184 protein-coding genes, 5 tRNA genes, 3 rRNA genes and 6 pseudogenes (2 of these 198 running past the window's edge) are annotated in these 230,686 nt (G+C 35.9%); 135 read left to right on the top strand and 63 right to left on the bottom strand.

Translation table 11 applies throughout. From position 1 onward, the window contains the following. The 4 genes from ACPUVN_RS10705 to ACPUVN_RS10690 form a co-directional block, all read left to right on the top strand. On the top strand, positions 1-2,393 hold the 3' portion of the coding sequence (locus tag ACPUVN_RS10705) for an efflux RND transporter permease subunit (protein ID WP_426369070.1). 748 nt of this gene lie to the left of the window's left edge; only the last 2,393 of its 3,141 coding nucleotides appear in the window; the start codon falls outside the window, past its left edge; it ends in the stop codon at positions 2,391-2,393. Between the two features lie 231 nt (positions 2,394-2,624). Continuing rightward, complete coding sequence (locus tag ACPUVN_RS10700; protein ID WP_426360328.1) at positions 2,625-2,957, top strand: PBPRA1643 family SWIM/SEC-C metal-binding motif protein; 333 nt, start codon at positions 2,625-2,627, stop codon at positions 2,955-2,957. An 83-nt stretch (positions 2,958-3,040) separates the two neighbouring features. Next, a complete protein-coding gene (locus tag ACPUVN_RS10695; RefSeq protein ID WP_426369069.1) occupies positions 3,041-4,996 on the top strand; it encodes a DNA topoisomerase III in 1,956 nt (651 codons plus the stop codon). Positions 4,997-5,153: 157 nt separating this feature from the next. Further along, on the top strand, positions 5,154-5,477 hold the full coding sequence (locus ACPUVN_RS10690; RefSeq protein WP_426369068.1) for a hypothetical protein: 324 nt from the start codon (positions 5,154-5,156) through the stop codon (positions 5,475-5,477). Positions 5,478-5,669: 192 nt separating this feature from the next. On the opposite strand, the pseudogene ACPUVN_RS10685 reads toward ACPUVN_RS10690, so the two are convergent. Beyond that, positions 5,670-6,057, bottom strand: a pseudogene (locus ACPUVN_RS10685) (YkgJ family cysteine cluster protein). Positions 6,058-7,038: 981 nt separating this feature from the next. On the opposite strand from ACPUVN_RS10685, the gene ACPUVN_RS10680 reads away from it, so the two are divergent. From ACPUVN_RS10680 to ACPUVN_RS10640, 9 genes are all read left to right on the top strand, one after another. After that, positions 7,039-8,585, top strand: a 16S ribosomal RNA gene (locus tag ACPUVN_RS10680). A 100-nt stretch (positions 8,586-8,685) separates the two neighbouring features. Then, positions 8,686-8,762 (top strand) — tRNA-Ile (locus ACPUVN_RS10675). Between the two features lie 410 nt (positions 8,763-9,172). Next, positions 9,173-12,068, top strand: a 23S ribosomal RNA gene (locus ACPUVN_RS10670). A 201-nt stretch (positions 12,069-12,269) separates the two neighbouring features. Next, positions 12,270-12,384 (top strand): 5S ribosomal RNA (rrf, locus tag ACPUVN_RS10665). The 16S, 23S and 5S rRNA genes sit together here with 1 tRNA gene alongside, the layout of an rRNA operon. 777 nt (positions 12,385-13,161) lie before the next feature. Beyond that, positions 13,162-14,760: an ABC-F family ATPase gene (locus ACPUVN_RS10660; RefSeq protein WP_426360332.1), complete on the top strand. Its 1,599-nt coding sequence runs from the start codon at positions 13,162-13,164 to the stop codon at positions 14,758-14,760. Positions 14,761-14,958: 198 nt separating this feature from the next. Continuing rightward, the gene (locus ACPUVN_RS10655) at positions 14,959-15,780 is read left to right on the top strand and encodes a zinc-dependent peptidase (RefSeq protein ID WP_426369067.1); all 822 of its coding nucleotides are present in this window, start codon (positions 14,959-14,961) and stop codon (positions 15,778-15,780) included. A gap of 117 nt (positions 15,781-15,897) precedes the next feature. Then, positions 15,898-16,785: a DMT family transporter gene (locus ACPUVN_RS10650; protein ID WP_426360334.1), complete on the top strand. Its 888-nt coding sequence runs from the start codon at positions 15,898-15,900 to the stop codon at positions 16,783-16,785. Further along, complete coding sequence (locus tag ACPUVN_RS10645; RefSeq protein WP_426369066.1) at positions 16,773-17,228, top strand: hypothetical protein; 456 nt, start codon at positions 16,773-16,775, stop codon at positions 17,226-17,228. Before ACPUVN_RS10650 ends, ACPUVN_RS10645 begins: the two co-directional genes overlap by 13 nt. Beyond that, complete coding sequence (locus ACPUVN_RS10640) at positions 17,189-17,827, top strand: phosphotransferase (RefSeq protein WP_426369065.1); 639 nt, start codon at positions 17,189-17,191, stop codon at positions 17,825-17,827. Before ACPUVN_RS10645 ends, ACPUVN_RS10640 begins: the two co-directional genes overlap by 40 nt. Positions 17,828-17,860: 33 nt before the next feature. Here the strand turns inward: ACPUVN_RS10640 and ACPUVN_RS10635 are convergent, their stop codons facing one another. Together ACPUVN_RS10635 and ACPUVN_RS10630 are read right to left on the bottom strand one after the other, a co-directional pair. After that, a complete protein-coding gene (locus ACPUVN_RS10635; protein WP_426360336.1) occupies positions 17,861-18,697 on the bottom strand; it encodes a nitrate- and nitrite sensing domain-containing protein in 837 nt (278 codons plus the stop codon). A gap of 8 nt (positions 18,698-18,705) precedes the next feature. Then, positions 18,706-19,848, bottom strand: a complete 1,143-nt coding sequence (locus tag ACPUVN_RS10630) for a methyl-accepting chemotaxis protein (RefSeq protein WP_426369064.1) — start codon at positions 19,846-19,848, stop codon at positions 18,706-18,708. A gap of 406 nt (positions 19,849-20,254) precedes the next feature. Between ACPUVN_RS10630 and ACPUVN_RS10625 the strand changes: the two genes are divergently transcribed. Next, the gene (locus ACPUVN_RS10625; RefSeq protein WP_426360338.1) at positions 20,255-21,526 is read left to right on the top strand and encodes a valine--pyruvate transaminase; all 1,272 of its coding nucleotides are present in this window, start codon (positions 20,255-20,257) and stop codon (positions 21,524-21,526) included. A 498-nt stretch (positions 21,527-22,024) separates the two neighbouring features. On the opposite strand, the gene alr is transcribed toward ACPUVN_RS10625, so the two are convergent. Further along, on the bottom strand, positions 22,025-23,104 hold the full coding sequence (gene alr, locus ACPUVN_RS10620) for an alanine racemase (protein WP_426360339.1): 1,080 nt from the start codon (positions 23,102-23,104) through the stop codon (positions 22,025-22,027). A 10-nt stretch (positions 23,105-23,114) separates the two neighbouring features. Beyond that, positions 23,115-24,374 (bottom strand): D-amino acid dehydrogenase, encoded by a 1,260-nt coding sequence (locus ACPUVN_RS10615; protein ID WP_426360340.1) that lies wholly within the window; start codon positions 24,372-24,374, stop codon positions 23,115-23,117. 323 nt (positions 24,375-24,697) lie between these two features. On the opposite strand from ACPUVN_RS10615, the gene ACPUVN_RS10610 reads away from it, so the two are divergent. The 9 genes and pseudogenes from ACPUVN_RS10610 (at position 24,698) to ACPUVN_RS10570 (ending at position 39,649) form a co-directional block, all read left to right on the top strand. Continuing rightward, complete coding sequence (locus ACPUVN_RS10610; protein ID WP_426360341.1) at positions 24,698-26,197, top strand: DNA-3-methyladenine glycosylase 2 family protein; 1,500 nt, start codon at positions 24,698-24,700, stop codon at positions 26,195-26,197. Next, the gene (locus ACPUVN_RS10605; RefSeq protein WP_426369063.1) at positions 26,194-26,805 is read left to right on the top strand and encodes a methylated-DNA--[protein]-cysteine S-methyltransferase; all 612 of its coding nucleotides are present in this window, start codon (positions 26,194-26,196) and stop codon (positions 26,803-26,805) included. Before ACPUVN_RS10610 ends, ACPUVN_RS10605 begins: the two co-directional genes overlap by 4 nt. A 126-nt stretch (positions 26,806-26,931) precedes the next feature. After that, positions 26,932-27,390 (top strand): DUF1456 family protein, encoded by a 459-nt coding sequence (locus tag ACPUVN_RS10600; RefSeq protein WP_426360343.1) that lies wholly within the window; start codon positions 26,932-26,934, stop codon positions 27,388-27,390. Between the two features lie 321 nt (positions 27,391-27,711). Further along, entirely contained in the window at positions 27,712-28,818 is a 1,107-nt protein-coding gene (locus ACPUVN_RS10595; RefSeq protein ID WP_426369062.1) for a sensor histidine kinase, read from the top strand. A 7-nt stretch (positions 28,819-28,825) separates the two neighbouring features. After that, positions 28,826-29,680, top strand: coding sequence for a LytR/AlgR family response regulator transcription factor (locus ACPUVN_RS10590; protein ID WP_426369061.1), 855 nt, complete (start codon positions 28,826-28,828; stop codon positions 29,678-29,680). A gap of 293 nt (positions 29,681-29,973) precedes the next feature. Further along, positions 29,974-32,623: pseudogene (locus ACPUVN_RS10585) on the top strand (family 16 glycosylhydrolase). A gap of 72 nt (positions 32,624-32,695) precedes the next feature. After that, entirely contained in the window at positions 32,696-35,686 is a 2,991-nt protein-coding gene (locus ACPUVN_RS10580; RefSeq protein WP_426369060.1) for a TonB-dependent receptor, read from the top strand. A gap of 116 nt (positions 35,687-35,802) precedes the next feature. Then, a complete protein-coding gene (locus ACPUVN_RS10575) occupies positions 35,803-37,092 on the top strand; it encodes a sugar MFS transporter (protein WP_426369059.1) in 1,290 nt (429 codons plus the stop codon). Next, positions 37,079-39,649 (top strand): glycoside hydrolase family 3 protein, encoded by a 2,571-nt coding sequence (locus ACPUVN_RS10570; RefSeq protein WP_426369058.1) that lies wholly within the window; start codon positions 37,079-37,081, stop codon positions 39,647-39,649. Before ACPUVN_RS10575 ends, ACPUVN_RS10570 begins: the two co-directional genes overlap by 14 nt. A 130-nt stretch (positions 39,650-39,779) precedes the next feature. Here the strand turns inward: ACPUVN_RS10570 and ACPUVN_RS10565 are convergent, their stop codons facing one another. Continuing rightward, positions 39,780-40,457, bottom strand: a complete 678-nt coding sequence (locus ACPUVN_RS10565) for a flavin reductase family protein (protein ID WP_426369057.1) — start codon at positions 40,455-40,457, stop codon at positions 39,780-39,782. A 273-nt stretch (positions 40,458-40,730) separates the two neighbouring features. Between ACPUVN_RS10565 and ACPUVN_RS10560 the strand changes: the two genes are divergently transcribed. After that, entirely contained in the window at positions 40,731-43,007 is a 2,277-nt protein-coding gene (locus ACPUVN_RS10560) for a bifunctional diguanylate cyclase/phosphodiesterase (RefSeq protein WP_426369056.1), read from the top strand. Positions 43,008-43,187: 180 nt separating this feature from the next. Further along, positions 43,188-44,372: a DEAD/DEAH box helicase gene (locus ACPUVN_RS10555; RefSeq protein ID WP_426369055.1), complete on the top strand. Its 1,185-nt coding sequence runs from the start codon at positions 43,188-43,190 to the stop codon at positions 44,370-44,372. Between the two features lie 169 nt (positions 44,373-44,541). On the opposite strand, the gene ACPUVN_RS10550 is transcribed toward ACPUVN_RS10555, so the two are convergent. The 3 genes from ACPUVN_RS10550 to ACPUVN_RS10540 all read right to left on the bottom strand — a co-directional run bounded on the left by ACPUVN_RS10550 (position 44,542) and on the right by ACPUVN_RS10540 (position 49,370). After that, on the bottom strand, positions 44,542-45,060 hold the full coding sequence (locus tag ACPUVN_RS10550; protein WP_426360353.1) for a hypothetical protein: 519 nt from the start codon (positions 45,058-45,060) through the stop codon (positions 44,542-44,544). Between the two features lie 915 nt (positions 45,061-45,975). Further along, positions 45,976-46,494, bottom strand: coding sequence for a hypothetical protein (locus ACPUVN_RS10545; protein ID WP_426360354.1), 519 nt, complete (start codon positions 46,492-46,494; stop codon positions 45,976-45,978). Positions 46,495-48,255: 1,761 nt separating this feature from the next. After that, a protein-coding gene (locus ACPUVN_RS10540; protein ID WP_426358342.1) for an IS3 family transposase occupies positions 48,256-49,370 on the bottom strand; the annotation gives its coding sequence in 2 pieces (ribosomal slippage) (positions 48,256-49,118 and positions 49,118-49,370; 1,116 coding nt in all). 973 nt (positions 49,371-50,343) lie between these two features. Here ACPUVN_RS10540 and ACPUVN_RS10535 point away from each other — a divergent pair. The 6 genes from ACPUVN_RS10535 (at position 50,344) to ACPUVN_RS10510 (ending at position 54,545) form a co-directional block, all read left to right on the top strand. Then, complete coding sequence (locus ACPUVN_RS10535; protein ID WP_426369054.1) at positions 50,344-50,889, top strand: SRPBCC family protein; 546 nt, start codon at positions 50,344-50,346, stop codon at positions 50,887-50,889. A gap of 116 nt (positions 50,890-51,005) precedes the next feature. Further along, positions 51,006-51,428, top strand: coding sequence for a hypothetical protein (locus ACPUVN_RS10530; protein WP_426369053.1), 423 nt, complete (start codon positions 51,006-51,008; stop codon positions 51,426-51,428). A 223-nt stretch (positions 51,429-51,651) separates the two neighbouring features. Then, on the top strand, positions 51,652-51,939 hold the full coding sequence (locus ACPUVN_RS10525; RefSeq protein ID WP_426369052.1) for a PepSY domain-containing protein: 288 nt from the start codon (positions 51,652-51,654) through the stop codon (positions 51,937-51,939). Positions 51,940-52,017: 78 nt separating this feature from the next. Beyond that, on the top strand, positions 52,018-52,461 hold the full coding sequence (tnpA, locus tag ACPUVN_RS10520) for an IS200/IS605 family transposase (protein WP_426369051.1): 444 nt from the start codon (positions 52,018-52,020) through the stop codon (positions 52,459-52,461). A 49-nt stretch (positions 52,462-52,510) separates the two neighbouring features. Beyond that, positions 52,511-53,506 carry a PepSY-associated TM helix domain-containing protein gene (locus tag ACPUVN_RS10515; protein WP_426369050.1) on the top strand — a complete coding sequence of 332 codons (996 nt, stop codon included), beginning with the start codon at positions 52,511-52,513 and terminating at the stop codon, positions 53,504-53,506. 208 nt (positions 53,507-53,714) lie between these two features. Continuing rightward, entirely contained in the window at positions 53,715-54,545 is an 831-nt protein-coding gene (locus ACPUVN_RS10510; RefSeq protein WP_426369049.1) for an SDR family oxidoreductase, read from the top strand. A 129-nt stretch (positions 54,546-54,674) separates the two neighbouring features. On the opposite strand, the gene yhbY is transcribed toward ACPUVN_RS10510, so the two are convergent. Further along, the gene (gene yhbY / locus ACPUVN_RS10505) at positions 54,675-54,971 is read right to left on the bottom strand and encodes a ribosome assembly RNA-binding protein YhbY (protein ID WP_426369048.1); all 297 of its coding nucleotides are present in this window, start codon (positions 54,969-54,971) and stop codon (positions 54,675-54,677) included. 192 nt (positions 54,972-55,163) lie between these two features. Between yhbY and rlmE the strand changes: the two genes are divergently transcribed. The 14 genes from rlmE to ACPUVN_RS10435 all read left to right on the top strand — a co-directional run bounded on the left by rlmE (position 55,164) and on the right by ACPUVN_RS10435 (position 72,137). Beyond that, entirely contained in the window at positions 55,164-55,790 is a 627-nt protein-coding gene (gene rlmE, locus ACPUVN_RS10500; RefSeq protein ID WP_426360366.1) for a 23S rRNA (uridine(2552)-2'-O)-methyltransferase RlmE, read from the top strand. Between the two features lie 113 nt (positions 55,791-55,903). Further along, positions 55,904-57,826, top strand: a complete 1,923-nt coding sequence (gene ftsH, locus ACPUVN_RS10495) for an ATP-dependent zinc metalloprotease FtsH (protein WP_426360367.1) — start codon at positions 55,904-55,906, stop codon at positions 57,824-57,826. 108 nt (positions 57,827-57,934) lie between these two features. Further along, complete coding sequence (folP, locus tag ACPUVN_RS10490) at positions 57,935-58,759, top strand: dihydropteroate synthase (protein ID WP_426360368.1); 825 nt, start codon at positions 57,935-57,937, stop codon at positions 58,757-58,759. 17 nt (positions 58,760-58,776) lie between these two features. After that, the gene (glmM, locus tag ACPUVN_RS10485; protein WP_426360369.1) at positions 58,777-60,114 is read left to right on the top strand and encodes a phosphoglucosamine mutase; all 1,338 of its coding nucleotides are present in this window, start codon (positions 58,777-58,779) and stop codon (positions 60,112-60,114) included. Positions 60,115-60,251: 137 nt separating this feature from the next. Then, on the top strand, positions 60,252-61,010 hold the full coding sequence (gene tpiA / locus ACPUVN_RS10480) for a triose-phosphate isomerase (protein WP_426360370.1): 759 nt from the start codon (positions 60,252-60,254) through the stop codon (positions 61,008-61,010). A 1-nt stretch (position 61,011) separates the two neighbouring features. Further along, entirely contained in the window at positions 61,012-61,407 is a 396-nt protein-coding gene (gene secG, locus ACPUVN_RS10475) for a preprotein translocase subunit SecG (protein WP_426360372.1), read from the top strand. 70 nt (positions 61,408-61,477) lie between these two features. Beyond that, positions 61,478-61,562 (top strand) — tRNA-Leu (locus tag ACPUVN_RS10470). Positions 61,563-61,731: 169 nt separating this feature from the next. Then, positions 61,732-62,250 carry a hypothetical protein gene (locus ACPUVN_RS10465; protein WP_426360373.1) on the top strand — a complete coding sequence of 173 codons (519 nt, stop codon included), beginning with the start codon at positions 61,732-61,734 and terminating at the stop codon, positions 62,248-62,250. Between the two features lie 416 nt (positions 62,251-62,666). Continuing rightward, complete coding sequence (locus ACPUVN_RS10460) at positions 62,667-64,394, top strand: carboxylesterase/lipase family protein (protein WP_426369047.1); 1,728 nt, start codon at positions 62,667-62,669, stop codon at positions 64,392-64,394. 581 nt (positions 64,395-64,975) lie between these two features. Beyond that, positions 64,976-65,290 (top strand): hypothetical protein, encoded by a 315-nt coding sequence (locus ACPUVN_RS10455; protein WP_426360376.1) that lies wholly within the window; start codon positions 64,976-64,978, stop codon positions 65,288-65,290. Positions 65,291-65,353: 63 nt separating this feature from the next. Next, complete coding sequence (locus ACPUVN_RS10450) at positions 65,354-66,574, top strand: TolC family protein (protein ID WP_426369046.1); 1,221 nt, start codon at positions 65,354-65,356, stop codon at positions 66,572-66,574. Between the two features lie 49 nt (positions 66,575-66,623). Continuing rightward, positions 66,624-67,856 carry an efflux RND transporter periplasmic adaptor subunit gene (locus ACPUVN_RS10445; RefSeq protein ID WP_426369045.1) on the top strand — a complete coding sequence of 411 codons (1,233 nt, stop codon included), beginning with the start codon at positions 66,624-66,626 and terminating at the stop codon, positions 67,854-67,856. 11 nt (positions 67,857-67,867) lie between these two features. Then, positions 67,868-71,086 carry an efflux RND transporter permease subunit gene (locus ACPUVN_RS10440; protein WP_426360379.1) on the top strand — a complete coding sequence of 1,073 codons (3,219 nt, stop codon included), beginning with the start codon at positions 67,868-67,870 and terminating at the stop codon, positions 71,084-71,086. A 124-nt stretch (positions 71,087-71,210) separates the two neighbouring features. Continuing rightward, entirely contained in the window at positions 71,211-72,137 is a 927-nt protein-coding gene (locus ACPUVN_RS10435; RefSeq protein WP_426360380.1) for a cation diffusion facilitator family transporter, read from the top strand. Positions 72,138-72,406: 269 nt separating this feature from the next. Here ACPUVN_RS10435 and ACPUVN_RS10430 read toward each other — a convergent pair whose 3' ends face one another. Beyond that, entirely contained in the window at positions 72,407-73,312 is a 906-nt protein-coding gene (locus tag ACPUVN_RS10430) for a LysR family transcriptional regulator (protein WP_426369044.1), read from the bottom strand. A 278-nt stretch (positions 73,313-73,590) separates the two neighbouring features. On the opposite strand from ACPUVN_RS10430, the gene ACPUVN_RS10425 reads away from it, so the two are divergent. The 5 genes from ACPUVN_RS10425 to ACPUVN_RS10405 all read left to right on the top strand — a co-directional run bounded on the left by ACPUVN_RS10425 (position 73,591) and on the right by ACPUVN_RS10405 (position 78,847). Further along, entirely contained in the window at positions 73,591-74,415 is an 825-nt protein-coding gene (locus ACPUVN_RS10425) for a (Fe-S)-binding protein (protein WP_426369043.1), read from the top strand. Beyond that, positions 74,405-75,829 carry a lactate utilization protein B gene (locus ACPUVN_RS10420; RefSeq protein ID WP_426360383.1) on the top strand — a complete coding sequence of 475 codons (1,425 nt, stop codon included), beginning with the start codon at positions 74,405-74,407 and terminating at the stop codon, positions 75,827-75,829. Before ACPUVN_RS10425 ends, ACPUVN_RS10420 begins: the two co-directional genes overlap by 11 nt. Positions 75,830-75,832: 3 nt before the next feature. Next, entirely contained in the window at positions 75,833-76,516 is a 684-nt protein-coding gene (locus ACPUVN_RS10415) for a LutC/YkgG family protein (RefSeq protein ID WP_426369042.1), read from the top strand. Between the two features lie 212 nt (positions 76,517-76,728). Next, positions 76,729-77,172: an IS200/IS605 family transposase gene (gene tnpA / locus ACPUVN_RS10410; RefSeq protein ID WP_426357338.1), complete on the top strand. Its 444-nt coding sequence runs from the start codon at positions 76,729-76,731 to the stop codon at positions 77,170-77,172. A gap of 604 nt (positions 77,173-77,776) precedes the next feature. Then, complete coding sequence (locus ACPUVN_RS10405; protein ID WP_426360387.1) at positions 77,777-78,847, top strand: branched-chain amino acid aminotransferase; 1,071 nt, start codon at positions 77,777-77,779, stop codon at positions 78,845-78,847. A 137-nt stretch (positions 78,848-78,984) separates the two neighbouring features. Here ACPUVN_RS10405 and ACPUVN_RS10400 read toward each other — a convergent pair whose 3' ends face one another. Beyond that, positions 78,985-79,440 (bottom strand): methylglyoxal synthase, encoded by a 456-nt coding sequence (locus ACPUVN_RS10400; protein WP_426360388.1) that lies wholly within the window; start codon positions 79,438-79,440, stop codon positions 78,985-78,987. 369 nt (positions 79,441-79,809) lie between these two features. Between ACPUVN_RS10400 and ACPUVN_RS10395 the strand changes: the two genes are divergently transcribed. Then, positions 79,810-80,715, top strand: a complete 906-nt coding sequence (locus ACPUVN_RS10395; RefSeq protein ID WP_426360389.1) for a DMT family transporter — start codon at positions 79,810-79,812, stop codon at positions 80,713-80,715. Positions 80,716-80,856: 141 nt separating this feature from the next. Next, positions 80,857-81,297 carry a GNAT family N-acetyltransferase gene (locus ACPUVN_RS10390; RefSeq protein WP_426360390.1) on the top strand — a complete coding sequence of 147 codons (441 nt, stop codon included), beginning with the start codon at positions 80,857-80,859 and terminating at the stop codon, positions 81,295-81,297. Positions 81,298-81,443: 146 nt separating this feature from the next. On the opposite strand, the gene ACPUVN_RS10385 is transcribed toward ACPUVN_RS10390, so the two are convergent. The 3 genes from ACPUVN_RS10385 to ACPUVN_RS10375 all read right to left on the bottom strand — a co-directional run bounded on the left by ACPUVN_RS10385 (position 81,444) and on the right by ACPUVN_RS10375 (position 84,190). Then, positions 81,444-81,899, bottom strand: coding sequence for a hypothetical protein (locus ACPUVN_RS10385; RefSeq protein ID WP_426369041.1), 456 nt, complete (start codon positions 81,897-81,899; stop codon positions 81,444-81,446). 153 nt (positions 81,900-82,052) lie between these two features. Further along, positions 82,053-83,405, bottom strand: coding sequence for a M20/M25/M40 family metallo-hydrolase (locus tag ACPUVN_RS10380; protein ID WP_426369040.1), 1,353 nt, complete (start codon positions 83,403-83,405; stop codon positions 82,053-82,055). Between the two features lie 251 nt (positions 83,406-83,656). Next, a complete protein-coding gene (locus tag ACPUVN_RS10375) occupies positions 83,657-84,190 on the bottom strand; it encodes a YaeQ family protein (RefSeq protein WP_426360393.1) in 534 nt (177 codons plus the stop codon). 198 nt (positions 84,191-84,388) lie between these two features. Between ACPUVN_RS10375 and ACPUVN_RS10370 the strand changes: the two genes are divergently transcribed. Then, entirely contained in the window at positions 84,389-85,510 is a 1,122-nt protein-coding gene (locus ACPUVN_RS10370; RefSeq protein WP_426369039.1) for a pyridoxal-phosphate-dependent aminotransferase family protein, read from the top strand. A 107-nt stretch (positions 85,511-85,617) separates the two neighbouring features. Here ACPUVN_RS10370 and ACPUVN_RS10365 read toward each other — a convergent pair whose 3' ends face one another. After that, positions 85,618-86,475: a PA4780 family RIO1-like protein kinase gene (locus tag ACPUVN_RS10365; RefSeq protein WP_426360395.1), complete on the bottom strand. Its 858-nt coding sequence runs from the start codon at positions 86,473-86,475 to the stop codon at positions 85,618-85,620. 209 nt (positions 86,476-86,684) lie between these two features. Here ACPUVN_RS10365 and ACPUVN_RS10360 point away from each other — a divergent pair, with 209 nt between their 5' ends. From ACPUVN_RS10360 to ACPUVN_RS10345, 4 genes are all read left to right on the top strand, one after another. Continuing rightward, on the top strand, positions 86,685-88,094 hold the full coding sequence (locus ACPUVN_RS10360; RefSeq protein ID WP_426360396.1) for an alanine/glycine:cation symporter family protein: 1,410 nt from the start codon (positions 86,685-86,687) through the stop codon (positions 88,092-88,094). Positions 88,095-88,170: 76 nt separating this feature from the next. After that, on the top strand, positions 88,171-89,472 hold the full coding sequence (locus ACPUVN_RS10355) for a DEAD/DEAH box helicase (RefSeq protein WP_426360397.1): 1,302 nt from the start codon (positions 88,171-88,173) through the stop codon (positions 89,470-89,472). A 71-nt stretch (positions 89,473-89,543) separates the two neighbouring features. Next, positions 89,544-90,185: a hypothetical protein gene (locus ACPUVN_RS10350; RefSeq protein WP_426369038.1), complete on the top strand. Its 642-nt coding sequence runs from the start codon at positions 89,544-89,546 to the stop codon at positions 90,183-90,185. A 123-nt stretch (positions 90,186-90,308) separates the two neighbouring features. Next, positions 90,309-90,764 (top strand): DUF4124 domain-containing protein, encoded by a 456-nt coding sequence (locus tag ACPUVN_RS10345; protein ID WP_426369037.1) that lies wholly within the window; start codon positions 90,309-90,311, stop codon positions 90,762-90,764. Between the two features lie 79 nt (positions 90,765-90,843). Here ACPUVN_RS10345 and ACPUVN_RS10340 read toward each other — a convergent pair whose 3' ends face one another. Further along, a complete protein-coding gene (locus ACPUVN_RS10340) occupies positions 90,844-91,734 on the bottom strand; it encodes a GGDEF domain-containing protein (protein ID WP_426360401.1) in 891 nt (296 codons plus the stop codon). Positions 91,735-92,127: 393 nt separating this feature from the next. On the opposite strand from ACPUVN_RS10340, the gene ACPUVN_RS10335 reads away from it, so the two are divergent. Further along, a complete protein-coding gene (locus tag ACPUVN_RS10335; RefSeq protein WP_426360402.1) occupies positions 92,128-94,095 on the top strand; it encodes a cation:proton antiporter in 1,968 nt (655 codons plus the stop codon). Positions 94,096-94,241: 146 nt separating this feature from the next. On the opposite strand, the gene ACPUVN_RS10330 is transcribed toward ACPUVN_RS10335, so the two are convergent. Further along, on the bottom strand, positions 94,242-95,393 hold the full coding sequence (locus ACPUVN_RS10330) for a patatin-like phospholipase family protein (protein ID WP_426360403.1): 1,152 nt from the start codon (positions 95,391-95,393) through the stop codon (positions 94,242-94,244). Positions 95,394-95,629: 236 nt separating this feature from the next. On the opposite strand from ACPUVN_RS10330, the gene ACPUVN_RS10325 reads away from it, so the two are divergent. Together ACPUVN_RS10325 and ACPUVN_RS10320 are read left to right on the top strand one after the other, a co-directional pair. Continuing rightward, the gene (locus ACPUVN_RS10325) at positions 95,630-96,517 is read left to right on the top strand and encodes an EamA family transporter (protein WP_426360404.1); all 888 of its coding nucleotides are present in this window, start codon (positions 95,630-95,632) and stop codon (positions 96,515-96,517) included. Positions 96,518-96,571: 54 nt separating this feature from the next. Then, complete coding sequence (locus ACPUVN_RS10320; RefSeq protein ID WP_426360405.1) at positions 96,572-97,054, top strand: FKBP-type peptidyl-prolyl cis-trans isomerase; 483 nt, start codon at positions 96,572-96,574, stop codon at positions 97,052-97,054. 490 nt (positions 97,055-97,544) lie between these two features. On the opposite strand, the gene ACPUVN_RS10315 is transcribed toward ACPUVN_RS10320, so the two are convergent. From ACPUVN_RS10315 to ACPUVN_RS10305, 3 genes are all read right to left on the bottom strand, one after another. Further along, positions 97,545-97,620 (bottom strand) — tRNA-Asn (locus tag ACPUVN_RS10315). A 60-nt stretch (positions 97,621-97,680) separates the two neighbouring features. Beyond that, a tRNA-Asn gene (locus ACPUVN_RS10310) sits at positions 97,681-97,756 on the bottom strand. A gap of 51 nt (positions 97,757-97,807) precedes the next feature. After that, a tRNA-Asn gene (locus tag ACPUVN_RS10305) sits at positions 97,808-97,883 on the bottom strand. A gap of 889 nt (positions 97,884-98,772) precedes the next feature. Between ACPUVN_RS10305 and ACPUVN_RS10300 the strand changes: the two genes are divergently transcribed. From ACPUVN_RS10300 to uvrB, 4 genes are all read left to right on the top strand, one after another. Next, the gene (locus ACPUVN_RS10300; protein WP_426369036.1) at positions 98,773-99,168 is read left to right on the top strand and encodes a hypothetical protein; all 396 of its coding nucleotides are present in this window, start codon (positions 98,773-98,775) and stop codon (positions 99,166-99,168) included. Between the two features lie 87 nt (positions 99,169-99,255). Next, entirely contained in the window at positions 99,256-101,373 is a 2,118-nt protein-coding gene (locus ACPUVN_RS10295; RefSeq protein WP_426360407.1) for a TonB-dependent receptor family protein, read from the top strand. Between the two features lie 197 nt (positions 101,374-101,570). Then, positions 101,571-102,953, top strand: coding sequence for an MATE family efflux transporter (locus ACPUVN_RS10290; protein ID WP_426360408.1), 1,383 nt, complete (start codon positions 101,571-101,573; stop codon positions 102,951-102,953). A 2-nt stretch (positions 102,954-102,955) separates the two neighbouring features. After that, complete coding sequence (gene uvrB, locus ACPUVN_RS10285) at positions 102,956-104,953, top strand: excinuclease ABC subunit UvrB (protein ID WP_426360409.1); 1,998 nt, start codon at positions 102,956-102,958, stop codon at positions 104,951-104,953. Between the two features lie 182 nt (positions 104,954-105,135). Here uvrB and ACPUVN_RS10280 read toward each other — a convergent pair whose 3' ends face one another. From ACPUVN_RS10280 to sbcB, 3 genes are all read right to left on the bottom strand, one after another. Continuing rightward, positions 105,136-105,363 carry a hypothetical protein gene (locus ACPUVN_RS10280; RefSeq protein ID WP_426369035.1) on the bottom strand — a complete coding sequence of 76 codons (228 nt, stop codon included), beginning with the start codon at positions 105,361-105,363 and terminating at the stop codon, positions 105,136-105,138. A gap of 227 nt (positions 105,364-105,590) precedes the next feature. After that, complete coding sequence (locus tag ACPUVN_RS10275) at positions 105,591-106,085, bottom strand: glutathione peroxidase (protein ID WP_426360411.1); 495 nt, start codon at positions 106,083-106,085, stop codon at positions 105,591-105,593. 23 nt (positions 106,086-106,108) lie between these two features. Next, positions 106,109-107,551 (bottom strand): exodeoxyribonuclease I, encoded by a 1,443-nt coding sequence (gene sbcB / locus ACPUVN_RS10270; RefSeq protein ID WP_426360412.1) that lies wholly within the window; start codon positions 107,549-107,551, stop codon positions 106,109-106,111. A 700-nt stretch (positions 107,552-108,251) separates the two neighbouring features. On the opposite strand from sbcB, the gene ACPUVN_RS10265 reads away from it, so the two are divergent. Then, the gene (locus tag ACPUVN_RS10265; protein ID WP_426369034.1) at positions 108,252-109,124 is read left to right on the top strand and encodes a DMT family transporter; all 873 of its coding nucleotides are present in this window, start codon (positions 108,252-108,254) and stop codon (positions 109,122-109,124) included. A 26-nt stretch (positions 109,125-109,150) separates the two neighbouring features. On the opposite strand, the gene ACPUVN_RS10260 is transcribed toward ACPUVN_RS10265, so the two are convergent. Further along, complete coding sequence (locus ACPUVN_RS10260) at positions 109,151-110,038, bottom strand: LysR family transcriptional regulator (protein WP_426360414.1); 888 nt, start codon at positions 110,036-110,038, stop codon at positions 109,151-109,153. A 374-nt stretch (positions 110,039-110,412) separates the two neighbouring features. Between ACPUVN_RS10260 and ACPUVN_RS10255 the strand changes: the two genes are divergently transcribed. Beyond that, the gene (locus ACPUVN_RS10255) at positions 110,413-112,215 is read left to right on the top strand and encodes a diguanylate cyclase (protein ID WP_426360415.1); all 1,803 of its coding nucleotides are present in this window, start codon (positions 110,413-110,415) and stop codon (positions 112,213-112,215) included. A gap of 452 nt (positions 112,216-112,667) precedes the next feature. On the opposite strand, the gene ACPUVN_RS10250 is transcribed toward ACPUVN_RS10255, so the two are convergent. From ACPUVN_RS10250 to manD, 4 genes are all read right to left on the bottom strand, one after another. Beyond that, positions 112,668-113,516 carry a hypothetical protein gene (locus tag ACPUVN_RS10250; RefSeq protein WP_426369033.1) on the bottom strand — a complete coding sequence of 283 codons (849 nt, stop codon included), beginning with the start codon at positions 113,514-113,516 and terminating at the stop codon, positions 112,668-112,670. 116 nt (positions 113,517-113,632) lie between these two features. Further along, entirely contained in the window at positions 113,633-115,378 is a 1,746-nt protein-coding gene (locus ACPUVN_RS10245) for a sodium:solute symporter family transporter (protein ID WP_426360417.1), read from the bottom strand. Between the two features lie 10 nt (positions 115,379-115,388). Further along, positions 115,389-116,528 carry a Gfo/Idh/MocA family protein gene (locus ACPUVN_RS10240; RefSeq protein ID WP_426369032.1) on the bottom strand — a complete coding sequence of 380 codons (1,140 nt, stop codon included), beginning with the start codon at positions 116,526-116,528 and terminating at the stop codon, positions 115,389-115,391. A gap of 71 nt (positions 116,529-116,599) precedes the next feature. After that, positions 116,600-117,817: a D-mannonate dehydratase ManD gene (gene manD, locus ACPUVN_RS10235; protein ID WP_426369031.1), complete on the bottom strand. Its 1,218-nt coding sequence runs from the start codon at positions 117,815-117,817 to the stop codon at positions 116,600-116,602. A gap of 137 nt (positions 117,818-117,954) precedes the next feature. Here manD and ACPUVN_RS10230 point away from each other — a divergent pair, with 137 nt between their 5' ends. Then, on the top strand, positions 117,955-118,962 hold the full coding sequence (locus ACPUVN_RS10230; RefSeq protein ID WP_426360420.1) for a LacI family DNA-binding transcriptional regulator: 1,008 nt from the start codon (positions 117,955-117,957) through the stop codon (positions 118,960-118,962). 270 nt (positions 118,963-119,232) lie between these two features. Beyond that, the gene (locus ACPUVN_RS10225; protein WP_426369030.1) at positions 119,233-122,079 is read left to right on the top strand and encodes a TonB-dependent receptor; all 2,847 of its coding nucleotides are present in this window, start codon (positions 119,233-119,235) and stop codon (positions 122,077-122,079) included. Positions 122,080-122,227: 148 nt separating this feature from the next. Here ACPUVN_RS10225 and ACPUVN_RS10220 read toward each other — a convergent pair whose 3' ends face one another. The 5 genes from ACPUVN_RS10220 to ettA all read right to left on the bottom strand — a co-directional run bounded on the left by ACPUVN_RS10220 (position 122,228) and on the right by ettA (position 128,954). Then, a complete protein-coding gene (locus tag ACPUVN_RS10220; protein ID WP_426369029.1) occupies positions 122,228-123,748 on the bottom strand; it encodes an exopolyphosphatase in 1,521 nt (506 codons plus the stop codon). A 15-nt stretch (positions 123,749-123,763) separates the two neighbouring features. Then, positions 123,764-125,881: a polyphosphate kinase 1 gene (gene ppk1 / locus ACPUVN_RS10215; RefSeq protein WP_426360423.1), complete on the bottom strand. Its 2,118-nt coding sequence runs from the start codon at positions 125,879-125,881 to the stop codon at positions 123,764-123,766. Between the two features lie 129 nt (positions 125,882-126,010). Next, positions 126,011-126,508, bottom strand: coding sequence for a glycine cleavage system protein R (locus ACPUVN_RS10210; RefSeq protein ID WP_426360424.1), 498 nt, complete (start codon positions 126,506-126,508; stop codon positions 126,011-126,013). A 70-nt stretch (positions 126,509-126,578) separates the two neighbouring features. Continuing rightward, positions 126,579-126,965 carry a PilZ domain-containing protein gene (locus tag ACPUVN_RS10205; RefSeq protein ID WP_426360425.1) on the bottom strand — a complete coding sequence of 129 codons (387 nt, stop codon included), beginning with the start codon at positions 126,963-126,965 and terminating at the stop codon, positions 126,579-126,581. Positions 126,966-127,280: 315 nt separating this feature from the next. Then, complete coding sequence (gene ettA / locus ACPUVN_RS10200) at positions 127,281-128,954, bottom strand: energy-dependent translational throttle protein EttA (RefSeq protein ID WP_426360426.1); 1,674 nt, start codon at positions 128,952-128,954, stop codon at positions 127,281-127,283. Between the two features lie 505 nt (positions 128,955-129,459). Here ettA and ACPUVN_RS10195 point away from each other — a divergent pair. Then, a complete protein-coding gene (locus ACPUVN_RS10195) occupies positions 129,460-130,785 on the top strand; it encodes an NAD(P)/FAD-dependent oxidoreductase (RefSeq protein ID WP_426360427.1) in 1,326 nt (441 codons plus the stop codon). A 44-nt stretch (positions 130,786-130,829) separates the two neighbouring features. Then, complete coding sequence (locus ACPUVN_RS10190) at positions 130,830-133,571, top strand: molybdopterin-dependent oxidoreductase (protein ID WP_426360428.1); 2,742 nt, start codon at positions 130,830-130,832, stop codon at positions 133,569-133,571. Between the two features lie 214 nt (positions 133,572-133,785). Here the strand turns inward: ACPUVN_RS10190 and ACPUVN_RS10185 are convergent, their stop codons facing one another. Next, a complete protein-coding gene (locus ACPUVN_RS10185; protein ID WP_426360429.1) occupies positions 133,786-134,208 on the bottom strand; it encodes a CBS domain-containing protein in 423 nt (140 codons plus the stop codon). A gap of 265 nt (positions 134,209-134,473) precedes the next feature. On the opposite strand from ACPUVN_RS10185, the gene ACPUVN_RS10180 reads away from it, so the two are divergent. From ACPUVN_RS10180 to ACPUVN_RS10150, 7 genes are all read left to right on the top strand, one after another. Continuing rightward, positions 134,474-134,836 (top strand): DUF2750 domain-containing protein, encoded by a 363-nt coding sequence (locus tag ACPUVN_RS10180; RefSeq protein WP_426360430.1) that lies wholly within the window; start codon positions 134,474-134,476, stop codon positions 134,834-134,836. Between the two features lie 526 nt (positions 134,837-135,362). Further along, a complete protein-coding gene (locus tag ACPUVN_RS10175) occupies positions 135,363-137,471 on the top strand; it encodes an ABC transporter permease subunit (RefSeq protein ID WP_426360552.1) in 2,109 nt (702 codons plus the stop codon). A 65-nt stretch (positions 137,472-137,536) separates the two neighbouring features. After that, a complete protein-coding gene (gene pstA, locus ACPUVN_RS10170) occupies positions 137,537-139,174 on the top strand; it encodes a phosphate ABC transporter permease PstA (protein WP_426360553.1) in 1,638 nt (545 codons plus the stop codon). Between the two features lie 90 nt (positions 139,175-139,264). Further along, positions 139,265-140,089: a phosphate ABC transporter ATP-binding protein PstB gene (gene pstB, locus ACPUVN_RS10165; RefSeq protein WP_426360431.1), complete on the top strand. Its 825-nt coding sequence runs from the start codon at positions 139,265-139,267 to the stop codon at positions 140,087-140,089. Between the two features lie 85 nt (positions 140,090-140,174). After that, complete coding sequence (phoU, locus tag ACPUVN_RS10160; RefSeq protein WP_426360432.1) at positions 140,175-140,876, top strand: phosphate signaling complex protein PhoU; 702 nt, start codon at positions 140,175-140,177, stop codon at positions 140,874-140,876. A gap of 173 nt (positions 140,877-141,049) precedes the next feature. Beyond that, positions 141,050-141,730: a TIGR00153 family protein gene (locus ACPUVN_RS10155; RefSeq protein WP_426360433.1), complete on the top strand. Its 681-nt coding sequence runs from the start codon at positions 141,050-141,052 to the stop codon at positions 141,728-141,730. Between the two features lie 9 nt (positions 141,731-141,739). Further along, the gene (locus tag ACPUVN_RS10150; protein ID WP_426360434.1) at positions 141,740-143,005 is read left to right on the top strand and encodes an inorganic phosphate transporter; all 1,266 of its coding nucleotides are present in this window, start codon (positions 141,740-141,742) and stop codon (positions 143,003-143,005) included. Positions 143,006-143,206: 201 nt separating this feature from the next. On the opposite strand, the gene ACPUVN_RS10145 is transcribed toward ACPUVN_RS10150, so the two are convergent. The 10 genes from ACPUVN_RS10145 to tkt form a co-directional block, all read right to left on the bottom strand. Further along, entirely contained in the window at positions 143,207-143,485 is a 279-nt protein-coding gene (locus ACPUVN_RS10145) for a peptidylprolyl isomerase (RefSeq protein WP_304369455.1), read from the bottom strand. A gap of 646 nt (positions 143,486-144,131) precedes the next feature. Further along, on the bottom strand, positions 144,132-144,575 hold the full coding sequence (locus ACPUVN_RS10140) for a hypothetical protein (RefSeq protein WP_426360435.1): 444 nt from the start codon (positions 144,573-144,575) through the stop codon (positions 144,132-144,134). Between the two features lie 352 nt (positions 144,576-144,927). Continuing rightward, positions 144,928-145,647: an LrgB family protein gene (locus ACPUVN_RS10135; protein WP_426360436.1), complete on the bottom strand. Its 720-nt coding sequence runs from the start codon at positions 145,645-145,647 to the stop codon at positions 144,928-144,930. Positions 145,648-145,650: 3 nt separating this feature from the next. Next, on the bottom strand, positions 145,651-146,034 hold the full coding sequence (locus ACPUVN_RS10130) for a CidA/LrgA family protein (RefSeq protein WP_426360437.1): 384 nt from the start codon (positions 146,032-146,034) through the stop codon (positions 145,651-145,653). A 17-nt stretch (positions 146,035-146,051) separates the two neighbouring features. Continuing rightward, positions 146,052-146,987, bottom strand: a complete 936-nt coding sequence (locus ACPUVN_RS10125) for a LysR family transcriptional regulator (protein WP_426360438.1) — start codon at positions 146,985-146,987, stop codon at positions 146,052-146,054. Between the two features lie 307 nt (positions 146,988-147,294). Beyond that, positions 147,295-148,065 (bottom strand): DUF481 domain-containing protein, encoded by a 771-nt coding sequence (locus ACPUVN_RS10120; protein WP_426360439.1) that lies wholly within the window; start codon positions 148,063-148,065, stop codon positions 147,295-147,297. 1 nt (position 148,066) lies between these two features. Next, positions 148,067-148,885 carry a mechanosensitive ion channel family protein gene (locus ACPUVN_RS10115; protein ID WP_426360440.1) on the bottom strand — a complete coding sequence of 273 codons (819 nt, stop codon included), beginning with the start codon at positions 148,883-148,885 and terminating at the stop codon, positions 148,067-148,069. 1,012 nt (positions 148,886-149,897) lie between these two features. Then, a complete protein-coding gene (locus tag ACPUVN_RS10110) occupies positions 149,898-151,070 on the bottom strand; it encodes a phosphoglycerate kinase (protein ID WP_426360441.1) in 1,173 nt (390 codons plus the stop codon). Positions 151,071-151,106: 36 nt separating this feature from the next. Beyond that, on the bottom strand, positions 151,107-152,132 hold the full coding sequence (gene epd, locus ACPUVN_RS10105) for an erythrose-4-phosphate dehydrogenase (protein ID WP_426360554.1): 1,026 nt from the start codon (positions 152,130-152,132) through the stop codon (positions 151,107-151,109). A gap of 59 nt (positions 152,133-152,191) precedes the next feature. Continuing rightward, on the bottom strand, positions 152,192-154,171 hold the full coding sequence (gene tkt, locus ACPUVN_RS10100) for a transketolase (RefSeq protein WP_426369028.1): 1,980 nt from the start codon (positions 154,169-154,171) through the stop codon (positions 152,192-152,194). A gap of 210 nt (positions 154,172-154,381) precedes the next feature. On the opposite strand from tkt, the gene ACPUVN_RS10095 reads away from it, so the two are divergent. After that, positions 154,382-157,075, top strand: a complete 2,694-nt coding sequence (locus ACPUVN_RS10095) for a CHASE domain-containing protein (RefSeq protein ID WP_426369027.1) — start codon at positions 154,382-154,384, stop codon at positions 157,073-157,075. 125 nt (positions 157,076-157,200) lie between these two features. Here ACPUVN_RS10095 and ACPUVN_RS10090 read toward each other — a convergent pair whose 3' ends face one another. From ACPUVN_RS10090 to ACPUVN_RS10050, 9 genes are all read right to left on the bottom strand, one after another. Beyond that, positions 157,201-158,487, bottom strand: coding sequence for a response regulator (locus ACPUVN_RS10090; protein ID WP_426369026.1), 1,287 nt, complete (start codon positions 158,485-158,487; stop codon positions 157,201-157,203). Then, positions 158,477-158,824, bottom strand: coding sequence for an Hpt domain-containing protein (locus ACPUVN_RS10085; protein ID WP_426360445.1), 348 nt, complete (start codon positions 158,822-158,824; stop codon positions 158,477-158,479). Before ACPUVN_RS10085 ends, ACPUVN_RS10090 begins: the two co-directional genes overlap by 11 nt. Further along, entirely contained in the window at positions 158,817-161,324 is a 2,508-nt protein-coding gene (locus ACPUVN_RS10080; RefSeq protein ID WP_426369025.1) for an ATP-binding protein, read from the bottom strand. Before ACPUVN_RS10080 ends, ACPUVN_RS10085 begins: the two co-directional genes overlap by 8 nt. A gap of 149 nt (positions 161,325-161,473) precedes the next feature. Continuing rightward, positions 161,474-161,638: a hypothetical protein gene (locus tag ACPUVN_RS10075; RefSeq protein ID WP_426369024.1), complete on the bottom strand. Its 165-nt coding sequence runs from the start codon at positions 161,636-161,638 to the stop codon at positions 161,474-161,476. 793 nt (positions 161,639-162,431) lie between these two features. Next, the gene (locus ACPUVN_RS10070) at positions 162,432-163,976 is read right to left on the bottom strand and encodes an AmpG family muropeptide MFS transporter (protein WP_426369023.1); all 1,545 of its coding nucleotides are present in this window, start codon (positions 163,974-163,976) and stop codon (positions 162,432-162,434) included. A 163-nt stretch (positions 163,977-164,139) separates the two neighbouring features. Further along, entirely contained in the window at positions 164,140-164,469 is a 330-nt protein-coding gene (locus tag ACPUVN_RS10065; RefSeq protein ID WP_426360448.1) for a hypothetical protein, read from the bottom strand. 750 nt (positions 164,470-165,219) lie between these two features. Then, positions 165,220-165,816 (bottom strand): peptidylprolyl isomerase, encoded by a 597-nt coding sequence (locus tag ACPUVN_RS10060; RefSeq protein WP_426360449.1) that lies wholly within the window; start codon positions 165,814-165,816, stop codon positions 165,220-165,222. Positions 165,817-165,852: 36 nt separating this feature from the next. Beyond that, positions 165,853-166,434, bottom strand: coding sequence for a YajG family lipoprotein (locus ACPUVN_RS10055; RefSeq protein ID WP_426360450.1), 582 nt, complete (start codon positions 166,432-166,434; stop codon positions 165,853-165,855). After that, complete coding sequence (locus ACPUVN_RS10050) at positions 166,431-167,597, bottom strand: methyltransferase (protein ID WP_426360451.1); 1,167 nt, start codon at positions 167,595-167,597, stop codon at positions 166,431-166,433. Before ACPUVN_RS10050 ends, ACPUVN_RS10055 begins: the two co-directional genes overlap by 4 nt. Positions 167,598-167,818: 221 nt before the next feature. On the opposite strand from ACPUVN_RS10050, the gene ACPUVN_RS10045 reads away from it, so the two are divergent. The 16 genes and pseudogenes from ACPUVN_RS10045 to alaS all read left to right on the top strand — a co-directional run bounded on the left by ACPUVN_RS10045 (position 167,819) and on the right by alaS (position 184,252). Beyond that, the gene (locus ACPUVN_RS10045) at positions 167,819-168,139 is read left to right on the top strand and encodes a BolA/IbaG family iron-sulfur metabolism protein (RefSeq protein ID WP_426360452.1); all 321 of its coding nucleotides are present in this window, start codon (positions 167,819-167,821) and stop codon (positions 168,137-168,139) included. Between the two features lie 657 nt (positions 168,140-168,796). Further along, positions 168,797-169,987 (top strand): enoyl-ACP reductase FabV, encoded by a 1,191-nt coding sequence (gene fabV / locus ACPUVN_RS10040; protein ID WP_426360453.1) that lies wholly within the window; start codon positions 168,797-168,799, stop codon positions 169,985-169,987. A 337-nt stretch (positions 169,988-170,324) separates the two neighbouring features. Then, on the top strand, positions 170,325-171,662 hold the full coding sequence (locus ACPUVN_RS10035) for a Na(+)-translocating NADH-quinone reductase subunit A (protein ID WP_426369022.1): 1,338 nt from the start codon (positions 170,325-170,327) through the stop codon (positions 171,660-171,662). 2 nt (positions 171,663-171,664) lie between these two features. Beyond that, positions 171,665-172,867, top strand: a complete 1,203-nt coding sequence (locus ACPUVN_RS10030; protein ID WP_426360455.1) for an NADH:ubiquinone reductase (Na(+)-transporting) subunit B — start codon at positions 171,665-171,667, stop codon at positions 172,865-172,867. Further along, complete coding sequence (locus ACPUVN_RS10025) at positions 172,860-173,678, top strand: Na(+)-translocating NADH-quinone reductase subunit C (RefSeq protein WP_426360456.1); 819 nt, start codon at positions 172,860-172,862, stop codon at positions 173,676-173,678. The genes ACPUVN_RS10030 and ACPUVN_RS10025 overlap by 8 nt, the downstream gene beginning before the upstream one ends. Then, on the top strand, positions 173,678-174,301 hold the full coding sequence (locus tag ACPUVN_RS10020) for an NADH:ubiquinone reductase (Na(+)-transporting) subunit D (RefSeq protein ID WP_426360457.1): 624 nt from the start codon (positions 173,678-173,680) through the stop codon (positions 174,299-174,301). The genes ACPUVN_RS10025 and ACPUVN_RS10020 overlap by 1 nt, the downstream gene beginning before the upstream one ends. 5 nt (positions 174,302-174,306) lie before the next feature. Further along, positions 174,307-174,930 carry an NADH:ubiquinone reductase (Na(+)-transporting) subunit E gene (gene nqrE, locus ACPUVN_RS10015; protein ID WP_426360458.1) on the top strand — a complete coding sequence of 208 codons (624 nt, stop codon included), beginning with the start codon at positions 174,307-174,309 and terminating at the stop codon, positions 174,928-174,930. A gap of 63 nt (positions 174,931-174,993) precedes the next feature. After that, positions 174,994-176,217 carry an NADH:ubiquinone reductase (Na(+)-transporting) subunit F gene (gene nqrF, locus ACPUVN_RS10010; RefSeq protein ID WP_426369021.1) on the top strand — a complete coding sequence of 408 codons (1,224 nt, stop codon included), beginning with the start codon at positions 174,994-174,996 and terminating at the stop codon, positions 176,215-176,217. A 243-nt stretch (positions 176,218-176,460) separates the two neighbouring features. Further along, positions 176,461-177,474 (top strand): FAD:protein FMN transferase, encoded by a 1,014-nt coding sequence (locus tag ACPUVN_RS10005; protein ID WP_426360460.1) that lies wholly within the window; start codon positions 176,461-176,463, stop codon positions 177,472-177,474. Positions 177,475-177,647: 173 nt separating this feature from the next. Then, positions 177,648-177,866, top strand: a complete 219-nt coding sequence (gene nqrM, locus ACPUVN_RS10000) for a (Na+)-NQR maturation NqrM (protein WP_426360461.1) — start codon at positions 177,648-177,650, stop codon at positions 177,864-177,866. Positions 177,867-177,891: 25 nt separating this feature from the next. Then, positions 177,892-178,155, top strand: a pseudogene (locus ACPUVN_RS09995) (aldo/keto reductase); the annotation flags it as partial. An 83-nt stretch (positions 178,156-178,238) separates the two neighbouring features. Beyond that, positions 178,239-178,681: pseudogene (gene tnpA / locus ACPUVN_RS09990) on the top strand (IS200/IS605 family transposase). Positions 178,682-178,713: 32 nt separating this feature from the next. Then, positions 178,714-179,463, top strand: a pseudogene (locus tag ACPUVN_RS09985) (aldo/keto reductase); the annotation flags it as partial. A gap of 200 nt (positions 179,464-179,663) precedes the next feature. Further along, positions 179,664-180,725 carry a DNA polymerase IV gene (dinB, locus tag ACPUVN_RS09980; protein ID WP_426360463.1) on the top strand — a complete coding sequence of 354 codons (1,062 nt, stop codon included), beginning with the start codon at positions 179,664-179,666 and terminating at the stop codon, positions 180,723-180,725. Between the two features lie 538 nt (positions 180,726-181,263). After that, positions 181,264-181,575 (top strand): regulatory protein RecX, encoded by a 312-nt coding sequence (locus ACPUVN_RS09975; RefSeq protein ID WP_426360464.1) that lies wholly within the window; start codon positions 181,264-181,266, stop codon positions 181,573-181,575. A gap of 52 nt (positions 181,576-181,627) precedes the next feature. Beyond that, positions 181,628-184,252, top strand: coding sequence for an alanine--tRNA ligase (gene alaS / locus ACPUVN_RS09970; RefSeq protein WP_426369020.1), 2,625 nt, complete (start codon positions 181,628-181,630; stop codon positions 184,250-184,252). A 112-nt stretch (positions 184,253-184,364) separates the two neighbouring features. Here the strand turns inward: alaS and ACPUVN_RS09965 are convergent, their stop codons facing one another. Continuing rightward, on the bottom strand, positions 184,365-184,757 hold the full coding sequence (locus tag ACPUVN_RS09965; protein ID WP_426360466.1) for a ribosome recycling factor family protein: 393 nt from the start codon (positions 184,755-184,757) through the stop codon (positions 184,365-184,367). Positions 184,758-185,088: 331 nt separating this feature from the next. Between ACPUVN_RS09965 and tnpA (ACPUVN_RS09960) the strand changes: the two genes are divergently transcribed. Then, entirely contained in the window at positions 185,089-185,472 is a 384-nt protein-coding gene (gene tnpA / locus ACPUVN_RS09960) for an IS200/IS605 family transposase (protein WP_426360555.1), read from the top strand. 278 nt (positions 185,473-185,750) lie between these two features. On the opposite strand, the gene ACPUVN_RS09955 is transcribed toward tnpA (ACPUVN_RS09960), so the two are convergent. Together ACPUVN_RS09955 and ACPUVN_RS09950 are read right to left on the bottom strand one after the other, a co-directional pair. Further along, positions 185,751-186,386, bottom strand: coding sequence for a hypothetical protein (locus ACPUVN_RS09955; protein WP_426369019.1), 636 nt, complete (start codon positions 186,384-186,386; stop codon positions 185,751-185,753). Continuing rightward, entirely contained in the window at positions 186,361-186,519 is a 159-nt protein-coding gene (locus tag ACPUVN_RS09950; protein ID WP_426369018.1) for a hypothetical protein, read from the bottom strand. The genes ACPUVN_RS09955 and ACPUVN_RS09950 overlap by 26 nt, the downstream gene beginning before the upstream one ends. Before the next feature lie 255 nt (positions 186,520-186,774). On the opposite strand from ACPUVN_RS09950, the gene cysB reads away from it, so the two are divergent. Next, positions 186,775-187,749: an HTH-type transcriptional regulator CysB gene (gene cysB / locus ACPUVN_RS09945; RefSeq protein ID WP_426360468.1), complete on the top strand. Its 975-nt coding sequence runs from the start codon at positions 186,775-186,777 to the stop codon at positions 187,747-187,749. 172 nt (positions 187,750-187,921) lie between these two features. Here cysB and ACPUVN_RS09940 read toward each other — a convergent pair whose 3' ends face one another. The 3 genes from ACPUVN_RS09940 to pabB form a co-directional block, all read right to left on the bottom strand. Further along, positions 187,922-189,301 carry an L-serine ammonia-lyase gene (locus tag ACPUVN_RS09940; RefSeq protein WP_426360469.1) on the bottom strand — a complete coding sequence of 460 codons (1,380 nt, stop codon included), beginning with the start codon at positions 189,299-189,301 and terminating at the stop codon, positions 187,922-187,924. Between the two features lie 337 nt (positions 189,302-189,638). After that, positions 189,639-190,208, bottom strand: a complete 570-nt coding sequence (locus ACPUVN_RS09935) for a CoA pyrophosphatase (RefSeq protein WP_426369017.1) — start codon at positions 190,206-190,208, stop codon at positions 189,639-189,641. Between the two features lie 101 nt (positions 190,209-190,309). Then, on the bottom strand, positions 190,310-191,791 hold the full coding sequence (gene pabB, locus ACPUVN_RS09930; RefSeq protein WP_426360471.1) for an aminodeoxychorismate synthase component I: 1,482 nt from the start codon (positions 191,789-191,791) through the stop codon (positions 190,310-190,312). A gap of 170 nt (positions 191,792-191,961) precedes the next feature. On the opposite strand from pabB, the gene ACPUVN_RS09925 reads away from it, so the two are divergent. The 3 genes from ACPUVN_RS09925 to ACPUVN_RS09915 all read left to right on the top strand — a co-directional run bounded on the left by ACPUVN_RS09925 (position 191,962) and on the right by ACPUVN_RS09915 (position 196,249). Next, entirely contained in the window at positions 191,962-193,485 is a 1,524-nt protein-coding gene (locus ACPUVN_RS09925; RefSeq protein ID WP_426360472.1) for a fumarate hydratase, read from the top strand. A gap of 250 nt (positions 193,486-193,735) precedes the next feature. Further along, the gene (locus ACPUVN_RS09920) at positions 193,736-195,148 is read left to right on the top strand and encodes a DNA recombination protein RmuC (RefSeq protein WP_426369016.1); all 1,413 of its coding nucleotides are present in this window, start codon (positions 193,736-193,738) and stop codon (positions 195,146-195,148) included. A gap of 249 nt (positions 195,149-195,397) precedes the next feature. Further along, positions 195,398-196,249: a hypothetical protein gene (locus ACPUVN_RS09915; RefSeq protein ID WP_426369015.1), complete on the top strand. Its 852-nt coding sequence runs from the start codon at positions 195,398-195,400 to the stop codon at positions 196,247-196,249. Positions 196,250-196,270: 21 nt separating this feature from the next. Here ACPUVN_RS09915 and ACPUVN_RS09910 read toward each other — a convergent pair whose 3' ends face one another. Next, a complete protein-coding gene (locus tag ACPUVN_RS09910) occupies positions 196,271-196,693 on the bottom strand; it encodes a DUF2141 domain-containing protein (protein ID WP_426369014.1) in 423 nt (140 codons plus the stop codon). Positions 196,694-196,834: 141 nt separating this feature from the next. Here ACPUVN_RS09910 and ACPUVN_RS09905 point away from each other — a divergent pair, with 141 nt between their 5' ends. The 35 genes from ACPUVN_RS09905 (at position 196,835) to tnpA (ACPUVN_RS09735) (ending at position 226,008) form a co-directional block, all read left to right on the top strand. Next, entirely contained in the window at positions 196,835-197,758 is a 924-nt protein-coding gene (locus ACPUVN_RS09905) for a dialkylrecorsinol condensing enzyme (RefSeq protein WP_426369013.1), read from the top strand. A gap of 7 nt (positions 197,759-197,765) precedes the next feature. Continuing rightward, complete coding sequence (locus ACPUVN_RS09900; RefSeq protein WP_426360477.1) at positions 197,766-198,911, top strand: beta-ketoacyl-ACP synthase III; 1,146 nt, start codon at positions 197,766-197,768, stop codon at positions 198,909-198,911. A gap of 1 nt (position 198,912) precedes the next feature. Further along, positions 198,913-199,314 (top strand): hypothetical protein, encoded by a 402-nt coding sequence (locus tag ACPUVN_RS09895; RefSeq protein WP_426360478.1) that lies wholly within the window; start codon positions 198,913-198,915, stop codon positions 199,312-199,314. Continuing rightward, entirely contained in the window at positions 199,314-200,318 is a 1,005-nt protein-coding gene (locus tag ACPUVN_RS09890) for a BtrH N-terminal domain-containing protein (protein WP_426360479.1), read from the top strand. The genes ACPUVN_RS09895 and ACPUVN_RS09890 overlap by 1 nt, the downstream gene beginning before the upstream one ends. 3 nt (positions 200,319-200,321) lie before the next feature. Further along, on the top strand, positions 200,322-201,047 hold the full coding sequence (fabG, locus tag ACPUVN_RS09885; RefSeq protein WP_426360480.1) for a 3-oxoacyl-ACP reductase FabG: 726 nt from the start codon (positions 200,322-200,324) through the stop codon (positions 201,045-201,047). A gap of 103 nt (positions 201,048-201,150) precedes the next feature. Beyond that, positions 201,151-201,591 carry an excinuclease ABC subunit A gene (locus ACPUVN_RS09880; protein WP_426360481.1) on the top strand — a complete coding sequence of 147 codons (441 nt, stop codon included), beginning with the start codon at positions 201,151-201,153 and terminating at the stop codon, positions 201,589-201,591. A 156-nt stretch (positions 201,592-201,747) separates the two neighbouring features. Beyond that, the gene (locus tag ACPUVN_RS09875) at positions 201,748-202,650 is read left to right on the top strand and encodes an ABC transporter ATP-binding protein (RefSeq protein WP_426360482.1); all 903 of its coding nucleotides are present in this window, start codon (positions 201,748-201,750) and stop codon (positions 202,648-202,650) included. Between the two features lies 1 nt (position 202,651). Beyond that, a complete protein-coding gene (locus ACPUVN_RS09870; protein ID WP_426360483.1) occupies positions 202,652-203,812 on the top strand; it encodes an ABC transporter permease in 1,161 nt (386 codons plus the stop codon). Continuing rightward, positions 203,803-204,069 (top strand): acyl carrier protein, encoded by a 267-nt coding sequence (locus tag ACPUVN_RS09865; protein ID WP_426360484.1) that lies wholly within the window; start codon positions 203,803-203,805, stop codon positions 204,067-204,069. The genes ACPUVN_RS09870 and ACPUVN_RS09865 overlap by 10 nt, the downstream gene beginning before the upstream one ends. Positions 204,070-204,147: 78 nt before the next feature. Further along, on the top strand, positions 204,148-205,356 hold the full coding sequence (locus ACPUVN_RS09860) for a beta-ketoacyl synthase N-terminal-like domain-containing protein (RefSeq protein WP_426369012.1): 1,209 nt from the start codon (positions 204,148-204,150) through the stop codon (positions 205,354-205,356). Continuing rightward, positions 205,353-206,069, top strand: a complete 717-nt coding sequence (locus ACPUVN_RS09855; RefSeq protein ID WP_426360486.1) for a hypothetical protein — start codon at positions 205,353-205,355, stop codon at positions 206,067-206,069. Before ACPUVN_RS09860 ends, ACPUVN_RS09855 begins: the two co-directional genes overlap by 4 nt. Before the next feature lie 8 nt (positions 206,070-206,077). Further along, positions 206,078-206,803, top strand: coding sequence for a 4'-phosphopantetheinyl transferase family protein (locus ACPUVN_RS09850; RefSeq protein WP_426360487.1), 726 nt, complete (start codon positions 206,078-206,080; stop codon positions 206,801-206,803). A gap of 139 nt (positions 206,804-206,942) precedes the next feature. Then, positions 206,943-207,677, top strand: a complete 735-nt coding sequence (locus ACPUVN_RS09845) for a beta-ketoacyl synthase chain length factor (RefSeq protein WP_426369011.1) — start codon at positions 206,943-206,945, stop codon at positions 207,675-207,677. Further along, positions 207,674-208,450 carry a lysophospholipid acyltransferase family protein gene (locus ACPUVN_RS09840; RefSeq protein WP_426369010.1) on the top strand — a complete coding sequence of 259 codons (777 nt, stop codon included), beginning with the start codon at positions 207,674-207,676 and terminating at the stop codon, positions 208,448-208,450. Before ACPUVN_RS09845 ends, ACPUVN_RS09840 begins: the two co-directional genes overlap by 4 nt. After that, entirely contained in the window at positions 208,443-208,697 is a 255-nt protein-coding gene (locus ACPUVN_RS09835; RefSeq protein WP_426360490.1) for a phosphopantetheine-binding protein, read from the top strand. The genes ACPUVN_RS09840 and ACPUVN_RS09835 overlap by 8 nt, the downstream gene beginning before the upstream one ends. Positions 208,698-208,717: 20 nt before the next feature. Then, positions 208,718-208,966 (top strand): acyl carrier protein, encoded by a 249-nt coding sequence (locus ACPUVN_RS09830; RefSeq protein WP_426360491.1) that lies wholly within the window; start codon positions 208,718-208,720, stop codon positions 208,964-208,966. Between the two features lie 5 nt (positions 208,967-208,971). After that, entirely contained in the window at positions 208,972-209,529 is a 558-nt protein-coding gene (locus ACPUVN_RS09825; protein ID WP_426369009.1) for a hypothetical protein, read from the top strand. Further along, positions 209,504-210,862 carry an AMP-binding protein gene (locus tag ACPUVN_RS09820; RefSeq protein WP_426369008.1) on the top strand — a complete coding sequence of 453 codons (1,359 nt, stop codon included), beginning with the start codon at positions 209,504-209,506 and terminating at the stop codon, positions 210,860-210,862. The genes ACPUVN_RS09825 and ACPUVN_RS09820 overlap by 26 nt, the downstream gene beginning before the upstream one ends. Next, entirely contained in the window at positions 210,855-211,205 is a 351-nt protein-coding gene (locus tag ACPUVN_RS09815; protein WP_426360494.1) for an acyl-CoA synthetase, read from the top strand. The genes ACPUVN_RS09820 and ACPUVN_RS09815 overlap by 8 nt, the downstream gene beginning before the upstream one ends. Next, positions 211,205-211,942 (top strand): glycosyltransferase family 2 protein, encoded by a 738-nt coding sequence (locus ACPUVN_RS09810; RefSeq protein WP_426369007.1) that lies wholly within the window; start codon positions 211,205-211,207, stop codon positions 211,940-211,942. The genes ACPUVN_RS09815 and ACPUVN_RS09810 overlap by 1 nt, the downstream gene beginning before the upstream one ends. Then, positions 211,942-212,940, top strand: coding sequence for a family 2 glycosyl transferase (locus ACPUVN_RS09805; protein WP_426369006.1), 999 nt, complete (start codon positions 211,942-211,944; stop codon positions 212,938-212,940). Before ACPUVN_RS09810 ends, ACPUVN_RS09805 begins: the two co-directional genes overlap by 1 nt. Positions 212,941-213,053: 113 nt before the next feature. Next, positions 213,054-214,610, top strand: coding sequence for an HAL/PAL/TAL family ammonia-lyase (locus ACPUVN_RS09800; RefSeq protein ID WP_426360497.1), 1,557 nt, complete (start codon positions 213,054-213,056; stop codon positions 214,608-214,610). Next, complete coding sequence (locus ACPUVN_RS09795) at positions 214,597-215,031, top strand: acyl-CoA thioesterase (protein WP_426360498.1); 435 nt, start codon at positions 214,597-214,599, stop codon at positions 215,029-215,031. Before ACPUVN_RS09800 ends, ACPUVN_RS09795 begins: the two co-directional genes overlap by 14 nt. Next, entirely contained in the window at positions 215,024-215,662 is a 639-nt protein-coding gene (locus ACPUVN_RS09790; RefSeq protein ID WP_426360499.1) for a hypothetical protein, read from the top strand. The genes ACPUVN_RS09795 and ACPUVN_RS09790 overlap by 8 nt, the downstream gene beginning before the upstream one ends. After that, complete coding sequence (locus ACPUVN_RS09785; RefSeq protein ID WP_426369005.1) at positions 215,643-218,033, top strand: MMPL family transporter; 2,391 nt, start codon at positions 215,643-215,645, stop codon at positions 218,031-218,033. The genes ACPUVN_RS09790 and ACPUVN_RS09785 overlap by 20 nt, the downstream gene beginning before the upstream one ends. After that, positions 218,026-219,279: an NAD(P)/FAD-dependent oxidoreductase gene (locus ACPUVN_RS09780; protein ID WP_426369004.1), complete on the top strand. Its 1,254-nt coding sequence runs from the start codon at positions 218,026-218,028 to the stop codon at positions 219,277-219,279. Before ACPUVN_RS09785 ends, ACPUVN_RS09780 begins: the two co-directional genes overlap by 8 nt. Beyond that, positions 219,279-219,854: a DUF3261 domain-containing protein gene (locus tag ACPUVN_RS09775; protein WP_426369003.1), complete on the top strand. Its 576-nt coding sequence runs from the start codon at positions 219,279-219,281 to the stop codon at positions 219,852-219,854. Before ACPUVN_RS09780 ends, ACPUVN_RS09775 begins: the two co-directional genes overlap by 1 nt. Then, on the top strand, positions 219,844-221,034 hold the full coding sequence (locus ACPUVN_RS09770; protein WP_426369002.1) for a beta-ketoacyl-[acyl-carrier-protein] synthase family protein: 1,191 nt from the start codon (positions 219,844-219,846) through the stop codon (positions 221,032-221,034). The genes ACPUVN_RS09775 and ACPUVN_RS09770 overlap by 11 nt, the downstream gene beginning before the upstream one ends. Before the next feature lies 1 nt (position 221,035). Further along, on the top strand, positions 221,036-221,491 hold the full coding sequence (locus tag ACPUVN_RS09765) for a 3-hydroxylacyl-ACP dehydratase (RefSeq protein ID WP_426360504.1): 456 nt from the start codon (positions 221,036-221,038) through the stop codon (positions 221,489-221,491). An 84-nt stretch (positions 221,492-221,575) separates the two neighbouring features. Continuing rightward, the gene (locus ACPUVN_RS09760) at positions 221,576-222,802 is read left to right on the top strand and encodes a beta-ketoacyl-ACP synthase (RefSeq protein ID WP_426369001.1); all 1,227 of its coding nucleotides are present in this window, start codon (positions 221,576-221,578) and stop codon (positions 222,800-222,802) included. Between the two features lie 133 nt (positions 222,803-222,935). After that, positions 222,936-223,649, top strand: a complete 714-nt coding sequence (locus ACPUVN_RS09755; RefSeq protein ID WP_426369000.1) for a class I SAM-dependent methyltransferase — start codon at positions 222,936-222,938, stop codon at positions 223,647-223,649. 103 nt (positions 223,650-223,752) lie between these two features. Next, positions 223,753-224,139, top strand: a complete 387-nt coding sequence (locus ACPUVN_RS09750; RefSeq protein WP_426368999.1) for a hypothetical protein — start codon at positions 223,753-223,755, stop codon at positions 224,137-224,139. Positions 224,140-224,357: 218 nt separating this feature from the next. Beyond that, positions 224,358-224,756, top strand: a complete 399-nt coding sequence (locus ACPUVN_RS09745) for a hypothetical protein (RefSeq protein WP_426360508.1) — start codon at positions 224,358-224,360, stop codon at positions 224,754-224,756. Positions 224,757-225,040: 284 nt separating this feature from the next. Then, on the top strand, positions 225,041-225,517 hold the full coding sequence (locus tag ACPUVN_RS09740; RefSeq protein ID WP_426370542.1) for a DUF2721 domain-containing protein: 477 nt from the start codon (positions 225,041-225,043) through the stop codon (positions 225,515-225,517). A gap of 47 nt (positions 225,518-225,564) precedes the next feature. Next, positions 225,565-226,008 (top strand): IS200/IS605 family transposase, encoded by a 444-nt coding sequence (tnpA, locus tag ACPUVN_RS09735; protein WP_426370541.1) that lies wholly within the window; start codon positions 225,565-225,567, stop codon positions 226,006-226,008. A gap of 81 nt (positions 226,009-226,089) precedes the next feature. Here tnpA (ACPUVN_RS09735) and ACPUVN_RS09730 read toward each other — a convergent pair whose 3' ends face one another. Together ACPUVN_RS09730 and ACPUVN_RS09725 are read right to left on the bottom strand one after the other, a co-directional pair. Then, positions 226,090-227,472 carry an alpha/beta fold hydrolase gene (locus tag ACPUVN_RS09730; protein ID WP_426370540.1) on the bottom strand — a complete coding sequence of 461 codons (1,383 nt, stop codon included), beginning with the start codon at positions 227,470-227,472 and terminating at the stop codon, positions 226,090-226,092. Positions 227,473-227,583: 111 nt separating this feature from the next. Then, positions 227,584-229,617, bottom strand: coding sequence for an FAD-dependent oxidoreductase (locus ACPUVN_RS09725; RefSeq protein WP_426360511.1), 2,034 nt, complete (start codon positions 229,615-229,617; stop codon positions 227,584-227,586). Positions 229,618-229,879: 262 nt separating this feature from the next. On the opposite strand from ACPUVN_RS09725, the pseudogene ACPUVN_RS09720 reads away from it, so the two are divergent. Further along, positions 229,880-230,686: pseudogene (locus tag ACPUVN_RS09720) on the top strand (IS30 family transposase); it runs 146 nt beyond the window's last position.

Raw genomic sequence — 230,686 nt, 5'->3', positions numbered from 1 at the left:
TTAACGAAAATGGTACACCTTTGCTGTTAAAAGATGTCGCGGATATTGGTACAGGTCCACAAATGCGTCGAGGTATTGCCGAACTTAATGGTGAAGGTGAAACTGTTGGTGGCATTGTGGTTATGCGCTTTGGTGAAAATGCTCAACAGGTAATTAATCGCGTAAAAGCAAAACTTGAAGAACTTAAAAAAGGACTGCCTGAAGGCGTTGAAATTGTTCCTGTTTACGATCGTTCAGCATTAATAGAACGCGCGGTAAATAACTTAGGTTTCAAACTGCTAGAAGAGTTTGGTGTTGTCGCTTTAGTTTGTATTATTTTTCTGTTTCATGTGCGTTCATCTTTGGTTGCTATTGTAAGTTTACCTGTGGGAATTTTAACAGCTTTTATCGTTATGCATTTTCAAGGACTTAACGCTAACATTATGTCGCTTGGTGGTATTGCGATTGCGATTGGTGCCATGATAGATGGAGCGATCGTCATGATAGAAAACATGCATAAGCATATGGAAAAGCTAACATCTCAAGGAAAAAAATTAACCAATGAAAACCGCTGGCAAGTGGTTATTGATTCAGCCAGTGAAGTTGGACCTGCATTATTTTTCAGTTTGATGATCATTACTGTTAGTTTTATCCCTGTATTTACCTTAGAAGCACAAGAAGGGCGAATGTTTGCGCCATTAGCTTTTACTAAAACTTATGCCATGGCTGCTTCTGCTGCATTAGCTATTACTTTAGTTCCTGTTCTTATGGGCTACTTTATTCGCGGCAAAGTATTACCAGAGCATAAAAATCCAGTAAATAGATTTTTAACCTATCTTTATATGCCTGCTTTAAAAACAGTGTTACGTTTTCCTAAAATCACGTTATTAGTAGCCTTAGTTGTACTGGCTATTGGAATATATCCATTAAATAAAATTGGCAGTGAATTTATTCCACCGCTCGATGAAGGCGATTTAATGTATATGCCAACAACGTACCCTGGAATATCTATCGGGCAAGCTCGACAATTATTGCAACAAACCGATAAGTTGATCAAAACAGTACCAGAAGTTAAAACGGTATTTGGTAAAATGGGACGGGCAGAAACCGCTACCGATCCTGCACCATTAACTATGATTGAAACCTTTATTCAGTTTAAACCGCAAGATCAATGGAGAGCTGGCGTTACACCTGAAAGTTTGAAAGCAGAATTAGACGCACTGGTTAAATTACCTGGTGTGACTAATGCGTGGGTTATGCCAATAAAAACTCGAATTGATATGTTAGCCACAGGCATCAAAACACCTGTTGGGATAAAAGTAGCAGGGGCTGATCTTTCTGTTATTCAAGATATAGGGAAGCAGCTAGAAGTTATCCTGCAAGATGTTCCTGGTACGGCATCTGTTTATTCAGAGCGTGTTGCTGGCGGACGTTATGTGAAAATTGATATTCAACGCGCGAAGGCTGCACGTTATGGGTTAAATATAGCTGAGATACAGCAAGTTATATCAACTGCTATTGGTGGTATTAATGTAACAAACACAGTTGAAGGGCTAGATCGTTATCCCGTAAATTTACGTTATCCTCAAGATTACCGTGATTCACCTGAGAAAATATCTCTGCTGCCGGTTGTTACACCTACAGGACAGCGTATTTCATTAGGCGATGTCGCTAATGTATTTATTGAAGATGGACCGCCAGGGATCAAATCTGAAAATGCACGTTTAAACGGTTGGTCGTTTGTTGATATCGAAGGTGTAGATATAGGTACTTATGTTGAAGCTGCACAGAAAGTTGTTGCAGATAAACTAAAACTTCCTGCAGGTTATTCAATTGCATGGGCAGGGCAGTATGAATATATGCAACGTGCTAAAGCTAAGTTAGCTTACGTTGTGCCATTAACCTTATTCATTATCATCATCTTACTATATCTAAACTTTAGAAATGTGATTGAAGTCGCGATGATCATGGGTACTTTACCTTTAGCCATGGTAGGCAGTATTTGGTTAATGTACCTTGAGGGCTTTAACTTTTCGGTAGCTGTTGGCGTTGGTTTTATTGCCTTAGCAGGTGTCGCTGTTGAAATTGGTGTCATTATGTTGGTTTATCTTAATCAAGCTTATAAAGAAATGCTTAATGATCATCAAGAACGTAACATAGACACGACAAAAGCGGATGTGCTGCAAGCTGTTTTACATGGTGCAGGTTTACGTGTTCGTCCTGTAATGATGACAGCAGTAGCAATTATTGTTGGTTTGTTGCCTATTTTATATGGCACGGGAACGGGATCAGAAGTAATGAGTAGAATAGCAGCACCTATGGTTGGCGGCATGTTAAGTGCGGTAATTCTAACGCTATTAATTTTACCTGCATTATTTTACTTATGGCGTTCATCATCATTAAAGAACAGTTAATCTGTTAAAAAACCGAAGAAAAGATAAAATCACTCAGCGCTATTGTTTATATTAATACTGATCTCAATGTTCATATTGATATTGGCGCTAAGTGATATTTTTCGTTAAAAATCTCAAAGAAGCACGATATTTACTTTAAATCGCTTATTCCTCATTATACCTGTCGACTATTTATCCCTTTGCGTTATACTGCCGCGCTTAAATTATGGTTTTAACTAGCGGGAGCAAATAATGCACGATCTGTATTACAAAGGGCGTATTCATACCAGACATAATCATGTAACAACAGGTTTTAACACTAAACGCACCGTTAAACTTGGCACAGAGAAAAATCCTCTTACCTTAGTTGTTGCTTCTGATGAACGTAAATTAGAAGTAGAAGCCTTAGTTGCTGAAAACGAATTATTCGCTGACATTACAGTAGATAGTAGCGTTGACGAGAATACCAACGAGCTTGACGTTATTCTTAATAAACCAGTAACCACTACTTTTGATAAAACACCTAACCGTAATGATCCTTGTTCATGCGGCAGCGAGAAAAAATACAAAAAATGTTGTGGCTAATTAGCCTTAGAATATTTATTACTTGATACTGTATAAAACAACAGTTACGATGTTTTGTTATTCATAAAAAATAAAATGTCGTCATGAAGTTATTTATCGCAGAAAAACCCAGTTTAGCTCGAGCTATTGTTGATGTGCTACCTAAGCCACATAAAAAAAATGATGGCTTTATAGAAGCTGGCAATGGCGATGTAGTTACTTGGTGTATTGGACATCTATTAGAACAATCTCCACCAGAAGATTATGATGTTAAATACAAAAAATGGGTGGCTGAACATTTACCCATCATACCGCAGAAATGGCAACTCAAGCCTAAATCACAAACTAGAAAACAACTTACCGTAATAAAGAAGCTTGTTAAAAAAGCGGATTATATTGTAAATGCAGGCGATGTTGACCGAGAAGGGCAGTTACTTGTAGATGAAGCGATAAGTTTTTGTGGTGCTTCTAAAAGCAAAATAGATAATGCTCAACGTTGTTTGATCAGCGATATGAACTTCGCCGCAGTAAAAAAATCTGTGAACGCGTTAAAACCAAACAAAAATTTCCTACCTTTAGCTGTATCAGCACTTGCAAGAGCCCGAGCAGATTGGCTTTACGGTTTAAACATGACACGTTTATGTACTTTGCGTGGACAAAAGTCAGGTTATCAAGGCGTATTATCTATTGGGCGAGTACAAACACCTATATTAGGGTTAGTGGTTAACCGAGATATAGAAATAGATAACTTCATCTCAAAACCTTTTTATGAAGTATTAGCCGATATAACAACGCCAAGTGGTGAAACATTTCAAGGTAAGTGGCAGCCAAGTAAAGCCTGTGAACCTTACATGGATGAAGAAAAACGTGTGCTATCTAAAAAGCTGGCGTTAACCGTAGTTAATCGTATTACTAATCAACCAGGTAAAATAACAAAAGTTAGCCAAGATAAAAAGCAGCAACAAGCACCGCTACTGTTTAGTTTGTCAGGTTTACAAATTGCAGCGGCAAAAGCTTTTGGTATGAGCGCCAAGCAAGTATTAGATACTTGTCAGCAACTTTATGAGAAACATAAACTCATTACTTACCCAAGATCAGATTGTCAGTATTTACCAACGGAACATTTAAACGATGTACCAGCGGTTACTGATGCTATAAGTCAAATTTCACCTAAATTAGAAGTTAGTTTAAAACAAGCTGATCTAAAGAAAAAAAGCCGTGTTTGGAACAATAAAAAAGTTAGCGCTCATCATGCCATTATCCCAACGGCTAAAAATAAACCAACAGGCATTTTATCTGCCACAGAAACTAAAATTTATGAGTTAGTTGCTCGTCAATATATCGCTCAGTTTTATCCAAATTTTGAATACGTAGACAAACAAATAGATACCGTTATTGATGGTGGTCTCTTTATCAGCAAACAAAAAGATATTGTTAAAAATGGCTGGAAAGACTTGTTTTCACCTTCAACTGCAAATAAACAAAGCCTTACTACTAACAATAATGCGGCTAATTCACAAGATAATGAATTTTCGGCTAAAAAACTACCAGAAGTAAAAGTAGGTGAAGCCGTACATTGTTTGCAAGGTAACTTGATAGAAAAGAATACGAGTCCACCTAAACCTTTTACTGATGCAACTATATTAGCTGCGTTAACGGGGATAGCGCGCTACGTTACCGATGCAAATATTAAAAAGGCGTTACGAGAGTCAGATGGTATAGGAACAGAGGCAACACGAGCAGGTATTATTGAATTACTATTTAAGCGTCAGTTTTTAACGCGTAAAGGTAAAGAAATAAGAGCAACAGAAATAGGGCGTAAGTTAATAACCGCTTTACCAGCACAAATATCACAACCAGATATGACAGCATTATGGGAATCGCAACTAGAGTCGATTAGTAATCAATCTATAAACTATCAAACGTTTATAGGTGGAGTAGAACAAAACTTACATCAACTGATTGATGAAGTTAAAAATGTAACTTTTACTGGGCTACCACAAACAACAGCACCAAGAAAATTTACCCGTAAACGAAGAACTAAAAAGGCATCTGCTTAGGTATTATCAGTTAAGTCTAATAAAAAATCTTTAGATAGACTTAACCGCTGAGCTATTTACTCATTCAATTTAACGTTACAATGTTTATATTAATGCTACTACTTTACCTAGTAGAGTCAGATCTTCGCACTAGCGACACAATAAGAGTCATACCTGAATGAAGCCATATAACAGCCTTGCCGAATTAATTAAAAATCTAGAAGATGAAATCGAATCACTTACCAAAGACGTAAGCATGTTAAAAGAACAGCCACAAAGTTTGAATGAACAAATCATTTTCAAATATATTGATACTGGCAGTACAGGTAAAACTAAAGATTATGTTAGATCATTAGGTGTTAAGTCTGAACGTGGTGCTTTTTACTCATCAGGCGATGTAACAAAGTTAATTAAAGACGGTGCCGACGACATAGCACCTGAATTACTTGATATAGCACGTAAAGTAGTACAAATGAAAAAGGCGGGCAGCTCAAAAAGATAGTTAGTAGAAAATTATAGATAGTTAGTTATATTTAGAGATCAAAACATAGCTTACATATAACTACCTTAATTGTATGACTCTGTTAATAGCGCTATTACTTATACAAATACTGATAGCGAAATATCATTCCAATAATTTCCTTTATAATTAATATGAAGGAAATTACTGAATCACAATCACTTCTTTTACTTATTACCTACTATCTATCATCAATACATCTAGTTTTATTTGAGCTTGTTTAGGCTTAGCTATATCTATAGCTTCAATCATTTCACATTCATCTCTAACCATTTCAGAAATTAAACTTGGGTATAGCCTACAATCTTCAGGTCTATTGAAATAAATACTACAAGTATACTTATTTGCTTCAAGAGAATTCGCTTTAGGGGCTATTTCTAAAAAAGGGCACTGTTTTAGACTATTGCCAGACTTAGGATCAAACCAAATCTCATCACCTTTTACATATTCGAAGATTTCAGGATGAAATATCTCCCAAAGATTCAATCTCTTCTTTAGTTGCTGAAAGATCTTCTCCGCCATATTTAATACAACACTTACCGCATTGGTTACAATCTTTCATAAACGCACACTACTTATATCAATAAAAATAATAAATCAGCTAAACAAGAAATATAAAAATGATTGTAGCACCGATGACTAGAATAAATTAGCTAAGCTATAAACATCTTAAAGACAGTATTTAACTAATAATGTTAAAGATAGTTAAGTGTCGAATATGTTTTTTCTTATATTTTTTGTTAATTAATACAAATATGATCTTTTATTATGTGATGAATCTACATAATAAAATGATAATGCGCTGAAAATGACGAATAAATACTCTTAGATATATCTGATTAAAAGCTATTTGTTCATTGTTGAGCTGTAATAGCTCCACTATTATTACCAAATTCGCATGATTTTTGAATGATTTGATTGTTTAATAAACGCTTTGAAATTAAATTCAAATAATTAACAAAAAACAGTTGACGGGGCGGCTCAAATCCTTAAAATGCGCTCCACTTCTTAAGGGAAACCAAGAGAAGCTAAGTATAGGAAATACTTAGTTCACTTAATATGGATAGCGAAGTGAGAGTTTTGAGATGTTTAGTTAAGCTTAACTGATTAATTAGACATGAGATAACTTAGAATTTGATTTGAAATTAAATCAAAAAGAATTCAAAAAGTTGTTGACATCAAAACTGAGTTGCGTAGAATGCGCATCTCGCTTCAGGCAAGGCCTGCAGCAACAAGAGCTTAACGAATGCGATTAACCTCTTTATTCTCAACGAGAATATTTCTTTAACAATTAGTTATCATGCAATTTGTGTGAACACTCACATTAAGATTGATTTTACATAGTCGGCTTAACTTCACGGTATTTATACCGTAAATTAAGAAGACGTTAAAACAGCTTAATATGATGTCACACAAAAAAGTATAATTTGAATCTTCGGATTTGAATCATACGTTTTATGTAGTTACTTACTTATGTAGGTAACACGACAGAATTCATTGAGCAGTAACACATCGCTTGCGATGAGGTTACACAAACGATTTATAATTGAAGAGTTTGATCATGGCTCAGATTGAACGCTGGCGGCAGGCTTAACACATGCAAGTCGAGCGGTAACAGAGAATAGCTTGCTATTCTGCTGACGAGCGGCGGACGGGTGAGTAATGCTTGGGAATATGCCTTATGGTGGGGGACAACAGTTGGAAACGACTGCTAATACCGCATAACGTCTACGGACCAAAGGAGGGGATTCTTCGGAACCTTTCGCCATTTGATTAGCCCAAGTGAGATTAGCTAGTTGGTAAGGTAAAGGCTTACCAAGGCGACGATCTCTAGCTGGTTTGAGAGGATGATCAGCCACACTGGGACTGAGACACGGCCCAGACTCCTACGGGAGGCAGCAGTGGGGAATATTGCACAATGGGCGAAAGCCTGATGCAGCCATGCCGCGTGTGTGAAGAAGGCCTTCGGGTTGTAAAGCACTTTCAGCGAGGAGGAAAGGGTATAAGCTAATAACTTATATCTGTGACGTTACTCGCAGAAGAAGCACCGGCTAACTTCGTGCCAGCAGCCGCGGTAATACGAGGGGTGCAAGCGTTAATCGGAATTACTGGGCGTAAAGCGTGCGTAGGTGGTTTGTTAAGCAAGATGTGAAAGCCCCGGGCTCAACCTGGGAACTGCATTTTGAACTGGCAAACTAGAGTTTTGTAGAGGGTAGTGGAATTTCCAGTGTAGCGGTGAAATGCGTAGAGATTGGAAGGAACATCAGTGGCGAAGGCGGCTACCTGGACAGAGACTGACACTGAGGCACGAAAGCGTGGGGAGCAAACAGGATTAGATACCCTGGTAGTCCACGCCGTAAACGATGTCAACTAGCCGTCTGTAGACTTGATCTGTGGGTGGCGTAGCTAACGCGCTAAGTTGACCGCCTGGGGAGTACGGCCGCAAGGTTAAAACTCAAATGAATTGACGGGGGCCCGCACAAGCGGTGGAGCATGTGGTTTAATTCGATGCAACGCGAAGAACCTTACCATCCCTTGACATCCTACTAAGTTACTAGAGATAGTTTCGTGCCTTCGGGAAAGTAGTGACAGGTGCTGCATGGCTGTCGTCAGCTCGTGTTGTGAAATGTTGGGTTAAGTCCCGCAACGAGCGCAACCCCTATCCTTATTTGCTAGCGCGTAATGGCGAGAACTCTAAGGAGACTGCCGGTGATAAACCGGAGGAAGGTGGGGACGACGTCAAGTCATCATGGCCCTTACGGGATGGGCTACACACGTGCTACAATGGCAAGTACAGAGGGCAGCAATACCGCGAGGTGGAGCGAATCCCACAAAGCTTGTCGTAGTCCGGATTGGAGTCTGCAACTCGACTCCATGAAGTCGGAATCGCTAGTAATCGTAGATCAGAATGCTACGGTGAATACGTTCCCGGGCCTTGTACACACCGCCCGTCACACCATGGGAGTGGGTTGCAAAAGAAGTGGCTAGTTTAACCCTTCGGGGAGGACGGTCACCACTTTGTGATTCATGACTGGGGTGAAGTCGTAACAAGGTAACCCTAGGGGAACCTGGGGTTGGATCACCTCCTTATCTTGAAGTAAAACGTTTTAATGGAATTTACATGCAAATGTACTTTCTGAGTGTTCACACAAATTGCCTGATAACGAAATAGAAGAAATTTGAATACAATAGGTCTGTAGCTCAGCTGGTTAGAGCGCACCCCTGATAAGGGTGAGGTCGGCAGTTCAAGTCTGCCCAGACCTACCAAATTTCTTCTTTAAAGAAAGAGACCAAATTTAACGTATCTCAACGTGTAAAATGAGATGATTTAAATTTGGTTTTTTAAACCAAATTTTTCAGTCGAATGCGTACTGGAAATTGATTCTTTAACAATCTGGAAAGCTGATATAAATACCGGTATTTATATAGCACTCAACGGTGTCGCGCTGTTGTTTGTACGTTATAAATACCAAGCTGTTGTTACTTCTTTTATCGGGAAGTAATAATGGTGATTATGTTTCCTCCTCGGAAATGTAATCAACCCGATAAAACCGTAAGGTTTTATCAACTCTTATTCAAGACACACTTTGTGTGCGTGAAAATGTCAGACTTTACAATTGGGAAGGTTTTGTCACCTTCTTGTACTGAATATCTTTCGAGACTATTTAGGGTTGTATGGTTAAGTGACTAAGCGTATGTGGTGGATGCCTTGGCAGTTAGAGGCGATGAAGGACGTGTTAATCTGCGAAAAGCTCAGATAAGGTGATAAAAACCGTTATAGTCTGAGATGTCCGAATGGGGAAACCCACCCGTCGTAAGGCGGGTATCGTTAAGTGAATACATAGCTTAACGAGGCGAACCGGGAGAACTGAAACATCTAAGTACCCCGAGGAAAAGAAATCAACCGAGATTTCGTTAGTAGCGGCGAGCGAACGCGAATTAGCCCTTAAGTGGTTTGTAAGTTAGTGGAATCTACTGGAAAGTAGAGCGATACAGGGTGATAGCCCCGTACACGAAAATAAACTTACCATGAAATCGAGTAGGTCGGCACACGTGAAACGTTGACTGAACATGGGGGGACCATCCTCCAAGGCTAAATACTCCTAACTGACCGATAGTGAACCAGTACCGTGAGGGAAAGGCGAAAAGAACCCCTGTGAGGGGAGTGAAATAGAACCTGAAACCGCATACGTACAAGCAGTGAGAGCTAGATTTAGTCTAGTGATTGCGTACCTTTTGTATAATGGGTCAGCGACTTATATTTTGTAGCAAGGTTAACCGAATAGGGGAGCCGTAGCGAAAGCGAGTGTTAACTGCGCGTTTAGTTGCAAGGTATAGACCCGAAACCCGGCGATCTACCCATGGGCAGGTTGAAGGTTGAGTAACATCAACTGGAGGACCGAACACACGTATGTTGAAAAATGCGGTGATGACTTGTGGGTCGGAGTGAAAGGCTAATCAAGCCGGGAGATAGCTGGTTCTCCCCGAAATCTATTTAGGTAGAGCCTCGCACGAACACCATTGGGGGTAGAGCACTGTTAAGGCTAGGGGGTCATCCCGACTTACCAACCCTTTGCAAACTCCGAATACCAATGAGTGATATGCGGGAGACACACTACGGGTGCTAACGTCCGTTGTGAAGAGGGAAACAACCCAGACCGCCAGCTAAGGTCCCAAAGTACTAGTTAAGTGGGAAACGATGTGGAAAGGCATAGACAGCTAGGAGGTTGGCTTAGAAGCAGCCATCCTTTAAAGAAAGCGTAATAGCTCACTAGTCGAGTCGGTCTGCGCGGAAGATGTAACGGGGCTAAACTAGTCACCGAAGCTGCGGATTTGAACTTAGGTTCAAGTGGTAGGGGAGCGTTCTGTAAGCCGTTGAAGGTGTGTTGTAAAGCATGCTGGAGGTATCAGAAGTGCGAATGCTGACATGAGTAACGATAAGGGGAGTGAAAAACTCCCCCGCCGAAAGACCAAGGTTTCCTGTCCCATGTTAATCAGGGCAGGGTAAGTCGGCCCCTAAGGCGAGGCGGAAACGCGTAGTCGATGGGAAACAGATTAATATTTCTGTACTTCTATATATTGCGAAGGAGGGACGGAGTAGGCTAAACAAGCACGGCGTTGGTAGTCCGTGTGAAAGTAAGTAGGTGGTTGTCTTAGGTAAATCCGGGACTTCATTTAAACACTGAGATACGAGACGAGACTCTACGGAGTTGAAGTTGTTGATGCCATGCTTCCAGGAAAAGCTTCTAAGCTTCAGATATATAGGAACCGTACCCCAAACCGACACAGGTGGTTAGGTAGAGAATACTAAGGCGCTTGAGAGAACTCGGGTGAAGGAACTAGGCAAAATAGTACCGTAACTTCGGGAGAAGGTACGCTCTCTCGTGTGAAACCCTTGCGGTGTAAGCACAGGAGAGTCGAAGTAACCAGGTGGCTGGAACTGTTTATTAAAAACACAGCACTGTGCAAAATCGAAAGATGACGTATACGGTGTGACGCCTGCCCGGTGCCGGAAGGTTAATTGATTCGGTTAGTCCTCGGACGAAGCTGATGATCGAAGCCCCGGTAAACGGCGGCCGTAACTATAACGGTCCTAAGGTAGCGAAATTCCTTGTCGGGTAAGTTCCGACCTGCACGAATGGCGTAATCATGGCCACACTGTCTCCACCCGAGACTCAGTGAAATTGAAATTGCGGTTAAGATGCCGTATACCCGCGGCTAGACGGAAAGACCCCGTGAACCTTTACTATAGCTTGACAGTGAACATTGCTCCTACATGTGTAGGATAGGTGGGAGGCTTTGAAGATGTGTCGCCAGATACATTGGAGCCAACCTTGAAATACCACCCTTGTATGCGTGATGTTCTAACCTAGGGCCCTAATCGGGCTTGGGGACACTGTCTGGTGGGTAGTTTGACTGGGGCGGTCTCCTCCCAAAGAGTAACGGAGGAGCACGAAGGTTGGCTAAGTATGGTCGGACATCATACGGTTAGTGCAATGGCATAAGCCAGCTTAACTGCGAGACAGACACGTCGAGCAGGTACGAAAGTAGGTCATAGTGATCCGGTGGTTCTGTATGGAAGGGCCATCGCTCAACGGATAAAAGGTACTCCGGGGATAACAGGCTGATACCGCCCAAGAGTTCATATCGACGGCGGTGTTTGGCACCTCGATGTCGGCTCATCACATCCTGGGGCTGAAGTCGGTCCCAAGGGTATGGCTGTTCGCCATTTAAAGTGGTACGCGAGCTGGGTTTAGAACGTCGTGAGACAGTTCGGTCCCTATCTGCCGTGGGCGTTTGAGAATTGAAGAGGGCTGCTCCTAGTACGAGAGGACCGGAGTGGACGAACCGCTGGTGTTCGGGTTGTTATGCCAATAGCATTGCCCGGTAGCTACGTTCGGAACTGATAACCGCTGAAAGCATCTAAGCGGGAAACAGGCTTTGAGATGAGTTCTCACTGGAGCTTTAAGCTCCCTAAAGGGTCGTTGGAGACTACAACGTTGATAGGTCAGGTGTGTAAGGACTGCGAGGTCTTGAGCTAACTGATACTAATTGCCCGTGAGGCTTAACCATACAACACCTAAATAGTTTTGGCTATGAAGTGAATTGTGTGAAGACTGACAATATTACCGAGAGGTAGGTGTAGGAATACACCATCACGTATACAACGTGTGAATAAGAGAAAATAGTATTTATATAAAGTAGTGCTGAGGCATTACTTAGCTTTCTAAGATTATTAATTGTATAGAATGCATTCTATACAAAACGATTTTGTCTAGCGACAATAGCGCTGTGGCCCCACCTGATCCCATTCCGAACTCAGAAGTGAAACGCAGTAGCGCCGATGGTAGTGTGGGAGTTCCCATGTGAGAGTAGGACATTGCTAGGCTTCTATTTAAAGAAACCCGTAGCTTATGCTACGGGTTTTTTGCTTTCTGGCGTTTGAAAAATTTTAAAGTTCATACTCTAGACGCGAAGCTAGGACGCGTTTGTTAGTTGTATTCTCCTAAAGGCCGTTCATTGATGCAGCATAGTCGGACGCCGCTCCTGCACATCCATGTGCCCACGGCATTAGTGCTTCCTTGCACGTCATTGCTAGGCTTCTAATTCAAAAAAAAGGCTATCCTAACGGATAGCCTTTTTTTGTGAGTAAAATAAAGGGAGCCAATAACTCAGCTGGTTAATATGTATTGTTGTTTTTTCTCTAATGTGAGAGCTATCATTTACACACAACAAGTCTCTACTTTGTTTATCATTCAACCAAGTTTATAAACTAACACTTCCAATGGTAAATGGTTTAAACGTTGTTCTCTAATACGAACGTACGTTTAATTCTACGAACCTAATCACTTCATTACTTTCAAATAATCGCTGTAATCACGGCATTTGTCAATCCTATAAATTCTTATTGATCTACTCTCAAATTTATAAATTATTAAAGATGAGTTTAGCTTCTTTTAATACATATCCTTGTTTATCAAGATAGCTGATATAAATGCGCTGTTAATATAATAAATAGCTGTATTTTTTTGTAATGTTTGATAGGGGCTAGCCGTTTATTCCTGTATACTATGCGACCTTAAATTTAAGTCTTTTAGTTAAGTATGAGTAATTATATTTTTCAATAAGCCTGTAATAATCATTAGCAAAAATCTAGGAAACTCCTTTGATAACAACATCGAACATTACAATGCAATTTGGCGCTGAGCCTTTGTTTGAAAACATCTCGGCTAAATTTGGCAACGGTAACCGTTACGGTTTGATAGGTGCTAATGGTTGCGGTAAATCGACTTTCATGAAAATACTAACAGGTGAGCTTACTCCTACCTCTGGTAATGTTTCTATTTCTACAGGAAATAAAGTCGGTACACTTAGCCAAGATCAATTCGCTTTCGAAAAATACAGCGTTATTGATACTGTAATTATGGGTGATGTTGCTTTATGGAAAGTAAAGCAAGAAAGAGATGCAATTTACGCTCAGGCTGAGATGAGTGAAGATGATGGTATGCGTGTTGGCGATTTAGAAAGTCAATTTGCTGAGATGGACGGTTATAGTGCTGAAAGTCGTGCGGGTGAAATATTACTAGAAGCAGGTATTGACGAGTCTTTTCATTACGGTTTAATGCAACAAGTAGCGCCTGGTAGAAAGCTTCGTGTGTTACTTGCTCAAGCCTTATTTGCTAACCCTGATATTTTACTACTTGATGAACCTACCAACAACTTGGATATTCATACTATTAGTTGGTTAGAAGACGAGCTAAACAAACGTAAATGCACCATGATTATCATTTCGCATGATAGACATTTCCTTAATGAAGTGTGTACACATATGGCTGATATTGATTACGGTGAGTTACGTATATACCCAGGTAATTATGAATTCTATCTAGCGCAATCAGGTTTATTACGTGAACAACTTTTAGCCGGTAATGAGAAGAAAGCTGCAGAAATAGAAGAGCTGCAAGACTTTGTTAACCGTTTCGGTGCAAACGCTTCTAAAGCTAAACAAGCCAGTTCTCGTGCTAAGAAGATGGATAAAATTAAACTTGATGATGTTAAAGCGTCAAGTCGTATAACACCTAAAATTTCTTTTGCTGCGGGTAAGAAAATGCATCGCCAAGCATTAGAACTTGAAGGTTTAGGGCATGGTTTCGATGGTGAATCACTATTTAAGAATGGCGATTTATTGCTAGAAGCTGGTGCTAAGCTTGCCATTATTGGTGAAAACGGCGCAGGTAAAACTACTTTTTTACGTTGCTTGATGAATGAATTAGAACCTACTGAAGGTGTAGTTAAGTGGTCTGAAAATGCATCTGTTGGTTATTGCCCACAAGATAGTGGACACTTCTTTGAGAACGAATTAACGTTAATGGATTGGATGTCGCAATGGCGTAGACCTTGTCATAACGATTTAACGGTTCGTGGTATGTTAGGTCGTATGTTATTTACAGATGACGATGCCAATAAAAAAGCGCGTAACTGTTCAGGTGGTGAGAAAAATCGTCTTCTATTCGGTATGCTAATGATGCAAGACATAAACGTTTTGATTATGGATGAGCCAACCAACCATATGGATATCGAAGCGATAGATGCATTGAATGATGCACTTAAAGAATTTGAAGGTACCTTGATTGTTGTAAGCCACGATAGAGAGTTTGTATCAAGCTTAGCGACACGTATCATTGATATTAAAGATAAAAAAGTTGTCGATTTCCAAGGCACATTAGATGAATACTTTGATAATCAAAAAAATGCAAACCAATAGCTTCATGATTTAATAACATGTTAAGTCACTAAAAAATTAGTGAGTATTGATAAAATGCCAATCAGGTCAAACTGCTTGGCATTTTTTATTTTTATACTCTAACTTCAAGTTGAATAATTAATTAATCAACTTACTATCACTTGATATTTCACCTAACTGCACCAATTTCATAATAACGCTTATCTATGAAAATTTATTATGTTGTCATTTCTTTTACCCATTATTATTTGTGTGTTACTTATTGGTTTTTCAGTAGGTAAACCTTATTGGCGTGAATATAAACGCGATGTTATTAGAAAAAAGCCTTTTAGCAAAGCATGGCGTAAAATCATTCAACGTCGCATGCCTTATTTCAAAGGAATGCCAACCGACTTACAATTACAACTAAAACAACATATCCAGATCTTTCTAGCTGAAAAAGATTTCGTTGGCTGTAACGGTATTGAAATAACTGATGAGATAAGAATAACGATCGCAGCGCAAGCTTGTTTATTGTTACTCAATAGGAAAACTGATTACTACCCTAAATTAAATACCATACTCGTTTATCCAAGTGCCTTTGTTAAAGAACAGCAAATAAGAAATGCAGATGGTGTGCAATATACAAATAGAATCGCCTTGTCAGGAGAGTCTTGGGAAATTGGTAAAATAGTATTATCTTGGCAAGATACTTTACAAGGTGCTGAAATACCAGATGATGGACATAATGTTGTGATTCATGAGTTTGCACATCAACTCGACCAAGAAGATGGAAGTGCTAATGGAGCCCCAATTTTAGGTAAAAATCAGAATTATAAGTCTTGGTCTGATGTTTTTTCTAAACAATTTGAAATACTTAAGAAACAGGCTGAATCAGGTAAATCGTCACTTTTTGATTATTACGGTGCTACAAATCCAGCCGAATTTTTTGCTGTTGTTAGTGAGGTGTTTTTTGAGCAATCACATCAATTCAATCATCAATATCCTGCGCTTTATCAACAGTTAAAACAATATTATAAAGTTGATCCTGTTCATTGGTAATTCGTTAACAGCTCCTGTTTAATAGTGCTGTATAAATTTATTTTAACAGCGCTACTATTCCTAAAATGATAAGCGTAAAATATATCATTCAATACTTCCTTATTTAATTAGCTTTTCATGTTTTTATCATTAAAAAACTCTATGCCTATTAGTGTCTGGTATATGCTCCTTTCTGCACTTGGCTTTGCTCTTATGGCAGCTTGTGTTAAATCAGTAAGCACTTATGGTATTCCTGTATTAGAAATAGTGGCAGCGAGGGCGATTGTTTCGGCGCTTATTAGTTATGCTGATATAAAACGTAAGAAGATATCATTATGGGGAAATAATAAACCTTTATTAATAGCACGAGGAACCGTAGGTGCTGTTGCCCTTATTTTTGTTTATTATGCTGTAACCACTTTGCCTCTAGCTGAAGCGACTGTTTTACAATATTTACATCCTGTATTTACAGCTGTGCTTGCCGTGATATTTTTAAAAGAAAAAGTACAACGTTCTACATTGCTTTGTATTGTAGTTAGCCTGTTAGGTTTAGGTGTTATGGTTTCGCCTAACATGCAATTCTCAGGTGCTGAATTATCAACTATGCCATATTCATGGCTAAGTATTGGAGCGGCTGTTTTAGGTGCTTTTGGTAGCGCTGTTGCGTATGTTTTAGTGAAGAAGTTAACTAAAACTGAAGATAGTTCAGTGATCATCTTTTATTTTCCTTTTGTCTCTCTACCTATTGCCATTGCTTTATTAGGTAGTGACTTTGTTATGCCTTCATTACCTGCTTTAGGTTTACTTGTATTAGTCGGTATTTTTACTCAAATAGGGCAGGTTGGTTTAACTAAAGCGCTACACAGTGCGGATGCAAATAAAGCTACGGCTTATGCTTATGTTCAAGTAGTTTTCTCTATATTAATTGGTTGGTTATGGTTTAGTGAAATTCCGCTAACCACGACTTTAATTGGCGGTGCTTTAGTGATCAGTGGTGCATTAATTAATGTCCTGTGGAAAAAGTAGAGCTTATTCATATGCTTGATCTGATGAATGTTTTAGCTGAAATAAAACGTCTTTTAAAAGACGAAACGATTGTACTTGAAGAAGAAGTACAATCATTATGGAGTGGTTACGGGCAAATTATCCGCTGTAGTAGTACAAACTCTCACACGCGTTATATTGTTAAAGTGATAGCACCTGAAAGTGCAGGTACACATCCAAGAGGCTGGAACACTTCAGCGAGTCATCAACGAAAAGTAAAATCTTACCAAGTTGAAGCAAACTTTTATCAAGATTACTCTTCACAGGCTAATGCTTCTTTAACTAATGCTCCTAAAGATAACCCAAGAGAGTTTTTCTTTTTTGTAAAGTTCCTAAATTATTTGCAAGCTATACTGATGCCGCGAATAACTTCACCTTACTTATTATGGAAGATCTCGATGATGCTGGATTTTTCGAACGTATAGATATTGCTGACTGGAACAGTTTACGACTTGCCATAAGGTGGTTAGCTTATTTTCATGCAAAGTTTATGGGAAGTACTGCAACTAACTTATGGGAAATAGGTACCTACTGGCATTTAGCTACTCGACAGGATGAGTTAGAGTCGATGGCAAACAGTGAGTTTAAAACCCATGCTAAGCTTATCGATAATGTGCTTAACAACGCAAAGTTTCAAACTTTGCTTCATGGTGATGCTAAATTCGAAAACCTATGTTTTCATCCTTCAGGAGAAGAAGTTGCAGCCGTTGATTTCCAATACATAGGGCGTGGCTCTGGTGTTAAAGATTTAGCCTACCTTGTTGGCAGCTGTTTAGATGAAGATAAACTTATTGAGTTTGATAGTTTAATTTTAGATGAATACCTTACTCAGCTAAAACAGGCGCTTATAGCGAATAATAACGCGCTCGACTTCGACGCTTTAGCCGAAGAAACAACACGACTTTATCCTGTTGCTTGGGCAGACTTTTATCGTTTTCTGTTAGGCTGGAACCCTCAAAGCTGGAAGGTGTGTGATTACTTAAAACAAAAGTCTCAAATAGGTTTAACTCGTTTATTAAAATAACCTTTATCGCCTTATTCCAAGTTCAGGTGACCATTATATTAATCTTTTCAATTGCTCAACTTGGTGATAAAAAATGTCATCAAAAGCCGTTATCGTTGTCGTTGCCATGGCGAAGTAATCTTGGTTTTTAAGTGTTATTTCTACAGTGTTTACCAAATCCTTTTCAATAACCAAAGTTAACGCTTTAATCTTCGACTTGGCTGTTTTTATATAGCTATTATGCTTCTCTATTTCGTCTGGTAAGTAATGTAAACCATCTAAAGTATCAGCTGATATGTTTTTCATATTCTCAGCTAAAAAATTCAACCTTATTTTATCTACACTTGAACAATGCTTTTGTACACTAACACCTGTTCCTATAGCTCTTGCTTGTCCTATGTTTTCGGTTAATACAACCAACTCACGCCATGCGTAACCTATATTAGGAAAACCATTGTGATGCTCAGAAGTTAGAAAGTATGCTTCAGAAGTATCTTCCAATAAATAAGATAAGTTTTTAATAAGAGAGCAATGCTGATCAAAGCTGTTACTTACTGATGGCTTAATTCTAAATTCAAGCATGCGCTCCCAATGATCGCTAAAACTCATCCACCGTTCATTCATTTTTAAGTCAGTTGTATTTAATAAATGAATGACTTGTTTTATATCTTTTTGAAGACTATTACGTTTAGCTTTTACGCTTTCATCTCCGTTTAACCATGCCGAGGTTAAACCTCTATGTTGTTGAACTAACGAGATAAGTGGTTTTAACTGCGTTATATAATTGATACCTGTTAGTTGCGATGCTTTAACTTTATTTTTTTTGATTTTTCTTATAGCAAAGGCACTGATGATGAAAAATACGATAGCGCTTATAAATAGATGTTCCATAAATACTCCTAAACAACCGTTTTTGTTAGTTTACGTAGATGATTAGCTACCGATTCTGACTGATTTGCTATGTTGGCATTTTCTTGTGCGCCAATCACAACCAGTGATATATGTTCGGCTATTTCATGGGTCGCTGCAGCCTGCTGATGTGATGCTGCACTAACCGCTTCCATACGCGACTTTACCTTGTCTGTCGCGGCATAAATTTCACTAAACGAACTATTAACTAATGCCGCTTGCTCTAGGCTGTGTCCTGTTTTATCTACAACTTCTGTCATGGTTTTAACGATTTCAGTTGTTTCTGCTAAAACTAAATTTATGTTGCTAACAATTAGGTCGGTAGCGTTAGATGTTTTTGATGCAAGCTCACGAACTTCTGTCGCAACAACAGCAAAACCTCTGCCCATATCTCCTGCACGCGCTGCTTCTATTGAGGCATTAAGTGCTAATAAGTTGGTTTGTTGGGATATTTGTTGAATGGATTCAGTGATCTTTCCTACATCTTTTACGAGGTCATTTAGTAGCACCATGCGCTTTTGCGTAGATTGAGCACGTATGCTTACATCATTTACGGCAACATTTAATAAGTCTAATGATTGTTTACCTTGCTCTGTAGTGTCTGAAGCTAAGCGGGAGGATTCATGAGTGCTTGATATTTCTTGGTTTACTTCATTGATCGATTGGCTTAATTCTTCGATGGCTGCAGCAGTAGAAGTGGTGGCGTCAGATTGCTTTTGCACGTTTATTTTAACTTTTGACGATGTTTCGATAACTTGAACAGCTGAAAATTCTACTTCTTTATTTCGTTCTTCATGATAGTTATTTATACGTCCTAACTCTCTGTAAGTACGTAACAGTTGTTCTAATAACTTGGTGTTGAATAAACTATTGAAATGAACATTTCTGTGATCAAAGTCGTGAACATTTATTTTCTCTAGCACCTGAGTTATATGTTTTATTTGATTTCGAATGATTAAAGCTACGCCAAGCACTAAATAAAAATAGCATAAAAAAATAACACCTAAACTAATGCCTTGTAATGTTAACGATGCGGCATAAAGAGCAATAGTGTAGAGCAAGATAAAAATAGTTACGTAGGTGATCCCCGCTATTTTTATGAGGGAGTTGATAGGTGATAACAGCAAGTTCAAAATACATGATCCTTATCGACATTCGCTTCAGACTGCTTAATTTGAAGCACACAAGGTGAATACAAATTAATAAAAGTTATTTAAGCATGTAGCAAAACATGAGCCAGAGTTAATCTATTGATTTTAAAGAGGTATATATTGTCGTTTGTGTTGATGTTGCACTTAAATGGTGAAAATGTTTTAAAAGGCATCATGATGGTAATGATTGAAGATTAATATGAGAGGTATTTAACTTTTCATTAAGCGTTACATTATTTCGAGAAAAAATATGTGTTTAGAGCTTATTTTGAATAGCTTTAAGTGTATCATTTAGGGATATATAACCCGTGCTAAGGTTATTGAAAGATATTAGGCATTAATATTAATTGCTGTCACATTAACACTTTATTAGATACGAGAACTTTAAATGAATTATTCTAACTTCGGCCAAAAATTCACTGGAAAATCAGGCATTGTTGAATTAATGGATGACCTAGGTAGCGCACTTAATGAAAACCCAGATATGTTATTTATGGGCGGGGGGAACCCTGGAAGAGTGCCAGAAGTTGAAGCTTATTTTGAAGAACAATTATCGGCTATTGTAAAAGATCCTGTTGCTCGTCATAGCTTGTTAGGCATTTATCAATCTCCTCAAGGTGAGAAAGGTTTTCGTGAGCAATTAGCTAACTATTTGGCCAAAGAATTTAACTGGGCTGTTAGCGACAAAAATATTGCTGTATCTAATGGTAGTCAGTCAGCTTTTTTCATTCTTTATAATATGTTGGCAGGCACAATGCCAAATGGCGATAAAAAGACTATTCATTTTCCTCTAGCTCCTGAATATATAGGTTATGCCGATGCTGGATTATCAGATGAGTTTTTCTCATCAACTAAACCTAGCATTGAAATTATAGATGATGATACTTTTAAATATCATGTAGATTTTTCTAAATTAAGCATTGATAACAGCATGGCTGCTTTGTCGGTATCGCGCCCTACAAATCCAACAGGTAATGTGATCACTGATGATGAGATTGTTCATTTAGATAAGTTAGCTAAAGAAGCGGGCATTCCATTAATTATTGATGGTGCTTATGGTTTACCATTTCCTAATATTTTATTTACTGACGCTAAACCTTACTGGAATGAAAATACTATTGTTGTATTAAGTTTATCTAAACTCGGTTTGCCAGGCATTAGAACGGGAATTGTGATTGCTAACGAGAAGTTTATTAAAGACTTCACCAATGCAAATATCATCACTAATCTTTCTTGCGGTAATTTAGGTCCAGCGTTAAGTAAAAACTTATTTAATAATAATGATATTCAAGGATTAACAAATCACGTTAAGGCCTTTTATCAACAAAAAGCAGAGAAAACAGTTGAGCTTTTAAAGCATAACCTTGCTGATGTACCTTTTAAAATACATAAACCAGAAGGCGCTATTTTCTTATGGGTTTGGTTTGAAGGTTTACCTATTCATTCAAAAGCGTTATATCAGCGTTTGAAAGCTAAAGGTGTATTAGTTATTCCTGGTGAAGACTTCTTTATTGGGATAGATGATAGCTGGCAGCATAAATATGAGTGTATACGTATATCTTACGCACAAGACGACATTGTTGTAGAGCAAGGCGTAAAAATAATCGCTGATGAAGTGAGAGCGGTTTACCAAGAGCAACTTGAATTAGCTCAAGTCTAATACCAAACGGATTAATTTATTGAGCAACTTAGAGCTACATTAGCAAGCTTAGAACAAGCAAAATTGATTAAACATAGTTATTCTATATTTTTTTAATTTTGTGATGTTATCAGTTTGCTAATGAGCTCCCGAAGGGCGAGAATTTAAAGGCTCATATGCCGCGTTATTGATTTTGACAAGGTTCCTACATGGATGTAGGACATTAGGGTAACGCAGGAGCAGTTACCGAGAATAACCATTCTCTTTAATCAATGCCTCGCCTACATGGATGTAGGTGCTTAGGTTCAGTCTGGAACTATGAACCTGTGCCTCTAAGCCTTTAAATTCTCGCTAAGTGAGCAATAAATTAATCCGTTTGGTATAATATCAGCTTTTACCTCAGATATGATGATAGGTCTAATCTCAGGTATAACAGAAATATAAAACAGCGCCGAAATAAACTTGGGCGCTGTTCATTAGATTTTAGAGTGATTTAAGCATTCTATAAATCATGTAAACTTACCTAATATACTGTTTACTCACTCTGCGTGTTAAACCACAAAATAGCGCATAGGCAATGGTTTCAGAATATTGAGCGACTTTGTTTGCTAAAATATTATCCCCCCAAAGTTCAACATCAAATCCAATACAGTTCTGATCTTCAAACATCGACAGATCTACCATAAGCATATCCATAGATACTCGACCTAATATTTTACTCTGCTTACCATTAATATAAACAGGCGTACCGTTAGCTGCATGCCTCGGGTACCCATCAGCATAACCAATTGAAACCGTGCCGATTTGAGTGGTTTCTTCAGCTTTCCATAGGCAGTTATAGCCGACTGTTTCACCTGGATTAATAGTGCGTTGAGATATCACTTTGGCTTTAAACATCATGGCAGGCCGAAGAGACTTGCCAACAAACTCGCTATCAATAGGTGAAGCACCGTAGAGCATAATTCCAGGACGGATCCATTGATGTCTAGATACAGCATTATTTAAAATAGCTGAAGAGTTGGCTAAACTAACTTCTCCAGGTAAATCTCCAAGCGTGTCTATAAACAACTCTGTTTGTTGCTGGGTTTCGATTGAAGTAACATCATCTGAAGATGAGAAATGACTCATGTGAACAATCTGTTCTACTTGGCTTAACTGGTTTAGTTGATGCCATACATCAAAATACTCTTCAGGTAAGAACCCTAAGCGATGCATGCCTGAATCCATTTTTAACCAAATATGAATGGGCTGAGTTAATTTTGCTTTTTTTAATTCCTCTAGTTGATACTGTGAATGTATAACACACCATAAATTATTTTCACTGATGTACTCTAATTCATCAGCGGTGAAGAAACCTTCTAATAATAAAATAGGTTGTGTAATACCTGAATCACGTAACTCTTTTGCTTCTTCAATACACGCTACACCAAAAGCATCAGCGACATCTGCTAACGCTTTAGCCACTTCTACAGCACCATGCCCGTAGGCATTAGCTTTAACTGTGGCAATGGCTTTAGTGTTTCTAGCAAGTGATTTTGCATATAAATAGTTCTGTTTAATTGCATTTAATTTAATAACTGCAGTTGCTGATCTAGCCATATGTCACCTCCTAATGCGCGTAACGTGCGATGGATAAGCCAGAATCATCAATGTCTGGCGGTTTACAACTAATTATGTCGCTAATAAATTTCGCCGAGCCTAAAGACATCGTCCAACCTAAAGTTCCATGACCTGTGTTCAAGAATAAATTTTCGATATTTGTTTTACCTAATATAGGTGTGCCGTCAGGTGTCATTGGTCTTAAACCTGTCCAGAAATCAGCTTTGGCTAAATCAGCAGCATGAGGAAATAAATCAGCCACTGAAAACTCAATATTCTTACGACGTTTTTCAGTTAACGCTAAGTTATAAGATGTTATTTCAGCTGTGCCCCCTACACGTATTTGGTCGCCTAAACGTGTAATCGCAACCTTGTAGGTTTCATCCATAATTGTTGATTCAGGAGCCGCAGAGTAATCTTCAATAGGTATAGTTAATGAATAACCTTTAACAGGGTAAACAGGTACTTTGATACCAATATCTGAAAGCATATGAGTAGAGTAGGAGCCCAGCGCCATTAAATAAGCGTCAGCTGTGAACTCACCTTTATCTGTTGTAACACTTGTTATTTCATCGCCTTGTTTATTTAGTTTCTGAATATCAGTATCCATAACAAACTTAACACCCAACTTTTCGCACTCTTTTGCTAGTTCAGTTACAAACATATGGCAGTTGCCTGTTTCATCATTTGGTAAACGAATACCACCAACCACTTTATTGATTGTATGTTTTAGTGCAGGTTCATAAGCTAAGCATTCATCAGGTGTTAGTATTTGATGATCAACACCACATTCGTTTAACACTTGAATGTCTTTTTTAGAGCTTTTTACTTGGCTTTCTGTACGGAACAATTGCAGAGTACCTTGTGTTCTATGTTCGTATTCAATATTAATTTCACTACGAAGGTCTCGTAAACAGTTACGACTATATTCAGCCACTCTCATCATTCGTGATTTATTGATGTGATAATCTTTGCTATTACAGTTGGCAACCATTTTGGTCATCCATAGCAAGGTTTCCATATCTAAATCTCGCGTGCTAATTTTTAAAGGTGCTAACTCTTGCATCAACCATTTAATTGCTTTGGCTGGAATACCTGGAGCTGCCCAAGGTGCAGAATATCCTGGAGATATTTGACCTGCATTGGCGAAGCTTGTTTCGTTAGCAACGGTTGTTTGTCTGTCAACAACGGTGACTTCATGTCCTGACTTAGCTAAATACCAAGCACTGGTGACTCCTATAACTCCAGAGCCTAAGACTAAAACTTTCATTTGTACCTCTACTTATTTCTTAGTTAAAAAAACAATCATAGATGACATCAGTAATAATTAATGTGGGTATTTCTGATTTTTTCAGGATAAAAAACTGCTTTGAAAGTAGTTTTTGGTGTTTTAGTCTGAAAATAAGCTGGTCTAATCTGTGTTGTTGTTTAAATGAGCAAGTGCGTGCAGGTAAATAATGAGGCGAACGTAGATATGTTGTTTGTAAAAGGAGTTTCTTTAGTTTCAGTTCCGAATCTGGCTAGTTTATACCAAAAAACACGTTATGATGTGCTTCTGCCGTTTGGATTAGTTGCTTAGTTAGGTTAGTGTTTATGTTAGATTCAGGTGTTTTAAACTCAGCTACTTCAGGGGGATCTGCTTTAGGGTTATCTCCTTTAGACCCTAACGTTTGTCAAAAAGCTCGCTTGTCTCGTGATCCGCGTTTTGATGGTAAGTTTTTTACAGCGGTGAAAACCACTAAAATATATTGTCGAAGTATTTGTCCTGTTAGTCCGCCTAAAGAAGAAAATGTTTTATATTTTTCAAGCGCCGTTGAATGCGCCAATGCAGGTTTTCGTCCTTGTTTACGTTGTCGACCTGACAGTGCGCCAAACTCGCCCGCATGGAAAGGGGTAAACGCAACACTTGATAGAGCTATTCGATTAATTGATGAAGGCGCTTTACAGCAAAATTCATTACCCGAACTTGCAGAAAGGTTAGGGATTAGTGATCGATATTTACGCCAACTCTTCGATAAGTATTTAGGCATGTCGCCCAAGGCATATGTACTTTATCAACAATGTTTATTTGCTAAACAGTTACTTCATCAAACGCAATTACCGATTACCGAAGTGGCTTTAGCTAGTGGGTTTTCAAGTATCAGACGTTTTAATGATTGCTTTCAATCGCAGCTAAATTTAACACCATCGTCATTACGGAAATCTAAGATGAATTCTCTTAATAAGTTAAAGCTTAAATTATATTACCGCCCACCATTCGACTGGCCGTATATGCAAAAGTTACTCGAAGCCAGAGCAATAAAAGGTTTAGAGTGGGGCGATAGCAGCAGCTATGGTCGTACTTTTAATTGGTTAGACACCACAGGTAGCTTTACTGCAATACATAATAAAGACAAACATTTGTTTGATGTTGAAATTGAACTTAATGATGTAAAGCATTTAAAAAGTATTGTGAATAATATAAAACGCATTTTAGATTTAGACGTAGACATAAAGTCTGTAGAGCATGATCTCCAACAAAGCTTTGTTGATGGATTCTCTCTTAATTCTGGAATTCGGTTACCAGGCATTTGGGATATGTATGAAGCGGGAATAAGAGCCATACTCGGACAACAAATATCAGTGACAGCGGCACGAAACTTAGTTGAAACGTTGGTTATTAATTTAGGCGTTAAAGTCGAGAATAATATCGAAGACACGAACACTAAAAATGTTAATGCTGAAAACACTAAGCCAAAGCAAGAACGTTATTTATTTCCATCGCCTCAAGCTATTGTTGATTGTGAATTAGACTTTTTTAAAATGCCAGGTTCCCGCAAACAAACACTAAGAAACTTAGCGCAACATTATATAACAAGTAATGAACCGAATGATCCTACCGAATGGCTCAAGCTAAAAGGTATAGGCCCTTGGACAGTTGAATATGCTCAACTAAGAGGCTTAAGTGATCCTGACATTTTTTTAGGTGGGGATTTAGGTGTGAAAAAAGCCATGGAACAACTTAAAGACCAATTTAAAACCGACTTCACGCCAGAGCAAGTGTCACCTTGGCGTAGCTATTTAACGTTTCAATTATGGAGCCAGTTATCATGATCGCTAATAAAAGTACTGCCAATAAAAATAGTAAAATCAAAAACAGTCGCGAAGAAAGTCAAAATAAAAGCGAAAGTTATACTGATTATTTCAACTCTCCGTTAGGCTTAATTGAATGCAAAGCCACAGAGAAAGGTTTAGCTCATGTGATTTTTTGTGGTGATCAAACCTCAGAAATTAAACCAAATCACATCACTGAATTATGTAAGCAGCAGTTAGAACAATACTTTAATGGTGAGTTGAGTCAGTTTAATGTACCGCTCGATCCTAAAGGCACTGAATTTCAGAAAAGTGTATGGCAGTGTTTATCAATCATACCTTTTGGTGAAACAGCGAGTTATCTTGATATTGCAAAAATGGTGAATAAACCTAAAGGTTCGCAAGCAGTAGGTGGTGCAAACGGCAGAAACCCGATAAGTATTATTGTGCCATGCCACAGAGTCGTTGGCTCTAATGGTTCGTTAACGGGTTATGCTGGCGGAATAGAGCGTAAATTATGGTTATTGAATCATGAAGGCATTGAGCTAAAACCTTCAAAAGAAAACGCAGCATTAGATCTGAAGAATGTGATCAAATCTCGACAATCTAAAACCCAGTTTTTGACATAGCTTAAAAATATACCTAAAAGGTTAATTTTTAATAAATCTATAAGCCTAATTCTTGGCGCTTGAGTTATAATAGATAAATCTTTTGAAAATATCTTTCAAAGCAATTTATACCTTTTAGGCAACTTAATGATAAATAATGTAATTCTTCGACGTGTGTGTAATATTTTTGATTTTAACAATGATAAAGTTTGTTCTATTTTTGAACTTGGACAATGTCAGGTTTCAGCAGAACAACTCACTCAAATTTTTATTGAAAAAAATGATCCTACATACAAAGAATTATTGGATGTTGAATTAGCCGCTTTTTTAAATGGCTTAATTGAAGACCAACGCGGCCCAAGTGATGGCCCTAAACGTGACGCAGAAGATAGCCTAAACAATAACGCTATATTTAATAAACTTAAAATAGCCTTATCTTTAAAAGCTGATGAAGTGTTAGCTATTTTAGAATTAGGTAAAATAACCTTAAGTAAATATGAGTTAAGCGCCTTTTTCAGAAACGTTAATCATAAAAACTATAAAGAATGTTCTGATGATGTTTTATCAGCATTTTTATCAGGTCTTAAAATTAAGCATGAACAGTAAATAATACTTTAAATACGTGCTCACTAATCATTAAAGTAGCTGGTTTCAACAATAAAATAGAATTGACGTGTAATAAATCACCGTTCTTTAGATTTTAATTCTTTTAACTCAGTACTTTGATGGTTTAACATTTTTCAATACTTCTACAAAGTAGAATATCTCAATAATATTGTCTCAAGTAGTTGTTTATACTTTGCTCTATCGCCTCACTTATCTCTCTATCTGCACGTGTTACCGCAAATAAAACTCTTTATCTCATACTTTGCTATATATTAACGCCAAGGTTGCACATTCTTTTCACTAAATGGTTTAATTGATGTTATGGGAAATAAACAGTCAGAAAGTACGTTAGAGTTAGGTTCACAATCTTTCTCAAAACAAAGTCATCAATTTTGGACCTTACAAATAGCAGGTTGGTTAGGTTATAGCATCATCGTGTTTTTAGCGATTATCAGACCGCAACTTGATCACACTGATTTTGACTTTACTCGACAATTTCTCAATTTAGTATTAGAAACCCTAAGCGGCTTTTTACTGTCGTATTTTCAGTGGTTACTTATACGTAAAATCGTTCATCTCCCTCTTAATCAAACCTTATTTTATAGCTTTATATCTGCCTCAGCATTCGGGCTAATTTTCAATGTTATGAAATTGAGCTTCTATAAAGTGATTGTTTACCAGCAAGAGTGGAATGAAGCATGGAATATGTTGGAGTTTGGTGGCTGGTTATTGTTTTCGTTAACAACTATGTTTGTGTGGACGTCCATCTTCTTTATTATGTTGTACAACACCAAACTACAGAAAGAACATGAGATGTTACTTAGGGCTCAGACGCTAGCGAAAGAAGCTCAATTAGAAATGTTGCGTTATCAATTAAATCCTCATTTTATGTTTAATACGATGAATGCGATTTCTACTCTTATTTATAAAAATGAAAATGATAAAGCCAATGAAATGCTTGATAAGTTGTGTGACTTTTTTCGATATTCATTAGATAAAAACGATAAAAGTAAAACGACGTTAAAAAAAGAATTAGAGCTATTAGATTTATATTTATCTATTGAAAAAGTTAGATTTGGCGACCGCTTACATGTAGAGATAGACATAGACACTCATGCTTTGAGCTGTCGGGTGCCGAGCATGTTATTGCAGCCTCTTGTTGAAAACGCTATTAAATACGCGATTGAATTACGTAAAGAGGGCGGGTCTATCATTATTCAAGCGCAAAAGGTTCATGACAGACTCGTGTTAAAAGTTATTGATGATGGGCAAGGTTTGAATAAAAAATTAAACGAAGGTTTTGGTATAGGTATGTCAAATACAAAAGCTCGATTAGATGCTATGTTTAATGGAGATTTTGATGTAGATCTTGCCAATAGTGAAAATGGCGGAGCAACCGTGTTAATTTCCATTCCTTTTGAGAAGTAAGTTAGTCATGAATGAAGTACCTTTAACCGCCATAATTGTTGATGATGAACCTCTCGCGTTAGAAGGGCTTCGTCTTCGCCTCGAAAAAATCCCTCAAATAAAAGTAATTGCTGAAGCAAGTGATGGTGATCAAGCTATTCATTTGTGTAATACCTTAACACCCGACGTGCTCTTTCTAGATTTACGTTTACCTGGCCTTAACGGTATTGAAGTTGTACAAGCCTTACAGTCTGATACCTTGCCTATGATAGTTTTTGTAAGCGCTTATGGCGAATACGCTATTGATGCGTTTGAGTTGAATGCTATAGATTATGTATTAAAACCCGCTAATTTAGGGCGTTTACAAAAGACAGTTGAACGTATAATGCAACGCGTTAGAGTTAACAAGGCTGAAGATCAGACCGATAATAATTCAGTTAAAGAAAAGTTTAAGTTGCTTAAAGCTTTAGGCGAGAGTTCAGGTATTTCTGTTTCTGAACTTGAAGATTGGTTAGAGTCGGACAGCCCATTACCTTCTTTATTTGTGCAAGAATTAGTGATTAAAAATAATGATCATGAAAAAGTGTTTGTACCTGTTAAAGACATACAATGGATAGATGCTGCTGGCGATTACATGTGTATTCATGAAAACAATGAAACACATATTGTACGCATCACCATGAAAAAACTTGAAAGTCAGTTAGACCCTAAAATATTTACTCGCATTCATAAATCCACTTTGGTAAATGTTAGCTATATTAAGAGTATTAAACCTATGCGTAATAGTGAAAGTATTCTTGATTTGGGTAACGATGTTCAGCTAAAAGTAAGTCGCAACTACAGCTCGGCTATACAACAAATTGTAGAGTCTAAACGATACTAAGCGTTATAAACCTTTCATCTTGTTTTTGTCTCGTTTCATCGTTTCACCTCATTAAAAACTTTTATTACCGCACCGTTTGACCATGATGCCGCATTTGAATTGTTACTTAATATTTTTTGAATCAATATGCTTCACTGGTATCAATTCTATTAAAAAACATTACAGAGTCGATATCAAAATATTCGTGTACTTGAGTATGGCTGTAAAACAATTCTTATAAACAAGCCAGCATAAAAGAATAAAACAGAATGCTAAAAGTGCAAACGAAACCATAATGAAAACCGGGGACATTTATGAATAAAAATTTAAAAACAGCGCCATTATTGGCTGTTGTTTCATCGCTTACACTATTAGGTTGTGGCGGTGGAGCTGAAACTGAAACTAACACCGCTGCTGTAGACCCATCTCAACCCGTAAGTGATTGGAAATTAATATGGGAAGATGAATTCGATAGTTCAGTAATAAACACCAAAAATTGGACTCATGAAGTTAATTGTGACGGTGGCGGTAATAATGAGAAACAATGTTATACCGATAGTGCTGACAACTCATTTGTTAGTGACGGTAAGTTAAGTATTGTTGCACTTCCTGCCGACGATAATGCAGACCTTCCTTATACTTCAGCAAGACTTATCTCTCGTTACAAAGCCGACTTTAAATACGGTCGTTTTGAAATAAGTGCTAAATTACCCAGCGGACAAGGTAGCTGGCCTGCTTTTTGGATGCTACCAACCGATGAAGTTTATGGCGGCTGGCCTAAATCTGGCGAAATAGATATTTTAGAAACAGTAAATCTTAATACTGTAGATGCTGATGGAAATGTAGAAGCTAACATTCACGGTACATTACATTATGGTAAAGCATGGCCTGACAATTCTAGTTCAGGAACTTCTTATACACTTCCCGATAACATAAATCCTGCTGATGATTTTCATACTTATGCTGTTGAATGGCAAGAAGGTGAGATCCGTTGGTATGTGGATGATTACTTATATGCTACACAGCGTAAATCTGAAGTTAGAACTAACAGTAGAGATGAGGCTGTTGGCTTATCACACAGAGGTTGGTTTACTGAAAACTTCGATAATGTAAGTGGTGAGTTAACAACTTTCTGGGAAAATGCTCCATTCGATCAAGAATTCTTTTCTTATTTTAAACTTTGCTGTAGGTGGCGATTGGCCTGAAAATGTAAATAACTTAGGCATAGATGCCGAAGCTTTTGCAAATGGCCAGTCATTTGAGATTGATTATGTTCGTGTTTACGAATGTCAGCAAAACCCAGACACAGGTAAAGGTTGTGAAACTGTTCGTCCTGGTTACGACAGTTTAGAAGATGCACTAGTAGAAGGCGAAGCACCAATTCCTTCACCTCCATCTACGGGTATTGCGGAAAACTTAACTATTTTTTCTGGCGCGGTTAACCCTAACTGGCCTGCATGGGATTGTTGTGGTGGTTCAACTCCTACATTAATGACTGACGCTGAAAAAGGCGACGTAATGGAGTTTTATGTTGGTGCAGAACCAACGGTTAATGGTTTTATATCACGTGCTGAATTTATTGATGCAGAAGTTGGTACGCCTAGCCCATTTGATGCATCGCCACTTGTTGAAACAGGTACGTTAAGTTTTGACATGAAAGTTGTTTCAGCTCCAAATGATGCGAGCGCTGAATGGTTCGTTAAAATGGAAAGTTCAGAAGGTTCAACGGCTGCAGATTTCTTGTTAACAGAGAGTGTTGAAGGTGTTGCTCCTGTTGCAGGCGAATGGCAAACCTATACTTTTCCATTACAAGCTTTTGCTGACAAAGACTTAGATCTGAGTGCTATTGATGTTGTTATGGTATTCCCTGCATGGGGAGCTGGAGAAGGCGCTGTATACCAAATCACTAATTTAAACATTGCTGCTGACACGGTATCACCTGAGTTAGTTATTTTTGAAGAAAGTGCAAATCCAAGCTGGCCCCTTTGGGACTGTTGTGGCGGTTCTACACCAACAGTTGAGTTAGATGACGATGCTCATACTAATGTTTCAGAGTTTTCTATTGGTTCAGAACCAACAGTAATGGGCTTTATTTCAAGAGACCCTAATACAACTCAACCCGCTCCGTTTGATGCTACAGGTATTATCACTAATGGTGTTATCCAGTTTGAGATGAAAGTAGTTAACATGCCAAGCGATTCAAGCACTGATTGGATTTTTAAAGTAGAAACCGATAATGCAGCATCTGCTTTTGAAGTGTCTTTAACAACAAGTGTTGAAGCTACAGCTCCTGTTGAAGGCCAATGGCAAACTTATACTTTTAACCTATCTGATTTAGCAACGGCTGGTTTTGATTTAAGTGCTATTGACGTTCTTATGATTTTTCCTACTTGGGGCGAAGGTGAAGGCTCTGTTTACCGTGTTGATAACGTAAAGATTTACGATCCTACCGCTGAAAGTAATTCAGATGGTTTTGTTTTATTTGACGAGCAAGCTAAAGAGATGTGGAGTATTTGGGATTGTTGTGGTGGTTCAACACCAACACTTGAAAACGACGGTACTGAACATGGCATGACTGCTCAATTTGTTATTGGCGCTACACCTACTGTTATGGGGCTTTTAGCTGACGATGATGTTTATTTAGATGCCTCTCATTTATTAGCGACTGGTGTTGTTAAATTTGATATGAAAGTGATTACTGCACCAACTGATCCTGCGTCTACATGGTTTTTCAAAATAGAGTCAGGTGATAATGAGACTTTTGCTGAACTGCCAATGACAGATAGTCAAGAAGGTGTTGCACCGGTAACGGGTGAATGGCAAACCTATACTTTTTCTCTACAAACTTTATTTGATGCTGGTTTAGATATTAGCCAGATAGATGTTGTGATGTTTTTCCCCCTATGGGCAACAGGCGAGGGTGCTGAGTACCGAATCGATAACGTACTTATTAGTAATCCTTAGTCCAAGCCATAATTAAAAATCGAGCGGTTTTTACTGCTCATTTCTAAACAAATTTTTAAAAAGTAGGTTCACATGAAAAACATTAAATTTAAACAAAAACATATAGCAACATGTATCTCATTAATTTTAGCTTCAGGTTTAAGCCATAGTGTATTCGCGGAAGAAGCACCATTAACTGAGCCAAAAGCTGAAATAGAAGTTATTGAAGTTAAAGGTATACGCGGTAGTTTAGTACGTTCAATGAATATTAAACGCGATATGTCGGGTGTTGTAGATGCTATTTCTGCAGAAGAGATGGGTAAATTCCCTGATACTAACTTAGCAGAATCATTACAACGTATTACAGGCATAACAATTAGCCGTAGTAATGGTGAAGGTAGTCAAATTACTGCTCGTGGTTTTGGTCCTGAGTTTAATTTGGTTACTTTAAATGGTCGTCAAATGGCTGGTACTGGCTTTACACGTTCATTTAACTTTGAAAACCTATCATCTGAAGGCGTTAGCGAACTACAAACGATTAAAACAGCTCGTGCAGATATCCCAACAGGTGGGTTAGGTGCAACCGTAAACATTGTTACGGCCAAACCATTACAAAACCCAGGTCAGAAATTTACTTTTATGGCGAAGGGTAATCATGATAGTTCGGTAGAAGCAGGTGACGATATAACGCCTGAATTCGCAGGTATGTATAGTAATACGTTTGATGATGATCGTTTTGGTGTTTCAGCTAATTTCTCTTATCATCGCAGAGACTTTCAACGACAAGCCGCTAATGTACGTTCATGGTCTAGAACTCACGGTATAAATCTAGAACCTGAAAACTTTATTGATAATAGACCTGTAGATGCCGATGGCAACGTTGCTAAACAATATTATGATGCTGAAAATGATCAATTCATTGCAGCTTCATTTTTTCCTCAAGAAATAAGCTATTCACAAGATGATGTGCAACGTGAGCGAACTAATGCTCAAGTTACCTTCCAATATGCTGCAACAGATGATTTAGTTTTTACACTTGATCATACAATCTCAAATGCCGTAACAGGTAATAATTCTCTTTCTTGGGGTGTTTGGAATGGTTCATTTGGTGGTAATGCTAATTCGTACGAGTTAGATGAAAATGGTACGGCTATTTATTACAACTCATCTGGTGATGATGGATCATTTACCGCATTTCGTGAAACCACTGAAGTTGATTCAAAAGCCACGGGTTTTAATGTTGAATGGTTTGCAACAGATGATTTAAGTTTTACGTTAGATCTGCATAATTCAAAATCTGAGACAGATAATGGTAAAGATGATGGTTTAGGTGCTAACGCCCGAATTATTTTAGGTTCGGCAGATTTATCAAGTAAAGAGTATTTCTATAGAGAAGGTGATGTACCAGGCTTTAATGTTAACTGGAATAATGGCTCACAAGAAATTACTCCTAATGAAATCGGTTCTAACTTCAGTATTTTTAGCAGAACACCTGCTGAGTCTGAAGTAACTCAAGTTCAATTGAACGGAAATTTATTAGTAGATACAGATTTCGGTCTAGAATCTATTAAATTCGGTACCGCGTACACAAAACAAACACTTAAAGGTTCAGGTGGTTCAAATAATGCTAATGCACCAGGCTTTAGTAATGGTACTTTTGCGGAAATATTCCCTGATAGTATGTTTGAACGAGTTGATTTAAATGGCTTTTTAGACGAATTCTCTTTCGGTTTTGCTGGTGTTTCACCTAATTATGCTTATACCTATGACCTTGATGAAGCTTTTGCAAGACAAGCTGCATTTTTAACTGCAGATGTTGTTGGTAGCGATGTTTATCAAATAGGTACTTTTGGTACGGATGTTTTTCCACAAAATGAGGTAGAAGAAGAAACTTTCAGCTTATTTGTTGCTACCGATTGGGTGTTTGAGATTAGTGGTTACGATGTACAAGTTAACCTTGGTTTTCGTTATGAAAAAACTGACGCAGTTAGCCCAGCTCAAAGTCGATTAGCTGAACAGGTTTATTGGGCTGGTGGTTCTGAGTGGATCACTCAATTTGCAAGTGGTGGAGAATTTGAGGAAGTAGAATTTGAAGGAGATTACGAATTATTTCTTCCAATGTTAGATATTAAAGTCGATCTTAGTGACGATTTAGTAGCAAGAGCATCATTTGGTCAAACCATAACACGACCTTCATTAGGCGATATGTTAGGTAATCTTAGTTTAACTCCTTCACCAAAAGTTGGTTCAAGAAGTGGAACTAGTGGGAACACAGACCTAAAGCCATTTAAATCAACCAATGTCGATTTATCTTTAGAGTATTATTACGATGAAGCAAGCTACGCTTCTGTAGGTTTATTTTATAAAAATGTAGATGATTGGATCACTGGTTCTTCAGTAACTACAACCTTTGAAGGTTTATATGACGTTTATTTAGGCCAACGCTGGAATAATGCAGTAGATGTTATTGAGGGTAGAGGTGAGCAAGCTACTGATACCGCTATATATGATGAAATTGTCGCTAATGGTGTTGGTATTGGAGAGAATAATCGAGTATTGCCTGACCCCGCAACAGATCCTTTAATTCAATGGAATATCAGTTCTCCTCAAAATGTTGAAGCACGTAAAGTGTATGGTATTGAGTTGGCTGTTCAGCATTTATTTGGTGAAACTGGTTTTGGTATTGGTATAAATGGCACCATTGTTGACGGTGATATTGATGTTGATAATTACTATATTGGCCGCCAAGAAGTACTTGAAGGGGTGAGTGACTCTGCCAATTTACAAGTTTTCTATGAGAAAGACGGTTTGTCTGTGAAAGTTACGGGGGCATGGCGTGGTGAATACTTAGTGGGATTAGGTCTTCCTGATACTGGAAGTGATTCAGCTCCGGTATATGCTGAAGAATTTTTACAGTGGGATCTAAGTGTTAACTACGAAGTAAGTGACAATGTGACGGTGTTTTTTGATGGTGTTAACTTAACTAACGAAACTGAACGTTCATTTAGCCGTTTTGATAGCCAATTTGTTAGTGCAGCTCAATACGGAACTCGTTATAGCTTAGGTGCTCGTTATAGTTTTTAACTAAGTCTAAATGGAGCCTTGTTGAATTTTATAGCAAGGCTTTTATTTTAAGCATAATCCAACATCAATATCTGTTGGGTTAGGTTATTTAACTTAATTTATATAGGAATATATTTATGGCTAGTTCTGCCGTTATTATCGATACACAGAATAGTTCAGAAAACTCATCAAGCAATCCTCCACAAAATAATATGTTTGCTTTAGTCTCGCTTACTTCATTATTTTTTATGTGGGGTTTTATCACCTGTCTTAACGACATTTTGATCCCTTATTTAAAAGGCATGTTTGATCTTAGCTATACCCAAGCTATGTTGATTCAATTTTGTTTTTTTGGCGCGTATTTTATTGTTTCTCTTCCTGCTGGCGCTTTGGTTAGCCGTTTAGGTTATAAAAAGGGCATAGTCGCTGGATTATCTATTGCTAGCCTTGGCTGTTTACTTTTTTATCCCGCCGCTGAAATTGGCATTTATGCTGTTTTCTTACTGGCATTATTTGTTTTAGCTACAGGTATTACTATTTTACAAGTTTCTGCGAATCCATATGTAAGCGCTTTAGGTCCAAGTAAAACTGCATCTTCACGACTTACCTTAACGCAAGCTTTTAACTCTTTTGGTACAACCGTTGCTCCATTTTTTGGTGCTTGGTTGATCTTCAGTGGCGTTGAATCGACTGAAGCAGTTGATGCAAGCTCAGTACAAATTCCTTATATCGCCATCGCATTAACCTTAATGGTTCTGGCTATTATATTTGCTTTTCTCAAGCTTCCTAATTTAGGCCAAAATAAAGAAGCAAAAATATCGCCAAGTAAAGCATGGCAGTACAAGCATTTACGCTTAGGTGCTTTAGGTATTTTTGTTTATGTGGGTGGTGAAGTTGCTATTGGTAGTTTTTTAATTAACTTCTTAGCAGAGCCTACTATTGCGGGTATAACTGAAGCTGAAGCGGCTAAATATATTTCTTATTATTGGGGGGGAGCTATGGTTGGGCGTTTTATTGGCGCAGGTGTTATGCAATTTGTATCGGCGAATAAAGTGTTATTTATTAATGCTGTTTGTGCCGCTATTTTAGTGTTTGTTGCTATTGTGACTGATGGCTCTACTGCTATGTTAGCCATTCTTGCTGTAGGTTTTTTCAACTCTATTATGTTCCCTACCATTTTTACATTAGCGATTAATCAACTAGGTAATGCGGCAAGCCATGGCGCTGGTGTTTTATGTTTAGCTATTGTTGGTGGCGCTATTTTACCTTTAGTACAAGGCGCTTTAGCAGATACATTGGGTATTCAACTGTCGTTTATTTTACCTATTTTTTGTTATGCCTATATTGGTTATTACGCATTAGTTGGTTCTAAGCCTGAATCTATTTCAAATCAAATTAAAGAGGGTGGCAAACATGAAGCTATCTAAAATCACACTATTATCTAGTTCACTTGTTTTATTAGCTACAGGTTGTTCGATTGAATTATCTGACAGTATAAATTCAAACGAAGCAAAAGCTTGGGCACCAATAAAATCTGAAGTAAAAATAGATGCTGTTATTGAAGCGAAAGTAACTAAACTATTAAACTCTATGACGTTAGAGCAAAAAGTTGCGCAAATGATCCAACCTGAAATACGCGATATAACTCCAGAAGATATGCGTAAATATGGCTTTGGTTCATATTTAAATGGTGGTGGAGCTTTTCCTAAAAATAATAAACATTCAACACCTCAAGATTGGATAGAGCTTGCTGAAACAATGTATCAAGCCTCTGTTGATGATTCAGTTGATGGTAATGCAATCCCTACAATGTGGGGTACTGATGCGGTTCATGGTCATAACAATGTCATTGGAGCTACATTATTTCCACATAATATTGGTTTAGGTGCAGCAAATAATGCTGAATTGATGACTAAAATAGCTCAAATAACCGCAACCGAAGTTATGGTAACGGGTATTGATTGGGTATTTGCACCAACCGTTGCAACGGTAAGAAATGATCGTTGGGGTAGAACTTATGAAGGTTATTCTGAAGATCCTGAAATAGTAAAACTTTATGCAAGTGCTGTTGTTAAAGGTTTACAAGGTAGTGCAGGTGATGATTTTTTAGGTGACGATCGTGTTATCAGTACGGTTAAACATTTTGTCGGCGATGGCGGTACTAAAGATGGTGATGATCAAGGTGATAACCAAACTTCAGAACAAGACTTATACAAACTACATGCTCAAGGTTATGTCAGTGGTTTAGCAGCTGGAGCTCAGTCTGTTATGGCATCATTTAACAGTTGGAATGGTGAAAAAATTCATGGCAGCCATTATCTATTAACAGAAGTGTTGAAAGAAAAAATGGGGTTTGATGGCTTTGTTGTAGGTGATTGGAATGGTCACGGACAAGTTAAAGGTTGTAGCAATGAAAGCTGTCCACAAGCTGTAAATGCAGGGCTAGACATATTTATGGTACCAACAGATGCTTGGAAGCCTTTATATGAAAATACCATCAAACAAGTTAAAAACAATACCATTTCTATTGCACGTATTGATGACGCAGTTAAGCGTATATTACGTGTAAAGTTCAGAGCAGGATTGTTTGATAAACCAAGCCCAGCTAAGCGTATGTTCTCTGGTAAAACAGCTTTAATTGGCAGTGATGAACATCGCAAAGTTGCTAGACAAGCTGTTCAAGAGTCTTTAGTACTTTTAAAAAACAAAGCTAATTTATTACCTATATCACCTAAGTTAAACATTTTAGTTGCTGGAGATGGAGCAGATAATATTGGTAAACAGTCGGGTGGTTGGTCAATCACTTGGCAAGGTACTGGAAATACTAACAAAGACTTCCCAGGTGGTACATCGATCTACTCTGGTATTGAACAACAAGTAACAAAAGCGGGCGGAAGTGCGATATTAAGTATTGATGGTAGCTTTGAAGAAAAACCTGATGTTGCTGTTGTGGTATTTGGTGAAGAACCTTATGCCGAAGGACAGGGCGATATAGAGCATTTATACTTTGAAAGTAACAACAAAAAATCGTTAGCTTTATTAAAGCAATTTAAGCAGCAAGGGATTCCTGTTGTTTCAATCTTTATTACTGGTCGTCCTATGTGGGTAAATGCTGAAATTAATGCTTCAGATGCTTTTGTTGCGGCATGGTTACCTGGCTCAGAAGGGCAAGGTATTGCTGATGTTATTTTAGCTGATGAAAATAATGACATTCAGCATAACTTTATGGGTAAGCTTTCATTTTCATGGCCTAAAGATGCAATGCAGACGGAGGTTAATCGATTTGATGAAAACTATGATCCTTTGTTCCCTTACGGATTTGGTTTAACTTATGGTGATAAAGACACGTTAACAGATATCTTAGATGAAACAATAAATATACCTGCTGGTAGTGTTAAAACTGACGATAAGGTTATTGAGATATTTAAAAATTCAATTAAACAACCGTGGTCACTTTGGTTGTATTCTGGAGATAAAGACATTGCCGTTTATGCTAATGCTCATCAACTAGCTGAATTAAACTACCGTACTGTAGATAAACTTGTTCAGGAAGATGCGTTTAGAATAAGCTTAACGGGTAATGAAAAATCAGCTAAAAGTCAGTCTGCTGGCGTGATGATAAAACATGTGGCTGAAACAACTTTTAACTTTGCTGAAAATGTATCAGAAAACTCTCGTTTGCAATTTAGCGTTAGTTTAGCAAACAGAGTGTCGGGAGATGTTTATTTATCAACTTATTGTTCGGCTGATAAAGAATGTGGCGCTAGCGTTAACATTGGCTCTTATTTAAATAAATTGCCATTGAGTGATTGGCAAACCTTCTCAATAGATTTAAGTTGTTTTAGTCATGCTGGAATGGACTTTTCTAAAACGGCTATACCCTTTGAGCTTTCTTCAAAAGGAAATGTAGAATTGAGTATTGCTGATATTGTGATCACTGATAACATTGATGTTAGCCCAACGGTTAGCTGTGGAGCTATGTAGTTTAGATAGTTTAGATCGCTTATTTTGACTTAATAGCTAATATAGTATTTGGCTTAAGTTTATTGCAGTTAGGGTTATAGAAAAACTATAACCCTAACAATAACTGTTATGTGTTTAATGTTATTAGCTTTTATGCAGGACGTACTTTAGAAAAAGGTGCGGTTATACCTGAATATTCACCACCACCAAGCCTAGCGAGTGGATTTACCTTATCAGCATGTACTTTTATTCTATTTTTTGCATCTACATCCATCACACTATCACTGATATAAATTTGTTTAACTTCAACTAATATTAATGTTAGCGGGCTGTCTTTAATTTCTTTTATTTCATATAACTCACAGCCGTAAGCAATATCGCATTGCTCTAATCTAGGTAATGGAAACCCATCAAAAGGCACTGTTTTTAGATGGAGATCTGTATTGTTCGACTCGTCTGTTAATTCAAGCTCAGATTGACCATGGGGTAAGGTTGCTGCTGTTTGAGTAACTAAGCCAGCTTGTTGCTCAGATGCGATATGAATCACCATTTTCTTGTTTTTTACAACATTAGTCAGTGTATCTTTAGATTCACCCGTTGGCTTTTTACCAACAGATAACATCAATAAAGCTGGCGTACTTGATACCGCGGTAAAGTAAGAGAAAGGGGCTAAATTTAACTGATTTTGTTCTACGCTTTGAGTCGCTTCATTTACAACAATATTAGTACCTGAAAAGGTTAAAGCCCATGCAATTGGTCGAGGAATAAGCGTTTGTGTCATTAAATGATAACGTTGATTTTCTGAGTAATCTGAAAAATTTAAAATCATAATATGGGTAACTTGTCGCAGAAAAAGTAAATTTATAAACACGCAGTGTAATTGAATTTTAATGGTTTTTAAATTATTAGCCTTGAGCAAAATTAAACTAGATACAAAATCTTTACATTTTAAAAATCCTTGACTAGCTTTAGAGTAAGAAATAATAAGCTTATTTGTTCAATTTAATATGTTTTTAAGCTTTTTAAAATATTGTTTTTTGTTTTATAAATCCAAAAAAAAGTGTAAATAAAATGTTAATTTTACTAGAGGTTTAGCACTGATATGAATTCCATATCTCAATTAAAAGAAGAAATTAAGTCGTTACAGCATGAACTTCAGACGTTGCGACAGCTTAATAATACTAAGTCTGTAGATCATTTTAGAAACGGCGAATATGCAGTTTGTACTCATTATGAAATTAATAACGGTACTTGGGATTGGGATTTAAAAACAAACAGTGTTTATTACTCTACTAATTGGAAAAAGATTTTAGGCTATGAATCCCATGAGCTTGAGCCTAACCTTAATGTTTGGGCTGAGCTTGTTCACCCTGATGATAAAGAACTTATTTTAACTAAAGTTCAAAATTATCTTTATGGTAATGAAAAAATTTTTGAACATGAAATGCGTATGCGTCATAAAAAAGGTCACTATCTGTATATCATTACCCGAGTGGTACAAGTTACAAGAGATGCTGAAGATAATCCTATACGATTAATTGGTAATCATGTTGATATAAGCCAACAACGTAAAGCTGAGTTGTTTGAGCGACGTTACAACAATGTATTAAAAATGATTGCTCAAGGTGAGCCAGCAGTCGATGTTTATAATGAAATTATTCATATTTATGAAGGACGACATCCTGATATTCGATGTTGTATGTTAGAGCTAGAAGGAAATGTTATTAAACATGGGAGTGCACCTAGTTTACCTGCCGAATACAGCGAAGCAATAGATGGTTTAATTAACGGACCTAATGTAGGTTCTTGCGGGACATCAAGCTATACAGGAAACAGAGTTGTTGTAGAAGATATTGCAACAGATACTAAATGGTCAACCATGAAACACCTTGTGTTGCCATATGGTGTGCGAAGCTGTTGGTCTGAACCAGTAATTTGTTCGACAGGAGATGTTTTAGGTACCTTTGCTATGTATAAAGACTATCCTGGTTTACCTAATGGTGAGGAATTGTTTGATCTTAGTGCTGCTGCCCGATTAACAAGTATTGTGATGGAGCGGGATAAAAATCAAAAACGTATTAAATTTTTAGCCTACACAGATGAATTAACTGGTTTATCAAACAGAGCTCATCTGTTTGCTAGCATCAAAGAACTTATTAAAGCGTCAGAAAAAGAGTATAAACCTTTCAGCTTATTGTACATCGATTTAGATAATTTCAAGAATGTAAATGACAGTTTGGGTCATGACATTGGGGATTACTTATTACAACAAATCGCGCAACGATTAATAAGCTTGGGTGATAAAGTAAATTCCGTTTCTAGAATTGGTGGTGATGAATTTTGCGTAACATTATCCGATAAAGATAACATCACATTAATAGCGCAAGAAGTGATAGAAATAGTATCAAAAACCATTAAGCTTTCAGGGCGTAATTTTAATCCTACTTGTAGTGTTGGTATTGCAAGATATCCGGATGATGGTACTAGCCTAGAGAGTTTACTAAAAGCGTCTGATATCGCACTTTATTCTGCTAAGAAAACAGGAAAAAATTGTTTCGCTTTCTATAAAATTGAATTAAGTATTATAGCCGAATATCATTTTAGAGCTGAACAATATTTACGTGAAGCGATTGAGAAAAAACAACTCAGGCTTGTTTATCAACCTCAAGTTAATATTGATACGGGTATGATAGTTGGCGTAGAAGCGCTTTCTCGATGGACTCATACCGAACTTGGTGTTGTTTCACCTGTTGAGTTTATAGAAATGGCTGAGCGCATAGGCATGATCAAGCAACTTACAGAGTGGGTTTTGTATGAAGCGTGCCATCAAGGGGGAAAGTGGCATAAAGCTGGTTTCACCGATTTAAGAGTAACCGTTAATATTTCTCCTACACATTTAGCTGATGCTGATTTTATTCCATTAATTAAACGTGTCATAGAGTCTACAGGTATGAAGTCACAATGTTTAGAGTTAGAGATAACCGAAAGTGTTGTGCAAACTAACCATGAAGATTTTTCTATTTTTAAATCTTTAAAAGAATTGGGCGTTTTATTAGCGATTGATGATTTTGGTTCTGGTTACTCGTCTTTTGCGTCTTTAAAATATTTAAAAGTTGATTATATTAAAATAGATAAATATTTTATTAATGACATGTTCCTCGATCATAAAACTGAACTTCTTATTGGTTCTATGATTGAAATGGGTCACCACCTTGGCTATAAAGTTATTGCGGAAGGTGTAGAAACGTTCGAGCAGTTTAATGCGCTTAAATTGTTAAGTTGCGATATTATTCAAGGCTTTTTATTTAGTAAACCAATACCCCCTGAAGATATCTCAGTACTGCTAAATGATGGTAGTTTATTAAAGGATAGTTCTTAATTATTGAGCGAGTTAAGTTATTAGGCTTGTTTAAGCCTATTTATAACCTTTGGATGTTTAAATACTTTCAATTAACCTGGTTAAAGAATCTGAAATTTTTGATAGAACAGGTCTTCTTATTATCACTATGGCAATATACTGCTATACTCCGCGCCTGTAATTATTTGAGTAGAGGTATGCATGTCATTTTCAACCTTAGGTTTATCTGAACCCATTCTAAAAGCGGTAGCAGAGCTTGGCTATACGCAACCAACTAATATCCAAAAACGTGCTATTCCTGTTATTTTATCTAAAAAAGATTTAATTGCAGCTGCTCAAACGGGGACAGGTAAAACCGCAAGTTTTGTATTGCCTATATTAGAAAGATTAAATACCGGATATACCCTCAGAGGTAAGCGTATTAAAGCTCTTATACTTACACCTACACGAGAATTAGCGGTTCAGGTTGAAGCGAGTATTGCTCAATATAGCAAGCATTTAGAGCTCTCTTCTATGGCTATGTACGGCGGTATTGATGCTGAACCTCAAAAACAGCGTTTGATTTGGGGTGTTGATATTATTGTTGCAACACCAGGGCGCTTACTTGATATGTCTCATCAGCGAGCTTTGCATTTTGATGAACTGGAAGTCTTAGTGTTAGACGAAGCCGATAGAATGTTAGATATGGGCTTTAGAGAAGACATCAATAAAATTATTGAGCGATTACCTAATGAACGTCAAAATTTATTATTTTCAGCCACCTTGTCAGATGATATTCGTTCATTAGCCAAACGAGCTATTGGTTCAAATGCTGTTGAAATTTCGATTAAGCAAGATGCAACAACTAAACCTAAAATTGAGCAATGGTTAGTAACTGTTGATAAAACCAATAAATCAGCACTTCTAAGTCATTTGATTAAAGAAAATGAATGGCAGCAAGCACTTATTTTTATTGAAACCAAACACGGTGCAGCTAAGTTAGTCAGCCAATTAGAAAAGCGCGATATCAAAGCAGAATGTATTCACAGCGGGAAAACCCAAGAAATTAGAGAAAGAATTTTAGCCGACTTTAAATCAGGAAAAATTAAATTTTTAGTTGCTACGGCAGTAGCTGCTCGTGGTATAGATATTGATGACTTAGACAGAGTGATTAATTACGACTTACCTGATAGACCTGACGATTACATACACAGAATTGGCAGAACGGGAAGAGCAGGGGCAAGTGGTGAAGCTATATCTTTTGTCGCTAAAGATAACTTTAGAAACCTTTGTGCAATTGAAAGTAAGCTTGGACATATTATTGAGCGTAAAGAATTTGAAGAGTTTCCGGTGAAGAAGGTTGTACCTGTATCAATCTTAAACTTTGTGCCTAAAAATAAACAATAAGGTTTTTCTTTACGAGTGGAATAAGGCGGTAGTTGTTAATTACTTTAATCAAGTTAACTAACAGGTAAATATTCTTACCGCCTTATTTAGAGCCCATACTTCGACTACCTTGTCTGTCGATTAAATCGACCATTATTTATCGTTTGAACCATAGTGTTTACCTGTTTTATTAATCAGCTAAAGATACAGACTCATCGTAACTTGTTTGATCAAGCTTACTATTCATTACTTCTAAGTTAATTTTACTGATTTTGTTGCTATCAATAGAGTTAGCTACTGCTAAATCACTCATTGCACCCACAACATCATTTTTTAAATAACGAGCTACTGCACGGTTGCTATAACTGATAGATTTTAAGTAGTTTGCTCTTTTGCTGCTTGTTTCTAACGTTTTAGCACTTTCAATAGCTGATGAACATGCTGCTTCAGACTCAACAGTGTTACTTGTTTTTAAGTAAGCTACACATAATGCAGTGTTCTTTTCAAAATCGTTGTACTCAGTTGCGCTTGAAGTATTAGACAAGCTAGCAATAATCTCTTGGTATTCACCTTTACTAATTTCAGAAGACATTGCTGTATTCTTGATAACTGCAACTTTCAATTTAGAATCGCTTGCCATAACAGAAGTAGATGCCATAACGAGTGAAGAGCTGATTAATGATGTTAATAATATAGTTTTAAGTTTCATAATATTTATCCAATAAGTGTTTAATTTGTGCCATCACCGTGATGACGATGCTAATGTAATAAAATTACACACCCGTAACAAACGAACAAAATAAACCTGATGGATTAGTTTTTTTAACCTATAGTTATTTGTATTTAATATCAATGATTTATGTTTATTTTTCGTTAAAATTATAAATGTGTATATATTATAGGTGATGGTGGTTTTTTATTAATTTAACGTTAATTTGTTGTAAAATTACAAAAGTGTGAAATTATCCATAAATATTAACTTATTGCATAACCTGAGTTCAGCTTAAGATATTAGTTAATGTATTAACATATAATGAGCTACTTGCCAGTTAAGGACAGGGCTTGTTAGATTTTCTTATTTCAGGAAAATTACGGGTCAATAATAGCTATACAATAACTTGTTTGCCTAACCCTAGTTCAATAGGTATAACGGCTTTCTCAAGCCTTTTAGATTGCTATAAAGCTGTTTATCCATCACTTAACCATATACTGAGCCATCACAAGCATAGTAAGCAAAGCTAAACACATTTGATCTAAGAAGAATAACAACAGTAAAGCCAAAAGCAGATATCACTTGTTACGATAATTATTTTGAGATCTTATTGGAATAGACCAGGGTCTGGTGACCTTTCGAGGTTACTTTTACAGTAGTTTGTTTGAGATATAGATTTGCATATATTCTGCAGAGGAAGTGTTCTGATATTAATTTTAAGATGTTTACTTAAACATAAGTAATAATATTCTTTATTAGTGGAATAAGGCGGTAGTTGTTAATGACTTTAATCAAGTTAACTAACAGGTAAATATTATTACCGCCTTATATAGAGCCCATACTTCGACTACCTTGTCTGTCGATTAAATCGACCATTATTTATCGTTTGAACCATAGTGTTTACCCGTTAAATTAATCAGCTAAAGATACAGACTCATCGTAACCTGTTTGATCAAGCTTACTGTTCATTACTGCTAAGTTCGCTTTACTGATTTTGTTACTATCAATTGAATTAGCTACTGCTAAATCACTCATTGCACCAACAACATCATTTTTTAAATAGCGAGCTACTGCACGGTTGCTATAACTAATAGATTTTAAATAACTTGTTCTACTGTTATTTTTTTCTAATGTTTTTGCACTTTCAATGGCTGATGAACATGCTGCTTCAGACTCAACTGTGTTGCTGGTTTTTAAATAAGCTACACATAATGCAGTATTCTTTTCAAAGTCATTATATTTTCCTTCGCTTGAACTACTTGAAAGGTTAGCAATTATATTACTGTATTCACCTTCAGCAATTTCAGAAGGTGTAGCTGTATCCTTAATAATTGCAACTTTTAACTGAGACTCACTTGCCATTACAGCCGTTGGTGCTATAACTAATATTGAGCTAATAATTGATGTTAATAATAAAGGTTTAAGTTTCATGATTGTTCTCCAAAAATTTAGTTTGTATCACCCTATGATGACAATGCTAATGTAATTAATTTGAGGGAGGCGAACAAACGATTAAATTAAACCTTATAAATGAATTTTAATCATCTATGGGGATTTTGTGTTTGCCCAGTAAAAATGGGTAGAGCATTTGCACTAAACAGGTGTAGAGCAATTACACTAAAGAGCCTTAAAGAAAACTCTAATGATATAAGGTGCTTATAACTAAAATGACGTCTTTTTGGCGTTTTAATAAAATTTAATTTTATACTTATATCAGCTCTAAAGTTGACCTATAATGATAAATAAGGTTAAAAAAAGTATTTTAAAGTTGGGGAGATTTTAAAATCACAGCCTAAATTAAAAATAAATTTATATTGTTTTATTTTTTTAATTAAGCTGGGTTTGTAGTAAAAGTAGATTTTTTGTAATTTTTATATCAAATTTTGTATTTAAATTACTAAAATCAATTTTTCTATAAACAAATAAAGTGGGTATTTCAGGATATTCATCTAAATGGTACGGATTAAACATAACTATGTAACATTTTTGAAGTCGGGGAGATTTCAAATCAAAAACTGTTACCTTATATAGTTTAAAAATTAAAACTAGAACAAACCAAACTAAAAAGTCCTATCTCGTTGGTAGGACATTTTCACTTCTCTTATCTTATTGCTTATCTAGTATCGCAATACTTCAATATCTCAATATCTAACTAAAGACATAATCAAATACCTAATTGAATATTTCAGCATCAAAGTAATTATCAACTCTCATCTCTCATCTTTAAATCATGTTCTCTTCAATTAACAGATAACTGTAAATCGAGTATTAACTTATTGACTACCAATTTTTATGTCGTGTTTTAATAGGTTCTTGGCTAGTCGTTATTAGTTAGTCGGTCTTGATTAATAGAAAGGTTTAATCATTACTCGTTCAGTAAGTTTTAACTATATAAGTGCTATTTTGATGAATAATGAGTTCCGTGCTGTATACAGAGGTGAGTGAGAACTGAATATATAGGATAAGTGATTAACCAGGCTATTAGCTAAGTTATCAGTCAAGGGGTTGAACGGTTAGCTATATATAAGCTAAATTTTTACTTTAAGTGATCAACGCTAATTAATTCAGATGTTTTAAGGTTAGTTTGGCTTTCATTTGATGAAAAAAAGGGGTATCCAAAAGGACACCCATAAAAAATGGTACAAATTAAACATAACTATATAACATAATTAGGAAATCGGGGAGATTTCAAATCAAGGTCAGTGTACGTCTCTCTATTCGTTACGACAAACGGGAAAATATCATCTGATGGATGAATGGATTTAATCTGTGCCTGTGTTCTCAATGCTGACTTATTGATCTTGATAAACTGAGTATTGATAAGCTTGCTCTTGATAAGAGTATTTATGCATAGAGAGTAGCTGTTGGAATATTACTATTCAGAAAGTTATTGGCAACATACTTATTGCTAAGGTAGTTATTAGGATAGTTTTTAAGAACTGTTAGATCAGTTTGTAGCTAGGTGGTCGCTAGATTGTTCATCAACTAACTATCATAGTTTCTGTTTACCTTTCTTTAGGCGAAAAAAATGGGTATCCAAAAGGACACCCATAAAAAATAGTACAAATTAAACATAACTATATAACATAATTAGGAAATCGGGGAGATTTCAAATCAAGGTCAGTGTACGTCTCTCTATTCATTCCGACAAACGGGAAAATATCATCTGATGGATGGGTAATCCCCCCATTTTTAATGGAGTTCAAAAGTAGACGTTTTTCTCTGTGTTAGTTTGCGTTTTTGAATTGGTGTTATACCACCAATTCCCATGTTAGGTCGCTCATGGTTATAAGTCCATAACCATTGTGTGGCCCTGTTCTGTAATTCTTCAATATCACGATAAATATAATGGCTTAGCCAATCATATCTCACCGTTCGATTAAAACGTTCAATGTAAGCATTTTGCTGTGGGTTGCCTGGCTGAATGAAACATAATTCAATATCGTGTTTTGATGCCCAAGCTGCAAGTTTATGACTAATATATTCGGGTCCGTTATCAGAACGTATACGTTTAGGTTTACCACGCCATTCGATGATCCTATCAAGTGATTGGATCACACGCTCTGCGGGCAATGATATATCAGCATCTATTGCCAAACCTTCCCGGTTAAAGTCATCAATCACATTAAACAAGCGACAACTCCTTCCATCTGATAATTGGTCATGCATGAAGTCCATCGACCAACATTCATTCATCGCTTCGGGCACTGCTAATGGCTCAGGAACTTCACGTTTCAGCCGTTTATGAGGCTTTATTCGCATATTCAGTTCGAGTTCACGATAGATACGATAAACGCGCTTATGATTCCAGTGATAGCCTTTTACGTTTCTCAAATATAAAAAGCATAAGCCAAACCCCCAGTTTCGTTGATTCTGCACTAAACCTAACAGCAAGTCGGCGATAAGCTCATTATCGTCATTAAGTTTAGGCTGATAACGATAACAGGTTTCGCTGATTAAGAATGCACGGCATGCTTGGCTAATACTGACGTCATGGCTTTGAATTGCTACTTTAGCCATCGCTTTGCGCTCAGAAGCCTTTACCACTTTTTTGCCATGGCCTCCGTAATGATTTCAGCCTTTAAACGCTCTTCGGCATACATCTTTTTTAAGCGCCGATTTTCATCTTCTAGCTCTTTCATTCTTGCCATAAGTGAGGCATCCATGCCGCCATACTTAGAGCGCCATTTATAAAACGATGAGTTACTCATGCCGTGTTCACGACATAGTTCGGGAATAGGTACGCCATTTTCGGCTTGCTTTAAAATGGCTAAAATTTGACTGTCACTAAAATGTGCTTTTTTCATGAATGATCTCCTGCGGTTAAGCATACGAGAAAATTCTACTTTGACTTCGATTATTTTTCGGGGGGATTACCGATGAATGGATTTAATCTGTGTCTGGGTTTTTAATACTGACTTATTGAACTTGATAAGAGCATTCCTGCATACAGAGTCGCTGTTGGAATATTATTATTCAGAAAATCGGTGCTCAGAAGGTGGTTGTCCAGAAAGTCGTTGTTCAAAAAGTTACTGGCAACATACTTATTGCTAAGGTAGTTATTAGGATAGTTTTTAATAATTGTTAGATCAGTTTGTAGCTAAGTGGTCGCTAGATTGTTCATCAACTCACTATCATAGTTTCTGTTTACCTTTCTTTAGGCAAAAAAATGGGTATCCAAAAGGACACCCATAAAAAATAGTACAAATTAAACATAACTATATAACATAATTAGGAAATCGGGGAGATTTCAAATCAAGCTCAGTGTACGTTTCTCTATTCGTTACGACAAACGGGAAAATATCATCTGATGGGTGAATGAATTTAATCTATGGCTAGTCAGTGTTGTTTATTTAGTTGCTGTAAACTTAGATAAAAAAGTGCGTATCAGAAGGGATTTTATATTTGAGCTGACTCTCAATTTACCTTTTTATAGGCGAAAAAAAATGGGTATCCAAAAGGACACCCATAAAAAATAGTACAAATTAAACATAACTATATAACATAATTAGGAAATCGGGGAGATTTCAAATCAAGGTTAGTGTACGTTTCTCTATTTGTTACGACAAACGGGAAAACATCATCCGATAGATGAGTAAAATTAATCCGTAATGTTTTTCTCTTGTTAGTTATTTATCAACAGCACATGTACCTTGTGATTGGTCGTTCATTCATTTATTTCAAACTCAATTCTTTTCTTTAAATATCAATATGGAAATTGATTAATTTACATTCGTAAGCCAGACTTAAATAAAAAGTATCTTAGGATCTATGATTGTGATGAAGTTGAAGAAAGTTGTATTCATTTTAATTACTCTTATTGTTATTTTGTTAGTTGCTGCATTATTCATTAGTAATAAATATGATGTTGAGCGTTCTATCGTTATTAATAAACCTAAAGCAGAGGTTTTTGATTATTTAAGATACATCAAAAATTATGAAAAATTTGTGAAATGGAAAGATATACATAGTGGTAGAAGAAATGTGTATAAAGGTATAGATGGTGAAATTGGTTATATATTTTTTTGGACAAATGTTAATGGAGTAAAAACTACAGGTGAGCAAGAGATTATGAATATAGATGAAGGTCATCGTCTTGATTTCGAATTACGATTTTTAGAACCGTTCGAAGCCATAATACCAAGTTCAATGATAACTGAAACAATCGATGCGAATAACACCAAAGTGATATGGCTTACTAATGGAGAGCTATCTTACCCATTGAATATTGTATTGATGTTTTATTATTACGGGGAAAAAATTGGTGATGATTTATCTATAGGATTAAATAATTTAAAAGTAATTTTAGAGGATAGTAATGAGTAATCTATCTTTGTCACTCCCACTAAAAGGTGAATTCTTACCTTTAAATTATTTAGTATTATTCGTAATATATGCCTGTTCTGCATAAAAGCATTCTACATAAAGGTGATCACAAACCATTGAAAACTAGTTGGCTGGGTAAATTACAATCAGCACTTATATTGTTTGTACTTATTTTTAACAGTACTTTCTCTGTGGTCGTCGCAGCTTATAATACCGACCAAGCGCAAAGTTATGCTACAAAAGATGCTGTATTAATTTGTTCTGGTACTTCTTTTAAATGGATGTCTAAATCCGCTTTCATTGATCAAGGGATTATTCTATATGTTGATGAACCTAAAGATATACCCTCTGAATATCATCAAATAAAATGTTCATATTCTTACTTAATCGATCACCATACCTACGAATTATCAAGTCTGCTAGATGTACAAATAAGTGAAATAAAATACCGAGCGTTAGTTTTAACTATCGCGCAACGTCCTTACACTTCTTTTGCCTATTCAACCGCTCTGTCTAGAGCACCTCCTTACATTTCTTAATTTATTTAACCTGACTCAGATTGCATATTTATAGGTTATTACATCGAGGGTAATAGCTTTTGTTATTAAATTAAAAAGTGAAAAATCATGAAATATCGCCGACTGTATTTGGAGACCTCTATATGAAATTTAATGAGGTTGAGTTAATCGTTAACTATTCAATTAACTTATTATTTGTAGATAAGTTTTGCGTTGATGAAGGAGTATCAAATGACTAAAAACAATGTGCTTAATCAATGTGCTTAATCAATGGCTTTGGAAGTGGCATGTCATCGCAGGCTTATTAACTTTGCCCTTTATGTTGATACTCGCTTTAACGGGAACTGTTTATTTATTTAAAGACAATTTCAATAATCTAGTTTATCAAGATACTAAGTTTATTGAACAAACAACAAGTAGCAATAAACTGCCACTTTCCACACAACTAGTAGCAGCACAACAATCTACACAAGCTAATATTGTAGGCGTAATATTACCTACGTTAGCAGGTGAAGCTACTGTATTTAACTAGCGAAGCGTAAATCTCGGGGGCTTGCCCCCGTGCTGGATAGTGTATACTGGGGGGACCCCAGTAAATGCTATTCTTCATATGGAACTTCAAAGAAATACACATCATGTCTTTAGATTAATGTACCACTTTGTGTGGATACCAAAGTATCGACACAAAGTCTTCATTGAACCTTATCGTTCAACAATGAAAGCAATTATTCAAAAAGTAGGATATGACTACGATATTGATATCGTAGAGTTAGAAATTCCGAGTGACCATATTCATATGGTTATTAGAGGGATCCCTAAACAGTCGCCAAGCTATGTTATGCAAATAATTAAAAGTATAACTGCTCGTGAGTTTTTTAGAATTTATCCTGAAATTAAAAAGCAGTATTTCTGGGGCGGTAAATTATGGACACAAAGCTTTTTTGTTGAAACGATTGGTAACGCAACAGAAGAAGTTATCAGGAAATATGTTCAAGAACAGTTAATCGAATTAGATGGTAAAGAAATTAATAGCGATCAACTGAACTTGTTTTGAAACTCGGTCGCTTGCGGCCGAGAATTTTATAGTCGCAACTAAAGGCTGGATGAATAATGATTTATATGTTGATCCTTATATAGCCAAAGTAAAAGGTGTTATTGAACAAGATCAAACATTAATGCATTCAGTTAGCACATTACATGGCGAACTTTTACTTGGTAAAGCAGGTACTACAGTTGTTGAATTGGTCGCAAGCTGGTTTGTTGTTTTAATCTTAACAGGCTTATATGTTTGGTGGCCTAAAAAAGGTGCAGGTTTAGGTGGATTTATTACAATACGTTTTTCACGAGGTAAACGTATATTATTTCGAGATTTACATTCTGTAACGGGCTTTTGGTTATCTATATTCATGTTTATTATTTTAGCTGGAGGAATGCCATGGACAGACATATCTGGAAGCCAATTCCAACGGTTACAACAACAAACTAATACAGGGTATCCACAGCACTGGACGAACAGTAAAGGTTTAAGCTCTACCAGTCTGAGTAGTTCAAATAAAAGTAATGTAAAAGCCTTATCGCCTTTATCATTAGATGCCGCGGCTAATATTGCTCAGTCGTACAAATTAGAAGGAGCTATTTCAATTAAGTTTCCTACATCTGCTGAAGGTGTTTATAGCGTTAGTAATCGAGCGTTATTATTACGTGATCAGCAAGTGCTTCATCTTGACCAATACTCAGGTCGTTTGATTAAGTCACTACAATGGAGTGAAGTAGGCATTATGATGGATATGCGGCAAGTTCTTATGCGTTTGCATCAAGGTGAATATGGCTTAGTTAATTGGAGTGTTTTATTAGCCGTTGCTTTGTTTTTTATTATGAGTACGGTTGCTGGCACAGTTTCTTATTTTATGAGAAAACCCAAAGGACAATGGGGTATACCTAAAGTACCTGAACGTTTTAGCGTCGATAAAGTGCTTGTTGTTTTCATTCTTTTGCTTGGTATCGTATTTCCATTATTTGGTGCGAGTTTACTACTTATATGGGGATGGGAAAGAGTAAGCTCTTTTAAAGCAAAGCGTCAGCTTAACCTTGGCAATTAGCATTTTAAATTGTTAATTGCCTATAATAGAGTTGAAATGAAAAGGGGGCTTAACGTGTCCTCTTTTTATAATTAGATTATTCCCAACAAAACTAAGTATCTACATCCATGTGGGTAACAAGGTTAAACTGGAAAATAGCTTATTGAGTCACTTTGCTTATTCTGAGCTGAGGTTATATAAGCTAATTAGAAGTATAAAGAGAAAATACATGACAAAAAACTTAAGTGTTTTAATTACTGGATGTTCTACAGGTATTGGTTTCGACACCGCAATTACATTATTAGATAAGGGTTACAAGGTTTTTGCTACAGCCCGTCAACAATCAGATGTAGATAAATTAAAAACGCTAGGTTTACAGGCTCATCAATTAGACCTGATGGACGAAGCTTCAATTGAACAAGCTTTTAATTGGGTTATGGAGCAAACAGGTGGAGAGCTTTACGCACTATTTAATAATGGTGCTTATGGTCAAGCCGGCGCTTTAGAAGACTTACCATCGCAAGCTTTAAAAGAACAATTTCAGACAAACGTATTTGGTTGGCATCACTTAACAACACTTGTTATTCCTATTATGCGCAAGCAAGGTTTTGGTCGAATTATACAAAACAGTTCCGTGCTAGGTTTAGTGGCTATGCCATATCGCGGTGCTTATAACGCGTCTAAATTTGCGATAGAAGGTTACACTGATACATTAAGGTTAGAGCTTACAGGTAGTGGTATTCAAGTGGTATTAATTGAGCCAGGTCCAATAGAAACAAAATTTCGAGCCAATGCTTTAGCTAAAACACGAGAGTTTATTGATGTAGAAAACTCAGCCCATAAAGAAAACTACAAAATACAAATCGACCGATTAAGTAAAGAAGAGGGCGGCAATAAGTTTACTCTGCCTGCTTCTGCAGTCACTGAAAAAGTAATACATGCTTTATCGAGTGAAAAAGCTAAAACAAGATATTATGTTACTAAGCCTACTTATATAATGGCTTTCTTAAAAAGAATATTGCCTTTTACTTGGTTAGATAAAATTTTAATTAAAGGTTAGTGTTATTAGCTGTTACCACTAAGCTATTGCATATAAATGTTAAATAGTAGACATAAAAAAGGCAGATTATAAAATCTGCCTTTGTCTTTCAGTTTTGCTAGAAAACCCTTTATCTAAAAATACATCGCCTTAAACTTTAGGGATATGTATTTTCTTTTCAGCAGATTGACGGTAAATAACTAAAGTTTTACCGATTACCTGAATCTTAGTCGCATTTGTTTCTCTACAAATAGCTTCTACGATAAGTGCTTTGGTTTCGCGATCTTCAGCATTAATTTTAACTTTAATTAATTCGTGATGATTTAATGCGAAATCTATTTCTGCAACAACAGCTTCAGTTAAGCCGTTATTACCTAGTAAAACTACTGGTTTAAGCGAATGAGCTAAACCTTTTACATGTTGGATTTGTTTTTTATTTAAGTTCATTAACAATTTTCGTTACAAGTTAGCTTGAATTATCACTATTTTAACTCCATCTTCTTTGTAATACTAATTAATGTTCACTTATTGGTGGTTTAAACGTATTAAAAATTATAAAACACAATACTTTCATCATTATGTTTTATAATTGGCAGGTCTAATAACTAATACCAATTTATATCAATTTAAGCAGAGTTCATGAGTAAGAATAAACAAACCGTTAGCAGCGCACGCTGGATGCAAGAACATTTCGATGATGAATATGTAAAAAAAGCACAGAAATTAGGCTTACGATCTCGAGCTGTCTTTAAGATTGAAGAAATTAATATTAAAGACAAGTTAATTAAACCAGGAATGAAAGTTGTTGATTTAGGTGCTGCTCCAGGTGGATGGTCTGAATATGCAGTTAAAGCTGTAGGTGAGTCAGGGCAAGTTGTTGCTTGTGATATTTTACCAATGGACCCTATTGTTGGCGTTGACTTTCTTGAAGGCGATTTTAGAGAAGAGGCTGTATTAGATGCCTTGCTAACTAGAATTGGTGGAAAAAACATTGATGTTGTTATGTCTGACATGGCTGCAAATATGACAGGGAACGAAACAGCTGACTCAGCTCGAAGTATGTACTTAGTTGAGTTAGCCTTAGAAATGTGTCACCAAGTATTAAAAACCAACGGTTCGTTTGTTGTTAAAGTGTTCCAAGGTGATGGTTTTGATAATTTTGTTAAAGAAGCTCGTAAAGTTTTTAAAACAGTACGAACTCGCAAACCTGATTCTTCAAGAGCAAGATCAAGAGAAGTTTATCTTGTTGCTACGGGATTTAAATAGCAGCCAAAGGTAAATTATAGTAAATTACAGTAAATATAAGTTTAGTTATTCGCTCCATCTTAACTAAGCACATTTTTTAAACATTATGCAAACGTTACAAAGAGGTCATTAAGTTGAGCGATATGGCAAAAAATCTTATTTTATGGTTGGTTATTGCAGTAGTTTTGATGTCGGTATTTCAAAGTTTTACGCCGGACAACAGCAATGAACAACAAGTTGATTACACCCAATTTATCGAAAGTGTTCGTCAAGGACAAGTTCGAGAAGCAACCGTTGATAGAACTGGTGTTATTAAAGGTGTTAAAAGAACAGGCGAAGAATTTGTTGCTGTGATCCCTGGTGGTTACGATCGTGACTTAATTAATGATTTAGTTAAGCAAGGCGTAAAAGCTTCAGGTCAACTACCTGAAGAAACAAGCTTTCTAACAACTATATTTGTTTCTTGGTTCCCAATGATTTTACTAATCGGTGTATGGATATTTTTCATGCGTCAAATGCAAGGCGGTGGCGGTAAAGGCGCTATGTCTTTCGGTAAAAGTAAAGCCAAACTATTAAGTGAAGACCAAATTAAAACAACGTTTTCTGATGTTGCTGGTTGTGATGAAGCTAAAGAAGAAGTCACTGAGCTTGTAGATTACTTAAGAGAACCTTCGAAATTTCAAAAACTCGGTGGACGCATCCCATCAGGTGTATTATTGACTGGTCAACCAGGTACCGGTAAAACCTTATTAGCTAAAGCTATCGCTGGTGAAGCTAAAGTACCGTTTTTCAGTATTTCAGGTTCAGATTTTGTAGAAATGTTTGTTGGTGTTGGTGCTTCACGTGTGCGTGACATGTTTGAACAAGCTAAAAAATCAGCTCCTTGTATTATATTTATCGATGAAATTGATGCCGTAGGCCGTAAGCGTGGTTCAGGTATGGGTGGCGGAAACGATGAACGTGAACAAACACTTAACCAAATGCTTGTTGAAATGGACGGTTTTGAAGGTAATGAAGGTGTAATCGTTATTGCTGCTACTAACCGCCCTGACGTACTAGATGCTGCATTATTAAGACCTGGCCGTTTTGACCGTCAAGTAACGGTTGGTTTACCAGATATTCGTGGCCGCGAACAAATCCTTAAAGTACACATGAGAAAAGTACCATTAGGCGATGATGTTAAAGCATCAGTTATCGCACGTGGTACTCCTGGATTTTCAGGTGCTGATTTAGCTAACTTAGTTAACGAAGCCGCACTTTTTGCAGCTCGTGGTACTCGTCGCGTAGTAGCTATGGAAGAGTTTGAAAAAGCTAAAGACAAAATTTTAATGGGTGCAGAACGTCGCTCTATGGTTATGGATGATGCTGAAAAACAGATGACTGCATACCATGAAGCGGGCCACGCTATTGTTGGGCGCTTAGTACCCGATCATGATCCTGTTTACAAAGTAAGTATTATGCCTCGTGGTCGTGCGTTAGGCGTAACGATGTACTTACCAGAGCAAGACAGATTTAGTCACAGTAAACAGCATTTAGAAAGTAATCTTTCTTCTTTGTATGGTGGTCGTATTGCTGAAGAACTTATTTATGGTTTTGACAAAGTATCTACTGGCGCATCAAACGATATTGAAAGAGCGACAGATTTAGCACGTAAAATGGTTACACAATGGGGCTTTTCTGAAAAAATGGGCCCTATGTTATTTGCTCCAGACGAAAATGAAAGTTACATGGGTAACGCTTCTAAATTCTCTGACGATACAGCAAAAGCTATTGATGATGAAATCAAAGAATTTGTAAACCGTAACTATAAAAGAGCGGAACAAATTCTTAAAGATAACAGAGATATTTTAGAAGCGATGAAAGATGCATTAATGGAATATGAAACCATTGATTCACTTCAAGTAGATGATTTAATGAATAGAAAGCCAGTACGTGAACCCGCTAGCTTTTCTAATAAAGATGTAGACTCTAATACAGATAGTAAACCACCCAAAGCAGATGTTAAAAAAGATGATGAAGCTGATTTAACAACTCCAACGGATGTTCCTGCTAAATAGCAGAAACAGTTAACATTGTTCATAGCCTCAATATGTTGCTTTTACATTATGTAGAATTCAACTATCGAGGCTTTGTTATATCTAAAGGTTAAAGAATATTATTTTTATATGATAAATAACAAATACTCTATCAAACCGACTGCTGATGTTATGGGGATTTTAAATGTAACCCCTGATTCATTTTCAGACGGTGGTAAATTTACGCAAATTGATCGAGCTTTATTACAAGTAGAGCAAATGATTGAAAACGGCGCTTCTATTATTGATATTGGTGGAGAGTCTACTCGTCCTGGTGCCTTAGACGTTGCTGAAACAGATGAGGTTGAGCGTGTTATACCGCTATTAAAGGCGATTAAACAGCGATTTGATATCAAAGTATCAATAGATACAAATAAAGCAAGAGTCATGGCTGAATCTATAGCGCATCAAGCGGATATTATTAACGACGTAAGAGCACTACAAAACGAAGGCTGTTTAGCTGTAATGGCACAAACAGACTTACCTATATGCTTAATGCATATGCAAGGTTTACCAAGAACAATGCAGGTAAAACCTCAGTATGATGATTTAATAAAAGACATACACACATTTTTCGAAGCCCGCATTGCTGCTTGTAATCAGGTAGGAATAGCAACAGATAGGATCATTCTAGATCCAGGCTTTGGTTTTGGAAAAACACTTGAACAGAATTTTGAATTGCTGGCTAAAATCTCATCCTTTAAAGCTTTTGGTTTACCTATCCTTGCAGGATTATCACGTAAATCAATGTTAGGGAACTTACTCAACAGAGAAGTTGGAGAACGTTTAGCGGGCAGTATTACAACAGCTGTGATAGCAGCGCAGCAGGGCGCAAATATTATTCGTGTACACGACGTGAAAGAAACCGTTGATGCATTGAAAGTACTTGCGACTGTTAATCAATTTAAAAAATAATAAACAAGGATATTAACATGTCGGAAAGACGCTATTTTGGTACCGATGGTATCAGAGGTTTAGTGGGTAAATACCCAATAACACCAGATTTTGTAATGAAGCTAGGTTACGCTGCAGGTAAAGTATTAGCAGCTAAAGGTACTAAGAAAGTTCTTATTGGTAAAGACACGCGTATTTCAGGTTACATGCTTGAATCAGCATTAGAAGCGGGCTTTTCAGCTGCAGGTGTAGACATCGGTTTATTGGGACCTATGCCAACGCCAGGTATTGCTTATTTAACTAAAACATTCCGTGCTCAAGCAGGTATTGTTATTAGTGCGTCACACAATCCATTTTACGATAACGGTATAAAATTCTTCTCGCAAGACGGTCAAAAATTACCAGATGATATCGAATTAGCCATTGAAGCTGAATTAGACAAAGAAATGATTTGTGTTGAGTCAGCCAAACTGGGTAAAGCAAGCCGTATTGCCGATGCTGCTGGTCGTTATATCGAATTTTGTAAAAGTAACTTCCCTAACAGATTCTCATTAAGCCATCTAAAAATTGTTGTCGATTGTGCTCATGGCGCTACTTATCATATTGCTCCAGATGTATTTCGTGAACTAGGCGCTACTGTTATTGAAATTGGTGCTCAACCTAACGGCACTAATATTAATGATGGCTGTGGTGCTACGTCAATGGGCGCTATCAGTAAAGCAGTAGTAGAGCATAAAGCTGACTTAGGTATCGCACTAGATGGCGATGGCGACCGTTTAATGATGGTTGATCATACCGGTTATGTACTTGATGGTGATGAATGTGTATTTGTTATCGCCAGTAACGACATCAAGTCAGGCAAAATGAAAGGCGGTGTTGTTGGTACATTAATGAGCAACATGGGTCTAGAGCTTGCTCTTAAAGAAATGGGCGTTCCATTTGCACGTAGTAATGTTGGTGATCGTTATGTAATGGAAATGCTTAAAGAAAAAGGTTGGCAATTAGGTGCTGAAAACTCAGGGCATGTAATAAACCTTAAGCATACATCGACAGGCGACGGTATTATTGCTGCGCTTAATGTATTAACTGCACTTTGTATCAGCGACAAAACCTTACTTGAATTACGTCAAGGTATGACAATGTTGCCGCAAATCTTAGTGAACGTTAGATTTGAAGGTGATCACGATCCAATTATAGCTGATAATGTTATCGCAAAAGTGAATGAAGTTAATCAAACGCTTGAGGGAAGAGGTCGTGTTTTATTAAGAAAATCAGGTACTGAACCTTTGATCCGTGTAATGGTTGAAGGACCAGATTTAGAAGAAGTTACCACATTAGCAAACTTAATTGCTGATGAAGTAAAACTGGCTTCTTAAATCTAAACACATTATAAATTTTTCGTAGAAATCCTTTTACGTTTAAATATTCATCAGTTGAATAAGATATTAAGCATAATACTTGTATCTTATTCGCTAGTTAGTTAATATCTCGCCGCTTAAATGTAGGAATAACTATGCCAAGACAAAGAATAATAGCAGCAAATTGGAAAATGAATGGAAATCTAGCGCTTGTTGATACAATGACAAGTGAGTTGAATAACATTAAATTCTCGGATGATGTAAAAGTTGTAATTTGTCCAAGCTTTGTATATTTAAGTGCGTTATCTGCAAAAATTGCAAATAACAATATTAAATTGGGCGCACAAAACATAAGTGAACATGCAAGTGGAGCGTATACTGGTGAAGTTTCTGCCTATATGCTTAACGAAATGTCTGCTAGTTATGTAATTATTGGTCACTCTGAAAGACGTAGTATCTTTGGTGAAACTGATAAACAAATCGCGCAAAAAGTTAAATTCGCTTTAGCTAACGGTTTAACGCCTATCTTATGTATAGGTGAATCAGAAGCAGAACGCGTAGAAGAAAGAACAGATGCTGTATTATCTCAACAGTTACAACCTGTTATAGATGAAATAGGTATCGAAAGTTTTAAAGATGTTGTTATTGCATATGAGCCTGTATGGGCTATAGGTACAGGAAAAACAGCATCTCCGGAAATGGCACAAGAAACTCATCAATTTATTCGCCAGTTTTTAGCTAAAAACAATGCTGAAATTGCCGAAGGTGTGTCATTATTATATGGCGGTAGTGTTAATGCTGCTAATAGTAAAGAATTATTCGCACAAACGGATATAGACGGTGGTCTTATCGGTGGTGCTAGTTTAAAAGTCGACGAATTCAAAATAATTTGTTCGGCAGCTCAAGGATCATAAAATGTTATATCAAGTATTAATCATTATATATTTAATCGTAGCTTTGTGTTTAATCGGCTTAGTGCTTATTCAACATGGTAAAGGTGCAGACATGGGCGCTTCATTTGGAGCAGGCTCTTCAGCAACTATTTTTGGTTCAAGTGGTTCTGGTAACTTTTTAACAAAAGCTACAACTTGGTTAGCCATTGCTTTCTTCGCAATCAGCTTAGTGTTAGGTAACTTAACAGCTAACAAAGTTAAATCAGTTGATGAGTGGAATAACTTAGAGACAGGTATTGAACAATCAATTCCTTCTGATAGCGATATCCCTACAGATACTATTACTCCAGCAGTTAATAACGCAGATGTTCCAGCTAGTACACCTAAAGCTGTAAAAGAAAGCGATATACCTGAGTAATAAAATTAAGTTAGCTAAAACCTCAAATTAGCGAAATAACTTAAAGAATATAAAGTTTATATTTAGTAATGCGGATGTGGCGGAATTGGTAGACGCGTCAGCTTGAGGGGCTGGTGACTTAGGTCGTGGGGGTTCAAGTCCCCCCATCCGCACCACTGAATATAGTCTTGAAAATATAAAATAGAGCTTTAATACCTAATCGTATCAAAGCTCTTTTTTTTGTCAGAAATTTAATATTTCATAAAAGTGACTTTTAATTATTATTTAATAAAGCAAAATAACTTTATTATTTTATTAAAATAAACAGATTAATCCGAGGCAAACATGGCATCAGCTCAGTTACATAATAGTTTTCGTAAATATCATCGTTGGCTTGGTTTTTTCTTAGCTGGAATAATGGCTATTTACGCAATCAGCGGCATATTATTGATATTTAGACCTACTGAATTTATGAAATTCCCAACCACTGAAATACGCCAATTAGCGCCAGGGCTTGAAGCTCAAAAGCTAGGTAAAACTATTCGTATGAAAGGTTTCGAAATTAAATCAGAATCTGACGATATGATTGTTTTCAATTCAGGCGAATACAATAAAGCGACAGGTGAAACGGTAATTAACAAGATGGATTATCCATTACCTTTAGCTAAATTAGTTAAGCTTCATAAAGCTACTAGTAATAGTCCGCTTTTTATCCTTAATATCAGTTTTGGTATCGCATTGCTCTTTTTTGTAATTTCAGCATTTTTAATGTTTATGCCTAAAGCTAAAAGTTTAAAAAGCGGTATTCAAATTTCTATAGTAGGTGCTTTATTCGCATTAATTGTTGTTATTTTGGGATCTTAAAGCCTAGGGTCTGTTGACCTTTCGAGATTGTTTTTACAGCAAGGTGTTTGATATTTAGACAAGGCGGAGTCTGTGATGTGTAGCTAGCTACTCGAACAGACGATAACGTGGTATAAATTTCAAACACATGCTGCCCTTTGGGTTCATTTAAAACGAATTTACTCATTGCTGTTCGCTTTTTTAATAGAATAACTATTAGACAAAGCTCACATCGCGATTAAATCCGTTTTAAATTGAATAAAATTTAACCCTGAAAGATCAACAGACCCTATCTTAACCAAAGCCTTTTTATCCCTCTGATTTGATCTTAAATTTATTTTAGAGGGAGGTTAAGGCATCTTTATCTCAATTTTGTTATCCTCCTCTCACTGTATCCATTTTTAACTTTTCTTTAAGTCTCTACAGGACCCCATGGAATGAAAATCCACTCTACTTTTCGTATCTCAATACTTATATCGATAACTGCTTTAATCATGCAATCTTGTACAAGCAATATTAAACAAGAGCCTTTAAAAACAGATATAGCAACGACCCAAATTAAAGCAAATGTGATTGTTTCTGAACAACTCAACATAGTCGAAATTGAAACAGGTACCATCAAAGGTGTTGAGTCTGCAGACCATGTTGAGTTTTTAGGTATACCTTACGCAGAAGCTCCTGTTAAAGCATTACGTTGGGCAGCGCCTAAACCTTATAAAAAATGGAAAGGCATAAAAAATACATCTAAGTTTGGTGCTGACTGTATGCAATTACCATTTCCAGGTGATGCTGCTCCATTAACGGGATCTGTAAGTGAAGACTGTTTATTTATAAATGTATGGAAGCCTAAAAAAGCGGAAGGTAAAAAACTTCCTGTAATGGTTTGGATACATGGAGGAGGCTTTGTTAACGGCGGCTCGTCACCTGATATTTACAGTGGTAAAGCATTTGCAGAATCAGGCGTTATTCTTATCAGTTTTAATTATCGATTAGGACGCTTTGGTTTTTTTGCACATCCTGCCCTTAGTGCTGAACGTGATGCTAATACCGTAGGTACTAATGCTTTAGGTAATTATGCCTTTATGGATCAAATTGCTGCATTGAAATGGATACAACGTAATATTTCAAGCTTTGGTGGCGACGCAAACAATGTCACACTCTTTGGTGAATCGGCAGGTGGACGTTCAGTGAATGCCTTAATGCTTTCTCCTCAATCTAAAGGATTATTTCATAAAGCTATTGCTCAATCAGCTGGTGGACGAAGCTCTAAAGTTAGCCCTGATTTATATTTAAATAAAAAAGTATTGAATAAGCTCACCCAAATTAACGATCAAGAACAATACGCAGAAGACTACGGAATCGCTTTTGCTAAAAGTGTAGGTGTTGAAGGTTCAGATCAACAAGCCTTAAAGCAACTTCGACTTTTACCTGCTGACAAAGTGGTTAGCGGATTGAATTTGAGCAGTATGAATAACGTGATGACCTACAGCGGACCTATGATTGACGGTAAGCTAGTTGTTGAAAGTGATGAAGACGGCTTTAGCAAAGGTCATCAAATGAAAATACCGCATATTGTTGGCGCTAACGAACTTGAGTGGGGATTTTTAGACGATTTCGCACCACAGGCCGCTAAAGGTATTGCTGCTAGAACATTAGAGAAAGCAGGCGAGCGTCGTAAACAATTCATGAGTGCTTATCAGCCACATCTGCTTAGAGGTAATAAGAATACAAGAGACATAGACTTAGCGCTTTTAGGATCTATGATACATGGCGACACCGCTTTCGTTGAACCCTCGCGTTATGTTGCACGTAAACTTGCTGCAAACTCACAACCTGTATGGTTATACCGATTTAACTACGTACCTACACATTTGGTAGGTAAAGTTAAAGGCGCATACCATGCCACTGAAATTCCTTATGTATTTAACACTGGCATTCAGCAATATGGCGATAACTTCACACAAGCAGATCAAAAGGTTGCAGATTTTATGCATAACTACTGGGTTGATTTTGCTAAATCAGGAACCCCTGCAGTTATAAATCAGCCAGTGTGGACAACCTACGACCAAAAGAACGAACAAGTTATCGAATTTAACACTATGGGTGCTGAAGCTAAAAAAGACCCATTATTTGAGCGTTTGAATGAGCTAGAGCTAACTTTATAGTGATTCAACGAGTTTGTTTATGCTTTTAGCTCTGTAATAGAAAAAGACTTACACAATAATTTAAAGCGACTTTTTAAATAGATATATTTACTTACTTGAAATATCTCGATTTCATTAGGGGAGCACTTTCAAATTATGTTAGGATCTGTTGATCTTTCAGGGTTGAATTTTATTCAATTTAAAACAGATTTAATCGAGATGTGAGCTTTGTCTAATAGTTATTCTCGGCTTTGTCTCCTGAGTCGCCCTATCTTCTGCATCCATGCAGTCGTATTAAAAAAGCGAACACGGGTTATACGTTCCAACATAACCCAAGTACCTATATCCATGTAGGCAGCAATGAGTAAATTCATTTTAAATGAACCCAAAGGGCAGTATGTGTTTGAAATTCCTAACTTTGGATAGACAGGGCGTTATCGTCTGTTCGAGTAGCTAGCTACACGTCACAGACTCCGTCTTGTCTAAATATCAAACACCTTGCTGTAAAAATAATCTCGAAAGATCAACTGACCCTAGTATTTTTTCGATAATAGATGTGGTGATTTACATTGATAAATAGATTTGTTGTAAGCGTAATAATAGTGATTTCGGTTGTTTTACAATCGTTCGTCTCTATCGCTGCGCCTATTGAAAATCACCAAATTGATATTGAGCATATTCAAACTGAACATCATCATGTTGACGACGCGCAATTATTGCAAAAGTCTGATTCTAACGAAGAACACGACATTTCAGACTGCCACCATTGTAACCACTGTAATGGCTCACATTTATCATGGATGACTATTAAAAACAATTCAACTCAGCCAATATTCTCTTTCTCTCATGTATTTCAGTATTTAACGGTTATACATCAAGACATTTTTGAAACCTCTTTTAGACCTCCAATAGCTTAATTTATTTAAATGTTCATCAGCCTTAAGTGGCTAATTGTTTAATTTATTAAATTAAGAGATTTTATGTATATATTGAAAAATTATGCAGGTTTTATCCTGTGTTTAGGGATCATTGTGTATCCCAACTTAACTGTCGCCAACGATAAAGTATCATCAGAAACTTGGCTAGATTCACAAATTATTAATAGTCCTGAAGTTATCGAAGCGCAAGCGCTATTAAAGGCTTCAACCCATAAAGTAAATAGCGCATCTCAAGCCATTTATAATCCCAATTTTGAATCAAGTTATGAGCGTGAGGGTGACTACAATAATTACTCTTTCGGCTTGAGCCAAACTCTTGATATGGGAGATAAGCGCTCTATTAATCAAAGTATCGCGCAAATGGATCACTTTGTTAATCAACAGCGATTAAAGCGCGTTATTGAAACAAAAAAAGCGCATGCCTTGTCTGCATTAATTGAATGGAATGCGGCTAAACAATCGTCTTTCATCGCTTTAGAACAAGAAAATCAGCTTGAAACTTTATTAAGTATTGTTGATGAGAAAAAGAGCGCAGGTATTTTAGGGCAGCTTGATGTCGAACTTACTTATCTAAGTTTATCTCAAACCTTGTCAAATATAGCTGACTATCAATTAAAACTTAAAAGCGCAGAAATAAAAGTTCAAGAGCTTTTACCTAACTGGACTGCTGAAAAGTTTATGCTTCCTGAAGAAGGGCTAGGTGTTGATAGTTATCTCGTAAATCCAGAATGGATTGATAATCATCCAAACATAGAAGTAGCTAAAACTCAGTGGAAAATTAAACAGAAACAAGCACAGCTTACCTCTGCCAAATCTAATATAGATCCCACCATAAGTATTAACGCGGGAAAAAACACCGAGGAAAATACAATAGGTATTACGCTCTCAATACCGTTGAACATTAGAAATAATTATTCAGACGATATTAAGGCGGCATACACCGAATCAAATGCAGCTGAAGCGAGTTACCAATCCATTCATAGAACACAGACGTTCAAGGTTAAAGCAAACTTTGAATCCGTTATTACAAATAAAAAATATTTTGAAAAGTGGCAATCACTTATGTCTGGTCGCGCGCGAAGTAGTGCCAAGCTACTGAAAATAAGCTGGGATGCTGGAGACATAAGTACGCCTAATTACTTAATTGCATTAAATCAAAGAGCTGAAGGTTTGTATTCAGGCATTCAATTAGAAACCCTCTTTAAGCTGAGCGAAATAGACTTTCTTCTAAGTATTGGTCAACTTTCTAAATTAAAAATTTAAAGATCAGTTTTATAAAAACATACTTTAAATAAATATATTGGTAATTATTATGAAAATATTAAAAAACAAACTTGTATCAACAATAGTGATAAGTGGTTTAGTTCTTGGCTTTTATAGTCAAGCTAATGGGTCTAAATCGAATATTGAAAAGCAAAAAACCGAGCTACATAGTAGTCATGATGTTTCAAATAAAGTAGCTGATGATCATGATAGCCATGAGCATAACGAAGAGTCTGAAGCGTTATTAGCTAAAGCACCTAGCGAGCATAACGAAGGTGTTATAACACTTAGTCCACAAAAAATGGCGTTGGCAAATATCAAAGTAAAAGCTATCACGCCAAAAATTCAATACAGTTCGATATACGCCCCAGGTGAAATTAAAGCTAACGGTTATAAAAGCTTTATGGTGTCTCCACGTACAGAGTCAGTCATTATTAATAGGCATGCAATTTTAGGAGAGCATGTTGAAAAAGGACAAAAGCTGGTCACACTTTTTAGTGAATCTATGGCTCAAGCGCAGGCCGATTACTTAATTGCTTCAACAGAATGGCAACGTATAAAAAAATTAGGTAAGCAAACGGTTAGTGAGAGTCGTTTAGTGCTTTCTGAAACCACATTCAATGCGGCTTATGGCAAGCTTATCGCATTCGGCTTAACTGAAGAGGCGATTAAAGATATTTTTAACATGCCGACCACGTTATTTGGACAATACAGCCTTACGGCGCACGGCTCTGGTGTAGTACTGCAAGATGATTTTTATCAGGGGCAACGAGTGGCAGCAGGTGACTTAGTGATGCTATTAGCCGATGAAGATGACCTTTGGGTAGAAGCTAAAGTATCTCCAAATAAAAAGTTTGAATTATCCATTAATTCACCTGCAATCGTGCAGTTTGCAGGTCATAACTACAAAGCTAAAGTTATTCAAGAAGCTCACACTATTGACCCTATTACGCGAACCAGAATAATCAGATTATCAGTGAAGAATCAAGAAGACAGTTTACATTCAGGCATGTTTGTAAAAATTAACTTCCAATTTGAAACTCAAAATAAAGTGCTGGCTGTTCCTGAAGAAGCGCTGATGAGAAGTGCTGACGGAGATTGGATTGTTTTTGTAGAAGATCATCCTGGTGAGTTTGCGGCTGTTGAAGTTAATTTAGGTCGAGCTTTAGGTGATTTAAGAGAAATTAGTGGATTAGAAAGTGGCAGCCGCGTTGTCACACAGGGCGCATTCTTTGTTGCTTCTGAAATAGCCAAAGGCGGATTTGATCCGCATAACCACTAAGGAGATCGACTATGTTTAATAAAATTATAGACTGGTCTATTAATAATAGGCTGCTGATTGTTATCGCGTTGATCGCTACCATAGTGGCTTCGATAATGGTTATTCCTAAGTTGAATCTTGATGCATTTCCTGATGTAACCAATATTCAAGTCGCTGTAAACACTGAAGCTCCAGGACTTGCTGCCGAAGAAGTTGAACAACTTATTACCTATCCTATCGAAGCAGTAATGTACGCTTTGCCTGATGTAGAACAAGTGAGGTCTATTTCTAAAACGGGCTTGTCTGGTGTAACCGTCGTTTTTAAAGAAGGCACAGATATCTATTTTGCTCGACAGCTTGTTTTTGAACGATTACAAGCGGCTAAAGAGTTTATTCCTGATGGCGTAGGAACACCTGAAATGGGACCAAATACATCAGGTTTAGGACAAATTTATCAGTATCTTCTTATTGCCGATAAATACTCTGGTTATGATTCTACGACCTTAAGAAGCTTGAACGACTGGATTGTTAAATTATTAATTATGCCTGTTGACGGCGTAACCGATGTTTTATCGTTTGGTGGAAATGTTAAGCAATATCAAGTCAATGTAGACCCTTCTAAGTTATTGTCTTATGAACTAACCCAAGACGATGTTGTGCATGCATTAGATGTTAACAACGCTAATGTTGGTGGCTGGTATATGAATCGAGGTCAAGAACAACTCGTTATTCGAGGAACTGGTTGGTTTAAAAGCGGTGATGAAGGTATTAAGGATATTTCACAAGTACCCGTTAAAACCGTTGGTGGCACAGTCGTTATGGTTTCAGACGTCGCTAAGATTGTTATGGGCAGTGAGATCCGTCAAGGCGCAGCCACTATGACTCGTCGAGATGAACACGGCGATATAGAAAAGCTAGGTGAAGTAGTTTCAGGCATTGTACTAAAACGCATGGGATCCAATACAAAAGCGACGATTGATGGCGTTAACGAAAGAATAGCATTGATCCGTCAAGCATTGCCTGATGGTGTACGTTTTGAAGCCTTTTACGACCAAGCTGATTTAATTGAGCAAGCTGTAAATACAGTAGTTGAAGCGTTAGCATTGGCTTTTATATTTATCGCGATTGTACTGGCGTTATTTTTAATGAATATACGCGCAACGCTGCTTGTACTTATCTCGATACCTATCTCAATCGGGATCGCATTAATGATCATGGCGTGGTGGGGCATTTCAGCAAACTTAATGTCACTCGGTGGTATAGCCGTTGCTATAGGCATGTTAGTAGATGGCTCTGTCGTCATGGTTGAAAATATGTTTAAGCATCTTAATAAACCTGATCTTACCGATGTTGAACAGGCTCAAAAACTTAATCATTCTGAAAAACAAAGCTCAACAACCGATGAAAAGCATCAGCCAATTGAATGCAACAACCATAGTATAGAGCTACGTTTAAAAGACGCAGGAAAAGAAGTCGCAAGACCTATATTTTTTGCTGCAGCGATAATACTTGTAGTTTTCACTCCACTTTTTAGTTTTGAAGGTGTTGAAGCTAAGTTATTTCAGCCGATGGCGATAAGCATTATTTTAGCTGTAGTTTCTGCTATCGCGGTTGCATTGTTTGTTGTTCCTGCATTAGCTACCTTTATGTTTAAAAAAGGCGTTAAAGAAAGAGAAAGCTTTGTACTTAAACCACTTGATAAGCTTTATCGAAAAGGCTTAAAAGTCGCTTTAAATAATACTAAGATTGTAGTGGTAGCATCCGTTGTTTTACTTATTTCAGCGCTGATCACTATTCCTCAAATAGGTACAGAATTTGTGCCAGAACTAGAGGAGGGCACTATCAATTTAAGAGCAACATTAGCTCCATCGGCAAGTTTAGAAACAGCACTTAGCGTATCTCCTATTCTTGAAGAAAAGTTAATGGCGTTTCCTGAAGTCACTTACGCGTTAAGTCGTATAGGACGTGCAGAAATAGGAGGCGATCCAGAACCTGTAAACAATATAGAAATATATATCGGACTAAAGCCAGTTTCTGAGTGGACGAGCGCTTCAAATCGCTATGAACTTCAAGATTTGATGGAACGTAGCTTGGAAGATTATCCTGGATTACTCTTAAACTTTTCACAGCCAATCGCAACACGGGTTGATGAATTACTATCGGGTGTTAAAGCACAGCTTGCAATAAAACTCTTTGGTCCTGAATTAGATGTATTAGCACAAAAAGGTCAAGAAATTGAGCGTGTTATTAAAACCATAGAAGGTGCTCGAGATGTTGCATTAGAGCAAATTGTAGGTGAAGCTCAACTGGTTATATCGCCTGACAGACAGCAACTATCACGTTTCGGTTTAGCCGTTGGTGATGTAATGGATGTGGTTAAAGATGGAATTGGTGGCGTTGCTGCAGGTCAAATTATTAATGGTAATGAGCGATACGATATTTATGTTCGAATTGAAGAGGAATATCGTAAAAGCAAAGATGCTATTGCTGATATTAGACTAAAATCTCCTAGCGGCACTTGGGTGCGTTTAGGCGATGTTGCATCAGTCACCTATGAGTCAGGACCACCTCAAGTTAGACGAGATGATGTGCAGCGACGAGTGGTTATTCAAGCCAATGTACAAGGTCGTGATATGGGTAGTGTGGTTACAGACATTAAAGCTATGGTAGAGGAAAAAGTTGACTTGCCAGCAGGATATTCAATCTCGATAGGTGGTCAGTATGAAAACCAAGAACGAGCACAGAAAAAGCTTTCCGTTGTTGTGCCTCTATCTTTGGTGTTAATAGCGTTATTACTTTATTTTGCTTTTGGCTCGGTTGGACAAGCACTGCTTATTTTAGTGAATGTACCATTGGCCGTTATCGGCGGCGTTTTCGCTCTGTATATTTCAGGCCAATATTTATCAGTACCTAGCGCTGTGGGCTTTATTACCTTATTTGGTGTTGCTGTATTAAATGGCGTGGTTATGGTTGAAAGTATTAATAAACTAATAGCCGATGGAATAGATAGTTCGAAGGCTGTATTCGAAGGCGCTACTTCACGCTTAAGACCTGTGCTAATGACAGCCATCACATCAGCATTAGGGTTAATCCCCATGTTAATGTCAAATGGTGTGGGAGCTGAAATACAAAGACCGTTAGCAACTGTAATTGTTGGAGGTTTAGTAACAGCAACCTTGCTAACGCTTTTTGTTCTACCTGTTTTATATAGCAGGTTTTCAAAAGAGAAGATTAAAGAGTTAAGTGCCTAATTTATTGATAGAATTAAGTAGCTAACTCATTAAATATTTAATCCACATTGCACATTGCACATTCTTCATTGCAAGTTGTGATGTGGATTATTCCTGTATCAAACAAGCTTAATAGGTACAAAGTATGTCAAATAGTCACAATCATCATAGCCATAGCCACGGGCACAGCCATGCTCATCAACATGATGGCAAATTAAATTTAGCCGTATTTATTAATATCTTATTAACTATTGTTCAAATCATTGGTGGTATTTTATCAGGTAGCCTCTCTCTTATCGCTGATGCATTACATAACTTGAGTGATGCTGGAGCAATTTTAATTGCCATATTTGCAAGAAAAATTGCCAGAAAACCAGCTAACAGTAAAATGACGTTTGGTTTTAAAAGAGCTGAAATATTAGGTGCATTAATAAATAGCACAACGCTTATTATTGTTGGCTTGTATCTTATATACGAAGCGATAAGTAAATTTTTCAATCCACAACCTGTAGATGGTTGGATAGTCGTTTGGATTGCATCAATCGCACTCATCATTGATGCTGTAACCGCATGGCTTACCTATAAATCTGGCGCTAAAGATAATTTAAATTTAAAAGCCGTATTTATTCATAACATGTCAGATGCATTAGCGTCCGTTGTTGTGATTATTGCAGGTAGCCTTATTATTTTATATCAGTGGTATATAGTCGATTTACTCGCAACGATTGCTATCTCATTCTATGTGATTTATCACGGATATAGTTTGGCTAAAGAAACCATGATTATTTTGATGCAAGCCGTACCTGAAAATATCGATATTGATAAACTAAGTGCAGAACTTGAAAGTTTAGACGTGGTTACAAAAGTGTGGCACCTGCATGTATGGCAGCTTGATGATAAAGAAATATTCCTTGAAACAAGCTTAGCGTTTACACCATCAAACTCAGTGTACGACCTCAATCCTATTAAAGATCTTCTTAAAGAAAAATATGGCATACACCATTCCACAATAGAAAATAGTCCTAATCATGCTTATGAAAATAACTGTTATGATATTCAAAATAGAAAATAAATACTTTGAAATGAGATAGCTAATTTTTCGCCGTAAAGGAAGTACTAAAATAACAGTAACTAAGATTAGAAATTGATTGTCGATGCAATATTAGCTGCATCGACAATCGAGAAAGGAGTGGTGAGAGAAAACAAATATTCTATTGGATTTTATTTATCACTGAATCAGCAATAATTTGTAATGAAACGAATGACATCTACAGTATGGTTTTAGCTTTTCAAATACCTTATATAAAACTATACGATAAAGGCTTTACATTATTCGTTTTATTATTCAAAATAATGAGCGAGAGCTAGATACCCTTGCTTAATATGATCAATCAATAATGTTATTTTTTCTGGTTTATATCGTGTATATGGATAAACAGCAAAAACGCCTAACGAACGCGCTTTATAATCATGTAGTACATTAACAAGTAAACCCGCTTCTAATTCTTCGTAAACACTACATTTAGGTACATAAATAATACCAATATCGTTTAACGCCGCTTTTTTTAACGAATAAGCATTATTTGAAGACAGACTACCTTTTACTAATATTGATTTTTGCTCGCCATTGTCATCAAAGCGCCACTCATTACTACCGTTTGCTTGTAGATCGTAGCAAAGACAGTTATGGCGTTTCAGATCTTCAATTGTATTTAATGCTTCATTCGATTTTAAGTACTCGGGTGATGCACATACAACCCACTTAGACCCCAATAAATGCACAGCTATAAGGGAAGAATCCTCTAGTACAGCTGTTCTAATAGCTAAATCAATAACATCTTCAACTAAATCAACTAGCTTATTTTCAAGTCTTAATTCAATGGTGATTTTTGGGTAGGTTTTGCAAAAACTTGATACTAACTCTGCCAGTAAGAGCTCACCTGAAATGGTCGGTACAGACATTGTAATATGACCAGAAACTTCTTTAGATAACTCGTTAACCGCGGTAAAAGCATCATTTGCTTGCTGGTTAATACCTTTTGCATGTTTATAAAGTAATTTACCTGCGTCAGTAAGACTAAGTTTTCTTGTGGTTCTATAAAGTAACTGTGTATTTAATTGTTTTTCTAGTGCCGATATTTTTTTACTAACAACGGTTTTGGATAAACCTGTTTTTTGAGCTGCCAGACTGAAAGACTTCTCTTCTACTACTACAGCAAAAATAGCTAACTCAGACGCACCGTTCATATACAACTCATTATGCTTAAAATGGAAATAGTTTGTTCTTCTATTGCGAATATACACCTAAATATCAAAAGAGTATATTGCTTATATCGTAGATAATATGAGGGATGTTCAAATAGTTACCTTATCCCTATATTTTCGAATGCTACTATACTTTCGACAATACGCCTTTATAAATCATATAAGGCTACAACACCGATTATGTTTATTTCTTAGTAAATAGATTAAGTATGGATATGTGATTTATATCCAAATCACCTTCGTAGAATAAGGGCGAGTAAATGTCTGAAAAAAATAATTATACTGACGCGAATCAATCCAATACGATTGAATGTTTAAATATTTCAGAGAAAAGAGTCGGGCTATTTGTTACCTGCTTGGTAAATACAATGCGTCCTTCAGTTGGCTTTGCTTCTATTACTCTGCTTGAGCAGGCAGGGTGTACTGTTGAAGTACCTACCTCTCAGTCGTGTTGTGGACAACCCGCATTCAATTCAGGTGATGATGAAGGAACACGTCAAATTGCTTATCAAATTATTGAGCAGTTTGAAGAATTTGATTATGTTGTTTTACCTTCGGGTTCATGTGCATCAATGATCAAAAAGAACTTTATAGAAGTATTTAAAGATCAGCCCGGTTGGCAAGCTAGAGCTCAACACTTGGCAGATAGAACCCATGAACTACTCTCATTTTTAGTTGATGTATGTAAATTCCAACCTGATGGTGTTGAACTTGATGGTACTTTTACTTATCACGATAGCTGCTCTGGTTACCGATCTCTTAATGTTTACGAGCAGCCAAGAAAAATGCTTTCAACTGTTAAAGGTTTGAAACATAAACCATTAAATGGTCATTCTGAATGTTGTGGTTTTGGCGGAACATTTTGTGTTAAATACTCAGACATCTCAAATGCTATTGTGAGTGAAAAAGTAGAAAATGTTGTTGCTGCTGATGCGGATTATCTTCTTGGTGGCGATATGGGCTGTTTAATGAACATAGCCGGTAAACTCAACAGAGAAGGCAACAAAAAAATAACAGCATTGCATACGGCTGAAGTTTTGGCTGGTTTAGCGCCAAAGATTTTAGGAGCTAACGATGCAAGCTAATAAACCTGAAAACTTCACTCAAAATGTTACTGAGGCTTTAGCGCAACCTGATTTGAAAATGATCATCAGACGCACAACAGACAAAGCAGAAGCAAAACGTACCGATGCCATTGCAAATTTTCCTGAGTTTGAAAAGGCGAGAACGCAGGGACAAAAAGTTAAAGACCATACCATTAAGTATATGGATCATTATTTAGCTGAATTTGAAAAAAATGCCAAAGCTCAAGGTACTATTGTTCATTGGGCGAGTACTGCTGAAGAAGCTTCAAAAATAGTTTTAGATATATGCCGCGAGCATAAAGCAAAAAAAGTGACTCGCAGTAAATCAATGTTGGGTGAAGAAATTGGCTTAACCCATGCTTTTGATAATTCAGACATGGAGCGAATTGAAACCGATCTTGCCGAACATATCATTCAACTTGCAGGCGATCCGCCATCTCATATTATTTGGCCTGCTATGCACAGAAGTAGGGAAGACGTTGTTAAGCTTTTTAGAGAGTTTCATACCGACCCAACTTACTCTGAAGAAATTACCGATTTGGTAAGAAGTGCACGACGAGATTTACGTACTAAGTTTTTAACATCTGATATTGGTATTAGTGGCTCTAACTTCTTACTTGCCGACAGTGGCTCAACCTGTACGGTAACTAACGAAGGTAATGCTGAACTTACAATCACGCCACCTAAAGTACATATAGTTACTGCCGGTATTGAAAAGCTCGTACCATCAATGGCACATGCTATTCCTTTATTACGTTTATTAACGCGCTCAGCTACGGGTGCAGATATAACGCAATATATAACTTTTCATAATGGCCCCAAAAGAAAGAACGATGCTGACGGACCTGAAGAATGTCACATTGTATTAGTGGATAACGGCCGAACAAAAATGCTGGCAGAAGGCATGGAAGAAATGCTGCGCTGTATTCGTTGCGGAGCTTGTATGAATCATTGTGTGGTATACAAACATATTGGCGGACATGCTTATGGTTCTGTATATCCTGGGCCTATGGGCTCGGTACTTACGCCTCATTTACAAAGCCTTGAAGTCGCCAACAAGCAAACTCATGCTTGTACCATGAACGGGCGTTGTGAAGATGTTTGTCCTGTTAATATTCCTCTTCCTAAATTATTACGCTCGCTGCGCGCACAATCGTGGGAGAAAAAGTATGAACCTTTAACCAATCGCTTTGTTGTTAAATTTTTCGGTGTTCTAGCTAAAAGACCTCAACTGTTTCAACTGTTCTCATCTTGCAGTCTTGTTTTTATGAAAATATTTAGCCGTAATGGTTGGATCAAATACATGCCATTTACCTCAGGTTGGACACGCAACCGAGACTTGATTGAACCAGAAACAACAACGTTTATGCATCAATATAAAAAAATGAAAAAATCGAAAAGTGATGGAGCGTAAATCATGAATAAACAAATAAGCGATATGAGTAGAGAAAAAATATTTAGTGCTATTCAAGCTGCAAAACCAACGGTTTCAGCCGATGTGAAAACTATTGAAGATGAAGCGCTTGAGCTTTTAAAAGAAAGTGAATTTGCACGTCCTCAATTAATGTCTGCAGACGCTACTGAAGCGTTAATGTTAAGAATTGAAGCAGGTTTAGTTATTGGTACAACATGCGAGAAAATTTCAACGCTTGATACTTTACCTAATGCTGTTAAAAAGTTTTTTGATGTAAATGATTTACCGCCTGAACTTAAAGTGCAAGGTGTTGAACAACTCAATACGTTGGATTGGGAAGACATTACGATAGACGTAGATATTGAAAAAGATAACACAGTAGGGCTATGTTGGGCTGAATATGGTGTTGCGGAAACGGGCTCATTTGTTGCTCATTCGAGTCCTGAAATGCCTATTTTACTTAACTTCCTTCCGTTGTATTTGATTGCCGTTATACCTAAGTCAAAAATACTTCACTACATGGATGACTACGCGCTTATCGCAAATGAAATAGCTAAGAAAAAACAAACGCCACGAAATATGTGTTTAATATCAGGCGTTAGTGGCACAACAGATATTGAAGGTGTGTTAGTGAAAGGCGCTCACGGACCTGAAGTTTTACATATTATTATTGTTGAAGACGAATAACGTTAGATTGAATAATGTGAGTTAGTACTTATGAGGAGGTGCTAACTTACGTTAACTAAACACCTCAGATAAATACCTAATAAACACAATATTCCATGGTAATTTCAGCTTTATTTCCCTCAAGATTTAACTAGCGAAGCGTAAATCTCGGGGGCTTGCCCCCGTGCTGGATAGTGTATACTGGGGGGACCCCAGTAAATGCTATTCTTCATATGGAACTTCAAAGAAATACACATCATGTCTTTAGATTAATGTACCACTTTGTGTGGATACCAAAGTATCGACACAAAGTCTTCATTGAACCTTATCGTTCAACAATGAAAGCAATTATTCAAAAAGTAGGATATGACTACGATATTGATATCGTAGAGTTAGAAATTCCGAGTGACCATATTCATATGGTTATTAGAGGGATCCCTAAACAGTCGCCAAGCGATGTTATGCAAATAATTAAAAGTATAACTGCTCGTGAGTTTTTTAGAATTTATCCTGAAATTAAAAAGCAGTATTTCTGGGGCGGTAAATTATGGACACAAAGCTTTTTTGTTGAAACGATTGGTAACGCAACAGAAGAAGTTATCAGGAAATATGTTCAAGAACAGTTAATCGAATTAGATGGTAAAGAAATTAATAGCGATCAACTGAACTTGTTTTGAAACTCGGTCGCTTGCGGCCGAGAATTTTATCTTCATATTTAAGGCTGTTTATTTAATACCAAACGGATTAATTTATTGAGTAACTTAGAACTACATTAGCAAGCTTAGAACAAGCAAAATTGATTAAACATAGTTATTCTATATTTTTTTAATTTTGTGATGTTATCAGTTTGCTAATGAGCTCCCGAAGGGCGAGAATTTAAAGGCTCATATGCCGCGTTATTGATTTTGACAAGGTTCCTACATGGATGTAGGACATTAGGGTAACGCAGGAGCAGTTACCGAGAATAACCATTCTCTTCAATCAATGCCTCGCCTACATGGATGTAGGTGCTTAGGTTCAGTCTGGAACTATGAACCTGTGCCTCTAAGCCTTTAAATTCTCGCTAAGTGAGCAATAAATTAATCCGTTTGGTATGATATGTAATTTTTTGAGTATTTGATTGAATTATTTGTGGATTTTTAAGCAAAAATCATAAAGAATCTATGTCCCAAATATCATTATCCCTATTGTGAATAAAAACTCACTTTTTGAATTCATATATTCATTTTAGGTAGCATAAAGTGATATTATTAATAAAAAATGAATAACTGAGGAAATATAATGTCTATCACGGTTCAGCCGCTTGATGAGAATCAACGTCAATCTTGTCCTGAAAATTTTGCCTTTGGTACAACGTTTTCAGATCACATGTTTACACAAGAGTATGACGCAACTTCAGGCTGGAATAATGCTCTAATTAGTCCTTATCATTCATTATCGCTTGATCCTTCTGCTGCTGTCTTTCATTACAGCCAAGAGATTTTTGAAGGTTTAAAAGCATATAGAGCTCACGATGGTGGTATTAACTTATTTCGTCCTGAAGAAAATATTAAACGCTTCAACCGTTCAGCTAAACGTATGGTTATGCCTGAAGTTGATGAAGCTTTACATTTAGATGCGATTAAATCTTTAATCACTTTAGATAAAGCTTGGGTTCCAGCTAAAGATGGCGCATCACTTTATATTCGCCCAACAATGATCGCAACAAGCCCTAAGCTAGGCTTAGGTGCAAGTAGTAACTATCAGCATTTCATTATTTGTGGACCTGCTGGCACATACTTTGAAGGCGGTTTACAACCTATCGCGGTACATGTTGCTGACAAATATCGTCGTGCTGTTGTTGGCGGCGTAGGCGAAGCTAAAACGGGTGGTAACTACGCAGCAAGCTTATATGCTTCTGAAGACGTAGTTAAAAAAGGTTACTCGCAAGTACTATGGTTAGACGCGATATCTGGTCGTTATGTTGAAGAAGTTGGTGCTATGAACATTTGTTTTGTTTATGAAGGCAAACGCATTGTTACACCATCGCTTAGTGGCAGTATATTACCGGGTATTACTCGCGATTCATTATTAAAACTAGCGCCTACATTAGGCTATGAAGTAGCTGAAGAGCGTTTAGACATTGAAGTTATTTTAGCTGACATTGCTAGCGGAAAAATTACTGAAGTATTTGGTTGTGGTACCGCTGCTGTAATTTCTCCTGTTGGCGTACTTTGTTATAAAGACAAAGATTTCGTTGTAAACAATAATGAAACAGGTGAAGTATCTAAGCGCTTATATGATGAGCTAACGGGCATTCAATATGGTACTCGTGAAGATAAGTTTAACTGGATCCAGCCAGTTACTCGCTAAACATAATTAAGCTTAGTTATCTCTAGCTAAAGTAAAAGACAAAATAAAACCTAAGTAATATCGCTATTACTTAGGTTTTTTGTTTTTAGCTAATCAGCGTTGAGGCTACTTGCTACTTAACGCAAAACTTATAGAGTTTAAGTTCTACCGTTTAGGTAACTTTCGTAATCAGGAATTTTCTTCTCGTATTCAGTATCAAATAAAGATGATTGGATCAGGAAATCTGCTGAAGCTTGATTACACGCCACGGGAATATTCCAAACGGCTGCAATTCTTAATAAGGCTTTAACATCAGGATCGTGTGGTTGTGCTTCAAGTGGATCCCAAAAGAAAATAAGCATATCTATCTTTTGTTCTGTGATTAGAGCGCCAATTTGTTGATCGCCGCCTAATGGACCACTAATTAAAGTATTAAAATCTAAGCTCGTGTTTTTAGATAATAATGTGCCTGTTGTACCCGTTGCATACAAGATGTGATCAGCAAGTTTAGTTTCGAATTTTTGACACCACTTCATTAAATCTTTTTTCATATTGTCGTGAGCAACAAGGGCGATAGATTTCTTTTGTGGCGATGTAAACGTTTTGTATAACATGGTTAACTCGTGTTTTCTGTATTATTGCCATTATCTTTAAATATTAATGAGATAAAGTAAACAAACAAATACCTAAACAAGCTTTTTAGTTGTTGACTTAGTTAAGTACAATAGTGATTATGTATGGGCTTATTATCTTTTAACTTACACTTTAACGAGTTCAGTAAAATATGTTTAATCGCCGCATTACAGTATTAAATTCTATTCTCAACCGCATAGTCGTTTTGGCTAAGTGTTGGGCAGTATTTACTGTGGTGAATTGATAATAAAGTAACTAATTATTTTAAAGCCGCAGAACGTAAATTCTGCGGCTTTTTTCTTTCTAAAAAAGTTTGCAGAGTTGCTTAGGCATAACAAGGAGAAAACATAATGTCGGTACCAGCTGCATATCTTGCTGTTGTATTAATTTGGTCAACTACCCCTTTAGGCATAGTGTGGAGTAGTGAAAGTGTAGATCCAACATTAGCGGTATTAGGGCGAATGACAATAGCTGTTGTTTTAGGTTGGCTGATATTAAAAATTGGCAGAATTGAACTGCCATTAAATCGACAAGCTTTCAAAGTTTATGCCTACTCAACTGTCGGTATTTTTGGCGGTATGCTCTTCACTTATATTGCGGCAAGCTACATAGCGTCAGGTTTGATCTCGTTAATCTTTGGGTTAGCACCTATTATGTCGGGTATTTTGGCTCAAAAAATATTGGGCGAACCTAAGTTTAGTAAAACAAAGAAACTGGCGTTGTTCTTAGCTGTGTCTGGTTTAGGTATTGTTTGTTACGATAAAATTTTCATGCAGGGCAGTACGTTATCTACAGGCAGTTATTTAGGATTAGCCGCTGTTTTTGGTGGCATGTTCTTTTTCAGTATTAGTGGTGTATTGGTTAAAAGTGTCGGTTATAAAATTAATGCGCTTGCTTCAACGGTGGGTTCGTTAACTTTCTCAATTCCACTGTTTTTTGCTGTATGGCTGATTTTTGACGGAACACTACCTGTAGAAGAATGGACAACACGCTCATTGCTCGCCATTTTGTATTTAGGTATATTCGGTTCATTAATTGGGTTTATTGCGTATTATTATATTTTACAGCGCTTAAACGCGAGTACTGTAGCACTTATTACTATGATCACGCCTGTTGTGGCGATATGCATTGGTGCATTACTTAATAATGAATCGGTGAGTAATCACCTGATGATAGGTGCTGCATTTGTTATGGCTGGCTTGGCTTTATATCAATGGGGCGGCAGAAAACGAACGCGAGTTACTGTATCAACCTAGGTTAGTCTTTGGTAATAATAGGGGAATTATGTTTGGTTTTGAGCATTTATTCTCACTATTATTAGCACCGCTATTATGCGCAGATTTAGGGAACATAATAGCTAGCAATAAAATTTATACTTTATAAGAGATATTATTTGAATGAAATTGTCTGTTGGTTTTAGACGTGCAGTAGCGACTGATGTTGATTTTCTATTACAGCTTAGAAAATTAACCATGACAGTGCATTTAAACAAAGCAGGCTTTTATTTCTCTGATGAAGATCACATCGTTCGGATCAAAGAGTTTTTTAACGACTCTTTTATTATCACCAACCACAAAGAAAGTATCGGCTTAATTAAGCTGGGTGTCCTCGCCGACAGAATTCATATTCGACAATTTCAAATACTGCCTGCGTTTCATGGCAAGGGCGTTGGTAGTTTTGTTTTAGATACTACTAAAAAGAAAGCACGCGAGCGTAAATTACCTGTAACCCTTAATGTTTTACTCGATAATCCTGCTAAAAGCTTATACGTCAGACATGGTTTTTATGTAGAAGAGCAATTGAAGTTAGAATACAAAATGCGTTGTGATAACCAATAATCAATCATTTTATTTAGCCGAATTCTTTCGACCATTTTTGATTACGGATTACGGATTACTGATTACTGATAGTAATTATCTATGGTTTATCCATTTAGAAAAAATCATTAGGTTATTTAAGGTAATAGCTTTAAATGTTGTCTTTTTTAATTTACATAAAGCTCAACAAAAACTTTATTTGTTTTACTGTCGATTAGTAATGACCCATTTGCTAGGACATCTGTTTTAAAACGACATGCATCATAAACCTGCATTGGAACAGTTGAAATAAATGTAGAGTTATTGGTTAATGTTTTTGAAACATTACTAATCAATTTATCATCTAGCTCAGTGAGAATATGAAGTAATTTACAATTTTCTTGTAATGATATGACTTGCTGATGAGATTTTAGAGTAATTAAAGCGGTTAACCACCAATCGTTTGTAAATTCATCTGTTAAGTAGCTATCGCCTCTATCAATCATTCCAGTCGCCCAGTTGACCTCAGAAACATCTAATTCATCAAGGTTGATTAATTTAGCTAACATTTGAATATCGGTTGAATATGTTATCTGTTTTTTATCTGTTGCAATATCGTCTTTGTTTATTTGATCGCATCCCATGATAAGAAACATTGATAATATTGCTACGCATATCTTATTTACATGTTTCATTAAATTCTGTTCCAGAACATTATATGTAAAGGCTCTAATTATCACCAAGTGTGAATTAGAGCCTTTAAATGAGATCAAACCTAGTATGAGTAGCTTTGGCGATTAAAAAATCTTACCGTGACCTTCAACTTTGGACACATCAACACGTGTTGGGGTTATTTTACCATTCACTAAATCTTCGCTGGCGATAGAAAAAGTTTCAATCACCTTATGCATAGAATCTAAATCTAAGCTGCTAAGATCATCAGACGTTTTATGGTAATGCTGATCTTTATCTAATTGTGTGCTGCTAAAACTATGAGCGGGAACACCTAACCTTGCTAATGTTGCATTGTCAGAGCGGTAAAACAAACCTTGTTCAGGGTAAGGGTCTTTATGTATTTCAATATCATGTTTTACTAAGCTTTTATTCAAAAGCTCACCTAAGTTTGAACGCTCCATACCTGTCATCCAGATAGTACCAGCACCAAATTTAGAAGGTTTACCAATCATCTCAATATTAATCATCGCGATAACATCATCAGGGTTCAATTGTTGAGAGAAATAACGTGAGCCATAACCGCCAATTTCTTCCGCTGTAAAAGCAGCAAATATTAACGTTCTTTCGTTATTACCTTTTTTAGAAAAATACTCAGCTAAATTGATAATTGCAGAAGTTCCTGATGCATCATCATCAGCACCGTTAAATATTTCTTTACCGTCAGGTGTTGTACCTAAATGGTCGTAATGAGCTGAGAACATAACAACTTCGTCAGCTTTACTTTTACCTGGCAATACAGCAACAACGTTAGATAGCAACTTTTTACTGAATTTGGTAGTGACTTGAATATCTATATTTTCTATTGTTAAGGCATCAGTTAAAACCAAAACAATAGCCCCTTGTTCTGCTTTGTTTTTATCATCGAATGTCAGCTTAGTTAGTCCACTATTTAAAAACTGTTGGTAGCGTTTAAAAATATCTGCATGCGCGGTATCAACTAAAATAAGGTGTTGTCCACCTTCGTTATTTACGCCGCGTAACACACTTCGGTAATCGTCATCAGCACCAAGAATATGAGTTTTAATATCAGCTGCATTTTTCCAGCTAAAGCTTTTCATGGTGCTTGCAACAGTAATGTTATCTTTATCGATACTTTTACCATTTAAGTTAACTGAAACTTTATCAGGGGTAATACTGGTTATGTTAAAGGTTTGTTTGTAAGTTGATAAACCATCAAAGGTTTTTAAACCTATTTCAGCAAAACGTTGGCTAATGTAATCAGCGGCTATATCAATTTCAGGTGAGAAACTTGCTCTGCCTTTTAAGCTATCGCTGGCTAAATAAGTAATGTCTTTCGTCATTTGCTCAGCTGAAATGTTCTCGGCGATGGTAGAGGTTGATATCAAGCTTAAGCAACTAGCAAGGCTAATGCTGGCGCCTAAAGTTATAGCGCGTATTGGAGTGTTTTTTAACATAGTAAGTATCAGTATTTCGGAATTTTTAAAGACTTACTATTGAGGAAAAACAACAACTTTGCAACCAAGATACAGATTTTAGTGACTTTATTATGTTAGAAAACGTTAATTGAGGCTAATAGGTGGTGCTAAAGAATGTAAAAAAGGAAGAGTGCTTATGTATATGGGGAAATAGCCACCCTGAAAAAATTTGGTTTAATAAACGCTTATTTATTCAAAGTGGTAATATATCAAGCTAAAACAACCAAGCCCTAAAGCAGTTTAGTTGTTTCAATCAACAAACTTTCATCACCAGCAGTTAACCATAGCTGACCGTCTTGGATGCTACATTGAAATTCCATTGAACGAGAAATTAGCTCAGCTAATGCATCGGTGGTTTCTTCGCTAAATTGTTCAATTGAAAGTTTATCAAATTGACGTAATTTACTTTCTGATTGTTTCCACCATGTTTCAACACTACTGCCATAACAATATAGTTTTACTTGTTGTGCTCTGTTACAGGCTTTTTTAATGCGTTTCTCATCAAGTTGACCTAACTCAATCCATAGCTCTATTTCTTCAGAGTAGTTGATTTGCCAAATTGCTGCTTCATCTTCGTCACTTACGCCTTTACCGAATTGTAGGTGCTCGTTGGCATTTAATATAAATGCGATTAAACGAACCATCATACGGGAGTCAGTTTCTGAAGGATGTTGAGCAATAGTCAAATTTAAGGTGTCGTAATAGTTACGATCCATATCTGATAAGTGAATAGTTGCTTTGTTAATGGTTGCTTTTAAAGCCATGTTGAGTTCATCTCAATGTAAGTATGGCTAATTATACCCTGTATGTAACAAGTTTTGATATAAATTTAGAGGTGCTTAATTGATGATAATAGGTAGACATATAGTCACACTGAATACTTAGTATAAGCGTGACGAATTGCTCTTGTGTCGAAAGGTAGTGTTAAGATGATTTTCACTTTAATTTTTAGGTAATGTGTAATGACTATTAAATCTTTTATTCCTGTACCACGTACATTAATGGGACCTGGTCCTTCTGATGTTAGTCCACAAGTTTTGTCTGCTTTATCTCGCCCAACTATTGGACATTTAGATCCTCTTTTTGTGGGTATGATGGATGAGGTCAAATCGTTATTACAATATGCCTTCCAAACTGAAAATGCTTTCACAATTGCTTTGTCAGCGCCAGGTTCAGCAGGTATGGAAGCCTGTTTTGTTAACTTAGTTATGCCTGAAGATACGGTTGTTGTGTGTGTTAATGGTGTTTTTGGCATGAGAATGACTGAAAACGTTAAACGCTTAGGCGCTAAGCTTGTTGTTGTAGAGGGCGAATGGGGCAGAGCGGTTGATCCTCAAGCTTTAGAAGCGGCATTAAAGCAACACCCTGAAGCTAATTTTGTCGCTTTTGTTCATGCTGAAACATCAACGGGCGCATTATCAGACGCTAAAACCTTGTGTGAAATAGCCAGACAACATGATTGTTTAACCATTGTTGATGCGGTTACATCACTAGGTGGTGTTGAATTACGCGTGGATGAATGGGGCATAGATGCTATCTATTCAGGTAGCCAAAAGTGTTTATCGTGTGTTCCTGGTATTTCTCCTATTAGCTTTAGTGAACGAGCGACTCAAATCGTTAAAAATAGAAAAACACCTGTGCCTAGCTGGTTTTTAGATCAATCTTTGGTGATGAATTACTGGTCGGGTGAAGGTAAACGTACTTATCATCATACTGCGCCAGTTAACTCGTTATATGCGTTGCATGAATCTTTATTGATGTTAAAAAATGAAGGTTTAGAAAATAGTTGGTCTCGCCATGCGAAACAACACAAAGTTTTAGCTGCAGGTCTTGCCGAGTTAGGTATCCATTATATTGTGCCTGAAGATGAACGTTTACCGCAGTTAAATTCAGTTGTTATACCAGAAGGTATTGATGATGCTAAAGTGCGTAATTATTTACTGAACGAATACAATTTAGAAATAGGTGCAGGCTTAGGTAAATTTGCAGGTAAAGCTTGGCGTATTGGTTTGATGGGTTATGCAGCACGTAGTGAAAATGTGGCTTTATGTTTAGCTGCTTTGAAAGATGCGCTAGAACAATAATACCTATCTATTTTTATCGTAAACTTTAAAAAGTAGAAACAAAAAAGGTTGGCATTTGCCAACCTTTCTTTTGCGAAGTGAAAAGTTAAAAGTGATAATCAGTTAATTTATTCGTCTTCGTTCGCTTCTCTAATGCGTTCTAATCGACTTTGCTCTTCTGCAAACGCCGCTTTAATTTCTTCTAATACGGTATCAACATCGGCTGATTCATCACTTTCAGCAAATAAACCTGTCAGCTCTGTTTCAGGCGTTAAATCACCTTCTTCATATAATGCCCACATTTCTAAAGCATATTTAGTTTCAGCAAGTTCAGGCGCGTATTGAGCATAATAAGTTGTCATGTTTTCAACATCACGAATTAACATACTTTTGGCGTTATTATTTGATGAGGCATCAACGGCTTGTGGTAAATCAATTATCACTGGTCCGTATTCATCAACTAAAACGTTAAATTCAGATAAATCGCCGTGAACAATACCTGCACATAACATGCGCATGATATACACCATAACAACAGCATGATCTTCACGCGCTTGTTCTGCGTCCATCGAAATGTCGTTTAATCTAGGCGCAACACTACCGTCATCGTCGGTAATAAGTTCCATAATAAGTACGCCATCAAAGCAGCCATAAGGTTCAGGAACTCTTACGCCAGATGAGGCTAATAAATACAGAGCGTCTACTTCAGCATTTTGCCAAGCTTCTTCTTGCTGCGATTTACCATACTTAGAACCTTTTTGAATGGCACGGGCTCTACGGCTATTTTTACTTTTACGGCCTTCTTGATATTGAACTGCTTTTTTAAAGCTGCGTTGATTAGCTTCTTTATATACTTTGGCACATTTTATTTGGTCGCCACAGCGAACTGTGTATACAGTTGCTTCTTTGCCGCTCATTAATTGGCTGAGTACTTCATCAACTAGCCCTTCATCTACGAGGGGTTGTATACGTTTTGGTATTTTCATGGCGCTTTTATACCTTAGTTTCAAGCATTTTGGAATAGCAGAGCATTTTCTTATGCATTTTACTTTAGCGTATTTTTTAAATTGTTTTAACCTATCTTACTCTATACAAATTGATTAAAGAGTTAAATGTTGTGACAAATCGTGAAAAAGCCAATAAATATGGGCGTTTTTATTTATAATGCCTGCAACAAGTATTAGGAGTATCAACATTGATTGAAGAATGGGTTGGAACAATTAACGGCTATTTATGGGGAAGCATTCTCATTTATTTACTAAGTGGCTGTGGAATATGGTTTACGTTACGTTTAAAAGGGCTGCAATTTACGCATTTTTTCCACATGTTTACTTTGCTAAAAACGAGTCGAACATCATCTGCTGAGGGTATTTCTTCTTTCCAAGCTTTATGTACCTCGTTAGCTGCTCGTGTAGGAACAGGTAATTTAATGGGTGTTGCGGTTGCTATTACTTTAGGTGGCGCGGGCGCAGTATTTTGGATGTGGTTAATTGCACTTGTTGGTATGGCGACAGCCTTTGCTGAAAGTACATTAGGGCAATTATATAAAGAAAAAGACGAGCATGGTAATTTTCGTGGTGGCCCGGCGTATTACATGCGCAAAGGGTTAAACAGTAAATCTTTAGCTATTACCTTTTCGTTATGTTTGTTTTTTGGTTATGGCTTTGTATTTAGTTCCGTTCAAGCTAACTCTATTACCGATGCTTTTAATGGCTCGTTTGGTATAGAGAAATTAACAACAGGTATGGTTATTACGCTTTTCGCTGCTTTTATTATATTTGGTGGCTTAAAGAAAATAGCACGCTTTGCTGAAATTACCGTACCTTTCATGGGCGTGGCTTATTTGCTTGTGTGTTTATATGTTATTGGTATAAATATTACGTTAATTCCTGCCGTTATTGCTGACATTTTTACTTCTGCTTTAGGTTTAAAAGAAGCCGGTAGTGGTCTTGTAGGCGCTGCAATTGTTCAAGGTGTTAAACGTGGTTTGTACTCAAATGAAGCGGGCATGGGGAGCGCACCTAACGTAGCAGCAGCAGCTACACCAAACCCTCCGCATCCTGTTGCGCAGGGTTACATACAAATGTTAGCCGTGTTTTTTGATACGATTGTTATCTGTTCGTGTACAGCATTTCTTATTTTGTTATTTAAAGATACAGGCACTCAGGCGGAAGGTATTCAGTTAACTCAGCAAGCTTTAGCATTTCAGGTAGGCGATTGGGGTACTGATTTTATTACCTTGGCTATTATGCTTTTTGCTTTTACGTCAATCGTTGGTAACTTTGCTTACGCGGAAAACAACCTTAAATATTTAAATTTAGATAACTTTTATGGACATGCCTTTTTAAAGGTAGGTTTTTTAGCTACATTAATATTTGGTTCGGTTGCTACTTTGCCAGAAGTGATTGCTTTAGCAGACCTTTCTACAGGTTTGATGACAGTATTTAATGTTATTTCATTGATCTTACTGACGAAGGTTATTTCAACGGTAACTAAAGATTATCATGAGCAAAAAATGGCAGGCAAGATACCGACTTATAGCCCGTCTGCAGCTGAGCATAAAAGCCTTAATTTAACTCAAGGTATTTGGCAGAAAGATAAGTAACCGGTTGCTTAGATAAGCTGCTATAATCCGCGAAAATTGAACATGTGTTCGAATAATTTAGAAATTTGGTGAAAAAATGAGTGTTGATGCAATTGGCCTATCGGCTAATTTATTAAAAGCAGTAAAAGCGTGTGGTTATAAAAACTTAACGCCCGTACAGCAACAAGCAATTCCTGTCATTAGAACTGGTGTTGACGTATTGGCGAGTGCTCAAACAGGCACGGGTAAAACAGCTGCTTTTAGTTTGCCTATTTTAGATGCGATTAGTCGTAATATAAAAGAGGACACTCAGGTTACGGGTCAAACAATTAAAGCGTTAATTTTAACGCCTACACGTGAGCTTGCCGCGCAAGTTCATGCGAATATTGAAACCTACAGCGAGTTTTTACCTATTAAGTCTGGCGTTATTTATGGTGGTGTAAATATGCCACCACAAAAAACTATGCTGAAAAAAGGTATTGATGTACTTGTTGCAACGCCAGGTCGATTAATCGAACATTTGAACGAGCGTAATCTTGATCTTTCTCATGTTAAGTTTTTAGTATTAGACGAAGCTGACCGTATGTTAGATATGGGCTTTTTAAAAGATATTGAAAAGCTTACTGAAGTGATCAAGCAAAGACATCAAACGTTAATGTTTTCTGCTACGTTTTCAAATAAAGTTAAAACTTTAGCGAAACAGGTATTAAGAAATCCTAAAACGTTAGAGGTTTCTCGCCAAAACTCTACTTCAGGTAAAGTTAAACAGTCAGTTTACTGGGTGTCTGAAACGCGTAAGCGTGAACTTTTATCTGAAATTATTGGTGTAAACAACTGGAAGCAAGTACTTGTTTTTGCTGGAACTAAAGAAAGCGCAAACTTACTCGCTAAAGAATTAAAGCTTGATGGTATTAAAGCGGCACTCTGTCACGGCGATAAAACCCAAGGTGCACGTAACCGTGCATTAGAAGAGTTTACTGCTGGTAAAGTAAGAGTATTAGTGGCAACAGATGTTGCGGCTCGTGGTTTAGATATTGCAGACTTACCTTATGTTGTTAACTTCCATTTACCATTTTTAGCTGAAGATTATGTTCACCGTATTGGTAGAACAGGTCGCGCTGGTAAATCAGGTACGGCTATTTCTTTAGTAAGCCCTAAAGATGAACGCTTCTTAGAAAATATTGAAGAATTAATTGGTCGTAAGTTTGAACGTATTGTTACTCCAGGTTATGAAGTTAACAGACCATTACCACAACAATACACTGAAAGCTTAGATGCGCCAGTTAAGAAAAACCGCTATCAAGCGACGCAAGATAAAAACCAAGCTATCGCTAAAAAGAAAACAGTAAAACCAGCGGCAGTTAAAAAATATACTAAAAAAATACAGAAGAAGCGCTAAGATCTTTTTCTACATGTGTTCTCTGTGTAAGCTAAGGTTTATGCAGAGTTTATATTAAAGATAATCCTCACATGAAATCTCACTATTCTATCACTGAAACACCTTTTCAATACCGCCAACTCTGCTGGTTTTGTGGTGAGCCTAAAGAATTCTTATTTGGTTTCCCTCATAGTAAATGGCGAGTACTTGATTGTGCTCATCCAGCTATTAAAGTTTCTGCCTGTAAAGAATGTAAACGCTTTGCTTCGCAAGCCAAGGTAGATAGCATCTGGGATGTTCATATTCACGTTAAACAAGCATTGATGAAGCATTATCACAAAGATCTGGCTATTGGTTTAAATTGGACCAAAGAAGAGTTAGATGAGAGTGAGTTTGAAGGTGGTAATTTTGAAGGCTTTAAGAAAAGTGCATGGTTCGTGTATGAAGTTGCGAAAGGGCGGGTAAGTTATCAGCCTTGGCCGTTAATCGTTAATGGTGAAACTTTAGAATACCTTCCTGAGAAAGAAGCTTTCATGTTTGATGGCATGCGCTATCCGAGTATTGATGACGCTATTTCACATTACGTACAAGTATTCGATTTAAATCTTTATTTTTTCAAGCAAGTGCTAGCACGAGTTGGCGAAGCTAAATTTTCTTCAGCTATTCGATACGCAAGAATTTATATAGCGGCAACACCTCAAGAGCAAGCCATAGCTTTAAGATCCTTATCATAATACTTTCATATTTAGGTCTTTATATAAATGCTTAAGGTTTTAAGATAATCTTTAGTATTATCTTCTTTCATTCAAATATGTTTGAATAAAATAAGTAAGCCAAAGCAATATAAGGATGTGATGATGAAATGGATAACATATTTAGGAATATTTATTGTTTTAGCTGTGCTTTCAGAGCCAGCAACCTCTGAGATTTATAAATGGGTTGATGAAAACGGTAAAGTACATTTCAGTGATAAACCTCCAGCAACTGATAATGTTGAAACCTTAGACGAGCAAGAACTTGCCGATCGTACTTCTAGTTATACCAATGTTTCTATCGATTCAGCTGTAAACCTTTCAAGTGAATTAGTCATTTATACAACGACATCATGTCGATTTTGTGAAAAAGCCAAAAGATACTTTGATGAGAATCAAATCGCATACCTAGAGAAAAATATAGATAAATCAAAAGTGTATAAGCGTGAGTTCGAACAGAGAGGTGGTAAAGGTGTACCTACAATATTGTGGAAAGATAAAGTAATGAGAGGGTTTAGCGTAACGGGGTTTGAAAAAACTTATTTAGCTGGGTCAGAATAAAGAATTGGTTGAGTTTGAATCGCGTATTTAACTTTATATAAGCCTATCTTCATGAGAAGAAGGCTTATATAAATAATAGCTAAACAATACTTAGTGTTAAAGGTCGACTATGCTTTTGTTTGTATAATGCTTGGTCTGCACGTTCAAAAAAGCTTCTTTCATTATCAGCTCTGTTCATAAAGGTATAACCTAAGCCTGTGCTAACATTGTATCTTGTTAGTAAAGCGTCTCTGCTAATGGCATCTTTAATACGCATTTCAATCACATATAAAGACTCTTCGCTCGCTTCTTCTACTATGATAGCGAATTCGTCGCCACCAAATCTAAATACACTGTCTGAATCACGCACGCTTAGCTGTAAAGCATTAGCGAATGACTTTAATATTTCATCACCAATGTTGTGGCCGAAATTGTCGTTAATCACTTTAAACTTATTTAAATCAGCTACAACTAAACCTACTTGACGTTTATGGCGGTTTGCATGATGCATCGCACGTTTTAATTGTTCGTCAAAATAACGCCTATTTGCTAATCCCGTTAAACTATCTTGCATCGCCAACGCCATTGCATTCTTATATTTAATAGCATTATTAATAGGATGAATAATATATTGATGTAACTCTTCTAAAATTTTGTTATTTGTTACACTAATAGGCGAGTTTATCGCATAGGTTAAAACACCTAAAAACTCATTGTTAAGCTTTAAACTAAACTGACGTTCGGCTTTTCCAGCTCTGCTGCCTCTAATCGCGGTTCTGACATCACCTTGAGTAAAATAAAGTCCTGTTAATGTTATGTACTTAGCAGCTTCCATGGCAAAGATATTCAAAATTTTGTCGAGCTCAAGCGTACACTGCAACTGCTCCATAAGCGCTAACTTACGTTGAGTATTTTCAGTATTGTTTGAAGCGAATATTCTAAAGGCATTATATTCATACGTTTTGCTATCGATTAAATCTAATGTCTGCATGTCACCACCTATGTTTTTTTATATAATTACAGAAAAGCAAGAATCGTACCTAAAATTAATTATTGTGGCTAGTTTGTTAAGGTGCTGATAATATTAAATTTAAAGGTTTTACTCCTTATAGTCATTATTTTGTCGTCAGTCTGCCATTGGCTATTCGGCAATACTATTCGGCAATACATTGCCGCTTGAATATTGACTTTATTGCCATGAGTTTGTCGGTTCAAAGGGATTAATTTCCGTTATGTGAACATAAAATGGATCTGCTTGTTATAATAACGTTTTAAATCATTTTGATATCTGTAGTATGACTCATAAAAATTGAAAAAATGTCTCCATAAATTCAATTGATTTGACTCTATGTTTTTCATTTCATATTCATCATAAGGACGTTTTGTGGACGGTTATTTCGAAATTCTGGCTATTTTAACCAGTGCAGTATTTATTGTTTGGTTGTTCAGGCATCTACATTTACCTGCTATTTTGGCTTACTTAGTCACAGGGATGTTGGTGGGTGAACACGGCTTTGCTTGGGCACATAACCATGTTGATTATGAACATTTTGCCGAGCTAGGTATTGTCTTCCTCTTGTTTACATTAGGCTTAGAGTTTTCCGTCCCCAAATTGCTCGCTATGCGGCATTTAGTGTTATCTGTAGGAAGTTTACAGGTTGGTATATCTCTCACTATTTTTATTCTTATTTCTTTAGCCTTAGGGCAAACCTTTGCAAGTTCGTTAGTGATTGGTGGCGTGTTAGCCTTATCCTCCACCGCAATTGTTATTAAACAGTTGAGTGAGTCAGGCGCCATGAAGAAAAAGTCAGGGCAAATTTCTGTCTCTGTTCTGTTATTCCAAGATGTTGCTGTTGTTCCTCTACTTATTATTATTCCTATGTTCGCCATGGATTCAGACGCATCTATGGGCTTGGCATTACTCTTTGCTTTAGTTAAAGGTGTATTTGTTGTTGGTTTATTATTACTGACAGGCAAATGGTTATTACCTCGTTTATTCCATTTAATCGCACAAGTACGTACCGATGAATTGTTTGTTTTAACTACCTTATTGGTGACTTTATTGGCATCAGCTTTAACCCTTTGGTTTGGTTTATCTATGGCATTAGGTGCCTTTTTAGCAGGTATGATGCTTGGCGAGAGCCAATATAAACATCAATTAGAAGCGGATATTCGACCTTACAGAGATATTTTATTAGGTCTGTTTTTCGTTACTGTAGGCATGAAACTCGACATTAATGTGTTGATTGAATTCCCTCTAATTGTGTTAGGTGTAATGTTTAGCTTCATGGCACTTAAAGTTTTTATTATTCGATTTTTAGCAGTAAAAGCTGGCGAATTATCTAAAGACGGTTGGGCTTCAGGTTTTATGTTAGCGCAAATGGGGGAGTTTGGTTTTGTCCTTATCGCCTTAGCAACACAAGTTGAATTATTACCGATGAATGTCGCTTCAATCCTTTTAGGTGTTGGTGTTATTAGTATGGCGATAACGCCTTTCATGGTAGATAACGCGTCTAAATGGGGAGTTAAGTTATCAAAAGATAAAGGTGTTGATACCTCAGGGTTAGAAACTTTACCTGATAACAGTTCATTGTCTGATCACGTGGTTATTTGTGGCTTTGGTCGTGTTGGGCAAACAGTGAGTCGTTTTTTAAAGCAAGAAAATATTAGCTTTGTCGCAATAGATATTGATCCGCTTCGTGTAACTAAAGCCAGAGGTGCGGGCGAGAATGTTTTATTTGGCTCTTCAAGACAAACTGAATTATTACATGCTGCTCATTTGTCTCAAGCTAAGTTAGTTGTTATTGCTTTTGGTGAAGATAAACAGTCGTTAGATGTTATCGAGAAAGTAAGAACCCTGTCGAAAGACGTGCCAATATTGGTTAGAACACGAAATGATGACCAGCTCGAAATGTTAAAGAAAGCAGGAGCTGATGAAGTTGTACCTGAAATTTTAGAAGGTAGCTTAATGTTAGTTTCTCAAGTGCTTTCGTTAACAGGTGTGCCGTTTTCTCGAATTTTAAAGCGTGTACAAAAAGAACGTAACAGCCACTATAGTCATCTTCATGGCTTCTTCCAAGGTGAGCATACCGATATGAGCCCTGAAGCCATTGAGCGTATTGAATTTGCTCATGCGGTGCATTTAAGTGACGATTCGTACGCTGTTGGGCATTCTATCGCTGAGCTTATGCTGGGTAACTCTCATATGATCATTGTGGCGCTTAAACGTGGTGATCAAGAAATAGAAGATCCGGTAGGTAGCACTGTGCTTGAAGATCAAGATACGCTTATTGTAAGAGGTAAACCTAGAAGAGTAGAACTCACTGAGCGATTTTTACAAGAGGGTACATAACTAGCGACTGAATTAGTAGATGAGTTCATTCATCAAGTTGTTATCAGGTTGGTGAATCAAAAAAGCTATCTACATTTAACTTATTAAGTGTAGATAGCTCGATTCAAATAACGTCAAACTGCTTAGGATTTTTTTATAACTAACACTTATAAATCAAGAAACTCTCTAATAGCGGTTTCCTTCTCCATTGCATCTTCATATCCTAGCTTTATCAGCTGCTTACAATACTTTTTATCGAATAATAAATAACTTATCAAACTTGATTCTGAATCATTAGTTATACCGATAGAGCGCAGTAGTATTTTAATTGAGAGTGGTAGTTCATCAAAATATTCAACTGCCATAGAATTGAAGTCATGGCTAGGGTTGATCAGCAAGGTATCTATTTTTTTTAATCCTGATGCTTCTTTTTGAGGACCTTCAGGGATTAAAGCAATCGTTTTGTTAATTCGTTCAGCTCTTTCAATATCACTTTGTAATGTATTAGAAAATATTGAATCTAATAAATGACCAGCAACACTTGATGTTGTTGGTGGGTGAGGGTTGTTCTCATTTGCATGTATAGGTTCTATTGGTTGTTCAACACCGACAATAAATATGCGTTCAGCACCTAAATGAACAGCAGGGCTTAATGGTGATAGTTGATGAATAGAGCCATCACCAAAATGTTGGCGTTTAATATTTATAGAGGGAAAAACCATAGGAATAGCAGCTGAAGCCATTAAATGTTCGCTATTAAATTGGCTAGGTTCGCCTCTACGGTTTTCTCTAAACCAAGGTTTAATATGATCTTCAGATTGATAGAAGCTAATTGAATCACCGCTAGTGTAGCTAGAAGCAGTAACAGAAACGGCAGACAAATAACCTTTAAGAATGTTGTTATCTATTCTTCTAAAATCAATAACTTCATTAAGTAACTCACGTAACGGCGCATTATTCAGTAAACTGCGTGCTGGTCGGTTAGCATAATCAGCTTGAAAGCTACCAAAAACACCTTTAGCAATATGACTAAATACTCGATACGGATCACTGTGATAGATTCGACTTGTACTTAGGTTGTTCCAAACCCATTCGAGTTTTTTTATCCCTAATTGAAAACATGATGCATAGCAGGCAAGGGCTGTTGTATTTATTGCACCTGCAGAGGTGCCACTAATAATAGGAAAGGGGCAGCCGTGATTACGCGGGATAAATTGCGCAATTGCAGAAAGTACTCCCACTTGATATGCCGCTCTAGCGCCACCACCCGTTAGCACTAATGCATTATTTGTCTGTTTATATGATCGTTTGTTAGCCATAAATTGTTTTTTATTTTCAAGACCCTAACTGTAATTTTTATTTTATAAAGAAAAATTATTGTCGTTATTTTAATTAAAATAAACTATTTAAGTTTTTTAATCTAGAAATACTCAATATGCCCATGCTAATTGAGTAGAGAAAAATACTTACATAGTTTTATTATAGTCTTTTATTTATAATATCTAGTATCTGTCTTGCTAATTCTCCTAGCGACCCCGCATTATTTGGAACATCTTTGGATATTTGGATTTACTTCACATTATTAGCTGCTTTTATGCAGGCAATAAGAACCGCAGGGCAAAAAAAATTATCAGTTCATTTAAATGCAATGGCAACAACATCTGTTAGGTATGTTTATGCATTGCCTTTTGCTTGGTTGTATTTGTGGTGGTTATTAGAATTTAAAGGCTATGAAATACCTGAACTTAATACCAGCTTTGTTCAATCTGCTTTGGTTGCAAGTGTTGCGCAAATTATTGGAACTGCGTGTTTAATTAAAGCCTTTAGGTACAGAAACTTTTCGGTAGCCACTAGCTTAGCGAAAACAGAAGCGATACAAGTGGCTATTTTAGGAGCCAGTTTTTTTGCTGCGCCGTTAAGTCTTTGGGGCTGGGTTTCGGTAATTGTTGGTGTAGTGGGTGTGATCATTGTGTCAAAAGTTAAATTTAACACGAATGATCTCTTTAGAAATCCAGGTGCTGGGTTTGGTGTTCTGTCAGGTTTAGGTTTAGCTATAACTATGCTTTTGGTCAGAGAAGCGAGCTTAGCGCTCAATACAGATTTGATGATAAGTGCTGCGGTCACTTTAGTTTTTATGATCACAGTGCAATCAGTTATGTCACTTGCGTATGTAGCTATTCAAAATAGCTCGCAATTGCCCTTAATGCTTAAACATTGGCGAATATGTACATTTGTTGGCATAACCAGTGTTATTGGCTCTATTGGCTGGTATACGGCCACAAGCTATCATAATACGGCTTATGTTAAAGCCTTAGGTCAGGTTGAATTCTTTATTACGCTGTTTATTACTTATCGAATATTTAAAGAATCAATCAGCAAGATGGAATATCTCGGCATGTTTTTAATTCTATTAAGTGTATTTATTTTATTGTTATGGGCTTAGAATGTAACAACGGAAGATTTAAAGCACTCGTATTAATATATAAATAGGTAAAAAATGAAAATAGCAGAAAAATCAGTAGTTCAATTTCACTACGTGTTAAAAGAAGAAGATGGTACTGAAATCGAATCATCTCAAGGTAATGATCCTATGGCTTATTTACATGGCTTTAACAACACTTTAGTGGGTCTTGAAAATGCTTTAGCAGGTAAAGAAGCTGGTGATAAATTCTCAGTTACATTACAACCTGAAGATGCATACGGACAGCCAAAAGAAGATATGATCCAACGTATTCCAGTAAAGCACTTACAAGGTGGCTCTAAATGGAAAGCGGGCATGACAGCTGTTGTTCAAACTGAGCAAGGTCAACGCCAAGTAACTATCGTTAAAGTAGGTAAGTTCATGGTTACTGTTGATATTAACCCACCATTAGCGGGTAAAGTATTAACATTTGATATCGACGTAGTTGATGTTAGAGAAGCAACAGAAGAAGAAGTTACACACGGCCACGCTCACGGTGTTGGCGGACATCATCACTAGAATATAGTGATAGTGTAGGTTAGCTACTTTAGGCTAAACCATCATATTTTAAAGCCAATGTTTATCATTGGCTTTTTTGTATCTGTTAAATCTGTTTTAGCTAAAAGATTTAAGAGTGGTTATGAATAGTAAGCATAAATGGGTGTGATACCAAACGGATTAATTTATTGAGCAACTTAGAGCTACATTAGCAAGCTTAGAACAAGCAAAATTGATTAAACATAGTTATTCTATATTTTTTTAATTTTGTGATGTTATCAGTTTGCTAATGAGCTCCCGAAGGGCGAGAATTTAAAGACTCATATGCCGCGTTATTGATTTTGACAAGGGAATAACCATTCTCTTCAATCAATGCCTTGCCTCTAAGCCTTTAAATTCTCGCTAAGTGAGCAATAAATTAATCCGTTTGGTATGAATTCTTTTAATTGATAGGTAGGCAAACATAAATTTAAGACGAAAAAAAACCTGCCATAAGCAGGTTCTTCTTGTGTGGCTCCTCAACCTGGACTTGAACCAGGGACAAACGGATTAACAGTCCGTTGCTCTACCAACTGAGCTATTGAGGAATTGTTCTTTTCTTACTTTAACTATTTATTGTAACCGCTTTATAAGCCATTACCAAAATGTGGCTCCTCAACCTGGACTTGAACCAGGGACAAACGGATTAACAGTCCGTTGCTCTACCAACTGAGCTATTGAGGAATTGTTCTTTTCTTTTTAACTGTAACCGCTTTATAAGCCATTACTAAAATTTGGCTCCTCAACCTGGACTTGAACCAGGGACAAACGGATTAACAGTCCGTTGCTCTACCAACTGAGCTATTGAGGAATTATTGTTAACCGATGTGGTTAACGGGGCGGAATATTAAAGGGCAGTAGCTGAACTGTCAATATAAAATTCTAAAAAAATTGAATATTTGTTCTTTTGCTTAATTTGCAATCAAAATGGGAGCTTAAAGCGCTTTTTGTGATGATATATTAACCATGTATATTTATTACATTATTTGATTACACTTATCCACTAATGCTGTGGATAACTATGTGTATTAAACTGTGAATTAATATAATACTAACAAAGGAATACTGGCTACAGCGAAGTCAATCATTTATTGATGATTTGTTATTTTATAATACTAACAGTAGGTTAAGTTGGTTTTGATGTCAAAGTGGACTACTTGGTGTGTTTTTTGTGCAAACCCATTATTTTATACAATTACATGTTAACTTCTTTATTAAATCGTATTTTTGTGATCTTATTTTTAGGTAAAAAACAATGTTTATTTCTTTTATTTTTTAATTAAATTTAGCTTTGCTAAGTAGTTTTTAATGGGATATTGAGTCAGTTATTATTTTATTACCTATTTAAGAGCAAACTATGACACATATTAATACCAGCTAAATGAGTAAATTTATTATTTAAAGAGCTCTAATCGTTTTTATTAAATAAATTGTGTGAAGTTATGCTGCTTATCTACAGTTTTTTTACGTTTACTCAATTCATTTTACGTATCTTGAATATGACAAGTTGTTCTTAGTTGTTTTCGTATTTAAAGCATAAAAGGTGGTTTTACTTTTATTTTTTAAAAGGAAAATTATCGATTAATATTTATCAATATGCGTCAAAAACCGACTTGCTTTTGGCAAAGTTTTTACCGTATCATTAATATATTCAAGGGACATGAAGTTTTCTGTTGCGCTATTTATTCAAAAAGCTACAAATGCGTGTTATCACGTTTGTTGTCTTAACATTAATATCTAACAGCTCTTTACAAGTGCTTGCATCCTCGTATGCGCTTAACCATGCTCAGCAATATGCCAATGAAAATAGTATGATGATTTGTACTGGCAGTACCTTTAAATGGATATCTACCAGCGCCTATTTTGAATTAGGCACAATCGTTTATATTGACCCTCCTACAAATAATCCAGAGAAAATTACTGAAATAGATTGTTCGCTTGTGCACTTATCTGATCCGCAAGATTTTGTGCCAAAAATTAATTCATTGATCGACGACTTCATTGCTTATAACGCGACAGTCATTACCTTAGCTAAACGTCCTTATACCTCTTACCCATACCAAACATCTCAATCTCGCGCACCTCCGCATTCTTAAGATAAAACTCAAGCTTTAAAGTTTAAAACCAATACCACATCAGATTTTTCTGTTGTGGAGCTATAGCTATTATTTTAGGAATACAAAATGAAAAAATCATCACATAACAATATTGAATTGTTAATGTTTACCTGCATCGGGGCTTTATTGTCTGTCCCTTTTTCCACTGTTCAAGCCTCTGAATCTGAAATAGAAAAGATTGAGGTGCTAGGGCGTAATATGAATCACAAATTAGAGTTAGAGCGAGCCCTGAATCCAGGTGGCGTTACTTTAATTGATGGTGATGTTTTAAAAGAGCGTAATATTTCAAACTTGGCTGATGCTTTACGTTATGTTCCTGGTGTATGGGCAACAAGCAGTTCTGGCGGTGATGGGCTATTTTTTTCTAGCCGAGGTTCAAACCTTGATGCCACGAGTTACGATATGAATGGCATAAAGCTTCTGCAAGATGGATTGTCGGTTACCACTGCAGATGGTAATAATCATAATCGTATTATTGACCCGCTAGCGGTGCGCTTTGCTAGCGTAGCCAAAGGAGCTAATGCATTAACCTATGGGGCAAGTACATTGGGTGGTGCAATAAATTTTGTGTCACCTACAGCTTTAAATAGTAAGCCGTTTAGTTTATATCTGAATACGGGGAGTCATGGATTAAATCAAGCACGAGTAACTGCTGGGGCTAAATTCGACAATAATCTAGACGCGCAAGTGACTGTCGAGAGTAAGCGCAGAGACGGTTATAGAGATCACAGCGAGCAAGAAAGAACAGGCTTGTATGCGAATGTTGGCTGGAAACTGTCAGATAACCTTGATACTCGATTCTTTTACACTTATTTGGATAACGATCAAGAATTGCCAGGTAGCCTAACGCAAGCTGAGCTAGATGAAGATCCAAACCAAGCAGCAGCAACGGCTATAGGCGGTAACTTTCAAATTAACGTCGCTACCCATCGAATTGCTAATAAAACCAACATAACCATAGATAAAAACAGCTCATTGGAGTTTGGTTTATCCTTAGAAAAGCAGACTTTGTATCATCCCGTTGTAGATAAAGTGCTTGTGGATTTTGATGGCCCTGGACCTAATGAACCTGTTGAGGTTTTCAGTCTATTGATCGATACAGATCATCAAGATGTAGGAGCTATGGCTCGATATAACTTGAAATCTGGTGATCATAATCTTCTATTTGGATTTAATTGGGCTGAAAATGAGGTAACAGGTGGTAACTTGAGAAATGATGGCGGTCAACGTAACGGTTTAACAACTATTATTGAAAATAAAGCTGAAAGCCTTGAAGTGTTTGCTGTGGATCGCTGGAGTTTATCTGAGCAGCTCACTTTAGTTTATGGATTACAAGCGGTTAATACTGATAGAGATGTACGCAATACTGATGTAACTAGTAATGAATTACGTAATCCATCAGCCAGTTATTCAAGTTTTAACCCTAGAGCGGGATTGATTTTCGATATCAGCTCAGATGTCAGTTTCTTTGGTAATGTGAGTAAATTGTTTGAAGCCCCTACTAATTTTGAATTAGAGGACGATGTTCGTGCAAGCAGCGAAACCTTAGATGCAATGGAAGGTGTTATGGTTGAAATTGGTACGCGTGGCGGCCATCAATTTGCTTATAATAGCTATGTAACCTGGGATATTTCAGCTTATTACGCAAGTATTCAAGATGAAATCCTTTCTAGAGACGATCCTGCTGCATCAGGTAATAGTTTAGTGACTAATATCGACGACACTGTTCATGCGGGGATAGAAGCCCTTATTAATGGTGGTGTTGAGTTGAATAAAGTGAAAGGGCGACTTGAGACAACGCTGAGTATTAGCATTAATAAATTCTCATTCGACGATGATCCAATCTATGGTAATAACGACCTACCTGCTGCGCCAGGTTATGTGGTTCATGGTGAGTTATTGTATAAAAGTGATAGCGGGTTTTATTTAGGTCCTACATTCGATATTGTTGATGAACGCTATGTTGATTTTGCTAATACTACAGAGGTTGATTCGTACTCTTTGTTAGGGTTTAGAGCAGGGTACAATACCGATGATTGGCAAGTCTTTGCAGAGTTTAAAAACTTGACAGATAAAGCGTATGTTTCAAACCTTAGTGTGCTAAATATTGCTGAAATAGATTCTCGTATCTTTAATTCAGGCGAACCTCGCTCGGTTTATGTGGGATTTCAGATAGGATTTTAACTGAGTCGTATTAATATATTGAAATACTTACCGTACAAGAAACAGATGAGCATTATTCTAACGTGCCATCTGTTTTTTTATTTATTTCTTACAATTAATCTCGTTAAATAAAATATAAGCATAGCGGCTAATGCCTCTATCTTTTACAATAAGTGTCCGTCTGTTATTTATATTTACCTCAGAGTATTAGATTTTCCATGACAACATCGGCAAAAAGAAATCCAGTTGATTTATTAAAAGATCCTGTTCCTCAAGTATTAAAAAGAATGACCGTTCCTATGATCTATGGAATGATCCTTTTAATGACCTTCAACTTAGTCGACACCTTTTTTGTTAGCTTATTAGGTACTCAACCTTTAGCGGCTATCAGCTTTACTTTTCCTATCACTTTTACTGTTCTTAGTTTAACGATAGGTTTAGGTATTGGAACAGCGGCTGTTATTGGAAAGCTTTTAGGTGTAGGTGATAAAGAGTCAGCTAAAAACAATGCAACATCTTCATTGTATCTGTCGGCATTAATTGTTGCTGCATTATCTCTTGTTGGTTATCTCTTTATTGACGAAACGTTTTTAATGTTAGGAGCCAGTGAAGAAACATTACCGTTTATTCATGATTATATGGATATATGGTTTTTAGGCAGCGTGTTTTTAATTGGTCCTATGATAGGGAATGCTATTTTAAGAGCTGAAGGTGATACTAAAACCCCAAGTATCGTTATGGGAGGTTCAGGTCTTATTAATGCTATTTTAGATCCTATACTTATTTTTGGTTTTGGGCCTATACCTGCCATGGGCATAGAAGGTGCTGCTATTGCTACTTTCTTCTCTTGGTTGTTTGGTACAGCACTGGTTCTATATATTTTGGTGAATAAAAAACAACTTATTCATGGCAAGTTTATTCCGTGGTCTATATTTATTTCTTCATGTAAAAGTATTCTTAAAATTGGCTTACCTGCTGCTGGCGCTAACATGCTTACGCCTATTGCCGCCGCAGTATTAACGGCTATAGCTGCCACTTATGGTGAAGAGGCTGTTGCAGCCTTTGGTGTGGGATCAAGAATTGAGTCTATAGCTTGTTTAGTTGTACTTGCACTATCTATGACGCTGCCTGCATTTATTAGCCAGAATTTTGGTGCCGCCAAAATGGATAGGGTGAAAGACAGCTACAACACATCCATTAAATTTGTCATGATTTGGCAAGTGGCTATTTATGTTGTTCTCGTATTATTAGCACCTTATATAAGTCATATATTTGCTAAAGAACAAGCCGTAGCTGAGATTATTGAATTATTTATTTGGATACTACCGATAGGTTACGGACTTCAAGGTATTATCATTTTAACAAACTCTTCTTTTAATGCCTTGCACAAACCTTTAACAACGTTAATGTTAAGTATTGTTCGCTTGTTTGTCTGTTATGTACCTATAGCGTATTTAGGCAGTATGTATTTTGGTTTAATAGGATTCTTTGTTGGTTGTGTTATTGGTAATTTATTGATGGCATTTATTTCTTATTCTTTATTCAATAAACAGTACGAAACTGGCCTTTTTAAGGTTGATACAAAAGAGGCATCAGTTTAATTATGAAAGATATGGAGCTCATTTCTGAGTACACACCAAGTGGCGATCAACCAACGGCAATAGCACAATTACTTGATGGTATTGAAACAGGTTTGGCGCATCAAACTTTACTCGGTGTTACGGGTTCAGGTAAAACATTTACTATTGCCAATATTATCGCAAAGTTAAATCGTCCTACTATGATGCTTGCGCCTAACAAAACATTGGCGGCTCAGTTATACGGCGAGATGAAAGAATTCTTCCCTAATAACGCTGTTGAATATTTTGTTTCTTATTATGATTATTATCAGCCTGAAGCTTATGTTCCTACTACCGACACCTTTATTGAAAAAGATGCCTCTGTAAACGAGCATATCGAGCAAATGCGTTTATCAGCAACTAAGGCATTACTTGAGCGTAAAGACGTTATTATTATTGCTTCTGTGTCGGCTATTTACGGCTTAGGTGATCCTGACTCTTATTTAAAAATGATGTTGCATATCAGCCAAGGCGATATTATTAATCAGCGTGATATTCTAAGACGCTTAGCCGAGCTGCAATATACACGTAACGATGTTGCTTTTCAGCGCGCCACTTATCGAGTGCGTGGTGATGTTATTGATGTGTTTCCTGCAGAGTCAGACCGATTAGCGGTACGTATTGAATTATTTGATGAAGAAATTGAACAAATAAGACAGTTTGATCCACTCACTGGGCAAATTGAAAAAACCTTACAACGTGTGACTATCTACCCTAAAACCCATTATGCGACACCGCGAGAGAAAATATTAGCGGCAGTTGAAAACATAAAAATAGAACTAAAAGATAGATCTGCGCAGTTAAAAGAAAACAACAAACTGGTTGAAGAGCAGCGCATTATGCAGCGTACACAGTTTGATATAGAGATGATGTCTGAATTAGGCTACTGCTCAGGCATAGAAAACTATTCACGTTACCTATCAGGCAGAGGTAATGGTGAAGCACCACCCACATTATTTGATTACCTACCTAATGACGGTTTACTGATTATTGATGAATCACATGTTACGGTTCCTCAAATTGGCGCTATGTATAAAGGTGATCGCTCAAGAAAAGAAAACCTTGTTGAATATGGTTTTAGACTACCTTCGGCACTTGATAACAGACCCATGAAGTTTGAAGAATTTGAAGCGTTAGCGCCTCAAACTATTTATGTATCAGCAACACCAAGTAATTATGAAATTGAAAAGTCGGGCGATGATATTGCTCAGCAAGTTGTTCGACCTACAGGCTTATTAGATCCTATTATTGAAGTTAGACCTGTTGAAACTCAGGTTGATGATTTACTCTCGGAAATACGTAAGCGTGTTGTGATAGAAGAGCGGGTATTAGCCACAACGTTAACCAAACGTATGGCTGAAGATTTGACTGACTATTTAGATGAACATGGTGTTAAAACCCGCTACCTACATTCAGATGTAGATACTGTTGAGCGTGTAGAAATTATAAGGGACTTCAGGCTTGGTAAATTTGATGTACTTGTAGGCATTAACTTATTACGTGAAGGTTTAGATATGCCTGAAGTATCGCTAGTCGCTATTTTAGATGCTGACAAAGAAGGCTTTTTACGTTCAGAGCGATCGCTGATTCAAACCATAGGTCGAGCTGCACGTAATATAAATGGTCGAGCTATTTTATATGCAGGGCGTATAACAGGCTCTATGAAAAAAGCCATTGATGAAACTGATAGAAGACGAGCAATTCAGCATCAATATAATCTTGATAATGGCATTACTCCAACAGGCGTAAAACGCAAAATATCAGATGTTATGGGCTTAGGTAATGGCACAAGTAGAGCATCTTTACAAAAAGTAGCTGAAGAGCATGCGTCATATAAGATCATGTCTACTAAGGAAATTGATAACCAAATTAAGTTACTTGAGAGTGAAATGATCAAGCATGCCCAAAACTTAGAATTTGAGCTGGCGGCTAAAGCGAGAGATGAAATTGCGAGTTTACGTAATCAGCAATTGTCTACTTAGCCTGAACTAAAATAATCTATTACTTATTCAGATTAAGTAATAGATTATTGTTGAAGCCGTAATGATGTTTTAGATCTTATGGCTGTTAAATCTATCAATATACACTTTTATTTTTTTATTTATTTATCAGTGCTTTAACTGTTACTAACACGGTTTAGTAAGTTGGCCGTATTATTGCCTGTTTAATGTTTTTTTATCCTGCTATCTTTTAATGCCGAGTAAGAAGCCAAAAGCTCGTTCACTGCAGCTTTAGTACAACGTGGTAACATTCCAATATCTTCAATAATTTTGTCTTGTAAGTCTTCTGGAAATAACATTATTTTGCTGAGATAAGTATGTAACTCTACTTCTTTGTCTTCACCCTCCATATTTAGATCCTTTGTTGGATTTTTATTTTTGTCGCTAACCATGATGCACCACTAAAATTATTATTATGTATACAGTGTAGTCTATTTGTATTGAATATATTGTATGAAATTGGACCAGTTGGTTGGTTTTTACGGTAGTGTTTGAAATTAAAGTGAATTAAGTTTGTTAATAAGCTGTCAATATACTATTGATGCTTTATTAATATACGATTTTTAGTTTTTGTTGTTAATGAGGTTAACGAAACAAAAGCTAAGTAATGAAGTACAGATTAACATTTCATCTCTAATGACTTTTCTATATCACTTTCGAGCTGTTGTGGTTTAGTTATAGTGGCAAACCTTTTTATCACTTGCCCTTCTTTATTGACTAAAAACTTCGTGAAATTCCACTTAATACTTTTTGTACCTAAAATGCCAGGAGCTTCTTTTTTCAAAAATTTAAAGAGTGGGTGAGCGTTTGTTCCATTCACGTCAACTTTACTAAACAAATCAAATTTAATATTAAACTGTAAATCACAGAATGATTTTATATCAGCATTACTGCCTTTTTCTTGCTGCTTAAATTGATTACAAGGAAAGGCTAATACTTCAAAACCTTGCGTATTGTATTTGTCGTGAAGCTCTTGAAGACCTTTGTACTGCTCGGTAAAGCCACATTCACTGGCGGTATTAACAATTAAAACAACTTTACCAATATAGTTTGATAACTCTATTTTCTCACCACGGTGATCATCAGCGCTAAACTGATAAATTCGAGTATGCATACTTAATTCCCTTTTAGGTTCGCTCAATTAACCCCCTGTACATATTGATAAAGTGCTTTTAATACTTTCATCTTTTCAGGGTTATTTTCATGTTCAAGGGCTAAGTTTTCAATTTTCATGACAAACTCATCAACACTTAACAGACCCGCTTCTCCATATTGTAGTTTATTTTCACAATAATTCTTCCATTTCTGCAGCTCATCACTTGATAAAGTGTAAGGGAAGTTTCTTGCTCTATATCTAAATAATAAAGTCGGTAAGCGCGTGTCTTGAAATTCAAAAGGATGACTAGCAAGTTGCTCAGGATTAATCTGATGTAAAATATCCATTTGAGCTTTATCGCTATGAGAAAAGAAATTTCCGCCATATAACGATTGTTCAGCATCTATGGTTGTGTCTTTGTCATAGCTTTGAGCAAATACATCTGTGAGCTTATCTCTAAGCTCTGTATTCTTTTTAAGTTTAGCTAAATTAGCTAAACACACTTCACGTGGAATATCTAAACGTGCAGCATTTACAGGTAATAATGTTTTAGCAGGAGCAATAACCGGGCATTTGTTTACATGAATAAGCTTCACAGGGATAGGTAATTCGCCTTCCTCTAACTCATCATGTCGAGTATATAAACGCGCTTTAATTTGTTCGCTCGTTAAATCAAACAGTGGTTGAGGATCTCTTGCTAAATCAATCGCAATAACGGCATTCTTATTGGTAGGATGATAACTTATTGGCGCAAACCAACTTGTGCAACCATGAGCGGAAGAAACTTTACTAGAGGTATGAACAATCGGTATCATGTTGTAAACATCAATAAGCTCTGACACTTGTTTCTTATTTTTTAAATTAAAAATAAAGTCGTAAAGTTTTGGCTGCTTTTCTTTAATAAGTTTTGCCATAGCAATAGTTGCATAAACATCACTCATCGCATCATGGGCAGCTTCATGATTAATGCCATTGGCTTTAGTTAATAATTCTAATCTAAAACTTACTAAACCATCATCGTTAGTTGGCCATTCAATACCTTCAGGACGCAGCGCATAACAGGCTCGCACCATATCAATAATGTCCCAGCGGCTATTACCATTTTGCCATTCACGCGCATACGGGTCGTAAAAGTTACGATAAAGTAGGTAACGTGTCACTTCATCATCAAAACGAATACTATTATAGCCAGCAACACAGGTATTGGGTTGCGTAAATAATGTATGGATACGATCCGCAAACTCAGCTTCAGTTAAACCTTCTTTCAGGGCTTTTTGAGGCGTAATACCTGTTACTAAACAAGCTTCAGGCTGAGGCAGATAATCTTGAGGAGGCTGGCAATAAAACATTTCTGGCTCGCCAACAATATTTAAATCGTAATCGGTTCTAATTCCAGCAAACTGAGAAGGTTTATCAAGCTTTGGAGATATCCCCCATGTTTCGTAGTCGTGCCAGAGAATCGTTGGTTGCTCGTTATTATTCATTGCAGTTCACTTTGTTTGTTTAAGTTGCTGTTTTAACATAATAATAACTGATTTTCATGTTTAAATTATTACGCATTAAGCACAATGTAATTGTTATTTTTAATTATCCCTGTCACGGTAAGCGGAATCAACTAAGAATTAACATTGCTTTAAAATATGTTGCTGTAAATATTCATAAATATTGTTAAGTCGATACCTACTATATCGAGTTGATAGGTAATGTATACCCACTGTATTCCCTTTAGAATTATATCCTAGTTTTTATAGATACCATTTATGAAATGTACTATGCCGCTTATGCTTATATATAATATTAATAAAGTGGATATACTTGCGTTTGTTTTTTATCAGCTATGTATTAATAGTTTAGTTGTTTGCTCGATGGTATTTTTCGATTAAGTGATTAAAAATCAGAATAGACCTGAATAACTGAATGGAATAATTGGTTTTGTAGTTGGTTTATTTCTAATGCAACACTAAGTCTTACTTTCTCTTCTGGTAGTCCTGTAAATATATATATCATGCGCTATCTACTTTTAAATTAAGTAACTAAGCAATTCAGTTAGTAACGTAAGATAATCGCTTGTGTTAGTTATTCTTTATATCAGTAATTTTATGTTAGACGCCTTATGGTCGTCATATTAGGTAGTAGTAAATTTAAGTATTACTTCATTCAAATTTTTAAAGGGATCAATTTATTATGTGGATAATTTTTGCATTATTCGCCACCGTTTTTTTCGGGGCTAGAGGAGTAATGTATCAATGGACATCACAAAAAAGAATGAATCGTAATTTATTATTATTCGGTGTTTTTTTTGTAGGCTTTATGATCAGTATTTTAGGTATGCTCGTGTTTGATCATAAATGGTACGGATGGCGAGATATTGTTGTTGGTTTAGCATTAGGCTTCGGCTCTTTTGCAGCGAATGCTTTTTTGCACAAAGGTTTTTCAATGGGGAAGGCGTCTCTGATCAGTATTTTGTCTGGGTTAACGCCTCTGTTTGTGCTGATGTTTGCTTTTCTATTATGGCAAGAAACCTTAACAACGCTTCAGCTGATCGGATTTTTCATTATTTTCGGGGGCCTTTATATTATTCGTTATTCCAATGATATTTCATTGAGCAATTTACAAGGTGCTCAATGGGGCTTGCTTGCGGCATTATTCTTTTCATTTAATGATTTATTAAGTAAGCAATCTACCTTGCTTGAAGCTGATACCTTTTCGACGTTAACCTTGATGTTTGGTTTTGGTAGTTTTCTGTTTGCTATGAGTTGGTTGGTAGGGCGTGGAAGTATTGTAGATGACCCTAATGATGTTCGACCTAACTGGTCTGGAGTTAAAACGTTTTCTTGTGGCTTACTTATTGGCTTAACGAATGTTGCAGGTATGATTGCCATCATTTCGGCTTTTTCTATTGGTAATACGGGGTTAGTTTCGGCTATTTCGGGGATGAATATTTTAATTATTCTGCTGTACTCTCGCATTATTCTAAAAGAGTCTTTTACTCGACAAGAGCTTGTAGGATTAACGACTGCTTTTCTAGGTGTTATTGTTTTGAGGTTAAGCTTTTAAAAGACAAAACTATACACTGCTTTATTTTATGAAAAGTGCTGCAGTGTATATTCTATAAGTAACCTCACTCGATGGGGGATTTGCTTTCGGTCACGGTAAAGCATTGAAAAAGGTTGTCCTTCACTTTGCCAGTCAGGAAGAATACGTTGAAGTTTTCCTGACTCTATTAATGGCAAGGCTATATAGTCAGGCATGTAACTAATGCCAACGCCAGATTCAACTGCATATTGCATCATTTGTATTTCATCTACTTCAAGTCGAATATGTTTGTTTGGATGACATTGGTATTCTTCTCCTGTTAGCTGATTTTTTAATTGCCATGGTGTTAGTCCAAAACAGATAACTTTGGGTTGTTGTTCTAATTGTTCAGGATGAGTAATAAGATCGTAAGCTTGGCTAGAATTGCCACATAACACATTATGAGTACGTTTTAGCTCTCTAATAACCCAGTTATCAATGGCAGGATTTCTGACTCGAAAAGCAATGTCGATACCTTGCTTTTCTATATCAATTAAGTCGTTTGATAAACGTAAATCTAATTGAATTTCTGGATACTCTAGTAAAAAGTCACAAAAAATAGCGCTTAAGAAGTGCTTACCCATGTAAATAGGGGCAGAAATTCTAATTTTTCCTTTCGGCTGATGCTTTTCTTCAGTTAACTCTTTCTCTATACAATCAAACTCATAAAACAAATCTCGATAGCGCTGGTAATAAAGCTCTCCAGTATGGGTTAATGTGACTCGATGAGCATCTCGATTAAGTAAGGTTAATTGTAAGGCTTGCTCTAACAAACGTATTCTACGGCTTAAGGTCGATAGTGACATATCGAGACTTTCTGATGCTTTTTTAAAACTACCGAGTTTTACTATCGTGCAAAAAAATCGTAAATCATCGAGTGAGTAGTTGGCTGCCATTAGGATCACTTATTATGTTAAAACATAATTGTTGTAGGTTATATTCAATGATAACAGTGGTCTTATTAAAGTTCATTAAGCGTTATTCAAATATCATGTTTATCTAATTAAAAAACATCGACTTTATTATATTTTAAACTAATATGACCAGTAGCTATTTTAAACATCAAATTAGCTATTGATGTTTTGTGTGGGTTTGTATTTAATCAATAAAAGACCAGGATTTTTTTACTTTATTTATTCAGAGGAGGATATAGTTGCTTATAGTCAAAAAAATAATAGCTTACTTATGTTTGCCTTTTAGAATAAGTACATTGTGGGTTTTCTTGTGTATTGGACTTTTATTTAGTAGTCACGCTAAAGAGAACAGCACGATGCTTAAAGCATTTGAAGCGCCATACCAAGCCTATTATTTATCTTTAACAGCTAACCCTGCTACTGCTTTAGCTCAGCTTGAAGGCACCCCCATCTCTGCAAGTGCCTCTGACATTCAAAAAGCTCAATATTATGGTGTTTTGAGCCAAGCATATTACACCCTTATTTATCCTCAAAAAGCCTTAGACTCTGTTCAACAGGCATTAACTTTTATTGATTCAAATGAACAACCTTGGCTTTATCATCATTTACGTTTATTCGAAGCGCTAGCTTTTGAAATGGTAGGGCAAATAACGCTAGGTGTTGATGGGGTTAAAGAAGCGCTAGAATGGTCTGAAATGAACGATGCAACTTCTATCTACTTGATGGCGTTGTACACACAATCTATTTTTCATACAACGTTAGATGATTTTGCTAGTGCCTTAAAATATGCTCAAAAAGGATACTTAATAGCACCACTTGATACAGGGGCTTATAAGCGCGGTGATTTTGCTATATTACTTGCACAAGTTCATGAAGCGAGAAAAGATTATTTATTAGCTATTCCTTATTATGAGGAAGCTGAAATAGTTTTTCGTGCTAATAAACAACTGAATACTTTAAGTTTAATTTTGTATGGCCTTGGCAGAGCAAATTATTCAGTAGGCAATATCGAATTAGGTCAAAAGAATTTGGAAGAATCGCTTTCTATCTCTAAAGAAATTAATGATACACAAGGCGAGGCATACAGCTTATTACAATTAGCTAACATTAATATTAAGCAAGAAAATTTTTCTCTTGCTCGAATGCAGTTACTTAGCGCGAAAGATATTTTTATTAATGCAAATAATCGTAAGGCTAATATTTCAACAGGAAATTTATTAGCAACTATAGCGTTACAACAAAATAATACTGAAATGGCAGAGTATTATATTCAAGAAGTAGAACAAGAATTAGTAAGAAAAGAGATGCCAGATATTGCTCTTACACTTGATGAAACTCGTTCAACCTTATTGTTTCAGCAAGAAAAATATAAAGAATCTTACGAGTTGCTGAAGTCGGTTTATAGCAAATATAAGAGCCACAGGAACCAACAAAGTTCTGATCAACTACATCAAATTCGTGTTGATTATGATCTTAAATCTCAAGAGTTAGAGAATGATGTGCTTTTAGAGCAAAATTTAAGACAGTCAAATGAAATTAACGCACAAAGAAATAGAAATTTATTCTTGTTAGTTATTGCCATATTAGCTGTAGCTTTTAGTGCGTTAATGGTTATTTTGATTTATCGAAGTATGACTAACCGTCGCAAGCTTGAAATATTAGCAACAACCGATGAATTAACAGGCCTTTACAACAGACGTTATATTTTATCGTATTTGAAAAAGCAAATTTCACAGTCTGAACGTTATAAAAGTGATCTATGCGTAGCTATGATTGATTTAGATTGGTTTAAGAAAATTAATGATAGCTTTGGCCATGCAACGGGTGATCAAGTATTACGTTTATTCGCTAAGCTTTGCACTCAAAATTTACGATCTTCTGATGTTATTGGTCGTATCGGAGGAGAAGAGTTCTTAATTATTTTACCTCATACTGATTGTAGTGATGCTTTAACTGTAATGGAAAAAATCCGTTCGAAGATGATTGATGTAACTAACGAGATGGATATTACGGGTTTAGATGTCACTATTTCTATTGGTTTATCTAAATGGATGGCAGGTGACTTGCCAGAAGATGTGATGCAGTTTGCTGATAATGCTTTATATCAAATTAAAAATAGTGGTCGAAATCAAGTGTTACTTTGGGATCGTGATGCATAGCTTTAAAACTAACAATAAGTGGCTTTACTCTCTTTAACTTAACTTAACTTAACTTAACTTAACTCAATTTAGATTTGATTTTTGTTAACTGTACTTTTATCTTTATCTTCTATTTTCTCCCAACACAGTCATTATATAAATAGACTTGGCTTATTCCCGCTCCTGTATTATTTGTACTGTCTATTCTTACTTTAAACCCTAAACTTAAATCTAAATTATCAATGTTATTCATTTCTATGATGAAAGGTCTTTTATTCTTTAAGTTTATCGAGAGATATTTTTTGGAGGAGGAGGATAGATTGCCAAATTCCTAATCTATAAATTGTAGATTGCTCAACTTGGTATTAGTTGAGTATTACCTAAGGTATGAATCTTAGATAATACTCTTAGGTATGACTTTTAATACTTATTAATGGATATAACTATCAAAGAGCTAATATAATAAACGCCTTCTAACGCAATACTCTTTTTACTGCCTCATCAACCTTTAAATATTCTGTTGATTCAACAAAACCAATTGAAAATGTTTGAGGAGTATCAAGAAATTTTCTTTTATTGCTACGACCAAAACCAAACACTGTCATGTAAGGGCGGCTCACATAATTATCAGGGTATTCATCATCTTCATGGTGCAGTAAATAAAGTACACGCGATTGTTCTTTATCACCAAAAGCAATCCATTCAGGCGAGGGTAGGTCACCTAAAAACGGTTCTTTAATCGGTTGTGGTGTTGGGTTTTGTGAAGCAAACCAAAAGTCTGTTTCATCCATTTTACCACCTGGTACGCCTTCGTATTGTATCCAGTAGTGGTGTCCTGCACTCACTTTGCTCATGGTAAAGTCTAGACGTTCAGGATAAAAATCCCATTGTCCTTGCCATTGACCATTACCTGAAGTGAAAGTAATGCGTACATGCTGTTTCGTTTCTATTTCAACAACAGAGTTAGAAACATCGGTACCTGCATTCATTGCATGAAAGTAGTTACCGTCTTGCTTGTGTATCGCATTAGGAAAACCTCTATATTCACCTTTCCACCCGCTGCCTTTTTCGTTAGTAAAACCAATCCAGTCAATGCCATCTTTATCTATCATACTCGATAAACCACCACCTTCTTTTTCAAGATGATAAGTGGCGCTATCGGTAGTAATAATATAAGTGGAAACATTACCTGCAGATTCATCTATGCCATGGCTTAATGAAACCTGCTCTTTATCAGATACAGAAGTACAGCCAGCATTAAACAAAACAAACAGAGATGCTGTTATAACGATAAAATTCTTATTTAATGTATTTTTAAACATAATTTCCCTATTAGATGCTAAATAGTTGAATTGAATGAAGCGAATGTTAAACCTATTATTTGTCTTAGCTTTTTCAAGCAATTAAGGCTTAACATCCACTTTATTATCAAGCTAACTTAAGCTTTCGCCTTTGCGCCTTTTTTCAATAATATGCCTACGGTTAATATAGACAATGCACATAATAAAAAGACTAATCTGCCCCACATAGGGTTTGGAATAAGCATCATTAAGCTTACACCTACACCCATTAATATCACCATAGAGCCTAACTTCTCTCTTTGTTGGCGGTCATAATCGTCTTGCTCATCATCAGCAATAACTGGCGTTACTATGTCTTTAAAAAACAGATCGGTTTCTTGTTTATGTTCATCATTTTCTTCTTTGTAGAAGAAGGTTGTTGAACAAAAGAAACCAGCGGTTATAACTAAGTGCGCTGCTATAGTCATCATCAAGTTCATATCAATGGATTCACGACGCGTAAATGCGTCTAATCCTAACCAACTCGCCAGCACTTCAGGGGTAAATACGTACAACATAAACCACGAAATAGCTAAACCTAAAGCAACCGTTACCCAAGGAGCCCATTTGGGTGTTTTCTTAATAAACAAACCAAAAATTAAAGGGATAAGTAAAGGGACTTGTATCATGGTTGATACCGACATCATTAGCTCAAACAAGCTTAATTCTTTTAATGATTTAAAGAACAAGGCAACAGCAATAACTAATAAACCACTGATAAAGCTAACTAAACGACTCACTTTGAGTAAATGTTCATCATCAACAATTTTATCTTTCTTTTTAAGTAAAGGCTGATAAATACTACGTACAAAAATACCTGAGTTTTTATTAAGGGCAGAATCCATAGACGACATAGAAGCCGCGAATAATCCTGCTAATAATAAACCAACAGTTCCAACAGGCATCGCATTACGTGTAAAAACTAAATACACAGCATCAGAAGCTTTATTGCCCAGCTGATAATATGCAGAAGCAGCATCAGGATATAAAATTGCTGAAGCCCAAGGCGGTATAAACCAAATAATGCTACCTACACCCATGAGTACCATAGCGAGTAATGCAGCCTTTCTGGCGTTGTCAGAATCTTTAGCGTTTAAAAAACGAAAAGAATCGTTTAGGTTCATAATGGTAATGAGTTGTTTTGCCAAAAAGAACACAAAAGTTCCTATTAACAGCAAGCCATAATTCATATCGGGACCCATAATAAATCCCCCTGGGAAGTTAGTAATTAACTCACCAGGTCCACCGACTTTAACTAAGGCGACTACCGCACAAGCGATGGAAACTACCACCACTACTAAGGTTTGTACAAAGTCTGAAGCGACTACGCCCCAAGCTCCAGAAAGCACAGAAACAAATAATACTGTTAGCCCTGTTAGTACAATCGTCAGTCCAATGTCAGCATCAAAAACAGCACTAGAAAATACACCAAGTGCATTTAACCAAACGCCAGCATTAATGAAGCTGAACACAATAAGTGCCCATGAAAAGAACTGCTCATTTTGACGACCAAAACGTCTTTTTATACCTTCTGTTGGGGTATCAACTCGCATTTGACGAAAACGATGTGCAAAGTAAGCCCAGCCACAAAAATAGGCAAAGGTATTAGCAAAAAACACTAAACTAATCGCAAATCCATCGGTGAAGGCTTTACCTGCCGCACCTGTGAACGTCCATGCTGAAAACTGTGCCATGAAAGCGGTGGAGCCAACCATCCACCATAACATTCTGCCACCACCACGAAAATAATCGCTGGTTGAGTTTTTTGCCATGTTCTTAAAAGCAAACCCAATACCCACAATCAGTAAGAAATACCCCGCAATAACTAAATAATCATAAAACATAGCATTACCTTTATTTTAGGTGACTTACGTCTGTCCAATTATCGTTTTCACGAATTAAATCAATTATTTGTTGGTATTGACTACCTTCTTTGAAGGTAAGGTAAGGTTGAACGTCTTCGCCTTTAATATCGTTAACTAATTCACGAATAAGGTAACGCCAGTTTTGTTCTGTATCGCCTTCAACATCAGGGACGCTGGCGGCTATGTCTGCAGGTAGAGGTACTTCTTGCCACTCTTTATTATCACCATAAATATAAAGAGGACCACTGCCGTAGTGTCCTTTAATGTAAATAGCACCTTTGCTGCCATAAAATACAATATGATCTTCATTGAAACGAGGGTGCAGTCCACCGTGTTTGAACATTACAGACACGGGCTTTTTAGCAAACTCACAATTAAGTTTGGCTAATACTGTGTAAGACCATTCAACATTCGATTCACCCCATTCTAAAGATGGATCGTTAAGATCTTCAGGGATGAAATCACGTCTGTTTTTAAAATTATGCACGCCTTCAACAATCGGTGCTTTACCTAAATCGTCACGTACTTCGCCCATAAGTGACATTATTTCTTCACCAATAACAGAAGTAACAATCGATAATTTATGGGTGAAGTTGTTATTTAAACGACCGCCACCATCTTCTTTTCTGTGTGACCAACCAAACGGAATATCGCGCTCTAAGTTAAAGTGAGAAATACATTCAACTTCTAATGGCTCGCCAATCACGCCTTCGGCAACTAATTGTTTTGCGTGTCTGATATGAGGCATGTAGCGGAAACTAGCAGCGAAAGCCGTTTTAACATTTTTAGCAACGGCTAGGTCTTGAAGCTCTTTCGCTGTTTCGCCACTTTGGGTAAGAGGTTTATCACAAAATACATGGCAGCCAAATTCAATGGCTTGTTTGATTGGCTCAACGTGTGCGCCGCCTGGTGTGGCGATTGATACAACATCTGGCTTACAATCTTTTAGAGCTTGCTGCCAATCTGTTCCTGCATAAGGAATATTTAAATCTTTAGCAACTTGTTGTACAACGCTTGCTGTTCTCCCCACAATACCTACAACTTCAGCTCCAGCATATCTAAACGATTCTGCATGACCTTGTCCCGCAAATCCTGTTCCGCAAATTAATACTTTTATGTTATTTGTCATTTTTATTCCTTGTAAAATTTAGGGTACTACCCAGTTGAATTATAAATATTCACTGGGTGTTAATTATGTCTTTACCAATTCCATAAGGTTCCATCTTCTAAACGGCTTACAGGTAAATAAGAGCGTTTATATGGATACTTAAGTGCAGCTTCTTCATCAAACTCTATGCCTAATCCTGGCGCTTCGCTCATATAAGCCATGCCATTTTCTACGGTGAAGTTATGCTTAAATATTTCTTTAGACTTGTCATTGCCGAACCCTACAAACTCTTGAATGCCAAAGTTTGGTGCCCAAATGTTTAAATGCATATGCGCAGCAAAACAAACAGGGGAAAGATCAGGAGCACCATGTGGAGCAATTTTTACATTGTAGATACTAGCGAAGTCAGCAATTCGTCTTAATGCTGTAATACCACCTGCATGAGTTGCTGCTACTCGAATGTAATCAATTAATTGGTTTTGGATTAAATCTTTACAATCCCAAATGGTGTTGTACGTTTCGCCAATAGCGAGTGGGGTGGTTGTGTGTTGTCTAATAACTTTGTAGCTGTCTTGATTTTCAGCGATGGAGGCATCTTCTAAAAAGAGTAAACTAAACTCTTCCATTAATTTACCTAATCTTGCTGATTCAATAGGCGTTAAACGACTATGAACGTCGTGTAAAAACTCAACTTCGTTACCAAATCTTGCTCTCGCTTGTCGCATAAGATCAACAATGGAATTGAAATACTTTTGTGTAGACCATTCATCTTCTGGAGGTAAAGGACGGTTGCCTTGTAATTCAAAATAATCTTTTTTGTCACCTAAAACACCGTAGGTAACTTTTAAGCCTGGAATAGCTGATTGTAATCTTACGGCTTTAAAACCTTGGTCAACATGCTCTTGCACTTTATCTAAGGTGTCATTAATACTTTCACCATTAGCATGGGCATATAAAGTAACGCCTCTACGGCTTTTTCCACCGAGTAGTTGATAAACAGGTAAACCTGCTATTTTGCCTTTTATGTCCCATAACGCCATATCAATTGCAGCGATAGACGCCATAGTGATAGGACCTTTACGCCAGTAAACGCCTTTGTACAAGTACTGCCAAATGTCTTCAATCTCACTTGGGTCTCTACCAATTAAACAAGGTACAACGTGCTCTTCTAAATACGTAACAACCGCCATTTCACGACCGTTCAACGTAGCATCGCCTATCCCGTAAGTGCCTTCGTCTGTTATAACTTTAACTGTAACGAAGTTCCTTCCTGGACTGCATACAGTGACTTTAATCTCTTTAATTTTCAACTTGATGCCTCACTTTTAAAATAAAGACCATAAATATTTGATAAACCGTTTTAGTTGAATAACTTATCATAATGCTTCACTATGTCAATATCCTCACTTTTAATCATTATTTAACAATAAAAACCTGGTAAATAAACGTGATAAAAATAAAAATAACTGATGTTGCGCAACGCGCTGGTGTGTCAAAAAGCACAGTGTCTCAATATTTAAATGGTCGTTTTGAGTATATGTCTAAAGAGACAAAAAAGCGCGTCAAAGCAGCAGTTGATGACTTAAACTATATTCCAAACCCTATTGCAAGAAGCCTTAAAACTGATAAAACAAAAATGATCGGTGTGATCGTGCGAGATATAACGGGTTACGACACAAGTCGCTTTATTCGTGGGATACATGATTATTGTAAAACCAGCGAATATAACGCATTAATTTACAATACTGACTTCGATCCTGAAATTGAAGCTAAGTCATTACACGCATTAAATCAGTTAAGAGTTGAAGGTATGTTGATTGCCTCTTCAGGCAAAAATACGTCAATTATTACAGGCTTTATTGAAGCGGGTATGCAAATTGTACAGTTTCAGATTGAGCATGACGGTAACGAAAAAAATATTGTTATTTGTGATTACCGACAAGCAGCTTTTGAAGCGACTGAATATTTGATTAAGCTAGGTCATAAAAGAATAGGTTTTGTGACTCAAGATTTTCAAGACATAAAATCAAGACGAGAACGTTACTTAGGTTATGTTGAAGCTCATGAAAGATATAACATTCCACTTGATAAACAATTAACTAAATACTGGGATAGAGAAACGGGCTTTGAAGAGTCGTTTATGGACATTTTAGATCCAAGTGTTTTACCCACTGCATTTTTTACTCAGCAATTAGATATTTCTACCGAGCTGTTAACTATTTTCAAAGAAAATCATATATCCATTCCTGATGATGTTTCATTGTTAGCATTTGAAGAAATACCCAATGCAGAGTTTTTCCAAGTACCTATCTCTGTTGTAAAACAGGAATCCCATAAGTTAGGTTACGAAGCGGCTAAGTTATTAATAGAAAATATTAAGTCTAAAAATAAAGCACCTAATCGAATTACCATTCCTTGTACTTTAGCCACAAGAGATTCTTGTATAGAGGTATAAAATTACTATGGTTTAGAAGATCAATGAATCTTGGTTTTCTAAATCACACTTCAATAAAATATTATGTTTATATTCTAACCACTTAAATAGTAAATAAATTAATACAAAATTTTTTTATCTTTTAATCAACATCGTTAACTTAATAATTTATAATAATAAAAACGGACGCTATTGATAACAGATGTGTAACCATTTTTCTTTGGTCAATGTTATAAAGTAAGAACGTTACTCCTTAATAAAACAATAGTTTAATGCAGTTCACGGGATAGAATGAAATTAACACTTATCAATAAGCTTTTTAGAATGCGTTTGCACATCTGCGCAACCTTGTTAGCTATATTAAGCCCATCAATATTTGCTGCAGAAGAAATAAGTTTAGAAGATAAAGAACGTATAATAGAAATAATTTCAGTAAGTGGTATTCGCCAAAGCTTACAAACAGGTATTGATCTTAAAAGAGCTGATTCGCGCATTATTGATGCTGTTGTTGCCGAAGATATTGGCAAACTACCCGATAATAATATTGCTGAAGCACTTCAACGTATTACGGGTGTTTCAATAAACCGAGAGTTTGGCGTAGGTTCAGAAGTTTCAATTCGAGGTCTTTCTCAAAACCGTGTAGAGCTCAATGGTCGCTCTACCTTGGGCGATGGTCGAAAAGGCGTAAACTTCCAAGATTTCCCATCTTACTTTTTATCTGAAGTTGAAGTGATTAAATCACCGACGCCTGAGATGATAGAAGGGGCATTGGGTGGAACAATTAATCTAAAAACTCAGCAACCACTTCAACTAAGAAAATATTTTGGCCTGATTTCTTTAAAAGGCGAATATACAGATAACTCTGAAAAGACAGGTCCTATTTTTCATGCAACCTTTGGTGATAAATGGAAGTTAGATGCCGGTGGTAATATTGGTATGTTAGGGAGTTTTACTTACCAAGATCGTGAATTAATTCAACATGAATCCCGTGTCGGTTTGAACGCAAATACCTTAAATGTTAATAACCCTAATGTAGACCCTGCTGAGGTTTATGTTATTCCTGTTGATTACACTTATTTTCCTCAATTAGATCGTCGCGAACGCTCTGCGGGTAATATGATGTTTCAATGGGAACCCGAATCTAAAAATGTTGAAATTTACTTAGACGCTACCTTTACTAAACGTGAAGGTAATAACCAGACATACACACCTACCACTTTACTGCATTCGCCTTTTAGTAATGAGGCTGAAAAAAATGCTGATTTCTCTATTGAGGATAAAAAACAGTTAAATAGCTATTATGATTCTGATGTTGTATTTGAAAATGGTACTAGTTCGTCATTCCGAGCGACAGACTCGTTAGGTTTTGCTTTTGGCGGTAGCTGGATCATGACCAACAATATTGATATTTCAGGTGAAATAAACTTCGTTTCATCAACATCATCTGAGCCTTACTACGACATGCGATTTTTTGCTATAGACCCTGTAGCAGAAGCTGCTAACCCGTTAGCCAGTAATTATTTGTTAAATGGTGTTACGTATTACAGCGATAATAAGAATCCGCCTTCGGTATTACTAGATGATCCAAATACATTTACCAATCGTGACAATTGGGCATTAGGTAGTTATGACGTAAGAGATAATGCTATTGATAATAATGAAACAGCGACGCGTTTTGATTTAACCTATTATGAACCTTTTTTAGAAATGGCTGCGATAACGTCTTTAGATACAGGTTTACGTTTTACTACCAGCAGTTTTAAAAAATCACAAAATAGTTTCAAGTTAGCTAATTTGCATACATCTTTAACTCGAAACGGTGAAAATATTTTACTGACTATGAATGATTTTCCTGAAAATAGTATCAAAGATTATAGTTTTGATGCTTTTCCTGGTAACAACCAAGTGTATGATTTATCTCGCTTTGCTATGTTTGATAATGATATTTTACAAAAAGCAGGTAAAACTACAGAAATCCTTAATAACTTGTTAGTGGGAACTAATGTAGGTTCAGACAGTGAAACAAGTTTTAATTATGATGAGTATGCAGTAGTAGATGAAGAAACGTTGGCTGCTTATCTGCAGTTCAATATCGATACCAAAATTGCGGGTTATCCATTAAGGTCAATTGTTGGTGGTCGTTATGTTTACACAAATCTTAGCGTAGAATCTTACGAGACAGATGACGAGGGTAATAATATCTTAGTTCGTACTCAAAGAGATTATAGCGATTTTTTGCCTAGCCTCAACATCACTCTAGAATTGAGTAAAAAAACTTTAGTACGTTTTGCTGCTGCTAACGTCATGCGCAGAGCTGAGTTTTTAGAGTTAAGTCCTTCTTATGTTGTAAGTAATGATAGTACAACAGCCTCGCACGGTAATCCTTACTTAAACCCTTATCGAGCAACTCAGTTTGATGTTTCTGTAGAGCAATATTGGGGTAAGGGCAATATGTTATCGGGTGCTATTTTTTATAAAGACGTTAAATCTTTTTTAAAAACTGAAGAAGAATGCTGGAATAACCCCGATTATGTTGCTGTATCAAGCGAAGTCAACCGTGAAGATATGTGTTATTTAGATGGTAGAACAGGGCAACCAACTGCGACATCTGATTTAGCTGAGCTTGGCTTAACAACAACTTATGACTCGAATGGGGAAGGTGGAAAAGTGCAAGGTATAGAGATCAGTTATCAGCAATTACTTAAATATGGTTTAGGTACGTCATTTAACTACACTTATGCTGATAGCGAAGATCCAGATGATATACCATTATTAGATATTTCAAAAAACACTGTAAATGCAGCTATTTTTTATGAAAAAAATGGTATTAGTACACGTTTTGCATATACCTACAGAAGCCGATTTTTAGAAGATGATAATGAATCTCGCCTGCAACGAGTAGGTCAACTTGGCACCATTAATGGTGAAAATGATCCAACTGTTAGACAATCATTCAGAGAGCCCATTAAACAACTTGATTGGTCTGCTTCTTACGATTTTAGCGAGGGAGTCCGTTTACAAATGGATATTGTTAATTTATTAAAAGAACCAACACGTGATTCCACATACTTAGGTTCTGTATACCAAATACGCCAAGCGGATCGCCGATTTTCGGTCGGTGTACGGTATATGTATTAGGCCTAATGTTTTATTTATTCTGAAACCGTGGTACCTGAGACTTACTTCTAAATGAATTAAAAAAAAGTGTATTAAATCAATAGCATATTTACTTTATACACTTTTAACTTTTAATATCAAAATTGAATTCATCCTACTAACTTAAGTCTTAAGACTTAATAATTAACTCTATCCCTAAACCTCTTAAATACTCAGCTTCATAAAATAACTCAGTATCTACAATAGGGTGTTCAACTAACCATTCATTATCAAGAAATAGCGTTAATGTGTACTCCGATGCTTCAACGAGTAATGTATATGATTCATTTATATGGCGTTGTTGAGTCAGTAAAATACTTAAACGTACAATAATACATAGCTTCTCTAATTTCTTCGGATCGAGTAAATACCATTGAAAGTTGCTTATATCGTTTATCTTTTTGCGCTGACCATCTACTAACCAAGCTAAAGCTTGTTGTTGCTCTTGGTTGAAGCCTGGTAAGTCGGCATGGGCAAGTATATAAGCACCATGTTTATGATAACCTGAAGGGTTTATGTCTAAACCAATCTCATGCAAACGCATTGTTGCTCTAAGTAGCTCTTTGTACACATTCTTATTGATATTCCACGGCGCTTTTACTTGGTCGAAAATATTAAGGGCTTGCTCTTTCGCTGTGTCGGTATAGCTTTCATCAATATTAAAACGCTTCATTAAGCTATTAATCGTTCTATTACGGGTATTGGCTGTTTCATTCGAGTTATCTAATTGCTCAAATAAAACACCTTCTCGAAGCGCGTATTCACAATGACTAAATTCTTTTATTTCTAAGGTTTCCATCAAGGCAATAGCAATAGCTACACCCGCACATATAACGGGAATTCTGTTGTCTTTTAATCCTTTAATATCGATGCTTTTAATTGTATTACATTGAATAAGCTCTTTTTTAAGCTCGTTAATTTGTTTTAACGTAACAGGCTGAGGAATGTTTTCGTTATGATTTATAGCTTTGTAAATTGCTTTTAGCGTTCCTGATGTACCTACAATTTCTTGCCAAGGATGTTTTTTGAAACGTTTTACAATAGAGTCAATTTCGCGTTTTGCACCTTTGATCGCTTTTTTAAATGTAACGTCGGTTATAAAACCGTCATGAAAATACTGTTTAGTAAAACTGACACAACCCATATTTAAACTGGCTAGTACTGAAACTTCGTTGTCTTTACCGATAATACATTCGGTACTACCACCACCAATATCAATAACCAAACGGGTGTTTTTAGAATGTGTAAAATTACTGACTGCCTGATAAATAAGGCGAGCTTCTTCATGACCAGAAATAATTTCTATATCGAAAGGGAATACTTTGGCCGCTTCTTTTAAGAATTGTTGAGAATTGGTCGCTTCGCGCAGGGTAAAGGTAGCTACAGCTCTAAAATTATCTTTTGTTAAATGCTCGGTTGCAGAGGCTAGGTTGGCTAATATATTCACGCCACGTTCTATGGCTTCTAAAGACAATGTCTTATCTTTTGAAAGACCATCAGCAAGTCTTGCTTGGTATTTTTCGGTGTGAAGTATTTGAATGTGGTTATCAATGCTGCGAGCAAGCACAAAGTGAAAGCTATTAGAACCAATGTCTAATGCCGCTAAATAGTTGTCTGCTGTATTATTTAACGTCGGTTCGGTTGTCGTCATAGTGTGTAAATTAACTTAAGTGGATTTCATATCTTCTATCATCATAATATCATTTTTTTCTTCTGTAACTAAAAATTCATGTATCGCGAGTTGAGATCTGATTTTAGTTTTACTGTTATTGGTTACATATTTATTACTATTGTTTTTATCGATAATACGGGCCTTAACATTGTCTTTAAAATGTAGCTCAATAATATGTATGATGCGTTTTTTTAAGGTTTCATCATAAATAGGGCAGCCCACTTCAACACGGTGATCAATGTTACGCTCCATCCAATCGCCAGAAGTAATAAAAACCAGTTTTTCGCCTTGATTATGAAAGATCATAACGCGTGGATGTTCTAAGTAAGAATCCACAATAGAAATAACTTTAATATTGGTACTTTGATCTTTAACGCCCGGAATTAATGAACACATGCCACGTACAATTAATCTGATTTTCACACCTGCTTGGCTTGCCGCATAAAGTTTGTTAATTAGGCTTTTATCAACCAAGTTGTTAAGTTTTAGTGTGATTTCAGCTTTTTTATTATCTTTCGCTGTTTGTATCTCATTTTCAATTAATTGATTTAATCGTCTTCTCGACGTTAACGGCGAAACAATCAGGTGATTAAAGCGGAAGCGTTTATAGCTGTGTGAAATAAACGAAAATACGTTATCTACTTCTTGGCAAATATCTTTATGCTTGGTAAATAGTGCGAAATCGGTATAAACCCTCGCATTACTTTCATGGAAGTTACCTGTACCTATGTGAGCATATTTTACTAATTTCTCGTTTTCTAGTCGGGTAATGATACAAAGCTTAGAATGTACCTTTAGGGTTTCAATGCCAAATTCAACATGAATACCTGCATCTTTCATTAATTTTGCCCAGCCTATATTAGCTTCTTCATCGAAACGTGCTTTTAGCTCAACTACCACAGTCACTTTTTTACCATTTTTTACGGCTTCGATTAGTGATTGAATAATTCTTGAGTTTTTAGCGACACGATAAATGTTAATTTTAACTTCTCTGACTAATGGATCGTAAGAAGCTTGGCGTACAAATTCAGTGAAGTGTCTAAATTTGTGATACGGATAATAAAGTAATATATCGTTTTGGCTTATCGCATCAAATACGGATGGAAAAGCACTAAAGCGTTGAGAGTCTAGAGCTTTGAGTTTCTCTCTTTCTAATTCTTTATCACCTAGGTTTGGAAATTTAATAAAGTCTTTAAAATGACGATAACGCACACCTGGAACTAAATTGTCGAGTTCTCTTATTTTTAGTGACTTACGCAAGAAATGCAGCATATAAGCAGGCATTTTCTCATCGTGAACCAGTCTTACTAAATCAGCTTTTAAACGCTGTTTTATGCCTTTAGACATTTGGTTGAGTAGGCTTTCGTCTAGCTCATCCGTTAGATTGTATTCGGCATCTCGTGTGAGCTTCATTGAATAAGCATCGATACTGTCGTATTCAAATACGCCGTTGAAAAGCCGATCAATAAAGAAGAGTACAATGTCATCTAGCAGTACAACTTGCTTATCTTGGTTCTCTGAAATAGCAGGTAAAATGATAAAACGATCAATGTCGTAACGAGGAATTTCCACCAAACAAAATTGATTACCTTCACCTTTATTAAGAGAGACTAAAAAATAGATAGCATCGTCATCTATACAAGAAGATAACTGGGTTTTACTGTTAATAATAATGGGGGTTATGTGACGAATAATACGATTATCAAAATATTCGTTTAACCATTCTTTTTGAGCGGAAGATAACTTGTTTTTAAAAACACTATTGGTGGGATCATTAAAGATAATATTAATGCGTTTCTTTTTAATTTCGTCAAATATATTGTCCGCTTCACTTTTAAAGCGTGCCGTTAACTCATTAACTTTATTAATAATATTACTGTGTAAGGTATTCCATTCGTTTGTTGTGCTTTCTTGAGCTGTTTCTAAAATAGCGCTACGACGAATATTGGCGACACGTACTCGAAAAAATTCATCTAAATTGGCAGAATATATACCTAAAAAACGGATCCTATCAACAATAGGCACCGTCTCATCTGCGGCTTCTTGCAGCACTCTTTCGTTAAAAGATAGCCAACTTAGTTCTTTATCAAAATATGTCGTCATATCGCTCATTTCTATCGTAATACATCAATAACACAAAACATGAGTATAGGGAGTTCTTGTTACTGATTTATTACGATATTTACTCAAAATATGTTGTCGTGAATTTGTTAAAATATAATGAATTTGATTGTCTAGGGGTTAGCGAGTTACATCAACCATAAGATCGTCGGCTAAGCTTTCAATCGCGTCGGTTAAGTTATCGATTTGTTCTGAAGCTACAGATACAGTCACTTTGGCTTTAAATAGTTCTTGCCCACTATGAGGTGCTGTTTCAGTATCGCTCACGACTTTAATTAAGTTACCACCTTGTTTATGAATAATAGATGATACTTCTTGGATAATGCCTTCACGATCGTTTGCTGTAAGCTCTAAAACAATACTTGGTTGAGCTAGGTTTAGTCCGTTGTCGCTTACTTTAATATTACTTTCTAAGCCTTCAATTTCATTAAGCGCATTAATCAGTGCTTGGCTTTTAGATGCTTCAACAGCCACTTCGATAGCACCCGTAAAATAACCTGACATGTGATTCAAACTACTGCTTTGCCAGTTACCATTATGTTGACGGACAACATTTGAAATTGTGTCTACTAATCCAGGACGGTCTAAGCTTATAAAAGAAATGATTAAATTTTTCATGTTGTTTCCTTGTTTTTCAGGATTTTTTTAATGTTATAAGGGAGAGTTATGTTTATTTTTATGTATTAAATTATTCGTGTAAATAACTTAATTCTGATAATTCTTTGTTGAGTTGTTTACTATCACCCAGATTCAATTCTATGAGGCGACGTAAAATAGAAATACTGTCGAGATCGATAGCATTACAATCTAAGCCTATTTCTATGTTTTCTTCTTGGTTATGTACATGTACTACAGTAACTTTCATTGTGATTTGCGAGTTGTCATCAAGTGCAAACTGTAATACACCTGTTTGGTTTGCCTGTGGGGAATTAACTGCACTACATTTTATTAATGCACCAGATATAGAAATATCATGAAGTGAAACGGGTTGCTCTATTTCATCTATTGTTAACTTGGCATCGAGCGAAAACAATATACGTGTGAATGTTCGTCTATTTTCCATTGCGTTACTCAAAAGAATTTCTTTATAACTTTAGCATAGACTTTTTGTCTTAATTTGGAAATAGAATAAGCAAATATATATTTGTTATTAAGTTAGGTGAGGGCGACTGTAATTGATTGATTTGAAATATTAAAACATCAAAGAGTAACTGAATGATTAAAAGCTTTGATTAATACTAGGGGCTGTTGATATTTCAGGATTAAATTTCATGCAATTTAAAACGGATTTAATCGCGATGTGAACAAGTATCACTAATATGCAGGCAATAAAAAAGGCACATTATTATGTGCCTTCTTAAAATCTAATTTAGGTTGAATGACCGAGTCATTAGCCTATTTTTTTGTACTTAATTCTATGAGGTTCCATTGCTGCAGAACCTAATGTTTTCTTCAACCATGCATCGTATTCCGTAAAGTTACCTTCGAAGAAGTTAACTTTACCTTCATCACGATAATCAAGAATATGTGTTGCGATTCTATCTAAGAACCAACGGTCATGTGAAATAACCATAACACAACCTGGAAATTCTAATATCGCTTCTTCTAAAGCACGTAATGTTTCAACATCTAAATCATTGGTTGGTTCATCAAGTAATAATAAGTTACCACCTACTTTAACTAATTTCGCTAAATGGACACGGTTACGCTCACCACCAGATAAGTCTTTAATAATTTTTTGTTGGTCGTTACCTTTAAAGTTAAATCGACTACAGTAAGCTCTTGATGGAATTTGGTAAGTACCTATTTCTATCATATCGGTACCTTCCGATATTTCTTGAAAAACAGTATTATTTTCGCCCATGTTATCTCTAAACTGATCAACACTTGCAAGTTTTACTGTGTCACCTAATTCAGCAGAGCCACTGTTGGCTTCTTCTGCGCCTGATAATATTTTAAATAGAGTTGATTTACCTGCGCCGTTGGCACCAATAATACCTACAATAGCGCCTTTAGGAACGCTAAAGCTTAAGTCATCAATCAGTACTCTATCGCCAAAAGATTTAGTTAAGTTTTTAACGTCTAAAACTTTGTCACCTAAACGAGGCCCAGGTGGAATGTAAAGCTCGTTAGTTTCATTACGTTTTTGAGATTCTTGGCTATTTAATTTTTCAAACTCAGCCATACGTGCCTTACTTTTAGTTTGACGCGCTTTAGGGTTTGAACGAACCCATTCCAGTTCTTGTTTTATTGTTTTTTGTAATGCGCTTTCCGCTTTACTTTCTTGCGCTAAGCGTGCATCTTTTTGTTCTAACCAAGAAGAGTAGTTACCTTCCCATGGAATACCGTAACCTCTATCTAGCTCTAAAATCCAACCAGCAACATTATCTAAGAAGTATCTATCATGGGTAATCGCTACAACCGTACCTGGATATTCATGTAAGAAGCGTTCTAACCAAGCAACTGATTCAGCATCCAAATGGTTGGTTGGTTCATCTAGTAATAACATGTCTGGTTTTTGTAATAGTAAGTGACATAAAGCCACACGACGACGTTCACCACCACTTAGTACAGCAATTTTTTGATCCCACTCAGGTAATCTAAGTGCATCAGCTGCGCGTTCTAAAACGTTATCTATATTATGACCGTCTTGGCTGTTGATGATGTCTTCTAACTGTCCTTGTTCTTTAGCTAGGGCATCAAAGTCAGCACCTTCTTCAGCGTATTCGTTGTACACTTGATCTAAACGCGCCATAGCGTCTTTTACTTCAGAAACAGCTTCTTCAACTACTTCACGAACTGTTTTGTTTTCATCTAATTGTGGCTCTTGCGGTAAGTAACCAATGTTAGTGCCGGCAAGTGCGCTCGCTTCACCTTCAAACTCTTTATCTATACCTGCCATAATTCGCAGTAAAGTCGATTTACCAGAGCCGTTTAGACCTAAAACACCAATTTTAGCGCCAGGGAAAAATGATAAAGAAATGTCTTTTAAAATAGTACGCTTTGGAGGAACCACTTTAGAAACGCGGTTCATCGAGAAAATAAACTTATCTGGTAATGCCATGAAAAACCTTTTATTAAAGTTAAAAGTGAGTGAAACAAACATCAACTCATTTTCACGAGTTTTGTTATTAATGTTAAGTGGGCTTATTTTAGGTTAATACGCCTGTGTTTAGCAAATAGGATTGTGTGTCTTATTGTTTAGTTTTTACTTTTGATAATGAGGTTGTTGGGATCATTAGGTTATTTATCAAACTTTAGGCAGTAGGTCATCTGACAGACTTAATTTTGAGTTTCTTTCTATTTGCGCCCTTTAATGGTGCGATCGTTTGGTGCATTCAATTAATTACTCTCCTGAATATCCAGTATTATTGTTAAATATTCGTACTGGAGAGGCTTAGATATAAGTTGAAAGCATATGGATAATCTCTTTAAATTCAATGGTTTTGTGTGTTTTTGTGGTTTTATATAACAGTATTCATATCGTGTTACAGATAATGGCATATATAGTGCTATTACCTTGATAGTAATTAAAGCTATTAGCTCGTCATATCGATTCAAGGTTTACTATGATTATAAATCACAGCGCATCAACGTTTAAAAAACCCATTTTAGTGATCATCGGAAACGGGATGGCTACAGGGCGTTTATTAGATGAAATATTAAGTCGCACACCTGATAAGTTCGATATCAAAGTTATCGGTAAAGAACCTTTTGGTAGCTACAACCGAATTATGTTGTCGTCGGTATTAGCGGGTGAAACAAATGTTGATGGAATTATTCAAAAAACTCCGCAGTGGTATAAAGATAATTCAATTGAATTTTTGAGTGATACCTTTGTTTCTTATATTGATAGTGTTAATAAAAACCTCGCTTTACAAAATAATCAAATACCTGAAGTAGAGCAGTTAATGCCATACGATAAATTGGTGATAGCGGTAGGTTCTAGATCAGCAAAAATTCCAGCGAAGAATCAAGATATTAAAGGGATTTTTAATTTCAGAGATATAAAAGACACTGAAAAGATTCAAGCCTTTACCAATCAAGATGCAAATGCTCCAAGCCAAGAAAAAAATGCCTTAGTAGTTGGCGGTGGCTTGTTAGGTTTAGAAGCGGCTTACGGATTAGCTATTAGTGGCGTTAATGTAACTTTAGTTCATCGTAATCACTGGCTGTTAAATCGTCAGCTCGATGAAGTGTCAGGTACTATGTTGAAAAATATTATGTCGGCTAAAAATATTAATTTTGTTTTGGGTTGTGAGGTTGTTGAATTTACTCATACTACGAATGACGCGGGCGAAAAATTATTGTCAGGTGCGACATTAACAAACGGTAAAACTTTACCTGCGCAAATGTGTGTTATTGCTACGGGTATTACACCGAATAAAGAGTTAGCCACTAGCGCTGATATTGAAGTTAAACGTGCCATTATTGTTAACGATTATATGCAAACCAGTAATGAACATATTAGTGCGTTAGGTGAATGTTGCCAGCATAAAAATTCAACATTCGGTTTAGTTGACCCTATTTGGAGCCAATGTAAAACCTTAGCTGAGCGTTTATGTAATGGGCATTTATCTGCTTTTGCTAATGCACCTGTTCCTACAAAATTGAAAGTATCAGGTGTGCAATTATTCTCTGCTGGCGTAGTAGAGTCTTCTGACACAACTCAAACCTTTGTACTTACCGATAAAAAATCATTTATTTATAGAAAAATCATTGTTGAGAATGACGTTATTGTTGGCGTATTACTCTTTGGGAATGTCAGTTCAGGTATGGCGTATTTCGACATGATGCTTAACAAAAAGAAAGTCTCACATGCTATGCCCAACTTAGTAATGGGGCATGAGTTTATGCCTGCTGCAGTTAAAGACAATATTATTATCGCAGCCTAATTTTTTATAAAGCCTTTCCAGAGACTTAGATTTTAGAGAATGAAATGAATTCAAATATTATTTTTACGGATAAACAAGAACCATCAGCCTCATTAAGCACAACTATTCATAAAACTACGTGTCCGTATTGTGGTGTGGGTTGTGGTGTTTCAACAACGGTAGTTGATAACAAAATAGTTGCGGTAACAGGTGATGAACAGCATCCTTCTAATTTCGGCAGACTCTGCGTAAAAGGTTCTTCTCTTCACGAAACAGTTGCTGATAAAGGACGAATTTTAACGCCAATCGTTTTTGGTAAACCAGCTTCATGGGATGAAGCTACAACCGTTGTGGCTGAGCAGTTTAAACAAACGATTGCTGAACATGGTCCTGATTCTGTTGCTTTTTATGTGTCAGGACAAATTTTAACGGAAGATTACTACATCGTTAATAAGCTGATGAAAGGCTTTATTGGTTCTGCCAATGTTGATACTAACTCAAGACTTTGTATGGCTTCTGCAAGTGTTGCGCATAAAAGAGCGTTTGGCGAAGATGTTGTTCCAGGTTGTTATGAAGATTTAGAACAAGCGGATGTTATTTTTATCGTCGGTTCAAATCCTGCTTATGCTCATCCTATTGTTTATCAGCGTATCGTTAAGGCAAAAGAAGATAACCCGAATTTAAAACTTGTAGTGATTGATCCTAGAGCGACAGCTACCAGTAAAAATGCTGATCTACACATTCAATTAAAACCTGGCACAGACGCCTTTTATTTTAATGGTTTACTAGCTTATTTAGCGAATAACAATGCCCTTGATGAAGATTATATTAAAGAGCATTGCCTAGGCTTTGATGAAACGCTAGCTGCAGCAAAAGCACAATTACCTACGTTAGACAGCGTAGCTAAAGCCTGTGATGTTGAACTTAAAACTTTATTTCAAAGTTATGAGTTATTCGCCCAAAATAAAAACGTGGTTAGCATGTTTTCTATGGGGATTAATCAGTCCTCTTCAGGTGTAGATAAAGGTAATGCACTGATCAACTGTCATTTAGCTTCAGGCAAAATAGGCTATCCAGGTGCGGGTCCTTTTTCTATAACGGGACAACCTAACGCTATGGGCGGTCGAGAAGTTGGTGGCTTAGCTAATCAACTAGCAGGGCACATGCATTTTGAAAACCCGAATGAAGTTGATCTTGTTCAACGTTTTTGGAACGCACCTAAAATGGCTCATAAACAAGGTTTAAAAGCCGTAGATATGTTTGAGGCTGTTGAAAGGGGCGAAATTAAAGCGATTTGGATAATAGCGACAAACCCTGTTGTAAGTATGCCCAATGCCAATGTGGTTAAAGACGCACTGACTAAATGTCCGCTAGTTGTTGTGAGTGAAAGTTACGAAAGTGCTGAAACGATCAATTACGCCGATGTGGTATTACCTGCTACAACATGGGGTGAAAAAGAGGGCATGGTAACAAGTTCTGAGCGTACCATTTCTTTACAAAAATCATTAGTCAGCGCACCTGGTCTGGCAAAAAATGATTGGGAAATTGTCAGTTTAGTCGCTAAGAAAATGGGCTTTGAAGATGCCTTTGATTATAGCCACCCTTATGAAATATTTAGTGAGCATGCTGCGTTATCTGGGTTCGAAAATATATCAGCAGAAGAAAATATTGTAAGAAGCGAAAATGAATATAGAGTTCATCGTGCATTTGATATTTCAGGCTTAACAAGTCTTTCTCTTGAAGAATATCGTAATTTCTCTCCTACGCCATGGCCAATAAATTCAAAAAATCCTTACGGAGTAAAACGTTTATTCACTCAAGGTGTTTTTGCAACGCCAACGGGTAAAGCTAATCTTATTCCAATTACCGCTAAATTACCTGAAATTGCACCAACCGCTAATCAAGTCATTATGAACACGGGTCGTATTCGTGATCAGTGGCATACAATGACTAGAACAGGGCGCGTACCTAAGTTAATGACGCACTTTGCTGAACCTTTTATTCAACTTAATGCTGAAGATGCCAAGCGTCTTAATGTAGAAGATAAAGCGTTATTGCAACTCGATAACTTAGGTTCTACTTATATTGGTAGAGCACTGATTACAGATGAACAGCGAGTGGGTGAGATTTTTGTCCCTATTCATTGGAACGATAGTTTTTCTAAGTCAGCGAAAGTATCTGCACTGATTAATCCGATAACCGATTCATTGTCAGGGCAACCTGAGTTTAAACAATGTCCTGTTGATATAAGTGCTTTTGAAGCGAAGTGGGCAGGATATTTAGTGAGTACCTTGCCGATAAGTTTGGACACTGATTATTGGACGATAGCAACTATTGAGCAAGGTGTTAAATACATTTTAGCCGATAAAAAAGAATTACCTTTTACTAAAAACAACAGTGAAGAATTATTACAGCATTATTATCCTCATGTGTCTGATTGGGTTGTACTTGAAGACGATAATAAACATACTTTAAGAATTGCAGGCTTTTATGAAGATGAACTGGTTTGTTTTTTCTCTGCCTGTGCTGATGTCCCTGTAAAATACAGTACACAATTTATAGAAAAACAGATTGGACAAAAGCATGATGTTAAATCTCGATTTAAATTACTGTCAGCATTAGATTCAGACGGTTCTTTAGATGTTGGAGAGATCATTTGTTCATGTTTTCAAGTGGGCGAAAAAACTATTAAAGAAGCGATCATATCTGGAGGTTGTTCTACTGTGAAAGCCTTAGGCGAAAAGCTTCAGTGTGGTACTAATTGTGGTTCGTGTATTCCTGAATTAAAAGACTTCTTTAAAGTTTAACTCAAGGTTATTGGCTTTTACTTAGCGCTTCTATTTAGTATTTGTATTGAAACCCTTTACTCAATTATCGCCTTCTTGTGGGAGTCATCACATAAGAGGGCTTTTTTATATATCTTTCATTAACTTACTGAGTTATATCATTCACAATGAGTGAAGCCGCATCGGTAAAAGTAACATCCCAAGCTTTGGCTCTTTACTGTAAACACTTACCAAGCTAGCTTATTTTCTTACGATAAGTATGAGCAACTATTTTAATAATATCGCGCCAACTAATAATGCCAATAGGTTCGCCTGTACTATTTACCACAGGTAAACATGAAATATGATTATCATGAAAAAGTAGTACAGCTTCATTTAATGAAATAGACGCTTTTGCTGTGACTAAATTACGAGCCATTATTAAGTGAACTCTTTTGTGTAATAACAATAGATCTTTTGCAGTTTCTCTTTGAGTACCTACCGAAGGACTCAAATGTTTAAATACATCTCTGTCGGTTATTATGCCAACCAATTTATGGTTATCAGTAACAAGAATATGATGGATATTAGTTTCATCAAAAATTTGTTTGGCTTTTTCTAAGTTGTCGTCAAGATCGAGAATAATTAAATCACGCGACATAATCGCTTTTACACTCATAAGATGCTCACTATTTGAATCAAGTGTTATACCTCTCTTCTTTTACATTGCTCATTGAACTGACTATTTATATTGTCATTCATTGACTCATTCCTAGCATTTATTGTTGAGTATAAATGAGTGTTTGTATTTAACAATATAGCCTCAGTTTGAGTTAATGTGTTTTTATAACCTCATTTATAATATAAACACTCCATATTATTACTTTTATTTTAGTATACTAGGTCGCAAAATCGCACAAAGATTATTTATTTAAAGGATCACCATGACAGATCAACAAAGTATTACTAAAACATTTATCGCTGATGTAAAAACATCACAGACGTTGTGGGCGCTACAAGAGCCAGAGTCAGAAAATTATGTGGTATTAGATTCAGTTAATTTTGAAGAATCTGAAGTTATGCCATTATGGTCTACTGCTGAATTAGCACAAAACCATTGTCTTGAAGAATGGGCAGCATATACTCCGATTGAAATTTCTGTTGCTGAATGGATGGAATTTTGGATTGAAGACTTGAACGAAGATAATATTATTATCGGACTTAACTGGCCTGAAGAGGGCGACTGTGTAGAAGTAGAATTAGCTGAATTTACGCAATTACTTTCTGAAGTTGAAATTTATAAGTAACTAAAAGCTATTCAAGCTAGTTAAAAGCTATGAGACATAAAAATCACGCTAAATTAATCTACAGTCAGTAGATATAGCGTGATTTTATTTAAATATGAGGTCGTTTTTTAATGGCTATATTTAATATTTTATTACCATCGGAGAATAACATGACATCTTATTGTCTTATTTCTGACTTAAAAACTACTTTATTGTTTAATGTAAGTAATATGTTTTTATAAAAGACTATCTGCTACTCTATATACCCATAAATATTAAACCACATAAAAATCAATGCGTTGAGTTATCACGTTTCCCCGTAAAATATATTTTATCTACTTTATTCTAATCTCACCCCGCATGTCACAAAACTGTAATATTAATGACATATAATTTAGTCTGTTCTTAATATCAATAGCAAATAAAGGCAGATTTAGTGGCTCTAGCATTTAAATCAACTGGCACACGTCAGCTTAAAAACTCTTTAGCAAAGTGGCTAATTACACTCGGTGGTATCAGTGTTTTATTTACACTTGTGCTAATTTTTATGTATCTACTTTATGTGATCAAACCTGTATTTGATTCAGCAACTGTAGAGCAAACCTCTCAAATTTCATTTAATTCTGATGAACGTACAATTAGTACGGGTGTCGATGAATTGAAAGAAGTGGCATATCAAATAAACACTCAAGGTGAAGTTGTTTTTTATCGATTAACAGATAAGAACAATCATGAGTTAGGCAGCCAAATATCTTCTCATCAGTTAATTTCGGATGATGCCGAAGTAACACATATTGTTGATTCAGGTATTCATTACAAGTTATTAGTTGATTCAAATAATAATAACGTAGTGATAGCGCCTAAATTTCAAGCTGTTTATACCGCAGACACTCGCGAGATAATGGCTCGCATCGATTATCCATTAGGTGAAGAATCGTTAGAAATCGACGAAAACAATGAGCAATTGAATAAAGTTGCTTTTGCGATGAGCGCTGAAAAAGTCGTTTTTGTGGCAAGAACAGCTGATGGTCGATTAATTAAAACCTCTTTACTTGCTGAAGATGATTTTGATTACGATCCAGCTTTTGAAGTGATTTATCAAGAAATTGAATTTTATTCAAAAAGAGTTGATGACATTCTTATTACGCCAGACTTGTCGTTAGCTTTTGTTAGAAGTGCTAACAACGTTTCAGTATTTGATTTAACCGATGAAGATGTGGTTACTTTAAAAGCTGAAATAAAGCCTAAAACTAATATTACGTCAATGGCGCTTTTATCAGGAAGTAGTTCAATTCTGATTGGTGACGACAAAGGTAATATTAGCCAATGGTTTGAAGTAGCTGGCGATAGCGGCAGAGACTTTCAAAAAATCCGTTCATTTAATAACAGCACAGGTGAAGCGGTAGCTAAAATTTATACCGAGCAGTTTCGTAAGAGCTTTTATACGGTAAGTGCTTCGGGTGCCGCTGATATATTCTACACAACAAGTGAAGCGCAACTTTGGAACGGTAAAATTGCTGAAGTAGCGCCTGAAGCTTTTGCTATATCTCCACGAGCAGACGCTATTGTTACTGTGAGCAATAATGTATTAAGCATTTTCAAAGTACATAATGAGCATCCAGAAGTGACTTGGACAGCATTATGGAATGAGGTTTGGTACGAAGGCTACGCAGAACCTGATTATATTTGGCAATCAACGTCAGGTACTGATGACTTTGAAGCGAAGTTCTCATTAGTTCCAATTTCATTTGGTACATTAAAAGCCGCATTTTATGCCATGCTATTTGCTGTGCCTATCGCGTTAACTGCTGCTATATATACCGCTTATTTTATGACGCCAGGTTTACGTAAAAAAGTTAAGCCTACTATCGAATTAATGGAAGCTCTACCCACTGTTATTTTAGGATTTTTAGCGGGCTTATGGTTAGCGCCAATTATCGAGATTTATTTACCTGCGATATTCTTAATGGTGATTTTCTTACCCTTGTCTACCTTAATTGCTGCTTTTGCTTGGTACAAACTACCAAAAGACATTAAATTAAAAATTCCAGAAACATTAGCGCCAGTGATTTTAATACCCGTTATATTAATTTCTGTTTATTGTGCTTTTGCTTTATCTCCAATACTTGAAACTCATATGTTTGGTGGCGATGTACGTCAATACATTACGAATGAGCTAGGTATTAACTTTGACCAACGTAATGCGTTAGTGGTTGGTATTGCTATGGGTTTTGCTGTTATTCCTACTATTTTTACTATGGCTGAAGATGCTATTTTTAGTGTTCCTCGTCATTTAACCAGTGGTTCTTTAGCGTTAGGTGCAACTCAGTGGCAAACACTTATGAAAGTTGTTTTATTAACGGCGAGTCCTGGGATTTTCTCTGCATTAATGATGGGATTAGGACGAGCAGTTGGCGAAACGATGATTGTATTAATGGCTACAGGTAATACACCAATACTTGATTGGAGTATTTTCCAAGGTATGAGAACGCTTGCCGCTAACATTGCGGTAGAAATGCCTGAGTCGGAAGTGGGTAGCTCGCATTATAGAATTCTCTTCTTAGCAGCATTTGTTTTATTCGTGTTCACTTTCGTAGTTAACACACTTGCAGAGTTTGTTCGTCAGCGTTTACGTGACAAATATAGCTCACTATAAAGGCAAGTTATTAGGTTGGTTATTAGGAAAGTATGATGAAAAATAGTAATAAAGAGCAACATAATATGAATAAATGGTTTAGTTCAGGTTCTCCTTGGATTTGGTTATCAGCTGGTGGTGTTAGTGTCAGCTTAATATCGGTACTGGGTTTGTTATGGCTAATTGCTTCTAAAGGCTTATCGTACTTCTGGCCTGCGGATATTTATGAATTTAACTCAATTAACGATAAAGGTATTCACGGTACGGTTATTGGTGAAATATACGATCGTGAGTTTATTCCTGCATCGCAATTAGCTCATACCGCTATTAAATTAGAACCTGGTCAAGAAACAGTAGAACGTTTATTGGTGAAAACAGGTAACCGTGAGCTAGTAAGTTTAGATTTTAGATGGTTATTAGTACCTGAAATTCAAACCACAACAAAGCCAGAAGATGTTGTCGTTATTGAACGTAGAACCAATGGCAATTTTTATGGTTATATTGAATCAGTGGTTCTTGATGGTACTGTTGTTGATATTTCTAAATTACCTGAGTTACTTGAGCGAGTTGATAATTTTCAAGAAGAAATCGATACGCTGCAAAATTCACATATCGGTGCTATAAATTATAAGATTGAACGTACACGCTTAAAAGAACGTAAATATAAACTTGATAACGAATTAACAGATGAATTAGTTAAAGAGCTAAATACCGATGTAGCTGAGTTAGAAGCTGAATATCAAGTGCTTGAAGCTGAGTTGATGGGTTTACGTGACCAAGTTGCTCGCGACCAATTAGTGGTAAGAGCAATGGATGGACAAAAGGTTACGATTAACTTTGAGCACATTCTTAAAGTAACTTATAACAACAAACTTAACTTTATTGATAAGTTCTTTACCTTTTTACAGCAAATAAGCGCATTTTTAGTTGATGACCCAAGAGAAGCAAATACAGAGGGTGGTGTATTTCCAGCTATCTTTGGTACTGTTTTAATGGTGTTATTAATGACTGTAATTGTTTCGCCATTTGGTGTTATCGCTGCTATTTATTTACATGAATACGCAGGTAAGAATGCGTTAACTAAACTTTTACGTATCGCTGTTATCAACTTAGCAGGTGTACCTTCTATCGTTTATGGTGTATTTGGCTTAGGCTTCTTTGTTTACATGGTAGGTGGCAGTTTAGATCAATTGTTTTATCCTGAAACACTACCAAGCCCAACATTTGGAACGCCAGGTGTTATGTGGTCTGCTATTACTCTAGCGATATTAACATTGCCTGTTGTCATTGTTTCAACAGAAGAAGGTTTGTCACGCATACCATCAGCAATGAGGCACGGTAGTTTAGCTTTAGGTGCAACTAAAGCTGAAACTTTATGGCGTATTATTTTACCGATTGCGAGTCCTGCGATTATGACAGGTATTATACTCGCTATTGCACGAGCAGCGGGTGAAGTAGCGCCGCTTATGTTAGTGGGTGTTGTTAAGATGGCGCCTAACTTACCACTCGATGGCAACTTCCCGTTCTTACATTTAGACAGAAAGTTTATGCATTTAGGTTTCCACATTTATGATGTTGGTTTCCAAAGCCCGAATGTAGAAGCAGCAAGACCATTGGTTTATGCAACAGCTTTATTACTAGTAACGATTATCGTTGGTTTGAATATGACGGCAGTTTCTGTACGTAATAAATTACGTGAGAAATACAGAATGTTAGAGCACTAGGCTTTTAACCTTTAATACTGTGTAATATTTTATTCAAACAACTTATTTTTATGAACAATGGAGGGAGACCTCCAACAATGAGAGAAACATATGATCTCTGTAACACCAACAGCCATAGCTGATAGCCCAAATAAAGTAGACTTAAACAATTTAACGCCAGAGCAAGTAGCGTTAGATATTAAAAACCTGAATCTGTATTACGGCGAGAAACAAGCTTTACAAAACATATCTATGGCTATCCCTAAAGGCCAAGTAACCGCATTTATCGGACCAAGTGGTTGTGGTAAATCAACGTTATTACGTTGTATTAATCGCATGAACGACTTAGTTGATATTTGTAAGATTACTGGTGAAATTAACCTTCATGGCGAAAATATTTATGGTCGTCATGTTGATGTAGCTGAGTTACGTCGCTCGGTAGGTATGGTATTTCAACGTCCTAATCCATTCCCAAAAAGCATTTATGAAAATGTTGTTTATGGTTTACGTATTAAAGGTGAAAACAACCGGAGAGTTTTAGATGAAGCGGTAGAGCAAGCATTAAAAAGTGCAGCACTTTGGAACGAAGTTAAAGACAGACTTCACGAAAGTGCATTAGGCTTGTCAGGTGGTCAACAACAACGTTTAGTGATTGCACGTGCAATAGCTATTCAGCCAGAAGTGTTATTATTAGATGAACCAACTTCTGCACTTGATCCTATTTCAACACTTACGATTGAAGAGTTAATTAACGATTTAAAACAGCAGTTTACCGTTGTTATTGTGACACATAATATGCAACAAGCAGCACGTGTTTCTGATCAAACAGCATTTATGTATATGGGCGACTTAATTGAATATAGTGATACAAATACGTTATTCACTACGCCAACTAAGAAGAAAACAGAAGACTATATTACTGGTCGTTACGGTTAATCATCTGTGATCCTTCTTTAAGATAAATAGTTATATATTGTTGTTATTAAATGATATTAATTCAAATAAATATAATAGGTGAGGCATGGACAGTTTAAATATTAGTCGTCATATATCCGGTCAGTTTAACGAAGATTTAGAACGCATTATTAACCTTGTAATGCAAATGGGCGGTTTGGTCGAGACGCAATTAAATGAAGCATTAGAATCTGTAAGCCAAGGCGATGAAGATTTAGCTAAAAAAGTACTTTCAAATGATTACCAAGTAAACAACCTTGAAATTGTTATTGATGATGAATGTACACGTGTTATTGCCAAAAGACAGCCAGCAGCTGGCGATTTACGTTTAGTGATGGCGATTATAAAAACTATCGCTGATTTAGAGCGTATTGGCGATGAAGCAACTAAAATTGCAAAAGTGACGCTAGAAAGCCTCACAAACAAGCATAAAGAGCTTTTACTTAATTTAGATAATTTGGGTCGACGAGTTTTAGAATGCTTACAGTTAACGCTTGATGCGTTTACACGTATGGATGTAGAAGCTGCGTTTAGGATTCATCAAATTGATGAAAAAATAGATCGTGAATATGAAGCGTTAATGCGTCAATTAATGACCTATATGATGGAAGACCCTCGCTCAATTCCACAGGTGATGAGTGTGATATGGTCTGCAAGAGCATTAGAACGTATTGGCGATCGTTGTCAAAATGTGTGTGAGTACATTATTTATTTTGTTGAAGGTAAAGTTGTACGCCACACCAGTGCTGAAGATATGAAAAAACTATAAATTTAATCTGCTTATTTAATAAATTGGTAACTTATATTTTATAAGTTACCAGCAGTCTTTAAAGAAAAGACTTATATTTTATAAGTAATCGTCGACAAAGCGTTTGCTAATTGTAACAAATCAGTTAATATCCGCGGCGAATAACAATAATGTGAACCTTACTGGAAATTAATATGACCAGAAATACAATTATAGGTGTCTTTGCTAAGTCTCCTATCAAACCTCTAGAAAAACACATTAGGTTGGTTACTAAATGCAGTAAACAACTTATTCCATTTTTCAATGCATGTACCTCTTTAGATTGGGATGCAGCAACTAAAATCCGCAAAAAAATCTCAACTCACGAAAAAGAAGCAGACGCGCTTAAACGTAAACTCAGATTAGAACTTCCAAGTGGTTTATTTATGCCTGTTGAACGAACAGACTTACTTGAACTTCTCTCAGAACAAGACAAAATTGCTAATAAAAGTAAAGACATCGCTGGACGTGTTTTAGGACGTAAAATCGTTATTCCTGAAACATTACAAGTTTCTTTCATTACTTATTTAGAGCGTAACTTAGATGCGATACAAAAAGCAGCTGACGCTATTAATGAATTAGATGACTTATTAGAAACAGGTTTTCGAGGGATCGAAGTGGAATTGGTCGAAAGAATGATCAATGAATTAGATTCAATAGAAAATGATACAGATACTATGCAAATAACAATAAGACAAGATTTATTAGACATCGAAGATGGTTTAAACCCTGTTGACGTAATCTTTTTATATCAAATTATAGATTGGGTTGGCGAACTTGCCGATATCGCAGAGCGTGTTGGTGCTCGTTTAGAAATAATGCTAGCGAGAAAATAAGGGCTATTTATGGATATTTTAATTTCAAGTGGTTCTACGCTGCTTATCATGGCTGGACTCGTCGGCTTCTTTATGGCTTGGGGTATTGGTGCTAATGATGTAGCAAATGCGATGGGAACATCGGTTGGCTCTAAAGCATTAACAATCAAACAAGCTATCATTATCGCTATGATTTTTGAATTTGCAGGTGCATATTTAGCGGGTGGTGAAGTTACTTCAACTATTCGCAAAGGTATTATCGATGCAAGTTACTTTGTAGATTCACCTGAACTTCTTGTGTTTGGTATGATTTCAGCGCTATTTGCTGCAGCAACTTGGTTATTAGTTGCTTCTGTACTAGGTTGGCCTGTTTCTACTACTCATTCAATTGTTGGTGCTATTATTGGTTTCGCCGCTATTGGTGTAAGTCCAGATACGGTAGCCTGGGGCAAGGTTATGGGTATTGTAGGTAGTTGGGTTGTAACGCCATTAATATCAGGTGTTATCGCTTTTGCTATCTTTAATAGTGCTCAGAAACTTATTTTTGATACAGATAACCCATTAAAACAAGCTAAACGCTACGTTCCTTTTTACATGTTCCTTGCGGGTTTTGTACTTGCATTAGTAACAATTAAGAAAGGTTTAAAGCATATTGGTTTAGATATAGGTACTCAAGAAGGTTATATTTACGCAATTATTGTTGCGTTAGTTGTAGCATTCATAGGTAAAATCTTTATCTCTCGCCTTAAGTTTGATGAGAAAGCTTCTAAGAAAACTCATTATGCTAACGTAGAAAAAGTATTTGCTCTTCTAATGGTAGTAACGGCTTGTTGTATGGCATTTGCTCATGGTTCAAATGATGTAGCTAACGCTATAGGACCACTAGCTGCTGTAGAAAGTATTATCAGCAATGAAGGCGAAATAGCTAAGAAAGCAGCTATTGCTTGGTGGATATTACCTCTAGGTGGTTTTGGTATTGTTGCTGGTTTAGCTTTATTTGGTCATAAAGTTATTGCAACAATTGGTAATGGTATTACACATTTAACACCAAGCAGAGGTTTTGCGGCTGAATTAGCTGCAGCTTGTACGGTTGTTATCGCTTCTGGTACTGGTCTTCCTATATCAACAACACAAACACTTGTTGGTGCTGTTTTAGGTGTGGGAATGGCTCGCGGTATCGCTGCAATTAACTTAGGTGTTGTTCGTAATATTGTTATTTCTTGGGTAATAACATTACCTATAGGCGCAGGTCTTTCAATTATCTTCTTCTGGATACTTAAAGCGTCTTTTACCTAAACTAACCTTTGGTGTTTATAGTTAATTCATTGTGAGTTAACTATAAAATAACAGTAAAAATAAAGCCCCGATAATGTGAATTATCGGGGCTTTTTATTTTGTTACTTTTCAGTTGAAACTTTAAATATCACTACATCAAATGTTAACGATTAATGATCATGAATAAAGCTAACTAAGTTACTTAAGCTGAACAATGAGGTATTAAGTACGAGAAGTAACTTCTAATAAATGATAACCGAACTGTGTTTTAACTGGACCTTGAACAGTGTTCAGATCAGCACTAAAAACAACTTTATCAAACTCTGGAACCATTTGGCCTGGACCGAATGTTCCCAAATCACCGCCTTGTGCTTTTGATGGACAGTTAGAATGTGCTTTAGCTACTTCAGCAAAATCTTTACCCGCTTCTATTTCTGCTTTAAGTGCTAAACATTGTTCTTCTGTATCTACTAATAAATGGCGTGCTGCTGCTTGACTCATAATTTTTCCTTTAGATGTGTATATAATTAAACGCACAATAACGTAATTGATGACTAATTTAAATAACCGTGCTTTAGTTAATGGCTTTTTCTTTAATTAAAGTGGGGAACAGCTATTTTTTATTCGTTTTTGGGGGGCAGACTCTATTGTGATTCATTTCTGCTATTTATTTTATGAACATATACAAACGACCATTAACTTAGGTTATGGTATTTAGTCTATGAATCAAACGTACATAAGAGGGGGTAGAGCGAGCAAGGACATCAAATATAACTTTAAGCTTACTTCTTTCAATTCTTAGTAGCGTGAACACTTATGTAGCCGAAACCGACTATGAAGGGCTTTCTTTAATTGTAGAGTGATTAATCCGTTTGGTATAATAGCTAAGATAATAGTTAGAGACAGAACAATTAGATGTTAATGAGATAGAGGGAAATAAGTAATGTAAGATAATTTACTTATCTTCAAGTAATAAGTGTTCCGTCTAAGCTTTAAATAATAAGATTTTAAAGTGCAGGTATACAAAGGAAGAGGTTGAGCTAGCTGTAAGTAAAGTTTGATACTTACAGCTTAATTTTAAATGTTATTTTAGGGTTTAATCAGGAAATTACAGAGAAGCATTAAACTATATTATAACGTTATAAAACTATTGTTTTTTAACATCACAGTTAATTGCATTTTTGTCTTCAGGCATATCACCATTTATAGAATGACTGTTATATTTAGGCGCTTCATTATAAGAAAACTTAGCAATGACTTGCTGTAGTTTGTCGTTAAATATAGTTGCTAATTCAAAGACTCTATTTTTCTTTGTAAAATCTTGGTTTGGTATATAACTGCCTGTCACTGAGCTTGAAAGGCTAAATAAAGGTCTGTTAACAAGCGCATCATAACTATTTGCTTTTAATGTACTCATTTGATTTACATTCTGACCAACAAATTTACTTACTTGTGCAGCAGCTAAATCTGAGGTGCTATAAGTAACAGCTTTAATGATAGATTTTTGATCATTAGCATGAGAAATTGTAGAACATAAGCCAATTGTACTTAATGCGATGGCAAAAATTGCTGTTATGATTTTTGATTTCATTGTTTATTCCACTCAGGTTATTATCTTTTTAAGGCACTGTATTTGAAACACAGTAGATAAATTGTAACTAATTCTATCTTATTGACAGCCTAAGATCTATGATAATGATTACTATTTATATTGGCTTACCACGATATATAACTAGTTCTCATCAAAAACACCTCTTAATTTTTTCATTTAGAAACTAAAGCTAATCATTGTTCAACAAAAATAAACGTTTTGTAACATAGTTCTGAGATAAATTATTGGCTTTAATTAAAATTTTAGTTTGACTATAAATAATAAGTTTTGAAGATTAAGATTATGTTCGTTGTTCATCTAAAGCTATTCAGTATTTATGCTCTTTTAAATATTAACTTAAACAATAAAACATAAATGGAATGAGAAAAGGGCTAACAATAGCGGTAATAATGGCCGATACAATAAGTGCTAAAGAGCCATAAGCTGAATGCTGGTAGCTGATTTTATTTATTGTGGCTGTTCCTAAACTATGACTTGCTGCTCCAATAGCTGAACCTTGAGCTTCAGCTGATTTAACATTAATGAAATTCAGCCAGGCTGGGCCAAACATAGCACCAAAGAATCCAGCTAAAATAATAGCGAAAGCGGTAATGGAGGCATTTCCATTCAATGTATCTGAGAGAGAAAGAGCAATAGGTGTTGTAACCGATTTTAATGATAAGGATACAGCTATTTCTGGTAGTGCGATAAGCCATATTGTTAAAATCATACTTACGGATATAACGATAAATACGCCTAAGGTAAACAATATCAGTAGAGTACTTAATTGTCGTTTTATAGTATTTAAATGTTGATATAAAGGAAAACCTAATGCAACAACAGCAGGCTCTATAAGAGAAGTTAGTAATTGAGTATGGCCAAAATACTCTTCAAAGGGCATTTTTAAGTAGATAACACAGGCAGAAGTTACCACTATTGAAAAGAGTAGAGGATTCAGCCAAATAGCTTTTACTTTTGCTTGCAACATCGCAAAAAATTGATAAATACCTATAGTACACACAATAAGTATTGCAGATAATCCAACTGAAAGTAATTGATCGGTAATGGCCATTTTCTAGCTCACACTTTCTGAGTTTTCAGGATTTTGAGTGTTATTTTGTTTTCTTATTTTTAACTCGAATAACACGCCAATCACAGTGATCAGAAGAAAAGTAGTGATGAATATGATAAAAACAATGGCAAAGCCGTGTTGTTTAATTAATTCAAAATGTTCAATAATCCCGACACCAGCAGGTACAAAACAGACAATCATATTTTTCATTATCCATTCGATACTTGATTTAATTCTGTCTGCAGATACAACTTTAAAGTGTAATAACAAGGTAAAACAAGTTAGCCCATATAAACTTGAAGGTAATCCTCCAAGAGTATGAGCAATAACTTTGCCTATTATCACGCATCCAGCAATAGCTAAAATACTATAAATTGCATCTTTCATGGTTTATCTATCCGTGTTTAACATTCAGAAGCGGCTTCTATTACTAACTGTCTAAACCAAATATGGCTAGCGTCATGATGAAGCAGGGGACTCCAGATCATTTTCAATTCGATTTCAGGAATATCAAAAGGAGGATCAATTATCGTGTATTTTTCTTCACTCTTATGGATCATCGCAGCTTTAGTCGGCAATGTTGCCACTAATCCGTCTTCATAAGCTAATTGCATTGCCACATTATAATTACGTGTAAATACTTTAATATCACGCTTCTTACCTAATCGAGCTAAAGCTTCGTCTACCCAACCTAATTTTTGTACATCTTTCGGATTCATTCCTACACCAACGCCAAAACCTGTTTTTGATACCCAAACATGCTTAGATGATAAGTACGTACTTAAATTAAAGTCACTCGCGATAGGATTATCTGCACTTATTAAACATGAAAAACTGTCTTTCCACACGGTTTTCTGATGAAACGATTGTGGTAGTTCATCAAAACGGTTAATCGCCATATCAATCTTACCTGCTTCAACATCGTGAAAGGTAACATCGCTTGGTGTCATAATGTCTATGGTTACATTGGGGGCTATTTTATTAATCTTTCTTAATAAGTTAGGTAATAACGTTGAGGCTGCATAATCACTTGCCATAATTCTGAAAACACGTTGGCTGCTTTCTTCGTTAAATTCTTCTTCACCCTGAAGAGCTTCTTCAAGCTCTAATAAAATCTTTCTTATGGTAGGTGCTAATGCTCTTGAACGCTCTGTAGGCACCATTCCATCAGAAGTTCTTACAAGAATTGGATCGTTAAATAATACTCTTAATCGTTTTAAACCATTACTCATTGCCGGTTGTGTAATATTAAGTTGACCCGCAGCACGAGTGACATTTTTTTCTCTTAATAAAACGTCTAGATAGATGAGGAGGTTTAAATCGATTTTTGAAATATTCATGAGATCAATAATACTTTGTAAAGTTATAACTTAAGTATATAACTTTTATAGCTAATTATCTCAAGTGATTTGTATATTAAAGTTAATATGGAAGTTGATATTTTGATTTAAGAGAGAGAAGGGGAGAAATTCACTTTTATCAATATAAGTTGTTTTTTAGAGAAAGAATGACAGTGAAAGTTATTCTAATTGAGTTTAAAAAATGACGCGCCAATGATTTTTTAAGTGATTGCTATATTTGACATATAAAACAAAAAAACCGCATAACAAGTATGCGGTTTTATTTAGTCGAAATGTTTAGTATTAATTAAAAACTATACACTAGCGTAATCGCTGTTTGTGTATCAAGTTTCTTAATATCTTCATCAACTTCAGTATTGTAATCAAGTTTAATAGATACTTTTAACTGAAGAGTTTCAATTAACTTAGTTGTTAATGAAGACTCCGCATTAAAAACACTGTTCTTACCTGATTTTGGTGCATATTTCGCACTTGCTGATTGCTTAAATTCAACATGCTCATTGATTTGTCTTATATAAAGAGCTTGAGCTTGAACAATAAAAGCAGTGTTAATTTCAGATGTGTCTTTAATTACATCTCGTTTGTAACCAGGACCGATATCAGCAAAAAATGATGAAGTTTCACTTTTATACCATTCACGACCTAAACCAACTGAAAAAGAGCTTTGATTGTCGAAGTTACCAGTAATACTGTTGTCTTCATAAGACACATCACTATAAACATAGCTTTTGTTAGACTTGTTTAAAATGTAATTTGTCTTTGAAACGATTGACCACTTTCTATCAGTCGTTTCGAATTCATCAGTACCATCATCTTGTTCTTCATCAGCTTTTTTAACTAAGATGTCAAAAGCAAGAGTACTGCGCCATAGATCTTTTTCATATTTAAAATCGTAACCACCTTTTAAATCAACACTTTTCGTGTTTCCCGTCTTAAAAAGCATACCTAATTCAGCAGATGAAGAGATTGCTGATTTTTCAGCTGGCTCAGCGGCTATTGCTACTGAGCTAGATAATGTTAAGCCAAGTGCAGCGGCTACAATTAATTTTTGGTTCATTTTAGTCTTCTTTATTCATGTGCAAACCCATTTGTGGGTAAGGAATTTCAATACCAGCTTCGTCTAGAGATACTTTGATTGTTTCTAATAAATCGAAGTATACAGGCCAGTAGTTAGATGACTTAACCCAAGGACGAAGCACTAAATTTACAGAACTATCAGCTAATTCGCTTACACCAATAGTTACAGCTTGATCTTTTAATACTAATTCATGTTCGTTAGCAATTTTTGCTAAGATTTCTTTAGTTTTAGCAAGATCTGCGTCATAGCTTACACCAATAACTAAGTCGATTCTACGAGTAGGTTTAGTTGAATAGTTAGTGATTGTACCGCTTGTAATTGCAGAGTTAGGGATAATAAGAGTTTTGTTATCACCAGACTTTAATTGAGTAGAAAAAATATGAATTTCTTCAACTACACCAGCGCTACCTGCAACTTCAACGAAGTCACCGCTTTTAAATGGTTTTAATACGATAAGTAAAACACCTGAAGCAAAGTTTGATAAAGAACCTTGAAGTGCTAAACCTACTGCTAAACCAGCAGCACCAATAATTGCAACTAGAGATGTTGTGTTAAAGCCCATGTGCGAGATTGCAGCGATAATTGATACGAAGAATATTAAGCTAAATAAAATGCTACCAACAAAGCTTGCAACAGCTTTATCAATATTTTTAGCAAGTAATACTTTAATAACTGTGTTGCTTACAACTCTAGCAACCCATTTACCAATGATGATGATTGCAATAGCTATAACAAAATCTATAACGTATTGTAAAAGTTGATCTTGGTTATTTGAAAACCATTCAGTAATCATTTCCATGTTGTTATCCTTTATTTTAAGTAGGTAATATTTTGAAACAAATTGATTATATATGATGTTTTTTATTATAAAAAGGAAAGTTGTGAAAAAATGTTAATTTTTTGTTAATTTTATCGTTTCTATTGGGCTGTAGTTACATTGAATATCAAGAAAATAATTTGTATAGTATGTTTTTATAACAATTTAGAAGATGAATTTAAAATAATATAACCATTTATATCCCTTTAAATATTAAGGTTATTTGCTATTTTAAAATATAAAGTCAGTTTATTACTGTAAGGATTAATGTATTTATTTACTTAAACTATGACGAGGAATACTCGTTTAAAAGGAGATAATTATGTGGTGGTGTGAAAGCTTTTAGTTTTTTAGCATGTTTAATACCAAACGGATTAATTTATTGCTCACTTAGCGAGAATTTAAAGGCTTAGAGGCACAGGTTCATAGTTCCAGACTGAACCTAAGCACCTACATCCATGTAGGCGAGGCATTGATTGAAGAGAATGGTTATTCTCGGTAACTGCTCCTGCGTTACCCTAATGTCCTACATCCATGTAGGAACCTTGTCAAAATCAATAACGCGGCATATAAGCCTTTAAATTCTCGCCCTTCGGGAGCTCATTAGCAAACTGATAACATCACAAAATTAAAAAAATATAGAATAACTATGTTTAATCTCTATGGGTTTAATTCCCCGCAGCTTGCTGCGTAGGGTTTCGTTTTTCGACTAATTAAACATACCCCTTCCTGCGAAGCAGGTTCGAGGTTACGAGAAAGCTTGCTACGGGGTTGTTGACTTCAATTTTGCTTGTTCTAAGCATTGCTAATGTAGTTCTAAGTTGCTCAATAAATTAATCCGTTTGGTATAAGTAGTATGGAAGTTTTAATGAATAGTATTGGTATTCAAATTATAAATGCGTATCTATAACGATTAGGAGATATAAAAAAGGTACTTAACCGTACTATATTAACGATTAAATACCTTTGTCATGTGTGCGACTTAGTTAGGAGATTACTTTCCGCGCTGTTCTAGTATCTCTACTGCAGGTAATACTTTACCTTCAACAAATTCTAAAAATGCGCCGCCGCCTGTTGAGATATATGAAACTTTGTCAGCTAAATCAAACTTATCAATAGCAGCTAATGTATCTCCGCCACCAGCAATTGAGAAAGCTTCACTTTCTGCAATAGCACGTGCTGTAACTTCAGTACCTTTAGCAAATGCATCAAATTCAAATACACCACATGGGCCATTCCAAAGAATTGTTTTAGCATTTTTTAAGATATCAGCGGCTTTTGCTGCAGATCTAGGTCCGTAATCGATAATATCGTCATCGCTACTAATTTCTGAAAGTTCTTTGATTTCAGTTACTGCATCATGAGACCAGTCGCTAAAACCTACTTTAGTGGTTGTTACATCTTCAGCAAAGATAACTTCAGTTTCTTTACATAAACGTTGAGCTTCAGGGATCAAATCTTTTTCGTATAAAGAGTTACCTACTTCGTTTCCAGCTGCTGCAACGAAAGTATTTGAGATACCACCACCAACGATAAGTACGTCAGCAATTTTAGATAAAGCATCTAAAACCGTTAATTTAGTAGAAACCTTTGAACCACCTACTACAGCAACTAATGGACGAGCAGGGTTATCAAGTGCTTTACCTAATGCTTCTAATTCAGCCGATAATAAAGGACCAGAAGCCGCGATAGGTGCAAATTTAGCAACACCATGTGTAGAAGCGTGTGCACGATGAGCCGTACCAAAAGCATCCATTACAAAAACGTCACATAATGCTGCAAGTTTTTTAGATAAAGCTTCATCATTAGCTTTTTCACCAATGTTAAAACGAATGTTTTCAAATACAACAAGCTCACCAGCAATAGATTCAACACCGTTTAGGTAATCTTTTTCTAGTCTTACAGGGAAGTTTAATGCTGCTGCCAAATAATCAACAACAGGTTGTAGTGAAAGTTCATCATTGGCTTCGCCTTCAGTCGGGCGACCTAAATGAGACATTACCATCACTTTAGCACCAGCTTCTAAAGCAAGTTTTAATGTAGGTAATGCCGCTCTTAAACGTGCATCTGATGTGATTTTTCCGTCTTGAACAGGTACATTCAAGTCTTCTCTGATAAGTACACGTTTTTGTGATAAATCTAGATCTGCCATTTTAATAATAGACATTTTGGATCCTTATAATTTTATAAATAAATTTTACTGTTATTTGTTTAATGTGTCTGCCATCACTTTAGCGGTGTCTAACATTCTGTTAGCAAAACCCCATTCGTTGTCACACCATATTAATAGTTTAACAAGGCGTTTGTGACTGACTCGTGTTTGATTTCCGTCGACGATACATGAATGAGGATCATGATTAAAATCAACAGAAACTAAAGGTTCTTCGGTATAACCTAAAATACCTTGTAATCCATTGTTTTGACTGTTTTGTATTGCTTGATTAATGGCTTTTATATCTACATCTTTAGATACCGTTAAGCTTAAATCCATAGCGGTTACGTTTAAGGTGGGTACACGTACGGCAATGGCTTCAAAACGTCCTGAAAACTTAGGTAGTATACGTTCAATACCGATAGCAAGTTTAGTATCTACAGGAATAATAGAGTGGCTTGCGGCTCTCGATCTTCTCAAGTCAGGATGATAAGCATCAATAACTTGTTGATCATGCATTGAAGAATGAATAGTGGTTATGGTGCCACTTTCAACACCGAAGGCATCATCAATAGCATTAATAACAGGTACTACACAGTTAGTTGTGCAAGAACCGTTGGAAACGATGTTGTGCTCTTTAGATAAAATATGATGATTAACACCATAAATAATAGTCGCATCAACTTCCGCATCACTTGAAGCAGGGTGTGAATATAATACTTTTTTAGCACCTTGTTTTAAGTGCTGCTCACCTTGATCGTATTGGTCAAACTTGCCCGTACATTCAAGCACTATATCTACTTGGTGTTTAGCCCAAGGGAGATTAGATAGTTGCTTTTCGTGAGATAAATGGGTGAGTTTACCGTTGATCAATAGTTGATTATTGTGAAGCTCTACAGGAAAAGGGAAGCGCCCGTGAGTTGTGTCGTATTTTAATAAGTGAGCAATACCTTCTGGGGTTGCTATCTCATTAATGGCGACTAAATTAAATTCATCTGATCTGTTACTTTCGAATAAAGCTCGAGCAACGTTGCGACCAATTCTTCCAAAACCATTTATGGCGATATTTATAGGCATATTAACTACAAAATAAAAAAGAACCTGCATAACAGGTTCTTTTGTTTAAGGCTTAAAAATTAAAGACTTTTAACTGTTTCAACAATATTGTCTACTGTGAAACCAAAGTGTTCTAATAATACATTGCCAGGAGCTGATTCACCGAATGTTGTCATACCGATGATTTTTCCAGAGAAACCAACATACTTGTACCAGAAGTCAGTATGAGCTGCTTCAATTGAAACACGTTTAACAACACTTGCAGGTAAAACTAATTCTTTATATGCAGCGTCTTGCTCATCAAAAATGCTAGTAGATGGCATAGATACAACACGAACGCTATCACCTAATTGCTCAGCTGCTTGCATTGCAATTGCAATTTCAGAACCTGTCGCGATTAAGATAACTTCTGGAGTTCCTACACTATCTTTTAAAATGTAAGCACCTTTAGCTATGTTACTTACTTGCTCTGTAGTTCTTGATTGAGCAGGTAAGCCTTGACGCGAGAATATTAAAGACGTTGGAGCCTTTTGGCGTTGAATAGCATTTTTCCATGCTACTGCAGATTCAGTTGCATCAGCTGGACGCCATGTCACCATATTTGGTGTATTACGTAAGTTAGCTAATTGTTCAACAGGTTGATGCGTTGGGCCATCTTCACCTTGACCAATAGAGTCATGGGTATACACAAAAATGTTTTGAATACCCATAAGTGCAGACATACGTACAGCGTTTCTAGCATATTCCATAAACATCATGAACGTTGCACCGTAGTTAATAAAACCACCGTGTAACGAAATACCGTTCATAATACCGCTCATACCAAATTCACGTACACCGTAGAATATGTAGTTACCAGCAGCATCTTCTTGAATGCCTTTTGAGCCCGACCATAAGGTTAAGTTAGAACCTGCTAAATCGGCAGAACCACCTAATAACTCAGGTAAAATATGACCAAAAGCTTCAATAGAGTTTTGCGATGCTTTACGAGACGCTATGTTTTCAGCTTTGTCTTGGCATTGTGCAATGTATTCATTAGCTTTTTGTTCAAACTCAGCAGGTAAGTCGCCTTTAATTACACGTCTTTCATATTCAGTAGCAAGTTCTGGGTAAGCAGCTTGGTATGCAGAGAAAGTATCATTCCATTGTAATTGCTTAGTTTTACCTTGTTCTTGTTGGTTCCACTGTGCAACGATATCGTCTGGAATTTCAAATGGTGCATGTGGCCAGTTTAAAAATTCACGTGTTGCTGCAATTTCTTCATCACCTAGAGGAGCACCGTGACAGTCGTGTGTACCTGACTTGTTTGGTGAACCAAAACCAATAATTGTTTCACAACAAATCATTGTTGGCTTATCGGTTACTGCTTTAGCCGCTGTAATAGCTGCAGAAATCTCTTCAGGGTTGTGACCATCTACACTGATAACATGCCAGCCGTAAGATTCAAATCTTGCAGGAGTGTTATCTGTAAACCAACCTTCAACTTTACCATCGATTGAAATGCCATTGTCATCCCAAAAAGCAATTAACTTACCTAAGCCTAATGTTCCTGCTAATGAAGATACTTCATGAGAAATACCTTCCATTAAACAACCGTCACCTAAGAAACAGTAAGTAAAGTGGTCAACAATATCATGGCCTTCACGGTTAAATTGCGCCGCTAAGGTTTTCTCTGCAATTGCCATACCTACAGCATTTGATAAGCCAGCACCTAATGGTCCTGTTGTTGTTTCAACACCCGGTGTATATCCATATTCAGGATGACCCGGTGTTTTAGAATGTAATTGACGGAAGTTTTTTAAATCATCTCTTGATACGTCATAACCGGTTAAATGCAATAGTGAATAAATAAGCATAGAACCATGACCGTTAGATAAAACGAAGCGATCTCGGTTTACCCATTGTGGATCTGATGGATTATGATTTAAAAAATCACGCCATAAAACTTCAGCTATATCAGCCATTCCCATAGGGGCACCTGGATGACCTGATTTTGCTTTTTGAACAGCGTCCATACTTAATACACGTATTGCATTAGCTAGATCTTGACGAGATGTCATAATTACTCCGCTTAAAAATGATAGAATTTAAATAGGCTTATTCTCACCTGAACGTACCCATAACTGCAAATGTTATTCTGCTATTTGTTATACTTTATTTGTTATGTTTCATATTGACTGTAAATGTAATTCAAAAACACCTATAAATTTAAGGTGATCATCAGTATATTGAACCATTATCCTCATATTTTTTAGCTAATTACCTTTTTTATGAAAAAACAAATCTATCAGCCATTGTTTACTTTTATTTTGTATTTAACGGTATGCCTATTAACTGCTTTGTTATTTGAACCTTTATCTATTCTTCTTTTATTAGGTGTTTCAGCGGGTATTTCAAGTGCAGTAATTATTTTATGGGGGAAACGTCAAGTTTTTCCGCTTGTTTTAGGCAGTATTACGTTAAATTCGCTTTTAAATTATTATTTTTCAGCTGGCTTAGAGTTATCTATATTTATCCTTTTTACTCTAGCCTTTTGCGCGCAAGGTATTTGGGCAAAAAAATTAACCGAAAAGTTAATATCTCACGGACAGTGGTTAAATAGCCGTAAAAAACTATCATCTTTCATCTATAAAGTAGGCCCGTTAGCCTCTGTAATTTCAGCTTCTGCATCAGTATTAATCATGATACTTTCTGCTAAATCATTTGATATCAACTTGTTTTATGTTTTTTGTCAAACATGGTCTTTAAGTGTATTAATTTCAATTTTTGGTATTCCGCTTTTATTATTTGTAAATTCAGATCAGAGCTTTAATAAAGGTAAACAGCTATTTGTTATCATATCTTCTGTTTTAGGTGGAATTTCAATCGCTTTACTTTTTAAGATAGGACAAGATCAAAATGAACATTATCGTAACGATGATTTTTTTAAAGTTCAGTCAACTATTGAACTTAAGTTAGAGCAAGAATTACAACAAATAGAACAACAGTTAAATTCATTGAAAGCCTATTTTGAAGCCAGCCGCTTAGTTAATGTTGAATCATTTTATGAGTTTTCAGCCTACATACTTAACGAACGATCAAAGATTGAATCGTTTGAATGGGCCCCTTTTGTAGAAGATATCCATAGAAGTACTTATGAAAGATATATGTCTGAGGTTTTAGATATACATTATGTGATTAGCCAGCAAACGATTATGGGAAATAACATAAAATCAGGAACGTTAGATCTATATTTACCCGTCCAATATGTTTTTCCTCGTTATCAAAACGAACAAATATTAGGTGTGGATTTATTTGATCATATAGATAAAAAGAAAGCGATTAAAGAAGCCATCACAACAGGAAGAGTATCCGCAACCTTACCCATAAATATGGTTGAAGGTGATTTTTCTAACCCTGTAATTTTAATTGCCTTACCCGTTTTTAATCATAATTTAAAACCATTATTTGGCCAATATAAACAACAGGGGAGTTTGCCTGTTTCAGGTGTCGTTATTGCTGTTGTGAGGGTTTCAACATTCTTTCAAAATATGATGAACTATGCGGATGAGAAAGATATTAACTTGATGGTATCTGATGTTCATAAAGGAAGTGAATTTACTATAATTGGGAGTCACTTAGATTCACCTGATAGATTATCAAGTAAAAAAACTATAGATGTATTTTCTCGTGAATGGGTTTATGAACTTTCTGAGAAAGATACTTGGGTTTTACAATATAAATCTTGGCAAACCTGGGCAACTTTATTAGGTGGCACCTTAGGAGGTATTGTTTTTCAGTTACTTATTTTAATGATGGCGGCCTATTCGACAGAATTAAGTAGTCGCGTTACCCAAAAAACACGTGAGTTGATTATATCGAAAGAAAAATCAGATAATGAAAACCAAGCAAAAACAGGCTTCTTGCAATCGTTAAGTGTTGAATTACGTACTCCATTAAGTGTTATTAAGCGCTTAGTAGAAATTTTCCCTCAAAACGACTTAGCCAAAAAAGAAAAAGCTTACATTGCTAGCATTTCTAGCGCTGCGCTTAATTTAGAACAGTTAGTTGATACGTTAAATGAACTGTCGAGTATTGAGTCTGGTCGGTTAACACTTAACACTCAATCATTCGATTTCATTCTTTTTCTTCGAAGAATGGAAGAAGTGGTTGAAGCGCAAACTAAAGATACCAAGTTCATGATCCAAGAAGATGTTCCTCAGTTTATTGAATCAGACGAGTTACGCTTACAGCAAGTTTTCATCGCTTGTACTGAAAATGCGCAAGAAATACTAGAGAGTCAAAATATTTGTGTGTCTGTAAAGGTCCATTTTCATCATCACAATAGTGCAACGATAGTGTTCGTATTGCATGTATTAAAAACTAACCAGTTGATTACACAAAACGATCTGGAATCCAAAGCACCTATAGAAGGTGGAAAGTTTAACTTAAGAATGGAGATGGCTAGAGAATTATGCAATAAACTAGGCGGCAACATTAATCTTGCTCGATTACCATCTGGTGAACTGATGCTACATGCCTCTGTTAAGGTTAAAATATCTCAAGAGCAAGAGTTAGGAATAGGGCGTTTTAATGTACCATCAATTGAGAATATTTCGGTTCTAGATGTTAAACGTATTTTGTTTGTTGAAGGTCCTAGTAAACAAAATAAAAACATGTATAGGCAACTTTTATCTTTAAAACATTATGTGGATGTTATTTCTGATGTTGATAAGATTGAAGAAAGCTTATTACTCAAAAAATATCATTTAGTTATTTTTGATTGCTCTGAAAGTGGAATGGATATAAAAGCAATTCCTTCGCCATTAAAAGGACAGTTTTCTACTTTAGACACACTTGCTTTATTTAATGATACGATTGAAGATAATGTACTTTCATTAGTTAACCATAAATTTACAGCCTACGTTGTGCTCCCAATTACCACTGAAAACTTAAGAACACTCATTCTTAACCATTTTAGATAAGCCTGTACTTTACTTTTGTTGAGGGAAGGGGATGTAGTTAGGTAGTAAGGATAGAGTCGTTTGATTAATTAGTACTAAATAATCAAACGACTACTGACGGTGGTATTTATTGTTTACTAGACGTTTTAGGCGTCAATATGCTCTTGAGAAAGTCCCACGTTTTTCTTTACTACAGACAAAATCTCTGCTTTTGTGGAAGGTTTTATAATATATCCTTTAAGCCCATAATTAGCCCACTTCTTAACAAGTTCTTTATTCTTATTACCCGTTAGAGCTATAACAGGAGTATCTATGCCTTTAGATAGCTGGCGTATCTTTTTAGTGGCATTTAAACCATCCAAATTAGGCATAAATAAATCCATAAGAATTAAATCATAACGATTTTCTTTTATTTTATTTAATGCACAAAGGCCATCTTCTGCTTCATCTACTTGATAATTTTCTTTCGTAAGTACATTCGATATCATGTCTCGATATAGTTTATTGTCTTCAACAACTAAAATTGAGTGAGGTAACGTATTATTATCTTCAGGGGGAACTTTTGGGTTTTCTGCTAGTTTTTCATTAATTAGTTCATCATCTATAAGGTCATTGGACGTTGTTTCTAAATCATTATTTCTTTTTTTAATGGATGGGACATGTGTGATCAGTCCTTTGCTTTTCTGTTTTTTTACGGGAAGAGCTTCTTTAATACTGCCTTGTTGCGATAATAATTGTGTAATTATATTGTCGAGGCTTGAGCGTATATCTTTTTCTAATAAATGTAATAAAGGATGAACATGGTCTTGGTTAATACTATTTAACAACTCCTGTGGAGAATCTAAGTCATTAATATCTTTTATTAAATCTGATGTTGGAACTTTTGAGATATCTTCGCGACTTTGTGATATTTTTTTCAATAAGTTCTGTTTACATTTACTGCCTTCATCAATTAATGCAGAAAGTTCTTCATCAATTTTCTCACTAAGCTCTTCACTATCGGTTTGAATTTTACTGTCAGCTTGTGTTTCGGTAAGTCCACTTTGCACTATCATCAATAATCTTAAACGTTCATAGAGCGGTTGAAATACAAAATAATTATCAAAAAGACCTTTCATACAGCATCTAAACGCAAGAGATGACTCTTTATTATTACAAAGTAATACACTGTAATGTATGTGTTCTAATTCGGATTCTTCGACTAAAAATTTATAATATTCGACACACTTCTCTATACTTGATAGTGCAAATAATATAACAGCAGGTGCCGTTTGATGAATATACTCAGTGGTATTTTCATCTAAGAATATTGTTCTATATTCGTCTATGTGATTAGCTAAAATGTTAGCTGCGCCTGCGGTATCGTCACCATTATCCACTAACATTATGACTTTGGGATGACGACTGCCAACTAATAAAGGGTTAGGCTTCATTTTTTATTACTCCGTAAACCTGCTTGATCGAGTTATTGATACAAATAATCAACTCTTTACATTTATTTTTATCATTAAGTTCAGATATATTTTCCAATTGTTGTAAATAGTCAGCTGTTAGCTCAGCTCCTATAGCTTTAGCTGAGGTTTTTAAAAAGTGAGATTCACTTTTTAATGCGTTAAAGTCGGTTTTGCTATAGGCATCACTTAACTTAGCAATAGATTGTTTTGCCTGTTGTAGAAACTCTATTTGAAATTTTTTTATTAACTCTTGATCATCACCAATGAGGTCAAGCATGGTGTTGCTATTGAATATTTTTAATTGTTCATTACTCATGTGTGTACCACTTTTTTAACATTGTTCTTAAATCGGATAATTGAATGGGTTTACTAAGAAAATCATTCATGCCTGACGCTATACAATATTCAGCATCACCGCTCATTGCTGCTCCTGTTACGGCAATAATTTTTATAGGCTTAATTTTTTTCGTTTTCTCTATTGCTCTAATTTGTTTAGTCATTTCATAGCCGTCTATATTGGGCATATGACAGTCAGTTAATATCAGGCTGTAAGAGCCTTCTTCCCACATAATTCGTCCTTGTAATCCGTCGTCAGCAAGCTCGCAGTTATAACCTAATCTTTCTAATTGCTTTACTATAAGCTTTTGATTCAGAGGATTATCTTCCACAACTAAAATATCGACTTTGTTTGGTTTATCCTTAACTTCTGTAGGACTAGTATCAAAGTCGAAATCAAGTTCATCTAACGATAATGAATCATCATTTTCTTCTTCAAGATCAAGCTCTAAAGAGCTTAAATCGAGATCATCAAGGTTTAACTCGAAACCACTTTGCCAAGTATGTTGTATGCATTGAACAAGCTGGATACGAGTCATAGGTTCAGAACAACTTACATGAACACCTTTAAACGATTGCCTTGTTTCATCTATAGACTTTCTACTCACTGCTATAGTGATTCTGTTTTTACTGGCCGTTTCCTCAAGCAGTTGGGTAACTGTGTTTTTATTTTCATCATCGTCATCTAATAAGATAAAAAGTACATCGTAGCTTGCTTTTGTTTGAATATATTCCTCAAGGGTATAAGTACTAACAACTGCACCTTCATATTTTAAGTACTGTTTGTAATCATCTGATTTGTTCTTTGTATTTTCATGACAGTTAATGATAGAAACCCGAATATTTGAGAGTGACTCAATATCCATAGCTCTAGTTTCTTGAGAGTTTATGAAAGGGATCTCCGTATCAAAACAAGAACCTTTACCTTTTTCGCTGGTAAGGGTGATTTTTCCACCCATTATTTCAGTTAACTTGCCACAAATGGCTAACCCTAAACCAGTGCCGCCATACTTTCTGGTAGTTGAACGCTCAGCTTGAATAAAAGGGTTAAATAGCTTTGTTTGGGTGTCTTTATCTATACCAATGCCATTGTCGATAACTTTTAAACTGATAACGCTTTTGGAATTGGTTTTTTTAGTGATCTGAGTGACTAAGCTAACTTTTCCTGGTTTTTTAAGTGATGAACTTGTGAATTTTAAGGCGTTACCGATAAGGTTAAATAAAATTTGTCTAACTCTCATAGGGTCGCCTTTGATAAACATAGGCGTTTTGGGATCTTCATCCACCTGTAAAGAGATGTCTCTTTTTATTGCAACAGGGATAAATACTTTAATGACGTTATCTATAATTTCTGAGATTGAAAAAACACGTTCTTCTAAAACCAGCTTACCTGCTTCAATTTTATTAATATCTAAGATGTCATTTAAAATAAAAACCAAGTTTTCAGCAGAGGTTTTTGCTGTACTTATTAAGTCTTTAGACTCGTGAGTTTGCTTAGTGCCTGTTAATAAATCTAAAGAACCAATTACACCATTCATTGGCGTTCTTAATTCATGACTCATCATTGAGAGAAAATCAGACTTTATTTGACTCGCATTTTCAGCGTGTTCTTTTGCTTTAATCAGTTCTTTGGTTCTTTCAGCAACACTGTCCTCAAGATGACTGTTCATTTTTTTGAGTTTTAATTCAGCATTGTGTATTTCAGTTTCATCAATACAAATACCATCAATGCGATAAATATTACCTATATCATCATAAACAGCGCGTCCAATACTCTGAAAATACTTAATGGTTTTATCTTGTAAAATAACACGATATTTGTTGTTGACGTCTTCACCTGTTTGAAGAGTATGTTGTGTAATTCTTTTCATTTCGTCTATGTCTTCAGGATGAACCGTTGCCATCCATTTGCCTATGTCTCCTATATCTTCATTGGCTAAACCTACCATCTCGTTTGCATATAAATCCCAAGTGAAATTTAGCTTTTCATTAACACGATCAATGCACCAGGTACCAATTTTACCTGCTTTCATTGTGATGTTTTTACTTTCTATAGCATTGTTTAATTCGTTAAGTATTTGTTTATTTAACGTGTAGTCGGTAAGCGTTCCTATGATCGTTTTTGGTTCGCCATTCTCGTAGAAGAGTTTGCCTTTAATATTAAACCAATAGGTTTGATTTTTTATGATCATTCTAAATTCAAAATCCAAAGGGGAATTACATTGAATATGTGATTTGAAAAATATCTCAAATAATAATAAATCTTCATGATAAATAGCTTTCTGGAATATTTCCCAAGTAAAGGTTTCATCTGAACTAACTTGTAATAACTCTTTAAATTTTTGTGAAAATACGGCAGAGTTTTGTTTTATATCTAATTCCCAAATACCAATATTACTACTTTCAATTGAGTTGATTAATCTGGAAAGGTAGATGTTTTCTTGTTGGTATTTATATTGGGTGCTTTCATCTTTGGCCAATATTAATATTTTAAATTTGTTACTGATTAAAGGGCTGATACAAGCTTTGTAAATACATGCGTTATCAGTAGGAAGTTTATGAGAAAGGTAGATGTAGGCTTGTTCTTCTACTGTATTTATAATGTCTTGTTGTGACTTATTTGTGCCTGCTAAAGAAAAAAAGAATCGAACAGCGAGCTGTTATCTTTTGGTTGGGTTTTTCTATCTAATAAATTTAGTGCTAATTCATTCGCGGTAATTATCTGAAATTCTTCAGTAACGGCTATAGATGGAAAAGGGATGTTTTGTACTTGTTCGCTAGCTTCTTTTTTCATTAACATACCTAATTAAATGATTTTTTTAATTAAAATTTATTTAAAGGTTATGTTAAAAATATAGCAGTAAAATCAAATATATCCATTAATGAGCTAAATAACCTGAAAACTGGATAAGCCATTATGCCTAATATTGTTATTTAACCGTCTATCTGCGTTGATTTTATTACTAATAGCCAGCTATTAGTACATAAAACCGCCTTGTTATACGGGCTAAATCCCAACATTAGGAGAGAAGTAAATGATGTTTTTTAGTGAAATCATCTATATTTACTTTTAAATCATATCAATCAATGATTTACAGAATTCATTATCCAGAGTTCAAGTTAAATATATTTCAAAGTGTTTTGGTAGGAGAACATTAATCGAGTAGGAGTTAATAATACTTTTATAACAGAGAGTTAATGAGTGAGGAATAGCATAACAACAAAGAATAAAATAATGACAGCATTAAAAGCAATGATGTAGGCAAAACCTTTCCAAGTTTCTTTAACTGAATAGCCTTTAGAGTTTATATAACTCCACCAAATTAGGCACATAATAATAGGGAGTAAAAAAAATAATTTAATCATTGTTAGTTTTCATAATTAATTGTTATATCAATATCATAGCGTAACTGTTGGTGCTATGCACTGCAATTCCTCTAAATACGTTTTATTTAAAGGAATAGTATCGAGTAAGTATTATTCAAATGAAGACGTTTATTAACGAGATGTTTATTAATAACAGAGCACAGTCTTAATAAATAAGTTCATTTAATTATAAGATTAAGCGTGCTTAATCTAAATTCTCTTTATGATTTAGATGAATTTCTATTAATAAGTACGGTAAGCGGTTTTCTGATCATATATAAAAATACTAAACTAGGAATTACCATCACGGCGGTTAACACAAAGAACAATGCCCAATTGCCATCAAGCCAATCAACTACTATACCTGAATAAGATCCTAGCATAACTCGCCCAAATGTCCCTAAAGATACCATTAATGCATATTGGCTTGCGGTAAAGGTTTTATTACAAAGTACTGAGATTAAAGCAACAAAAGCGACAGAGCCCCAAGCTGATGTAAAGCCGTCTACAAATACAGTAGCAGCAAATAATGCTTTATTAGGTCCTACTAAAGCCATAACTGCAAATAATAGGTTACTTGCGCCCATAGCAATACCACCAATAAATAAGCCTTTTAAAATACCGTATCTAATAGTGAATACACTACCAATAAGTGAGAATACTATGGTGGTAGCCCAGTTCAGCATTTTAGAATAATAAGCTATATCGCTATTTGAGAAGCCAACTTCACGGTAAAACACAATAGACATACGTCCTAAATAGGCTTCACCAAGCTTAAATAAGAAAATGAATAGTAATATTGAAAGAGCTAGCTTCACGCCATTTCTATCAAAAAATTCTTGTATAGGCGCAACTAACGTTGTGAGTAACCATGCGGTAATTTTATGAATAACATTAGGTACTTGATGCGTATCTAACGGATTGATATTTCTAATGGTGAGGTTCAAATGACCTAACTGTTGAATAAATATAACCAGTAAGAGCACAATAAAAAGAGTAATAAAAGTAAAGCTATAGCTATTAGGTATAAAGTTTTCAGGCCAAGCTGGGTAGCCAATATTAGCGTAAATGATAGAACCAAAAATTGTAGGTAATAAAAGTAAAATGTATAAAGGTTTACGGCCTTGTTTTGGTAGCACTTTTAGGTAGTTTGTTTGAATTAAATCGAGCTCAACTTCTCTGTTATTTGTAGGCTCTTTAACAATGAAGGTGGTTACCATTAATATTGCCATAATTACTGACAATACTAAAAATGCATCTGACCAATCCCAATTAGGACTATCAACTAAAAGAAAAGGGATACTGCCTAAACCTGCAAAGCCCGTCCACCATCCAGCAGTCGCCATAGCTGAGCCCGCAGACATGTAGTTGTTATGATCACCAGCCAGAATATCTATTCGGTAAGCATCTATGGCAATATCCTGGCTAGAACCAAAAAAAGCAATGGTTAAGCCTAGTAGGGCAACTAAACTGAGTTGCTCCGATACATTAACCTGACTTAACTGATAAGTAGCGATAACCATAAATATTTGAGTGAACATGATCCAACTTCGACGTTGTCCAAACTTCGAGGTAAGAAAGGGGAGTTTTACTCTATCTACAAAAGGTGACCACAAAAAATTGATACTGTAAGTAACAAAAATAAGCCCAAATAACCCAATACTTGAACGACTCAAGCCTTCATCTTTTAGCCAGCCACTCATGGCTGAGCCTGTCATTACCCAAGGAAAGCCACTTGCAATACCGAAGCAAAAAATACTAAGCAAGCGTTTATCTTTAAAATAGCGGATTGTGTCAAAAAGAGAGTTGGAACTAGGCATTCAGAAAATTCAAATAATGTTTAATAAATGAAGCGTATCAGAGTGTTTGATATGAAAGAAGTGAATTATAAGGATTGTTACATATCATTTATTTTACTTTCAGTATCTATTAAGGAAGTGGTCTCCATCCAATACAATCTACAGGGTAGCTACCTGTTCCTTTAAAGAAGTCGATACAAGTGGTGATTTCACTTTTAAAGTACAAATTATCGTTGAGTGAATGAGCGCCATGAAGACTTACTTCGTGAATAACATGCCAAAATACTCTTTCTTTAGCGTTACTAGGTGCTTCTTCTTGTATTTTTAACAATGTCCATTCATCCATCGTGTTTGAGATGAATTCATCTAACTCAGTAGGATGAAGTACATGATTTAAAACTGCATTTATGTAATAAATGGATTGTGATATTTTTTCATCGATAAATTTGTCAATTACCATTTTTATTCTCTATCTAATGTTTCGTTATGTTTGCTTTTTATATGTATCTTCTTTTTGGACACTATAGTTTTAAGTTTCAATAAGTACGTATTGTTATCGGGAACATCAATAAGTATATGTATAGCTCAAAATAGAACAAAAGTACTGTATGTAAATAATTCTTGTTTAAAGTGTAGCATACCGTTAGGTATGGAAATGTTTTTTTTTGAGGATATATTGTATAAAATTAAAGCTAAGTCTACGAATACATAGGAATAAAGTGACTTATTTAACCTCAACTCGGGATAATGAATGTTGCAACTAACCCTTAAAAAGGGTTATTTATCAAAATATTAAAGAAACAGAAAAGTACTTCATATGCCATATCATGACTCAATATTGATAGTTTTATGCCTAGCAAGGCGGATTTTTCTTCCCAATAGCGGGCTATTGGTAACAAATACACAGTTTTTTATTCCAGATAAAAACTAAGTACCTACATCTATGTAGGCAACGATGTTAGGCTTAAAAATAGCTTATTGAGTTACTTTGCTTATCCCGAGCTGAGGTTATTTATTATGTAAATAAATATAACCATGCTGACTTATGAGTGTGAACCGTGATTTTAGGGATCTTAACCACTCTTAGTTTTATATAATTAAGTGGTGGTTAAATAATATTAGGTACTAATCAACATAAAGGAGGTTATTTTTTTAATAAGGGAGTGTGAGTAATAGAATGTGAACTTGTTCATTAAGTCATGAAACAAGCTTAATCTGCAGGTAATAAGCTTGCTTTGATGAGTATGATTGGTTTTACTGGAACATCAGCCCAAGACATTTCACCGCTATAATGCGTTTCTACTTTCGCCATCGCTTCTAATATTTCTAATCCTTCAGTGATATTGCCAAATACGGCATAGCCCCAACGTCGGCCAGGATCTAAATTAGCATTGTCTTTAACATTGAAAAAGAATTGTCGATTAGCTGTATGAGGTTTTGATTCCTTTGCCATAGCTATCGTACCCATTTCATTTTTTAAGCCACTGCCTGACTCGTTAATGATGTTTTTATTGACTTTTTTCATCGTAAAGTCTGGCTCATAGCCACCACCTTGTACAATAAAGTCAGCTAATACACGATGAAAAATTGTATTGTCATACTCACCTTTAACTACGTAAGTTAAAAAGTTATTAACGGTAATAGGTGCCTTGGTGCGATCTAGCTCAACAATAATATTACCCATTGAAGTTTCAAGTTTCACTTTTGGAAAAATGTTATAGGGATCTATTTCAATCTCTTCAGCTTGTAAGAAGCTTGAGCATAAAATGATTAAGCTGGTGAATAATGTGAGAAGTTTTCTGTTCATAAAAAAGAAGTGCCTGGTTTATTAAAAATACGTAAACTATAAAGTGTTAGTTGATGCTTTAATTGCGCTTTGAATTTCAAAACTATTAGTTATTCTTACTAAAGTAGCTGCAAGTTGGTTATTGAAATCTCGCTCTAGCACCGCTATATCAGCTTTTAATGGGCCATTACTGCTGCCTGACATGTTAAAGTTTTTTGTTAAAACAGTGTCACCATTTTTAACTAATACTCTTAATGCTATGGTGTTTTTAGCGGTATAGCTAAATAAGCTTTGCTCAACATTAATCAATGCATTATCAATCATAATATCAAGGTAAACATTCGAAAAAGTATCAATACCTAAACCTTGTTTACGTAACACAGGGCTAATCGTTTCTTTAATAATATTCGTTAAAGTGTTTTGACTAGAAAGTAACTTGGCAGGTTCATCATCTTGCTGAATTTGCACAATGTAATTACTGCTGCGTTGATCTGTAACATTAAGCTGAATTTTGTTATCCAAGTATACGCCTTTTGAATAACCAATAAGTTCAGGTGAAACCACCACATGTTTTGGCGCTGTAGAGCATGCGCTGATCATACCAAGTAAGCTTAGTGTTAAAAGTAATGTTAATTTCATCGTTTTATTGCCGCCGTTGTTACAAATTTATCGTTACTAGCGATCAGTCTTTCGTTACCAAATAATCGTTGTAACTTTATGTGATACGCTAATTGACGGTTACCTATAATGCGTAACTCGCCGCCTTTTTTTAATACTCTATAGCTATCTTTAAACATTTGCCAAGCTATATGATCAGTTGTTGCTGTTTGTTGATGAAAAGGTGGATTACATAAAATAAAATCTACGCTATTACTTTCAACGTTACTAAGACAATCATTCACATTAAAGGTGCAATTTTCAGCTGATTTAGGAAAGTTAGCTTTAATATTATTTTCTGCTGACTTCATTGCCATGAATGATTCATCATAAAAATTAACTTGTGCATCAGGTTGTTGATCTAAAATAGATAAACCAATAACTCCATTGCCACAACCCAAATCTATAACTGTTGAGCCTGCAGGAATAGTTGGCAAGTTATCAATAAAATATCTCCCACCAATATCAAGCTTTTCTCTTGAGTAAACATTTGAATAATTAACAATAGTAAAGTTTGTATCTCTATTTTGTACTGATGGCATATCCCAAAGAGTAGGGAAGGGTGATTCAGTTAGAGCTTTACTGTCAATTTGTGTGAACACCAAACGTGCTTTTTTTACAGCTAAAGATGTTTTGGTTATACCTAAGTATTTATCAAACAGTTTTAATGTTGAGCTATGAATTTCTTTAGCTCTGTCAGCAGCAATGAAAACGGTACTTTCAGTGTACTTATTGTTGATTTGGATAAGTTGATCAATAAGAAACGATTTCGTTTTAGGGATTTTATAAAGAACTAAATCTATATCGTCAGGTAATTCATATGTACTAGTGAGGTAGGTAATATTATCAGCATTAATTTCATTCCTCTCTACATTGAGCTTTATACCTTGCTGACTGATATAAGAGTCATTTACACAATAAATATTATGCTCACTCAAGTTGCAACTCAAGGCACCAAAGGCATCATTAAAAATAAGAATGTTTTTAGGTTTGTCTTTAAGTTTTACATCGTCAAAATCGCTGTTTAAATAGTTAATAATATATTCATCAGCAGCATCCCAGGCTTGCAAGCTTCGGTTAACTTGTCCTAGGGGGAAACGTTCTAAAAAAAGGTTTTTATTATTAAAGATGAAAGGGCTAATCATATTAAAAAATTACAACGAAAGGCTAAACTAGTAGAAGTATCTATTGTGTCAAAAATTCATGATTGTCGCTAGTTGATTCGAAGATAAAAAATTAAACTATTTATCTAAGGTAAACACATATTTAGTTAATGACTTTATATTTTATACATTTTTTTAATGGTTAATTTAGGTTTTTGAACTAACCTTAATGACAGGTTAGTAAAAATTATCCGAGGGAAAATATGGCTATTGAAATTCTAATAGAAACAAAGCTCATTAACGCGTTTTCTCCGTCGCACATTGATATAACAAAAGAAGACTTGTTGTTTGATTTGCATAGTGCGGAACAGTTCCATTTTAATGTTGTTATTATTTCTAGTCTTTTTGAAGGACTAAGGATAAAGCAAAGGCATCAAGCTATTAATAGTATTTTAGCTAAAGAGTTAATTGAAAATATTCCAGTATTAACACTTCATACTTATACTGAAAAAGAATGGTTATATAAATACTCATCACTGCCTTTATTCATGAACTCAAACAATATAAATAGAGAGATCGCTTAACCTGTAACCCGTCCTATATTCAACCTTCCAACCCAAAAACCATTCGTTAAACGAGATAAACATAATGATTAATTGAAATAATTATGTTTATCTCGTTTGAAGTTCTATTATTTTTTAACCTTAAGTCATTATAATCTGAAAATTCTTTTCAAAAACATTTCGATTTCCATCAGATCTATCACCTATCTTTCATTATTCAATGAATAGCATTACCTAACTTGAGTTATGATCACAATGACGAGATTTACTGCAAACAAAAGAATACAAATAAAATCACACTCACATTAAAACGTGGCTACTTTACAAAGGTATAATTAAAAAAATTGCCAGAGTAAATGCTAAACAATTTGTTAAAATAGGTATGATTAATAAACCTGTTATGAACTTCTTGTGGCTATAACAACCTAATCTGACAAGAATATTTACAAGATAGATAAATATAATCAGCAAAGTGTCGCACTTTTAGTTACACTTCGCCTAATTGCCAATTCAAGTCATGAATTCATTCATATCAAGGCTGTGTGAATTTATCTTTTTATTGGTTTACCCAACTGCTCGTACCTCTTATTTTGTTCAGCAGAGTAAACTATGCATCATAAAATGAAGAGTAATTATCGAGCTCATTAATCGATAACATATAATATATAAGGTTTTTTTATGGTTATTAAGCCAAAAATTCGTGGTTTTATCTGTACTAATGCACATCCTGTTGGTTGTGACGCCCATGTAAATGAGCAAATTGCTTATGTTAAACAGCACGAGCAATCTACGACTAAACCAAAAAATGTACTAGTTATTGGTGCTTCTACAGGTTACGGACTTGCCTCAAGAATTACGGCTGCATTTGGTAACAATGCAAAAACGTTAGGTATCTTTTTCGAAAAGCCACCAACAGAAAAGAAAACAGCTTCAGCGGGTTGGTATAACACTGCTGCTTTTCAAAAAGCTGCTGACGAAGCGGGTATTTGGTCTAAAAATATCAATGGCGATGCTTTTTCTCACGAAATAAAAGCCAAAGCAATTAACACAATTAAAGAAGAGTTAGGCCAAATTGACCTAATTGTTTACAGTTTAGCTTCTCCACGTAGAACAGATCCTGACTCAGGTGAAGTTTACTCATCAACACTTAAACCTATTGGTCAAAGTGTTACGACTAAAAACTTAAATACTTCAAAACGTATTATCGATTCTGTGTCTGTTGAAACTGCATCAGAAGAAGAAATTCAAGGTACGATTGACGTAATGGGCGGAGCTGATTGGGAGCTTTGGATCAAAGCACTTAACGACGCGGGTGTTTTATCTGAAGGCTTTAAAACCGTAGCATACACATACATTGGTAAAGAACTTACTTGGCCAATATACGGTAAAGCAACTATAGGTAAAGCGAAAGAAGATTTAGACCGTGCTTCATCAGCAATTAAAGCTTCTACTCAAAACATTAAAGGCGAAGCATACGTAACGTCTCTTAATGCTGTAGTAACTCAAGCAAGTTCAGCCATTCCTATTATGCCTTTATACATTTCAGCTATGTTTAAAGTGATGAAAGCGGATGGAACTTATGAAGGTTGTATTGAGCAAATTCAAAACTTATTCGTTGAAAACATCTATAGCGACACACCTCGTTTAGATGAAGAAGGGCGCTTACGTCAAAACTATAAAGAGCTTGAAGATAGTGTACAACAACGTGTAACCGATATTTGGAACACAGTAGACACAGACACTATTGATGAATTAACTGATTACGAAGGTTATCATCAAGAGTTCTTAAAATTATTTGGCTTTGGCGTAAAAGATGTAGATTACGATGCTGATGTAAATCCTGTTGTAGAAATTAATCACCTAGATTAATTTTAAAGCAAGTTTTACAACAAGTATAAAAAGCCGATATGTAAAATATCGGCTTTTTAGGTTTTAAATATAATTAAGCGTATATTTTTTGAGCTAAAAATGATTATTTAGTCTAATTTATAATGAAAAGTAGAAGCGACCGTAGAATGATATATATTGATTGTGCTAAAATCGCGCCAGAAATTTTTTAACCTAAAGCCAGTGGAAACTAGTTTTGCTATGTTTCTTGCTGAAATACACTGAAATCATACTCCATTTAACTTAATAAGGTGCATACCGAATTAAGCAAGGTAGAGTTTTGGTTTTGATACTCCCATCAAAAGTAGTGCAAGTGTTTATGATTACAATAAAAAAAGGTCTGGATGTTCCTGTAGTTGGTTCGCCCCAACAGGTAATCCATGATGGCAACGCCATTAAAACCGTTGCGACACTAGGTGAAGAGTTTGTGGGTATGCGACCTACCATGTTTGTTAAAGTGGAAGATCGTGTCAAAAAAGGCCAGGTTCTTTTTGAAGATAAAAAGAACCCAGGCGTTAAGTTCACAGCTCAAGCATCAGGTGTTGTAAAAGAAATCAATCGTGGTGAAAAACGTGTTTTACAATCTGTTGTTATCGAAATCGATGGCGACGAGAAAGAAACGTTTACAAGCTACGCTGCAAGCGAACTATCAACTATAGAACGTCAAGATGTTGTTAATAACCTAGTTAATTCAGGGTTATGGACTGCATTACGTACACGTCCTTATAGTAAAGTTCCTGCAATTGATTCAACACCAAATTCAATTTTTGTTAGCGCAATGGATACCAACCCAAATGCAGCTGATCCTGAAGTTATTATTAACGAACAGGCTGAAGCATTTAAGCAGGGCTTGATCGTTCTTTCTCGCTTAACTGAAGGTGAAGTGTTTGTTAGTAAGGCGCCAGGAGCTAATATTCCTGTTGAAGCCAACGTTAACGTAAATGAGTTTGCAGGTAAGCACCCAGCTGGCCTTGTTGGAACCCATATACACTTCTTAAAACCTGCAAGTGCAGATAAATTTGCTTGGCATCTTGGTTACCAAGACGTAATTGCCTTTGGTAAATTATTCTCTACAGGTGAACTTGATTCTACTCGTGTAATTTCTTTAGCAGGTCCTGCCGCTAAGAACCCACGTTTAGTGAGAACTATCTTAGGTGCTTCAACGTCAGAATTAACAGACGGTGAATTAGAAACTGGTGAATTACGTGTTGTTTCAGGCTCGTTATTATCAGGTTCAACCGCTAAAGGTGTTCATGGTTATTTAGGTCGTTACCACGTACAACTTTCTTTAATTTTAGAAGGTCGTGAAAAAGAATTTATTGGTTACATGTACCCAGGTGCAAATAAATTCTCTGTAACTCGTGCTTATTTGTCTCATTTCTTCCCGAAGAAATTATTCAACATGACGACTACGACTAACGGAAGTTCTCGTGCAATGGTTCCAATCGGAAACTATGAGCGTGTAATGCCTTTAGATATTTTACCAACTTTGTTGTTACGTGATTTAGCTGCTGGTGATACCGACAGTGCACAACAACTTGGTGCTTTAGAGCTAGATGAAGAAGATTTAGCGCTTTGTACGTTTGTTTGTCCAGGCAAAACAGATTACGGCGTTCTACTTCGTGATTGCCTAACCATAATTGAGAAGGAAGGTTAGTCATGGGTGTCAAAAAGTTTATTGAAGATATAGAGCCGCATTTTGAAAAAGGCGGTAAACATGAGAAGTGGTTTGCGCTTTACGAAGCTGTAGCTACTGGCTTATTTACTCCTGGTTATGTTAACAAAGGCAAAACTCACGTACGTGATAGTATTGACCTTAAACGTATCATGATCACTGTTTGGTTAGCTGTTTTTCCTGCCATGTTTTTTGGTATGTACAACATCGGTTTCCAAGCAACTGAAGCATTAGCTGCTGGCTATGCTTTACCAGATACATGGCAAGTTGGCCTGTTTCAAGCGTTAGGTGGAAGCTTAGCTGCAGATGCAAGTACATTTGGCATGATGCTCTATGGAGCTGTGTTCTTTTTACCTATTTACGCCGTAACATTTATTGTTGGTGGCTTCTGGGAAGTTCTTTTTGCTGCAGTACGTAAGCATGAAGTTAACGAAGGTTTCTTCGTAAGCTCAATCTTATTTGCGTTAATTGTTCCTGCTTCTATTCCTTTATGGCAAGTAGCTATCGGTATTACCTTTGGTGTTGTTGTTGCTAAAGAAATATTCGGTGGAACAGGTAAAAACTTCTTAAACCCTGCATTAGCGGGTCGTGCGTTTTTATTCTTTGCTTATCCTGCTCAAATTTCAGGTGATGCTGTTTGGGTTGCTGTTGATGGTTACTCTGGTGCTACGGCATTAAGTGCTGCTAACCAAGGCCTTATTGAGTATTCAATGAATGCTGACTGGTGGAATGCATTTTGGGGCTTCATCCCAGGTTCTGTAGGTGAAGTATCAACATTCGCTATTCTATTAGGTGGTGCTTATATCCTTTATAAAGGTATTGCATCATGGCGCATCGTATTAGGTGTGTTTGGCGGTATGGTTGTAACTTCTTTACTATTTAACTTTGTTGGTAGCGATACTAATGCAATGTTTGATATGCCTTGGTACTGGCACTTTGTAGTAGGTGGTTTTGCTTTCGGTATGATGTTTATGGCGACAGACCCTGTTTCAGCTTCTTTCACTAACACTGGTAAATACTGGTTTGGTGCTTTAGTTGGCATAATGGTTGTTCTAGTTCGTGTAGTAAACCCAGCGTTCCCAGAAGGCATGATGTTAGCAATTTTATTCGCTAACCTATTTGCACCTTTATTCGATTACTTTGTTGTACAAGGTAATATCAAAAGGAGGCTTGCTCGTAATGTCTAGTAAAAAAGAAACGCCTATCAAAACGGTTGGTTTTGTATTAATTGTTTGTTTAGTGTGTGCTGCATTAGTATCTATTTCTGCAGTTCAGCTTAAGCCTTTACAGGTTGCGAACAAGTTACTTGATCAACAAACTAAAATTTTAGAAGCCTCAGGTTTATTAGAATCTGCTTTAACAGTAGAAAATATTAAAGCTGAAGGTACTGAATCTAAAAGTATCGTTGCTACATTCAACAAATATGTTGACGCTAAAATGATTGATCTGGATTCAGGTGAATTTATTGAAGGTAACCCAGTATTATTTGATGAACGTCGTAATTCACGTGATGCAAGTAAATCTGAAAAGCCTGAGAATGATATAGCAGGTATCAACCGTCGTTCAAATGACGCGGTTGTTTACTTAGTACGTAACGAAGCAGGTTCAGTAAATACTGTTGTTCTTCCTATCGTTGGTTCTGGTTTATGGGATCTAATGTACGGTTATGTTGGTTTAGAGTCTGACTTAAATACTATACGTAGTGTTGTTTATTCAGATCATAAAGAAACTCCGGGCTTAGGTGCTGAAGTAATGAATCCTAAGTGGAAAGCATTATGGCCAGGTAAGAAGATTTATGACGAGCAAGGTGTAGCTAAAGTTCACTTAGTTAAAGGCGGCGCAAAAGCTAACGACATTCATGGTGTTGATGCTTTATCTGGTGCAACTTTAACAAGTAATGGTGTTACACGTACATTACAGTTCTGGTTTGGTGAAGAAGGTTATGCACCTTTCATTACCAAGTATCGCTCTTCGTTAGGTAAGGGAGGTGTTAACTAATGGCTTCAGAAACAAATAAGGTTTTAACTAAACCAATTTTTGATAACAACCCTATTGCGCTACAAATACTTGGTATTTGTTCTGCTTTAGCGGTAACAAGCTCAATGGCAAATGCATTAGTAATGACATTAGCTGTTGTTGTTGTAACGGCATTTTCTAACTTGTTTATTTCGATTATTCGTAATCAAATACCATCAAGTGTGCGTATTATTGTGCAAATGGCAATTATCGCGTCGTTAGTAATTGTAGTTGACCAAGTACTTAAAGCCTTTTCATATCAATTATCTAAAGAACTTTCGGTATTTGTTGGCTTAATTATTACTAACTGTATCGTAATGGGCCGTGCTGAAGCTTTTGCTATGAAAGAAAAGCCAGGTGTTAGTTTCATGGATGGTATCGGTAATGGTCTAGGTTATGGTTTTATTCTAATGAGTGTTGCATTTGTTCGTGAATTATTTGGATTCGGAACAATATTTGGTATCGAAATCTTACCATTGATTCAAAATGGTGGTTGGTATCAAGCAAATGGCTTATTAGTATTACCATTTAGCTCATTCTTCCTTATTGGTTTTCTAATTTGGGCAATTCGCCAATGGAAACCAGAACAAGTTGAGAAGGATTAGAACTCATGGAACATTATATTAGTTTATTAGTTAAAACGATTTTCATTGAAAACATCGCTTTAAGCTTTTTCTTAGGTATGTGTACGTTCTTAGCTGTGTCTAAGAAAGTAAGTACCGCTATGGGGTTAGGTGTAGCAGTTATCGTAGTACTTGGTATTGCGGTTCCAGCTAACCAAATAATCTACCAAGCAATATTAGCGCCTGGTGCATTAGATTCAATGATGGGTATTACAGACCCTAAAGAAACAATTGATTTAAGTTTCTTATCATTTATAACGTTTATCGGTGTTATCGCTGCATTAGTTCAGATCCTTGAAATGGTGTTAGATAAATACTTCCCAGCGTTATACCAAGCATTAGGTATTTTCTTACCGTTAATTACAGTTAACTGTGCGATTTTTGGTGCGGTATCATTTATGGTATCTAAAAACTTAACGCTAGGTGAATCTGTTGTTTATGGTATTGGCTCTGGTATCGGTTGGGCATTAGCTATTGTATTGCTTGCTGGTATTCGCGAAAAGATGAAATATTCTGACGTTCCAGATGGCCTTAAAGGTTTGGGTATTACGTTTATTACTGCAGGATTGATGGCATTTGGCTTTCTTTCTTTCGGTGGTATTTCGTTATAATAAGATTAACAAGGAATACGAGTTGTAACTTGTATTCCCCTAGAAAAGTATAAGGAAAAGTCGATGGAAATCATTCTCGGCGTAGGCATGTTCACTGCGATCGTTATAGCTTTGGTTCTAGTAATCTTATTTGCTAAATCGAAGTTAGTTGCAGAAGGTGATGTGACTATCAGTATAAATGGCGATCCAGCAAAAGCAGTAACAACTGCTGCGGGTGGCAAATTATTAGGTGCATTAGCTGACCAAGGTATTTTTATACCATCAGCATGTGGCGGTGGCGGTACTTGTGGCCAATGTCGTGTTGAAGTGCATTCTGGTGGTGGCGATATTCTTCCTACAGAAGAAGGTCATATTACCAAACGCGAAGCAAAAGCTGGTTGTCGTTTAGCTTGTCAAGTGGCAGTTAAACAAGACATGAATATCGAAGTTGAAGATGAAATTTTCGGTGTTCAACAATGGGAATGTGAAGTTATCTCTAACGATAACAAAGCAACTTTCATTAAAGAGCTTAAGCTACAAATACCAAATGGTGAGTCTGTACCTTTTAAAGCGGGTGGTTATATTCAAATTGAAGCGCCATCGCATCACGTAAAATACAGCGATTTTGATATTGATGATCAATATCGTGGTGATTGGAATCATTTCGGCTTTTTTGATGTTGAATCAAAAGTTGATGAACCAACATTACGTGCATATTCAATGGCTAATTACCCTGAAGAAGAAGGCATTATCATGCTTAACGTGCGTATTGCTACGCCTCCTCCAGGAAGACTACACTTACCAGCAGGTAAAATGTCGTCTTATATCTTTAGCTTGAAAGCTGGTGATAAAGTAACTATTTCAGGTCCATTTGGTGAGTTTTTCGCTAAAGAAACTGATAATGAAATGGTATTTATTGGTGGTGGTGCTGGTATGGCGCCAATGCGTTCACACATATTCGATCAACTTAAACGTTTAAACTCTAAGCGTAAAATGTCGTTCTGGTATGGTGCTCGTTCAAAGCGTGAAATGTTCTACGAAGATGACTATAACGGCTTAGCGGCTGAGAATAGTAACTTCGAATGGCATGTAGCACTTTCAGACCCACAGCCAGAAGATAACTGGGATGGTTTAACAGGTTTTATTCATAATGTACTACATGAGCAATACTTGAAAGAACACGAAGCGCCAGAAGATTGTGAGTACTACATGTGTGGTCCTCCAATGATGAATGCTGCGGTTATTCATATGCTTAAAGACTTAGGCGTAGAAGACGAAAACATCATGTTAGATGACTTCGGTGGCTAATTTTAAGTTTTAGCTTGCTTGATAACGTAATTGCGTTGTCGTGAGTGCTCACCTAGTAAACTAGGCTGCGCGCTCACTCCTAGCACTAACGTCATCAATCGACGCTAACACTTTAAAATTCATTAGAAGTTTGAATATTACAAAAGACGACTTAGGTCGTCTTTTATTATTTATATAAGAATACTTTATTTTTAAAACTATCTGTTCAGTGTATTTACATAAATAATAATTTTTGGAAGTTGTATGAAAAACTTAATTTTAATAGCAGCATTGTTAACATTACTGACGGGATGTTTCCCAAGTAAAAATTTAGATAAACAAGAAGTTTTACTGCAAGGTAAAACTATGGGAACTACCTACAATATTAAAGTTATTGTAGAAAATAATTCAATTGATACTGAGTCTCTACAAAAAGATATCGATATTGCTTTGGTTAATCTGAACCAAGAGATGTCGACTTATATTAAGGATTCAGAACTATCACGCTTTAATCAATTACGTTCGTCAGAGCCTGTAACTTTATCTAAAGGTTTAACTCGCGTTATTCAAGAAGCTATCAGATTAGGAAATCTTAGCGAAGGTAGTTTAGATGTAACTATTGGACCTTTAGTTAATTTGTGGGGATTTGGACCTGAGTATCATCTTGAAAATGTGCCTTCAGATGAACTGCTGCAACAAACCAGAACTAAAGTTGGTATTGAAAATATCACCTTAAACGGTAATCAGTTAAGTAAAAATATTGATGAGCTTTATATCGACTTGTCGACTATCGCTAAAGGTTACGGTGTAGATCTTATTGCCGAACTTATAGAAAACCAAGGTATTCAAAACTACTTAGTTGAAATTGGTGGTGAGATGCGCTTAAAAGGTTTTAAAGATACTGGTGAGTTATGGCATGTTGCTATCGAAAAACCGATAAGTAACGAAAGAGTTGTTCAACAAGTAATTGTTCCAAAAGATAATGCTGTAGCAACGTCAGGAGATTACAGAATTTACTTTGAATCTAATGGTCAACGTTTCTCTCATATAATCGATCCTGAAACAGGTAAACCTATTAATCATAGATTAGTGTCTGTTACGGTTATCCATCCTTCATCAATGACTGCCGACGGTTTATCTACGGCTATGATGGTAATGGGTGAAGAGAAAGCCCTTAAGTTTGCGCAAGACAATGACTTAGCTGCTTACTTTATTAGTAAGTCTGATAATGGCTTTGTTGAACAAAGCACGGTAAAATTCAGTCAATATCTGAAATAATTTAAGCTCAACCACTATGATAGAAATGTCATTAGTAGTTTTGAGCAGATACAGAAAAATTAGCAACTAAATTGAGAATTTTATACAGTTATTCTCGGTCTATATCAAAGTGACAACAAACGCTAAAGTAGCGTTATAAAATTTTATATTTTAACAAATATTAAGGCTATATTATGGGTACCTTTTTAATTACATTTGGTTTTTTTCTTGTAGTAGTTGCAGCAATGGCTGTTGGTTATATATTTCAAAATAAAACCTTAGCGGGCTCTTGTGGTGGTTTATCATCAATGGGTATTGAAAAAGCTTGTGACTGTGAAAATCCGTGCGAAAAAAGAATGGCACGTGAAGCTGCAGCAAACAAAGAAAATACTATCGATATCAAAAACATCTAGTTTTATAAAATAAGTAGGCTTTTCGATGATCACTCATGAACCTAATATCCGTTATACAGCGGATAATACTCGATACGAAAATATGCAATATAGTCGCTGTGGAAATAGCGGATTGTTATTATCGAAATTATCATTAGGTTTATGGCAAAACTTTGGTGCGGTTGACTCTTTATCAAACGCACAAGAGCTTTTATTTACTGCATTTGATGCAGGTATTACACATTTCGATTTAGCGAATAACTATGGACCACCTTACGGTTCTGCCGAATCGACTTTTGGTAACGTTTTAACTAGCGAAGCGTAAATCTCGGGGGCTTGCCCCCGTGCTGGATAGTGTATACTGGGGGGACCCCAGTAAATGCTATTCTTCATATGGAACTTCAAAGAAATACACATCATGTCTTTAGATTAATGTACCACTTTGTGTGGATACCAAAGTATCGACACAAAGTCTTCATTGAACCTTATCGTTCAACAATGAAAGCAATTATTCAAAAGTAGGATATGACTACGATATTGATATCGTAGAGTTAGAAATTCCGAGTGACCATATTCATATGGTTATTAGAGGGATCCCTAAACAGTCGCCAAGCGATGTTATGCAAATAATTAAAAGTATAACTGCTCGTGAGTTTTTTAGAAGTTATCCTGAAATTAAAAAGCAGTATTTCTGGGGCGGTAAATTATGGACACAAAGCTTTTTTGTTGAAACGATTGGTAACGCAACAGAAGAAGTTATCAGGAAATATGTTCAAGAACAGTTAATCGAATTAGATGGTAAAGAAATTAATAGCGATCAACTGAACTTGTTTTGAAACTCGGTCGCTTGCGGCCGAGAATTTTATAACAGTACCTTCACTCCTACAGAGACGAACTGATCATATCCAGTAAAGCTGGCTACGATATGTGGCCAGGTCCTTATGGTGTTGGTGGTTCAAGAAAATATCTGATTTCAAGTTGCGACCAAAGTTTACAGCGTACAGGTTTAGAATATTTTGATATTTTTTATCATCACTGTATGGATCAAGAAACTCCTCTTGAAGAAACCATGCAAGCACTCGACTACTTAGTTAGATCGGGTAAAGCCTTGTACGTAGGACTTTCAAATTACCAACCTGAACAAACGGCTAAAGCTATTAAAATATTAGATGATTTAGGTACACCATTACTTATTCATCAGCCGCGTTATAATATTTTTGATCGTTGGATTGAAGATAGTTTAACCGATGTATTGCTAAATGAAGGTGTCGGATCTATTGTGTTTTCACCTTTAGCTCAAGGCTTATTAACCGATAAATACTTACAAGGGATCCCAGAAGGCTCTAGAGCTTCAAGACCTGAGCTTATTTATCTTAATGATAGCGATATAACTGCAAGCAAAATGGAAAAAATAGCTCAGCTGAATGATCTAGCGAAAAGCCGAGAGCAAACATTAGCTCAAATGGCGATAGCGTGGACTTTAAATAATAAAGCCGTAACAACCTGCTTAATTGGGGCGAGTAAGAAAGAGCAAATTCTTGATTCTGTAAAAGCATTAAATAACTTAAGCTTTAGTGAAGACGAGTTAACTCAAATTAATGCTATTTCAAATAGCTAACGTTTATTGAGTAAACCCTTAAGTTGATAGCTTGTTTATCTATTCACTTATTTACAAGTAGTTAATAAAGCTCAATAACTAAGTCATATCCATTTATAACTCTATTCCTCTTTAAAAATACATCACATCAATGACTTCCTTGATTGAACATTCAAGAGAATTAACTTAAACTGGTTTAATATACAGTGTTCGGGCTTCTCATGGTTAAAAAATTTATTCACATCGATATGGACGCATTTTTTGTATCTGTTGAAATTAGGGATAATCCTACATTAGCTAATAAACCAGTAGCTGTTGGTGGTAAATCAGATCGACGTGGCGTTCTTTCTACTTGTAACTATATTGCACGGGAGTACGGTGTAGGTTCAGCAATGGCAACATCAATAGCCTTACAAAAGTGTCCTGACCTTATCGTGGTACCTGGTCGAATGGATGTTTATAAACAAATATCAGTTAAAATTAGAGCCATCTTCGAAAAATATACTCACTTAATTGAACCTTTATCTTTAGATGAAGCCTTTTTAGATGTTACCGAATGCACACTGTTCAAAGGTAGCGCTACACTTATTGCAGATCAAATCAGGCAAGAAATATTTGATGAACTTAATCTCACAGCCTCTGCAGGCATAGCTCCAAATAAGTTTCTAGCAAAAATAGCCAGTGATGAAAACAAACCTAACGGGCAATGTGTTATCACGCCAGATCAAGTAGGTGCTTTCGTTGAAAAAATGTCATTAAGTAAAATACCTGGCGTCGGTAAAGTCACCTTCGAAAAACTTAAAGCTCATGGTTTAGAGTATGGTCGAGATGTTATTGCTCATGACAAATCTGAACTTATACATAAATTCGGTAAGTTGGGCATCTCTTTATGGGATAAATGCCAGGGTATAGATAACCGTGAAGTGGTTACGAGTCGGGTACGTAAATCTGTAGGTGTTGAAAGAACCTTTGCGCAAGATTTTCATTCCTCAGAAGAAATGAACAACTACATGGTAGATAACTTAATTCCAGAATTAAAAAAACGTTCAGCGTCTTATTTAAAAACACGCACCATAAGTAAATTAGGCGTTAAAGTTAAGTTTAATGACTTCCAACAAACCACAAAAGAATTTAAATATCATAGTTTTGATGAGCAAGTATTTAATGAACTTTTACATGAGGCATTAGCGCGAGGTGAGGGTAAGTCTGTGCGCTTGTTAGGTGTTCATATTGGTCTTTCAGACGAGCCTGATGAACATCATCAATTTGAACTTGGCTTGTAGGTTTAACGGTACAAGGGAGGTTTTTCAGTATTACTGCGTCGTTACCCTTGTTATTCAAAACTTTACTCAAATATAATTAACGTCACTTCAGATTGATGGGTTTGATAACCCATTGATTTATATTAGACCTTAGTTTTCAGATTAAGAGAAATGAAAATAGCTTAACCCGAGCAGAGGTTAACTAGATTGAATCACCTTTTTTAGTAAAAATAATGACATAACTGGTTTAATTGCACTCAATAATGAGTAAAATAAGCTGATATCAATGAGTATCATATTTCTAGCTTACGACTTGTATAACGCCATTTGAAAATTAATGTTGCTTAGGTTTCTATCCCATTAATTTAGTTAAATTATTTAGACCATTTATGATTTTAACTGTGTTAACTTATGACATTACTCAGTGTAGGCATCAATATAGTTATCGATTAGTATGACGAGAGAAAAGGTTTAGCTACTTGAATAAAAGCATTGTACATTTAGCTATTGGTTTACTCTCAAGATGAGAGCATTCTGATAAAGAGCTAACGCAAAAATATTGCTAAGAAAGTGTGAACTTGAAGAGATAAATCCTGTTATAGATTTTCTTATCGATGAAGACTATTTAAGTAATGAACGCTTCGCTGAAAGCGTATTTAGAACACGCGTAAACAGAGGGTTTGGTATAAGTACATCTATAATCTCTCAATTAAATAATAATCAGCAAATTGATTGGTATCTTCAAGCCCAGCTCGCGTATAATAAACGCTTTGGTACAGCAGCTGTTATTGATCAAAAAGATAAAGCAAAGCGTGCACGATTTTTACAGAGTAGAGGCTTTGCCTCCGATGAAATTTTCTCCATTTTGTAATTACGCAAAAGTCGAAAATAAATAATTAAATGTTAACGAATTGGATTTTCCCATGATTAAAACGAGTGCTGAATTACGTCAAGCATTTTTAGGTTTTTACGAATCTAAGCAACATCAAATTGTACCTAGTAGCTCATTAATTCCTGGTAATGACGCAACATTACTTTTTACCAATGCGGGTATGGTGCCATTTAAAGATGTATTTTTAGGAACTGAGCAACGTAGTTACACACGTGCTACTTCTTCACAGCGTTGTGTTCGAGCGGGTGGTAAACATAACGATTTAGAAAATGTTGGCTACACAGCTCGCCATCATACATTCTTCGAAATGCTAGGTAACTTCAGTTTTGGTGATTACTTTAAAATTGAAGCTATTCAATATGCATGGGAATTTCTTACTGAAGTATTACAACTTCCTAAAGATAAATTATTAGTCACTGTATATGCAGATGATGATGAAGCATTTAACTTTTGGGCTGAAAAAATTGGTGTACCTGTCGATAAAATTATTCGTATAGGTGATAAATCTCCAGATAAAAAATACGAATCTGATAACTTTTGGTCAATGGGTGATACAGGTCCATGTGGTCCTTGTTCTGAAATATTCTATGATCACGGCGAAGATATTTTTGGTGGACCTCCTGGTTCTCCTGATGAAGACGGCGACAGATTTATTGAAATTTGGAACATCGTTTTCATGCAATATAACCGTCAAGCTAATGGTGATATGGATTTACTTCCTAAACCATCAGTTGATACAGGTATGGGCTTAGAGCGTATTGCTGCTATTTTACAAGGTGTACACAGTAACTACGAAATTGATATTTTCCAAAACCTAATTTCAGATGTTGCTAGCCTTTTAGATTGTAAAGACTTAGAGCACAAATCTTTACGTGTAATTGCTGATCATATTCGTTCTTGTAGCTTCCTTATTATTGATGGTGTTATCCCGTCAAATGAAGGTCGTGGTTATGTTCTTCGACGTATTATTCGCCGTGCTGTTCGCCATGGTAATAAATTAGAAGCTAAAACTGAGTTCTTTTATAAAATTGTAGCTTCATTAGCTAAGCAAATGGGTGATGCATACCCAGAGCTTATTGATCAACAAGCCACAATTGAAAGATTACTACGTATCGAAGAAGAGCAATTCGGGCGTACCTTAGATAGAGGTATAGCATTACTTGATAACATGTTATCTGAAATGAAAGGTGACGTGATTTCAGGTGAAGATGTATTCAAGCTTTACGATACTTACGGTTTCCCAGCTGACTTAACGGCAGATATTGCACGTGAACGTGACTTAACAATTGACCAAGACGGTTTCGATCTAGCGATGAAACGTCAACGTGAAAGAGCTCAGCAAGCAAGTCAATTCGGTACTGATTACAACCAACAGTTAAAGTCGGAAAAGGTAAGTGAATTTGTTGGATACACTCAACATGCACTAACATCAACGGTTGTTGAATTATTTTTGAATGGGGAATCAGTTCAAAACCTTAAAGCAGGTGATAAAGGTGTTGTTGTTTTAGACCAAACGCCATTTTATGCAGAGTCTGGTGGACAAGTTGGTGATACAGGTGTTCTTCGTTCAGCTTCAGGCGTATTTGAAGTTAAAGATACGGTTAAGTTAGGCAATGCTTTTGCACATCACGGTATTGCACAAAGCGATATTAGCTTAAATGAAAAAGTAGAAGCTGAAATTGATTTAGTGAATCGTCAAGATATCATTAAAAACCATACAGCGACTCATTTACTTCATGCTGCTTTACGTACTGTTTTGGGTGATCATGTTACGCAAAAAGGTTCTTTATGTGATGCAGAGAAATTACGTTTCGATTTCTCTCATTTTGAAGCGGTAACTGCTGAAGAATTACATACTGTTGAACGTATGGTAAATGACGAAATTCGTGCTAACCATCAACGTAATACAGAATTAATGAACATCGAAAAAGCCAAAGAAAAAGGTGCTATGGCATTGTTTGGTGAGAAGTACGATGAAGAAGTTCGTGTTGTTACTTTAGGTGGTTTTTCTACTGAGTTATGTGGTGGTGTTCATATCAATCAAACAGGTGATATTGGATTATTTAAAATTGCCTCTGAGTCAGGTATAGCTGCAGGTGTTCGACGCATTGAAGCTTATACAGGAAACGGTGCTTTAAGCTTTATTGATGAACAAGCAGGCTCACTTACACAAATTGCCACTATGGTTAAATCTGATGTAAACAGTGCGGCGAGCAAAGTAGAGCAGTTAATTGGCAAGAGTAAAGTTCTTGAAAAAGAAATTGCTCAATTAAAGCAAAAGTTAGCCGCCTTAGCAGGTTCTGATCTCGTTAGTCAGGCAGTTGAAATTAACGGTATTAAAGTACTGATTGCTAATCTTGAAAATGCCGAAGCTAAATCTTTACGTGGCATGGTAGATGACCTTAAAAACAAAATGGGTTCAGCTATTATTTTCTTAGCAACAGCTAATGACGATAAAGTAAGCTTAATTGCTGGTGTAACGAAAGACTTAACAGGTTCTGTTAAAGCAGGCGAGTTAGTGAATGTCGTTGCTCAACAAGTTGGCGGTAAAGGTGGCGGACGTCCAGATATGGCGCAAGCGGGTGGTAGTCAACCAGAAAACCTTGTAGCGGCACTTGAAACCGTTAAACCTTGGTTAGAAGAAAAGTTAGCTTAATTTGGGTTTTACTTACTAATAAAAAAACCAGCTAATTTAGCTGGTTTTTTATTGTCTGAAGTTAAGTTAACTTAAGTTATGTAATCTGTAACAGAGTTCACTTAATTTTTGTTTATAAGTATTCCAGTTCATCAATCACTAATCGTGCTTCAGCGATAGTACAGTCAGTTTTAGCCATTAACTGGTTGATTGATATTCCTGGTTGCTTTGTTGCGATATTAACGAGCTCATGGTGGCTTAGGTTTTTCTTTTGCTCGCTTATGTATTTGGCTACCCATTGCCATGAAGGTTCTTCAGACTCATGTACAAAGGCAACAACCTGCTCTAATTGTTCAAAGCTAGCTGAAAGTATCCAATTTCTTGATCTTCCTTTACGCGCAAGCGAACAGCCTATAGCTCTTATCTCTGCTTTTAACGCATAAGCTTTAAGTACTCTTCGTAAAAATGAGGGTAGGGTTATTTCAAATAACTTAGGCACAACAAAGGTCTTCGATGGTGTAAACACATAATAAGCTTATCGTACTTAAGCATTTAATTTAAGTCTATCGACGTGTTTTTATTTTTAACTAAGATCTTATTAGGAATGAAATTTTTGAAGGCGGAATTATACCAAACGGATTAATTTATTGAGCAACTTAGAGCTACATTAGCAAGCTTAGAACAAGCAAAATTGATTAAACATAGTTATTCTATATTTTTTTAATTTTGTGATGTTATCAGTTTGCTAATGAGCTCCCGAAGGGCGAGAATTTAACTAGCGAAGCGTAAATCTCGGGGGCTTGCCCCCGTGCTGGATAGTGTATACTGGGGGGACACCAGTAAATGCTATTCTTCATATGGAACTTCAAAGAAATACACATCATGTCTTTAGATTAATGTACCACTTTGTGTGGATACCAAAGTATCGACACAAAGTCTTCATTGAACCTTATCGTTCAACAATGAAAGCAATTATTCAAAAAGTAGGATATGACTACGATATTGATATCGTAGAGTTAGAAATTCCGAGTGACCATATTCATATGGTTATTAGAGGGATCCCTAAACAGTCGCCAAGCGATGTTATGCAAATAATTAAAAGTATAACTGCTCGTGAGTTTTTTAGAATTTATCCTGAAATTAAAAAGCAGTATTTCTGGGGCGATAAATTATGGACACAAAGCTTTTTTGTTGAAACGATTGGTAACGCAACAGAAGAAGTTATCAGGAAATATGTTTAAGAACAGTTAATCGAATTAGATGGTAAAGAAATTAATAGCGATCAACTGAACTTGTTTTGAAACTCGGTCGCTTGCGGCCGAGAATTTTATAGGCTCATATGCCGCGTTATTGATTTTGACAAGGGAATAACCATTCTCTTCAATCAATGCCTTGCCTCTAAGCTTTTAAATTCTCGCTAAGTGAGCAATAAATTAATCCGTTTGGTATTAATGGGTTTATGGAAAACTAAATACAAAAAAGCCAGCTTAGTCGCTGGCTAAGTTGTGCTATTGGTGTATTACCATTTCTTTTTCGGTTGAAATAACATATCTAAATCGTCTTCTTCATCTTTCGCTTTTTTAGCCGCATCTTGTGCATTAGTTACTTTAAGCGCTGTTGTTATTTCTTCAAGCTTATCTTCTATTTCAGTGCGCTTTGTTGTTGTATATTCAGACTGATGTGGATGCGCTGTTAATGTCTGTAAAGCTTTTTCGAAATATTGACGAGCTGAGCCTAACATATCTTTTGAATAAGCTTTTTGACCACGACTTATAATACTTTCAACGCCAATTTTAAGCTGCATAGCATCTAAACGAAGATCTTGTTGGCTAAACATTGGCGCTTCTATTGTGCCTTTAGAATGCTCTGATTTAAGCATGGCGCGTAATTTTTTAATGGTTTGTAAAATACTAACGAGTTGTTGTTCATTATCAGGTAGAACAAAGCTTTCATCCGCTACTGGGCTATTATCTGCTTTGTTTGATTCTTTAAAAGCTGCTTCATGTTCTTGAACTTGTTGCTTCATCGCTTTAACGGTAGGAGAAAGTTGCAACATAGCTTTTGCCGCATTTAAGCTTCTTTTATTTAAAATATTAATTAAAACAGGATTAGCAGGTAAGTGGCTTAAATTAAGAGTGAGCTTCTGCAGACTCATCAATTATAGCTTTATATTTTGCTGATTTAGCACGTCTTTCTTTCTCTTGTTTTGCTTTATGCTGTTGCAGGGCATTGACTACCACTACACCGATCACCAATAAAACTATTAATCCGATGATGATTATAATCATATTTTACTTCAACTCGATTTTATATGAAAAGATACTCTGTGAGTCTACAAAAAATGCAGGGCTCTTGATAGTTTTAAATTAAATAATCAGTATAAATAACCGCTAAATATGATAAAAAATAGGGGTGTTTAGGTCACTAAATGCAATTTCCCCTTATAATCTTTTGATAAAAATTACGTTAAATAAAAATTAATATGGAATAAATTTTAAATTAAGTATATATTTTTGGAATAAGAAACTTTGAAGCAGCCATAAATGAAACTACAACAACTCCGTTACATTGTTGAAGTCCTCAACAATAATTTAAATGTTTCCGCTACAGCGGAGAGTTTATTTACTTCTCAACCAGGTATCAGTAAACAAGTAAGGATGCTTGAAGATGAACTTGGCATTCAAATTTTTGGTCGTAGTGGTAAGCACTTAACTCATGTAACCCCTGCGGGTAATGAAGTTATTAATATTGCGACAGAAATTCTTTCTAAAGTTGAAGCAATTAAAGCCGTAGCTCGTGAGCACACTCAACCTGATGAAGGTAAGCTACGTATAGCAACTACACATACACAAGCTCGTTATGCCTTACCTGAAGTTATTCAAGGCTTTATGAAGCGATACAGCAAGGTCTCCTTGCATATGTATCAAGGTACGCCTGCTCAAATTAGTGAATCTGCTTCAAAAGGTGATACTGATTTTGCTATTGCCACTGAATCCCTGCATTTATACAACGATTTAATTATGTTGCCGTGTTATCACTGGAACAGAAGTATTATTGTTAAGCCTGATCATCCATTAGCGAAAAAACGTGATATCACTATTCAAGATATTGCCAAGTATTCATTAGTCACTTATGTATTTGGTTTTACGGGTCGCTCTGAACTCGATAAAGCTTTTACAAGCGCAGGTTGTGAACCTAAAATTGCATTTACAGCAACCGATGCTGATGTGATTAAAACCTATGTTCGTATGGGTGTTGGTATTGGTGTTATTGCTTCTATGGCAATGGATCCTAAAATTGATAGTGATTTAGTGACTATTGATGCAAGTCATTTATTTAAACGTAGCACAACTAAAATTGGCTTTAGAAGAGGCACATTCTTGAGAGGTTATATGTTTGATTTTATCGAACGTTTTGCACCTCATCTTAATCGAGATTTAGTGACTCGAGCTGTATTATTGAAAAACAATAATGATATTGATGAGCTATTTTCGAACATCGAATTGCCTATCCGTTAAGTTTTGTTTTATTCAAAGAAAAAAGAGAGCATTAGCTCTCTTTTTTTATGTGTGCTTTATTTTAAAGTTAGAGATATAACAGTACGGGTAAGTAAGCCAAACTTATTTTCCAATACATGTAATCCGTTTGGTATAATATTTATTCTAACAAAACCTGATCAATACCAAACTATTAACACTCAGTAATGTTAACAGCTAAACCACCGCGAGATGTTTCTTTATATTTGGTTTTCATATCGTTGCCTGTTTCCCACATGGTTTTAATCACTTTATCTAAAGTGACTTTTTGTGTACCTGAACCACGTAAAGCTAATCGAGAAGCATTAATCGCCTTTACTGAACCCATAGCATTTCTCTCAATACAAGGAACTTGTACTAAGCCACCCACAGGATCACAAGTTAAACCTAGATTATGTTCCATGCCTATTTCAGCAGCATTTTCTACTTGCTGAGGGTTACCGCCCATAATTTCAGTTAAAGCACCTGCCGCCATAGAGCAAGCCACGCCAACTTCGCCTTGGCAGCCAACTTCAGCGCCAGATATTGAAGCATTGGTTTTATATAAAATGCCAATAGCTGCAGCGGTAAGTAAATACTTAATACAATCATCATCACTTACAGGTTTAACAAACTTATTGTAGTAACACAGTACTGCAGGAATGATCCCCGCAGCTCCATTGGTTGGTGCAGTAACAACTCTGCCTCCAGCAGCATTTTCTTCATTAACAGCAAGCGCAAACAAGTTAACCCAATCCATAGCGACGAGCGGGTCGCTATTCTTCTCGACGGTTAATGTTCGGTATAAGGCGGGAGCTCTGCGTGTAACTTTTAAACCGCCAGGTAATATACCTTCAGTTCTAATACCTTTGTCCACACAATCCTGCATCGCTTGCCATATATTGAGAAGCTGAGTTCTTATGGTTTTCTCATCATTTAAACACTTTTCATTATTCATCATAATAGTACTAACGTTTATATGATTTTCTTTAGCGATATTAAATAGCTCAGTACCGTTAGTGAATCGATGTGGGCGTTTAATATTGCTATGTAATGAAAGGGCTTTGTCTTTTTCTTTTTCAAAATCGCAGTCTTGAACAATAAAGCCACCACCAATAGAGAAATAGGTTTCTTCTAATATAAGCTCATCACTTTCATCAAAAGCGAATAATGTCATACCATTTGAATGGGCACTTAAGGTTTTCTTTCGGTGATAAATAATGGCGTCTTTTTTCGGAAAAGAAACATTATGGGTTTTATTTAGAGTAATAGTTTGAGTGTTAACGACTTGTTCAAGTATGTTATCTATCGCATCTACAGGAATCGTTTCAGGCTGTTCGCCACAAAGTCCTAATATTACAGCTTTACCTGTTCCATGACCGATACCTGTTTGTCCTAACGAACCGAATAATTCGCATTTAACGCGTTTAACCTGATCTATTTTATTTGTTTCTGATAAGTGCTGAACAAATAAATGGGCAGCTTTCATGGGTCCTACCGTATGAGAACTTGAAGGGCCAATGCCAATAGAGAACATATCAAATACACTAATCATGTTTAATTCCGAATTTAAGTTTGCTTTGTTTTTGTTTTGTGAAATTATATTTCGAAATGTGATGTTATATTAAAACTATTGCAGATAACAATAAAAGTTACTCATAGGTTTACATTTTTAAATTATTTTAAAGCTAACAGCGTGTTTTATTACTTGAACCCGAGCGTGTTTGAATTGAGCATAATTTAAATTTTAGCAGAATATCAAAATACTGAGAGAAGAATAAGGCGCTTTTTTACTTAAAGTTGAATAGATGAAATAGATACTAAATCAGAATGTAGATGAATTGAGACTTTACTATTTTTAGTTAGCTGACTTTAGCTCGGCTTAATGGCTTTTAACTGAGATGAATAGCTAAATCTTTTAACATTGAAGCTGTAGCTCCCCAAATATTGTATTCTTTATAGGGCATAAAATGGATGTTATGTGTGTGACTTTTTCGCTCTACTTTAAGTGTTATATGATTGGAATAATCTAAAAAATGTTTAAGAGGCACCTGAAATATCTCACTGACTTCATTAATATCTTTGGTAAATTCATAGTTGTTAGGGATCAAACCGACATAAGGCGTTACTACAAAACCTGATACAATATCATAAGAGTGCAAGCTACCTACAATAGTAATTAGTTCTTGTGGTAAGCCAATTTCTTCAAAAGTTTCTCTTGATGCTGTATCTATTAAGTCTTTATCTGTTGTTTCAACTTTGCCGCCAGGAAAGCTTATTTGGCCAGCGTGATGTCTTAAATGAAGTGAGCGTTTAGTGAGTAATACATTGAGTTGTGTACCATCGTCAATTAATGGGATAAGTACGGCAGCTTCTCTCAGTGGTTTGTTATGTTGATATTCGTGAATAGAAGCAGAGCTATTATTTAATGAATATTTAAGTAAGAATTCTTCTTTAGTCATTAGCTTCTCGTCATCTATGTTGAATTGAACTGCTTTTAAAATTGTTTGTTGTTAGCGTGTTAATTTTAGTAGAGCTTACTCAATATAATGTAACCTGAACATTAATTATTATAGAAGTTATTTTTTAAAACTGGCGTTATTTTTTTCAGCTTATCAAAGGTTTCTTGATACTCGTTAGCTAAAACAGAGTCAGCAACTAATCCGCCACCAGCCCAACAATGAATATTGTTTTGCTCGCATATTAACGTCCTTATCGTAATGCTAGTGTCCATATTTCCACAAGCAGAAATATAGCCAATTGAACCACAATAAACACTACGGCGGTTAGGTTCTAATTCTTCAATAATTTCCATTGCTCTGATTTTAGGAGCGCCTGTAATAGAGCCACCTGGAAATGCACCTCGTAATAAATCCGCAGCAGTAAACTCTGATGATAACTTGCCTTCAACAGTACTCACTAAATGATGCACGGCAGGGAAGCTTTCAATATAAAATAACTTAGGCACTACAACAGAACCTGCTTCACAGACTTTGCTTATATCGTTTCTAAGTAAATCAACAATCATCAGGTTTTCTGCTCTGTCTTTTGTTGAAAGCTGTAAAGTTTCAGCCGCTTGCTTATCTAGTGCAGGTGAAGTGTGTCTTGGTAATGTACCTTTTATAGGTTTACTTTGAACTTGCTGATTATTGAGCTGGAGAAAACGTTCGGGCGATACACTTAAAATAGCTGAATCTTCAAGGCGTATAAAAGCAGAAAATGGACCATTATTTTCTTTGCGTAGCGTTTGATAAGCTTCAAATTCATTACCTGAATAACTCGCTGTAAAACGTTGAGCTAAATTTATTTGATAGCAATCTCCAGCTAAAATATAGTTATGTACTTGAGTAAACTTTTCAGCGTATTCAGATTCAGTCATATTCGATTGCCAATCTGAATTAAGTACAAAATTTGAATTTTCTGCTGCCTTACTCTTAAGTAGCTTAAACAAAAACGCTTCAGTACTTGCTCTTTCATTTTCTATACAGAGTAAACTAAACGTATTGCTTTGGTTATCAAAAATAATCGCTTGCGTGTAAATACCTACAGCCATATTGGGTAAGTTAATGTCTTGCTCACACAGTTCAGGTAATACTTCAAATTCTCTGCCTAAGTCATAAGCAAAGTAACCAACAGCACCACCTTTAAAAGGGCTGTCGATCTCAGGTGATAAGTTTATATTGATGAAGGTTTCGTCGATTGCTTGGTTTAATAAATGTAACGGATCTTCAGTGCTTGTAATACTCGAGTTTTTAAATTTATTTGTAATAGTGGTTTGGCTATATAACTTAGGTTTTTGATTTGGTGCTTTTTCGTCCTGTGAACTAGAGGTAGAAAGGGTAACAACAGGATCCCACACCATAATATCAAAGCGGCTATCTACATGTTCACCATCACAAGAGTCTAACCACATCGACCAAGGTAAATCAGATAAAACAGCAAAAACTTCGTTCGAACACATTTCACTAGGCAAAGGTATAACTTTATAAGTTATCTCTTGGTTTTTAGGGAGTCTTTTACTTGATTGTTTATGAAGTTTTAACAAAGCATTTTTCTTATAATAGATGTGAGTATAATTATACTAAATAAGTTACTAGCGGCACTTTAACAAGCAAGGTATCATATCGGCAAAATTATAAGTTTCAACTAATTCCTCTCATGAATTTATATTCATAGGTTTTTTCTAAATTTAGGGAAATGTGACAAAGGTAAATTATGGCTATTATCAAACAACAAGATCTAATCGACAGCATTGAAGATGCACTTCAATATATCTCTTATTATCATCCTCTTGATTTTATTCAAGCGTTAGAAAAAGCTTATAACCGCGAGAAAAGCCAAGCAGCTAAAGATGCTATTGCGCAAATTCTTATCAACTCACGTATGTCTGCTCATGGTAAGCGTCCAATCTGCCAAGACACAGGTATTGTTACGTGTTTTGTTAAAGTAGGTATGGAAGTTCAGTGGGACAAAACAGATTTAACCGTGCAACAAATGGTTGATGAAGGTACTCGTCGTGCTTATTTAAATCCTGATAATCCTTTACGTGCTTCTATCGTTGCTGATCCTGCTGGCAAACGTATTAACACGAAAGACAACACGCCTTCAGTAGTACATATTGATATGGTGCCAGGTGGCGGTGTTGAAATTATGATCGCAGCTAAAGGCGGCGGATCAGAAAACAAATCTAAAATGGCTATGTTAAACCCAAGCGATTCAATTGCTGACTGGGTTGTTAAAACATTACCTACTATGGGTGCTGGCTGGTGTCCTCCTGGAATGTTAGGCATAGGTATTGGCGGTACGGCTGAAAAAGCAGGTGTATTAGCTAAAGAAAGCTTGATGGATCCAGTAAACATTCAAGAACTTATGGATCGTGGTCCTCAAAATGCTGAAGAAGAACTACGTTTAGAGATTTTTGAACGTGTTAACAAATTAGGTATTGGTGCTCAAGGTCTTGGTGGTTTAACAACTGTTGTTGATATTAAAATCAACTCAGTGCCAACACATGCAGCGTCTAAACCTGTTGTTATGATCCCTAACTGTGCTGCTACTCGCCATGTACATTTTCACTTAGACGGTTCAGGTCCTGCAGATCTTAAACCACCTAAATTAGAAGAATGGCCAGAAATTACTTGGGAAGTAGGTGAAAATGTTCGTCGTGTTAATGTTGATGAACTTAAAAAAGCAGATATTAGCGACTGGAAAACAGGTGAAACTGTTTTATTATCAGGTACTATTTTAACAGGTCGTGATGCTGCTCATAAACGTATTCAGGAGATGTTAGCTGCAGGCGAGAAATTGCCAGTAGACTTCACAGACAAGTTTATTTATTACGTTGGTCCAGTAGATGCTATTGGCGACGAAGCCGTTGGCCCAGCAGGTCCTACAACAGCGACACGTATGGATAAATTTACTGAAATGATGCTAGCTGAAACAGGCTTATTAGGCACAATTGGTAAAGCTGAACGTGGCGCAGAAACTTGTCAAAGTATTAAAAACCATAAGTCAGTTTACTTAATGGCTGTGGGTGGCGCTGCTTACCTAGTATCTAAAGCAATCAAGAAAGCTAAAGTCGTTGCCTTTGAAGATATGGGAATGGAAGCGATTTATGAATTTGAAGTTGAAGACATGCCTGTAACTGTAGCTGTTGATTCTACTGGTGAATCAGCGCACGTTACTGGTCCTCAAATTTGGAAATTGAATATTGAAGAAGCAGATAAGAAAGCTAAAGGCTAAAACTTTTAGCTAAGCAGAGATTACCCGGTTTAAACTGGACTCAGCTTATCTAGCTTTAATAAAACGTCATAAGGTAAAACTTATGGCGTTTTTTGCTTTTATAAACACCTAAATTTGTTATGAAATAAACGTAACCTACAGAATTTAATGTGTTTATCATTATTCTTTACTATAAAAAATAAGAGTATTTCTAGCCGTTAATTGATAATTATGATTTAATAACTGTTCATTTTTACAGTGTTGGTGCTTTATGGCTGCGTTTCTCCAAGGTTTCCCTACAGATTTATACTCTCTTTTAATATTAGCTGGCGTATTCCTCATCTTAGTTTTATTGCTTGTTATTGTGTTTAGAAAACAAGGCAACTCGGAATTAGAAGAGCAATTAAGATTATTAAGTCATACAACTGATAAAAACCATCAGCAATCAATTCATTACATTAGTTCCACTCATCAACAAGCTGCGTCACAACAGTCTGAGTTGAAAATGTATTTTGAACAGCAAATATCAGATTTTAAATTGAAGCTTTTACGTCAGCATTCTGACCAAGGCGAAAAGCAATCTCAAACCTTATTTGAAAGTCGCCATCAACTAAGTAATATTCTACATGAGCATCAAAATACCTTTAATGAAAATCAATTAAAGTCGATTGATCAATTGACCGAACATTTAAACAAAACAGGTCAAAGTAATCGTGATGAACTTTCAAAAGCTATGCAATTATCAAGTGATAATATGGCTAAACGCATAGATGAATTAACACTTTCAACCGATAATCGCCTTAAAGAAATTAACGCACAAGTTGAGCAACGTCTAGCAGAAGGTTTTGAAAAAACCACAAAAACCTTTAATGACATTTTGCAGCGTTTAGCTTTAATAGACGATGCACAAAAGAAGATAACCGAACTATCAACTAACGTAGTTAGCTTACAAGAGGTATTAGCCGACAAACGTTCTAGAGGTGCATTTGGTGAAGTTCAGTTAACGGCGCTTATTCGTAATGTGTTACCTGAGCAGCATTTCTCGCTACAACATACCTTATCAAACGGTAAAATTGCCGACTGTTTATTAATGTTACCTAAGCCTACAGGGAACGTGGTTATCGATTCTAAATTCCCGTTAGAAAGCTATAAGAAAATGGCAGATAACTTACTGGGTGATCACGACCGTAAAGCTGCAGAAAGACAGTTTAAAGTCGATATCAAAAAACATATTAATGACATTAGCGATAAATACCTAATTGATAAAGAAACATCTGACGGCGCTATTATGTTTATTCCCGCAGAAGCTATATTTGCTGAAATACATGCTCATCAAAGTGACTTAGTTGATTACGCCAATAAAAAACGCGTATGGCTTGCATCACCAACTACATTAATGGCAATACTAACAACATCGCGTTCGGTATTAAAAGATGAAGAAACCCGTAAACAAATTCATGTAATACAAGCTCACTTGTCTGGTCTTTCAGATGATTTTGGACGTTTTAGAAGTCGCTTTAATAACTTAGCTAAACATATTGACCAAGCGGCAAATGATGTAAAACAGATACATACGTCAGCAGATAAAATATCAAACCGCTTTGAAAAAATAGAAAGTGTTGATTTAGATTTGATTGAAGAAGATAAAGAAGCTGAACATGTAGAGCAAGTAGAACAGAAATAAACAGCTAAGCTTTACTTAATTTATAACGGAAAATCTACATCTAAACGTCTCCACTTCATGACCTTGTCTTGAAAAGTGTTTCAAATTTAAGTGTTATTTTCTTCTCTATAAAAATATACTATCGAGCTTAATGGGTTAGCGTCATAAGTGACGATGCTAATTCATCAGCTTGATATTCTTTCGTTCTTCGACGACTAAGAAACATATAAAACCATATATAAGTTATAAATAATAAATAAAGGACTATCTGTGAAAAACATATTTCAATCACTATCAATACTATTGGTTATCTCTCTTTCTGTATCTTTTGCCATTAACGTTAAAGCAAATGTATACCAACAACTTACTTCAAATGATTTGGTACAAGTTAAACTTGCAGCTCAAACCATGTATGCAGGACGAGAAGTTAATCGTGAGAATGCCGATATATTGGCTGAGATTTTACTATCAAAATATGAAAATGCATTAACGACTGAAGTCGATACTCTAGCTTGGGCATGTAAAACGTTGGCGGCTACAAAAGATGGGCGTTATAGAGATTTATTAATTAGAATTGCTCAAAGTGACGCACCAAAAAAATTAAGAAAATACGCAAAAAGCTCTTATAAACAACTTCCTGAAGGTGCTGATAGATATAAAAAAGGCACACTTGATTTAGCTGCTTTACAAAATAAAGAGACTGTACGCGCTTCTAAGGTGGAACCTATTTTACCTAAAGCTGACTTAAATAAAAAAGAGCGTATGTTATTTACGATTGCTAAAGGCGATTTAGGCTCAATTAAGCATATGGCTCAAACTATTTATGCTAAAGAAGAAACTGATACTGACATTACTGATGCATTAAGTGAGTTTCTTTTAATTCATTATAAAGACTCAGCTGAATATCAAGCCGATACATTAGCTTGGATTTGTCGTGGTTTTGGCGAATTAGATAATGGTAGATATACCCAAGTTATGGAGCTTGTATCAGAAAAAACTAACCATATAAAAATCAGACGTTATGCTAATAGTGCGTATAAAGATTTACCAAAAGCAGAAAATTCATATGTAAAAGGCACTGTTAACTTTCAAGAGATTATTGAGAAGTATAAAGCGATTTAAATGAGTTAATATTGGTTTGAATTATCTGTGTTTTTTAACTTTCTTTTTTCTAGGGTGTTTAAAGCTTAGAGAAATTAAAGTGTCAGCTTCAATTATAAATACTGCTTTGTCTGGAGTCGGTTCGCCTTTAAATAAACTTGGGTTTTGTGAAAAGGCAACGGGCTCTTTAGGTATTAATAATGCAGACTTATCGAGTTTGTTGTTCAAGTTTTTATCTTGGAAAGCTCTTACTGCATAATAACCATGTTTTAATTGATCAAATTCGACAGTTAGCTTTTTTTCAGAGAGGTAAACAAGTTTAGTCTGAACTAAGTTAGTTAACTCCCAATCATTATTCTCATCATTCAATAGCTGTAATAACTCAATTTTAATTGGGGTTTCTGTGGTTTTCAGTTTTTTTATTAATACGGTTAATTTAAAAGTATCCTGCGTTGACTGAGCCATTGATGTGTTCACAAAAACCATTGAAGTTAATAGTATTATTTTTTTTAAAGTCTTTATGTTCAAAAGTAGATCGTTTTTATTTACTCAGGGTTTTGCTATGATACGTGACTTAATTTCGGTGGGCAATAAAGGGAGTATTTAGTGCGCAATATTTTAGTGATCGGTTATTCACAAACAGGGCAGTTGAAACAGATCACAGATGCTATTATCAGCCCTCTAAAAAACAGTGCAACTGTTACTGTTGATTACCACCAAGTTACGCCTAAAAAAGCCTTTTCTTTTCCTTGGTCTTTCTTTGATTTTTTTCAAGTTATGCCTGAATCTGTTTATATGAAACCGATAGAGTTGTCGTCGCAGGCGCCAATAGATAAAAAATATGACTTAATTATATTATCTTATCAAGTGTGGTTTTTGTCTCCCTCTCTCCCTATTTCAAGTTTTTTACAAACAGAAGATGCAAAAATACTTTTTAAAAATACACCTACGATTACCGTACTGGGTTGTCGTGGAATGTGGTTAACGGCGCAAGAAAAAATGAAAGGGCTCTTAGCTAATGTAAACGCTAAATTGATTGATAATATTGTTCTTACCGATGAATGTGGCGCTGGTTTTAGTTTTTTAGCTACTCCGTTATGGATGTTCACGGGTAAGAAAAAATCACTTTCTTGGGTGCCTAAAGCCGGAGTTTCTGAGCAAGATATAAATGCTGCGGAACGTTTTGGATTAGTCATTAAAGAAAAGTTCTCCAACCCTTCAAATGAAAATGTCGATTTATCTCAATCTATGATGACAGGTTTAGATGCGGTAAAAATAAATGAAAAGTTTATTTTTAGTGAAAAAATAGGTCACCGTAGCTTCAAAGTATGGGGTAAGCTATTAATGCTTTTAGGACCTCAAGATACGTTGCGAAGAAAAATAGGTTTATGTTTTTACACAACATTTTTAGTTATTTTGATTGTTACTGTTGTACCCATTACAGCATTAATTATAAAGTTACTTTCATCAATATTTAAGAATAAAATAGCTAAACAAAAACAGTATTATGCTCAACCTTCAGGAGAGTGACCGAGTAATGGCAAAACGTGTCTTTATTAATAACATTTCAGCAGTACTTCCAAATAAGAAAGTTTCAAACTCAGAAATGGAAACAGTTATTGGTAAAATAGCAGGGAAGAAATCACGCGCTAAACCTGTAATTTTAAGAAGTAATGGAATTAAATCTCGATACTATGGTATTGATCCTGAAACAGGAGAGTTTAACTACACTAATGCTTCTTTAGCTGCTGAAGCTGTGCGTAATCTTTTTGATTCTGAAGCTGATTTACATGCAATAGATAGCTTAGTTGCCAGTACATCTATGGCTGATCAAGTTATGCCAAATCATGCGGTTATGGTACATGGCGAATTGAAAAACCCACCTTGTGAAGCTGTTTCAACATCTGGTATTTGTTTATGTGGAATTACTGCATTGAAATATGCTTTCTTAAATATTAAATCAGGTGAAAGTAAAAAAAGTGTAGTTGTCGCCAGTGAATTAGCGTCAGGGATCATGAAGTCAGAAAACTTTGAAGCTGAATGTGAACATAAAATTTCTCAGCTAGATGCTCATCCAGAAATTGCTTTTGAAAAAGACTTTTTACGCTGGATGTTAAGTGACGGAGCAGGTTCGGTGTTAGTTTCTGATCAAGCTAACACTGATGGAATATCATTAGAAATAGATTGGATTGATGTCTATTCATTTGCTAATGAAATGGAAGCTTGTATGTATTCAGGCGCTGATAAAAAAGACGGACAGCTTGTTGGTTGGATGAACTACAGCGCTAAAGAAAGAGAACAACTATCCATAATGTCAGTAAAGCAAGACGTTAAATTGCTTAACGAAAATATTGTTAGAACAACGGTTGAAAAAGCACTATCTAAAATTATTAATAAAAGAAATATATCAGCTGAAGATTATGATTTTTTCTTACCACATTATTCATCACATTATTTTAGAGAGCGATTATTTGAAGGCTTAGTAAACGTTAACTTTTCTATTCCTTATGATAAGTGGTTTACTAACCTTACAGAAAAAGGCAATACAGGTTCCGCTTCTATTTTCATTATGTTGGAAGAGTTATTTACCACTAAAGAGCTGAAGTCAGGCCAGAAAATATTATGTTATATTCCTGAAAGTGGGCGATTCTCAGCTGCTTTTATGCAGCTTAGCGTGGTGTAATATGAAAAAAGAAGAAGTTCCTCAAGACTCATGTAAATCTTATAGTGGCCATAAAAAACTTATTTATGCTGTAGATGAACAAGGACATTACGAAGGTGTTAAATCTTCAGGCTGGGAAGTTGAAGGTTTTGCCACTGAAATGGCAGTGAAAGCATTAGATGAACAATTAGCTAAAGCAACGACAGAGTATCAACAAGGTGAAATTTCAGCTTTAGGTTATTACATACCATTGCTGCGTTTTGACCTTATGTCGTTAGCTCATGCAACGGGCTTTTTTCAATGGCAAATTAAACGCCATATGACGGTTGCAATATTTAATAAATTATCTGATAAAAAGCTGATGAAATATTGTGCTGTATTTAATGTTTCCTTAGATGAATTCAAAAAACCGGTGATCAAATAATGAGTGCTATTGTAAATAATGTTGTTCATCGTCAATCGTCTCATTGCGAGTCGGGCGTAGTAGCTAATATGTTAAATAGCCAAGGGTTTGAATTATCAGAGCCTATGGTTTTTGGATTAGCATCAGCGTTAATGTTTGTTTATTTACCTATGGTTAAAGTTGGTGGTTTACCGCTGATAGCTTACCGTATGCCACCAAAATCAATTATATCTTCAGTATGCAAAAAGCTTGATGTGAAGTTAACATCGCAAAAATTCTCAAATGAAGATGAAGGCATGAAAGCACTCGATCAAGCGCTTTCTGAAGGTAAGCTTGTTGGTCTACAAACGTCTGTTTATTGGTTGCCATATTTCCCTGAAGATATGAGGTTTCAATTCAATGCTCATAATTTAACTGTGTACGGTAAAAATGAAGCAGGTGATTACCTTATAAGTGATCCTGTTTTTGAAGACGTTGTTACTTGTCCGCCTGAAAATTTAAAACAAGCTCGTTTTGCTAAAGGTATGTTAGCCGCTAAAGGCTTAATGTATTTGATGGACAAACCGCAAGTTAATGCTGATTTAGAAATACAAATTCGAAAAAGCATCAAAAAAACGGCAAAAATGATGAATGGTTTAGTCTTACCCTTTTTTGGTATCAAAGGTATTTATCATCTAGCTAAAAAAATTGATAAATTAAAAAATTCCTCAGAACAAGAAGTAGGAATGTTTTTAAGTAATATAGTAAGAATGCAGGAAGAAATAGGTACTGGCGGAGCTGGGTTTCGCTTTATGTACGCTAGCTTTTTAGATGAAGCTTCTCAACTATTACAAGATGAAAAGCTACATGAGATTTCTAAATTTACTACTGAAGTAGGTGACCTATGGCGAGAGTTTGCTATGAAGGCTGTACTCTTCTGTAAAAAACGGAAAAATATAAGTTTAGAAGAAGTATCTGAAAGTTTAAGAGTATGTGCTCAGCACGAAACTCTTTTACGAGAAAAACTATTAGCGTGGAGCAAATAAGAAATGAATCGTAGAGTATTAGTAACAGGATCAGGCAAGGGCATAGGTAAAGCTATTGCAATTAAATTGGCTGATATGGGCTTTGATATTTGCTTACATTGTCGTTCTGATATCAATAGTGCAAAAGAAGTTGCTGCTTTAATCGAAGAAAAAGGCGTAAAAGCCTCAATTATTCAATTTGATGTTGCTGACAGACAAGCGGCTAAAAAAGTTCTTGAAGCTCAGCTTGAAGAGTTTGGTAGCTTTTACGGTATTGTGTGCAATGCGGGTATTTCAGCAGACACTGCTTTTCCAGCAATGACTGAGCAAGAGTGGGACAGTGTTATTCATACTAACCTAGATGGTTTTTATAATGTATTACACCCACTTGTTATGCCTATGGTAAGTGCACGTAAAGGTGGCAGAATTATTACTATCTCATCTCTTTCAGGAGAGATAGGTAATCGTGGTCAAGTTAATTACAGTGCTTCAAAAGCTGGTATTATAGGTGCAACTAAAGCTTTAGCCTTAGAATTAGCTAAACGTAAAATTACAGTTAACTGTGTTGCTCCTGGTTTAATTGAAACAGAAATGACTGAAGACTTACCTGTGGGTGATATAAAGAATATGATCCCGTTAAGACGAATGGGAAAACCAGAAGAAGTAGCAAGTGCTGTAGGTTTTCTTATTTCTGATGATGCAGGTTATGTTACCCGCCAAGTTATTTCTGTAAATGGCGGTATCTCTTAAATCTGTTGAGTAATACAGGTTTTAGGTTTGTAAATATAATCACCAACATACGAATATTGTGCTGGTTTCATTGATTTTTTAGATAAATAAAAGGGAATATAAAATGAATATAAGTAAATTAATTATTGTTTCAATCGCCGCTCTTGTAATGACAACGTCAGCAGAAGCACGTGATGATCGTAATAAATACGAAATTCAGTCGTTATTGGACAGCGAAAAAGCTAAAAAAGCACTATTAGATATACCATTACACTTTGCTGAAAATAGCCCAACAAAATTTGAATCTACATACGGCGAAGTTTCTACCAATAAAAAAACCAATGCCTTTATGAAAAGCGATCAAGAAGCTTGTGAATGGGCAATGTTGTCAGCTTTAAAAGCACTTCAAGAACGAGCAGTTAGAGAAGGTATGACAGATGTTGTAAACATCACCTCAAACTATAAAAATCAGCCTTTTTCATCTGCTACAGAATTTGAATGTGGTTCAGGTGCTGTAATGGCAGGTGTTGCTTTAAAAGGCACGTTAGTAAAAATAGCTAAGTAATCCTCATTTATAATGATTGATTAAATACCGTAATAATTATTTATTACGGTATTTTTATATTTAATCTTATTAATACTTTAAGTTGTTAAATAATAAGGGATATGTTGATAATAAACCTCGTTCAATCTCAGTGTTTATTTCAATAATGATTCACACATGCCAAATGCTATTTATGTAAAACACTTAAGCTTTAAGTATAAAAGTAATCACTTTTATTCTTTATCTGATATCTCCTTAACAATTAAAGCCAATAAATGCACTGGTATTATTGGACCTAATGGAGCTGGAAAGTCGACATTTATTTCTGCTTTATGTGGTTTGCTGCCGTCATTTGAAGGAGAAGTTTATTATGAAGACTCAGACGCTAAGTCGTTAACTAAAGCGGTTAAAGAAAAGGTTGCTTTAGTCCCTCAAGAATATGCATTTTATCCTCAGCTAACGGTTAAGCAAAATCTCTACTATTTTTTATCTTTATGCATATCATCCCAAAAAACTATTCCTAATAAGCATACGCTTATCAACGAAATACTTGAACAGTGCGTACTTACACAAGTTAGCAATACTAAGGTAAGTAAACTTTCTGGTGGTTATAAACGCCGTTTGAATATTGCTATCGCTTTAGTGAAACAACCAAGTGTATTGTTTTTAGATGAACCTACTGTTGGAATAGATCCTGAATCTAGAGCCATTATTATTTCGTTACTACAACAGTTTAAAGCTGAAGGTAAAACCTTGCTATTTACTTCACATATGCTTGAAGAAGTAGAAAAAGTCTGTGACGACATTATTATGCTACGTGATGGTAAAGCCCTTGTTATGGAACAAGCAGAGCAAAAAAACTTATTACTTTCAATCGAATTAAAACAGCCTGTTTCTCACGTTGCTTATCTGAGTAATTATCAAAAAGTTGATGAAGTTAAATACCAAATTTTACTCACTTCAGCTGATGAGTTGAGTAAACATTTATTGTTGCTGGGGGGATCAAACTTGGCGATAAAAAAAATAAACTATTCGGCAAACTCGGTTGAACATATGTATAAGCAAGCGGCAGGTAATTAATATGATTTTAAGTAGCCTAAATAAAGAAGCTCGCATTATTTTAAGTGATATTCATAGTATTGGTGTTTTACTGGTTTTACCTATCGCATTTATGTTGATAATGACTTTTGCGATGAGCGAGCAGCATACCGACGTGATAAAGAAAACCACAGTGAGTTTTTTATCCGGTAATTCAGATGATATTTCTTTAGCTTACCAAGGTTATATAGAGCAGCAAGGTTTTAGTTTAGTCGCAAAAGATCAAAAGGCGGATATTTCAATACAGTTACCTGAAGCGTTTGATCAGAAAATATTAATGGGTTTAGACAAAGGGTCTATCGACGTAAGTTTACATTCAGGAATAACACCGCAAAAAAAACTCGTCGTTATAAACTATATTCACACCGCTTTATCTAAAGCCAAATTACATGCATTTATGTTAGAGAGTGGTGACTTAGATGAAGACATGCCACTCAATGAACAAATAACAGCAATTGATAATAGCACTGAAGTTGCTTCTTATTTCAATATCAATACGACAGGTCAGCAAGCTACAACACCTATTTTATATAGTGTGCCTTCTTGGATAGTGTTTGGTTTGTATTTTATTGTTTTGCCGGTGTCGATTACTGTAATTAATGAGAAACAAAACGGTACGCTGATCCGCTTAAAAACCTTTCCTATCTCAACTTCCCAATACTTTTTGAGTAAATTCAGTGCTTTTTATATTCTGAGCATTTTCCAATTGATTCTTTTATCTTTGGTGGGGGTATTTGTTGTTCCTATCGTAACCGAACAGCCTGATATTATTATCAATAACTGGGCTATCTATTTTTTTAGTGCTTTATTTATTTTACTTGCGGCTAATGCTTTTGCGTTTTTTATAGCAGCTTTGGTTAACAGTTATGAGCAAGCCATCGTATTTGGAGGTGGCATCAATATATTATTAGCTGCAATTAGTGGTTTTATGGTGCCAATCGATATTCTGCCTGAGGTGATGGCTCAAGTGGCAACTTATTCGCCATTATATTGGTCTGCTGAAATTATACGTGCAATGTTTACCGGTAGTTCATTTACTGATGTTTTACCTTATTTACTTAAACTATTGGCTTTTAGTGCCTTAGCATTGTCGGTTGGCTTTTACTTATTCATCAACAAGATCAGGAAACTAACGTGGAATTAGAACAATTAAAACAAAAACTAAAACAGATGATCGTTGAAGAGTGTGAAAAAGAAGATGATATTGCTTGGCAAGATATTACAGATGATGAAATGTTATTTGGTAGTGAATCTAGAGTGGGCTTAGATTCTTTAGATGCACTGCAGTTATCTTTAGTTTTTAAAAAAACTTTTGCAGTAAAAGTAGAAGGTTCTAAAGAAAGCCGAAAACATTTAACCACCATAAATAGTATTGCTAATTTGATTAATGAAAATAGCTAATATGGCACTTATTTCTTCTCATTACGTACTTAAACATTATGCACTTAAACATTACCACCTTGAATATGAGGAATGCCAATGAATTCAGTTTTTGTTATTGCCACTTCATCTATTAGTGCTATTGGTGATCAACAAGAATGTCAGCAAATAGATGATAGTCAAGCTAATTTGGTTGACGTTACTATTGCTGCTGAGAATAAAAGTGCCTTATATTTCCCAATAAATAAAAATAAGTTAGATAAAAGCTTTGATGAGATGATCCTACTTTTATCAACTCAAATAGAAAAAGCACTCAAACAATCTAATTTAACAGCAAAAGAGCTAAGCGAAACCGTTTTGTTTTTAGGTTCTACATCACTTGATATTTCATGTGTTAAACCTGACTCTTCTGAATCAATATGGCTTTCTCAAACAGATAAACTCAGCCAAACACTAACTAAGTTATTTGGTTTACATACCATACATTACACTTTTAATACTGCTTGTACTTCTAGTGCTAATGCCTTGTTATATGCTGCTCAGTTGATTAAACATAACAAAATTAAACATGCGATTGTTATAGGTTGTGAGTTTTATAATCAATTATCAGTAAGTGGTTTCGACTCGTTAGATTTGTTTAGCACAACAGGCGTTAAACCTTTTTCAAATACACGTGATGGTTTGATATTAGGTGAGGGTGTTGGTGTTTTAGTGTTATCTACTCAACAAAACTCAGCGACTATTTTTGAAGTTTTAGGTGGTTATTCATCGTGTGATGATTTTAGTTTAACGATTACTGATGAAGAAGGTGAGCATATTACACAAGTGGTAGAAAAAGCCCTGAGTAATACCAACATAAGATCAATAGATATCGATTTGATTAAAATTCATGGCACAGCTTCTGAAAAAAGCGATTTAGCTGAATACAATGCTATTGCGGGTTTATTTAACACGAAAAAGGTTAAACACACTGATGCTGAAACTTTGTCTGTTGAAGTAAATGTTCATCCGAGCATAATCGGCTTTAAATCTTTTTTAGGTCATACTTTAGGTGCTTGTGGTGTGTTAGAGCTAGCAATTCTTGAAGATGTTTTTCAAAAAGAGATTTTACCACGTTGCCACTATCAACTGGAAAGTCCACAGACACTTTTATATCCCTTTTTACAATCAGCTAAAGCTATTACGTCATCAAAATATATGCTACTTAATCACTTTGGGTTTGGTGGTAATAATGCTGCGATCATCTTAAAAAATATAAAGGTAGTTAACCCTATATCTTCTGAATTTATTACAGAGGGAAATATATGATGAGGGCAATGGATAAGTTATCTTTGGTTAGATATGAAAAAGTCAGTTTATCTAACGAACTTACCGATAAAGAAATTCGTAATTTAGTCAAAACCGAAACCCAGTTGCCCGTAAGACGCCTCGATACTTTTACGTTAATTTCTTTACTCACGGTACATCGTTTATTTAATCAAGAGCACTCTCATACGAGTAATGACTATGTTGCGAGTAATAATCCTGGTTATGCTACAGAGTTAATCGATAGTCAATTTAAAGTCGAAAACAAACTTTCTTTGTATAGCGCAGCGGAATATTTAAGTGTCGATCTTTTTCAATCGGTACTTAGCAATATGCATAATAATGAATCTGTTCGCCCATTCGACTTTATTGCTACTGTTGGTAATGCAGCAAATTTTTATATAGCGAAAGAGTTCAATATCAAAGGTCCAAACATCTTTATTGGTGCTAGTGAAAAGCCCTTTTTGAAAAGTTGCGCTCTTGCTGAAGTAGACTTATTAGAAGGTTTCAGTGAACAAGGTGTAATTGTTGTTTGGCATTTAACTAAAAGTTATCGTCAATGTTATGCTTTTATTGTTGAAGCGCATAACAGTAAAAATACATCTCTAGCAAACACTCAAATCTTAGAAATTTCAGATACAAACTTAGATATTGATACCCTAATAAAACAAGAGGCAGATATACCCGTTCCGTCACTTATTCAAAGTCTGTTTTAAAACCTATCATGTCTGAACTTATTTTATACTCAAAAATCAGTGAGCTTTGGTTTGTTGAACAATATGAAAATCTTACCTTATTACTGAATGATCTAGATAAACAACGTTTTGATAAGATGAAAAGTCAGCTAAAGCGTAAGCAACTCGTGTTAAGTCGATTTTTATTACAGCAAGCTGTGCTTGAATTACTAAATGAAGATAAACATTCAATACAAAGCTACCACATCGAAAACTATCATCAGTTAATTATTAATCAGCAATATCACTTTTCCATTTCAATTACTCATAGCGGTCCTATCGCTGCAGTGTGTGTTAGTAAACGTCAATTAAAGCTTGGAATAGATGTAGAGAAAATAAAGCCAAGAAACTTTATCGAATTATCTGCAGAAATTTGCACACTAAATGAATTAACTCGTATTAAAGCAGGGCAGTACCAGCCTGTGAGTTTTTATCAATTATGGACAGTAAAAGAAGCATTAACCAAAGCTACGGCAGCTAATTTAAGAGACTCTTTTTCTTTTGATTGTTCACCAGTACTAAAGAAAAATTATGGTGTAATTATCTTAGCTAAAGAGCCGTTTGCTTATAACACCATTAGCTTATCTCACGAGTCAGATTCTTTTGTGGGAACTGTCGTTGTTGAGTTATTAGATTATAATCGTTCAAATAATAATATTTCCGAAACCACGTGCAATAAAAATAGTGCTATTTCTTGGCAGTATTACACAAGTTAAAACCTCTCTTATTAATTGTTTTTATTAACTTATTACCTTGTATTTATTCATATTAATTGACTCGTTGTATTTATTCTTTAGTTGAATTGAGCTAGTGCATTAGGTAGAATTTACTGATAAAGGAGCGGTTGATATATATATGAAGTTTGCTATTGAAAAGTGCGTGGCATGGTATGGAAATATACGTACTACAGAAGATTGGCAGTTATGGGCTAAAGGGGAATTAGAATATTCACCTGAAGACGATCTACCACCATTAAAACAAATTCCTCCTATGCAGCGAAGACGCTTAAGTCCGTTCGCTAAATTCTCATTTCATTGCATTCTTGAATCTTTAGGTAACAACATAAGTGACATTCCTTGTGTGTTTTCATCACGTCATGGCGATTTACATAAAACCGCTAAGCTGATTGAAGATGTTGCTACTAAAAGTGATTTATCTCCTACGAACTTTGGTTTGTCTGTGCATAATGCGGTTGCTGGTTTGTATAGTATTTTTGCTAAAAACAAACAGGCGATGACAGCTATTTCTGCAGGTGAAGATTCGTTAATGATGGCGGTAGTTGATGCTTACGCAAAATTAGAAAGCCAAAATTTAGACCAAGTACTTGTTGTTTACACCGATCAAATCGTACCTGAACAATACAACCAATTTGTTTCAGATAAAGAGCAAACCCTAGCCATAGCATTTGTACTAAGCAAAGCACAGTCTGATTCAAGTATGTCATTAAGCTTCGAACCACAAACGGCTAATCACCAAGAAGATGAAAGCTTCCAGCCGCTTGAGTTCTTAAAGTTTATCCACGGGAAAAATACAACAGCAGCTATTCAATCTACACGTTATCAATGGCAAATGAGTAGAAATTTACTTTGAATAAACTAAACAAATATTGGCGAATTTTTGCAACAGGATCTGCATTCACTTTATTTGGTTTAGGTGGCATCTTATTAACAATTATTGTATTTCCTGTTGTTAACTTTATACATAGACATGATGAGTATCAACGTAAGTACAGCGCTAGAAAAGTTGTACATAAAACTTTTAAGATGTTCGTTAACTACATGAGCTTTGTTGGGATTTTAAGTCTCGAAATTGAAAACGAAGAACAACTCAAAGAACATAAAGGCAAATTAGTTATTGCCAATCATCCATCACTTATTGATGTAGTGGTTTTAATTTCTATTATCGAAAATGCTGATTGTGTTGTTAAAGCAGGCTTATGGAAAAATCCATTTTTAAAAGGTGTTGTTAGTAATACGGGCTATATCAATAACGAAGAAGATCCTGATACCTTTTTAAAAGACTGCAATAAAACATTTGAAGAAGGTAATAACTTAATCGTTTTCCCCGAAGGGACACGTAGTTCCGTAGGCAAGCCTTTAACTTTTAAACGTGGCGCAGCCAATATAGCTATTAGGGCTGAAGCCGATATTGTTCCGATTATTTTAACGGTTACACCTACAACGTTAACCAAAGAATTAGCTTGGTATCAGATACCCGATAAAAAATTTACAGTTAAGTTAGTTGTTAATCCTGTATTATCAACGCAAAAATATAGAGAAGCTGGATCAGTTTCTAACTCAGTAAGGGAACTTACTCGAGATTTAGTAGAATATTATAAAGAGGAATTTACCACTCATGAATGAGTTAATCACAGAAGTAAAACAACTGATAATTGAAACATTAGAATTAGAAGATATTGAACCAGCAGATATTTCAGACGAAGAACCGTTATTTATTGATGGCTTAGGTTTAGATTCAATAGACGCATTAGAACTGGGTGTGGCAGTTAAAAAAGCGTATAATGTAAAAATTGACGGTGATTCTGAAGACAGTAAAAAGCATTTTTACTCAGTTAAATCATTATGCCAATTTATAGAACAAAATAAATAAATATTAGGTATTAAATTTACATGAAAAACAGAGACGAAATTTACCAAGTATTAAGTGAAATATTAGTGACTTTATTTGAAATTGAAGAAGACGAAATATCACTTGATGCACACTTGTATGAAGACATGGACTTAGACAGCATTGATGCTGTAGACCTTGTTGTGAAACTACGAGAAATCACAGGTAAAAAAATAGAACCAGAAGACTTTAAACAAGTAAGAACCGTTAAAGATGTGGTTGATGCAGTTGAAAAATTAGCTACTAGCTAGATTTAATGAAACAGATCATCCTTGGCAGTGTTTTTGTATTCTATCCGTTAATCGTATTCTTCGGGCTACAATGGGTAGAGCCAGCATATATCGCACTTGCTTTAGTTTGTTTAGCGGGTTTACGTTTTTATTACAGTAAAACCACCACAAACATTCCTTTTATTAAAGTTGCAGGCATTAATATTATTATTTTATTAATGCTTAGCTTTTTTAGTAACTCATCATTTTTATTGAAGTTATATCCTGTTGTTATGAGCTTGAGCTTTTTGAGTATGTTTTTATATTCAATTATTAAACCTCCTGCTGTCATTACTTTAATAGCGGGTACCAGAGGTAAGCTGACGGTAAATTCAGTTGAATACACCAAAAAGGTCACAAAGGTTTGGTGTGTATTTTTCTTGGCTAATGCTTTGATCTCACTTGTTACTGTATTTTTAAGCGATGAAATTTGGGCGCTTTATAATGGTTTGATTTCTTATGTACTAATGGGCGTCTTATTTTTAGGCGAATGGATAGTTAGAAAACGATTTAAAGCTAATGACCAATCAGATTATATTACCTAGTTCTAAAACATTTTTTGTTTCTCAAAATAAAACTTATCAGCAATGGGCTGAATCGGTTCATTTTCACCGATCTATCTTTTTAGAAAACCCTGCTGAAACTTGGTTACTTTATTGTGAAGACGCTTACGAATTCTCAGTATTATTTTTTGCATTGCTTAGTGCTAAAAAAGCTATTGTCTTACCGCAAAACGGTACTGCTAATCAGTTAAAGTCTTGCTTAGATGAAGTGCAGGGTGTTGCAGGTTCACAAGCATTAGCGTTTGAGAATACTGTGGTATACAAGAGTGATGGCATTTTAGAAAGTGATGTAACTCATAAAAACACCGAAATAACAGTTTATCTCAATACAAAAATCACCTTATATACTTCAGGTTCATCAGGCAAAGAAAAAGCCATTGATAAAAAGCTCTCGCATTTATTAACTGAAGTTAAACATTTAGAAGCTTGTTTTGGTCATTTACTTAACAACTCATGTATCGTCTCAACGGTTTCTCATCAGCATATTTACGGTTTGTTGTTTAAGCTTATTTGGCCTATCTGGACAGGAAGAAGCGTGATACTTCAACCTTATGAATATCCAGAGCACTTATGTCACGACATTGCTAAATATCAATTAGGAAAAGTAACGTTAATGAGTAGTCCTGCGCATTTTCATCGTCTGATTAAAGACAATGTTTATCAAAGTATTTCAACACATATTGCTTGTATGTTTTCATCTGGCGGCCCTTTAAGTTTAGAAGCCAGCTTACAATTGGCTGAAGAGTTAAAACAATCACCTTTTGAAATACTGGGTAGCACTGAAACTGGCGGTATTGCATGGCGTCAGCGTTTTACCGTGCAAGATCAATACTGGACTGCTTTTGATAATATTAAAGTTGCCTTAGATGATAAAACTGAATGTTTAAAAATTAAATCACCTTATATTAGCCAAACAGGTTGGTATGCTTGCGATGATAAAATTAACTTAATCAGCTGCAATCAATTTGAATTATGTGGTCGTATTGACCGTATCGTCAAAATAGAAGAAAAAAGAGTTTCCCTCGATCATGTTCAGCAATGCTTAAAAGCCCTCGATTTTATTGATGACGTTTATTGTTCAACTGCTGTTAATAAACGTGGCTTACAAGTCGTCGCTGTCGTTGTACTTACTGCTGAAGCTAAAGATAAGCTATCACAAAGTCGAAATTTAGTTTTTAACCGACAAATTACCGCTTTGCTTCAGCAAGATCTAGAAGCTATCGCTATTCCTAAAAGATTTCGTTATATAGACGCTTTACCTTATAATTCTTCAGGGAAATTGAATAAAAAAGACATGGAGAAATTCTTTGACTAATCGAGTGATATTCCCTCAAATTAATTTAGTAGAGAAAAGTGAAGACGAAGTGGTTTTATCTTTAACTATTCCTGCTGATCTGTATTACTTTGAAGGGCACTTTCCTGAAGCTCCAATTTTAGCTGGTGTAGTACAGGTTCATTGGGCAATGCTTTATATTCAAGAACACTTCAACTTGAACATAGAACAACATTTATCAGTAGATGCACTTAAATTCCAAGTAATTATTGCCCCTGAATATCAAGTGAAACTCACCCTTAAAAAAATGTCTGAAACCAAAGTTAGCTTTAATTACAGCTCAGAACATGGCGCTCATACTTCTGGCCGAGTTGTGTACAGCTAATGCAATATTGTTTCGTTATTCCGTGTTATAACCACGACATTGTTATTAAGGAAACCGTTGCTTCTTTATGCGAGTTTAACTTTCCTATTATTCTGGTTAATGATGGCAGCCAAGACTCAACACGTGAAATTTTAGAAAACGTTGCAAACGAATTTTCTTTAGTTACCTTAATTCACCGTACTGAAAATGGTGGTAAAGGTGCAGCAATGCAAACGGCATTAACGGCTGCAATTGAAATGAAAATGACTCATGCATTACAAGTAGATGCAGACGGGCAACATGACTTATTAGATATTCAGCGGTTTATTACTGAAGCCGCGAAAGCACCACAAAGTTTAATTAGCGGACAGCCCGTTTACGACGACTCAATTTCTAAAGGTCGATTCTATGGGCGTTACATTACGCATTTTTGGGTAGGTGTAGAAACACTCTCTTTTAAAGTAATCGATTCAATGTGTGGCTTTAGGGTTTATCCTTTAGCGGCATACGAAAAGCTTATTCAGAATACTTCGCTCGGTAATCGTATGGACTTTGATATTGAAGTGATGGTTAAGCTTATTTGGCAAGGTGTTCCTGTTAAGTTTGTAGAAACTAAAGTGCATTACCCTGAGTTTGGCATTTCTCATTTTCACGCATTTAAAGACAATGTCATTATTAGCAAAATGCACACACGTTTATTTTTTGGTATGTTGCTACACTTTCCAAAAATACTAATGCAAAAATGGAAGAAGAATTAATGACTGAACCATCGTCAAACACCGAACCTAAGCAAGACCCTAAACAAGCTCCTCAGCAAGAAAATGAAGCAGACTTACATTGGTCTAAGTTAAAAGAACGCGGCTCTATGCTTGGCATTGAAGTGCTAGTGTTTGTTCATAAATATTTAGGTAATTGGGTTTTTAAAGTTATTTTATTTCCAGTCATGGTTTATTTTTACTTAACGGGCGATGTGGCGAGAAAGAGCATCCACCATTATTTAAATAATATGTACCTGCATAAAAATAATACTCAGCTCACACAAGGGCAGTTATTTAGGAAAGGTTTTAAAGTATTTTATAACTTTGGCTTATCTATCGTCGACAAATTCGATGCTTGGTTAGGTAAAGTGAATATTGAAGATATCGACATTAAAAATGATGACGCTTACCAAGCATTAATTAATGCCAATGGTGCGGTAATTTTTAGTGCGCATTTAGGTAATATGGAAGTATGTCGTGCAATATTTAGCACAGGCGAAAATAAACGTAAGCTCAACGTGATTACGTACAACGAGCATACGCCATCATTCAATAACTTCCTTAAAAAAGTTAACCAAGATGCAGCCATTAACTTTATTCATATTAATGATTTTGGACCTGCGGATTCTATTCAATTAAAACAAAAAATTGAAGATGGAGAAGCTATCGTCATTTTTGCAGATAGAACGTCAGTGAATAATCCTGATAGTGTTTATAATGTTCCTTTTATTGGTGAAAATGCGCCTTTTGCTAAAGGACCTTTTGCACTCGCATCAATTATGGACTGTAAAGTGTTTTTAATGTTTTGCTTGAAAGAAGAAGGGCGCTACTCAGCTTATGTTGAAGAATTTGCAGAGCCGACAAAAGTTAAACGTAAAGAAAGAAATGAATACTTCTCATCGCTTGCCACAAAATATGCTCAGCGATTAGAATTTTACTGTCGTAAAGAACCGTATCAATGGTTTAACTTCTTTAGTTTTTGGCAGAAGAAAAAGTAAGAAGCCTGATACAAAAAAGCGTTACAAGTAAAGCGGCACAAGTATAGAAAAGATAAGTGATAGTGGTTTTATAAGAACGACTATAAAAATATATTAAATTGGAGACGCGCTAAGTGAATAGCGAAAATAATAAAAAAATATTGTTTGGTGAAGGTAATTTAACGATTGAAGACATTGTTAATGTATCTAAATCACAAGACCCTGTAGCACTTTCTCAAGCAGAAGATTTTAAAGAACGCATTGATGCTGGCGTACGTTTCTTAGATAAAATATTGAAAGAAGAAGGTCATATCTACGGCGTAACAACAGGTTATGGCGATTCAGTTATGTTTGAAGTGCCTTTAAATTTAGTTGAAGAGCTTCCAATGCACCTTACGCGTTTTCATGGCTGTGGCTTAGGCGATTTTTTCACTCCTGAGCAATCACGTGCTATTTTAGCAACGCGTTTAACCTCGTTATCGCGCGGCTATTCTGGTGTTAGCTGGAATTTATTGGATTTATTAGTTGAGCTACTTAACCGCAACATTCTTCCTGTAATACCAGAAGAAGGCTCAGTAGGTGCAAGTGGTGATTTAACACCGTTATCGTATGTTGCAGGTACTTTAATTGGTGAAAGAGATACTTACTACAAAGGTGAGATTGTTCCCTCTAGCGAAGCGTTTGAAAAAGAAGGTTTAAAACCTATCAAGTTAAGACCTAAAGAAGGTCTAGCAATAATGAACGGTACTGCGGTAATGACGGCTTTAGCCTGTACTGCTTTTAAACGTGCTGAATATGCGACTAAATTAATGGCAAGGATCACTGCACTTTCAAGCTTAGCGCTTAAAGGTAACAGTAACCATTTTGATGATATTCTTTTTAGTGTAAAACCTCACCCAGGTCAGAACCAAATTGCTAAATGGATCCAAACTGATTTGAACCATCATACGCATCCACGTAATTCACATCGCTTACAAGATCGTTATTCAATTCGTTGTGCACCACATGTTATTGGTGTGCTAGCGGATAGCTTACCTTGGCTACGAACTATGATTGAAAACGAGCTAAACAGTGCAAACGATAATCCAATTATTGATGGTATTGGCGAGCATATTTTACATGGTGGTCATTTTTATGGTGGTCATATCGCCATGGCAATGGATTCAATGAAAAACTGTGTCGCTAACTTAGCTGATTTAGCAGATAGACAAATTGCCACATTGGTTGATATTAAAATGAACCATGGTTTACCGCCTAACCTTACGGGTGCTACAGGCGAAAGAAGACATATTAATCACGGTTTTAAAGCGATTCAAATTGGCTGTTCAGCTTGGACTGCCGAAGCGCTTAAGTTAACAATGCCTGCGAGTGTGTTTTCACGTTCTACTGAATGTCATAACCAAGACAAAGTTAGCATGGGTACAATCGCTGCACGTGATTGTTTACGTATATTACAACTGACTGAGCAAGTACTAGCGGCTACTCTTTTAGCGTCTGTACAAGGTATAAGACTGCGTATTATTAATGATGAATTATCTAAAGATTCTTTAACTGCTGATGTTGCTGCTATGGTTGATGATGTTTCAAGTTTCTTTGAGTTACTTGAAGAAGATCGCCCAACCGATAAACTGTTAAGACAAACGATTAGCTATATTCAAGAAGAACGCTGGGACCTTTATGAGACAAGTTAAAGGCCTACTTACAGCATCAACAGAAATAGACGTACAGTTTTATGATGTTGATGCGATGCGAGTGGTTTGGCATGGTAACTATGTAAAATATATTGAAGACGCGCGCTGTTATTTACTGCGTGCTTTTGGATATGATTACAATGATATGGAAGACTCTGGTTACGTGTGGCCGATTGTTGATATGCGCCTTAAATACGTTAAGCCAGCGCGTTTTGGTAGCAAAATACGTGTTGAAGCAACTTTAGTTGAGTATGAATCACGTTTAAAAATTTCATACCGTATATTTGATACGGAATCAGGTGAAACATTAACAAAAGCTTATACCGTGCAAGTGGCTGTTGATATGACAACCAATGAAATGCAATACGAGTCGCCAGCCATACTTTTAAAAAAACTAGCGCCGTATATTAAAGATGAATAAATTACTCTCGCGTTTGCTCGTTTGTTGTTTAACACTTAGCGTTTTTACTCAGGCAAAAGCTAACGAGCCAATTGAAGACTTCAAAGCTGAACAGTCCAAAGTTGAACACTTTAAAATTGAACAATTTAAAATCGAGCAGGGTGTGGCTAGCTTTACCCAAGAAAAAAAATTCACTTTTCTAACTACGCCTATAAAGTCGAGCGGTATTTTTAAAGTATATAACAACAATATACTTTGGCAGGTTAACTCGCCTGTATTTTCAAAACTCTTGATTATCGATAGTGAAATCTTCCAATACGAAGAAGTTAAAACCGTAGAGGGCATTTCTCATTACTACCGAAAAATGGCAACGCATGCGAGTATTGAAACACTTATCCAAGCGGTTTTTACAGGCACTATCAATAAAGAACAATGGAACGCTACGGAAAAAAATAACCGATGTTTATTGCTAGAACCTAAAGACACTATGCTAGTTCAAGCGATCAGTTTGTTAGAATTATGTTTAGGTGAGCAAGAAGGTATGCGTGAAGTATTGATAACAGACATACAAAAAAACACCACCAAAATATCGCTAACGCAAACTTCTACAACTTTATCAGATGACGATGTTAATGAATTTAACATCCATTAATAAACTGTATTTATGGGGCGCTCAATGCCTCATTTTTATTGTGGTATTACTCTTTCTAGTTATAAATAAGCCAGTGAGTATTAATGCTAATTTAACCTCGTTATTTAGTGAAAGCATCCACAATAATTGGCAAGCTATTCAACAAAAAATTAATAGCCAAGCTAATACCACACAAATTTATTTAATTGGTCATTCAAACTTAGAACAAGCTAAACAAGCCTCAAACGCTTTTATTGAACAAGCTAAAGCTATTGCCGACATTGGCAGCGTTACGGGTAAACTCTCGAACATTCCCAATCAAAGTACCATGATTCAAAGCTATAAAGGTTTTGAGCAACAAGTATTATCTCCTCAGTTTAGAACCGCTTTAGAAAATAAAGATCTCAATAAAATATTCAAAATTGAATTTGAGCTTATTAATCAAATTGGCGATCAGCTAGTTGCACAAACCTTAGAGAAAAACCCAACCTTATCTTTTGCTGATTTCTTGAATCGCTCACCGTTCCCACAAAACAAAATTAATATTTCTAATGATGGTTATTTAACGGTTACTCATAACCATCTTATCTATATTTTGGTCACCATAAATACCAAGGAAGGGGCATTAAATGTAAACAAGGCAAAAGCGATTGTTTCAGCCTTGAATGACATTCCTTTAAATCCTGAAGTGGAATATATAAGAACAGGCGGCATTTTTTACAGTGATGAAGCCAGTAGCAGTGCGCAAAGCGAAATGCAGGTATTAGGCGGTTTATCACTTATTGCGACCTTGTTTCTCATCTTTATTTCTTATCGTCGAGTATCAGTAGTTATTGCTACGCTGTTTCTTATCTCCGTTAGTATTTTATACGGCTTTATCGGCCTTAATATATTCTTTGATGAAGTGAACTTACTGACTATGGTATTCGCTATTACGTTAATTGGTATAGCTGTCGATTACAGTTTTCATAGCTTTACCGAGTTACAAAATATTAGCCCAGAACAAGGTTCACCACTCACTAAAATCCGTATGTCTTTAGTGCTCAGTTTTGCCACCACAACACTCGGTTACTTATTACTGTTGATTGTTCCGTTTGTCATCTTTAAACAAATCGCCGTGTTTACTGTTTTTGGTTTACTTGGCGCGTTATTAACTGTGTTATTGGTATTTCCTTACCTACATAAAAAATTAAACTTCAGCCGTGAAAAACCAGCTGCTTTTTATCATAAAGTTAATCAGTTTCATCAGAAGTTATTAAACAAAAATAAAGCCAGTATTATTGTGTTTGGCGCTTTAGCCTTACTTTGTATCGCTAGCCTAGTGAACATTAACTTTTTAGATAACCCAAAGTCTTTTTATCGTGTATCTGATCACTTAGCTGATAATGAAGAAAAAGTTAAAAGCATACTCGGGCAGAAGTTTGATAATCAATACTTATTAGTTAAAGGCGAAACTCCACAAGCTTTATTAGAAAATGAAGAGCAAATATTACCTTTATTAAATCGTCTTCAAGGGAATAATGTTGTTGGTAGTTACCAAGCTATTACTCAATGGTTACCTTCAGTTAAGCAACAAAAGCTTGATAATAAATTACTAATAAACGCAGCTAAAAATCAGTACTTCAACTCGTTCTCTTCGTTATTAGGTTTAAACGCGAATAACGTACAATCAGCCCAGCAATACCTAACTCCTAGTGCATGGTTTGAAACACAGTTAGGTAAAACCTTTAAACATAAATGGCTTGAAGACGATGGTGGTTATTATTCTATTGTTCGATTTTCAAATATCACTGACGTAAAAGCCTTATCTGATGCGCTAACGTCTTTGAATGGCAATAAAGTTACTGATAATAGTATTTTTGTAGACACCTTAGCGGATACTGAGCGAGAGCTATCACTTTTCAGAGAAGTATTATTACTGGTTTTTGCTGTCGCTTTTGCTACGGCTTTTGTTGTATTTACTTTTAGATATGGCTGGCGACGTGCTTGCGTTGGTGCGTTGGTGCCTGTTATCGCTTTTACTGTCGCTTTGGCGATAAGTCAATTATCACAAGGTTATGTTAATTTATTTAATGTCGCTGCAGGTTTAGTTATTTTAGCCTTAGGTCTTGATTATTCGGTGTTTTACGCTGAACATGGCTTTTCACCATCCATTACTCAAACAACACTTATGTCAGCGTTAAGCTCTATATTTGTTTTTGCAATGTTAGGATTTAGCTCAACTCCTGCTATCTCGAACTTTGGCCAAACAGTATTTATTGGTATTGTGTTCACCTTTCTGTTTGCGCCCATGATTACTAAATTAGTGACTAAACCTGTTACTAAAACAGTTACCAAGCTGTCAGCTACGAAACCAGCTACCACTTTAAGGGAAAAACGGAAAAATGACTGAAATTGAAAAGTTTGATGTCGCTATTATAGGCGCAGGACCTTCAGGTGCTGTTGCGGCAAGTATTCTTGTTCAGCAAGGCTGGAATGTTGTTGTGGTTGAAAAAGAAAGCTTTCCAAGGTTCTCAATCGGCGAAAGTTTATTACCTTATTGCATGAGTTTTCTTGAAGAAGCTAACATGCTTGATACCGTGATTGATAATGCCGAAGCCCTTGGTTTTCAATTTAAAGATGGCGCAGCTTTCTATCGTAATGGCGAACATTCAAGTTTCGACTTTACTAAAAAATTTAGTGAAGGACATGGCACTACTTATCAAGTTAAACGCGCTTTGTTTGATAAAGTGTTAGCCGATAGAGCACAAGAAATTGGTGCAGACATTCGTTTTAAGCAAGAAGTGAAAGGTATTAGCTTTACCGAAGATTATGCGTCTTTATCCGTTGTAAGCGATGAAAAAGAAAGTATTATTCAAGCTAAATTTGTTTTAGATGCCAGTGGTTTTGGGCGTGTATTACCTAAGTTATTATCGCTAGAATTACCAAGTACCTTATCAAATCGTAAAGCACTATTTTGTCATATTGAAGATGGTATTACAGATACCAATTACGATCGTAAAAAAATCCTTATTACCGTACATCCAGAGAAAAACGACATTTGGTTTTGGTTGATCCCTTTTTCAGACGGAACTTGTAGCTTTGGTGTTGTCGGCGATGTTGAATATTTTGAAGCGAATAAGCATTTATCGAATGAAGCTTTACTTGATGTTTTCATTAGCGAAGAACCTTATTTAGCTGAGTTATTAAAAAATCATAAAAAAGTAAATAAAGTAAATGCCTTACAAGGCTACTCGTCTGATGTAACAAGTTTATATGGCGATAAGTTTGCTTTATTAGGCAATGCTGGCGAGTTTTTAGATCCTGTATTTTCATCAGGCGTTACCATAGCAATGAAATCAGCTTCATTGGCAACTCAAGTACTCAATCGTCAATTAAAAGGTGAATCGGTTTCTTGGGAAGTTGAATACAGCGAAAAATTAAGATGTGGTATTGAAGTGTTCAAACATTTTGTTATGTCTTGGTACGACACCAATCTGCAAAACGTTATTTTTTTCCAAGAAGATGGCAACGATGTAAAAGAGATGATTTGTTCTATTTTAGCCGGTTATGCATGGGACGAAACAAACCCTTATGTAGCGAAAACAGAACGTCGATTAGCAGCCTTGGTTGATATTTGCAATGAGAGCAACGAGTAATGAGAATCTATTCATTACTGAAAAAGTTTAAGCTTGCTATCTTAATAACTGTACTTATTACCTTATTAAGTGCCTGTTCGAGCCTATTTACTAGCAAAGTATCGCAAGGTGACTTTTATACCTTACAAGCTGTGCCAGAAACATTAGTAGGAACTTCAGTTTTAGAATCAATTGTTTTTAAAAATAAACAAATGCAAAAGTTACTGACTCAAGTTGAGTATTACGAACAAAGCCTAAATATGGTGGCGATGACTTACAGCGGCTTACCTATTATTCAAGCTAAATGGCATCAATATGCTGGCTTAGTCGATTTAGTTAGTGCTCAATTTAGCCAAGATCTTGTTTTACAGTTTATTCGTGATATTCAATGGGTGAAGTGGCCTGTATCATCCATTAAAAAAGGTCTGTCAGCAGAGTATTCAATAATAGAGTTTATTGAAAATGGTCACAAAGTAAGAGAAATTAAACATAAAGAGCAGGTATTCGTTAAGGTAACCTACACAGCAGAACGTGTGATTTTAGAAAATAAAGCCGAACAATACGAGCTAGTGATAGAGCAATTAAATGACAAATAATAAATCGGGAAATATCTTTTTAAGCGATTTTTCTTTAGTAAATGCTTTAGGGAATAGCAACCAAGATATTAAGAAAAACATGTTAGCTGGCTTACGTGCAGGGCTAGTTGAACGCGATGGACTGTTAAACGAAGGTAGTTTATTTGTTGGCGAAGTTAATGCCAATCTACCTACGTTAGAAGATAAGCCAGATCATTTTAAAACACGTAATAATCAACTGGCTAAATTGGCTTTGCTGGCGCTAGAAAAAGAAATTGAAGATGTTAAATTAACAACTCCTTCGCACCGCATTGGCGTTATTGTGGGTACAAGTACTTCTGGTATATTTGAAGGTGAACAAGCGGTTTTTGCTAAAAATAACCAAGGTGAATTTCCTGAAAGTTATGATTACCGCATGCAAGAAATGTTTAATTTAGCTGAGTTTATTAGCGATGAATTAAATATATCAGGTCCTGCTTATACTATTTCTACCGCTTGTTCTTCAAGTGCAAAAGCTTTTATTACAGCCAAAGAATTAATGCTAGCAGGTATTATTGATGCAGCCATAGTTGGCGGTGTTGATTCTTTATGTGGCATGACAGTGAATGGTTTTAGTGCTTTAGATTCAACTTCATCAGGTATATGTCAGCCATCTAGTATTAATAGAGACGGCATTAACTTAGGTGAAGCAGCAGCCTTGTGTGTATTGAGACAAGACAAAGGCGAAATTAAGCTACTTGGCTGTGGTGAATCAAGCGATGCGCATCACATGTCAGCACCTCATCCAGAAGGTGAAGGCGCAGTAAGTGCAATGCAACAAGCATTAAGCCAAGCACAGCTAAAAGCTAGCGATGTTGATTATATTAACTTACATGGCACAGCAACCAAGAAAAACGACTCAATGGAAGCTATTGCTGTCGAGCAAGTATTTGGTACTCAAACACCCTGTAGTTCGGTAAAAGGCATGATAGGTCATACCTTAGGTGCTGCGGGTGCAACCGAATTAGGTTTATGTTGGTTAATGCTAACGCAAGATAATGAACTTTATATTCCACATTGTTGGGATGAAGCAAGAGATGAAGCACTTCCCCTTATCGCGTTAACGTCAGTTGGTCAGAAAAAAGAGGGCGGTTTTAATGCTTGTTTATCTAACTCTTTTGCATTTGGCGGTAATAATGTGAGTGTGCTCATTGGAAAATAATATGAATAATTTTAGTATCGAATCGGTGCTGCCACATGCCGAGCCTATGATCCTTCTTGATAAGTTATTATCATTTGAAGAAGAAAGTGGTGTTTGTAGCCACGAGATCACAGAAAATAGCTTACTTTACAGTGAAAACTTACAAGGTGTGCCTAGCTACGTAGGTATAGAATATATGGCGCAAAGTATTGCTGCCTACGCAAATGCTAATGAAATAAAACAAGGCAAGAAGGTTGAGATTGGATTCTTGGTGAGTAGTCGAAAATACAAATGCGATCGTCCTGTTTTTATTAAAGGCACGAAGTTAATTATCAAAGTAGAAAGGCTGTATCGTGATGAATCAGGCTTAAGCGCTTTTGATTGTGCTATTTCAGAAAATGATAACGAAATAGCAACAGCAAGAATTAATGTATTTCAACCTGAAAACCCAGCTAAGTTTTTAGCTGAACAGCTATAACAATTTAGCTTTGACGAATAAAATTAAAATAACTAAATAAACAATAAAAAAGTTAAATTGTATGAATAAGAGGTCTACTGTTAAATGAAACGTGTTGTTGTTACCGGAATGTCGGCTATAACTTCCCTTGGACATAATTGGGAAGATTTTGAAGCGAACTTACGCAAGAAAAAAAATGCCGTAAAAATAGATGAGTCACTTAAAGCGATTGATGGCTTAAACACTCAGTTGTCTGCACCTGTAGAAGACTTTGAGCGCCCAGCACATTATAAACGCAAGCAAATACGTTCAATGGGACGTATTTCATTAATGGCAACCAGTGCGACTGAAAATGCTTTGATTGATGCTGACTTACTTGACGAAAAATATCTAAAGTCTGGTCGAATGGGCATAGCTTATGGTTCATCTTCAGGTTCAAGCGAACCTATGGTTGCGTTTGGCGACTTGATCAAATCAGGTAATATGAACGGTATTAATGCCACCAGTTACATAAAAATGATGAGCCATACCACAGCAGTAAACGTTGGGGTTTTCTTTGGTATTTCAGGTCGAATTTACACAACAAGCTCAGCCTGTACATCTAGCTCGCAAGCCATTGGTTATGCTTACGAAGCCATTAAATTCGGTAAACAAGAAATGATGGTTGCTGGCGGTGGTGAAGAATTATGCCCTAGCCAAGTAGTTGTATTTGATACCTTATACGCAACAACAACCAAAAACGATACACCTAAAAACACACCAAGACCTTTCGACAAAGACAGAGATGGACTAGTTATAGGCGAGGGCGCTTGTACACTTATTCTTGAAGAATACGAACATGCAATAAAACGTGGCGCTACTATTTACGCTGAAATAGTTGGCTACGGTACAAATTCAGATGGTATGCATGTTACTCAACCGACTAAAGAAACTATGGCTGTTGCCATTACTGAATCATTAAATGATGCGGGTATAAAAGCCTCAGATATCGGTTATGTAAATGCTCACGGTACAGCTACCGACAGAGGCGATATTGCAGAAACTAACGCAACTGAAATGGCTGTTTCATCTAATGTTCCTATTAGCTCGTTAAAAAGCTATTTAGGGCACACTTTAGGTGCTTGTGGTGCTATTGAGTCTTGGGCAAGTATTTCAATGATGAATAATGGCTGGTTTGCTCCTACGTTAAATTTAGATAGCATAGATCCTGAATGTGGAAACCTAGACTACATAACAGGTGACGGGCGTGAAATTGACACAGAATACGTAATGAGTAATAACTTTGCTTTTGGTGGTATCAATACCTCACTCATTTTTAAGAAATTTAAATAAGTTAAATAAGTTAAATAAGTTAAATTTTAACTAAATGAATGCAGTTAACTAGAATTAATTAAAGTAGCTAAAAAAACAAAAACAAAAACAAAAACAAAAACAAAAACAAAAACAGCTAAACAATGGAATGAATATGAAAAATGTATTAGCAGAAGCTCATGTACCAGAATCAGCTTTCGGCAAATGGTTTCTTAGAAGTAAAACATGGACTGATTATGTTTTAGAAGTTGCGCTAGAAGACCTAACAGACTTACTTAAACACTCACCTAAAACCTTTAATGTTATTGCCGATGTAGGTTGTGGTTATGGCCATTCAATCACAAAACTGCACGCTAGATTTAATCCTGAGCGCTTAATTGCGATGGACATAGATCAAGAAATGCTAGACGAAACTAAGAAACAAGTAGCAGCACATAACCTAACTAACGTTGACTATATTCGTTGCTCTGGCTCAATGATCGATTTAGAAGACAATTCAGTCGATATGTTGTTTTGTCATCAAACCTTTCATCACCTTATTTATCAACCGGAAGCCCTTCAAGAATTCTTACGCATTATCAAGCCAGGTGGTACGTTATTATTTGCTGAATCTACCAAACGCTATATTCATTCGTGGATCATACGTCTATTGTTTCGCCATCCAATGAGCGTACAAAAAACAGCAGACGAATATTTAGATTTACTCAAGAGTTCAGGTTTTGAAATAAAATTAGAACAAATATCTTACCCATTTTTATGGTGGAGCAGAGAAGACCTAGCGATTTGTGAAAATTTATTCGGAATAAAACCGCCTACCGAAAGAGAAGAAACCCTGATTAACTTAATAGCGACTAAACCGTTATGTTAAGTAACCTGAAATATAACTGATACTGCGAAGGTCGAACTTTTATCTTTGAAAATAAATAAAGTTCGATGGATCGCCAGTAACTATAACCGTTTCGGAATGCATATTGTCAAACAAATACAGGTATAAATTCTATTTTGTAAATCCAGATTCAGGTATAAATAAGTGTTCAACTATCATTGCTGGTGTTGGCATTTTATTAGGCTTATGGTCGCTGGCATTTTTTAATCATGCGGAGATTCATGGATTAACTTTAATTTATGTTTGCGGTTTAGCGAGTCTCATTTTTTTAAGTTATCACTTTAGCTTTCTGAGAAAAGTTATTGCTGTATTAGCAGGATGTATCGCTGTTTATTTTGGCATATATTCATTGCCTGACTTTATTTCTACCGACATAGTACGTTCTAAATCAGGGTTATACTTTATGTGTGTATCTTTGTATTCTGCAGCGATATGTTTCTGTCAATTAAAGACCTTACTAAAAAAAGAATAATGGCAGTACAGATAATAAAAACAATCACTTATCATTAACCGCTTTGTTTAGCTTAATGTGTAGTGTTATACGGAGAAATAGAGAACTCTATTACTCCTACAGAATCTTTATATAATTTATACAGAGATAATAGTAAACAATTGCGCAACTACATCATAAGTACAAAGTTACACTTATAAGAAGTATGCGCTGAAGTATTATAAAAGGAGAGTAAATAAATGGATAAAAATTATTCAGCACCAAAATCAGACTTAACAATAGAAGCAAACAATACATCAGGCATGGGTAAAGACCATGCATTGCCTGAAGGCATTAAAGGTTGGAGTTGGGGGGCTTTTCTACTTAACTGGATATGGGCTCTTGGAAATAGTACATGGATAGGGTTACTTGCATTTTTTCCTTTTATTGGCATTGTTATGATTTTCGTACTCGGCTTTAAAGGTCGTGAATGGGCTTGGCGTAATAAAAAATGGAAAAGTGTAGAGCATTTTCAAAGTGTACAGCGCAAGTGGTCTATTTGGGGACTGATTGTTTTAATTATCCCTGTTATTGGTATTGTTGCAGCAATTGCGTTACCAGCATATCAAGATTATTTATCTAGAGCTGCAGGCGGTTAGTTTTATGTTATCGAAGACTAGGGCTGTAGCTTTAGTCTTCGATAATATTTAGTCACTTATTTTCTAATATACTCGATTGAGACGGAACAATACTGATCAAAGCTCTGGTTTTTTTCATAAGAATAGATGCTAAATATTACAAAACGTTTTGATTTAGTACGTCTAAGCCAATATACGTTTATTGTGGATGTTAGCTTCTTAGGGGGTTAATATCTCTAATCTGAAACACTTATTAGAGCTTTACCACAATTAAGCTCGCTCTTAAAAATGAGAATTAATACTATATGCTCGACTCTGCACCATCTTTTGGCGATGTAAGCCACGTAATACAGCTAGCATTAGCTCCAGCTTTCCTATTAACGGCTATTGCGGGAATGCTGAATGTTATGACAGGGCGCCTTGCTCGTATTATCGATCGTGGGCGTTTTCTTGCAGATCAATTTAGTAAGTCTGAATCTATTAACATTGAATCTTATGAAATAGAACAAGGTTATCTTGAGCATCGTCGTGACTTAGCCAGCTCTGCTATTACTGCGTGTACTCTCTCTGCATTACTTGTGTGTTTAGTTATTGCTGTACTGTTTATAAAGTCGACTCTAGGCATTGAAATTAAATGGGTAGTTGGTTCATTGTTCGTATCGTCTACACTCGCCCTGACGATAGGTTTAAGTTACTTTCTTCGTGAAGTACTTTTTGCAACGAAAACTGTTCGAATTATGCCCGCTAACAGTATAATAAAAGCTAAAGGTAGCAGTATTTAAATCTCTTAGGGTTTTATTCCCCGCCGCTTGCTGCGTAAAATAGATGCATGAGCGAATTTATCCATAAAAGTCACAATGTGACAGTGTTGATTTACCATCTTGTCCTCCCAGCGAAGTATAGAAGGGCGGTTGTCGATGCTGGTGTTGATCGAGTTATTACTTTGACTTGTACAGAAATAGAGAAACGTTACGAGATAAAGTTTTTAGAAATAGGCTCAGATGAAAACCACATACACTTTCTAGTTCAGTCTGTACCAATGTATAGCATCACTAAACTTGTAACGATAATTAAAAGTTTAACAGCAAGAGAAGTTTTCAAAAAATGCCCTCATGTTAAAAAGCAATTATGGGGTGGTGAATTTTGGTCTGATGGGTATTTTTCCAGTACGGTTGGTAAGCATGGAGATGAAACAATGCTCAGAAAATATGTGAAAAGCCAAGGTAATAACTACGAACAGTTACACAGTGATAATCAGTTAGCGATATTCTAAATAAAATACCCCGCTCACGAAGTGAGTTCTGCGTAGCAGAAGGGCTTGCCCCGGGGATGTTTACTAATCACTTTTAATCAATTAAAGTCCTACACTTACTATACCGTGCCAGCTAAAGCTTCGGTTACCTTGATGAGCGCGTGTTAGTGACACATTAATAGTGGTGGGCACATTAGTGATCACGAACGTATTTTTTGTATAAATGTCAGCACCATGAATTTCAATATTACTGTCTTCTATATAGCCCACAGATAAACCTTTTAAGGTACCGCCCCAAATGTTGAGGTCAGACTCAAGTGATACAAAACTAAAGTCATTTGGCGAATCTAGATTTAAATTGGTGAGGGTTATATTAGAGTTTTCAGCAATTAATTGTGTGGCTGAAAGGTTGTTTATGGTGTTTTTCAACTGACAATTTTTAATGGTAACTTTTAAGTAGACAGCGTTATTGAGTACGTCGGCATTCTGATTGTTGTCGCAGTTTATAATGATGTTTTTATCATGAATGACTATTTTATCGATGCTTTTAGGGTTTTTAACTCCACTTTGTATGAAGTTATGAATACTGTTCGCCACCTGTATTGGAAACTCTTTCTGCGGTGAATGACCTGCGGTTTCATAAATATCGATTGATTGTGTTTTCAGCAAATAGCTAAGTAGTTGTATAACTTGTACTGGCATTACCATGTCTTTTCCGCCCCAAATAATATGTGTTGGCGGTGCAGGTTTTCGCATTAATTTTGTAAGGTTTTCGTCAAGTACAGATATCGCCGAGATATAAGTACTGTTGTTTCCTAGTAAATACTCTCTGCCTACATCACTCAATAATACTTTTGTTGGGTCAGGAATATACTTATTGATGGTATTAATTAAGCCTTTTAAAAGCGGCGCTTCTTTATCTGTTAGTTGTGCGTTATTAACGGCGTAGTTATTCGCAAGATATTGGCTGTAAGAAAATTTATTAATAAAGCCTGCTGCATCTATCAGGATTAGTTTTTGTGCTAACTCAGGATGGTTTAATGATAACTGAACACTGATATTTCCGCCCATTGAATGTCCGATAACTATATTGTTACTTTTTACTAAAGAAGGCATTACTTCACTTAACGCTTGAGCATATTTACTTGGTAAGTAAGTGTTTTTGGTGCTTTTAGAGTTGCCGTAACCAGGTAAGTCTGGAATGAATAATTGATAGTCCTGTGATAGCTGTTTTATGAGCTTTCTAAAGTCAGCCGCAGAACCACCAACACCATGTATAAGTGTTAAAGAAGGGGAGTTAAGTTTGGCTTGAGTTTTATAAAAGGTGATATTAGATTCAAATGTTGGTGAATATAATTCAACTCTTTCCATTTGAAAGTCTTTATACCAATCACCTGCGTGGCTTAACTTGGAAAAGGTCAAAGTAATTAAAACAAGTGTTAACGTACTAAATGTTTTTGAAGGTTTATATTTAGTCGCATTCACTTTAGTTAAATTTCCTTTGGCAAAATAGGTTTTTAAAAACTGAATTTTTAAAACATAAACTCTGAAAGTATGGAATAGCAAAATATGAAATATCCTAATTGCGTGAAACTGTTATATGGCTCGAGCTAAATGAAGTGCGTCTTCAATTGCTTTTTGTGCATCTAATTTTTGTGCATTAAAAGCGCCGCCGATTATATGGACATTTTCAGGTGATATTGTTGCAGGTAATGTACTTATAACCGTGTTGTTTTCTGTTTGTCCTGCACAAATAATAATGGTATCAACATCTAATATTCGTTCTTTTGTTCTAATATCAATGTGTAAACCGTTATCATCAATTTTGTTGTAATTAACGCCTGAAAGCATGGATACTTGTTTTTCTTTTAAAGCTGTTCTGTGTATCCATCCCGTTGTTTTTCCTAAGCTGGCACCAGGCTTTCTAATTTTACGTTGTAGCATGTAGATCTTTCTTTCTGAGCCTTGATGATTAGAATTTTTCACTCCACCATTGTGTTGTAAGGTTAGGTCGATTCCCCAAGTATGGGTAAAGCTTTCAATTTGTTTGTTTGACTCAACAGCAATGTTTTTAGTTATGTTGGTATCTGTTAAGTATTCTGCAACATCGAAGGCTATGCCTCCTGCGCCAACGATCGCAACATTTTTTCCTGCCGTAATTTTTCCTGACAGAATATCTTGATACGACACTACCTTTTGATGATTAAAACCTTCAATAGCAGGTTGTATAGGCGTTGTTCCTGTTGCAACAACTATGTCGTTAAAATGTGTTAAATCGTGCTCAGCTAAAACAGCGTTAAGCTCAATTTTGACTTGGTGTTGTGATAACTGATATTCAAAGTAGCGCAGGGTATGGTTAAAATCAGACTTACCTGGTATTTTTTTAGCTAAATTAAACTGACCACCTATTCTATCTGTCGCTTCAAATAGGGTGACCTTATGACCTCGGGTTGCAGCATACAAAGAAAACGCCATTCCAGCAGGTCCAGCGCCAATAACAGCGATGTTTTTAGGTGAAGTTGTAGTCGTTAGTTTTAATTCTTCTTCATGAGCTGCAAAAGGGTTAACTAAACAGGTAGCGACTTTATTTTCAAATATGTGATCTAAACAAGCTTGGTTACAGGCAATACAGGTATTAATAGCTTCTGGCTTTTGTTGCTTAGCTTTTTGTACAAAGTGGCTATCGGCTAACAAAGGGCGTGCCATTGAAATCATATCAGCCCAATCGTTTGCTAAAATATTTTCGGCTAATTCTGGTGTATTAATGCGATTACTGGCAACAACAGGAACCGATACATTTTGTTTTACGTGTTGGCTTATATGAGCGAATGTTCCAGGAGGAACCATGCTTGCTATGGTTGGTACTCTTGATTCATGCCAGCCAATACCTGTGTTAATTATGGTTGCTCCAGCGGTTTCAATGGCTTGAGCCAGTTCAATAACTTCTGCTAATGAGCTCCCATTTTCTACTAAGTCGAGTACTGATAAGCGATACACAATAATGAAATTAGTGCCAACTCTTGCTCGTATCTTACTGACTATATCGACAGCGAAGCGAATGCGGTTCTGATAACAGCCACCCCATTTATCTTTTCGGATATTAGTTGAGCTAACGATAAATTGATTAATTAAATAACCTTCAGAGCCCATTATTTCTATACCGTCGTAACCTGAGTCTTGCGCAAGAATAGCGGTATGTACAAAGTCGTTAATTTGTTGTTTAACTTCTTCACCTGAAAGCTCTTTAGGTGTTAAAGGAATAATGGGTGATTGAATGGCTGAAGGAGCAACAATTCGTTTTTGATAAGCGTATCGACCTGCATGCAAAATTTGCATACATATTTTACCATTCTCTTGATGAACAGCATGTGTAATTAGCTTGTGGTTTTCAACATCGGCTTGATTAGTCATTAACGCTCGGTTGGGCGCTAATCTACCTTCAGGGTTAGGTGAAATGCCACCCGTTATAATAAGTCCCACATCACCTTGTGCTCTTAATGCATAAAAAGCGGCTAAACGATTAAAACCGTTTGGCGCTTCTTCTAAATTGGTATGCATTGATCCCATTAAAACGCGGTTTTTTAATTGCGTGAAACCTAAATCTAATGGTGTTAATAAGCGAGAATACATTCGTGTGAGCAAAACCAAGGAGAAATGAATAGGCTATTTTAACAAGTGCATAGGCGCAAGCAATCATAAATGTAATTAATTCATCAAAATATAAGAAAAGGGCAGTAAGATTTATGATCTCACTGCCTTAATTTTAGAGCTTGAGAGGTTCAGTTCGTTGTTACAAACGCCGAATTCATATACTAAGTGCGACACCCAATTTAATAAAAACGATGAACTGCTATATTCTTAGTTTTTTGCTCCCGCCAAGAAGTAAAACACTATGAAATACAAGCAGCTCACCGAAGGTGATAGATATACGTTAGCCGCCTTAAAAAGGCAAGGCCTAAGCTTTACTAACATTGCAAAAGCAATGAATAGAGACCGAAGTACGATTTATCGCGAGATAAATCGTAACACTTGTTGGCATCAAGACGGCTCATATCGTCCCATAAAAGCACAGCGACGGACAAGAGCACGGCGCAGTCGTTCAAGGCGAAATCAGCATTTTACTGAAAAAGATTACGCGATTGTACGACAGCTTTTACGTAAACAGTGGAGTCCTGAACAAATTACCGGTCACTTGAAACGACAAGGGTTGCGTTGCTTTAGTCATGAAACTATTTACCGATATATTTGGCGTGATAAAAAGAAAGGTGGCTTGTTATGGAAGCAATTGCGCTGCGCTCAAAAACGAAGACGTAAACGTTATAAGGCTTATGATAGCCGCGGCAGACTTGCCGATAAACGCAATATAGCTGAACGCCCTAGCGAGGTAGAAACGCGTAAAAAAAAGGTCATTGGGAAATAGATACTGTCATGGGAAAAGGCTCTAAACATTGTATCGTTACACTGGTTGAGCGAAAAACTGGCTACACCTTAATAGGCCAATTAAACGATAGGACAACCAAGTCAACCAATAAGCGAACGATAAAACTAATGAGTAATATGCCAGAGCAATTTAAAACCATCACATCAGATAACGGCACCGAGTTTCATCAATATAAGAAAGTTGAAGAAGCAACTAACTGCCCTTATTATTTTGCTAACCCACATCACTCCAGGGAGCGTGGAACCAACGAAAATACTA

The sequence above is a fragment of the Pseudocolwellia antarctica genome (assembly GCF_049933045.1).
Lineage (GTDB): Bacteria > Pseudomonadota > Gammaproteobacteria > Enterobacterales > Alteromonadaceae > Pseudocolwellia.
The sequence above is the reverse complement of the archived record's forward strand: the minus strand, read 5'-3'. Positions and strand labels throughout refer to the sequence as shown.

What these genes read in the sequence shown, in the direction of transcription:
- ACPUVN_RS10700 (WP_426360328.1), top strand. Translation starts at nt 2,625, where the DNA reads ATGCACGATCTGTATTACAAAGGGCGTATTCATACCAGACATAATCAT.
- ACPUVN_RS10695 (WP_426369069.1), top strand. Translation starts at nt 3,041, where the DNA reads ATGAAGTTATTTATCGCAGAAAAACCCAGTTTAGCTCGAGCTATTGTT.
- ACPUVN_RS10690 (WP_426369068.1), top strand. Translation starts at nt 5,154, where the DNA reads ATGAAGCCATATAACAGCCTTGCCGAATTAATTAAAAATCTAGAAGAT.
- ACPUVN_RS10655 (WP_426369067.1), top strand. Translation starts at nt 14,959, where the DNA reads ATGTTGTCATTTCTTTTACCCATTATTATTTGTGTGTTACTTATTGGT.
- ACPUVN_RS10650 (WP_426360334.1), top strand. Translation starts at nt 15,898, where the DNA reads ATGTTTTTATCATTAAAAAACTCTATGCCTATTAGTGTCTGGTATATG.
- ACPUVN_RS10640 (WP_426369065.1), top strand. Translation starts at nt 17,189, where the DNA reads ATGGAAGATCTCGATGATGCTGGATTTTTCGAACGTATAGATATTGCT.
- ACPUVN_RS10635 (WP_426360336.1), bottom strand. Translation starts at nt 18,697, where the DNA reads ATGGAACATCTATTTATAAGCGCTATCGTATTTTTCATCATCAGTGCC.
- ACPUVN_RS10625 (WP_426360338.1), top strand. Translation starts at nt 20,255, where the DNA reads ATGAATTATTCTAACTTCGGCCAAAAATTCACTGGAAAATCAGGCATT.
- alr (WP_426360339.1), bottom strand. Translation starts at nt 23,104, where the DNA reads ATGGCTAGATCAGCAACTGCAGTTATTAAATTAAATGCAATTAAACAG.
- ACPUVN_RS10615 (WP_426360340.1), bottom strand. Translation starts at nt 24,374, where the DNA reads ATGAAAGTTTTAGTCTTAGGCTCTGGAGTTATAGGAGTCACCAGTGCT.
- ACPUVN_RS10610 (WP_426360341.1), top strand. Translation starts at nt 24,698, where the DNA reads ATGTTAGATTCAGGTGTTTTAAACTCAGCTACTTCAGGGGGATCTGCT.
- ACPUVN_RS10605 (WP_426369063.1), top strand. Translation starts at nt 26,194, where the DNA reads ATGATCGCTAATAAAAGTACTGCCAATAAAAATAGTAAAATCAAAAAC.
- ACPUVN_RS10600 (WP_426360343.1), top strand. Translation starts at nt 26,932, where the DNA reads ATGATAAATAATGTAATTCTTCGACGTGTGTGTAATATTTTTGATTTT.
- ACPUVN_RS10595 (WP_426369062.1), top strand. Translation starts at nt 27,712, where the DNA reads ATGGGAAATAAACAGTCAGAAAGTACGTTAGAGTTAGGTTCACAATCT.
- ACPUVN_RS10590 (WP_426369061.1), top strand. Translation starts at nt 28,826, where the DNA reads ATGAATGAAGTACCTTTAACCGCCATAATTGTTGATGATGAACCTCTC.
- ACPUVN_RS10580 (WP_426369060.1), top strand. Translation starts at nt 32,696, where the DNA reads ATGAAAAACATTAAATTTAAACAAAAACATATAGCAACATGTATCTCA.
- ACPUVN_RS10575 (WP_426369059.1), top strand. Translation starts at nt 35,803, where the DNA reads ATGGCTAGTTCTGCCGTTATTATCGATACACAGAATAGTTCAGAAAAC.
- ACPUVN_RS10570 (WP_426369058.1), top strand. Translation starts at nt 37,079, where the DNA reads ATGAAGCTATCTAAAATCACACTATTATCTAGTTCACTTGTTTTATTA.
- ACPUVN_RS10565 (WP_426369057.1), bottom strand. Translation starts at nt 40,457, where the DNA reads ATGATTTTAAATTTTTCAGATTACTCAGAAAATCAACGTTATCATTTA.
- ACPUVN_RS10560 (WP_426369056.1), top strand. Translation starts at nt 40,731, where the DNA reads ATGAATTCCATATCTCAATTAAAAGAAGAAATTAAGTCGTTACAGCAT.
- ACPUVN_RS10555 (WP_426369055.1), top strand. Translation starts at nt 43,188, where the DNA reads ATGTCATTTTCAACCTTAGGTTTATCTGAACCCATTCTAAAAGCGGTA.
- ACPUVN_RS10550 (WP_426360353.1), bottom strand. Translation starts at nt 45,060, where the DNA reads ATGAAACTTAAAACTATATTATTAACATCATTAATCAGCTCTTCACTC.
- ACPUVN_RS10545 (WP_426360354.1), bottom strand. Translation starts at nt 46,494, where the DNA reads ATGAAACTTAAACCTTTATTATTAACATCAATTATTAGCTCAATATTA.
- ACPUVN_RS10535 (WP_426369054.1), top strand. Translation starts at nt 50,344, where the DNA reads ATGAAGTTGAAGAAAGTTGTATTCATTTTAATTACTCTTATTGTTATT.
- ACPUVN_RS10525 (WP_426369052.1), top strand. Translation starts at nt 51,652, where the DNA reads ATGTGCTTAATCAATGTGCTTAATCAATGGCTTTGGAAGTGGCATGTC.
- tnpA (WP_426369051.1), top strand. Translation starts at nt 52,018, where the DNA reads ATGGAACTTCAAAGAAATACACATCATGTCTTTAGATTAATGTACCAC.
- ACPUVN_RS10515 (WP_426369050.1), top strand. Translation starts at nt 52,511, where the DNA reads ATGAATAATGATTTATATGTTGATCCTTATATAGCCAAAGTAAAAGGT.
- ACPUVN_RS10510 (WP_426369049.1), top strand. Translation starts at nt 53,715, where the DNA reads ATGACAAAAAACTTAAGTGTTTTAATTACTGGATGTTCTACAGGTATT.
- yhbY (WP_426369048.1), bottom strand. Translation starts at nt 54,971, where the DNA reads ATGAACTTAAATAAAAAACAAATCCAACATGTAAAAGGTTTAGCTCAT.
- rlmE (WP_426360366.1), top strand. Translation starts at nt 55,164, where the DNA reads ATGAGTAAGAATAAACAAACCGTTAGCAGCGCACGCTGGATGCAAGAA.
- folP (WP_426360368.1), top strand. Translation starts at nt 57,935, where the DNA reads ATGATAAATAACAAATACTCTATCAAACCGACTGCTGATGTTATGGGG.
- glmM (WP_426360369.1), top strand. Translation starts at nt 58,777, where the DNA reads ATGTCGGAAAGACGCTATTTTGGTACCGATGGTATCAGAGGTTTAGTG.
- tpiA (WP_426360370.1), top strand. Translation starts at nt 60,252, where the DNA reads ATGCCAAGACAAAGAATAATAGCAGCAAATTGGAAAATGAATGGAAAT.
- secG (WP_426360372.1), top strand. Translation starts at nt 61,012, where the DNA reads ATGTTATATCAAGTATTAATCATTATATATTTAATCGTAGCTTTGTGT.
- ACPUVN_RS10465 (WP_426360373.1), top strand. Translation starts at nt 61,732, where the DNA reads ATGGCATCAGCTCAGTTACATAATAGTTTTCGTAAATATCATCGTTGG.
- ACPUVN_RS10460 (WP_426369047.1), top strand. Translation starts at nt 62,667, where the DNA reads ATGAAAATCCACTCTACTTTTCGTATCTCAATACTTATATCGATAACT.
- ACPUVN_RS10450 (WP_426369046.1), top strand. Translation starts at nt 65,354, where the DNA reads ATGTATATATTGAAAAATTATGCAGGTTTTATCCTGTGTTTAGGGATC.
- ACPUVN_RS10445 (WP_426369045.1), top strand. Translation starts at nt 66,624, where the DNA reads ATGAAAATATTAAAAAACAAACTTGTATCAACAATAGTGATAAGTGGT.
- ACPUVN_RS10440 (WP_426360379.1), top strand. Translation starts at nt 67,868, where the DNA reads ATGTTTAATAAAATTATAGACTGGTCTATTAATAATAGGCTGCTGATT.
- ACPUVN_RS10435 (WP_426360380.1), top strand. Translation starts at nt 71,211, where the DNA reads ATGTCAAATAGTCACAATCATCATAGCCATAGCCACGGGCACAGCCAT.
- ACPUVN_RS10430 (WP_426369044.1), bottom strand. Translation starts at nt 73,312, where the DNA reads ATGAACGGTGCGTCTGAGTTAGCTATTTTTGCTGTAGTAGTAGAAGAG.
- ACPUVN_RS10425 (WP_426369043.1), top strand. Translation starts at nt 73,591, where the DNA reads ATGTCTGAAAAAAATAATTATACTGACGCGAATCAATCCAATACGATT.
- ACPUVN_RS10420 (WP_426360383.1), top strand. Translation starts at nt 74,405, where the DNA reads ATGCAAGCTAATAAACCTGAAAACTTCACTCAAAATGTTACTGAGGCT.
- ACPUVN_RS10415 (WP_426369042.1), top strand. Translation starts at nt 75,833, where the DNA reads ATGAATAAACAAATAAGCGATATGAGTAGAGAAAAAATATTTAGTGCT.
- tnpA (WP_426357338.1), top strand. Translation starts at nt 76,729, where the DNA reads ATGGAACTTCAAAGAAATACACATCATGTCTTTAGATTAATGTACCAC.
- ACPUVN_RS10405 (WP_426360387.1), top strand. Translation starts at nt 77,777, where the DNA reads ATGTCTATCACGGTTCAGCCGCTTGATGAGAATCAACGTCAATCTTGT.
- ACPUVN_RS10400 (WP_426360388.1), bottom strand. Translation starts at nt 79,440, where the DNA reads ATGTTATACAAAACGTTTACATCGCCACAAAAGAAATCTATCGCCCTT.
- ACPUVN_RS10395 (WP_426360389.1), top strand. Translation starts at nt 79,810, where the DNA reads ATGTCGGTACCAGCTGCATATCTTGCTGTTGTATTAATTTGGTCAACT.
- ACPUVN_RS10390 (WP_426360390.1), top strand. Translation starts at nt 80,857, where the DNA reads ATGAAATTGTCTGTTGGTTTTAGACGTGCAGTAGCGACTGATGTTGAT.
- ACPUVN_RS10385 (WP_426369041.1), bottom strand. Translation starts at nt 81,899, where the DNA reads ATGGGATGCGATCAAATAAACAAAGACGATATTGCAACAGATAAAAAA.
- ACPUVN_RS10380 (WP_426369040.1), bottom strand. Translation starts at nt 83,405, where the DNA reads ATGTTAAAAAACACTCCAATACGCGCTATAACTTTAGGCGCCAGCATT.
- ACPUVN_RS10375 (WP_426360393.1), bottom strand. Translation starts at nt 84,190, where the DNA reads ATGGCTTTAAAAGCAACCATTAACAAAGCAACTATTCACTTATCAGAT.
- ACPUVN_RS10370 (WP_426369039.1), top strand. Translation starts at nt 84,389, where the DNA reads ATGACTATTAAATCTTTTATTCCTGTACCACGTACATTAATGGGACCT.
- ACPUVN_RS10365 (WP_426360395.1), bottom strand. Translation starts at nt 86,475, where the DNA reads ATGAAAATACCAAAACGTATACAACCCCTCGTAGATGAAGGGCTAGTT.
- ACPUVN_RS10355 (WP_426360397.1), top strand. Translation starts at nt 88,171, where the DNA reads ATGAGTGTTGATGCAATTGGCCTATCGGCTAATTTATTAAAAGCAGTA.
- ACPUVN_RS10350 (WP_426369038.1), top strand. Translation starts at nt 89,544, where the DNA reads ATGAAATCTCACTATTCTATCACTGAAACACCTTTTCAATACCGCCAA.
- ACPUVN_RS10345 (WP_426369037.1), top strand. Translation starts at nt 90,309, where the DNA reads ATGAAATGGATAACATATTTAGGAATATTTATTGTTTTAGCTGTGCTT.
- ACPUVN_RS10340 (WP_426360401.1), bottom strand. Translation starts at nt 91,734, where the DNA reads ATGCAGACATTAGATTTAATCGATAGCAAAACGTATGAATATAATGCC.
- ACPUVN_RS10330 (WP_426360403.1), bottom strand. Translation starts at nt 95,393, where the DNA reads ATGGCTAACAAACGATCATATAAACAGACAAATAATGCATTAGTGCTA.
- ACPUVN_RS10320 (WP_426360405.1), top strand. Translation starts at nt 96,572, where the DNA reads ATGAAAATAGCAGAAAAATCAGTAGTTCAATTTCACTACGTGTTAAAA.
- ACPUVN_RS10300 (WP_426369036.1), top strand. Translation starts at nt 98,773, where the DNA reads ATGCGTGTTATCACGTTTGTTGTCTTAACATTAATATCTAACAGCTCT.
- ACPUVN_RS10295 (WP_426360407.1), top strand. Translation starts at nt 99,256, where the DNA reads ATGAAAAAATCATCACATAACAATATTGAATTGTTAATGTTTACCTGC.
- ACPUVN_RS10290 (WP_426360408.1), top strand. Translation starts at nt 101,571, where the DNA reads ATGACAACATCGGCAAAAAGAAATCCAGTTGATTTATTAAAAGATCCT.
- uvrB (WP_426360409.1), top strand. Translation starts at nt 102,956, where the DNA reads ATGAAAGATATGGAGCTCATTTCTGAGTACACACCAAGTGGCGATCAA.
- ACPUVN_RS10280 (WP_426369035.1), bottom strand. Translation starts at nt 105,363, where the DNA reads ATGGTTAGCGACAAAAATAAAAATCCAACAAAGGATCTAAATATGGAG.
- ACPUVN_RS10275 (WP_426360411.1), bottom strand. Translation starts at nt 106,085, where the DNA reads ATGCATACTCGAATTTATCAGTTTAGCGCTGATGATCACCGTGGTGAG.
- sbcB (WP_426360412.1), bottom strand. Translation starts at nt 107,551, where the DNA reads ATGAATAATAACGAGCAACCAACGATTCTCTGGCACGACTACGAAACA.
- ACPUVN_RS10265 (WP_426369034.1), top strand. Translation starts at nt 108,252, where the DNA reads ATGTGGATAATTTTTGCATTATTCGCCACCGTTTTTTTCGGGGCTAGA.
- ACPUVN_RS10260 (WP_426360414.1), bottom strand. Translation starts at nt 110,038, where the DNA reads ATGGCAGCCAACTACTCACTCGATGATTTACGATTTTTTTGCACGATA.
- ACPUVN_RS10255 (WP_426360415.1), top strand. Translation starts at nt 110,413, where the DNA reads ATGCTTAAAGCATTTGAAGCGCCATACCAAGCCTATTATTTATCTTTA.
- ACPUVN_RS10250 (WP_426369033.1), bottom strand. Translation starts at nt 113,516, where the DNA reads ATGTTTAAAAATACATTAAATAAGAATTTTATCGTTATAACAGCATCT.
- ACPUVN_RS10245 (WP_426360417.1), bottom strand. Translation starts at nt 115,378, where the DNA reads ATGTTTTATGATTATTTAGTTATTGCGGGGTATTTCTTACTGATTGTG.
- ACPUVN_RS10240 (WP_426369032.1), bottom strand. Translation starts at nt 116,528, where the DNA reads ATGACAAATAACATAAAAGTATTAATTTGCGGAACAGGATTTGCGGGA.
- ACPUVN_RS10225 (WP_426369030.1), top strand. Translation starts at nt 119,233, where the DNA reads ATGAAATTAACACTTATCAATAAGCTTTTTAGAATGCGTTTGCACATC.
- ACPUVN_RS10220 (WP_426369029.1), bottom strand. Translation starts at nt 123,748, where the DNA reads ATGACGACAACCGAACCGACGTTAAATAATACAGCAGACAACTATTTA.
- ppk1 (WP_426360423.1), bottom strand. Translation starts at nt 125,881, where the DNA reads ATGAGCGATATGACGACATATTTTGATAAAGAACTAAGTTGGCTATCT.
- ACPUVN_RS10210 (WP_426360424.1), bottom strand. Translation starts at nt 126,508, where the DNA reads ATGAAAAATTTAATCATTTCTTTTATAAGCTTAGACCGTCCTGGATTA.
- ettA (WP_426360426.1), bottom strand. Translation starts at nt 128,954, where the DNA reads ATGGCATTACCAGATAAGTTTATTTTCTCGATGAACCGCGTTTCTAAA.
- ACPUVN_RS10195 (WP_426360427.1), top strand. Translation starts at nt 129,460, where the DNA reads ATGATTATAAATCACAGCGCATCAACGTTTAAAAAACCCATTTTAGTG.
- ACPUVN_RS10190 (WP_426360428.1), top strand. Translation starts at nt 130,830, where the DNA reads ATGAATTCAAATATTATTTTTACGGATAAACAAGAACCATCAGCCTCA.
- ACPUVN_RS10185 (WP_426360429.1), bottom strand. Translation starts at nt 134,208, where the DNA reads ATGAGTGTAAAAGCGATTATGTCGCGTGATTTAATTATTCTCGATCTT.
- ACPUVN_RS10180 (WP_426360430.1), top strand. Translation starts at nt 134,474, where the DNA reads ATGACAGATCAACAAAGTATTACTAAAACATTTATCGCTGATGTAAAA.
- ACPUVN_RS10175 (WP_426360552.1), top strand. Translation starts at nt 135,363, where the DNA reads ATGTATCTACTTTATGTGATCAAACCTGTATTTGATTCAGCAACTGTA.
- pstA (WP_426360553.1), top strand. Translation starts at nt 137,537, where the DNA reads ATGAATAAATGGTTTAGTTCAGGTTCTCCTTGGATTTGGTTATCAGCT.
- pstB (WP_426360431.1), top strand. Translation starts at nt 139,265, where the DNA reads ATGATCTCTGTAACACCAACAGCCATAGCTGATAGCCCAAATAAAGTA.
- phoU (WP_426360432.1), top strand. Translation starts at nt 140,175, where the DNA reads ATGGACAGTTTAAATATTAGTCGTCATATATCCGGTCAGTTTAACGAA.
- ACPUVN_RS10155 (WP_426360433.1), top strand. Translation starts at nt 141,050, where the DNA reads ATGACCAGAAATACAATTATAGGTGTCTTTGCTAAGTCTCCTATCAAA.
- ACPUVN_RS10150 (WP_426360434.1), top strand. Translation starts at nt 141,740, where the DNA reads ATGGATATTTTAATTTCAAGTGGTTCTACGCTGCTTATCATGGCTGGA.
- ACPUVN_RS10145 (WP_304369455.1), bottom strand. Translation starts at nt 143,485, where the DNA reads ATGAGTCAAGCAGCAGCACGCCATTTATTAGTAGATACAGAAGAACAA.
- ACPUVN_RS10140 (WP_426360435.1), bottom strand. Translation starts at nt 144,575, where the DNA reads ATGAAATCAAAAATCATAACAGCAATTTTTGCCATCGCATTAAGTACA.
- ACPUVN_RS10135 (WP_426360436.1), bottom strand. Translation starts at nt 145,647, where the DNA reads ATGGCCATTACCGATCAATTACTTTCAGTTGGATTATCTGCAATACTT.
- ACPUVN_RS10130 (WP_426360437.1), bottom strand. Translation starts at nt 146,034, where the DNA reads ATGAAAGATGCAATTTATAGTATTTTAGCTATTGCTGGATGCGTGATA.
- ACPUVN_RS10125 (WP_426360438.1), bottom strand. Translation starts at nt 146,987, where the DNA reads ATGAATATTTCAAAAATCGATTTAAACCTCCTCATCTATCTAGACGTT.
- ACPUVN_RS10120 (WP_426360439.1), bottom strand. Translation starts at nt 148,065, where the DNA reads ATGAACCAAAAATTAATTGTAGCCGCTGCACTTGGCTTAACATTATCT.
- ACPUVN_RS10115 (WP_426360440.1), bottom strand. Translation starts at nt 148,885, where the DNA reads ATGGAAATGATTACTGAATGGTTTTCAAATAACCAAGATCAACTTTTA.
- ACPUVN_RS10110 (WP_426360441.1), bottom strand. Translation starts at nt 151,070, where the DNA reads ATGTCTATTATTAAAATGGCAGATCTAGATTTATCACAAAAACGTGTA.
- epd (WP_426360554.1), bottom strand. Translation starts at nt 152,132, where the DNA reads ATGCCTATAAATATCGCCATAAATGGTTTTGGAAGAATTGGTCGCAAC.
- tkt (WP_426369028.1), bottom strand. Translation starts at nt 154,171, where the DNA reads ATGACATCTCGTCAAGATCTAGCTAATGCAATACGTGTATTAAGTATG.
- ACPUVN_RS10095 (WP_426369027.1), top strand. Translation starts at nt 154,382, where the DNA reads ATGAAAAAACAAATCTATCAGCCATTGTTTACTTTTATTTTGTATTTA.
- ACPUVN_RS10090 (WP_426369026.1), bottom strand. Translation starts at nt 158,487, where the DNA reads ATGAAGCCTAACCCTTTATTAGTTGGCAGTCGTCATCCCAAAGTCATA.
- ACPUVN_RS10085 (WP_426360445.1), bottom strand. Translation starts at nt 158,824, where the DNA reads ATGAGTAATGAACAATTAAAAATATTCAATAGCAACACCATGCTTGAC.
- ACPUVN_RS10075 (WP_426369024.1), bottom strand. Translation starts at nt 161,638, where the DNA reads ATGAAAAAAGAAGCTAGCGAACAAGTACAAAACATCCCTTTTCCATCT.
- ACPUVN_RS10065 (WP_426360448.1), bottom strand. Translation starts at nt 164,469, where the DNA reads ATGGTAATTGACAAATTTATCGATGAAAAAATATCACAATCCATTTAT.
- ACPUVN_RS10060 (WP_426360449.1), bottom strand. Translation starts at nt 165,816, where the DNA reads ATGAACAGAAAACTTCTCACATTATTCACCAGCTTAATCATTTTATGC.
- ACPUVN_RS10055 (WP_426360450.1), bottom strand. Translation starts at nt 166,434, where the DNA reads ATGAAATTAACATTACTTTTAACACTAAGCTTACTTGGTATGATCAGC.
- ACPUVN_RS10050 (WP_426360451.1), bottom strand. Translation starts at nt 167,597, where the DNA reads ATGATTAGCCCTTTCATCTTTAATAATAAAAACCTTTTTTTAGAACGT.
- ACPUVN_RS10045 (WP_426360452.1), top strand. Translation starts at nt 167,819, where the DNA reads ATGGCTATTGAAATTCTAATAGAAACAAAGCTCATTAACGCGTTTTCT.
- fabV (WP_426360453.1), top strand. Translation starts at nt 168,797, where the DNA reads ATGGTTATTAAGCCAAAAATTCGTGGTTTTATCTGTACTAATGCACAT.
- ACPUVN_RS10035 (WP_426369022.1), top strand. Translation starts at nt 170,325, where the DNA reads ATGATTACAATAAAAAAAGGTCTGGATGTTCCTGTAGTTGGTTCGCCC.
- ACPUVN_RS10030 (WP_426360455.1), top strand. Translation starts at nt 171,665, where the DNA reads ATGGGTGTCAAAAAGTTTATTGAAGATATAGAGCCGCATTTTGAAAAA.
- ACPUVN_RS10025 (WP_426360456.1), top strand. Translation starts at nt 172,860, where the DNA reads ATGTCTAGTAAAAAAGAAACGCCTATCAAAACGGTTGGTTTTGTATTA.
- ACPUVN_RS10020 (WP_426360457.1), top strand. Translation starts at nt 173,678, where the DNA reads ATGGCTTCAGAAACAAATAAGGTTTTAACTAAACCAATTTTTGATAAC.
- nqrE (WP_426360458.1), top strand. Translation starts at nt 174,307, where the DNA reads ATGGAACATTATATTAGTTTATTAGTTAAAACGATTTTCATTGAAAAC.
- nqrF (WP_426369021.1), top strand. Translation starts at nt 174,994, where the DNA reads ATGGAAATCATTCTCGGCGTAGGCATGTTCACTGCGATCGTTATAGCT.
- ACPUVN_RS10005 (WP_426360460.1), top strand. Translation starts at nt 176,461, where the DNA reads ATGAAAAACTTAATTTTAATAGCAGCATTGTTAACATTACTGACGGGA.
- nqrM (WP_426360461.1), top strand. Translation starts at nt 177,648, where the DNA reads ATGGGTACCTTTTTAATTACATTTGGTTTTTTTCTTGTAGTAGTTGCA.
- dinB (WP_426360463.1), top strand. Translation starts at nt 179,664, where the DNA reads ATGGTTAAAAAATTTATTCACATCGATATGGACGCATTTTTTGTATCT.
- alaS (WP_426369020.1), top strand. Translation starts at nt 181,628, where the DNA reads ATGATTAAAACGAGTGCTGAATTACGTCAAGCATTTTTAGGTTTTTAC.
- tnpA (WP_426360555.1), top strand. Translation starts at nt 185,089, where the DNA reads ATGGAACTTCAAAGAAATACACATCATGTCTTTAGATTAATGTACCAC.
- ACPUVN_RS09955 (WP_426369019.1), bottom strand. Translation starts at nt 186,386, where the DNA reads ATGAGTCTGCAGAAGCTCACTCTTAATTTAAGCCACTTACCTGCTAAT.
- ACPUVN_RS09950 (WP_426369018.1), bottom strand. Translation starts at nt 186,519, where the DNA reads ATGATTATAATCATCATCGGATTAATAGTTTTATTGGTGATCGGTGTA.
- cysB (WP_426360468.1), top strand. Translation starts at nt 186,775, where the DNA reads ATGAAACTACAACAACTCCGTTACATTGTTGAAGTCCTCAACAATAAT.
- ACPUVN_RS09940 (WP_426360469.1), bottom strand. Translation starts at nt 189,301, where the DNA reads ATGATTAGTGTATTTGATATGTTCTCTATTGGCATTGGCCCTTCAAGT.
- ACPUVN_RS09935 (WP_426369017.1), bottom strand. Translation starts at nt 190,208, where the DNA reads ATGACTAAAGAAGAATTCTTACTTAAATATTCATTAAATAATAGCTCT.
- ACPUVN_RS09925 (WP_426360472.1), top strand. Translation starts at nt 191,962, where the DNA reads ATGGCTATTATCAAACAACAAGATCTAATCGACAGCATTGAAGATGCA.
- ACPUVN_RS09920 (WP_426369016.1), top strand. Translation starts at nt 193,736, where the DNA reads ATGGCTGCGTTTCTCCAAGGTTTCCCTACAGATTTATACTCTCTTTTA.
- ACPUVN_RS09910 (WP_426369014.1), bottom strand. Translation starts at nt 196,693, where the DNA reads ATGGCTCAGTCAACGCAGGATACTTTTAAATTAACCGTATTAATAAAA.
- ACPUVN_RS09900 (WP_426360477.1), top strand. Translation starts at nt 197,766, where the DNA reads ATGGCAAAACGTGTCTTTATTAATAACATTTCAGCAGTACTTCCAAAT.
- ACPUVN_RS09895 (WP_426360478.1), top strand. Translation starts at nt 198,913, where the DNA reads ATGAAAAAAGAAGAAGTTCCTCAAGACTCATGTAAATCTTATAGTGGC.
- ACPUVN_RS09890 (WP_426360479.1), top strand. Translation starts at nt 199,314, where the DNA reads ATGAGTGCTATTGTAAATAATGTTGTTCATCGTCAATCGTCTCATTGC.
- fabG (WP_426360480.1), top strand. Translation starts at nt 200,322, where the DNA reads ATGAATCGTAGAGTATTAGTAACAGGATCAGGCAAGGGCATAGGTAAA.
- ACPUVN_RS09880 (WP_426360481.1), top strand. Translation starts at nt 201,151, where the DNA reads ATGAATATAAGTAAATTAATTATTGTTTCAATCGCCGCTCTTGTAATG.
- ACPUVN_RS09875 (WP_426360482.1), top strand. Translation starts at nt 201,748, where the DNA reads ATGCCAAATGCTATTTATGTAAAACACTTAAGCTTTAAGTATAAAAGT.
- ACPUVN_RS09870 (WP_426360483.1), top strand. Translation starts at nt 202,652, where the DNA reads ATGATTTTAAGTAGCCTAAATAAAGAAGCTCGCATTATTTTAAGTGAT.
- ACPUVN_RS09860 (WP_426369012.1), top strand. Translation starts at nt 204,148, where the DNA reads ATGAATTCAGTTTTTGTTATTGCCACTTCATCTATTAGTGCTATTGGT.
- ACPUVN_RS09855 (WP_426360486.1), top strand. Translation starts at nt 205,353, where the DNA reads ATGATGAGGGCAATGGATAAGTTATCTTTGGTTAGATATGAAAAAGTC.
- ACPUVN_RS09850 (WP_426360487.1), top strand. Translation starts at nt 206,078, where the DNA reads ATGTCTGAACTTATTTTATACTCAAAAATCAGTGAGCTTTGGTTTGTT.
- ACPUVN_RS09845 (WP_426369011.1), top strand. Translation starts at nt 206,943, where the DNA reads ATGAAGTTTGCTATTGAAAAGTGCGTGGCATGGTATGGAAATATACGT.
- ACPUVN_RS09835 (WP_426360490.1), top strand. Translation starts at nt 208,443, where the DNA reads ATGAATGAGTTAATCACAGAAGTAAAACAACTGATAATTGAAACATTA.
- ACPUVN_RS09830 (WP_426360491.1), top strand. Translation starts at nt 208,718, where the DNA reads ATGAAAAACAGAGACGAAATTTACCAAGTATTAAGTGAAATATTAGTG.
- ACPUVN_RS09825 (WP_426369009.1), top strand. Translation starts at nt 208,972, where the DNA reads ATGAAACAGATCATCCTTGGCAGTGTTTTTGTATTCTATCCGTTAATC.
- ACPUVN_RS09820 (WP_426369008.1), top strand. Translation starts at nt 209,504, where the DNA reads ATGACCAATCAGATTATATTACCTAGTTCTAAAACATTTTTTGTTTCT.
- ACPUVN_RS09810 (WP_426369007.1), top strand. Translation starts at nt 211,205, where the DNA reads ATGCAATATTGTTTCGTTATTCCGTGTTATAACCACGACATTGTTATT.
- ACPUVN_RS09805 (WP_426369006.1), top strand. Translation starts at nt 211,942, where the DNA reads ATGACTGAACCATCGTCAAACACCGAACCTAAGCAAGACCCTAAACAA.
- ACPUVN_RS09795 (WP_426360498.1), top strand. Translation starts at nt 214,597, where the DNA reads ATGAGACAAGTTAAAGGCCTACTTACAGCATCAACAGAAATAGACGTA.
- ACPUVN_RS09790 (WP_426360499.1), top strand. Translation starts at nt 215,024, where the DNA reads ATGAATAAATTACTCTCGCGTTTGCTCGTTTGTTGTTTAACACTTAGC.
- ACPUVN_RS09785 (WP_426369005.1), top strand. Translation starts at nt 215,643, where the DNA reads ATGAATTTAACATCCATTAATAAACTGTATTTATGGGGCGCTCAATGC.
- ACPUVN_RS09780 (WP_426369004.1), top strand. Translation starts at nt 218,026, where the DNA reads ATGACTGAAATTGAAAAGTTTGATGTCGCTATTATAGGCGCAGGACCT.
- ACPUVN_RS09775 (WP_426369003.1), top strand. Translation starts at nt 219,279, where the DNA reads ATGAGAATCTATTCATTACTGAAAAAGTTTAAGCTTGCTATCTTAATA.
- ACPUVN_RS09770 (WP_426369002.1), top strand. Translation starts at nt 219,844, where the DNA reads ATGACAAATAATAAATCGGGAAATATCTTTTTAAGCGATTTTTCTTTA.
- ACPUVN_RS09765 (WP_426360504.1), top strand. Translation starts at nt 221,036, where the DNA reads ATGAATAATTTTAGTATCGAATCGGTGCTGCCACATGCCGAGCCTATG.
- ACPUVN_RS09760 (WP_426369001.1), top strand. Translation starts at nt 221,576, where the DNA reads ATGAAACGTGTTGTTGTTACCGGAATGTCGGCTATAACTTCCCTTGGA.
- ACPUVN_RS09755 (WP_426369000.1), top strand. Translation starts at nt 222,936, where the DNA reads ATGAAAAATGTATTAGCAGAAGCTCATGTACCAGAATCAGCTTTCGGC.
- ACPUVN_RS09745 (WP_426360508.1), top strand. Translation starts at nt 224,358, where the DNA reads ATGGATAAAAATTATTCAGCACCAAAATCAGACTTAACAATAGAAGCA.
- ACPUVN_RS09740 (WP_426370542.1), top strand. Translation starts at nt 225,041, where the DNA reads ATGCTCGACTCTGCACCATCTTTTGGCGATGTAAGCCACGTAATACAG.
- tnpA (WP_426370541.1), top strand. Translation starts at nt 225,565, where the DNA reads ATGAGCGAATTTATCCATAAAAGTCACAATGTGACAGTGTTGATTTAC.
- ACPUVN_RS09725 (WP_426360511.1), bottom strand. Translation starts at nt 229,617, where the DNA reads ATGTATTCTCGCTTATTAACACCATTAGATTTAGGTTTCACGCAATTA.